The organism is Burkholderia cepacia complex sp. TUM26381 (assembly GCF_057439935.1).
Genome location: NZ_CM172007.1, coordinates 282,466 through 513,151, shown reverse-complemented (window position 1 = coordinate 513,151; position 230,686 = coordinate 282,466). Strand labels below are relative to the sequence as shown.

Annotated in this window: 191 protein-coding genes, 2 tRNA genes, 3 rRNA genes, 4 pseudogenes and 1 riboswitch (1 of these 201 cut by a window edge); of the genes and pseudogenes, 94 read left to right on the top strand and 106 right to left on the bottom strand. The window is 66.4% G+C overall.

Annotated elements, in window-relative coordinates; all coding sequences use genetic code 11:
* From ACWMMN_RS19115 to ACWMMN_RS19085, 7 genes and pseudogenes are all read left to right on the top strand, one after another.
* Positions 1-3,431, top strand: partial view of a YadA-like family protein gene (locus tag ACWMMN_RS19115; protein WP_486424078.1) — the 3' end only. The gene continues 4,177 nt to the left of window position 1, outside the view; only the last 3,431 of its 7,608 coding nucleotides appear in the window; its start codon lies off the left edge, out of view; the stop codon is at positions 3,429-3,431.
* A gap of 121 nt (positions 3,432-3,552) precedes the next feature.
* Positions 3,553-4,215 (top strand): OmpA family protein, encoded by a 663-nt coding sequence (locus ACWMMN_RS19110; protein ID WP_059239026.1) that lies wholly within the window; start codon positions 3,553-3,555, stop codon positions 4,213-4,215.
* Positions 4,216-4,607: 392 nt separating this feature from the next.
* The gene (locus ACWMMN_RS19105; protein ID WP_174994173.1) at positions 4,608-5,753 is read left to right on the top strand and encodes a DUF2827 domain-containing protein; all 1,146 of its coding nucleotides are present in this window, start codon (positions 4,608-4,610) and stop codon (positions 5,751-5,753) included.
* Positions 5,754-5,767: 14 nt separating this feature from the next.
* Positions 5,768-6,922, top strand: coding sequence for a DUF2827 domain-containing protein (locus tag ACWMMN_RS19100; RefSeq protein ID WP_059239022.1), 1,155 nt, complete (start codon positions 5,768-5,770; stop codon positions 6,920-6,922).
* 88 nt (positions 6,923-7,010) lie between these two features.
* Positions 7,011-7,145: pseudogene (locus ACWMMN_RS19095) on the top strand (DUF4019 domain-containing protein); the annotation flags it as partial.
* Between the two features lie 31 nt (positions 7,146-7,176).
* Positions 7,177-8,313: a DUF2827 family protein gene (locus ACWMMN_RS19090; RefSeq protein ID WP_059239017.1), complete on the top strand. Its 1,137-nt coding sequence runs from the start codon at positions 7,177-7,179 to the stop codon at positions 8,311-8,313.
* A 24-nt stretch (positions 8,314-8,337) separates the two neighbouring features.
* Entirely contained in the window at positions 8,338-10,320 is a 1,983-nt protein-coding gene (locus tag ACWMMN_RS19085; protein ID WP_174994176.1) for an FkbM family methyltransferase, read from the top strand.
* A gap of 19 nt (positions 10,321-10,339) precedes the next feature.
* Here ACWMMN_RS19085 and ACWMMN_RS19080 read toward each other — a convergent pair whose 3' ends face one another.
* From ACWMMN_RS19080 to ACWMMN_RS19070, 3 genes are all read right to left on the bottom strand, one after another.
* Positions 10,340-10,756 carry a hypothetical protein gene (locus tag ACWMMN_RS19080; RefSeq protein ID WP_342706012.1) on the bottom strand — a complete coding sequence of 139 codons (417 nt, stop codon included), beginning with the start codon at positions 10,754-10,756 and terminating at the stop codon, positions 10,340-10,342.
* A 71-nt stretch (positions 10,757-10,827) separates the two neighbouring features.
* The gene (locus ACWMMN_RS19075; protein WP_059239013.1) at positions 10,828-11,631 is read right to left on the bottom strand and encodes an EAL domain-containing protein; all 804 of its coding nucleotides are present in this window, start codon (positions 11,629-11,631) and stop codon (positions 10,828-10,830) included.
* A 788-nt stretch (positions 11,632-12,419) separates the two neighbouring features.
* The gene (locus ACWMMN_RS19070; RefSeq protein ID WP_059239011.1) at positions 12,420-13,562 is read right to left on the bottom strand and encodes a DUF2827 domain-containing protein; all 1,143 of its coding nucleotides are present in this window, start codon (positions 13,560-13,562) and stop codon (positions 12,420-12,422) included.
* A gap of 278 nt (positions 13,563-13,840) precedes the next feature.
* Between ACWMMN_RS19070 and ACWMMN_RS19065 the strand changes: the two genes are divergently transcribed.
* Both ACWMMN_RS19065 and ACWMMN_RS19060 read left to right on the top strand, forming a co-directional pair.
* Entirely contained in the window at positions 13,841-14,536 is a 696-nt protein-coding gene (locus ACWMMN_RS19065) for a class I SAM-dependent methyltransferase (protein ID WP_486423789.1), read from the top strand.
* On the top strand, positions 14,533-15,855 hold the full coding sequence (locus ACWMMN_RS19060; protein ID WP_486423788.1) for a glycosyltransferase family protein: 1,323 nt from the start codon (positions 14,533-14,535) through the stop codon (positions 15,853-15,855). The genes ACWMMN_RS19065 and ACWMMN_RS19060 overlap by 4 nt, the downstream gene beginning before the upstream one ends.
* Positions 15,856-15,937: 82 nt before the next feature.
* On the opposite strand, the gene ACWMMN_RS19055 is transcribed toward ACWMMN_RS19060, so the two are convergent.
* The 6 genes from ACWMMN_RS19055 to ACWMMN_RS19030 all read right to left on the bottom strand — a co-directional run bounded on the left by ACWMMN_RS19055 (position 15,938) and on the right by ACWMMN_RS19030 (position 24,271).
* Entirely contained in the window at positions 15,938-18,052 is a 2,115-nt protein-coding gene (locus ACWMMN_RS19055) for a phosphocholine-specific phospholipase C (protein WP_486423787.1), read from the bottom strand.
* 42 nt (positions 18,053-18,094) lie between these two features.
* Entirely contained in the window at positions 18,095-18,298 is a 204-nt protein-coding gene (locus ACWMMN_RS19050; RefSeq protein ID WP_034190574.1) for a hypothetical protein, read from the bottom strand.
* A 316-nt stretch (positions 18,299-18,614) separates the two neighbouring features.
* Positions 18,615-20,609, bottom strand: a complete 1,995-nt coding sequence (locus ACWMMN_RS19045; RefSeq protein WP_174994180.1) for an acetyl-CoA carboxylase biotin carboxylase subunit — start codon at positions 20,607-20,609, stop codon at positions 18,615-18,617.
* 36 nt (positions 20,610-20,645) lie between these two features.
* Positions 20,646-21,431, bottom strand: coding sequence for an enoyl-CoA hydratase/isomerase family protein (locus ACWMMN_RS19040; RefSeq protein ID WP_059239001.1), 786 nt, complete (start codon positions 21,429-21,431; stop codon positions 20,646-20,648).
* Between the two features lie 19 nt (positions 21,432-21,450).
* Positions 21,451-23,058 (bottom strand): carboxyl transferase domain-containing protein, encoded by a 1,608-nt coding sequence (locus ACWMMN_RS19035; protein WP_486423786.1) that lies wholly within the window; start codon positions 23,056-23,058, stop codon positions 21,451-21,453.
* Between the two features lie 31 nt (positions 23,059-23,089).
* Positions 23,090-24,271, bottom strand: coding sequence for an isovaleryl-CoA dehydrogenase (locus ACWMMN_RS19030; RefSeq protein ID WP_059238999.1), 1,182 nt, complete (start codon positions 24,269-24,271; stop codon positions 23,090-23,092).
* A 170-nt stretch (positions 24,272-24,441) separates the two neighbouring features.
* On the opposite strand from ACWMMN_RS19030, the gene ACWMMN_RS19025 reads away from it, so the two are divergent.
* A complete protein-coding gene (locus ACWMMN_RS19025; protein WP_081051986.1) occupies positions 24,442-25,188 on the top strand; it encodes a TetR/AcrR family transcriptional regulator in 747 nt (248 codons plus the stop codon).
* Positions 25,189-25,261: 73 nt separating this feature from the next.
* Here ACWMMN_RS19025 and ACWMMN_RS19020 read toward each other — a convergent pair whose 3' ends face one another.
* Positions 25,262-25,750 carry a MarR family winged helix-turn-helix transcriptional regulator gene (locus tag ACWMMN_RS19020; RefSeq protein ID WP_059240903.1) on the bottom strand — a complete coding sequence of 163 codons (489 nt, stop codon included), beginning with the start codon at positions 25,748-25,750 and terminating at the stop codon, positions 25,262-25,264.
* Positions 25,751-25,948: 198 nt separating this feature from the next.
* Here ACWMMN_RS19020 and ACWMMN_RS19015 point away from each other — a divergent pair, with 198 nt between their 5' ends.
* The 5 genes from ACWMMN_RS19015 to ACWMMN_RS18995 all read left to right on the top strand — a co-directional run bounded on the left by ACWMMN_RS19015 (position 25,949) and on the right by ACWMMN_RS18995 (position 31,788).
* Positions 25,949-27,028: an aromatic ring-hydroxylating oxygenase subunit alpha gene (locus ACWMMN_RS19015; RefSeq protein ID WP_059240902.1), complete on the top strand. Its 1,080-nt coding sequence runs from the start codon at positions 25,949-25,951 to the stop codon at positions 27,026-27,028.
* Positions 27,025-27,990 (top strand): PDR/VanB family oxidoreductase, encoded by a 966-nt coding sequence (locus tag ACWMMN_RS19010; protein WP_059238995.1) that lies wholly within the window; start codon positions 27,025-27,027, stop codon positions 27,988-27,990. Before ACWMMN_RS19015 ends, ACWMMN_RS19010 begins: the two co-directional genes overlap by 4 nt.
* Before the next feature lie 48 nt (positions 27,991-28,038).
* On the top strand, positions 28,039-29,097 hold the full coding sequence (locus ACWMMN_RS19005; RefSeq protein WP_059238993.1) for an aromatic ring-hydroxylating oxygenase subunit alpha: 1,059 nt from the start codon (positions 28,039-28,041) through the stop codon (positions 29,095-29,097).
* A gap of 156 nt (positions 29,098-29,253) precedes the next feature.
* The gene (locus tag ACWMMN_RS19000; RefSeq protein ID WP_059238991.1) at positions 29,254-30,591 is read left to right on the top strand and encodes an MFS transporter; all 1,338 of its coding nucleotides are present in this window, start codon (positions 29,254-29,256) and stop codon (positions 30,589-30,591) included.
* A gap of 102 nt (positions 30,592-30,693) precedes the next feature.
* Positions 30,694-31,788: a porin gene (locus ACWMMN_RS18995; protein WP_059238988.1), complete on the top strand. Its 1,095-nt coding sequence runs from the start codon at positions 30,694-30,696 to the stop codon at positions 31,786-31,788.
* A 21-nt stretch (positions 31,789-31,809) separates the two neighbouring features.
* On the opposite strand, the gene ACWMMN_RS18990 is transcribed toward ACWMMN_RS18995, so the two are convergent.
* On the bottom strand, positions 31,810-32,256 hold the full coding sequence (locus ACWMMN_RS18990; RefSeq protein WP_059238986.1) for a hypothetical protein: 447 nt from the start codon (positions 32,254-32,256) through the stop codon (positions 31,810-31,812).
* A 398-nt stretch (positions 32,257-32,654) separates the two neighbouring features.
* Between ACWMMN_RS18990 and ACWMMN_RS18985 the strand changes: the two genes are divergently transcribed.
* The 5 genes from ACWMMN_RS18985 (at position 32,655) to ACWMMN_RS18965 (ending at position 38,612) form a co-directional block, all read left to right on the top strand.
* Entirely contained in the window at positions 32,655-34,823 is a 2,169-nt protein-coding gene (locus ACWMMN_RS18985; RefSeq protein ID WP_486423785.1) for a TonB-dependent siderophore receptor, read from the top strand.
* A 251-nt stretch (positions 34,824-35,074) separates the two neighbouring features.
* A complete protein-coding gene (gene tetH, locus ACWMMN_RS18980; RefSeq protein ID WP_486423784.1) occupies positions 35,075-35,866 on the top strand; it encodes a thiosulfate dehydrogenase in 792 nt (263 codons plus the stop codon).
* Positions 35,863-36,936: a substrate-binding domain-containing protein gene (locus tag ACWMMN_RS18975; RefSeq protein ID WP_233464342.1), complete on the top strand. Its 1,074-nt coding sequence runs from the start codon at positions 35,863-35,865 to the stop codon at positions 36,934-36,936. Before tetH ends, ACWMMN_RS18975 begins: the two co-directional genes overlap by 4 nt.
* Positions 36,937-36,987: 51 nt before the next feature.
* Positions 36,988-37,674 (top strand): c-type cytochrome, encoded by a 687-nt coding sequence (locus ACWMMN_RS18970; RefSeq protein ID WP_486423783.1) that lies wholly within the window; start codon positions 36,988-36,990, stop codon positions 37,672-37,674.
* Complete coding sequence (locus ACWMMN_RS18965; protein WP_486423782.1) at positions 37,671-38,612, top strand: c-type cytochrome; 942 nt, start codon at positions 37,671-37,673, stop codon at positions 38,610-38,612. Before ACWMMN_RS18970 ends, ACWMMN_RS18965 begins: the two co-directional genes overlap by 4 nt.
* A gap of 43 nt (positions 38,613-38,655) precedes the next feature.
* Here ACWMMN_RS18965 and ACWMMN_RS18960 read toward each other — a convergent pair whose 3' ends face one another.
* The 3 genes from ACWMMN_RS18960 to ACWMMN_RS18950 form a co-directional block, all read right to left on the bottom strand.
* The gene (locus tag ACWMMN_RS18960) at positions 38,656-40,581 is read right to left on the bottom strand and encodes an NHL repeat-containing protein (protein ID WP_059238976.1); all 1,926 of its coding nucleotides are present in this window, start codon (positions 40,579-40,581) and stop codon (positions 38,656-38,658) included.
* A gap of 270 nt (positions 40,582-40,851) precedes the next feature.
* Complete coding sequence (locus tag ACWMMN_RS18955; RefSeq protein ID WP_486423781.1) at positions 40,852-41,097, bottom strand: hypothetical protein; 246 nt, start codon at positions 41,095-41,097, stop codon at positions 40,852-40,854.
* Between the two features lie 88 nt (positions 41,098-41,185).
* The gene (locus ACWMMN_RS18950; RefSeq protein WP_174994191.1) at positions 41,186-42,379 is read right to left on the bottom strand and encodes a porin; all 1,194 of its coding nucleotides are present in this window, start codon (positions 42,377-42,379) and stop codon (positions 41,186-41,188) included.
* A gap of 305 nt (positions 42,380-42,684) precedes the next feature.
* On the opposite strand from ACWMMN_RS18950, the gene ACWMMN_RS18945 reads away from it, so the two are divergent.
* The 4 genes from ACWMMN_RS18945 (at position 42,685) to ACWMMN_RS18930 (ending at position 45,367) form a co-directional block, all read left to right on the top strand.
* Positions 42,685-43,317 (top strand): LysE family translocator, encoded by a 633-nt coding sequence (locus ACWMMN_RS18945; RefSeq protein WP_059238971.1) that lies wholly within the window; start codon positions 42,685-42,687, stop codon positions 43,315-43,317.
* 12 nt (positions 43,318-43,329) lie between these two features.
* Complete coding sequence (locus tag ACWMMN_RS18940) at positions 43,330-43,866, top strand: GNAT family N-acetyltransferase (protein WP_342705381.1); 537 nt, start codon at positions 43,330-43,332, stop codon at positions 43,864-43,866.
* A gap of 97 nt (positions 43,867-43,963) precedes the next feature.
* Positions 43,964-44,698 carry a metallophosphoesterase family protein gene (locus ACWMMN_RS18935; protein ID WP_059238968.1) on the top strand — a complete coding sequence of 245 codons (735 nt, stop codon included), beginning with the start codon at positions 43,964-43,966 and terminating at the stop codon, positions 44,696-44,698.
* 57 nt (positions 44,699-44,755) lie between these two features.
* The gene (locus ACWMMN_RS18930; RefSeq protein WP_059238965.1) at positions 44,756-45,367 is read left to right on the top strand and encodes an alpha/beta fold hydrolase; all 612 of its coding nucleotides are present in this window, start codon (positions 44,756-44,758) and stop codon (positions 45,365-45,367) included.
* A gap of 80 nt (positions 45,368-45,447) precedes the next feature.
* On the opposite strand, the gene ACWMMN_RS18925 is transcribed toward ACWMMN_RS18930, so the two are convergent.
* Together ACWMMN_RS18925 and ACWMMN_RS18920 are read right to left on the bottom strand one after the other, a co-directional pair.
* Complete coding sequence (locus tag ACWMMN_RS18925) at positions 45,448-46,770, bottom strand: ATP-binding protein (protein WP_059238963.1); 1,323 nt, start codon at positions 46,768-46,770, stop codon at positions 45,448-45,450.
* Positions 46,767-47,507, bottom strand: a complete 741-nt coding sequence (locus ACWMMN_RS18920) for a response regulator (RefSeq protein WP_034190595.1) — start codon at positions 47,505-47,507, stop codon at positions 46,767-46,769. The genes ACWMMN_RS18925 and ACWMMN_RS18920 overlap by 4 nt, the downstream gene beginning before the upstream one ends.
* Before the next feature lie 224 nt (positions 47,508-47,731).
* On the opposite strand from ACWMMN_RS18920, the gene ACWMMN_RS18915 reads away from it, so the two are divergent.
* On the top strand, positions 47,732-48,313 hold the full coding sequence (locus tag ACWMMN_RS18915) for a thioredoxin family protein (RefSeq protein ID WP_059238961.1): 582 nt from the start codon (positions 47,732-47,734) through the stop codon (positions 48,311-48,313).
* 48 nt (positions 48,314-48,361) lie between these two features.
* On the opposite strand, the gene ACWMMN_RS18910 is transcribed toward ACWMMN_RS18915, so the two are convergent.
* Positions 48,362-49,000 carry an FMN-binding negative transcriptional regulator gene (locus ACWMMN_RS18910; protein ID WP_174994193.1) on the bottom strand — a complete coding sequence of 213 codons (639 nt, stop codon included), beginning with the start codon at positions 48,998-49,000 and terminating at the stop codon, positions 48,362-48,364.
* 122 nt (positions 49,001-49,122) lie between these two features.
* On the opposite strand from ACWMMN_RS18910, the gene pdxR (ACWMMN_RS18905) reads away from it, so the two are divergent.
* Both pdxR (ACWMMN_RS18905) and ACWMMN_RS18900 read left to right on the top strand, forming a co-directional pair.
* Positions 49,123-50,631, top strand: a complete 1,509-nt coding sequence (gene pdxR, locus ACWMMN_RS18905) for a MocR-like pyridoxine biosynthesis transcription factor PdxR (RefSeq protein ID WP_486423780.1) — start codon at positions 49,123-49,125, stop codon at positions 50,629-50,631.
* Positions 50,632-50,755: 124 nt separating this feature from the next.
* On the top strand, positions 50,756-52,984 hold the full coding sequence (locus tag ACWMMN_RS18900) for a penicillin-binding protein 1A (protein WP_486423779.1): 2,229 nt from the start codon (positions 50,756-50,758) through the stop codon (positions 52,982-52,984).
* A gap of 53 nt (positions 52,985-53,037) precedes the next feature.
* On the opposite strand, the gene add is transcribed toward ACWMMN_RS18900, so the two are convergent.
* Both add and ACWMMN_RS18890 read right to left on the bottom strand, forming a co-directional pair.
* Positions 53,038-54,138, bottom strand: a complete 1,101-nt coding sequence (add, locus tag ACWMMN_RS18895) for an adenosine deaminase (RefSeq protein WP_486423778.1) — start codon at positions 54,136-54,138, stop codon at positions 53,038-53,040.
* Positions 54,139-54,183: 45 nt separating this feature from the next.
* Positions 54,184-55,533 carry an NCS2 family permease gene (locus ACWMMN_RS18890; RefSeq protein ID WP_174994196.1) on the bottom strand — a complete coding sequence of 450 codons (1,350 nt, stop codon included), beginning with the start codon at positions 55,531-55,533 and terminating at the stop codon, positions 54,184-54,186.
* A 94-nt stretch (positions 55,534-55,627) separates the two neighbouring features.
* Here ACWMMN_RS18890 and ACWMMN_RS18885 point away from each other — a divergent pair, with 94 nt between their 5' ends.
* Complete coding sequence (locus tag ACWMMN_RS18885) at positions 55,628-56,539, top strand: LysR family transcriptional regulator (RefSeq protein ID WP_059238949.1); 912 nt, start codon at positions 55,628-55,630, stop codon at positions 56,537-56,539.
* A gap of 27 nt (positions 56,540-56,566) precedes the next feature.
* On the opposite strand, the gene ACWMMN_RS18880 is transcribed toward ACWMMN_RS18885, so the two are convergent.
* From ACWMMN_RS18880 to ACWMMN_RS18865, 4 genes are all read right to left on the bottom strand, one after another.
* Entirely contained in the window at positions 56,567-57,619 is a 1,053-nt protein-coding gene (locus ACWMMN_RS18880; RefSeq protein ID WP_486423777.1) for a nucleoside hydrolase, read from the bottom strand.
* Positions 57,620-57,707: 88 nt separating this feature from the next.
* The gene (locus ACWMMN_RS18875; RefSeq protein WP_059238945.1) at positions 57,708-58,820 is read right to left on the bottom strand and encodes a porin; all 1,113 of its coding nucleotides are present in this window, start codon (positions 58,818-58,820) and stop codon (positions 57,708-57,710) included.
* A 161-nt stretch (positions 58,821-58,981) separates the two neighbouring features.
* Entirely contained in the window at positions 58,982-60,283 is a 1,302-nt protein-coding gene (locus ACWMMN_RS18870) for a hypothetical protein (protein ID WP_486423776.1), read from the bottom strand.
* Between the two features lie 389 nt (positions 60,284-60,672).
* Complete coding sequence (locus ACWMMN_RS18865) at positions 60,673-62,091, bottom strand: MFS transporter (RefSeq protein WP_059238941.1); 1,419 nt, start codon at positions 62,089-62,091, stop codon at positions 60,673-60,675.
* Between the two features lie 439 nt (positions 62,092-62,530).
* Between ACWMMN_RS18865 and ACWMMN_RS18860 the strand changes: the two genes are divergently transcribed.
* Complete coding sequence (locus ACWMMN_RS18860) at positions 62,531-64,975, top strand: DUF3772 domain-containing protein (protein WP_486423775.1); 2,445 nt, start codon at positions 62,531-62,533, stop codon at positions 64,973-64,975.
* Positions 64,976-65,101: 126 nt separating this feature from the next.
* On the opposite strand, the gene amaB is transcribed toward ACWMMN_RS18860, so the two are convergent.
* Entirely contained in the window at positions 65,102-66,613 is a 1,512-nt protein-coding gene (gene amaB / locus ACWMMN_RS18855) for an L-piperidine-6-carboxylate dehydrogenase (RefSeq protein ID WP_059238935.1), read from the bottom strand.
* A gap of 634 nt (positions 66,614-67,247) precedes the next feature.
* On the opposite strand from amaB, the gene ACWMMN_RS18850 reads away from it, so the two are divergent.
* The 3 genes from ACWMMN_RS18850 to ACWMMN_RS18840 all read left to right on the top strand — a co-directional run bounded on the left by ACWMMN_RS18850 (position 67,248) and on the right by ACWMMN_RS18840 (position 71,042).
* Positions 67,248-68,828, top strand: a complete 1,581-nt coding sequence (locus ACWMMN_RS18850; protein WP_059238933.1) for an amino acid permease — start codon at positions 67,248-67,250, stop codon at positions 68,826-68,828.
* A gap of 142 nt (positions 68,829-68,970) precedes the next feature.
* Positions 68,971-70,239: an NAD(P)/FAD-dependent oxidoreductase gene (locus ACWMMN_RS18845; RefSeq protein ID WP_486423774.1), complete on the top strand. Its 1,269-nt coding sequence runs from the start codon at positions 68,971-68,973 to the stop codon at positions 70,237-70,239.
* A 128-nt stretch (positions 70,240-70,367) separates the two neighbouring features.
* Positions 70,368-71,042, top strand: coding sequence for a TetR/AcrR family transcriptional regulator (locus tag ACWMMN_RS18840; RefSeq protein ID WP_059238928.1), 675 nt, complete (start codon positions 70,368-70,370; stop codon positions 71,040-71,042).
* A 57-nt stretch (positions 71,043-71,099) separates the two neighbouring features.
* Here the strand turns inward: ACWMMN_RS18840 and ACWMMN_RS18835 are convergent, their stop codons facing one another.
* Positions 71,100-72,893, bottom strand: a complete 1,794-nt coding sequence (locus ACWMMN_RS18835; protein WP_486423773.1) for a phospholipase D-like domain-containing protein — start codon at positions 72,891-72,893, stop codon at positions 71,100-71,102.
* 105 nt (positions 72,894-72,998) lie between these two features.
* The gene (locus ACWMMN_RS18830) at positions 72,999-73,757 is read right to left on the bottom strand and encodes a DeoR/GlpR family DNA-binding transcription regulator (RefSeq protein WP_342705392.1); all 759 of its coding nucleotides are present in this window, start codon (positions 73,755-73,757) and stop codon (positions 72,999-73,001) included.
* A gap of 204 nt (positions 73,758-73,961) precedes the next feature.
* On the opposite strand from ACWMMN_RS18830, the gene ACWMMN_RS18825 reads away from it, so the two are divergent.
* From ACWMMN_RS18825 to nadE, 3 genes are all read left to right on the top strand, one after another.
* Positions 73,962-74,147, top strand: a complete 186-nt coding sequence (locus tag ACWMMN_RS18825) for a hypothetical protein (protein WP_006480515.1) — start codon at positions 73,962-73,964, stop codon at positions 74,145-74,147.
* A 212-nt stretch (positions 74,148-74,359) separates the two neighbouring features.
* A complete protein-coding gene (locus tag ACWMMN_RS18820) occupies positions 74,360-75,229 on the top strand; it encodes a DMT family transporter (protein ID WP_174994203.1) in 870 nt (289 codons plus the stop codon).
* Positions 75,230-75,440: 211 nt separating this feature from the next.
* Positions 75,441-76,289 (top strand): ammonia-dependent NAD(+) synthetase, encoded by an 849-nt coding sequence (nadE, locus tag ACWMMN_RS18815; RefSeq protein ID WP_256087153.1) that lies wholly within the window; start codon positions 75,441-75,443, stop codon positions 76,287-76,289.
* Positions 76,290-76,362: 73 nt separating this feature from the next.
* On the opposite strand, the gene ACWMMN_RS18810 is transcribed toward nadE, so the two are convergent.
* The 3 genes from ACWMMN_RS18810 to ACWMMN_RS18800 all read right to left on the bottom strand — a co-directional run bounded on the left by ACWMMN_RS18810 (position 76,363) and on the right by ACWMMN_RS18800 (position 80,590).
* Complete coding sequence (locus ACWMMN_RS18810) at positions 76,363-78,039, bottom strand: S10 family peptidase (RefSeq protein WP_174994205.1); 1,677 nt, start codon at positions 78,037-78,039, stop codon at positions 76,363-76,365.
* Between the two features lie 73 nt (positions 78,040-78,112).
* Complete coding sequence (locus ACWMMN_RS18805) at positions 78,113-79,705, bottom strand: S53 family peptidase (RefSeq protein WP_486423772.1); 1,593 nt, start codon at positions 79,703-79,705, stop codon at positions 78,113-78,115.
* 258 nt (positions 79,706-79,963) lie between these two features.
* Positions 79,964-80,590 carry a LysE family translocator gene (locus ACWMMN_RS18800; RefSeq protein ID WP_059238914.1) on the bottom strand — a complete coding sequence of 209 codons (627 nt, stop codon included), beginning with the start codon at positions 80,588-80,590 and terminating at the stop codon, positions 79,964-79,966.
* Between the two features lie 134 nt (positions 80,591-80,724).
* Here ACWMMN_RS18800 and ACWMMN_RS18795 point away from each other — a divergent pair, with 134 nt between their 5' ends.
* Entirely contained in the window at positions 80,725-81,189 is a 465-nt protein-coding gene (locus ACWMMN_RS18795) for an Lrp/AsnC family transcriptional regulator (RefSeq protein ID WP_059238912.1), read from the top strand.
* A 65-nt stretch (positions 81,190-81,254) separates the two neighbouring features.
* On the opposite strand, the gene ACWMMN_RS18790 is transcribed toward ACWMMN_RS18795, so the two are convergent.
* Positions 81,255-82,166 carry a LysR family transcriptional regulator gene (locus tag ACWMMN_RS18790; protein ID WP_059240900.1) on the bottom strand — a complete coding sequence of 304 codons (912 nt, stop codon included), beginning with the start codon at positions 82,164-82,166 and terminating at the stop codon, positions 81,255-81,257.
* Between the two features lie 139 nt (positions 82,167-82,305).
* Between ACWMMN_RS18790 and speB the strand changes: the two genes are divergently transcribed.
* The 5 genes and pseudogenes from speB (at position 82,306) to ACWMMN_RS18765 (ending at position 85,543) form a co-directional block, all read left to right on the top strand.
* A complete protein-coding gene (gene speB / locus ACWMMN_RS18785; RefSeq protein WP_059238910.1) occupies positions 82,306-83,262 on the top strand; it encodes an agmatinase in 957 nt (318 codons plus the stop codon).
* A gap of 54 nt (positions 83,263-83,316) precedes the next feature.
* Positions 83,317-83,445 (top strand): annotated as a pseudogene (locus ACWMMN_RS18780) (MFS transporter); the annotation flags it as partial.
* A gap of 118 nt (positions 83,446-83,563) precedes the next feature.
* A pseudogene (locus tag ACWMMN_RS18775) lies at positions 83,564-83,772 on the top strand (transposase domain-containing protein); the annotation flags it as partial.
* A gap of 300 nt (positions 83,773-84,072) precedes the next feature.
* The gene (locus ACWMMN_RS18770; protein WP_486423771.1) at positions 84,073-84,792 is read left to right on the top strand and encodes a DUF8168 domain-containing protein; all 720 of its coding nucleotides are present in this window, start codon (positions 84,073-84,075) and stop codon (positions 84,790-84,792) included.
* A 427-nt stretch (positions 84,793-85,219) separates the two neighbouring features.
* Positions 85,220-85,543 carry a hypothetical protein gene (locus ACWMMN_RS18765; protein WP_486423770.1) on the top strand — a complete coding sequence of 108 codons (324 nt, stop codon included), beginning with the start codon at positions 85,220-85,222 and terminating at the stop codon, positions 85,541-85,543.
* A gap of 246 nt (positions 85,544-85,789) precedes the next feature.
* Here ACWMMN_RS18765 and istB read toward each other — a convergent pair whose 3' ends face one another.
* From istB to ACWMMN_RS18735, 6 genes are all read right to left on the bottom strand, one after another.
* Positions 85,790-86,587, bottom strand: a complete 798-nt coding sequence (istB, locus tag ACWMMN_RS18760; protein WP_175223704.1) for an IS21-like element helper ATPase IstB — start codon at positions 86,585-86,587, stop codon at positions 85,790-85,792.
* Positions 86,580-88,058 (bottom strand): IS21 family transposase, encoded by a 1,479-nt coding sequence (gene istA, locus ACWMMN_RS18755; RefSeq protein ID WP_233621336.1) that lies wholly within the window; start codon positions 88,056-88,058, stop codon positions 86,580-86,582. Before istA ends, istB begins: the two co-directional genes overlap by 8 nt.
* A 361-nt stretch (positions 88,059-88,419) precedes the next feature.
* On the bottom strand, positions 88,420-88,806 hold the full coding sequence (locus tag ACWMMN_RS18750) for a hypothetical protein (protein ID WP_486423769.1): 387 nt from the start codon (positions 88,804-88,806) through the stop codon (positions 88,420-88,422).
* Between the two features lie 7 nt (positions 88,807-88,813).
* A complete protein-coding gene (locus ACWMMN_RS18745) occupies positions 88,814-91,372 on the bottom strand; it encodes a hypothetical protein (protein ID WP_486423768.1) in 2,559 nt (852 codons plus the stop codon).
* A 2-nt stretch (positions 91,373-91,374) separates the two neighbouring features.
* Positions 91,375-92,970 carry a site-specific integrase gene (locus ACWMMN_RS18740; RefSeq protein ID WP_486423767.1) on the bottom strand — a complete coding sequence of 532 codons (1,596 nt, stop codon included), beginning with the start codon at positions 92,968-92,970 and terminating at the stop codon, positions 91,375-91,377.
* Positions 92,967-94,232 (bottom strand): tyrosine-type recombinase/integrase, encoded by a 1,266-nt coding sequence (locus ACWMMN_RS18735; RefSeq protein ID WP_486423766.1) that lies wholly within the window; start codon positions 94,230-94,232, stop codon positions 92,967-92,969. Before ACWMMN_RS18735 ends, ACWMMN_RS18740 begins: the two co-directional genes overlap by 4 nt.
* Positions 94,233-94,803: 571 nt before the next feature.
* On the opposite strand from ACWMMN_RS18735, the pseudogene ACWMMN_RS18730 reads away from it, so the two are divergent.
* Positions 94,804-96,006, top strand: a pseudogene (locus tag ACWMMN_RS18730) (MFS transporter); the annotation flags it as partial.
* Positions 96,007-96,103: 97 nt separating this feature from the next.
* Here the strand turns inward: ACWMMN_RS18730 and metE are convergent.
* Entirely contained in the window at positions 96,104-98,398 is a 2,295-nt protein-coding gene (metE, locus tag ACWMMN_RS18725) for a 5-methyltetrahydropteroyltriglutamate--homocysteine S-methyltransferase (protein WP_059238906.1), read from the bottom strand.
* Positions 98,399-98,526: 128 nt separating this feature from the next.
* Here metE and ACWMMN_RS18720 point away from each other — a divergent pair, with 128 nt between their 5' ends.
* The gene (locus tag ACWMMN_RS18720) at positions 98,527-99,435 is read left to right on the top strand and encodes a LysR family transcriptional regulator (RefSeq protein ID WP_059238904.1); all 909 of its coding nucleotides are present in this window, start codon (positions 98,527-98,529) and stop codon (positions 99,433-99,435) included.
* A 22-nt stretch (positions 99,436-99,457) separates the two neighbouring features.
* Here ACWMMN_RS18720 and ACWMMN_RS18715 read toward each other — a convergent pair whose 3' ends face one another.
* On the bottom strand, positions 99,458-100,180 hold the full coding sequence (locus tag ACWMMN_RS18715; RefSeq protein WP_059238901.1) for a CbtA family protein: 723 nt from the start codon (positions 100,178-100,180) through the stop codon (positions 99,458-99,460).
* 13 nt (positions 100,181-100,193) lie between these two features.
* On the bottom strand, positions 100,194-100,403 hold the full coding sequence (locus tag ACWMMN_RS18710) for a CbtB domain-containing protein (RefSeq protein ID WP_059238899.1): 210 nt from the start codon (positions 100,401-100,403) through the stop codon (positions 100,194-100,196).
* Between the two features lie 33 nt (positions 100,404-100,436).
* Positions 100,437-100,574: riboswitch (cobalamin riboswitch) on the bottom strand.
* A gap of 49 nt (positions 100,575-100,623) precedes the next feature.
* Here ACWMMN_RS18710 and ACWMMN_RS18705 point away from each other — a divergent pair.
* The 3 genes from ACWMMN_RS18705 to ACWMMN_RS18695 all read left to right on the top strand — a co-directional run bounded on the left by ACWMMN_RS18705 (position 100,624) and on the right by ACWMMN_RS18695 (position 104,152).
* Positions 100,624-101,196, top strand: coding sequence for a histidine phosphatase family protein (locus ACWMMN_RS18705; protein ID WP_486423765.1), 573 nt, complete (start codon positions 100,624-100,626; stop codon positions 101,194-101,196).
* A 175-nt stretch (positions 101,197-101,371) separates the two neighbouring features.
* A complete protein-coding gene (locus ACWMMN_RS18700; protein ID WP_340625669.1) occupies positions 101,372-102,964 on the top strand; it encodes an inorganic phosphate transporter in 1,593 nt (530 codons plus the stop codon).
* A gap of 444 nt (positions 102,965-103,408) precedes the next feature.
* Positions 103,409-104,152 carry a 2OG-Fe(II) oxygenase gene (locus tag ACWMMN_RS18695; RefSeq protein WP_256087147.1) on the top strand — a complete coding sequence of 248 codons (744 nt, stop codon included), beginning with the start codon at positions 103,409-103,411 and terminating at the stop codon, positions 104,150-104,152.
* 253 nt (positions 104,153-104,405) lie between these two features.
* Here ACWMMN_RS18695 and ACWMMN_RS18690 read toward each other — a convergent pair whose 3' ends face one another.
* The 13 genes from ACWMMN_RS18690 to phnS form a co-directional block, all read right to left on the bottom strand.
* Positions 104,406-105,830 carry a DHA2 family efflux MFS transporter permease subunit gene (locus ACWMMN_RS18690; protein WP_059238890.1) on the bottom strand — a complete coding sequence of 475 codons (1,425 nt, stop codon included), beginning with the start codon at positions 105,828-105,830 and terminating at the stop codon, positions 104,406-104,408.
* Between the two features lie 689 nt (positions 105,831-106,519).
* A 5S ribosomal RNA gene (gene rrf, locus ACWMMN_RS18685) occupies positions 106,520-106,632 on the bottom strand.
* 186 nt (positions 106,633-106,818) lie between these two features.
* Positions 106,819-109,700: ribosomal RNA gene (locus tag ACWMMN_RS18680) — 23S ribosomal RNA — on the bottom strand.
* A gap of 295 nt (positions 109,701-109,995) precedes the next feature.
* A tRNA-Ala gene (locus ACWMMN_RS18675) sits at positions 109,996-110,071 on the bottom strand.
* A gap of 41 nt (positions 110,072-110,112) precedes the next feature.
* Positions 110,113-110,189: transfer RNA gene (locus tag ACWMMN_RS18670), tRNA-Ile, on the bottom strand.
* Between the two features lie 63 nt (positions 110,190-110,252).
* A 16S ribosomal RNA gene (locus ACWMMN_RS18665) occupies positions 110,253-111,785 on the bottom strand.
* Together the 16S, 23S and 5S rRNA genes with 2 tRNA genes alongside form the textbook arrangement of a ribosomal RNA operon.
* A 506-nt stretch (positions 111,786-112,291) precedes the next feature.
* Positions 112,292-112,843 (bottom strand): phosphonate degradation HD-domain oxygenase, encoded by a 552-nt coding sequence (locus ACWMMN_RS18660; protein ID WP_059238889.1) that lies wholly within the window; start codon positions 112,841-112,843, stop codon positions 112,292-112,294.
* A gap of 4 nt (positions 112,844-112,847) precedes the next feature.
* Positions 112,848-114,302 carry a phosphonoacetaldehyde dehydrogenase gene (gene phnY / locus ACWMMN_RS18655; protein ID WP_174993689.1) on the bottom strand — a complete coding sequence of 485 codons (1,455 nt, stop codon included), beginning with the start codon at positions 114,300-114,302 and terminating at the stop codon, positions 112,848-112,850.
* Positions 114,299-115,606 (bottom strand): phosphonoacetate hydrolase, encoded by a 1,308-nt coding sequence (gene phnA / locus ACWMMN_RS18650; RefSeq protein ID WP_174993690.1) that lies wholly within the window; start codon positions 115,604-115,606, stop codon positions 114,299-114,301. The genes phnY and phnA overlap by 4 nt, the downstream gene beginning before the upstream one ends.
* A complete protein-coding gene (gene phnV, locus ACWMMN_RS18645; protein WP_174993691.1) occupies positions 115,603-116,463 on the bottom strand; it encodes a 2-aminoethylphosphonate ABC transport system, membrane component PhnV in 861 nt (286 codons plus the stop codon). The genes phnA and phnV overlap by 4 nt, the downstream gene beginning before the upstream one ends.
* Positions 116,453-117,373 carry a 2-aminoethylphosphonate ABC transporter permease subunit gene (gene phnU, locus ACWMMN_RS18640; protein WP_322089118.1) on the bottom strand — a complete coding sequence of 307 codons (921 nt, stop codon included), beginning with the start codon at positions 117,371-117,373 and terminating at the stop codon, positions 116,453-116,455. Before phnU ends, phnV begins: the two co-directional genes overlap by 11 nt.
* The gene (phnT, locus tag ACWMMN_RS18635; RefSeq protein ID WP_059238877.1) at positions 117,351-118,454 is read right to left on the bottom strand and encodes a 2-aminoethylphosphonate ABC transport system ATP-binding subunit PhnT; all 1,104 of its coding nucleotides are present in this window, start codon (positions 118,452-118,454) and stop codon (positions 117,351-117,353) included. The genes phnU and phnT overlap by 23 nt, the downstream gene beginning before the upstream one ends.
* 34 nt (positions 118,455-118,488) lie before the next feature.
* On the bottom strand, positions 118,489-119,580 hold the full coding sequence (phnS, locus tag ACWMMN_RS18630; protein WP_059238875.1) for a 2-aminoethylphosphonate ABC transporter substrate-binding protein: 1,092 nt from the start codon (positions 119,578-119,580) through the stop codon (positions 118,489-118,491).
* 257 nt (positions 119,581-119,837) lie between these two features.
* On the opposite strand from phnS, the gene ACWMMN_RS18625 reads away from it, so the two are divergent.
* The gene (locus ACWMMN_RS18625) at positions 119,838-120,947 is read left to right on the top strand and encodes a 2-aminoethylphosphonate--pyruvate transaminase (protein WP_486423764.1); all 1,110 of its coding nucleotides are present in this window, start codon (positions 119,838-119,840) and stop codon (positions 120,945-120,947) included.
* Positions 120,948-121,049: 102 nt separating this feature from the next.
* Here ACWMMN_RS18625 and ACWMMN_RS18620 read toward each other — a convergent pair whose 3' ends face one another.
* Genes ACWMMN_RS18620 through aroQ form a run of 3 tightly spaced genes read right to left on the bottom strand, consistent with a single transcriptional unit; the run spans position 121,050 to position 123,741 of the window.
* Positions 121,050-122,402 (bottom strand): MFS transporter, encoded by a 1,353-nt coding sequence (locus tag ACWMMN_RS18620; protein ID WP_059238871.1) that lies wholly within the window; start codon positions 122,400-122,402, stop codon positions 121,050-121,052.
* Positions 122,403-122,434: 32 nt separating this feature from the next.
* Positions 122,435-123,289, bottom strand: coding sequence for a shikimate dehydrogenase (locus tag ACWMMN_RS18615; RefSeq protein ID WP_486423763.1), 855 nt, complete (start codon positions 123,287-123,289; stop codon positions 122,435-122,437).
* A complete protein-coding gene (aroQ, locus tag ACWMMN_RS18610) occupies positions 123,286-123,741 on the bottom strand; it encodes a type II 3-dehydroquinate dehydratase (RefSeq protein ID WP_174993695.1) in 456 nt (151 codons plus the stop codon). Before aroQ ends, ACWMMN_RS18615 begins: the two co-directional genes overlap by 4 nt.
* A gap of 255 nt (positions 123,742-123,996) precedes the next feature.
* On the opposite strand from aroQ, the gene ACWMMN_RS18605 reads away from it, so the two are divergent.
* On the top strand, positions 123,997-125,889 hold the full coding sequence (locus ACWMMN_RS18605) for a bifunctional sugar phosphate isomerase/epimerase/4-hydroxyphenylpyruvate dioxygenase family protein (RefSeq protein ID WP_486423762.1): 1,893 nt from the start codon (positions 123,997-123,999) through the stop codon (positions 125,887-125,889).
* A 289-nt stretch (positions 125,890-126,178) separates the two neighbouring features.
* Positions 126,179-126,442: a hypothetical protein gene (locus tag ACWMMN_RS18600; protein ID WP_006489463.1), complete on the top strand. Its 264-nt coding sequence runs from the start codon at positions 126,179-126,181 to the stop codon at positions 126,440-126,442.
* Positions 126,443-126,520: 78 nt separating this feature from the next.
* Here ACWMMN_RS18600 and ACWMMN_RS18595 read toward each other — a convergent pair whose 3' ends face one another.
* Complete coding sequence (locus ACWMMN_RS18595; protein ID WP_059238864.1) at positions 126,521-127,315, bottom strand: AraC family transcriptional regulator; 795 nt, start codon at positions 127,313-127,315, stop codon at positions 126,521-126,523.
* Between the two features lie 627 nt (positions 127,316-127,942).
* Between ACWMMN_RS18595 and ACWMMN_RS18590 the strand changes: the two genes are divergently transcribed.
* Together ACWMMN_RS18590 and ACWMMN_RS18585 are read left to right on the top strand one after the other, a co-directional pair.
* Positions 127,943-129,079: a branched-chain amino acid ABC transporter substrate-binding protein gene (locus ACWMMN_RS18590; RefSeq protein ID WP_059240898.1), complete on the top strand. Its 1,137-nt coding sequence runs from the start codon at positions 127,943-127,945 to the stop codon at positions 129,077-129,079.
* A 323-nt stretch (positions 129,080-129,402) separates the two neighbouring features.
* Entirely contained in the window at positions 129,403-130,713 is a 1,311-nt protein-coding gene (locus ACWMMN_RS18585) for an MFS transporter (RefSeq protein ID WP_059238862.1), read from the top strand.
* A gap of 107 nt (positions 130,714-130,820) precedes the next feature.
* Here the strand turns inward: ACWMMN_RS18585 and ACWMMN_RS18580 are convergent, their stop codons facing one another.
* From ACWMMN_RS18580 to ACWMMN_RS18560, 5 genes are all read right to left on the bottom strand, one after another.
* Positions 130,821-131,258: a DoxX family protein gene (locus ACWMMN_RS18580; RefSeq protein WP_059238860.1), complete on the bottom strand. Its 438-nt coding sequence runs from the start codon at positions 131,256-131,258 to the stop codon at positions 130,821-130,823.
* A gap of 205 nt (positions 131,259-131,463) precedes the next feature.
* The gene (locus ACWMMN_RS18575) at positions 131,464-131,919 is read right to left on the bottom strand and encodes an RbsD/FucU family protein (protein WP_021159305.1); all 456 of its coding nucleotides are present in this window, start codon (positions 131,917-131,919) and stop codon (positions 131,464-131,466) included.
* 79 nt (positions 131,920-131,998) lie between these two features.
* Complete coding sequence (locus ACWMMN_RS18570) at positions 131,999-132,391, bottom strand: nuclear transport factor 2 family protein (protein WP_059238858.1); 393 nt, start codon at positions 132,389-132,391, stop codon at positions 131,999-132,001.
* Positions 132,392-132,522: 131 nt separating this feature from the next.
* Positions 132,523-134,013 carry an aminotransferase class IV gene (locus ACWMMN_RS18565; RefSeq protein ID WP_486423761.1) on the bottom strand — a complete coding sequence of 497 codons (1,491 nt, stop codon included), beginning with the start codon at positions 134,011-134,013 and terminating at the stop codon, positions 132,523-132,525.
* A complete protein-coding gene (locus ACWMMN_RS18560; RefSeq protein WP_340625662.1) occupies positions 134,010-135,140 on the bottom strand; it encodes a branched-chain amino acid ABC transporter substrate-binding protein in 1,131 nt (376 codons plus the stop codon). Before ACWMMN_RS18560 ends, ACWMMN_RS18565 begins: the two co-directional genes overlap by 4 nt.
* 126 nt (positions 135,141-135,266) lie before the next feature.
* On the opposite strand from ACWMMN_RS18560, the gene ACWMMN_RS18555 reads away from it, so the two are divergent.
* Entirely contained in the window at positions 135,267-135,749 is a 483-nt protein-coding gene (locus ACWMMN_RS18555; RefSeq protein WP_059238854.1) for an Lrp/AsnC family transcriptional regulator, read from the top strand.
* A gap of 83 nt (positions 135,750-135,832) precedes the next feature.
* On the opposite strand, the gene garD is transcribed toward ACWMMN_RS18555, so the two are convergent.
* Positions 135,833-137,386 carry a galactarate dehydratase gene (gene garD, locus ACWMMN_RS18550; RefSeq protein WP_059238852.1) on the bottom strand — a complete coding sequence of 518 codons (1,554 nt, stop codon included), beginning with the start codon at positions 137,384-137,386 and terminating at the stop codon, positions 135,833-135,835.
* 230 nt (positions 137,387-137,616) lie between these two features.
* On the opposite strand from garD, the gene kdgD reads away from it, so the two are divergent.
* On the top strand, positions 137,617-138,531 hold the full coding sequence (gene kdgD / locus ACWMMN_RS18545) for a 5-dehydro-4-deoxyglucarate dehydratase (protein WP_174993700.1): 915 nt from the start codon (positions 137,617-137,619) through the stop codon (positions 138,529-138,531).
* 148 nt (positions 138,532-138,679) lie between these two features.
* Here the strand turns inward: kdgD and ACWMMN_RS18540 are convergent, their stop codons facing one another.
* Together ACWMMN_RS18540 and ACWMMN_RS18535 are read right to left on the bottom strand one after the other, a co-directional pair.
* Complete coding sequence (locus ACWMMN_RS18540) at positions 138,680-139,231, bottom strand: hypothetical protein (protein ID WP_486423760.1); 552 nt, start codon at positions 139,229-139,231, stop codon at positions 138,680-138,682.
* Between the two features lie 194 nt (positions 139,232-139,425).
* Positions 139,426-141,003: an aldehyde dehydrogenase (NADP(+)) gene (locus ACWMMN_RS18535; protein ID WP_174993702.1), complete on the bottom strand. Its 1,578-nt coding sequence runs from the start codon at positions 141,001-141,003 to the stop codon at positions 139,426-139,428.
* A 248-nt stretch (positions 141,004-141,251) separates the two neighbouring features.
* On the opposite strand from ACWMMN_RS18535, the gene ACWMMN_RS18530 reads away from it, so the two are divergent.
* Positions 141,252-142,631, top strand: coding sequence for an MFS transporter (locus tag ACWMMN_RS18530; protein WP_059238844.1), 1,380 nt, complete (start codon positions 141,252-141,254; stop codon positions 142,629-142,631).
* A gap of 53 nt (positions 142,632-142,684) precedes the next feature.
* Here the strand turns inward: ACWMMN_RS18530 and ACWMMN_RS18525 are convergent, their stop codons facing one another.
* Together ACWMMN_RS18525 and ACWMMN_RS18520 are read right to left on the bottom strand one after the other, a co-directional pair.
* Positions 142,685-143,410 carry a site-2 protease family protein gene (locus tag ACWMMN_RS18525; RefSeq protein ID WP_174993704.1) on the bottom strand — a complete coding sequence of 242 codons (726 nt, stop codon included), beginning with the start codon at positions 143,408-143,410 and terminating at the stop codon, positions 142,685-142,687.
* Entirely contained in the window at positions 143,407-144,360 is a 954-nt protein-coding gene (locus ACWMMN_RS18520; protein ID WP_059238839.1) for a DUF2167 domain-containing protein, read from the bottom strand. The genes ACWMMN_RS18525 and ACWMMN_RS18520 overlap by 4 nt, the downstream gene beginning before the upstream one ends.
* Positions 144,361-144,561: 201 nt before the next feature.
* On the opposite strand from ACWMMN_RS18520, the gene ACWMMN_RS18515 reads away from it, so the two are divergent.
* Positions 144,562-145,410 (top strand): helix-turn-helix domain-containing protein, encoded by an 849-nt coding sequence (locus tag ACWMMN_RS18515; protein ID WP_059238837.1) that lies wholly within the window; start codon positions 144,562-144,564, stop codon positions 145,408-145,410.
* Between the two features lie 51 nt (positions 145,411-145,461).
* Here ACWMMN_RS18515 and ACWMMN_RS18510 read toward each other — a convergent pair whose 3' ends face one another.
* The gene (locus ACWMMN_RS18510; protein WP_256087135.1) at positions 145,462-146,094 is read right to left on the bottom strand and encodes a LysE family translocator; all 633 of its coding nucleotides are present in this window, start codon (positions 146,092-146,094) and stop codon (positions 145,462-145,464) included.
* Positions 146,095-146,249: 155 nt separating this feature from the next.
* Between ACWMMN_RS18510 and ACWMMN_RS18505 the strand changes: the two genes are divergently transcribed.
* Positions 146,250-146,714 carry an Lrp/AsnC family transcriptional regulator gene (locus tag ACWMMN_RS18505; protein ID WP_059238833.1) on the top strand — a complete coding sequence of 155 codons (465 nt, stop codon included), beginning with the start codon at positions 146,250-146,252 and terminating at the stop codon, positions 146,712-146,714.
* Here ACWMMN_RS18505 and ACWMMN_RS18500 read toward each other — a convergent pair.
* The 5 genes from ACWMMN_RS18500 to zigA are packed head-to-tail and all read right to left on the bottom strand — an operon-like array spanning position 146,711 to position 151,406.
* Positions 146,711-148,081, bottom strand: coding sequence for a dihydroorotase (locus ACWMMN_RS18500; protein WP_486423759.1), 1,371 nt, complete (start codon positions 148,079-148,081; stop codon positions 146,711-146,713). The genes ACWMMN_RS18505 and ACWMMN_RS18500 overlap by 4 nt on opposite strands.
* A 3-nt stretch (positions 148,082-148,084) precedes the next feature.
* The gene (locus ACWMMN_RS18495; RefSeq protein WP_059238830.1) at positions 148,085-148,645 is read right to left on the bottom strand and encodes a gamma carbonic anhydrase family protein; all 561 of its coding nucleotides are present in this window, start codon (positions 148,643-148,645) and stop codon (positions 148,085-148,087) included.
* Positions 148,642-149,223, bottom strand: a complete 582-nt coding sequence (locus ACWMMN_RS18490) for a 6-pyruvoyl trahydropterin synthase family protein (RefSeq protein ID WP_059238827.1) — start codon at positions 149,221-149,223, stop codon at positions 148,642-148,644. Before ACWMMN_RS18490 ends, ACWMMN_RS18495 begins: the two co-directional genes overlap by 4 nt.
* Positions 149,217-150,137: a GTP cyclohydrolase FolE2 gene (gene folE2, locus ACWMMN_RS18485; RefSeq protein ID WP_486423758.1), complete on the bottom strand. Its 921-nt coding sequence runs from the start codon at positions 150,135-150,137 to the stop codon at positions 149,217-149,219. Before folE2 ends, ACWMMN_RS18490 begins: the two co-directional genes overlap by 7 nt.
* A 60-nt stretch (positions 150,138-150,197) precedes the next feature.
* Positions 150,198-151,406, bottom strand: coding sequence for a zinc metallochaperone GTPase ZigA (zigA, locus tag ACWMMN_RS18480; RefSeq protein ID WP_486423757.1), 1,209 nt, complete (start codon positions 151,404-151,406; stop codon positions 150,198-150,200).
* Between the two features lie 231 nt (positions 151,407-151,637).
* Here zigA and ACWMMN_RS18475 point away from each other — a divergent pair, with 231 nt between their 5' ends.
* Positions 151,638-152,453 (top strand): hypothetical protein, encoded by an 816-nt coding sequence (locus tag ACWMMN_RS18475; RefSeq protein WP_486423756.1) that lies wholly within the window; start codon positions 151,638-151,640, stop codon positions 152,451-152,453.
* Between the two features lie 16 nt (positions 152,454-152,469).
* On the opposite strand, the gene ACWMMN_RS18470 is transcribed toward ACWMMN_RS18475, so the two are convergent.
* From ACWMMN_RS18470 to ACWMMN_RS18445, 6 genes are read right to left on the bottom strand one after another with little or no spacing between them, the layout of a single operon-like run.
* On the bottom strand, positions 152,470-153,681 hold the full coding sequence (locus tag ACWMMN_RS18470) for an acyl-CoA dehydrogenase family protein (protein WP_486423755.1): 1,212 nt from the start codon (positions 153,679-153,681) through the stop codon (positions 152,470-152,472).
* Positions 153,678-154,520 carry a hypothetical protein gene (locus tag ACWMMN_RS18465; protein ID WP_486423754.1) on the bottom strand — a complete coding sequence of 281 codons (843 nt, stop codon included), beginning with the start codon at positions 154,518-154,520 and terminating at the stop codon, positions 153,678-153,680. The genes ACWMMN_RS18470 and ACWMMN_RS18465 overlap by 4 nt, the downstream gene beginning before the upstream one ends.
* A gap of 54 nt (positions 154,521-154,574) precedes the next feature.
* Positions 154,575-155,231, bottom strand: a complete 657-nt coding sequence (locus ACWMMN_RS18460) for a methionine ABC transporter permease (RefSeq protein WP_486423753.1) — start codon at positions 155,229-155,231, stop codon at positions 154,575-154,577.
* On the bottom strand, positions 155,224-156,402 hold the full coding sequence (locus tag ACWMMN_RS18455) for a methionine ABC transporter ATP-binding protein (RefSeq protein WP_059238815.1): 1,179 nt from the start codon (positions 156,400-156,402) through the stop codon (positions 155,224-155,226). The genes ACWMMN_RS18460 and ACWMMN_RS18455 overlap by 8 nt, the downstream gene beginning before the upstream one ends.
* A gap of 18 nt (positions 156,403-156,420) precedes the next feature.
* Positions 156,421-157,833 carry an LLM class flavin-dependent oxidoreductase gene (locus ACWMMN_RS18450; RefSeq protein WP_486423752.1) on the bottom strand — a complete coding sequence of 471 codons (1,413 nt, stop codon included), beginning with the start codon at positions 157,831-157,833 and terminating at the stop codon, positions 156,421-156,423.
* A gap of 11 nt (positions 157,834-157,844) precedes the next feature.
* On the bottom strand, positions 157,845-158,675 hold the full coding sequence (locus ACWMMN_RS18445; RefSeq protein WP_059238813.1) for a MetQ/NlpA family ABC transporter substrate-binding protein: 831 nt from the start codon (positions 158,673-158,675) through the stop codon (positions 157,845-157,847).
* Between the two features lie 444 nt (positions 158,676-159,119).
* Here ACWMMN_RS18445 and ACWMMN_RS18440 point away from each other — a divergent pair, with 444 nt between their 5' ends.
* The 5 genes from ACWMMN_RS18440 to ACWMMN_RS18420 all read left to right on the top strand — a co-directional run bounded on the left by ACWMMN_RS18440 (position 159,120) and on the right by ACWMMN_RS18420 (position 165,312).
* Positions 159,120-160,484: a 2-hydroxycarboxylate transporter family protein gene (locus ACWMMN_RS18440; protein ID WP_059238811.1), complete on the top strand. Its 1,365-nt coding sequence runs from the start codon at positions 159,120-159,122 to the stop codon at positions 160,482-160,484.
* A gap of 144 nt (positions 160,485-160,628) precedes the next feature.
* Positions 160,629-162,515, top strand: a complete 1,887-nt coding sequence (locus tag ACWMMN_RS18435; protein WP_486423751.1) for a sensor histidine kinase — start codon at positions 160,629-160,631, stop codon at positions 162,513-162,515.
* Positions 162,505-163,866, top strand: a complete 1,362-nt coding sequence (locus ACWMMN_RS18430; protein WP_486423750.1) for a sigma-54-dependent transcriptional regulator — start codon at positions 162,505-162,507, stop codon at positions 163,864-163,866. The genes ACWMMN_RS18435 and ACWMMN_RS18430 overlap by 11 nt, the downstream gene beginning before the upstream one ends.
* A gap of 25 nt (positions 163,867-163,891) precedes the next feature.
* Complete coding sequence (locus ACWMMN_RS18425) at positions 163,892-164,221, top strand: DUF3579 domain-containing protein (RefSeq protein WP_059238805.1); 330 nt, start codon at positions 163,892-163,894, stop codon at positions 164,219-164,221.
* 239 nt (positions 164,222-164,460) lie between these two features.
* A complete protein-coding gene (locus tag ACWMMN_RS18420; RefSeq protein WP_174993722.1) occupies positions 164,461-165,312 on the top strand; it encodes an alpha/beta fold hydrolase in 852 nt (283 codons plus the stop codon).
* Positions 165,313-165,389: 77 nt separating this feature from the next.
* On the opposite strand, the gene plcR is transcribed toward ACWMMN_RS18420, so the two are convergent.
* The 3 genes from plcR to ACWMMN_RS18405 all read right to left on the bottom strand — a co-directional run bounded on the left by plcR (position 165,390) and on the right by ACWMMN_RS18405 (position 168,940).
* Positions 165,390-165,986 (bottom strand): phospholipase C accessory protein PlcR, encoded by a 597-nt coding sequence (gene plcR / locus ACWMMN_RS18415; protein WP_174993723.1) that lies wholly within the window; start codon positions 165,984-165,986, stop codon positions 165,390-165,392.
* Positions 165,986-168,139 (bottom strand): phosphocholine-specific phospholipase C, encoded by a 2,154-nt coding sequence (locus ACWMMN_RS18410; protein WP_486423749.1) that lies wholly within the window; start codon positions 168,137-168,139, stop codon positions 165,986-165,988. The genes plcR and ACWMMN_RS18410 overlap by 1 nt, the downstream gene beginning before the upstream one ends.
* A 351-nt stretch (positions 168,140-168,490) precedes the next feature.
* Positions 168,491-168,940, bottom strand: a complete 450-nt coding sequence (locus tag ACWMMN_RS18405) for a PACE efflux transporter (RefSeq protein WP_059240894.1) — start codon at positions 168,938-168,940, stop codon at positions 168,491-168,493.
* Between the two features lie 98 nt (positions 168,941-169,038).
* Between ACWMMN_RS18405 and ACWMMN_RS18400 the strand changes: the two genes are divergently transcribed.
* Positions 169,039-169,929 carry a LysR family transcriptional regulator gene (locus ACWMMN_RS18400; protein WP_486423748.1) on the top strand — a complete coding sequence of 297 codons (891 nt, stop codon included), beginning with the start codon at positions 169,039-169,041 and terminating at the stop codon, positions 169,927-169,929.
* Positions 169,930-169,994: 65 nt separating this feature from the next.
* Here the strand turns inward: ACWMMN_RS18400 and ACWMMN_RS18395 are convergent, their stop codons facing one another.
* A complete protein-coding gene (locus ACWMMN_RS18395; protein WP_059238797.1) occupies positions 169,995-170,426 on the bottom strand; it encodes a hypothetical protein in 432 nt (143 codons plus the stop codon).
* A 127-nt stretch (positions 170,427-170,553) separates the two neighbouring features.
* On the opposite strand from ACWMMN_RS18395, the gene ACWMMN_RS18390 reads away from it, so the two are divergent.
* Complete coding sequence (locus tag ACWMMN_RS18390; protein ID WP_059238795.1) at positions 170,554-171,150, top strand: TetR/AcrR family transcriptional regulator; 597 nt, start codon at positions 170,554-170,556, stop codon at positions 171,148-171,150.
* A gap of 96 nt (positions 171,151-171,246) precedes the next feature.
* Here the strand turns inward: ACWMMN_RS18390 and opcM are convergent, their stop codons facing one another.
* The 4 genes from opcM to ACWMMN_RS18370 are packed head-to-tail and all read right to left on the bottom strand — an operon-like array spanning position 171,247 to position 178,143.
* Positions 171,247-172,782: a multidrug efflux transporter outer membrane subunit OpcM gene (opcM, locus tag ACWMMN_RS18385; RefSeq protein ID WP_059240893.1), complete on the bottom strand. Its 1,536-nt coding sequence runs from the start codon at positions 172,780-172,782 to the stop codon at positions 171,247-171,249.
* A gap of 10 nt (positions 172,783-172,792) precedes the next feature.
* Entirely contained in the window at positions 172,793-175,993 is a 3,201-nt protein-coding gene (ceoB, locus tag ACWMMN_RS18380; RefSeq protein WP_174993728.1) for a multidrug efflux RND transporter permease subunit CeoB, read from the bottom strand.
* A gap of 45 nt (positions 175,994-176,038) precedes the next feature.
* Positions 176,039-177,256 carry a multidrug efflux RND transporter periplasmic adaptor subunit CeoA gene (gene ceoA / locus ACWMMN_RS18375; RefSeq protein WP_059238792.1) on the bottom strand — a complete coding sequence of 406 codons (1,218 nt, stop codon included), beginning with the start codon at positions 177,254-177,256 and terminating at the stop codon, positions 176,039-176,041.
* 32 nt (positions 177,257-177,288) lie between these two features.
* Complete coding sequence (locus ACWMMN_RS18370) at positions 177,289-178,143, bottom strand: alpha/beta hydrolase (RefSeq protein ID WP_059238790.1); 855 nt, start codon at positions 178,141-178,143, stop codon at positions 177,289-177,291.
* A gap of 174 nt (positions 178,144-178,317) precedes the next feature.
* On the opposite strand from ACWMMN_RS18370, the gene ceoR reads away from it, so the two are divergent.
* Positions 178,318-179,322, top strand: a complete 1,005-nt coding sequence (gene ceoR / locus ACWMMN_RS18365) for a putative multidrug efflux transcriptional regulator CeoR (RefSeq protein ID WP_059238788.1) — start codon at positions 178,318-178,320, stop codon at positions 179,320-179,322.
* 442 nt (positions 179,323-179,764) lie between these two features.
* Complete coding sequence (locus tag ACWMMN_RS18360; RefSeq protein ID WP_059238786.1) at positions 179,765-180,058, top strand: DUF4148 domain-containing protein; 294 nt, start codon at positions 179,765-179,767, stop codon at positions 180,056-180,058.
* A gap of 208 nt (positions 180,059-180,266) precedes the next feature.
* On the opposite strand, the gene ACWMMN_RS18355 is transcribed toward ACWMMN_RS18360, so the two are convergent.
* From ACWMMN_RS18355 to selD, 3 genes are all read right to left on the bottom strand, one after another.
* Entirely contained in the window at positions 180,267-181,346 is a 1,080-nt protein-coding gene (locus ACWMMN_RS18355) for a purine-nucleoside phosphorylase (protein ID WP_059238784.1), read from the bottom strand.
* Between the two features lie 230 nt (positions 181,347-181,576).
* A complete protein-coding gene (locus ACWMMN_RS18350; RefSeq protein WP_059238781.1) occupies positions 181,577-182,170 on the bottom strand; it encodes a LysE family translocator in 594 nt (197 codons plus the stop codon).
* Positions 182,171-182,241: 71 nt separating this feature from the next.
* Positions 182,242-183,306 carry a selenide, water dikinase SelD gene (selD, locus tag ACWMMN_RS18345; RefSeq protein WP_081052058.1) on the bottom strand — a complete coding sequence of 355 codons (1,065 nt, stop codon included), beginning with the start codon at positions 183,304-183,306 and terminating at the stop codon, positions 182,242-182,244.
* A gap of 115 nt (positions 183,307-183,421) precedes the next feature.
* Here selD and ACWMMN_RS18340 point away from each other — a divergent pair, with 115 nt between their 5' ends.
* Positions 183,422-184,258 (top strand): EamA family transporter, encoded by an 837-nt coding sequence (locus tag ACWMMN_RS18340; protein WP_486423747.1) that lies wholly within the window; start codon positions 183,422-183,424, stop codon positions 184,256-184,258.
* A gap of 33 nt (positions 184,259-184,291) precedes the next feature.
* Here the strand turns inward: ACWMMN_RS18340 and ACWMMN_RS18335 are convergent, their stop codons facing one another.
* Positions 184,292-185,395: a porin gene (locus ACWMMN_RS18335; RefSeq protein WP_174993732.1), complete on the bottom strand. Its 1,104-nt coding sequence runs from the start codon at positions 185,393-185,395 to the stop codon at positions 184,292-184,294.
* Between the two features lie 348 nt (positions 185,396-185,743).
* On the opposite strand from ACWMMN_RS18335, the gene ACWMMN_RS18330 reads away from it, so the two are divergent.
* Genes ACWMMN_RS18330 through ACWMMN_RS18320 form a run of 3 tightly spaced genes read left to right on the top strand, consistent with a single transcriptional unit; the run spans position 185,744 to position 188,933 of the window.
* Positions 185,744-186,643 (top strand): N-formylglutamate amidohydrolase, encoded by a 900-nt coding sequence (locus ACWMMN_RS18330; protein ID WP_486423746.1) that lies wholly within the window; start codon positions 185,744-185,746, stop codon positions 186,641-186,643.
* Positions 186,640-187,413 carry an IclR family transcriptional regulator gene (locus tag ACWMMN_RS18325; protein WP_340625641.1) on the top strand — a complete coding sequence of 258 codons (774 nt, stop codon included), beginning with the start codon at positions 186,640-186,642 and terminating at the stop codon, positions 187,411-187,413. The genes ACWMMN_RS18330 and ACWMMN_RS18325 overlap by 4 nt, the downstream gene beginning before the upstream one ends.
* A gap of 29 nt (positions 187,414-187,442) precedes the next feature.
* Positions 187,443-188,933, top strand: a complete 1,491-nt coding sequence (locus ACWMMN_RS18320) for a YfcC family protein (RefSeq protein WP_059238769.1) — start codon at positions 187,443-187,445, stop codon at positions 188,931-188,933.
* Between the two features lie 108 nt (positions 188,934-189,041).
* On the opposite strand, the gene pdxR (ACWMMN_RS18315) is transcribed toward ACWMMN_RS18320, so the two are convergent.
* Positions 189,042-190,550, bottom strand: coding sequence for a MocR-like pyridoxine biosynthesis transcription factor PdxR (pdxR, locus tag ACWMMN_RS18315; protein WP_174993734.1), 1,509 nt, complete (start codon positions 190,548-190,550; stop codon positions 189,042-189,044).
* A 120-nt stretch (positions 190,551-190,670) separates the two neighbouring features.
* On the opposite strand from pdxR (ACWMMN_RS18315), the gene ACWMMN_RS18310 reads away from it, so the two are divergent.
* Positions 190,671-191,960: a 4-aminobutyrate--2-oxoglutarate transaminase gene (locus ACWMMN_RS18310; protein ID WP_059238763.1), complete on the top strand. Its 1,290-nt coding sequence runs from the start codon at positions 190,671-190,673 to the stop codon at positions 191,958-191,960.
* 100 nt (positions 191,961-192,060) lie between these two features.
* Positions 192,061-193,530 carry an NADP-dependent succinate-semialdehyde dehydrogenase gene (gene gabD / locus ACWMMN_RS18305; RefSeq protein WP_174993736.1) on the top strand — a complete coding sequence of 490 codons (1,470 nt, stop codon included), beginning with the start codon at positions 192,061-192,063 and terminating at the stop codon, positions 193,528-193,530.
* Positions 193,531-193,736: 206 nt separating this feature from the next.
* On the opposite strand, the gene ACWMMN_RS18300 is transcribed toward gabD, so the two are convergent.
* Both ACWMMN_RS18300 and ACWMMN_RS18295 read right to left on the bottom strand, forming a co-directional pair.
* The gene (locus ACWMMN_RS18300; RefSeq protein WP_340625638.1) at positions 193,737-194,021 is read right to left on the bottom strand and encodes a hypothetical protein; all 285 of its coding nucleotides are present in this window, start codon (positions 194,019-194,021) and stop codon (positions 193,737-193,739) included.
* A gap of 144 nt (positions 194,022-194,165) precedes the next feature.
* The gene (locus tag ACWMMN_RS18295) at positions 194,166-195,710 is read right to left on the bottom strand and encodes a methyl-accepting chemotaxis protein (protein WP_059238761.1); all 1,545 of its coding nucleotides are present in this window, start codon (positions 195,708-195,710) and stop codon (positions 194,166-194,168) included.
* A gap of 311 nt (positions 195,711-196,021) precedes the next feature.
* Here ACWMMN_RS18295 and ACWMMN_RS18290 point away from each other — a divergent pair, with 311 nt between their 5' ends.
* The 3 genes from ACWMMN_RS18290 (at position 196,022) to ACWMMN_RS18280 (ending at position 198,038) form a co-directional block, all read left to right on the top strand.
* On the top strand, positions 196,022-196,879 hold the full coding sequence (locus ACWMMN_RS18290; RefSeq protein WP_174993741.1) for a class I SAM-dependent methyltransferase: 858 nt from the start codon (positions 196,022-196,024) through the stop codon (positions 196,877-196,879).
* On the top strand, positions 196,876-197,436 hold the full coding sequence (locus ACWMMN_RS18285) for a GNAT family N-acetyltransferase (protein WP_174993742.1): 561 nt from the start codon (positions 196,876-196,878) through the stop codon (positions 197,434-197,436). The genes ACWMMN_RS18290 and ACWMMN_RS18285 overlap by 4 nt, the downstream gene beginning before the upstream one ends.
* 122 nt (positions 197,437-197,558) lie before the next feature.
* Entirely contained in the window at positions 197,559-198,038 is a 480-nt protein-coding gene (locus ACWMMN_RS18280) for a 2-thiouracil desulfurase family protein (protein ID WP_486424116.1), read from the top strand.
* A 99-nt stretch (positions 198,039-198,137) separates the two neighbouring features.
* Here the strand turns inward: ACWMMN_RS18280 and pcaF are convergent, their stop codons facing one another.
* On the bottom strand, positions 198,138-199,340 hold the full coding sequence (pcaF, locus tag ACWMMN_RS18275) for a 3-oxoadipyl-CoA thiolase (RefSeq protein ID WP_059238754.1): 1,203 nt from the start codon (positions 199,338-199,340) through the stop codon (positions 198,138-198,140).
* Positions 199,341-199,566: 226 nt separating this feature from the next.
* On the opposite strand from pcaF, the gene ACWMMN_RS18270 reads away from it, so the two are divergent.
* Complete coding sequence (locus ACWMMN_RS18270; protein WP_059240889.1) at positions 199,567-200,355, top strand: IclR family transcriptional regulator; 789 nt, start codon at positions 199,567-199,569, stop codon at positions 200,353-200,355.
* A 61-nt stretch (positions 200,356-200,416) separates the two neighbouring features.
* Here the strand turns inward: ACWMMN_RS18270 and ACWMMN_RS18265 are convergent, their stop codons facing one another.
* Both ACWMMN_RS18265 and ACWMMN_RS18260 read right to left on the bottom strand, forming a co-directional pair.
* The gene (locus ACWMMN_RS18265) at positions 200,417-201,931 is read right to left on the bottom strand and encodes a M81 family metallopeptidase (protein WP_059238752.1); all 1,515 of its coding nucleotides are present in this window, start codon (positions 201,929-201,931) and stop codon (positions 200,417-200,419) included.
* 97 nt (positions 201,932-202,028) lie between these two features.
* Complete coding sequence (locus tag ACWMMN_RS18260) at positions 202,029-203,348, bottom strand: MFS transporter (protein ID WP_256087114.1); 1,320 nt, start codon at positions 203,346-203,348, stop codon at positions 202,029-202,031.
* Between the two features lie 151 nt (positions 203,349-203,499).
* On the opposite strand from ACWMMN_RS18260, the gene ACWMMN_RS18255 reads away from it, so the two are divergent.
* Positions 203,500-204,486 (top strand): LysR family transcriptional regulator, encoded by a 987-nt coding sequence (locus tag ACWMMN_RS18255; RefSeq protein WP_059240888.1) that lies wholly within the window; start codon positions 203,500-203,502, stop codon positions 204,484-204,486.
* 145 nt (positions 204,487-204,631) lie between these two features.
* On the opposite strand, the gene ACWMMN_RS18250 is transcribed toward ACWMMN_RS18255, so the two are convergent.
* Together ACWMMN_RS18250 and ACWMMN_RS18245 are read right to left on the bottom strand one after the other, a co-directional pair.
* Positions 204,632-205,747 (bottom strand): succinylglutamate desuccinylase/aspartoacylase family protein, encoded by a 1,116-nt coding sequence (locus ACWMMN_RS18250; RefSeq protein ID WP_059238749.1) that lies wholly within the window; start codon positions 205,745-205,747, stop codon positions 204,632-204,634.
* 65 nt (positions 205,748-205,812) lie between these two features.
* On the bottom strand, positions 205,813-206,586 hold the full coding sequence (locus ACWMMN_RS18245) for a transporter substrate-binding domain-containing protein (RefSeq protein ID WP_059238748.1): 774 nt from the start codon (positions 206,584-206,586) through the stop codon (positions 205,813-205,815).
* Positions 206,587-206,722: 136 nt separating this feature from the next.
* Between ACWMMN_RS18245 and ACWMMN_RS18240 the strand changes: the two genes are divergently transcribed.
* Positions 206,723-207,643, top strand: coding sequence for a LysR family transcriptional regulator (locus ACWMMN_RS18240; RefSeq protein WP_059238747.1), 921 nt, complete (start codon positions 206,723-206,725; stop codon positions 207,641-207,643).
* A 34-nt stretch (positions 207,644-207,677) separates the two neighbouring features.
* Here the strand turns inward: ACWMMN_RS18240 and ACWMMN_RS18235 are convergent, their stop codons facing one another.
* Both ACWMMN_RS18235 and ACWMMN_RS18230 read right to left on the bottom strand, forming a co-directional pair.
* Positions 207,678-209,009, bottom strand: a complete 1,332-nt coding sequence (locus tag ACWMMN_RS18235) for an MFS transporter (RefSeq protein WP_174993747.1) — start codon at positions 209,007-209,009, stop codon at positions 207,678-207,680.
* 56 nt (positions 209,010-209,065) lie between these two features.
* Complete coding sequence (locus ACWMMN_RS18230) at positions 209,066-210,256, bottom strand: M20 aminoacylase family protein (RefSeq protein WP_256087111.1); 1,191 nt, start codon at positions 210,254-210,256, stop codon at positions 209,066-209,068.
* Between the two features lie 219 nt (positions 210,257-210,475).
* On the opposite strand from ACWMMN_RS18230, the gene acuR reads away from it, so the two are divergent.
* From acuR to ACWMMN_RS18215, 3 genes are read left to right on the top strand one after another with little or no spacing between them, the layout of a single operon-like run.
* Complete coding sequence (gene acuR, locus ACWMMN_RS18225) at positions 210,476-211,114, top strand: acrylate utilization transcriptional regulator AcuR (protein ID WP_486423745.1); 639 nt, start codon at positions 210,476-210,478, stop codon at positions 211,112-211,114.
* 45 nt (positions 211,115-211,159) lie between these two features.
* The gene (gene acuI / locus ACWMMN_RS18220) at positions 211,160-212,143 is read left to right on the top strand and encodes an acrylyl-CoA reductase (NADPH) (protein ID WP_256087110.1); all 984 of its coding nucleotides are present in this window, start codon (positions 211,160-211,162) and stop codon (positions 212,141-212,143) included.
* 40 nt (positions 212,144-212,183) lie between these two features.
* On the top strand, positions 212,184-212,762 hold the full coding sequence (locus tag ACWMMN_RS18215; RefSeq protein WP_059238738.1) for a peroxidase-related enzyme: 579 nt from the start codon (positions 212,184-212,186) through the stop codon (positions 212,760-212,762).
* A 90-nt stretch (positions 212,763-212,852) separates the two neighbouring features.
* Here the strand turns inward: ACWMMN_RS18215 and ACWMMN_RS18210 are convergent, their stop codons facing one another.
* Both ACWMMN_RS18210 and ACWMMN_RS18205 read right to left on the bottom strand, forming a co-directional pair.
* Positions 212,853-213,728, bottom strand: coding sequence for an SDR family NAD(P)-dependent oxidoreductase (locus ACWMMN_RS18210; protein WP_059238736.1), 876 nt, complete (start codon positions 213,726-213,728; stop codon positions 212,853-212,855).
* A 168-nt stretch (positions 213,729-213,896) separates the two neighbouring features.
* Complete coding sequence (locus tag ACWMMN_RS18205; protein ID WP_174993751.1) at positions 213,897-214,475, bottom strand: TetR/AcrR family transcriptional regulator; 579 nt, start codon at positions 214,473-214,475, stop codon at positions 213,897-213,899.
* 201 nt (positions 214,476-214,676) lie between these two features.
* On the opposite strand from ACWMMN_RS18205, the gene zwf reads away from it, so the two are divergent.
* Complete coding sequence (zwf, locus tag ACWMMN_RS18200) at positions 214,677-216,152, top strand: glucose-6-phosphate dehydrogenase (protein WP_059238732.1); 1,476 nt, start codon at positions 214,677-214,679, stop codon at positions 216,150-216,152.
* An 86-nt stretch (positions 216,153-216,238) separates the two neighbouring features.
* On the opposite strand, the gene ACWMMN_RS18195 is transcribed toward zwf, so the two are convergent.
* On the bottom strand, positions 216,239-217,177 hold the full coding sequence (locus tag ACWMMN_RS18195) for a LysR family transcriptional regulator (RefSeq protein WP_059238730.1): 939 nt from the start codon (positions 217,175-217,177) through the stop codon (positions 216,239-216,241).
* 101 nt (positions 217,178-217,278) lie between these two features.
* On the opposite strand from ACWMMN_RS18195, the gene ACWMMN_RS18190 reads away from it, so the two are divergent.
* The 7 genes from ACWMMN_RS18190 to ACWMMN_RS18160 all read left to right on the top strand — a co-directional run bounded on the left by ACWMMN_RS18190 (position 217,279) and on the right by ACWMMN_RS18160 (position 223,609).
* Positions 217,279-218,481: an MFS transporter gene (locus tag ACWMMN_RS18190; RefSeq protein ID WP_174993753.1), complete on the top strand. Its 1,203-nt coding sequence runs from the start codon at positions 217,279-217,281 to the stop codon at positions 218,479-218,481.
* Between the two features lie 29 nt (positions 218,482-218,510).
* A complete protein-coding gene (locus tag ACWMMN_RS18185; protein WP_174993754.1) occupies positions 218,511-218,834 on the top strand; it encodes a MoaF-related domain-containing protein in 324 nt (107 codons plus the stop codon).
* A 12-nt stretch (positions 218,835-218,846) separates the two neighbouring features.
* The gene (locus ACWMMN_RS18180; RefSeq protein WP_059238726.1) at positions 218,847-219,797 is read left to right on the top strand and encodes an LLM class oxidoreductase; all 951 of its coding nucleotides are present in this window, start codon (positions 218,847-218,849) and stop codon (positions 219,795-219,797) included.
* A 149-nt stretch (positions 219,798-219,946) separates the two neighbouring features.
* The gene (gene dkgB, locus ACWMMN_RS18175) at positions 219,947-220,753 is read left to right on the top strand and encodes a 2,5-didehydrogluconate reductase DkgB (RefSeq protein ID WP_256087107.1); all 807 of its coding nucleotides are present in this window, start codon (positions 219,947-219,949) and stop codon (positions 220,751-220,753) included.
* A 94-nt stretch (positions 220,754-220,847) separates the two neighbouring features.
* Positions 220,848-221,963, top strand: coding sequence for an alkene reductase (locus tag ACWMMN_RS18170; RefSeq protein WP_342705428.1), 1,116 nt, complete (start codon positions 220,848-220,850; stop codon positions 221,961-221,963).
* Between the two features lie 20 nt (positions 221,964-221,983).
* Positions 221,984-222,946, top strand: a complete 963-nt coding sequence (locus ACWMMN_RS18165; RefSeq protein ID WP_059238719.1) for a cyclase family protein — start codon at positions 221,984-221,986, stop codon at positions 222,944-222,946.
* A 144-nt stretch (positions 222,947-223,090) separates the two neighbouring features.
* Complete coding sequence (locus ACWMMN_RS18160) at positions 223,091-223,609, top strand: DUF3455 domain-containing protein (protein ID WP_486423744.1); 519 nt, start codon at positions 223,091-223,093, stop codon at positions 223,607-223,609.
* Between the two features lie 122 nt (positions 223,610-223,731).
* On the opposite strand, the gene ACWMMN_RS18155 is transcribed toward ACWMMN_RS18160, so the two are convergent.
* Entirely contained in the window at positions 223,732-224,397 is a 666-nt protein-coding gene (locus ACWMMN_RS18155; RefSeq protein WP_342705429.1) for an O-methyltransferase, read from the bottom strand.
* 48 nt (positions 224,398-224,445) lie between these two features.
* Between ACWMMN_RS18155 and ACWMMN_RS18150 the strand changes: the two genes are divergently transcribed.
* The 3 genes from ACWMMN_RS18150 (at position 224,446) to ACWMMN_RS18140 (ending at position 227,861) form a co-directional block, all read left to right on the top strand.
* Entirely contained in the window at positions 224,446-225,123 is a 678-nt protein-coding gene (locus ACWMMN_RS18150) for a TetR/AcrR family transcriptional regulator (protein ID WP_059238712.1), read from the top strand.
* Between the two features lie 540 nt (positions 225,124-225,663).
* On the top strand, positions 225,664-227,052 hold the full coding sequence (locus tag ACWMMN_RS18145) for an NCS2 family permease (RefSeq protein ID WP_059238711.1): 1,389 nt from the start codon (positions 225,664-225,666) through the stop codon (positions 227,050-227,052).
* A gap of 215 nt (positions 227,053-227,267) precedes the next feature.
* The gene (locus ACWMMN_RS18140; RefSeq protein WP_059238709.1) at positions 227,268-227,861 is read left to right on the top strand and encodes a hypothetical protein; all 594 of its coding nucleotides are present in this window, start codon (positions 227,268-227,270) and stop codon (positions 227,859-227,861) included.
* Between the two features lie 10 nt (positions 227,862-227,871).
* Here the strand turns inward: ACWMMN_RS18140 and ACWMMN_RS18135 are convergent, their stop codons facing one another.
* A complete protein-coding gene (locus ACWMMN_RS18135; protein ID WP_059240886.1) occupies positions 227,872-228,273 on the bottom strand; it encodes a CopD family protein in 402 nt (133 codons plus the stop codon).
* Positions 228,270-228,578: a DUF3817 domain-containing protein gene (locus ACWMMN_RS18130; RefSeq protein ID WP_059238707.1), complete on the bottom strand. Its 309-nt coding sequence runs from the start codon at positions 228,576-228,578 to the stop codon at positions 228,270-228,272. Before ACWMMN_RS18130 ends, ACWMMN_RS18135 begins: the two co-directional genes overlap by 4 nt.
* A 107-nt stretch (positions 228,579-228,685) precedes the next feature.
* Here ACWMMN_RS18130 and ACWMMN_RS18125 point away from each other — a divergent pair, with 107 nt between their 5' ends.
* Positions 228,686-229,633 carry a GlxA family transcriptional regulator gene (locus ACWMMN_RS18125; RefSeq protein WP_256087103.1) on the top strand — a complete coding sequence of 316 codons (948 nt, stop codon included), beginning with the start codon at positions 228,686-228,688 and terminating at the stop codon, positions 229,631-229,633.
* A 67-nt stretch (positions 229,634-229,700) separates the two neighbouring features.
* Positions 229,701-230,621 (top strand): LysR family transcriptional regulator, encoded by a 921-nt coding sequence (locus tag ACWMMN_RS18120; protein WP_174993760.1) that lies wholly within the window; start codon positions 229,701-229,703, stop codon positions 230,619-230,621.
* Positions 230,622-230,686 lie beyond the last annotated feature (65 nt).

Sequence of the window (230,686 nt, the reverse complement as noted above, 5' to 3'; positions counted from 1 at the left end):
TGTCGTCGGCAAACAGCTCGATCACCTCGCTGTCGACTTCGACCTCGACCGGCCTGTCGTCGGCTAACAGCTCGATCACGTCCCTGTCGACCTCGACCTCGACCGGTCTGTCGTCGGCTAACAGCTCGATCACCTCGCTGTCGACTTCGACTTCGACCGGCCTGTCGTCGGCTAACAGCTCGATCACGTCGTTGTCGACCTCGACTTCGACGGGTCTGTCGTCGGCAAACAGCTCGATCACGTCCCTGTCGACCTCGACTTCGACCGGCCTCTCGTCGGCTAACAGCTCGATCACGTCGCTGTCGACTTCCACGTCGACCGGCTTGTCGTCGGCCAATAGCTCGATCACGTCCCTGTCGACCTCGACTTCGACGGGTCTGTCGTCGGCAAACAGCTCGATCACCTCGCTGTCGACTTCCACGTCGACCGGCCTGTCGTCGGCCAACAGCTCGATCACCTCGCTGTCCACGTCGACTTCGACCGGCCTCTCGTCGGCAAATAGCTCGATCACGTCGCTGTCGACTTCGACCTCGACGGGTCTGTCCTCGGCTAACAGCTCGATCACCTCGCTGTCGACCTCGACTTCGACCGGCCTCTCGTCGGCGAATAGCTCGATCACGTCCCTGTCGACCTCGACTTCGACGGGTCTGTCGTCGGCTAACAGCTCGATCACGTCCCTGTCGACCTCGACTTCGACCGGCCTCTCGTCGGCTAACAGCTCGATCACGTCCCTGTCGACGTCGACTTCGACGGGTCTGTCGTCGGCGAATAGCTCGATCACCTCGCTTTCGACCTCGACTTCGACCGGCCTCTCGTCGGCGAATAGCTCGATCACGTCGCTGTCGACCTCGACCTCGACCGGTCTGTCGTCGGCGAATAGCTCGATTACCTCGCTGTCGACTTCGACCTCGACTGGCCTGTCGTCGGCAAATAGCTCGATCACGTCGTTGTCCACCTCGACCTCGACCGGCCTCTCGTCGGCAAACAGCTCGATCACCTCGCTGTCGACTTCGACCTCGACTGGCCTCTCGTCGGCCAACAGCTCGATCACGTCGTTGTCCACCTCGACGTCGACCGGCCTCTCGTCGGCCAACAGCTCGATCACCTCGCTGTCGACTTCGACCTCGACTGGCCTCTCGTCGGCGAATAGCTCGCTCACGTCGCTGTCGACTTCGACCTCGACGGGCCTCTCGTCGGCGAACAGCTCGATCACGTCGCTGTCGACTTCGACCTCGACGGGCCTCTCGTCGGCGAACAGCTCGATCACGTCGCTGTCGACCTCGACTTCGACGGGCCTCTCGTCGGCAAATAGCTCGATCACGTCCCTGTCGACCTCGACCTCGACTGGCCTGTCGTCGGCAAACAGCTCGATCACCTCGCTGTCGACTTCGACCTCGACCGGCCTCTCGTCGGCCAACAGCTCGATCTCGTCGCTGTCGACCTCGACCTCGACTGGCATCACCTCGCTGTCGACCGGTTTGAGCTCGACCAACAGCGCGGTCACGTCGCTGTCGACCTCGACCTCGACCGGCCTCTCGTCGGCCACCAGCTCGATCTCGTCGCTGTCGACCTCGACCTCGACGGGCCTCTCGTCGGCCACCAGCTCGATCACGTCCCTGTCCACCTCGACATCGACGGGCATCAGCTCGCTGTCCACTGGCCTGAGCAGCACGGACAGCACAATCGTGTCGCTGTCGACCTCGACGTCGACCGGCATCGGCTCGCTGTCCACCGGCCTGAGCAGCACGAACAGCTCGGTGTCGTCGCTGTCCACCTCGACCTCGACCGCGATCAACGCCGCGAAGACGCACTACTACAGCGTCAACGACAACGGCGTGCAGCAAAGCAACTACAACAACGACGGCGCAACGGGCACCAACGCCCTCGCTGCCGGCGTGAACGCCAGCGCAGCGGGCGCCAGCAGCGTGGCAGTCGGCGACGGCTCGAACGCGCAGACGGCAGGCGCGGTCGCAATCGGCCAGAACGCATCGGCAACGGGCGGCAAGGCCGTATCGATCGGCTCCGGCAACACCGCGTCCGGCGACGGTGCAGTCGCGATCGGCGACCCGAGCATCGCGACGGGTACCGGCGCAGTGGCAATGGGCGCAAACGACACGGCGACCGGCAACGGCGCAGTGGCGCTCGGCAACGCGAACACGGCAAACGGCGCCAGCGCGCTCGCCCTCGGCAGCTCGAACCAGGCCACCGCGGACAACACGATCGCACTCGGCAACGGGTCGGTAGCCAGCGCGGCCAACGCACAGGCCTTCGGCTCGGGTGCAACGGCAAGCGGCGCAGGCGCACTGGCCTTCGGGTCGGGCGCAACGGCCAACGTGGCGAACTCCGTCGCGATCGGCGCGAACTCGGTCACGGCTCCCGCCGTCGGTACGTCCAGCGCCGTGATCGGCGGCGTGCCGTACTTCTTCGCGGGCAGCTCGCCGGTCGGTCCGCTGAGCGTCGGCGCACCGGGCCAGGAACGCCAGATCACGAACGTCGCCGCCGGCCGGATCTCGGCCAGCAGCACGGACGCGATCAACGGCAGCCAGCTGAACGCGACGAACACCGCGATCAACACGCTGTCCACGTCCACCGCGTCGAACGTCGCGTCGCTGTCGACCGGCATCAACTCGCTGTCGACCGGCCTGAGCGCGACGAACAGCTCGGTGTCGTCGCTGTCCACGTCGACGTCGACCGCGATCAACTCGCTGTCGACGGGCCTGAGCACGACGAACAGCAACGTCAACTCGCTGTCGACGTCGACCTCGACGGGCATCGGTTCGCTGTCCACCGGCCTGAGCACGACGAACAGCAACGTGGCCTCGCTGTCGACCGGCGTGACGAACATCAACAACCAGTTGAACCAGTTGTCGACGTCGATCAACAACAACCAGACGCGTGCGGCGAACAACAACGGCATCGCAGCCGACATGAACGGCAAGGGCACCGACGTCCCGACCGTCACCGCCGGCTCGAACTCGGTGGCGATCGGTGCGAATTCGACCAACAGCAACCGCTCGAATGTCGTCTCGGTCGGCAACGACACGGAGCAGCGCCAGATCATCAACGTCGCGCCGGGTACGCAAGGCACCGACGCGGTGAACGTGAACCAGCTGACGCAGGTGCAGACGACGCTGTCGACGGCACTGTCGGGCCAGCAGGCGCAGATCAACTCGCTGGGTTCGCAACTGCAGCAGACCGACCAGATGGCGAAGCAGGGTATCGCGGCCGTCGGCGCGATGGCATCGATCCCGCAGCTCGATCGCGACGCCAACTTCGGGATGGGCGTGGGCACGTCGACCTTCCTCGGCCAGAAGGCCATGGCGGTCAACATGCAGGCGCGCATCACGGAGAACCTGAAGGCGTCGATCAACGGCGGTTTCAGCGGCGGTCAGAAGGTGATCGGCGCCGGCATGCTGTACCAGTGGAAGTAACGCGTCGCGCCGCCCGGCCGTCCGGCTCGCCAGCCGGACGGCCCGCGGCTCCGACAGCAGGACGAGCCCGCCGCGCACCGCGTGGCGGGCCTCGGTCAACCCAAGCTTTAAGGACGTCACCGTGAACAAACTCGCTCTTGCGCTCGCGCTTTCCGCAACGGCCCTCGCCGCGTGCTCGACCGCATCCGGCCCGACCTTCAGCGCCTCCGAACTGCAGCCGCGCGATGGCGTGCGCACCTTCCAGGTGGACTGCCACGGCCTGCTGTCGGGCCCGCAGACCTGCATGAAGGCCGCCCGCAAGATCTGCGGCGACCAGCCCGTGCGCGCCGTCGACTCGGCCCGCGCGCTGCGCGACAAATCCGATCCCGCGACGCTGGTCTTCCAGTGCGGCGCGGCGCCCGCCGAAGCGGCCTCGGCCGCCGCACCGGCCGCCGCGGTCGTCGAACAGGTGAACCTGTCGGGCGACGCGCTGTTCGCCACCGACCACGCGACGCTCACGCCGACCGCACGCGAATCGCTCGACCGTCTGCTGAGCGAGCGCGCCGACCATACGTACTCTCAAGTGACGGTCACCGGCTTTACGGATTCGGTGGGCAGCGACGACTACAACCTCGCGCTGTCGAAACGCCGCGCCGAGTCCGTCGCCGCGTACCTGAAGGCGCACGGTCTGAAGACTGACTCGATCACGGTTTCAGGCCGCGGCAAGGCCGATCCGGTCGCGTCGAACGACACGCCGGAAGGCCGCGCCAGCAACCGCCGCGTCGAAATCCGGCTGCAGCACTGAGCCACCGGCGGCCGCGCCTGCGGCCGCCCCCTCCGGCAGGCCGCCCGTGCCGCGCCGGAATTCCGCCGGACAACCGGGCGCCGCTTCGCCGGCGCCCGTTCCCGTTGGCCGGCGGCTATGTCAAAGTTCGTCACGTCCTGCCAAAACCGGCGGTTTCCATGCCACAATCGCCGCAGACAGTCGCCGGTGCAGCCTGCCCGGCTCGCGCGCCGTGCCAGGCGTGCCCGGCGACACGCCGGAATCCGGCTGCCGCCCTCGCGAATCACGTCGCCCGATTCGCCCGCCGCGGCGCTCCGGCGCGAATCCAACCATGACAATCCACGGCGCGCCGCTTCCGGGCCAGACGCTCGACGCGATGCCCGGACGCACGACGCCGCAGAGGAAACCAACCGGTGACGGACATCAATGAAGCCGCCGCGGGCGGCACCCGCAAGCAACGGCCGGCGGTCGGCATCTCGCTGTTTGCGCGCGACGGCCAGGCGATCTGGGAAAACGGCATTCACCAGAACATCGCGTTCCTCGCGATGATGCTCAAGCGCTCGGATCGCGTCGGCCCCGTCTATTTCCTGAACGGCGGCGACGCCAACGCGCTGCCGGCCGGCCTCGAACTCGACGGCCTCGACATCCCGCTCGTGAAACCCTCCGATGTCACGCACGAACTCGACGTCGTGATCGAAATGGGCGCGCAATTGCCGGTCGAATGGCTCAGACACATGAAGGCGCTCGGCAAGAAGACCGCCGCGTTCTTCTGCGGGCACGTCTATGCGGGTCTGTGCGAAACGCCGATCTTCGGGAAACCGTCGGGACACGTGTTCAACGGCGCCCCGTTCGACGAAGTGTGGCTGCTGCCGCAATACGACAAGACCGCCGCCCCGATGCTGCAAACGATCCTGCGCGCCCCCGTCCACCTGATGCCGCACATCTGGTCGCCGTACTTCCTCGAGCGCCGCGTGGCCGCGCTCGCCGGCGAAGGCGCGACGTTCGGCTATCGGCCGGGCCGCCGTCCGTGGCACCTCGCGATGCTCGAGCCGAATATCTCGGTCGCCAAGTCCTGCCACTACCCGATGCTCGCGTGCGACGAGTTCTACCGCGCGCGGCCGGATGCGGTGCAGCACATGTTCGTGGTCAACTCGATGCACATGAAGGAACATCCGACTTTCGTGCACTTCGCGAACAGCCTCGATCTGGTGCGCCAGCACAAGGCGACGTTCGAGCCGCGCATCGACCTGCCCGGCTTCATGGCGCGTCACGCGGATGCGGTCGTGTCGCACCACTGGGAAAACGGGCAGAACTATCTGTATTACGACGTGCTGTACGGCGGCTATCCGCTGATCCACAACTCGACGCTGCTCGGCGACGCCGGCTATTACTACCCGGACTTCGACTCGGCCGCCGGCGGCCGCGCACTGCTCGAAGCGTGGCTGCATCACGACGAACGCCTCGACGACTACCGCGCGAAAGCGGGCCGGCTGCTGCAGTCGGTCTCGATCGACAACCCCGCGAACCTCGACGCGTTCGTCTCGCGTCTGGTCGCCTGAACCGGAGAATACGCATGTCGGACTCCAATGCCCGTCAAGCGCCCGGCGAGGGCAAGCGTCTCGTCGTCGGCGTGTCGCTGTTCGTCCGCGGCGCCGGCCAGTCGCTGTGGGAAAACGGCATTTTCCAGAACTGCCTGCTGCTGATCCTGCTGCTGCGCCAGTCGCCGCTCGTCGCGGAAGCCGTGATGGTGAACGGCGGCGAGCAGGTCGCCGATCCGCAGATGATGCTCGGCGAGTGGAACGTGCCGCTGCTGTCGATGGACGAAGCGCTGGAACGCTGCGACGTGCTGATCGAAATGAGCGCGCAGTTCGGCGCCGATTACCTGCGCGCCTTCCGCGAACGCGGCGGCAAGGTCGTCACGATGCGGGTCGGCAACGACTACGTGATCGACATCGAACGCGCGATGTTCAACAAGCCGTCGGGCTTCCTGTTCTCGGGGGCGCCGTACGATGCGGTGTGGACGATTCCCGAGTTCGAGCGCTCGTGCCTGCACTATTACCAGACCGGCCTGCGCGCGCCCGTCACGATCGTCCCGCACATCTGGCATCCGATGCTGTTCGACAAGGCCCGCGCAACGCTCGGCGCCGGCCTGACGTTCGGTTATCAGCCCGGCAAGCCGCGCTGGCGCGTGACGATGTTCGAGCCGAACATCTGCATGGTGAAGACCAGCATCATCCCGATGCTGGTCACGGAGGAGGCCTACCGCGCGAATCCGGGATTCCTCGAGTTCGTGCGCGTGTGCAACACGATCCACCTGAAGGATCACACGACGTTCATCCACTTCGCGAAGAGCCTCGACATCGTCGAACACGGCATCACGACGTTCGAAAGCCGCTATGCGGTGTACGAGTTCATGGCCGCATACGGCGATGCGGTGGTGTCGCACACGTGGGAGAACGCGCAGAACTACCTGTACTACGAGCTGCTGTACGGCGACTATCCGCTGATCCACAACTCGCCGTTCCTCGGCAAGGCCGGATATTTCTATCCGGACTTCGACTGCCAGGCAGGCGGCCGTGCGCTGCTGCAGGCGTTCACCGAACACGATGCGAATCTCGACGCGTACCGCGAGCAGTCGAAACACGTGCTCGACTCGGTCAGCATCTACAACCCCGAGAACGTCGCGGCCTACACCGACGCAATCGCCTCCCTCTATCGCGACGCGTGACGCGCAGCCCTCTCCGGATTCGGACATGAACGCCCGCCCGCCCCTCGCCCGCGCCAAATGGCCGATCGGCTGCGCCGTCGCTTCGATCGCGAACGTCGACTACGCGACGACGCTGACGAGCAGCGCCACGGTGTTCGAGAAGCCGAGCTTCCGCCTCGAAGGCGACGGTCGCTGGCGCCTGACGGGCTATGTGTCGCGCCAGTCGCAGAATTTCGCGCAATAACGCGCGCCGCCCACCCCACGGAGCCGATCCGATGAAACTCAATGTCGCGATAACGATGAACGTGCAGCGCGACGCGACGCAGTCGATCTGGTACAACGGCGCGAACCAGCACTGCGTGTACCTGTACATGCTGCTGAAGCAGTCGCCGCTGATCGGGGAAGTCTGGCTCGCGCACGACAACGGCATCACCGAGTATCCGCCGGCGATGATGCTGGACGCGTTCGGCGACGCGCTGCGGCCGCTGTCGGACGTCGTCCACCAGACCGACCTGCTGATCGAGATGAACGCGTTCATCGATCCGTCGCACACGGACGTCGTGCGCCAGCGCGGCGGCAAATGCGTGTCGTACCGCTTCGGCAACGATTACGTGATCGCGGTCGAGACGATCAACTTCGAGAAGAACAACTGGCGGCCGAACCCGCACCGCGTGCAGTTCGACGAAATCTGGACCAACCCGCAGCACATGCACACGTGCGCGGCCTATTTCCAGGCCGTGTATCGTGCACCGGTGATCGAGCTGCCGCACATCTGGTCGCCGTATTTCATCGAGCGCAGCCTCGACGCCGATCCCGAGCTGAAGGCGCGCTTCGGTTACCGCAATCACGGGCCGGCCAAACGCATCGCGTTCTTCGAACCGAACCTGAACGTCGTGAAGAGCGCGATCGTGCCGATGCTCGCCGCGAACGCGTGCTACGTCGAGCACCCTGAGCTCGTCGAGCACGTGTACATGACCAACACGTTCGACAAGAAGGAGAACGTCGCCTTCAAGCATCTCGCGCTCGGGCTCGAGATGGTGCGCGACGGCAAGGCAACCGCCGACGTGCGCGCCCCGTTCATCGCGTGGGCCGCGCATCACACCGACATCGTCGTGTCGCACCACTGGGAAAACGGCCTCAACTACCTGCTGTACGACGCGCTGTACGGCAACTACCCGCTCGTGCACAACTCGCCGTTCCTGCGCGACGTCGGCTATTACTATCCGGACTTCGAGATCTTCGATGCGGCGCGCGCGATCGCGACCGCCGCGCAGACGCACGACGCGCGGCTCGACGACTACGCGGCAGCTGCCCGCCGCTGCCTGCACCAGGTCGACACGCTCGCCGAACACAACGTCCACGCGTATTCCGCGCAGATCCAGCACCTGTTCGCCGACCGCTCGCTTGGCTGACCACCTTCGCACACGCCCCCGCCCATGAATCAGACCGTCCGCAATTTCGTCGTGATCGATTCGATCCACGGCCCGTTCGTCATCAACCGGCATTGCGCCCTGCAGGCGGAGGCGCTGATCAAGACAGGCCGGCCGCATATCCAGGGCGAACTCGACACGATCCTGCACGTGATCGATCAATTGCCCGACGGTGCAATCGCAGTGGACGGCGGTGCGAACGCAGGGCTCGTGTGCGTGCCGGTCGCGCACCGGCTGCGCGAGCGCGGCGGCCGCGTCTATGCGTTCGAGCCGCAACGCACGCTGTTCCACGCGCTCGGCGGCACCGTCGCGCTCAACCAGCTCGACAATCTCCATCTGCTGAACATGGGGCTTGCGGCCGCCAACGGCACGATGAAGGTGCCCGACGTCGATTACGGTCAGGATGCCGACTTCGGGCAGGTTTCGCTCGTCGACACGCAAGCGTCGGGCGGCACGCCGACGCCGGTCGTCAGGCTCGATTCGCTCGGCCTGCCGCGGCTGGATTTCCTGAAGCTCGACATCGAAGGGATGGAAATCGACGCGCTGCATGGCGCGCGCCAACTGATCGAAACGCATCTGCCGTGGTGCTGGATCGAATACTGGAAAGTCGGCGAAGCGCCGATCATCGACACGTTCGCCGGTCTCGACTACACGTTCTACCGGATCGACGGGCTGAACATGCTGTGCGTGCCGAACCCGCGCTGGGACAGGCAGCGACTGCTGATCTCGGGCGAGCCGCTCACCGTCGGATCGACGGCCGAAAACGGCGCAGATGCCGCGGCGGCCGCGCCCGCGGATGCCGACGCGCCGGAAACGAACTGGAACCGCGCGCTCGACCACGAATCGCGCGGCGAGTGGGGACACGCGATCGATCGCTGGCAACGCGCGCGCGGCCGCGGGCTCGACGACGAAGCGATCGCGCTGCAGCTGGCGTCATGCTACGGCTTCGCCGGTGCGCCCGAGGCCGGGCTCGCGGCGCTCGACCATTTCGGCGATCCGGCCGCGCTGCCCGATGCCGCGCGCGGGCGCATCGAACTGGCGCGCTCGGCGCTGCTGCTGCGCGCCGGCCGGCGCGACGAAGCCGCGCGCGCCACCATCGCCAGTGAAAACGTGCTGACGGCCGCACAGTTCGGGCTGCCGACAGCGCAGCTCTACCTGGGCCAGCCGTTGCATGGCAAGCGGCTGCTCGTGCTCAGCTACGGCGGCGTCGGCGACCAGCTTCAGTACGCGCGCTACCTGCATGCGCTCGACGCGCTCGGCTGCGCCAGCGTGACCGTCGTCGTGCCCGACGCGCTGACGGGCCTGCTGCGCCAGACGTTCCCGCGCATCGAATTCATCGGCGCGCACGGCGCGTGGGTCGACACGTCGCAGATCGCGCACGACTACTGGTGCTCGTTCCTGATGCTCGCCGCGCAGTTCGGCTACGCGCCGACGCCGGAAGGCGTGCCGGCCGCCTACCTGACGTGCCCGCCCGCGCATGCGGACGCATGGCGCGAGCGCGTGTCGCGCGACGGCCATACGCCCGGCACGCGCCGCATCGGGCTCAACTGGCGCGGGCGCGACGAAAGCGACGCGCGCTTCCATCGCGCGGCCAGCCTGCGCGACTTCGCGCCGCTTGCCCGGATGCACGGCTACGCCGCGTACTGCCTCAACCGCGACCTGTCCGCGCAGTCCGAGCAATCGGACCTGCCGGTCACCTTCCCGCATCAAGCGATCGGCGATTTCAGCGATCTGGCGGGGCTGATGCTTGCAATGGACGCCGTGGTGACCACCTGCACCGCGCACATCCACCTCGCCGGCGCGCTCGGCGTGCCGGCCGTGCTGCTGCTCAGCCCGAAAGCGGACGCACGCTGGGAAACCGGTTCGCGCACCGCGCTCTACCCCGGCATCCGGATCGTGCGCGCCGCGCACGTCGGCCAGTGGGACGATGCGATCGACCGCGCGATGGCGCTCGTGCTCGGCGGTTTCGGCACGGATCGATCGACTTGACGGGCTGCGCGAACAGGCCCTAGACCAGCACCCGGTCGCCGCTTTGCGCGGCGAACACACGGCCGTGCCGCCGCCCCACACGGCCGAGCACGGCGAAACAGCGGGCCGCCAGCCGACCTGCGCCGCCGGATTGCCTGACGAGACTGTCGGATACGCCGCGCGCGATCGCCGAATCGTCGCCGCACGCGCCGGCGATGACGCCCGCGTAATAGTGCCGGGCCGCCAGTTCGCGGCCGCCCGCGTCGAGCGGATGCATTCGCTGAATGCGGCGCGCGACGGTTTTCAGGCCGTCGAGATAGGCCGCGACGTCGATCGGCGTATCGGTCGATTCGGCGCCCAGCTGCCACAGCATGTCGGCCAGCTCGGCGATCGCGACGAGGTCGCGCGCCTCGGTCGCCTGCGTGCCCGTACCGCCTCCGGCCTTCGTCCCCGCCATGCCCACGCCCCTTTGCGATGCGTCCCGCCACCGGCGCGCATCCCGCGCGCCGCCCCGCCGTTCCCGCGCCATCAGGCTGCGGCCGGCGACCGCCATGTAAAGCGGATGCCCTGCGCCCACGCGACGCCGGCATCCACGATGATCTGCCGGTCGATCTCGCTCTCCACGCCTTCGACGACGACGTGCCGCGCACCTTCATGCGCAAACGCGATCAGCCTGCGAAACTGGTAGCGCCCGATCGCGTTGCGCTTGACCATCGACAGGATCGACCGGTCGAGCTTCACGATGTCGGGATTGCCGACCACCAGATTGTTCAATGCACTGAAACCGACACCGAAATCGTCGATCGCGATCCGGCATCCCGCCTGCCGGAAGCGGTTCACGAACGACCGGCCCGCGACGGGATTCAGCGGCCCCGTCTCCGTGATCTCGACCACCAGCCGCGCCGCGACCGACGGCTCACGCTCGAGCCGCCTGAAAATCGCCAGCCACGCGTCGTCGACGACCGCGCTCACCGCCGCGACGTTGCAACCGAACACGGCCGCCGGATCGGCCCGCAGCGCGTCGATCGTCCGGCTGACCACCAGCCGGTCGAACCACCGCATCAACCCGAGTGCCTCGAGGCGCGGCAGGAACGTCAGCGGCGGCAGCGCCCCGCTCTCGCCCCACCGCAACCGCGCCAGGCATTCCTGGTACAGCACGCCGCCCGACAAGTCGGACCGGCACACGGGCTCGCGCGCGAATCCGAGCCGGCTTTCCACGAAACTGCGTACCGACGCAAGGTCGGGGTGATCGTCGGGCGAGCCGAACACGAGATCGATTTCGTCGCGATTCGCTTCCCGATTCGCCTCCTGGCGAGCTTCGACCGCATTCATCCGGCGCTCCGGCAAATGGCGAGCCGCCAACGACGGCTCGACCTCAATACACATGCGGAGCGAGCCGACCATGACGCGCTCCGCCGCCTACCCGGCCCATCCTGTTATGTCGATTTTTTCCGGGGAGCGTACTTTTCGCTTCGGCGCGCCGTCAAATTCGATATTTTCAACGATATTCGGTTACTGGAAATACACCATGCGCACGCCGTGCCGACAGTGCGACAGGTTACACAACGCAAATTACAGAACCCCAAAATCGAAAATGTTTATCTTTCTCTTCTAAACAGTTTTATCCGAAACGAATTTTCCGCGATACGCCGATCCCACAAATCGGGAAATTTCCGATTGATCAGATAAATACTGCCCCGCCGAACGTCAGCCATGCCCGTTGTCTCGCCTTGAAACACCGGCCTCTGCACGAACCGCCACCCGCTGAAAACCTGCCGCCGCACCTCATTCGATCATTGCAGCATTCAATTTTCACGTTTCAAACGATATTATTAAATTCCGAAACGGAATCAAGTATCGTTGAATCAATAATAGCAATTCCAATTATATGAAGATTATCGATTGAAACATTTTTAACAATCTTCAAGACTTGTTAACCTATAAAATTAATTCCGACGGACTTCCCTCGGAGCCGTCAATTTCGTGCCTTCGAAAACCGTCGAACCGATCGGGTTCGGCGGTTTCTTTTTTTAACGGCATTATTTCGTCAGACATTAGGGCGGGACAACCCCGATGGCTGCCGGCGGTGCAATCGATGTGCGCCGCAGATAAATCGGGCCTTATGCGGACGTCGCGCCGACCAGATTCGCGAGCAGCGCGTCGTATTCGGCGACGAGCGCCGGATTCGCCGACGTGTAACGACCGAGAATCTCGCGCTGGCGCCGCGTATACGCTTCCCAGTCGTCGTCGTGCGTATGCAGCGCGCGCAGCAGCGCGTCGGCGCCCTGCTGCACGTCGTTGTCCGGATAGTAATAGCCGAGATCGGGGGCCAGGCTCGCGTTGTGCACGAGCGGATAGCCCTGCCAGCACACGTCGAAATAGAAATAGTTCAGCGGGTTCGACCATTGGTGCGACACGACGATGTCGGTCAGGTCGGCCAGGAACAGCGGCGTGTCGAAGCGACCGACGAAGCTCGCCTTGCCCGCGCGCACGATGTCGAGGTAATTCATCAGCATCACGAACTCGGCGCTGTCGTGCGCGAGGCGATCGGCGTTCGTCACGTGCGTGAAGCAGATCGCGTCGGGGTCGCGCCGATACGCTTCGTCGATGATCAGCATCGGATACACGCAGAACTTCACGACGTTGTGGTTCGGCTCCATCACGGTCAGCCGCTTGCCGGGCTCGCTGCGCGGCCGGTATTCGCCGCGCTCGGGCAGCGACTGTGCGCGGGCGCTCAGGAACATCGGATCCCACACGAACGGCACGACGCGCCCCGGGCAGCGGCGCAGCGACTGCAGGAACGGCAGCGACGACGGCGCGATCTGCGGAATCGCCCACACCTCGTCGTAGCCGCGGTTGATGAACAGCGAATCCCACAGCCGGCGGCCGAACAGCATCGACTCCATCGCATTGATGTACTCGACGCCGCAGCAATAGCTGACGAGCTTCGCGCCGCGCGCTTTCAGGTAGGCCGTCTGCTCGCCGTCGATCTGCCCGCCGAGCTCGATCACCACGTCGAGCGCATCCTTCATGTCGGCGAACGCACGCGTGTCGTACACGTTGCGATCCCATGGCAATGCGTCGGTCAGCGGCACGTCGGTCGTGTTGACCAGCGTCACGCGGTAACCGTGCGGCGACGCCATCAGCAGCTTCGCGAGGAACAGCGCGTTCTGCTTGATGCCGTTGATCCACAGGCTTTCGTCGGGGGCACGCAATCCGATCGTGATACCGATGCGCAGGCCGTTCAGGACAGGAGACGTCATCGTCGGCGGGATGGAAGGTTGGATGGGAATGGCATGGCGCAGTGTAGCGCGCGAAGCGCCGCCCGCGTCAAGCGGCGACGGCCAGCCCGGCATTCTAGCGGAGCGCCGGCCGCACACTGTCAGGGATGGTCAGCGCGCGGCCCGGACAGGCCGATCCGCCAGACCGTTATGCGATACTCGTGCCACCCGCTGCATCGCCCGGCGGCCGGTGTTTTCGGGGCATTCGAGCGGGCAACGAACGACCACGCCGCACCACGATTCAAAGAAAGGCTGAAAGAATGAAACACGATGCCGCGCAAGTCTTCCAGACAATCCACGACGAACAGGGGTGGCACTCGGAAGAAAGCGTGTCCGGGTGGGGTTCGGAGCTGAAAAACACCGCGCAGATCATTCGTGAGCTGCCCGGATTGCTGCACCGCTTCGGCGTGCGTTCGATGCTCGATGCGCCGTGCGGCGATTTCAACTGGATGCGCCATGTCGACCTCGACGGCATCGACTACATCGGCGCCGATATCGTGCAGAACCTCGTGGCGGGCAACCAGGCGACGTGGGCCGCGCCGAACCGCCGGTTCGTGCATCTCGACCTATTGCAGGATCCGTTGCCGGACGCCGATCTGATCCTCTGCCGCGACTGCCTGTTCCACTTTTCCCACGCGGACGTATTCCGCGCATTCGAGCGTTTCGCCGCGACGAACGCGCGCTACCTGCTGACCACGACCTTCATCTATCGCAGCTATCCGCGCAACGCGGAAATCGCGACCGGCCAGTGGACGCCGATCAACCTCGAAATGCCGCCGTTCGATCTCGCCCCGCCACTGACGCTGATCGTCGAAGGCAGCAACGAATGCATCGTCTACGGAGGCGACCTCGGCACCGTGCCGATGTCCGATCGCTGCCTCGGCCTCTGGAGCATGGAGAGCATTCGCGAACGCGTGCGGCGCAGGCCGCTTCCCGGCGTCCGGAGCGCGCGATGATCGTCCTCAGCCATTTCGGCCAGCACGCGCCCGCCAGCCTCGAGAATCATCGCCGGTACGCACAGCTTCACGGCTATCGTCACGAGATCGTCGATGCGTCCGCGATGCCGCAGGTGCTGCCGTTGCGGCCGCTGCATCGCTATGAATCGCTGCTGCACGTGCTGCGCGGCGCACAGCCCGGCGAACTCGTGCTGCTGCTCGGCGAAGACGCGGCGATCATCGAACCCGTCGCCCTCGATTGCCTGATGGCCGGGCGCGACCTGCTGCTGGTCGACGCGCTCGCGCCGCCGCTGCCGCAGGTCGACGTGCAGATCTGGCGCAACACGCCGGACGTGCGTGCAATCGCGATGCGGCTCGTGCAACGCTGCAAGCTAGGCAGCGAGCCAAGACTGACGTCGGAGGCCGCGCTGTTCGCGGATCTCGACACGCATCGCTACACGGCATTGATCGACGGGCTGTACGCGGTCATGCCGGCCGGCCCCGACCTCGATCCGATGTGGAGCCGCGCCCCGACGTTCGCGATCAGCATCGACGACACGCCGCGCGATCCCGACCGGAAAGGCGCGACGCCGCGTTTCCGCGACACGCTCGTCGCGTACGTCAACCGATGCCGCGCCGCCGGCCGGCCGATGTTCTCGTTCGATCACGATGCGGTGGCCACGCCGGACGAAGCCGACGAGCGCAGCACGTACAACCCCGGCCGCCCGATCGCGGTGATGATGCTCTACACGCCGAACATCGGCAGCTATGCACGCGTCGCCGAACGGAATTTCCGGCGCTACTGCGATGCGCACGGCTACACGCTCTACGTGCATCGCGACATTCCCGCCGAGATCGGGCTGAACGCGACGGGCAACTGGTTCAAGCCGTGGCTGCTGCATGCGTACCTGCAGCATCACGAATGGGTCGTGTGGCTCGATGCGGACGTGCTGATCGCGAACCAGCAGCAACCGCTTGAGCCGCTGCTCGAAGGCCGCGACTGGCTGCTCGCGCAGGACATCGGCCAGTGGGCGTTCAATTCGGGCGTGATGGCGTTCCGCCGCACCGAACGCAACGACACGATGCTGCGCGATCTGATGGCGACGATCGCCGCGCTGCACGACCGGTCGAGCGTCTATGCCAGCGATGGCGACCAGTTGCATTTCATCCGCGCGATGGAGCGCGACGGCCAACTGAACGGCGAAGGCGTGGCCGATCTCGTCAGCTTCAACACGCCCTGGCTGTTCCGCCGCGAGAGCAGCTACATCGTGCATTACTACGGGATGTGGTCCGCGATGCGCGCGCTGATGATGGCGCACGACGACGGGCTGCTGCGCTGACGCCTCGGCGTCAGCACCGAAGCCAGCCGTACGATGCGCCGGCCGGATTCAACCGGCCGGCACATCGTCGGGCCGGCTGACGTCAGACCGGCGTGATCGTCGGCGCCACGGCCGCCGGATCGGTAATGCTGGCCTTGCCGGTTTCGACGTGCCCTGCGATGCGGCGCATCCAGCCGGCATTCCCCGCCGCTGCGAACTGCAGGTCGTACCACTGGCTGCTGCACGACAGGTCCCAGTGCGCTTCGACGCGCTGCCCCGCCGGGATCGTCAGCGTGCGCGCCGCGCCGCCGTATGCGACATCGGTCGCCGTGACCGTCAGCGTGCCGGTGCCCGCATTGGCGATCGTCACGTAGACGTCGCCGTTCGCCACGTCGTAGCACGGCGTGATTTCAGGCTTCGCCGTTGCATCCGCTGCGGCCGAACCCGCGAAGCGCCGGAAATAGCCGTTCGGCCCCCACACGCTCACCAGGTAGTTGCCGTTCGCATCGAGCGCCCACGTGTCGGTCAGCTGTTTGCCCGCTTCGACCGTATAGCGGCGCGGCATCGCAGTCGGATCGCCCGTATAGACCCAGAAATGCGCGCCCTGCGCGCCCGTGTTCGCGAACGTCACCGCGTAACCTTGCGCCTGCAACTGGCCGGTGACATGCAGTTCGTACGGCAGCGCGCGAGCCGGCCGCGTGCCGGATTCCTGCGCGGTCACGACCTGCTGCGCGGTGCTGGCCGGCGCAGTCTGCGACGACGCGCGCGAGCATTGCAGGTCGGCCTGCGCGACATACGCCTGCGTGTTCGGCAGCGCCGGCAGCGTGGTGTCCGATTTCGAGAAGTCGAGCGCCGACGTCAGGTCGCCGCAGATCGCACGGCGCCACGGCGAGATGTTGGTCTCCATCACGCCGAAGCGCTTCTCGATGAATTGCAGCACCGACGTGTGATCGAAGACTTGCGAACAGACGAAGCCGCCCTTCGACCACGGCGACACGACGAACATCGGCACGCGCGGGCCGAGGCCGTACGGCAGGTTGTCGGCCGTATACGTGCCGGTCTGCGTGGACGTCACGACGTTGTGCCGCTCGAGCGACACGTCCACCGTGCTCATGCCCGAACCCGGCAGCGTCGGCGCCGACGGCGGCACGACGTGATCGAAGAAGCCGTCGTTCTCGTCGTACATGATCAGCAGGACGGTCTTGCTCCACACTTCCGGGTTGGAGGTGAGCGCATCGAGGATCGTCGACAGGTAGTACGCGCCGTACAGCGGCGTGAACTTCGGATGCTCCGAATACGCGGCGGGCGGCAGCAGCCACGACACCTGCGGCAGCGTGTTGGCCTGCACGTCGGCCTTCAGCTGCGTGATCGGGCGCGTGCTCATCCCGCGCGTCTGCAGCGACGAACCGGCCGGCGCATTCACGAAGTTGTTGAAGCACGCGAGCATGTTCGTGCCGTAGTTGCCGGTGAAATTGTCGAACCCGGTGCCCTGCTGGTAGATCTGCCACGAGATGCCGGCCTTCTCGAGCCGCTCCGGGTAGGTCGTCCAGTTGAAGGGCGGCAACTGGATCTTGTCGAACTGGTTGTCGATGTAGTCGGTGTTGTCGAGCAACGGGCCGCCGCCCGTGCCGAGCGGATCGACCATGCCCGTCATCAGGTACATGCGGTTCGGGTGCGTGTTGCCCGGAATCGAGCAGAAGTAGTTGTCGCACACCGTGAACGCATCCGCGAGCGCGTAATGGAACGGGATGTCGTCGCGGACGTGATAGCCCATCGTCATGTTCGACTTCTGCACGGCCCACTGGTCCGCGCGGCCGTTGTCGATCGCGCCGTGCGTCGTCGCCCACGTATGCGGCAGGCCGCCGATACATTGCGCGTTGACGCCCGGGTTGGTCGTGTCGTAGCGGAACGGCGCGATCACGCTCGTCTTGTCCTCCTGCCGCGGCTGGAACCACACCGGCTTGCCGTTCGGCAGCGTGACCGGGAAGCGGTCGTTGTAGCCGCGCACGCCGCTCAGGTGACCGAGATAGTGGTCGAACGAGCGGTTCTCCTGCATGAACACGACGATGTGCTGCACATCCTGGATCGTGCCCGTCACGGAATTCGGCTCGATCGCCAGCGCCTTGCGGATCGACTCGGGAAGCAGTGCGGAGGCGGCGGTCGCGCCGGCGAGGCCGGCGGAGAACTTCAGAAAATCGCGTCGCGAATGGGTGGCCATGCTGGTTGCTCTTGATTGGATTTCTGGTGGAAACGGCCGGTATCAGGAAGCGGGCGAGGATGCCGGTGCAGTGAAACCCGGCGGGCAGTGCATCTGCGCGGTGGCGACGACGGCGCCGCCGCACGCGGCCTTCTGCTGCGCGACGGGCGCGGCGGGTGCAGTCAGGTCGTCGTTGCAGGCGCCGAGGAGTGCTGTCAGCGCGATCAGACCAACGACCGCGAAAGGCCGCAGGGCCGACTTTCGCATAACGGTTCTCCGTGGGGGTGATGACACGACACAGGCGCGGGTGCGCACCGGTCATATCGACGGCGAGATGCTAAGTTCGACTTGTTACACGATGGTGTCGCGTGAAAGCGTAGCGCGAGGTGCGCACGAGCGGTAGCACGCGGCGGTGTGGCGGGAACGGCCGGAATGTAATGCGATCGAAAGATTCGCACTGCTTCGGCATGTCGATGCGATCGAAGCCGGTCTGATTCGGCAGGGGTCGCGCGGAGAATCGCGACGCGTTTTTTCGCGGGCCGGCAGCCACTGCTGCCGCCCGCTCACGGCGAGAAGGCCCTGCTCAGCCTTCCGCCATCATCAGCAGCTGCGCGCCGTCCGCGACCTGGTCGCCGACGCCGTACAGCACTTCCGCCACGACGCCCGCGCCCGGCGCGCCGATCGTGTGCTCCATCTTCATCGCTTCCATCACGATCAGCGGCGTGCCGGCTTCGACCTTCTGGCCCGGTTCGACCAGCACTGCGATCACCTTGCCCGGCATCGGTGCGGTCAGACGACCGCCGCCCTGCTCCGCATCGCCCGCATGCGCGAGCAGGTTGCGCCATTCGAACGTCTCCGATGCGCCCTGCGTGAACACGTGGAACGTGTCCCCGTCCGCATGCACGCGGCCGCTGCTGCGCACGCCGCCGAGCGTCACGTCGAAATCGAGCGGCGTGGCGCCGCGCGTCCACGCGAACGGTTGCGCGGTTTCGTCACCGGTCGCGATGCGTGCGCCGGCACCGTTGTCCTCATAGGTGACCGTCAGGTCCGCTTCGCGATCGGCCGCATGCCATTCGAGCGTGCGGCGATAGCCGCCGTTCAGCCGCCAGTCCGGCAATGCGCCCCACGGCGACGTACGTTGCGCCGCGCCACGTTCGCGCGCGAGCAGCGCCGCACAGGCGAGCGCAAGCGTCGCGCGCGGCGGCTGTTGCGGCGCGAACAGCGCATCATGGTTGCGCTCGATCAGGCCCGTGTCCAGATCGGCCGTCGCAAACGGCTCGCACGCGACGATCCGCTGCAGGAACGCGGCGTTCGTGTGCAGGCCGACCACTTCGCACGCACGCAGTGCACGCAGCATCAAGCCCAGCGCTTCCGCGCGGTCCGCGCCGTGAACGATCAGCTTCGCGATCATCGGATCGTAGAACGGCGTGATCGCATCGCCTTCGCGCACGCCGCTGTCGACGCGCACCGCCGCGCCGATCGAGAACTCGACGCCGGCCGGCAGCCGCAGGTGTTTCAGCGTGCCCGTCGACGGCAGGAAGCCACGCGCCGGATTTTCCGCATAGAGGCGCGCCTCGAGCGCATGGCCCTGCACGCGCAGCTCGTCCTGCTTCAGCGGCAGCGGTTCGCCGGACGCGACGCGCAGTTGCCATTCGACGAGATCGAGCCCCGTGACCATCTCGGTGACCGGATGCTCGACCTGCAGGCGCGTGTTCATCTCCATGAAGTAGAACGCGTCGCCCGTCATGATGAATTCGACGGTGCCCGCGCCGACATAGCCGACCGCGCGCGCGGCCGCGACGGCCGCCTCGCCCATCGCGCGGCGCACGTCGTCGGGCAGGCCCGGCGCCGGCGCTTCCTCGAGCACCTTCTGGTGCCGGCGCTGCACCGAACAGTCGCGGTCGAACAGATACACGGTGTTGCCGTGCGTGTCGCCGAACACCTGCACTTCGACGTGGCGCGGGCGCATCAGGTATTTCTCGATCAGCACGCGGTCGTTGCCGAAGCTGCTCGCGGCTTCGCGCTGGCACGATGCGAGCGCCGCCGGGAAATCGCCGGAGCGCTCGACCACGCGCATCCCCTTGCCGCCACCGCCCGCGCTGGCCTTCAGCAGCACCGGATAACCGATCTCGTCGGCTTCGCGATGCAGGTCGCCCGCATCCTGGCCGTCGCCGTGATAGCCGGGCACGAGCGGCACGGCGGCTGCATGCATCAGCGCCTTCGCGGCGGCCTTCGACCCCATCGCCGCGATCGCATCGACCGGCGGCCCGATGAACACGATGCCGGCCGCTTCGCACGCATGCGCAAAATCTTCGTTCTCCGACAGAAAACCGTAGCCGGGGTGGATCGCCTGTGCGCCGGTCGCGCGTGCGGCTTCGATGATGCGCTCGATGCGCAGGTAGCTGTCTGCCGCGGCCGAGCCGCCGATGTGCACGGCTTCGTCGCACGCGGCCACGTGTTTCGCGTTCGCGTCCGCGTCGGAATAGACGGCGACGCTCGCAATCCCGAGACGTTTGCACGTCGCGGCGACGCGGCAGGCGATTTCGCCGCGGTTGGCGATCAGAATCTTGTCGAACATGGCTTCGATGTCGTCCGGAGAGTGGGGGTCACGCGATCATTCACGCCACGACGGCGTGCGCTTTTCGAGGAAGGACGCGATCCCTTCGCGCGCTTCCGCGCCGGCACGGGTTCGCGCGATCCAGTCGGCGGTCTGCTCGATCAGCGTCGCGTCGAGCGGGCGGCCGGCCACGTCGGTGACGAGCTGCTTGCACGCTTTCACCGCATCGGGGCCGTTCGCGACGAGCGTCGCCGCCAGCTTCGCGACCGTTTCGTCGAGCGCATCGGCCGGTACCGCTTCGTGGATGAAGCCGAGCGACGCCGCGCGCGCGCTGTCGAACACCTCGGCCGTCGTGAAATAGCGGCGCGCGGCGCGCTCGCCCATCGCGCGCACGACGTACGGCGCGATCGTCGCGGGAATCAGCCCGAGCCGCGCTTCCGACAGGCAGAACTTCACGCCGTCGGCGGCAATCGCGATGTCGGCCGCCGCGACGAGGCCCACGCCGCCCGCATACGCGTCGCCATGCACGCGCGCGATCACCGGCTTGCCGCAGCGATGGATCGCCTCGAGCATCCGCGCGAGCTTGCGCGCATCGGCACGGTTCTCGTCGTCCGAGTAACCGGCCATCTTCTTCATCCAGTTCAGGTCCGCGCCCGCGCAGAACGCCGCGCCTTCCGCGGCGAGCACGATCGCGCGCACGCCTTCGTGCGCGTCGAGCCATTCGAACGCGGTGGTCAGCTCGGCGATCGTCGTCTCGTTGAACGCGTTGCGCACATCGGGGCGCGCGAGCGTGACGGTCGCCACGCGGCCGGCTTCACTTACCTTGATCGTTTCGTATCGCATCGTTCAGCCCTCCCGGCCGTTACATGCGGAACACGCCGAAGCGCGTCTCTTCGATCGGCGCGTTCATCGACGCGGCGAGGCCGAGGCCCAGCACGTCGCGCGTCTGCGCGGGGTCGATCACGCCGTCGTCCCACAGCCGCGCGCTCGCGTAATACGGATGGCCCTGGCGCTCGTACTGGTCGCGAATCGGCTGCTTGAACGCTTCCTCTTCGTCGGTCGACCACGAACCGCCCTTCGCCTCGATGCCGTCGCGGCGCACGGTGGCGAGCACCGACGCCGCCTGCTCGCCGCCCATCACCGAGATGCGCGCGTTCGGCCACATCCACAGGAAACGCGGGGCGAATGCGCGGCCGCACATCCCGTAGTTGCCGGCGCCGAACGAGCCGCCGATGATCACCGTGAACTTCGGCACCTTCGCGTTCGACACGGCCGTCACCATCTTCGCGCCGTGCCGCGCGATGCCTTCGTTCTCGTACTTGCGCCCGACCATGAAGCCCGTGATGTTCTGCAGGAACACGAGCGGGATCTTGCGCTGGCAGCACAGCTCGATGAAATGCGCGCCCTTCACGGCCGATTCGGAGAACAGGATGCCGTTGTTCGCGACGATCCCGACCGGATGGCCCCAGATGTGCGCGAAGCCCGTGACGAGCGTCGTGCCGTAGCGCGCCTTGAACTCGTCGAACTCGGAATCGTCGACGATGCGCGCGATCACCTCGCGCACGTCGAACGGCTTGCGCGTATCGACCGGAATCACGCCGTACAGGCTCTTCGCGTCGTAGCGCGGCAGCTTCGGCTCGCGCAGCGCGACCGGCGACGCGATCTTCGGCGCGAGATGATCGACGATGTTGCGCGCGATCGACAGCGCATGCGCATCGTTCTGCGCGAGATGGTCGGCCACGCCCGACAGGCGCGTGTGCACGTCGCCGCCGCCGAGATCCTCGGCGCTCACTTCCTCGCCGGTCGCGGCCTTCACGAGCGGCGGCCCGCCGAGGAAAATCGTGCCCTGTTCCTTCACGATGATCGACTCGTCGCTCATCGCCGGCACGTAGGCGCCGCCGGCCGTGCACGAGCCCATCACGACGGCGATCTGCGCGATCCCCGCCGCCGACATCGTCGCCTGGTTGAAGAAGATGCCGCCGAAGTGGTCGCGATCGGGAAACACGTCGTCCTGGTTCGGCAGGTTCGCGCCGCCCGAATCGACGAGGTACACGCACGGCAGCCAGTTTTCCGCGGCGATTTCCTGCGCACGCACGTGCTTCTTCACGGTGACCGGGTAGTAGGTGCCGCCCTTGACCGTCGCGTCGTTGCACACGATCACGCATTCGCGGCCGGCAATGCGGCCGATCCCGGTGATGACGCCCGCGCCCGGCGCGTCGTCGTTGTACATGCCGTTCGCCGCGAGCTGCGAGAACTCGAGGAACGGTGCGCCCGGATCGAGCAGTTGCGCGATACGGTCGCGCGGCAGCAGCTTGCCGCGCGACAGATGCTTGTCGCGCGCGGCCTGGCCGCCGCCCTGCGCAAGCTGTTCGATCTTCGCGCGCAGGTCGGCGACGACCGCCTCGAGCGCGGCGGCATTCGTGCGGAAGTCTTCCGAACGCGGGTTCAGTTTCGATTCGATGATCGGCATCAACGGGGCTCCGTACGCGTGACGTGGGGCGTTACATCGTTTCCGCGAACAGCTCGCGGCCGATCAGCATCCGGCGGATCTCGCTCGTGCCGGCGCCGATCTCGTACAGCTTCGCATCGCGCCACAGGCGCCCGACCGGGTATTCGTTGATGTAGCCGTTGCCGCCGAGGATCTGGATCGCCTCGCCGGCCATCCACGTCGCCTTCTCGGCCGTGTAGAGGATCACGCCCGCGCAATCCTTGCGCACCTGGCGAATGTGGTCGCTGCCCGCCGAGTCGAGATGGCGGCCGACCGCGTACAGGTACGCGCGGCACGCCTGGAACGTGGTGTACATGTCGGCGACCTTGCCCTGGATCAGCTGGAATTCACCGATCGACTGGCCGAACTGCTTGCGGTCGTGGATATACGGCACGACCGCATCGAGGCACGCGGCCATGATGCCCGTCGGGCCGCCCGACAGCACCGCGCGCTCGTAGTCGAGGCCGCTCATCAGCACCTTCACGCCGCCGTTCAACTGGCCGAGGATGTTCTCTTCCGGCACCTCGACGTCCTGGAACACCAGCTCGCCCGTGTGCGAGCCGCGCATGCCCAGCTTGTCGAGCTTCTGCGCGACCGAGAAGCCCTTCATCCCCTTCTCGACGATGAACGCGGTGATGCCGCGCGAATTGGCTTCGACATCCGTCTTCGCGTAGACGACAAGCGTGTCGCAATCGGGGCCGTTGGTGATCCACATCTTCGTGCCGTTCAGCACGTAGCGGTCGCCGCGCTTGTCGGCGCGCAGCTTCATGCTGACGACGTCGGAACCGGCGTTCGGCTCGCTCATCGCGAGTGCGCCGATGTGTTCGCCCGACACGAGCTTCGGCAGGTATTTCTGTTTCTGCGCTTCGGTGCCGTTGCGGTGGATCTGGTTCACGCACAGGTTCGAGTGCGCGCCGTACGACAGGCCGATCGACGCCGACGCGCGCGAGATCTCTTCCATCGCGACCATGTGCGCGGTGTAGCCCATGTTCGCGCCGCCGTATTCCTCGGCGACCGTCATGCCGAGCACGCCGAGATCGCCGAACTTCTTCCACAGATCCATCGGAAACTGGTCGGTGCGGTCGACCTCCGCCGCGCGCGGCGTGATTTCCTTCGCCGCAAACGTCGCGACGGCGTCGCGCAGCATCTCGATGTCTTCACCGAGCATGAATTGCACGCCGGGCAGGTTGATCATGTCTCCTCCGTCTCCAGAAAGTGTGTCGCACTCACCGATTTCTGAGTTTCGCTCAAATCGAATGAATGCACCGATTCATTGACCAATACAGCGGAAATTTTGCACAGTTTCGCGCCTCGTCGGGTTCGGCGTCAATAGTTTTTTGAGTGACACTCAGATATCATGCGGACATGACAGCCGCTACCGCCGACACCATGACCGACACCGTCAAAGCCGACCGCGCCGACGCGCCGCGCGCGCCCACCGGGCGCAAGTCCCAGCAGCGCGTGCAGGACATTCTGCGCGCCGGCCGCGAAGTGTTCGCTGAAAAGGGTTACGAGCATGCGACGGCTGCCGAGATCGCGCAGCGCGTGGGCGTGTCGGAGGCGACGGTGTTCAGCTACTTCCGTGGCAAGCGCGAGCTGTGCGCACGCGTGATCGCGGATTGGTACGACGAAATCATCGCCGCGTTCGAGCACGGGATGCCGCAGGAGGCGTCGGTGCAGCAGCAGTTCGCGTTCATCGTGCGCACCCACCTGCGGTTGATGCTGGTGAACGGCACGGGGCTGTGCGCGCTGGTGCTGTCGGAAGGCCGCGCGAAGCAGCATGCGCTGAGCGACGAGCTGACCGCGCTGCAGCGCCGCTACACGGCGCCGCTGATGGACGTGCTCGCGCGCGGCCAGGCGGCCGGGCAGGTTCGGGCGGACCTGCCGCTGAGCCTGCTGCGCTCGATGGTGTTCGGGCCGATCGAGCACGTGCTGTGGGATGCGATTCTCGGGCACCGCAAGCTCGACACGGAAACGACGGCCGCGCAGCTGATCGACATGCTGTGGGCCGCCGTGCAGCCGCCGGCGCCGGAGCAGGCGGCGCTCGTGCGCTTCAGGAACGAAGTGGCCGAAGCGATGCGACGGCTGGAAGGCGAAAGCACGCGCGCTTGACGCACGGCGGGCAGCACGCCCGCCGCCCCGCCGCCGCTTGCCGCTGTCGCTCGGGGCTCGGGGCTCGGGGCCGCTACGACTCCTCGCTCACGCGCAGCGGCGCGCGGCTCTGCTCGTTGTTCAAATGGACGAACTTGCGCAACAGGCGCACCAGTTCCTGCGAATCGTCCTCTCCCATCCCGTCGAACAGGCCGGCGCGCAGCTCCTTCACTGACGGAATCAGGTGCGTGAGCAGCTCGACGCCCGCCGGCGTCAGCAACAAGCGGCGCTGACGTCGTGGCAGCACTTCGCGCACGATCAATCCTTTCGCTTCGAGCCTGACCGCGAGATCCGCGGTCGTCGACGTATCGAGCGCCACCCGCTGCGCGAGCGTCACCTGATCGAGCCCCGGGCACTCGTAGAGCATCCGCAGGACCGCGTACTGCACCGGCGTCACGTCCCGGCCCAGCTTCTCGTAGAACATCGCAACCGCGATCTGGTGTGCGCGCCGGATCAGGTGCCCGGGCTCGTCGTACAGATCTAGCGGGAAAGCCGGCAAGTCGGCGGGATTCTTTTTTTCCATGTAGGTGTCGATGACATAGGCGGCGCACGCCGTTGCGCGCGCCGACGGCATGGCGCTGCCTCGCGCCATTTCCCGGGAAAACCAGTATACCGCTCGCCTTGCCCCAGCCAATCTCAATGAGTACACTGAATCTCATTCAGTACACGGAATGAAGAGATGCCGCGTACCGGCGGCATCGACCTGAAGGAGACGACGAACGTGTTTCTCAAGAATGCTTGGTACGTGGCGGGCACGCCCGATGAAATCGATGGCAAGCCGCTGGGCCGCAAGATCTGCAACGAGTCGATGGTGTTTTACCGCGCGGCGGACGGCCAGGTCGCCGCGCTCGAGGACTTCTGCCCGCACCGCGGCGCGCCGCTGTCGCTGGGATTCGTGCGCGACGGCGTGCTCGTGTGCGGCTATCACGGGCTGGAAATGGGCTGCAACGGCAAGGCGGCCGGCATGCCGGGCCAGCGCGTCGGCGGCTTCCCGCCGATTCGCAGCTTTCCGGCGGTCGAGCGGTACGGATTCATCTGGGTCTGGCCGGGCGAGGCGTCAGAAGCCGATCCGGCCACCCTGCCCGCGCTGGCGTGGGCCGAGGATCCGGCCTGGGCCCACGGCGGCGGCCTGTATCACATCCGTTGCGACTACCGGCTGATGATCGACAACCTGATGGACCTCACGCACGAAACCTACGTGCATGCGACCAGCATCGGCCAGAAGGAAATCGACGAAGCACCGCCGAAGACGACCAGCCACGGCGACGAAGTCGTCACGAGCCGCTTCATGGAGAACGTGATGCCGCCACCGTTCTGGCAGATGGGGTTGCGCGGCAACGGGCTGGCCGACGACGTGCCGGTCGACCGCTGGCAGATCTGCCGCTTCACGCCGCCGAGCCACGTGATGATCGAAGTCGGCGTCGCGCATGCGGGCCACGGCGGCTACGACGCGCCGGCCGACCTGAAGGCATCGTCGATCGTGGTCGATTTCATCACGCCGGAGACGGACACCTCGATCTGGTACTTCTGGGGGATGGCGCGCAATTTCCGGCCCGCCGATCACGCGCTGACCGCCGAGATCCGCGAAGGCCAGGGCAAGATCTTCGCCGAGGATCTCGAGATGCTCGAGCGCCAGCAGCTCAACCTGGAGAAGTGGCCCGACCGCAAGCTGCTCAAGCTCAATATCGACGCCGGCGGCGTGCTGTCGCGCAAGGTGATCGAGCGGCTGCTCGCCGACGAGAACACGGCGCGCCCGCAGCGGCCCGCGATCCCGGTTGTGCCAGTCCAGGAGGCGTCATGAGCGCCGCAACCTTGACGGTCCGGGTGGCCCGCAAGTGGCAGGAAGCGCGCGATATCTGCGGCTTCGAGTTCGTCAGCGACGACGGTTCGCCGCTGCCGCGCTTCGACGCCGGCGCCCATATCGACGTGCATCTGCCGGGTGGCTTCGTGCGCCAGTATTCGCTGTGCAACCACCCGGAGCACGACGATCGCTATCAGATCGCCGTGCTGCGCGATGCCGACGGTCGCGGCGGGTCGCGCGCCATTCACGACGCAGTCCGGCAAGGCGATACCGTGCGGATCGGCGTGCCGCGCAATCAATTCCCGCTCGCCCCCGACGCACCGCACCACCTGCTGCTCGCCGGCGGGATCGGCGTCACGCCGATCCTCAGCATGGCCGAACGGCTGTTCTCGTCGGGCATGCCGTTCGACATGCACTACTGCGCGCGTTCGACCGATCGCATGGCGTTCGTCGAGCGCATCAACGCAGCCGGGTTTCACGATCGCACCCGTTTCCACGTCGACGACGGCGACCCCGCGCAACGCTTCGACCTGGCCGCCGTGCTGGCCGCCATGCCGGAAGGCACGCACCTGTACGTATGCGGCCCGCGCGGCTTCATGGATGCGGTGCTGAACGCCGCGCGCGCGCGCCACTGGGCTGAAGCGCGGCTGCACTACGAGTTCTTCGGCGGCGCAGTCGCGTCGTCCGGCGCGGACCGTGCGTTCCAGGTCCGGATCGCGAGCAGCGGCAAGGTCATCGACGTGCCGGCCGAATGCACGGTCATCGCGGCGCTGGCGGCGAACGGCGTCGACGTGCTGACGTCGTGCGAGCAAGGCGTATGCGGCACCTGCGCGACGCGTGTGCTGCAAGGCGAGCCCGATCATCGCGACGCATATCTGACCGAAGAGGAACAGGCAGCCGGCGACCAGTTCATGCCGTGCTGTTCGCGAGCGCGCAGCGACCTGCTGGTACTCGATCTGTAGACGGACCGCCCGCCCCGCGGCGGCCAACCACAATACTGGAGACGATCAATGGAGCAACATGCCCGGCCACCGATCAGTACAACTCAATTCCCGGTCGACCGATGGTGGGTCGCCGCGCTGTCGTCCGAACTGACGGACAAGCCCGTCGCCCGCACGCTGCTCGGCCGCCCGGTCGTCCTGTTCCGGTTGCCGTCCGGGGAAATCGGTGCGCTGGAGGATCGCTGCTGCCACAAGTCGCTGCCGCTGTCGTGCGGCTCGCTCGAAGCACGTGGCCTGCGCTGCGGCTATCACGGCCTGCTGTTCGACCGCGGCGGCGCATGCGTGGAGATTCCCGGCCAGGACCGGATTCCGGCGAAAGCATGCGTGTCGTCGTATCCGGTACACGAGCAGGACGCGATCGTGTGGATCTGGATCGGCGCCGACGCGCATGCGCAACCGACCTGCGCGCCGCCGCGCTACGCGTTCCACGCGGATCCGCACTATCGCTTCGGCGGCGGCAATTACCATTACGACGCGCCGTATCAACTGATTCACGACAACCTGATGGACCTCAGCCACCTCGGCTATGTCCATCTGAAAACGATCGGCGGCAACGCACCGTTGCACATGGGCGCGGACACCCGCGTCAGCAGCGACGGCGATACGGTGACGCTGGTGCGCCGGATGCCGGATTCCGACCCGCCGCCGACCTACACCGCCGCATGGCCGTTCGCGGGCCGCGTCGATCGCTGGCAGGAAATCGAGTTCCACGTGTCGCACATCCGGATCTGGACCGGCGCGATGGACGCCGGCACCGGCGACCTGCACGATCCGGCGCGCGGCGGCTTTCACATGCGCGGCTTCCACGGCATCACGCCCGAGACGGAAACGACGACGCACTACTTCTGGACCGTCGCGACCAATCCGCAACACGACGTGGAGCGCGTCGCGCAAACGGTCATCGCGCAATCCGCAGCGACGTTCGACGAAGACAAGACCGTGATCGAGGCGCAATACCGGAATCAGCTGCGCTTTCCGGACCGCCGCCAGATCGACATTCATGTCGACGCGGGCCCCAATCGCGCGCGGCGCGTGATCGAGCGGCTGCTGCAACCCGAACCCGCGTAAGCATCGCGCCGGTGCGCGAACGACGCCTGCCGGCCGCGACGGGTGTTCCCCCGGGGATGCCCGCCAGCCCGCGCATTCGGTTTGGTCCCATGCTCTACCGCCGGATTCGATTCCATCCAATTTGATTAGTCATACTATTTTTCAAGGATCTTTGACGTGAGCGCAAGTATCCGCAATACGATCGACGAATCCCCGATGAGCGCGTTCCAGACGATGGCGGTCACGGCCTGCGTCGTGCTGAACATGCTCGATGGCTTCGACGTGCTGTCCATCGCGTTTGCCGCGCCGCATCTGGCGGCCGAATGGAAACTGAGCGGCAAGGAGATCGGCCTGCTTCTGAGCGCCGGGCTGGCCGGCATGGGGATCGGCTCGGTGCTGATCGCGCCGCTGGCCGACCGAGTCGGCCGCCGCCGCATCATCCTGCTCTGCCTCGCCGTGATCTCGACCGGGATGTTCGCCTGCGCGGCCACGCACAGCACGCTGCAACTCGCCGTCGCGCGGGCGTACACGGGGCTCGGCATCGGCGGCATGCTGGCGAGCCTGACCGTCATCAGCGGCGAGTACGCGTCGAACAAATGGCGCAGCGCAGCGATCGGCATGCAGTCGACCGGCTATGCGATCGGCGCCACCGCAGGCGGCGTCATCGCCGGCTACCTGCTGTCGACGTGGGGATGGCGCAGCGTGTTCGCGTTCGGCGGCCTGCTGACCTTGCTGTCGATCCCGATGGTGCTCGCGCTGCTGCCGGAATCGCTCGACTTCCTGCTGGCAAGGCGCCCGGACAACGCGCTGCAGAAAATCAACCGCATCCTCGCGAGAATGAAGCGCACGCCGATCGACACGCTGCCGGCTTCGTCCATCGACATGGCGAGCCCCGCGTCGCGCTGGACAGCCGTGCTGCGCGCACCGCTCGCACGCCGCACGATCGCGTTGTGGATCGCGTTCTTCCTCGTGATGGGCAGCTTCTACTTCGTCGTGAGCTGGACGCCGAAGCTGCTGGTCCAGGCCGGGCTGTCGGCATCGCAGGGCGTCACGGGCGGCGTACTGCTCAACCTCGGCGGCATTGCGGGCGCCTCGCTCTTCAGCCTGCTGTCGACACGGTTCGGCCTGCGCAACCTGCTCGGCGCAACACTGCTGCTCGGCGGCGCGCTGATGGTCGTGTTCGGCGCGAACACCGGCTCGCTCGGCATCGGGATGACCGTCGCGGTGTTCCTCGGCGCGGTGATCAATGCGTGCGTGGCCGGCATGTATGCGCTGTCGCCGACGCCGTACCCCACCGAAATCCGCACGACCGGCATCGGCCTCGCGGTCGGCATCGGGCGCCTCGGCGCGATCCTGTCGCCGATGACGGTCGGTGCGCTGCTGGACGACGGCTGGTCCGTATCCCACCTCTATCTCGCGTTCCTCGTGCCGATGGCCGGCGCGGCGATCGCCGTCGCCGTGGCGGGCACGCGTGCCGCGGCACCGCGCCGGCAACGCGACCCGGCGATGTCGTAACGCACGACGCCCGCAGTCTTGCCGATACCCGTCGGCATCCCGGATACGTCCGGAGCATCAAAAAAAACGATAAGCATATCTACATACTGTTTGGAGACAGCCATGAAAACGAAACTGGGCGTCGCACTCGCGACGGCGATGGCGCTGGCCGGACCGGCCTGCGCGCAAAGCAGCGTCACGCTGTACGGGATCATCGATACCGGCGTGTCCTACTACAACAACGCCGCGCACGGCGGAGCGTTCACGGGCATGCCGACGCTGACCGGCGAGCTGCCGTCACGGTGGGGGCTGAGAGGCACCGAGGATCTCGGCGGCGGCTACCAGGCCTTCTTCGTGCTCGAGAACGGTTTCCAGCCCGGCACCGGTGCGCTGAACTACGGCGGGCGCCTGTTCGGGCGACAGGCGAACGTCGGCGTGAACAGTCCGTTCGGCGCGCTGACCCTCGGCCGCCAGATGAACATGTCGATGATCGTGCTGACCAACGCCGACGTGATCGGCCCGTCGATTCACTCCATGGCGGATTTCGACTCCTATCTGCCGAACGCGCGCAGCGACAATGCGATCGGCTACAAGGGCACGTTCCACGGCGTGACGCTCGGCGCCACCTACAGCTTCGGCCGTGACGCGGCCGGGCCCGCGGGGCCGTCGGCGACGGGCTGCGCCGGACAGGTGCCCGGCGATATCGTCGCTTGCCGCCAATACACGGCGATGCTCGCGTATGACGCGAGCCATTTCGGGCTCGCCGCGTCGCACGACGTGATGCGCGGCGGCGGCGGTGCACTCGCGCCGCTGAACAATCCGGCGTACACCGACACGCGCGACATCGTCGCCGGCTACGTGAAGATCGGCCCCGCGAAACTGGGCGCCGGGTGGATCCGCCGCAACCTCGCGGCAGCCGAGCACCTGCAGGCCGATATCGTGTTCGCCGGCGGCACGTACTACGCGACGCCCTACCTCGCGCTCGATCTTCAGGGCGTCCGCTACCTGCAACGCCGCGAAAACAGCGAAAGCGGCACGAACGCCACGCTGCTGGTCGGCCGCGCGAACTATTTCCTGTCGAAGCGGACGACCGTCTATACGTCGGTGGGCTACATGTTCAACAGCACGCTGGCTGCGAACGCGGTCGCCGCCGGCGGGACAGTCGGTACCGGAATGAATCAGCTCGGCGTGATGGCCGGCATCCAGCAGAAGTTCTGAACGCCGGTCACCGCGTGGGGCTCAGTTGGCCAGTCGGCAATGCGACAGCTTCAACCCCGGCAGCACCGGCGCATCGATATAGCCTTCGTTCACGCAGCTGAACCGGAACGCCGCCGACGTGACGAACGGCTTGATCTCGCCGCCGGGAAACTTCGGCTTCAGCGCATCCTGGTCGGCCACGTCGAAATGCGTGTCGAACTGCTCGCCGTCGGCCGTCAGCGCGCCGAAGTACGTGCCGCCCGGGTCGCCGCCCATCCGGATCACGGCGCCGACGAACGCGAGGCGCTTGCCGTCGTACTTCGTCTTCGCGGCGGCCATGTCTTGCGTGTAGGCCTCGATCACGGCGCTGTAATGCGCGTCGATCGCGGGTTCGGCGGCCGAAGCCGCACAAGCGGCCGGGTGAACGCCCGAAAGCAGCGTGCAGGCCGCGAGCGCGGCCGCCGCGAACGGCGCGGAAATCTTCGTCATGGGTGGTCTCCCGTCTAGCGTGGTGGTTGAAGTGATTGAAGCCCGGCGCTTGCGCCGGCTGAATTCGCTTCCGTTGCTCTAATCGTTCGAATGGCGGTACACGGCTGCGATCACTTCATCACCCGCAGGGTCGTGCGCGGTGCGCAGCGCCGCGCGAAACGCGACGTGACAGGAAGATGACATGGTGCGGCCCCCGGCTCTCTCGTTGATTTTCACTGCGTCTGATTTTGGCCGCTACGGTAGCAGACGGCCGACGGCCCGGCAACCAAGCGCCGCGCGCGGCCAGCTATCGCTTTACAATTGCAAATGATTCTCATTACATATATCATGCGCAACCTGGCCGCAACACATCGCTACGGCCCGCGACACGATCCTTAGTACTCCTCCTGCCTCGATTCATGCCATCCCGTCGAACGCCCCGCCGTGCCCGGACCCTGCGCCCGTGGCGCACGAGCCTGCCTGCCCTGATCACCCTGTGCGTCGCGAGCGGCACGCATGCCGCCAACGCCGAGCCCGCTGCACCTGCGTCGACACCGGCGACGCCCGCCGAACACGAACTCCCGGCGATCAGCGTCAACGCATCGTCGGCCGTCGACCCGACGGTCGGCTATCAGCCGCGCACCACCGGCATCGCGGGCGGCGACGACCGCTCGCTGAAGGAGATTCCGCAATCGGTCGCGGTGGTCAGCAGCAGCGTGATGCAGGACCAGCAGGCGCGCTCGCTCGACGACGTGCTCGGCAACATCAGCGGCGTCACGCAGACGAACACGCTCGGCGGCACGCGCGACGCGTTCACCAAGCGCGGTTTCGGGTCGAACAACGACGGCTCGGTGCTCGTCGACGGCGTGCGCACGCCGGTGCTGCACAGCTATCTCGCGACGATCGATCGCGTCGAAGTGCTGAAAGGGCCGGCGTCGCTGCTGTACGGCATGCAGGACCCGGGCGGCGTGATCAACCTCGTCACGCGCAAGCCGGAAGACACGTTCGGCGGCTCGATCTCCGCGTCGCGCACGAGCCACGGCGGCGGCAGCGCGCAGTTCGACCTCACGGGCCCGCTCGGCAAGCCGGGCCAGGTCGCGGGCGGCACGCTCGCGTTCCGGCTGACCGGCGAATACGACACGAGCCGCTACTGGCGCAGCTTCGGCCGCGAACGCAACGCGCTGATCGCGCCTGCGCTGTCGTGGCACGACGCGGACACGTCGATCGACGTCAGCTACCAGTACGTCGACTACACGATGCCGTTCGATCGCGGCACCGTGCTCGTGAACGGCCGGCCCGACGACGCGCTGCGCTATCGCCGCTACGAGGAAGCGTGGTCGCAAAGCAGCGGCATCCAGGAAACGCTGCGCGCACGCATCGAGCACCGCTTCTCCGACGCGTGGCGCGTGCGCGCGACCTACGGCTGGGGCCGCGATCGCTATGACCAGTTCATCACCCGCGCCACCGCGTTCAACAGCAGGACCGGCGCGCTGACGCGCTCGTCCGATGCGAACCTCGGGCGCAACGACTCCGACCAGATCGCGACGCTCGGCCTGCTCGGCAACGTGACGCTCGCGGGGATGAACCACGCGATCTACATCGGCGGCGAATACGAGCGGCAGCGCAGCTTCCGCGGCGACACGATCCGCGGCAAGGCGACGACGGGCTTCAATCTCTACGATCCCGTGTACGGCCGGCTCGCGCCGGGCGGCACGCCGAACCCGAAGCAAAGCGATTCGCGCTCGGTCGTGCATGCGTATTCGACGATCGTGCAGGATTCGGTGAAGCTCACCGACCGCCTCACCGCGGTCGGCGGGCTGCGCTGGGAAAACTGGCAGCAGGAATCGGGGATGGGACGGCCGTTCGTGTTCGCCGACCGCTCTCGCGGCAGTGTCTGGCTGCCGCAGTTCGGGCTCGCGTATGCGCTCACGCCGGCGCTGACCGCCTACGCGAACGTGAGTCGCTCGTTCAAGCCGAACGTCGCGTCGAACGTCGCCGCGCCGCTCGCGCCGGAATACGGCCGCGTGCTCGAGGCCGGGCTGAAGTTCAGCCTGAAGCCCGCGATCACCGGCACGCTCGCGGTGTACCAGATCGACAAGCGCAACGTCGCGGTCACGGTCGGCGACATCACGTCGACGATCGGCACCGCGCGCTCGCGCGGGATCGAGCTCGACGTCGCCGGGCAGATCACGCGCCACCTGAGCGTGATCGGCAGCTACGCCTATACGAACGCGAACGATCGCGACAGCAACACGCCGCTCGTCAACGTCGCCCGCCACACGGGCAGCCTGTTCGCCGTGTACGACACGGCCATCGCGAACCTGCCGGGCCGCTGGCGCTTCGGCGGCGGTGCGCGCCTGGTCGGCGCACGCTCCGGCGACACCGCGAACAGCTTCACGCTGCCCGGCTACGTGACCGTCGACGCATTCGCCGCCTACGAAACGACGATCGGCAAATTCCCGACGCGCTTCCAGCTCAACGTGAAGAACCTGCTCGACAAGACCTACTACCCGTCGAGCAACAACAACCTGATCGTCGCGGTCGGCGAGCCGCGGCTCGTCACGCTGACGACGACGGTGTCGTTCTGACGCACCCGCGCGGCCGACGCCGGCCAGCCGCATCCGTCGGCCGCGCCTCCCCCACCGCCGTCACGCCGCCGCGCCACGCGGCGGCGCCCGCCTCCGGGTCAATCATCGGACCCTCGAATATCTCCCATCCGATATCGCGATTTCCGGTATCGATCGCACGCCTCTAGACTGGCTACGCCGTCACGCCGCGGCGCTGCGCCGCCGCACGGCAATGCGACACGCCCCACAAAAACGATTCCGGGAGATAAGCCATGTCCGACCGGCAGGCGCGCCGAGGCGCGCTCAAGACACTCGGCCTCGCGGCCGGTACTGCATTGCTCGCCGCCACGCGTCCCGCGCACGCCGCCGCACCCGACACCGGTGCGCTGCTGCCCGGCGGCGCCACGCACCTCGCCGACCTCACGCGCCGCCTCGCGGCCGCACCGAGGTGGCGCGACTTCAAGACGGTGCCGATGATCCTCGAACGCCCCGACCAGTGGGACCACGCAGCGCTCGCCGAACTGACCGGCTATCGCGGCGGCCCGAAGCAGGTATGGGACAACACCGACCTCGGCGGCCCGTGGCTGAACCTGATGCGCAATTCACTGAACGCGCAGATCTGGTCGTACCGGCATCCGGATTTCCTCGTCGTGTCGGCCACGCACGGCAGCGCGCATCTCGCGCTGTTCGACCAGGCCGCGTGGGACAAATACGGCCTCGCGAAATTCGCCGGCGCGGCCTTCCCGACCAACACGCTGCTCGACGCGAAACCCGCGCAATCGAAAGGCGCGCTGGATCATGAAGCGCCCGACGGCGCATTCTCGTCGCACGACAACAGCCTCGCCGCGCTGCAGCAGCGCGGTGTCGTGTTCCTGTCGTGCCACAACGCGATCTGGGAGCTCGCGGAGCGGCTCGACGGCGCGAACGCGAATCCCGACAAGCTGCCGCTCGACGCACTGGCGGCCGACCTGACCAACCACGTGATCCCGTCGGCGATCGTCACGCCGGGCGCGGTCGGCACGCTGCCCGAGCTGCAGCGAGCCGGTTTCACGTACGCGAAATGAGCACCGCGATGATCCCGATCCATACGAAACCGCAATCGCCATCGTCCTCGCGCCGCCGGCGCACGCTGCGCGCCGCGCTGGCCGCCTGGCTGTGCGGTGTATCGGCGCTCGCGCTCGCCGCACCCGCCGCCACCGACGCGACCGTCTTTCCGCCCTGGCAGGAAGGCCGCAACAATGATGCAATCCATCGCGGCCTCGAGTTCACGGTGCCGCAGGTCGACGTGCTCGCCGATTTCCACGGCGATCTCACCGCACCGAAGCTCGTGCTGTACGTCGGCGGCAACTACTTCTTCGCGATGGCGCCGCTCGTCGCGAAGTTCGAGGAAGATCATCCCGAGTATCGCGGGCGCATCTACTGGGAAACGATCCCGCCCGGCCTGCTCGTGAAGCAGATTCACGCGGGCGGCACGATCACCGTCGGCAACATGACGTGGACGGTCAAGCCCGACGCGTATTTCGCGGGGCTCGGCAAGATCAACGGCCTGATCGCGGACGGCACGCTGGCCGGCCCGGCCGTGCCGTACGTGACGAACCAGCTGACGATCATGGTGCGCGCCGGCAATCCGAAACGCATTGCGTCGCTGAACGATCTCGCGCGGGCCGACGTGACGCTCGCGATGCCGAATCCGGCCTTCGAGGGCGTCGCGCGGCAGATCCGCGCGTCGCTCGTGAAAGCCGGCGGCGACGCGCTCGCGCGCACCGTCTACGACGACAAGGTGCGTGCCGGCACGACCGAGCTCACGCACATCCATCATCGGGAAACCGCGCTGTTCCTGATGCAGGCGCGCGCGGACGCGGGCGTGCTGTGGCAATCCGAAGCGGCGTTCCAGGAACAGGTCGGGCATCCGCTGATGCACATCAACATTCCGGCCGAGCAGAATACGACGGCGATCTACGCAGGTGCGATGGTGAAGGACGCGCCGCATCCGGAAGCCGCGCGCGCGTGGCTCGCGTTCATCCGGTCGCCGGAAGCGTTCACCATTTTCCAGCGCTACGGCTTCGGCCGATATGATGCGAACCAGCCGACGCCGCATCTCGCTCCGGAGCAGGACCCGCCCGCTGCAGGCTGACGGTCCGGCCGCCGTGCGGCGCGCACGCCACATACAACAAGGAGGGGATACGTGAACGATACGGTCGATACACCGCGACGCCGGTTCGCACCGCTGCTGCTCGCCGCGGCCGCGCTGCTGGCCAGCCACGCGCACGCGGACGATGCAACGCCCGGCAAGACGATCGCGACACAGGGCACGGCGACGGGCGCCGCCGCCTGCATCGGCTGCCACGGCAGCCAGGGCGAAGGCAACGCGGCGGCCGGCTTCCCGCGCCTCGCGGGCACGAACGCCGCGTATCTGTCCGCGCAGCTCGCCGCATTCGCGGACGGCAGCCGCCAGAACCCGGTCATGCAGCCGCTCTCGAAACTGCTGTCGGCGCACGAACGCGATGCGGTATCCGCGTACTTCGCGAGCCTGCCCGCGCCGGCCGGCGTCTTCACCCCCGACGATGCGTCGAACGATCCGGCGAACGCGGGCGCGTGGCTCGCCACGCGCGGGCGCTGGTCGCAGGGCCTGCCCGCGTGCGCGCAATGTCACGGCCCCGGCGGCCTCGGCGTGGGCACCGCGTTCCCGCCGCTCGCGGGCCAGCCGGCCGCCTACATCGCCGGCCAGTTGAACGGCTGGAAACACGGCACGCGGCCGCCCGGGCCAATGGGATTGATGCCGATGATCGCCGGCAAGCTGTCCGATGCCGACATCGACGCGGTGGCCGCCTACTATGCGCGCGGCGGCGCCGCACAAGGAGACAAGCGATGATCGACCGCACGATGCTGATCCGCCACGCCCGCGCGACGCTGCTCGGCGCGGCCTGGCTGCCCGCGCTCGCCTTCGCGGCGGCCCCGCAGGACGCACCGGCCGCCGCTTCCGCTCCGGCAATCTCTCCCGCCGCATCCGCGCCGGCGGCCAAATCGTTCACACCGCCGCCCGAATCGGCGATCCCGGCCGACGACTTCGGCAAGACCGTCAGGCTCGGCGAGCAGATCTTCCTGCACACGCCCGAGTTCGCGGGCAAGTACGTCGGCAACAAGCTGACCTGCGCGAGCTGCCACCTCGACGCCGGCCGCCGGCCCGACTCGAGCCCGATGTGGGCCGCGTACCTGCTGTATCCGGCGTACCGCGCCAAGAACGGCCACGTGAACACGTTCGCCGAGCGCCTGCAGGGGTGCTTCCGCTACAGCATGAACGGCAAGGCGCCGCCGGCCGGCGATCCGGTCCTCGTCGCGCTCGAAACGTATTCGTACTGGCTCGCGAAGGGCGCGCCGGTCGGCACGAAGCTGCCGGGCCAGGGTTTCCCGAAACTGCCGCCGCCCGCGCAGAAGGCCGACTACGCGCGCGGCGCCGCCGTCTACACGCAGCACTGCGCGCTGTGCCACGGCGCCGACGGCCAGGGCCAGTCGAGCGGCGGCAAGCCGGCGTTCCCCGCGCTGTGGGGCGCACGCTCGTTCAACTGGGGCGCGGGAATGGGCGACATCCGCAACGCAGCCGGCTTCATCAAGGCCAACATGCCGCTCGGGCTCGGCGGTACGCTGACCGACCAGGAAGCGTGGGACGTCGCGACCTTCATGGACAGCCACGAACGCCCGCAGGACCCGCGCTTCACGGGCTCCGTGCAGGACACGCGCGCGAAGTTCCACGATTCGCCCGACTCGATGTACGGGCGCAGCGTGAACGGCCGCGTGCTCGGCGCGCCATGACGTCCGGCCGCGCCGGTCGATGCGACCGACCCGGCCGGCGCGGTCACGGATGCCAGCGATACACGACGATGCTCGACCCGTTGTAGTTGTCCTTGGTGATCACGTACTCGCCGGTCGAGCGCAGGTACGCACGCACGCCGTACATCGAATCGACGTCGTTACCGACGTCCATCGCCGACGTATTCGAATTCGTCAGCGTCGTGACGAGCGCGCCGGTGTTCAGGTCGAATATGTCGATGTTCGGCACCGTGTGCACGTAACCGACGAACAGGTAGTGGCCGGCCGCCGCGATCGATTTCGGGTTCGCGCTCGTCAGGTTGATCACCGGATTCGGCGCGCTCGTGTTGCCGTTCTTCCAGCCGTGATAGACCTCGATGTGCCCGTTCATCGCGGTCCAGTCCCAGTTGCCCGCGAGGCCCTGCGCGAGGATCATCGTGTCGCTGTCGGCCTGGTAGAGGATGCGCGCGACGGGCGCCACGCTGCCCGGCACGGGCGTCGTCGCCGGTTTGCCCCACGACGGCTTGCCGGTCGCGTCGAAGCCCGTCATCGGATAACGCGTGATCACGTTCGATCCGTTCAGCCCGGCCCACACGTCGCCGTTGCCGTCGATGTCGAAGCCGGCCGTCACCTGCAGCGTCGTGTTGAACGGCTTGCCGGGAAGCGAGCCGGCCGGAATCGCGATGTAGCCGCTCGCGTTGTTGAAGTAATAGAAGTTGAAGTTGCCCGGGTTCTGGCCCGACGCGACGAGGATCCGGTTGCCGCCGACGTTCACGAGCTGGCCGAAATGCTGGCCGCGCTGGTAGTCGTTCATGTCGAGGCGCGGGTCCTTCGGATAGGTGAACGGGTCGACCGTGTTCGCGACGAACGTGCCGCCCGCGGTGCCCGTATAGACGTTGTTGCCGCTGTAGAACAACGTGCCGTCGGTGACCGGGTCGGGCGCGGCGATCCCCTCGAAATTCAGCGCCTGCAGCTTCCATTGCAGCGCGCCCGTCGGGCTGTACGAATGAAGATCCGTGCTGCCGTTGCGGCCGAGATCCCAGCCGCCGCCCCACGCGTTGTTCAGCACGTACAGGTTGCCGCCCGAATCCTTGCCGAGCGCGGCGACGCGCGTGAAGCGCTTGTCGCCGACCTGCCCCTTGATGCCCGTCGTCGTGTCGAGATAGCCGCCCTGCACGCCGAACGTGCCGACCTGCGCCGGCAGCCCGGGAAGCCCGCCGTAGACCTTGATGTTCATGTCGGGCCCCTGGTCGCCCACCATCAGCTGGCCCGTCGACGCATCGAAGTACAGCGACCCCGGCCGCGCGCCGGCCGCCATCTGGAGCGTGTTCATCGCCGTGCCGGTCGCGCTGAACTGCGCGACGACGCCCGCGCTCTTGCGTGCGACCCACAGGTTGCCGGCCGCGTCGAGCGCCAGCGCGCCGGGCCCCGATACGCCGATGTCGCGCTGCCATACGCCGTCGGTCGTATAGACGCGCACGCGGTTGCCGTAGAAGTCGCTCACGTACAGCAGGTTGCCGGCCGTCGCGAGGCCCGTGATCACGTCCGCATACTGGATGCCCGTCCACGTGCTGACCGGGATGCGCAGGTCGCGCTGGTTCGTGCTCCGGTTGTAGCGGCCTACCGAGCCGCTGCCGAACGTGCGGTTGTAGCCGAGCGCGACGAACAGCGATGTCGAGTTGCCGGTGATCGCACCGCCCTGGAATTCGTCGTGGATGCCGATCGTGCCGAGCGGCTGGCCGTTCTGGTAGAGCGCGACGCCGCCCGCGTTCTCGTCCCAGCGCGACGCCGTGTAGATCACGCCCTCCGGCGCGACCCACATCGAGCGCGCGCCGTTGCCCACGTGCGAGACCAGCGTGCCGTACGTGTTCGCGAGCCAGTCCGTCGAGTACTGCACCTGCGCGTGGCTCGCCGGCGCCAGCATCGCCATGCACATTCCCAGCAACGCCGCGCGGATTTGTTTCATTGACATGAATAATGCTCCCAGACGATCAATGGTCGACACTGTAAATCGCGGCGCATGAAATATTGGTGATTCCGGCAAAAGCGCATTCGCCGTTATCCCGAATTATTCACTCCGCGCCTTTTGCCGTCCGGCGCTTTTTCGTCAACGAAGGTCAACCCCGCGAAACCACGCCGCAACAGCGGCCGGGCGTACGATTTCGGTGCTTTTACCCGGCATTTTCTTCCGGGCCAGTCAATGCGAATACGTCATTTTTTCTGACATGACCGCATGACCATTTCATTCCCCGGAAATCGTTTCAATGATTACAAATCGAAATTGAAATGAAAGAGAAAAAATAATGCGCCGCGCAATCGCGTTGTCGCGACTTGCATACTGAAACGGGAGAGAAAGGAGGAATGCGGCGGGGAACACCGCGCGCCGGTCATGCCGGCGCGCGGGTGCGATCGTTCGGTTCGCGTGGCCGGGCGCCGGGCCGTCCCCGGCGTCGGCGCATGTCGGCAGCGCATCGACGACGTCGATCACGCGGTGCCGGCAGGGCAGTCACGGGAGCATGCCTGCTACGGGACCCGCCTTGGCGGCGGGCCTCATTGCGGTCGCAACGACCGTTACATCAGAACTTCTGGCGCAGCCCGAGGCTGACGATCGCCTGCGACCGCGAGTCCGACGAGTGGCCGTTCGCCTTGTCGGACACCGACGCAGTCGCGGCCACCGGCCGGCCGAGCGCGTCGAGCGTCATCCCCGATGCATGCTGGTACGCGCCGAGCAGGTACACGCTGGTGCGCTTCGACAGGTCGTAGACGGCGCCGAGCGTGACGTTGTGATATTGCGCGCGATCGTCGACGCCGTCGACACTGCTGCCGCGCGTGTAGCTGTAGCCCGCGAACAGTTGCGTCTGCGGCTGCACGTTCCAGCGCGTGAACACGCCCGCGACGTTGAACGTCGCGTGACCGGCAAACAACGACTGGCCGCCGCTGCGGTACTGCACGTTGCTGTAGTTCACGCCGACGATGGCCGGGCCGAAGTCGTACGTCGCGCCCGTCGCGATCACCTGCTGCGATTGCGCGCTCGCATAGCCTTCGTTGATCGACGAGTTGAAGAGGCCGTCATCGGTGCTCTGCCACTTGCCGGCCGTCGGGTCGGTCGCGCCTGTCTTGCTGTTGTCCGAGCGCTCGTAGCCGACGCCGACGCGCAGCGGTCCCGCCGCGTACGCCGCGCCCACACTCCACGTGTTGCGCTGCTTCATGCTGCCCGGCTGGCCGCCGAAGCCGTACAGCGCACCGAACGTGAAGCCCGAGTAGTTCGCGCTCGTGTACTTGATCGAGCTGTCGACGCGCGCCGTCTGGTCGAGATCGTCGATGTCGCCCGGGTGTGCGCCGAAGCCGCCGATGAACGACGACGGGCCGACCGGGCTCACGAAATCGTCGAGCGACGTGTACTGACGGCCGAGCGTGATCGTGCCGTAGCGGTCGCTGCCGACGCCGACGAACGCCTGACGGCCGAACTGGCGGCCACCCTGGCCCGACGTGCCGTTCGTGATGTCGAAGCCGTTCTCGAGGACGAACAGCGCGCGCATCCCGCCGCCGAGATCCTCGGAACCCTTGATGCCCCAGCGGCTGCCGGACAGGTTGCCGGTCGTGAGCCCGACGCTCGAATGGCCGGTGTACGCGCCCGCCGAGCCGACCCGTTCGTTGCTGCGATAGGTCACGCCCGCGTCGACGATGCCGTACAGCGTGACGGAGCTTTGCGCGGCGGCGATACCCGCGAGCGAGAGCAGCAGCGGCGCTGCGATCAGTTGCTTGTTCATGGTTTTATGTCTCCGGGCGGTGAACCCGTTGTTCTGGCTGGCAGTTGCGAGTAGCGCGCACGGGCGCCGACATCCGCCGGCGGTGCGAGGCCGGCGGCGTCCGCGCGCGACGACGCGGCGGGCGTGCCCGCTGCGGCCGCCATGGTAGTTGGAACCGGTTCCTTTCCAAAGCGGAATAATGGCAACAGTTTTTTGTCAAAATCGAGATAGTCGATGCACGGCCGTCGCGGATGGCTGCCGCGTCTGTACAGCACGGGACGGCGCCCCCGATAATCGAACGCGCACCTTCCATCGGGAGTTCCTTCATGCATGCAACGACTCTGCTGATCTTCGCCGCCGTCGCGTTCGTCGGCATCGCGACACCCGGCCCGACCGTGCTGCTCGCGCTGACCAACGGCTCGCGCCATGGCGTGCGACGCGCGGCTTACGGTTTCGCGGGCGCGATGCTGTCCGACTTCGTGCTGATCGTCGCGGTCGCGCTCGGCCTCGGCGCGCTGCTGATGGCGTCGGCGTTCTGGTTCTCGGTGGTGAAGTGGCTCGGCGCCGCGTACCTCGCGTACGTCGGCATCCGGCTGCTGATGTCGAAGGGGTCGCTCGATGTCGCCGCCGCGCAAAACGGCACGGCAACCGAACGCAATGCGTCGATCTTCGCGAAGAGCCTGCTGACCGCGGTCACGAACCCGAAGGGCTACCTGTTCTTCTCCGCGTTCCTGCCGCAGTTCCTCGATCCGTCCGCGCCGCTCGCGCCACAGTACGTCGCGCTCGCGGTCACGTTCGCGCTGCTCGACGGCGCGGTGATGTTCGGCTACGCGCTGCTCGGCGCACGCGCGGTGCGGTTGCTGAAGCGCTCGGGCGCACTGTGGCTCGACCGCACGTGCGGCGCGATGCTGCTCGCGCTCGCCGGTTCGCTGGCGCTGTACCGGCGTCATGCGGCATAGGAGCAGGTTCCGATGAAAATCGCCGCACCGCCCGGCGCCGGCTTCCCCGGCCTGTCGCTCCGGCAACTCGACCGCGCGGATCTCGACGCGTGGTACGCATACCTGTCGAACCCCGACGTCTTCCACCACACGAGCTGGAACCTGCGCACACCCGACGATCTGCTGCCGCTGTTCGACAACATCGAATCGGCCGACCCGGATTCGATCCGGCGTCTCGCGATCGTCGATACCGCATCGGGCACGCTCGCCGGGACGATCGGACTGCATACGGTGTCCACCGTGAACCGCTCGGCGGAGATTGCGTACGACCTCGCGCCATCGCACTGGGGGCGCGGCATCGCGAGCGCGGTGTGCGAAGCCGTCACCGCGTGGGCCTTCACGAACGAAGGCTTCATGCGCATGCAGGCCGTCGTGCTGACCGGCAACGCGGGCTCCGCACGCGTGCTGCAGAAGTGCGGCTACCGCTACGAAGGGCTGTTGCGCGCCTACAAGATGGTGCGCGGCACGCCGGGCGATTTCGCGATGTACGCGCGGCTCGCGACCGACTGACGCGCCGTCCCTGGCATCGCGCGCCGATGCCGTGAAGCGATTGGACGGCCCGCGCCGAATTGGCGACAATCGCCGTTCCCCTCATCGACGCTCCGCCATGAAAATCGCCGCGCTGTCCGATATCCACGGCAACCTCGCCGCGCTCGACGCGGTGCTCGACGACGTCCGCCGCCGCGGCGCCGACGTGATCGTCAATCTCGGCGACATCGTGTCGGGCGCACTTCATCCGGCCGAAACGGCCGACCGCCTGATCGCGCTCGATCTGCCGACCGTCAAGGGCAATCACGAACGGCAGTTGCTTACCTACGATCGCGAAGCGATGCGGCTGTCCGATCGCTGGGCGCACGACACGCTGCGCGATGACCACCGCACGTGGATCGCCGCACTGCCCGAGCGCCTGGCGCTCGACGGCGACGTGCTGATGGTGCACGGCACGCCGGCCAGCGATCTCGTCTACTTCCTCGAAACGGTCACGCCCGACGGCTGCCGCGCGGCCACGCCCGATGAAGTCGCGCAGCGCGCGGGCAACGAAACGGCATCGCTGATCCTGTGCGGCCACACGCACGTACCGCGCACCGCGAAGCTCGACGACGGCCGGCTGATCGTCAATCCGGGCAGCGTCGGCCTGCAGGCATACGAGGACGACCTGCCGCATCCGCACCGCATCGAGACGGGCTCGCCGCATGCGCGCTACGCGATGGTGTCGCGCACGGCGGCCGGCTGGAACGTCGAATTCCATGCGGTCGAATACGACTGGCACACGGCCGCCGTCACCGCGGCCTCGCGCGGGCGCGACGACTGGACCGTCGCGCTGCGCACCGGCCGCTGCTGACACGCAAGCATCGCCCCGTCATCCCGCTTCACGTCGATTAAAGGACAACCGGACGCCATGCCCGTTCCGTCGCAACTGCTCTTCCTGCCCGGCGCATCGGGCAGCACTGCCTTCTGGCAACCGCTGGCCAACCTGCTGACGCATCCGGCCGAGCGGCGGATCGTCGCCTATCCGGGTTTCGGCGACACGCCGCACGATCCGGCCGTCGACGATTTCGACAGCCTCGTACGTGATGTCCTCGAGCAGATCGACCGGCCCACCGCCGTGCTGGCCCAATCGATGGGCGGCGTGATCGCGATGCGCGCGGCGCTCGACAAGCCCGGGCTCGTCACGCACCTCGTGCTGACGGTCACGTCCGGCGGGCTCGACATGGCAGGACTCGGTGCGCAGGACTGGCGGGCCGGTTTCGCCGAAGCGAACCCGCAGTTGCCCGACTGGTTCCTGACGTTCCGCGCGGACTTTTCGCAAGAAATCGGCCGCATCGCGCAGCCGACGCTGCTGCTGTGGGGCGACGACGATCCGATCAGCCCCGTCGCGGCCGGCCGGCGCCTGCTCGAGCGGCTGCCCGATGCACGGCTGCAGGTCGTGCCGGGCGGCCGGCACGACCTCGCGGCCGTGCATGCGCAAGCACTCGCGCCGCTCGTCGACGCGCATCTGCAACGTATGTGACGCCGCGTGCTTCAGGTTCGGCTTGCACGCCGGCATGAACCTGAAACCGTGAAACCGCGACGCTCACGCGCCGCGCCGTATCACCCCGCGTTCCTCAGCGTGAGCCGCGCCTCCAGCCCGCCGCCGTCGGGCCGGTTGTTCAACGTGAGCGTGCCGCCCATCGCGAGCGCGAGTTGCTTCGCGATCGCCAGACCCAGCCCCGTGCCGCCCGTATCGCGGTTGCGCGACGTCTCCACGCGCCGGAACGGCTCGAACACCGCGTCGAGCTGATCGGCCGGAATGCCGGGCCCGCGGTCGAGCACGGCAATCACCGCGCCGCCGTCCGGCGCGGCCTGCACGTCGATCTCGGCCGCGCCCGCGAACTTCAGCGCATTGTCGACGAGGTTGCCGACGATGCGGCGCAGCGCCTTTGGCCGCGTCACAAGCGCGAGCGGCGCGCGGCTGTGCAGCGCGACGTCCTGCCCCGCGTCCGTGTAGTCGCACACGATGCTGTCGAGCAGCGCGTCGAGATCGATGCGGCGTGCGGCTTCCTCGGTGCCGTGCAGCGTCCGCGCGTACGCGACGCCCTCCTTCACCAGATGCTCCATCTCGATCAGGTCCTGGCGCAGCTTCGCGCCCTGCGTGTCGTCTTCCATCACGTCGACGCGCAACCGCATCCGCGTGATCGGCGTCTGCAGGTCGTGCGAGATCGACGCGAGGATCTGCATGCGCTCGGCCATGTACTGCGCGATGCGATCCTGCATTGCGTTGAACGCCCGTGCGGCACGCGCGACTTCCGACGGCCCGCCTTCGTTCAGCCGCTCGCCCTTCAGGTCCGGACCGAGCGCGTCGGCAGCCTGCGCGAGCTGCTTGAGCGGCCGCGTCGCGAGCCGCACCGCGAGCCAGCAGCACGCGGCCAGCACCGCGAGCTGCAGCACGAGCACGACCGGCAGCCAGCCGGACAGCGGCACCGTCGACATCGGATGGATGTCGATCGTCAGCGGCGACCCGTCGGTCAGCCGCAGATGCACCTGCAGATGTTCGCGGTCGCCGGGAATCGCATTCGCGGTCAGCGGATAGTCGCCGCCGATGCCGTCCGAGATCGAGCGCTCGACGCGCGCCGACAGCCGCGCTTCGGGCGGCGTGCCGGTCTCGCCCGGCCCGAGGATGAACGCATAGCTGCGCCGCGCGAGACGCGGCAGCCAAGCGGCGCGCTCGGCCGGCGGCAAGTGGTCGAGCAGCGCGACCGAACTCGCGACCTCGCGCTCGATGTAGCCCATCATCAGGTTGGTGGTCGCCTGGTCGCGCTCGGTCACGGTGAGCCAGAACGACAGCGTCTGCGCAAGCGCGAGTCCCACGCACAGGATCAGCGCGAGCCGCGCGAACAGCGAGCGCGGCCAGTGCCACAGCGTGCGCGCGCTCATGGCGTACCGTCGACGGCGGTCACGGCCGACGAGAACACGTAGCCCTCGTTGCGCAGCGTCTTGATATAGCGCGGTTCGCGCGCGCCGTCGCGCAGGCGCTGGCGCAGCCGGCTCACGAGCAGGTCGATCGAGCGGTCGAACGGGTCGGACTGCCGCCCCTGCGTGAGGTTGAGCAGCTGGTCGCGCGTCAGCACGCGCTGCGGGTTGTCGAGAAACACGCGCAGCAGCCGGTATTCGGCGCCGCTCAGCGCGACCAGCGTGCCTTCGGCGTCGAGCAGGTGACGCCCGGTCGTGTCGAGCCGCCATTCGCCGAACGCGAGCATCTCGGCCGTTTCCGTCACCTGCATGCCGGGCGGCAGCATGCGCGCGCGGCGCAGCACCGAGCGGATCCGCGCGAGCAGCTCGCGCACCGCGAACGGCTTGGCCAGGTAGTCGTCGGCGCCCATCTCGAGGCCGATGATGCGGTCGGTTTCCTCGCCGCGTGCGGTCAGCATCAGCACCGGTACCGTGCGGAACTTGCCGGCGCGCAGGTCGCGGCACAGCGTGAGGCCGTCCTCGCCCGGCATCATCAGGTCGAGCACGATCAGGTCGGGGGCGCCGTCGTCCAGCACGTTGCGCATCTCGCGGCCGTTCGCGGCCAGCGACACGCGCATGCCGTTCTTCTCCAGGTAGTCCGCGATCAGTTCGCGGATCGCGCGATCGTCGTCGACGATCAGCACGTGGTCGATCTTGTCCATGAGTCGTTGTCGGTGTCGTAGTTCGGGCATTCGATGTCCGCTTTTATACCGCACGGCGGGCACGCGTTTGTATCCCAATGTATCGCGCAGCCATGACGACACACAACATTGCACACGCGCGGCCGGCCGGACACATCGCAGATACGTCGGCGCCGCCTAATGGGGCCTGTCGAAACCCGTCCGGCCGCGCCTCCGAGCAGCGGCCCACCGATCAGGAGAACGCCATGCTGCCCCGACTCAAGACTGCCGCCATCGTCATCGCCCTCGCCGCCACGGCCGGGCTCGCCGCCTTCGCCGGCACCCGCGACGACGCGGGCATGCAGGCGTCGCTGGCCGGCACGCCCGCGCCGGATTTCACCGGCATCGACCGCTGGCACAACAGCGCGCCGCTGACGCTCGGCCAGTTGCGCGGCAAGGTCGTGCTCGTCGATTTCTGGACGTACTCGTGCATCAACTGCATTCATACGATTCCGTACGTGAACGACTGGTACCGGAAGTATCGCGACCAGGGGCTGGTCGTGGTCGGCGTGCATACGCCGGAATATCCGTTCGAGCGCGACGCGGGCAACGTCGCCGAGGCGATCAAGCGCTTCGATATCCGGTACCCGGTCGCGCAGGACAACCGCTACGACACGTGGCGCGCGTACGGGAACCAGTATTGGCCCGCGCTGTACCTGATCGATGCGAACGGCAAGGTCGTCTATACGCGCTACGGCGAAGGCGGGTACGACAAGACCGAGGCCGCGATTCGCGGTGCGCTCGCGCAGGCGGGCACACCGGCGAAGGACGCGACGCGCACGCAGTGACCCGGGCGGCATGCGGGCGCGGCGCGCGCCCGCGCTCGCGTCATGCCCTCACTCGCGCTTTGCATCGGCCGCCGCGAGCATCGCTTCGCCGATCGCGAGCTGGCCGTCCGCGACCAACGCTTCGCCGGCGCCCCGGATATCGGCCTCGGCCTTGTTCTGCCCGAGCTTGCGCTTGCCGACGAACCGCGTGATCTCGATCTGCAGCCCGACGATCGCCTGCAGCATCGTGTCGATGTAGTCCTTCGGCGCGTCGCCCATCTTCCACGGCACCGGCTGCGACGCCTCGTGCGTGCGCGTGAGCCGCGCGACCACGCCGCGCACGAACTTCTCGTCGTCGCGCACCGTGATGCGGCCGTGCGCATGCACGGCCACGTAGTTCCACGTCGGCACCTGCCGGTGCGCGACGTGCTTGCTCGGGTACCAGTTCGGCGAGATGTACGCGTCGCCGGCGCGGAAGATCACGAGCACCTCGTCGCCGTCCGCGACGTCCTGCCAGACCGGATTCGCGCGGGCGACGTGCGCATGCAGTTCGCCGAGCCCGCCGTCGTCGGGCAGCAGTTCGAACGGAATGTGGTTCGCGTCGAGCCCGCTCTTGCCGTGCGTAATCAGGCTGCCGAACGGATGCTGCACGATCAGCTCGCGCAGCACGTCGGGGTTGGGCTCGTTGAAATCGGCAGGGACGTACATGCTGGCTCCACGGTCGTGCGGGTTTGAAATGGCGCGGGCGCGGGCCCGTCATGCGGCGATTGTGATCCCAAACTGGTTTATGCTGTAGAGCCGGTTTGAAACAATTTCAGCAGACCAGAATCATGGCAAGAACGGCCCGGATCGTCGAAATCCCGTCGCTCGGCGCGCTCGACCGCGCGGCCGGCGACCTGAGCCGCCAGCTCGCCCAGGCGCTGCGCGACGCCGTGCGCCGCGGCGACGTCCGGCCGGGCGACACGCTGCCGTCCACCCGGCTGCTGGCGACGTCGCTGCAGGTCGCGCGCGGCACCGTCGTCGATGCGTACGCGCAGCTCATCGCCGAAGGCTGTCTCGAATCGCGCGGCGGCGCGGGCACGCGGGTCGCGAACGCGCTCGCCGAAACGCCGCCCGGCAACTCGCCCGAACCGCCTGCGCGACGTCAGCGCCCGGCGCATGCCGGCCTGCCCGAGCCCGCGGCCACCTTCGCGCGGATCGCCCGCGAATTCAACCCGTTGCCGGCCATGCCGTTCGCGATCTCGGTGCCGGTCGGCCTCACCGCGCCCGACGACATCTGGCGCCGGCTCGGCAACCGCCTGCGCGCCCGCGGCGCCGGCGCGCCGTCCGGCTATGCCGATCCGCAAGGCGCGCTGCCGCTGCGCGAAGCGATCGCCGATTATGTGCGCCGGTCGCGCTCGGTGCGCTGCGATGCCGGCCAGGTCGTCATCACGAGCGGCACCCAGCAGGGACTGCATCTGGCAAGCCAGGTGCTGCTCGGCCAAAGCGACCGCGCCTGGGTCGAGAATCCGGCCTATCGCGGCATCACCGCGCTGCTCGAAAGCACCGGGCGGCGCGACGCAATGGTGCGCGTGCCGGTGGACGCGGACGGCCTCGACGTCGATGCCGGCATCCGTCTCGCGCCGGATGCGCGCGTCGCGTTCGTCACGCCGTCGCACCAGTACCCGCTCGGCATGCCGCTGAGCATGGCGCGGCGCAACGCGCTGCTCGCGTGGGCGCGCGCGCAGCGCGCCTGGGTGGTCGAAGACGATTACGACAGCGAGCTGCGCTACGAAGGCTATCCGTTCCCGTCGCTGCAGGGGCTCGCCCCCGATCGCGTGATCTACCTCGGCACGTTCAGCAAGATCCTGTTTCCGTCGCTGCGGCTCGGCTACGTGATCGTGCCCGACGAACTCGTGCCCGCGTTGTGCGGCGCGCGCGTGCTGATGGATCGCCATGCGCCGACCGCCGACCAGCACGTGCTGGCCGCGTTCATCGCCGAAGGTCATCTCGATCGCCACATCCGCCGTGTGCGGGGCGTGTACGCGGAGCAGCGCGCGCTGCTGATCGACACGCTGGGCGCGCGGCTGCCGCGCGAACGCGCGTGGGTGCAGCCGGGCGACCAGGGGATGCACGTCGTGCTGTGGCTCGCGGAAGGCATCGACGATCTCGACGTGGTCGCACGCGCCGCGCAGGCCGGCGTCGCGGTGCGCGCCGTGTCGCCGATGTTCGCGCCCGGCACGGCCCGCCCGGGGCTCGTGCTCGGCTTCGGCGGGTTCGGCCGCGCGCAGATGGAAGCCGCCGCACAGCGGCTCGCGGACGTGGTTTCGTCAGCGGAATCGCGCCCCCGCGCGCGGTAAAAGGTTGTCGGCGGGCAACAAACGTAATCGTCTGTAAATCCTGCAAGCAAACGGCCGTTTCGGCCGCCGGAGCGCGTGCGCCGTTTGCTAGGATCGCGCGTCTTCCATCCACGCTCCAGCCGCCTTGAATCGCTTCGTGCCGTTTCTCCGAGATGCTTGGCTCCGTTGCCGCGCCCGTGTCGCGCCGCGCGCCGCCGCCTGCCGCGCGCGCCTCCGCGCACTGTGCGCGGGGGCGCTGCATCGCCTGCGCCATCCGACGCGGCGCGGCGTGGCGCTGACGCTCGCCGCGATACCCGTGCTGGGCCTGCTGGGCCTGCTTGCGTTCGTCCCGCTCACGCCGAGCATCGGCGACATCCGCAAGGCGCGCATCGACCGCCCCGCGCGCGTGCTGTCGGCCGACGGTCAGCTGATCGCCGAGTTCCGGCCCGTGAACCGCGAATGGGTGCCGCTCAAGCAGATCTCGCCGCACATGGTCGACGCGCTGATCGCAACCGAGGACCACCGCTTCTATTCACACCACGGCATCGACTTGCGCCGCACGCTCGCGGCCGGGCTGCATACCTTCTCCGGCGATCGCCAGGGCGGCTCGACGATCACCCAACAGCTCGCACGCAACCTGTATCCGGACGAAATCGGCCGCGCGCCGACGCTCACGCGCAAGGTGAAGGAGCTGATCACCGCGTTCAAGATCGAATCGGTGTACAGCAAGGACGAGATTCTCGAGACCTACCTGAATACGGTGCCGTTCCTGTACAACGCGTACGGCGTCGAAATGGCCGCGCGCACCTACTTCGGCAAGTCGGCCGACCAGCTCGACATCGCGGAAAGCGCAACGCTCGTCGGGATGCTGAAGGGCAACAGCTACTACAACCCGGTGCTGAATCCGGAACGCGCGGTCCAGCGGCGCAACATCGTGCTCGGCCGGATGGCGCAGATGGGCATGCTCACCCCGCGGCAGCTTGCGAAACTGCAACGCCAGCCGCTGCGCGTCGACTTCGAACCGCAGACGGCGCAGCCGAGCCTCGCACCGCATTTCGCGGTCCAGCTGCGCAAGTGGCTGATCGCGTGGGCCGACCGCAACAACTACGATCTCTACGCCGACGGCCTCATCGTGCGCACGACGCTCGATGCGCAACTGCAGGACATGGCGACGCAGGCGCTGACGCAGCAGACCGAACGGCTGCAGTCGATCGCCGACAGCGCATGGCGCGGCCCGTCCGGCTGCGGGCTGCGCAACGACCTGTTCCGCGGCTTCATCCGCCAGACGCCCGAGTATCGCCAGGCCCGCGACACGGGGCTCGCCGATGTGCCGGCGCTGAAGCCGCTCGGCGCAAACCGAGATTTCTTGCGCGCGCTGTGCGCGCGCAAGACGCAGGTACAGGCCGGCTTCGTCGCGATCGATCCGCGCAACGGCGCGATCCGTGCATGGGTCGGCAGCCCCGATTTCGGCAGCGAGCCGTTCGACCACGTCGCGCAGGCGCGGCGCCAGCCGGGTTCGACGTTCAAGCCGTTCGTCTATGGCGCCGCGTTCGCGGACGGCATGCGGCCGGACGATACGTTCGTCGACCGCCCCGTCGCCATTCCGGTCGACGGCCGCGCCGTGTGGCGTCCGACCGATGCTGAGCCGCCGACGGGCGAGCCGATGACGTTGCGCGATGCGCTCGCGCTGTCGCGCAACCGCGTCACCGCGCAGGTGATGCAGCACGAAGGCGCCGCGAAGGTCGCGCAGCTTGCGCGCGCGATGGGCGTGCGCGACAGTCCGCTCGACGCGGTGCCGTCGCTCGCGCTCGGCACGAGCCCCGTCACGCTGAAGGAAATGGTGTCCGCGTACGGCACGATCGCGAACCGCGGCGTGTACGTCGCGCCGCAGATGATCACGCGCATCGAGGACCGCAACGGCAAGGTGCTCGCCGCGTTCGGCAGCGCACCGCCCGAACGCGCGCTGCCGGTGCCGGCCGCACAGACGCTCGTCGACGTGATGCGCGATGTCGTCGATCGCGGCACCGGGGCCGACATCCGGTCGCGCTACGGGATCCGTATCGATGTGGCCGGCAAGACGGGCACGACGCAGGACAACGCGGACGGCTGGTTCATCCTGATGCATCCGCAACTCGTGGCCGGCGCGTGGGTCGGCTTCGACGACGGCAGCGTGACGCTGCGCAGCGACTACTGGGGCGCGGGCGCGCATAGCGCGCTGCCGATCGTCGGCTCGTTCTACGACGCGGCGCTGCGCGCGCGGGCGATCGATTCGCACGTACAGTTTTCGCCCGACTTCCGGCCGCGCAGCGCGCCGGCGCCGAAGCGGCGCCCGCAGCATTCGGGCCTGTTCGACTGGCTGAAGTTCTTCCGTTGATCGCGGGGCCGCCGGCCGGCTGAAGCACCGGCCGGCGCAACACGCCGCCGCGCTCAGCCTGCCGCGAGCGTCTCTGCCAGCGTGTCGAACGCCGGCGCCCACGCGGCACGCCACGCCGCCTTCGTTGCATCGTCGACCCACGCGCCGTCGATCCCGTTCAGCATGAACTGCCTCAGGTCGGCCACGGTGAATCCGAAGTGGCTGAACATCAGCTCCCACGCTTCGCTCGGATTGACCTTGTGCAGCGTCGGATCGTCGGTGTTCGGATGGATCTTCAGCCCGAGGCCCGGCATCTTGCGCATCGGATGCAGCTCCGCCCATTGCTCGGGCGGCAACGTCCGCAGGTAGTACGAATTCGTCGGCACGACGGTGAAGACGATCCCGCGTTCCGCGTAGCGCGCGCACAGCTCGGGGTTGTCGACGATCGTATAGCCGTGATCGACGCGATCGACCTGCAGCAGGTCGACGGCCGTTTCGACGTTGCGCCACGGCATCCCGAACTCGCCCGCATGCGCGGTCGTGCGCAAGCCGGCCTCTCGCGCATTGCGGTACGCCTTCCAGAACAGTTCCGGCGGCCGGTCGTTCTCGCGATAGTCGATGCCGAGCCCCGCCACTTCGTCCGCGCGGTTCGCCTTCATCCACTCGACGATCGCAACGGCTTCGTCTGGATCCTGCTCGCGGTCGATGCTCGGGATCAGGCGTGCGCCGATCCCGAAATCGCGCGCGGCATCGCGGATCCCCGTCACGATTGCGGCTTGCGCGTCCGCGTATGCAATACCCGATACGCGCACCGTTCCGGTCGGATTCCAGAAGAATTCTGCATGCCGAACGTTGTGCGCGGCCGCGTCCTCCAGATACTCGTACGCGATCCGCCGCAGGTCGTCGGGCTGCGTGAGCAGATACTTGTCGAGCGCGCGCAGCACATGCAGCACGCCGACCGGCTTCTCGCCGCGTGCATAGAACGCGTCGATTTCCGCGCGCTCGATCGGCGCGCCGCTGCGCTCCGCGAGTGCGACAAACGTGTCGTGCCGCACCGCGCCGAGCAGGTGGCAATGCAGCTCGACCTTCGGCAGCGCGTGGAAGAAGGCCCGATGGGCCGGCGTGATCTCGATACCCGTGCGCGCGGCCGGGACGTTGCCTGGTGTTCCCTTCATATCAGTCTCTTTTCGGTAGTGCCATTGCGTCGCGAAAGCCGTCTCTCAGTGCGGCTTCACGACGGTCCAGAAGTAGTAGCCGAGCGGAATCGCGAGCACGACGAGCCCCCACGACACGTCGCGCCAGCGGCCAGCCAGCAGCTTGACGAGCACGTAGCACAACAGCCCGCCTGCAATGCCGGTGCCGAAGCTGTTCGACATCAGCGTGAGCAGCACCATCGACATCACGGGCAGCGCATCGGTGAAGTCGTCGAAATGCGTATGACGAATCGTCGCGAACATCGACAGCCCGATCAGGATCAGCGCCGGTGCGGTCGCCTCCTTCGGAATCGCGAGCGCGACCGGCACGAACAGCAGCATCGCGGCGAACAGCACGGCCGCGGCCAGCGACGACAATCCGCTGCGGCCGCCGGCCTCGACACCCGCGGCCGATTCGATCAGCGCGGTCAGCGCCGGAATGCCGAACACCGGCCCGAGCGTCGCGGCGAGCGAATCGACGAGGAACGGCCGGTTGATGTTCGGCAGGTTGCCGTGTTCGTCGAGCAGGTTCGCCTTCGCGCCGACCGCGAGCGCGGTGCCGAGCGTCGAGAAGAATTCCGCTGCGAAGAACGCGAACAGGTACGGCGCGGCCGCAAGGCTCAACGCGCTGCGGATGTCGAGCTTGAACGCGATCGGCGCGATGCTGTGCGGCAGCGACACGAACGATGCGGGCAGGTGCGTGACGCCGAGCGGCACGCCGGCCGCGGCCGCGACGAGGATCGCGATCAGGATCGCGCCGGGCACCTTGCGCGCCTGCAGCACGATCGCCACCGCAAGGCCGATCAGCGCGACGAGCGCGCCCGGCCGCGAGAAGTCGCCGAGCGCGAACGCATTGGTCTTCGCATTCGCGACGACCATCCCCGCGTTGCGCAGCCCGAGCATCGTCACGAACAGCCCGATCGACGCGCCGAGCCCGAGCTTGATCTGCACCGGTATCAGCCGCATCACGACGCCGCGTGCGCCGAGTATCGTCAGCAGGAAGAACAGCACGCCCGACACGCATGCGATACCGAGGCCCGTCTGCCAGCCGATGTGTTCCGTCGTCGCGAGCGTCACGCCGATGATCACCGAGCCGCCGATGCCCGGGCCGACGAGGAACGGCAGGTTCGCGTAGAGCCCCATCAGCGTCGTGAACAGCACGAACACGATGATCGTCGCTGTCGTCGCCGCGCCGCGCGCCATGCCGCCCGTCGCGAGCAGCGACGGGATCACGACGAGCAGGTACGCGGCCGCGAGGAACGACGTAACGCCCGCGATCGTCTCGGTGCGCACGCTCGTGCCGCGCGCAGCAAGCGCGAAGCGGCGCTCGAGCCAGTTGGCCGGCGCGCGCGCCGGGATCGTGTCAGTCGCTGACATGGTGGTTCTCCTGTGATTCCGAATATTGTCCTGTGTCGGTTCCTGCGGCGCGGTCTTATACTGCCGCGTACCGCATCCCGACCGTTATTGCCCGATGTCGTCCGACCGCTCGTCGCTGCTGCCCGCGCTCACGCTGCGGCAGGTCCAGCACTTCGTCGTCCTCGCCCATGCACGCAGCTTCACGCAGGCCGCGCAGGCGCTGTCGCTCACGCAGCCCGCGCTCACCGCGTCGATCCGCCAGATCGAGTTCCTGCTCGGCGGGCGCCTGTTCGCGCGTACGGCGCATCGCCTCACGCTCACCACCGCCGGCGAAGCCGTGCTGCCGCTCGCCGAACGCCTGCTCAACCAGGCGCGCGGCACCTTCGACGACATGACGCGGCTCATCGGCGAACGCATCCAGACCGTGCGCATCGCGTTCATCCCGTCGGTCGCGGGCCGCCTGCTGCCCGCGCTCAACGCACTGCGCAGCACGCACCCGACGCTGCGCTTCACGCTGACCGACCTGCCGAACAGCGCGCTCGTCGAAGCCGTGCGCGACAGCGTCGCGGATCTCGGCATCGGCGTGCGCGAACCCGACAGCGACGACGGCACGCTGCGCTACCGGCAGCTGTTCGAGGACGAGATCGTGATCGTCGTGCGGCACGACGATCCGCTTGCCCGCGCGAAGAGCGTCACGTGGGCGAAGCTCGTCGATCGCGAACTCGCGGTGTTCGTGCGCGGCAGCGTCAGCGAATCGCTGCATCGCACCGGCGGCGCCGAGAAGCTGCGCCTGAACGTCACGTACCGGATGGAATACACCGAGCCGCTCTACGCACTCGCGCGCAACGGTCTCGCGACCGCCGTGCTGCCGAGCCTCTACACGATGCATCTGCACGATCCCGAACTCGTCGCGCTGCGTGTCGACAAACCGCGCGTCACGCGTGCGATCTCGCTGATCTCGCTCGCCGCCGACGATCGCGGCCCGCACGTGCGTGCGTGCCGCGAGTGGATTGCAAAGCACATCTGATCCCGATTGCGTTGCAACGGCCCGCGCTCAGGGCAGCTTCGCGATGCGCTCGACGAGCGTCGCGTAGAAGCGGTCCGCGTCGACCTCGTTGATCCATGTCGCGTTCGCCGCGCGGCCGCTGCGCCCGTTCCAGTCGACGATCGTCTCGCCGAGCGTCCACTGCCCGGTCGTCTCGACCACCACGTTCACCTTGCGCCCGCCGAACAACGTCGGATCGACGAGATAACCGACGGCCGTCGGGTCGTACATCGGCGCGTCTTCGACGCCGCGCCGCTTCTTGTTGTACGCGAGCTCGGCATCCATGATGTCGGCGACAATCTTGCCGCAGCGATTGCCGAGCACGCGGAACGGCGCGACGCGCGCCGGCGTGATCGGCGCCTTCACCGCGACGTCGCGCGGCAGCACGACGATCGGCACGCCGCTGCCGAACACGACTTCCGCCGCCTGCGGATCGACGTAGATGTTGAACTCGGCGGCCGGCGTGATGTTGCCGCGCTCGAAGAACGCACCGCCCATCAGCACGATCTCGCGCAGCGCGCCGCGAATCTGCGGCGCTTCGACCAGTGCGGTCGCGATGTTCGTCAGCGGGCCGAGCGCGCACAGCGTCACGCTGTTCGGCGCTGCGCGGCTCAGCGTATCGACGAGGTACGACACTGCGTGACCGGCAGCCAGCGGCGCGCGCGGCTCGTGCAGTTCGACACCTTCCAGCCCCGTCTTGCCGTGCACGTTCGCGGCCGTCACGAGATCGCGCACGAGCGGACGCGGGCAGCCCGCATAGACCGCCAGCGTCTTCGTGCGGCCGGCCCAGTCGCGGATGATCCGCGCATTGCGTTCGGTCAGGTCGAGCGGCACGTTGCCCGCGACGGCCGTCAGCGCGCGCACGTCGAGCCGGTCCTGCGCGCCCAGCGCGAGCAGGATCGCGATGGCGTCGTCCTGCCCCGGGTCGGTATCGATGATCACCGTGCGGCGCGCGGCGTCGCCGCCGGCCGCGAACGCGCCCGACTCGGGCAGCAACGCGGTGCCGGCCAGCGCGGCGGACAGTTTCAGGAAGGTGCGGCGGGATGCGATCGGATGGGTCATGGTCGGGCTCTCGAGAAAACGCCGGGCCGCCCCACGTTTTCCTGCCCCCCTCGGGGGGTCTGGCGCGAAGCGGCAGGTTGGGGGGCGCTCAAAATACGTGCCGGACGCCGAGCGTCGCCATCATCTGGCGCGTGCCGGTCGAGCGTGCGTACGCGAAGATCTGCGCATGGTCCGCGTCGCCGGCCGCCTGTTGCGCGATCACCGTCAGCGCGACGTCGGTGCGTTTCGACAGGAAGTAATCGGCCTGCAGGTTCACCTGGTGCCATTTCGGACGCTTGTCGATCACGTCGTACTTGCCGTTCGTGAACGCATACGCGGCGCCGAGAAAGAGCTGCGGCGTCATCGTGTAGACGACGTTCACGCCGAGGTTCTGCAGATGCAGGTGCGAATTGTCGAGGTAATCGTAGCGCACGTCGGTGAACATCGCGGCGAACTGCGCGCGGCCGATCGTGTAGAAACCGCCCGTGCCCGCGATCCGCTGCCGGCTTGCGTACGCCGCCGGCGACATCGCGCTCTTGCTGAAGATCAGCAGCGGCGACGCATAGTCGTTCGCGATCGCGCCGTCCTGGTTCGTCGCGCTATACGGATGGTTGTACTGCGCATAGACCGCGCTCCAGCGCAGCGCGCCCTGCTCGTAGCCGAGCCCGAAGCTGTACGCGCTGTTGTTCGCGAAGCCGGTCGCGTTGCTGAAGCCGTACAGCGCGGTGAATTTCAGGCCGTAGTAGACGGGGCTCACGTACTTCACCGAGTTCTGCACGCGGATGTCGTTGTAGCCGTTGTCGTTGTCGCCGATGTTCACGCCGTTGCTCGCGATGATCACGGGCCCGATGTAGTCGTGGATCGCGTCGTACTGGCGGCCGAACGTCAGCGAGCCGTAGGTGCGGTCGGCCAGGCCCACGTAGGCCATGCGCCCGAATTCGCGGCCGTTCTGCGCGGCCGTGCCCGTCATCACGTTGAAGCCGTTCTCGAGCTGGAAGATCGCGGACAGCCCCTGCCCGAGATCCTCCTTGCCCTTCAGTCCCCAGCGCGGGTTCTGGTTCGTGCCGGACAGCGCCTGCCAGGCGTTCTTGCCGCCCTGGTTGGTCGCGAACCCGACGCCGGCCGAGATGAGACCGTACAGCGTGATGCTGCTTTGCGCACAGGCATGGGTCGCGAAGGCGCCGAGCATCGCGAGCGGAGCGAGCTTGTAGAGAGTTTTCATGCGGGTCGTGTGATCGGTGGTGGTCCAGGCGCGGCAGGGTTCCGCGAAACTGGACTCGACTATACGAACCCGGATCGGATAATAAAAGTTTGCTTTTCTTATGAATAAATAAAACGGATTTATTCTCATCCCCGTATCTCCGCCGGCCGGCGGACCGGCCGTCAGTCCGCCGTGTCGCCGCCCTTCGGCACCTTCGACCACGCCTTGCGCCCCGGCATCGGCGCCCAGCCCGGGCGGGCCCTGCGCGCGCTGTCGATCACGACGAGGTAGCGGCCCGCGATCGGCGTGATGTCGCGGTCGCGCCGCAGCACCCACAGCGACTTGCCGGCCTCGACGCGCGCCTGGTAGTCGTCGTCGAGCAGGCCGTGGCGGTCGAAAAACGTGTTCAGCGAAGCGGGAATCCGCACGCAGCCCTTCGAGTGCCGGATGCCGAGCAGCGCTTCGAGGCGGTCGGGATCGGTCGCATGCATCTGGAAGCGCATCGGCGACACGCCGCCCTTGCCCCAGCCGCGCTCGCCGTCCACCCAGCCGAAGTCATAGATGCGCATGTCGCGGCGGCCGTAGCCGCGAATGCCGTTCTCGTTCGTCGTGCCTTCCGCGCGGAAATCCATGGTGTCGGGCGAGTGATGGAACACGCCGAGCGGCGTCAGGAAATGGTCGTACTTGCCCGGCAGCCCGGTGCCGACCGGCGATGCGCCGATCATCAGCCATGCGTTGGCCGGCGTGGCGCGGAAGTAGATGAAGAGCGCCTGCACGTTCGGTGCGCGGTCGACCATCGCGACGTACTCGCCGGCGAGGTCGCCGAGGTCCGCCTCGGCGAGTGCCTTCTGGAGCCGCTCGCCGTAGGCGCGCTGTTCGCTCGCGGGCACGTTCAGGCGGCGTGTGACTTCCTGCGTGAAGCGCTTGCGCATGTCGACGGCGCGCGCCGTCGCGTTCTTCGCTTCGTCGGCCGATAGCGGCGGATGCCGGCGCGGTGGGGTCGGTGCGGGCGCTTCGGCCTCGCTGGCGGCGGCCGGCGATGCGGCCGACGCAGGTTCCGCGGCGGACGCCGCAGAGCCAGCCGACGCGCCCGATGCCCCACTGGCAGGCTCTGCATGATGCACACGCGACGCGGCAGGCGCGGATTGCGCAGCCGATGCGCCTGACGACGCGTGCGCGGACGAAGCCGGATGCGCATGAGACGCCGTCGACGCGGGCGACGCAACTGATGAGGATGACGTAGCAGCGGACGACGGCACGTCGGACGCGGCAACAGCCGGCCGCCCGGCCAGAACGGAACCAGGCAGCGCGGCAGCGAGCCACGCGTACACGGCCAATGCGCGGGTGAGACGGTGCGGCTTCGCCAACGGCCGCTTCAGGCTGGAAAGCATCATACGTTCGAAGCCATCGGCCGATCCGGCCGCCGCATCATGCTGGTGCGAGCGGCGCATCTTCCGCGCGAGCCATCGACACGTCCGGCGCATCGTATGCGCCCGGCGCCGACGCCTCTTCGCGGCGGAGCCGTTCGCTGATGCAACGCGTGCGGTCCGATGGCGGCTAATGAGTCGTCAGGCCCTTCATTTTACGCGCCGGCGCAGGAATCGGCAGCGGCAAAAGTGGGGGTTTTGCGGCAGATTTGCGCTTCGTCACGCTTTGTTTCAACTCGTTGCGGTTTGCGTTCCGGTTGCGTGTCACGCTTGCAGATTGAGCGTCTCGAAACACGCGCCCGGGAACTCGCGGGTTCCGCTCGCCACGATGCTCTCGCCTGATAAATTCGCATACCCAATCAATTGGGCCATGCGGCTTCCCCCGAGGAAAGTGCTTTTCGCATGCGTGCCGCACGAACGATGCGGCACGCATGCGCAACTGCCTGCTACTTCGAGATGGTTTCCAGCGCGATGCCCTTCGTGCGCGGCCCCATGAGTCCGATCGCGGCCATCACGATCACCATCGCGCCCGCAATGAACGCGAACACGCCGAACGTGCCGAAGCCCCGCAGCACGGCCGCGATCACGAACGACGAGAAAATCGCCGAGAAGCGGCTCCACGAATAGACGAAGCCGACGGCCCGCGCGCGGATCGACGTCGGGAACAGTTCCGCCTGATACGCGTGGAAGCTATACGACATGATGTTGCTTGCGAGCGTGAGGCCGATGCCGAGCACGATCAGGAATGCGCCCACTGTCGTCTGGCTGAACAGCAGCCCGCAGACGACGATCGCCGCCGCCATCGCGACGATCACCGACTTGCGCTCGAAGCGGTCGGCGATCACGAGGCCGATCAGCGGTCCGATCGGCGCCGCGAGCGCGATCACGCTCGAATACATCAGGCTCGACGTGATCGTGATGCCCTGCTTGATCAGCAGCGTCGGCACCCAGTTCGCGAAGCCGTAGAAGCCGACGGTCTGGAACACGTTGAAGATCGTCATCATGATCGTGCGGTTGCGATACGGCGGCACCCACATGTCGCGAAAGCGGCCGCGCGGCGGCACGGGCTCGGCCGGCGCGGGCGGCGGCAGCGGTCGGCCATACTCGGCTTCGACCTTCGCCTCGAGCGCGCGCATGATGCGATCGGCTTCGTCGACGCGCCCCTGCTGCGCGAGCCAGCGCGGGCTTTCCGGCAGTTCGCGGCGGATCCACCACACGAACAGCGCGCCGTGCGCGCCGATCAGCACGACCCAGCGCCAGCCGTCGAGGCCGAGCGGTGCATGCGGCACGAGCAGGTACGCAAGGAACGCGACCACCGGCACCGCGACGAACCCGACCGCCTGCTCGCAGGCGAACGCACGGCCGCGGATCTGCTTCGGCACGAGTTCGGAGATGTACGTGCCGATCGTCACCATCTCGACGCCGAGGCCGAGACCGACGACGAAGCGCCAGAAGTTCAGCCCGGCCGCGGTGTCCTGGAACGCCATCACGACGTTGGCGGCCGTGTACCACAACAGCGACCACGTGAAGATCGCGCGGCGACCGAAGCGGTCGGCGAGGAAGCCGCACGCGATCGTACCGATGAAGAGCCCGGAGAACAGCGCGGCAATGAAGCTCGCGACGCCCGTGGTGCCGAACAGGCCGTGCGTCGTCGCCGACAGGATGCCGCTTTTCACGAGGCCGGGCGCGACGTAGCCGCTATAGAGCAGATCGTAGAGTTCGAAGAAGAAGCCGAGGCTCAACAGAACGACGAGTTTCCAGACGCTGCGGGTCGGCGGCAGGCGGTCGAGACGGGCCGAGATGGAGCCGGGGTCGATGGAGGGGGATTGGGCTGTTGCCTGCGGAAGGCTGTCCGTTGAGGCCATCTTGGGCGCGTCTCCTGGTCGTGTCGTGTTGTGTGTTGTTGTCCGGCGACCGGCGAGCCGCCGTCGGGCGAATCGCTGCATTGTACCGGCACGCCCGTTCGGCGTACGCGCAAGCCGGCCGCGCAGCAGGCGTCGCAGCGGTTCGGACACCCTATTTTCGTGCCGGATAGTGTGTAACTTGCGTAACCGTGTGTCGGGGACGGATAACGCGTCGGGGCGGCCCGCCGGCGCTGCCCGCCCCGGCCGCTGGCGGCGCCAGCCCGGCGGTACGGGCCTGCCGTCAGGTTTCGCGCCTACGTGCCTCGCCCGCCTCGCAACAAACGGGGTACGCAATCGGTACAACCACGCGTTCCACACCCCGGTAACATGCTACCGGGCCAACCACCGGCTTCCGGCTGCCTTTCGGCACCCGGCACTGTCGGCCAATCGTAAGCATTCCATGTCCATACAACGACTCTCCACGTACGCCCGCCGGATCGTGCTGATCGCGCTGCTGCAGTTCGCCGCAGTCGCGGCCGCGTCGGCATCGACGGACGCCGCCTCCGCTCCGGTCGCGAGCGGCGTCGGCGCAACCGTGCCCGCCATTTCGCTGACCGACGCCGTCGCGCAGCTCAAGCAGATGCAGGTCGAACTGGACCGCATCAAGCAGCAGACCTCGACCGCATCCAACAGCAAGGAGCTCGATGCGCTCGACGACTCGGCACAGGAACTGAGCACCGATGTCGCCAAACTGCAGAGCGATCTCACACCGCAACGCGCGCAGGTCCAGGCGCAACTCGACGTGCTCGGCCCGCCGCCGGCCGAGGGCGCCGCGCCGGAAACGCCGGCCGTCGCGAAGCAACGGGCCACGCTGAACGCACGCAAGACACAGATCGATGCGGCGCTGAAGCAGGCCACCGACCAGAAAGCCAGCCTCACGAACCTGACCGAGCAGTTCGCAAAGCTGCATCGCAGCCTGCTGAAGAACCAGCTCGCGTTCCGTTCGGGCGGCATCTTCAGCGCGCAGTTCTGGCTGCCGCTGTTCCACCTGTCGCCTGACGACCGCCAGCGGCTCGAGGATTTCGACGACGAACTGTTCGACATGCTGCATTCGTCATGGGTGCCCGGGCAACGCGCGGTCACGACGGTGCTGCTGATCGCCGCGTTCGCGGTGTGGCTCGGCGGCCGCCGGCTCATCGAGCGCGGGCTCGCATGGATTGCGCTGAGCCGCCTGCCGCCCACCCGCCTGCGCCGCAGCGCGCTGGCGCTGTCGACCGTACTGTCGACCTTCCTGGCGACGGCCATTGCCATTCAGATTCTCTACCTCGCCGTCGCGCGCCACTACGAGCTCACGCCGTCGCTGACCGACCTGTGGGACCAGTTTGCGAAGCTCGCCGCCACCTGCGCACTGATCGCCGGGCTCGGCCGCGCCCTGCTCTGCACCAAGCATCCGTCGTGGCGCCTGCCCGCGCTCGCCGATCCCGTCGCGCTCGCGATGAAGCCGTTCCCCGGCATCCTGGCCGCCCTGCTGCTCGTGTCCGGCACGCTCGAATCGATCAACCGGATCGTCGACACCAGCCTGGCGGTCACGCTGTTCGGTCGCGGCATCGTGTCGCTCGTCGTCGCGCTGACGGTCGGCGCGTCGCTGTTGCGCGCGAACCGCGCGCGCAGCGCGCTCGCGGCGGCGGGCGAGGCCCCCGAGCAGCGCTCGACGCTCGCGGGGCTGATCCATGCCGGCGTCACGCTGGCGATCGTCGCGTCGCTGATCGCGCTCCTGATCGGCTACATCACGGTCGCGCGCTTCATCACGTATGAGCTCGTGTGGTTCGAGATCGTGCTGTGCGCAACCTACATCCTGATCCAGTTGACGCGCGACGCAAGCGAAAGCCTGTTCTCGTCGAGCCTGTCGACGGGCCAGCAGATCAAGCATCTGTTCGCGCTCGAAGATCGCCACCTCGATCAGGCACGCACGGTCCTGTCCGGTTTCGGCACGAGCCTGCTGATGCTGATCGCGGCAATCGCGCTGCTGACGGGCGGCTTCGGCACGACGCCGGGCGACCTGCTCGACAGCGCGGTCGCGATGATCGGCAGCCAGCGGCTGCAGAGCCTGAACATCATGCCCGACCGGATCCTGAACGCCGTGATCGGGTTCGCGATCGGCTTCTACCTGCTGCGCTCGCTGCGTCGCTGGCTCGACAGCGAGTTCATGCCCGCGCTCGGCATGGATACGGGCATGCGCGTGTCGCTGATCACGTTGTTCACCAACGTCGGCTACGTGCTGCTGGTGCTGATGACGCTCGGGCTGCTGGGCGTCCGGTGGAACAACCTCGCGTGGATCGTCAGTGCGTTGTCGGTGGGTATCGGCTTCGGCCTGCAGGAAATCGTGAAGAACTTCGTGTCCGGGCTGATCCTGCTGACCGAGCGCCCGGTGAAGGTGGGCGACATGATCAGCATCGCGGGCGTCGAAGGCGACATCCGCCGCATCAACGTGCGCGCGACCGAGATCCAGCTCAGCGACCGCTCGACCGTGATCGTGCCGAACTCGCAGCTGATCTCGCAGAACCTGCGCAACGTGACGATGGGCAACAGCACGCAGGGCGTCGCGACACTGGTGCTGACGTTCCCACTGAACACCGATCCCGAGCAGGTGCGCGACCTGCTGCTCGACGCTTATTGCGAACACCAGGCGATTCTCGAGAAGCCGGCGCCGTCGGTGACGTTCAGCCAGCTCACGCCGGACGGGATCACGCTGAGCGTGACGGGTTACGTGTCGAGCCCGCGGATCGCGAGTTCGACCAAGAGCGACCTGCTGTTCGAGATCCTGAAGCGGCTGCGCGCGGCGGGGATCACGCTGTCGAGCCCGCAGATGCTGGTCGTGCAGAACATGCCGGCGGCGGAGCAGTGAGCACCGCCTGAGCGGGCGAGTCGTCGACAACGCACCCGCCTCGCCCGAAATACAAAGGGCCGGTTGCCGCATCCGCGGCAACCGGCCCTTTTCATTCACACGCGGCGCCCAGCGGGGCACCCCGTATTACACGTCGAACTTCACACCCTGCGCCAGCGGCAGCTGACGGCTGTAGTTGATCGTATTCGTCGCGCGGCGCATATACGCCTTCCACGCATCCGAACCCGACTCGCGGCCACCACCCGTTTCCTTCTCGCCGCCGAACGCGCCGCCGATTTCCGCGCCGCTCGTGCCGATGTTCACGTTGACGATCCCGCAATCGCTGCCGGCCGCCGACATGAACTGCTCGGCTTCACGCATGTCGTTCGTGAAGATCGCCGACGACAGGCCTTGCGGCACCGCGTTGTGCAGTTCGATCGCGTCTTCGAAGTTGTCGTAGACCATCACGTACAGGATCGGCGCGAACGTCTCGCGCTCGACCACCGCCGATTGCTTCGGCATCCGCACGATTGCCGGACGCACGTAGTACGCATCCGCGTGACCGATGTCGACACGTTCGCCGCCCTTCACTTCGCCGCCCTGCTCGCGCGCATCGCCCAGCGCCTTCTGCATCGCGTCGAACGATGCGCGATCGACCAGCGGGCCGACCAGCGTGCCGTCTTCAAGCGGGTTGCCGACCTTCACCGACGTGTAGGCCTTCTCGATGCGCGGCAGCAGTTGCTCGACCAGGCTGCGATGCACGATCAGGCGGCGCAGCGTCGTGCAGCGCTGGCCGGCCGTTCCAACCGCCGCGAACGTAACGGCACGCACGACGAGATCGAGATCCGCGCTCGGCGCGACGATCATCCCGTTGTTGCCGCCGAGTTCGAGGATGCCGCGCGCGAGACGCTGGCTCAGCACCTTCGCGACTTCCTGGCCCATCCGCACGCTGCCCGTCGCGCTGACGACCGGCACCTTCTTCGACGCCGTCAGCACCTCGCCGACGTCGCGCATGCCGAGCACCAGCTGGCTCAGCTCGGCCGGCGCGACGCCCGGATGCGTCTTCTCGAATTCGCGGATCGCCTTCTGGAGCAGCACGTGACATGCAATCGCGGTGAGCGGCGTCTTCTCGGAGGGCTTCCACACGACCGAATCGCCGCACACGAACGCGAGCGCCGCATTCCACGCCCACACTGCAACCGGGAAGTTGAACGCCGAAATCACGCCGCACACGCCGATCGGGTGCCACGTTTCCATCATCCGGTGGCCCGGGCGCTCCGACGCGATCGTCAGGCCGTAAAGCTGGCGCGACAGACCGACCGCGAAATCGCAGATGTCGATCATTTCCTGCACTTCGCCGAGGCCTTCCGACGTGATCTTGCCGGCTTCGAGCGTGACGAGGCGGCCAAGCTCGGCCTTGTGCTCGCGCAGCACGTTGCCGAACACGCGCACGAGTTCGCCGCGCACCGGCGCCGGCACCGTGCGCCACTTGAGGAATGCGTCGTGCGCAGCGTCGATCTTGCGTTCTGCGTCAGCCGGCGTGTCGACAGCCAGCGTCGCGAGCGTCGCGCCGTCGAGCGGCGAACGCGCGGTCAGCGCATTGCCTTTCCACTGGGCGAGATCGATGTCGAGCGCGGCAAGAATGTCGTTGAATTGCATCACTTCCTCTTCAGGGACAGATTGATCGGTGCGGCGGCAGCGCCGCCCGCGTGATTCGATTGGAGCGCGTTCGCGCGCCCTGTGCAAGCGGATGCGCCGCGTGGCCGGCCCGGTGCGCCCTGCGGCGCATCGCGCTGCGCCGCCGCCGGAAGCCCGGCCGGACGGCGCGCCCCAGCCTCGCGAGGCACGATCCATGAAATACATTGTCGGTGGCCACAAGTCGGGCCGCTATTGATATTAACTCACGACTTCATTCCGAAAACGCAACAACCCGACGAACGAACCCCATGCTTTCCTGTGTCGATATGGGACGCTTCCGAAGCCCGCAACCGGGCGATCGGACGCGTCCTGAAGCGATACAAGTTGATGACAAACCTGCATCACCCTGTTCGGAAATATCGTTTGCCGGTCGTGCATCGGGCACACACAATCGGGGCGACGTCGAGGTGCAACGCACCCGGCGCGCCGCCGGCCGCCACTACGGCAGCCGGACGCCAGACGAACGCGACACGCATCGCGGCCCCGCTCATCGGGCCCGTTTCGCACCGTATCACCGCTGCCCGGCCCGCGCCCGGCAACGCGTCGCGCTTCGTCACCGAAAAAACAATCCCGGAGACAGCGCCCAGCGCCCGCCATGCATTCAGATGCCCGCCCCGATTCGTCCCGCCCTTCCGGCTCACCGCCCGCGAAGCCGTCCCTCCACCGTGCGCTGCAGGCCCGCCATCTGCGAATGATCGCGATCGGCGGCTCGATCGGCACGGGCCTGTTCGTCGCGTCCGGCGCGTCGATCTCGCAGGCCGGCCCGGGCGGCGCAATGCTCGCGTACATGGTGATCGGCCTGATGGTCTATTTCCTGATGACGAGCTTAGGCGAGATGGCCGCGTTCATGCCGGTGTCGGGTTCGTTCGCCACCTACGGCGCGAAGTTCGTCGACGAAGGCTTCGGTTTCGCGCTCGGCTGGAACTACTGGTACAGCTGGGCCGTGACGTTGGCGGTGGAGCTCGTCGCCGGGCAACTGGTGATGAACTACTGGTTCCCGCACGTGCCGGGCGTCTGGTGGAGCGCGCTGTTCCTCACCTTGATCTTCGCGCTCAACGCACTGTCGGTGCGCGGCTTCGGTGAAGCCGAATACTGGTTCGCGCTGATCAAGGTACTGACGGTGCTCGCGTTCGTCGGCGTCGGCCTGCTGATGATCTTCGGGATCATGCAGGGCGGCCCGAGCGCCGGCTGGGGCAACTTCACGATCGGCGACGCGCCGTTCGCCGGCGGCTGGGCAACGATGCTCGGCGTTGCGATGATCGCGGGCTTCTCGTTCCAGGGCACCGAAATGATCGGCGTCGCGGCCGGCGAATCGGAGAACCCGCGCACGACGATCCCGCGCGCGGTGAGCCAGATCTTCTGGCGCATCCTGCTGTTCTACGTGCTCGCGATCTTCGTGATCGGCGTGCTGATTCCCTACACCGACCCGAGCCTGCTGAAGAGCGACGTGACCGACATCGGCGTGAGCCCGTTCACGCTCGTGTTCCGCCACGCGGGCCTCGCGTTCGCGGCCGGGGTGATGAATGCGGTGATCCTGACGGCCGTGCTGTCGGCCGGCAACTCGGGCATGTACGCGTCGACGCGGATGCTCTACAACCTCGCCGTCGAAGGCCGTGCGCCGAAGCTGTTCGCGAAGCTGTCGGCGGGCGGCGTGCCGCGCAACGCGCTGTATGCGACCACCGCCGTCGGCGCGCTGTGCTTCCTCACGTCGCTGTACGGCAACAAGACCGTCTACCTGTGGCTGCTGAACACGTCGGGCATGGCCGGCTTCATCACGTGGCTCGGCATCGCGGTCAGCCACTACCGTTTCCGCAAGGGTTTCCTGAAGCAGGGCTACCGGCTCGACCAGTTGCCGTACCGGTCGAAGTGGTTCCCGTTCGGCCCGCTGTTCGCGTTCGCGCTGTGCGCGGTCGTCGCGCTCGGCCAGGACTATCAGGCGTTCCTCTCCGACAAGATCGACTGGGTCGGCGTCGCCGCGACCTACATCGGCCTGCCGTTCTTCCTCGCGATCTGGCTCGGCTACGCGCTCGTGCGCAAATGCCGCCTCGTGCGCTACGAAGACATGGAGATTGCGCCGTGGATCGAACGCAACGCGACGCCCGAAGCCGCGCCGCAGGCCGCCACCGGCTACGCGGGCTACGTCGCCCGCCCGGCCAACCCGACGCCGGGTGCGTGACGCCTGACGTCACGCTTCGCGCCGGCCGCCGCCCGAACGCGGCAGCCGGCCCCCTGACAACCCCATTCGACGCGGCGCGCGCGTTCAGGCAAGATCGACGCGCGCCGTCTGCTTTTTTGCCGTCACGAGTCCACGAAATCGCATGCAGAACTTCTACGAAGCCACCGTTACCCGCCAGCCCTACCCCCAACTGACCGGCACGATCGACACGCAGGTCTGCATCGTCGGCGGCGGCCTTGCCGGCCTGTGCACCGCGCTCGGCCTCGTCGAGCGCGGCGTGCACGACGTCGTCGTGCTCGACGGCGAACGGGTCGGCTTCGGCGCGTCGGGCCGCAACGGCGGCTTCGTGTTCGGCGGCTACAGCCTCGACAATGCCGACCTGCTGCGCACGCTCGGCCGCGACGAAGGACGCCGGCTGTACCGGCTCACCGTCGATGCGGTCGACCTGATCCGCACGCGCATTGCGCGCTACGGGATCGACTGCGACATCGTCGATCAGGGCGTGATGCTCGCGAACTGGTTCGACGATCCGTCGCGGCTCGACAGCGTGCGCACGCTGATGAAGAACGAACTCGGCGTCGACTGGGAAGCCGTCCCGGCCGGCGCGCTGCGCGAGCGGCTGAAGACGCAGCGCTATTACGGCGGCCTGTTCGAGCCGAACGCGTTCCACTTCCATCCGCTCAAGTACGTGCTCGGCGTCGCGGCAGCCGCATCGCGCGGCGGCACACGCGTGTACGAACGCTCGGCCGCGCTCGGCATCGCGCGCGAAGGCGCCGGGTACGTCGTGCGCACGGCGCAGGGCACGGTGCGCGCGAAGGACGTCGTGTTCGCGTGCGGCGGTTACGCACGCGGCGTGTCGCCGCGCATCGAGCGCGCGGTGCTGCCGATCGCGACCTACGTGATCGCGACCGAGCCGCTCGGCACGCAGCTGCCCGACGCGATCGACGCGCCGTATGCGATCTACGACACGCGTTTCGCATTCGACTACTACCGCCCGCTGAAAGACACGCGCATCCTGTGGGGCGGCCGGATCTCGGTCCTCGACCGCGGCCCCGAAGCGATCGCGCGCCTGCTGCGGCGCGACCTGCTGCGCGTGTATCCGCAACTGGAGGGCGTGAAGATCGACTACGCGTGGGGCGGGCTGATGAGCTACGCGCGGCACAAGATGCCGCAGATCGGCCGCGATGCGGACGGCGTGTGGCACGCGATCGCGTTCGGCGGCCACGGGATGGCGCCGACCACGGTAGCGGGCGAAGCGCTCGCCGCCGCGCTGGCCGAAGGCCGGCCGGTGCCCGACGGCTTCGCCGCGTTCGGGCTCACGCGCACGTTCGGGCTGGCCGGCCTCGCCGCCGCGCAGCTCACGTACACCGCGTACCAGGCGCGCGACGCGCTCGCATCCTGCCGCCGCTGAACGGCCGCGGCGGCTGAAACGGCCCCGCCGGATGGCCCCGCCGATTAGAGCGGAAGGTCGGCCGGGCGGGGATTTCCCGCATGCTAGAATGCCTTTTCCAAGCCGCCGCGAACCCACAATAAAGTCACATGAAAGCAGGAAGCAAGGCCGCCACGTCCGACACCCGCGCGCTTGCGTCCGAAGCGCGGCGTAAATACGATCCCGAGCAAACCAAGCGCAACATCCTCGATGTCGCCACGCAGGAATTCTCTGCGATGGGCCTCGCCGGTGCGCGCGTCGACGCGATCGCCGAGCGCACGAACACGACGAAGCGCATGCTCTACTACTACTTCGAAAGCAAGGAAGGCCTGTACGAGGCCGTGCTGGAGAAGGTGTACGGCGATATCCGCGCGCTCGAGCAGGAACTGCACGTCGGCGACATGGAGCCGCGCGAAGGCATGCGCCGCCTCGTCGAATTCACGTTCGACTATCACGACAAGCATCGCGACTTCGTCCGCCTCGTGTCGATCGAGAACATCCACGGCGCGAAGTATCTCGAACAGCTCAAGTCGTTCAAGAACCGCAACGTCAGCATCATCAAGACGCTCGAGGAACTGGTCGAGCGCGGCGCGGCCAGCGGCGCGTTCCGCAAGGACATCGACGCATTCGACCTGCACCTGCTGATCAGCTCGTTCTGCTTCCACCGCGTATCGAACCGCTACACGTTCGGCGCCGCATTCGGCCGCGATCCGTCGGCGCCGCGCCTGCGCGCGCGGCATCGCGACACGATCGCCGACGCCGTGCTGCGCTACGTCGCCGCGTAAGCAGCGGCAAACGCAACCCGGGGCACGCACCATCCGTGCCCCTCGCACTTCGGCAAGTCAGTCCGCCGGTGCGGTCGACGCCAGTGCGATCCGCGCCTTCTCTTCCGGGCTTCCCGCCACGTAATACTTCTTCGCCCAGCTCGAATCGGGTGCGAGCGCGAGCCGTGCATGCGCGCCCGTGCCCGCGTCCGTGCCGTGCTGCTGCGCATTGATCGCCAGCGCCCGCGCGCGATAGTGCTCGTAGAGCCGCAGGAATTCCGCGAGATAGATCGCCGCGATCCGCTTGTCGCGAATCTCGAGCAGGTTCTCGTCGTTGTACTGCTCCGAATTGCGGCTCATATTCGCCGAGCCCGTATAGACGACCGGATTCGCGCCTTCCGCATCGATCACGATGAACTTGTGGTGGATCACGACGGGCGGAAAGGCCGGCGCCGGCTCGCCCGGAAAGAGCCGCAGTTCCGGCGTGAAACCCTGCGGCACGGTGGCCGGCGAGAAATACGCGGCATCGATCACGTCGTGATTGTCGCGGCTGCGGTGGTACAGCTCGAGGTTCGCGAGCGTCGCCGCATCGAGCGTCTGGCCGGCCTGCTGCGCCGTATCGGCCTTCGTCGCGCTGCCGACGTTGATCTTGTTCACCAGCCCGAACATCATCAGCCCGCGGTCGCCGGCCGCGAAACAGGCATCGCGCAGCGCCGCGTCGGTCGGCATGAACAGGCAGAACGACACCGAATGCTTCGCGGCCGCGATCGCGGCGACGATCGTGTCGATCTCCGTACGCTGCCCCGCCGGCTCCGGCGAAAACGCGACGCGCACCTGCGCACTGCCGATCGTCATCGGCTCGGACCAGCCCGACGTCAGCTTCGCCGTCTCCGCGATCGACGGATTCCCGGCCAGCGCATGCGCGCGGTCGTTGTACAGCGCGGCGAGCGCGGACGAGTCGAACGCGTGCAGCACGTTGGCCTGCTCGGTCAGCCCTTCGGTCGTGAAGTTCGCGGAACCGGTCAGCACGCGCGCGGGCGCCGGATTCGACGGCGCATCGGTCACGATGAACTTGTCGTGCATGATGTGCGTCTTGTCGCGCGGCGCGCGCGTCGCGAGGCCCTGCAGCGCGTCGACGGCCGGCTGGTTCGGCGACGGCAGCGGCGGCTTGCCCTTGCGCGACGTCGTGTGCGCGTCGTAGACGATCGCGAGCGACGCTTCGCCATGCTGGCGCCCGAACGCCTCGAACGCGGGCAGCGCCCACAGCGTGTCGGTGAGGTGATAGACGGCCGACGCCGCGCGCGAAGCCGGATCGAGCATCTCCGCGAACACCTGCTCCATGTCGTTCGCGAGCCACGTGCGCAGCTTCAGCGCCTGCGCGTCGCTCGGCGCCGCGTTCGGCGCGAGGCCCAGCGCCGCGACCTGCTTCGCGAACGCCTGCGAGCTCACCACCGCGCGGTTGAACCACGTGCCGATGCCGTCCTCGATATGCGCGGGCAGCACGACATCGCATACGCCGCCTTCCGCGTCGAGCACCTGCAGGTTCGCCGGCGTGCCGACGACCGGATAGACGTCGTAGCGGAATGACGCATCGCGGTCCTGGGGATCGATGCGCGCATCCCACCACATGAATTTCTGGATCGGCGCCTGGTCGGTCGGCGCATCGCCCTGCGTGTCGGCTGCCGGACCGTCGAACGTCAGGCGGTTCGGCAGCCAGCTGTCCGGCGCACGCGTCTTGCCGTCGGCCGACCAGAAGCCCGGTGTGCGCCGGATCGCGAAGCCGAGGAAATCGGACCGCGACGCCGCATCGGGCCAGTCGAAGGCCAGCAGGACCAGGGTGGGGGAAAGATAGCTGCGCACGCTGACGGTCATTCGTTGCTCCCTGGCCTGGCGGCCGGTCGAGGTGAATGAGTCAGTGTTGACGGCGGTTCTTCCCGCGGGATGACGGTTCGGTGAACCTTGTATGTCGGACGCGCGTCAGTCGCACACGAGCAGTTCGATCCCGCGCGCGGTCAGCGCGCGGCGCACGACCTTGTCGGGCGCGCGCTCGGTCACCAGATAGCGGGCGGCGGCCGTGCCGTTGATCCGCACCGGCGTCACGCGGCCGAATTTCGAATGGTCGGCGACGATGATCGCCGTGCCGGCCGCCGCGATCATCCGGCTGCGCACCTCGGCCGCGAGCCGCGAGTAGTCGGTGCATTCACCGTCGGGCGTGATGCCGCCCGCGCCGACGAACGCGAAATCGACGTGGTATTGCGCGAGCTGGTGAATCGTGTCGAGCCCGAAGGTCGCGTCCTCGTCGTCGGACAGCTCGCCGCCGAGCAGCGTCACGCGGTTGCCGTTGCGCCGCGCGAGCACGAACGCGGTACGCCAGTCGTTCGTGTAGATCGACAGCCGGTGCCGGTCGGCGAGCGCCAGCGCGACCGCATGCGGCGTGCTGCCCGAATCGATCAGCACCGATGCATCGTCGGGCACGAATTCGGCCGCGCGCCGCCCGATCGTGCGCTTCGCTTCGGCATTCGCGGCTTCGCGCTCGGACAGGCTCGGCTCGCGGCGATCCGCGGCCAGTGCGCCGCCGTGCGTCATCACGAGCAGGCCGCGCGCGGCCAGCGCGTTCAGGTCGCGCCGCACCGTTTCGCGCGACACGTCGAGCGAACGGACGAGTTCCGCGACCGACAGCGCGCCCGACCGTCCGAGCTCCGACAGGATGTATTGATGACGTTGTTCCGCCAGCATCGCGTGTGCGCCCGAGGCGACTGGTAATGGGTAAGCCGGCCATTGTATTACGGACGTTTGACCGGCATTTGACGGCGGCGGGAAACGGAACCGGCCGCGTTTCCCGAAAGCGAAATTCTGTATTGCCTCACGCGCGCGAATCGGCGCGGCGCCGGTTGCTACACTTTGCGCTTCGCCGAACGACCAAGCAAAGGGGCTCGCGCCATGTATCGCAAAGGCAGTGTGATCGAAATCCAGTTTCCGCCGGAACGCCTCAACGACGCAGCCGGCGATCCGTACTGGATCGACCTGACGCTCGACGAAGCACGCCGGCTCTACGAACAGCTCGCCGCACGCTTCGCGACCGACGCGCGCGCCAACCAGCCGCTCGACACGTTCTCGATCGACTGATTCGGCTGATCGCCGCGGCTTCGCACCCGCCCGTGCCGCATCGAGCGGCGCGGCACCCGTTCCCTCCGCCCCGCGCGTCCGACGCGCAATGATCGCCGGCACCGCCACGCATCGCGCGGCACGAGTGCAGGATTCGACAAGACGCCGGCACCGCTTGCCCCGATACTGGCCGACTTCCTGATTCTGCCCGGCCGCCTCGCGGCCCGTCACGCATGCTTACCTCGATCGTCGCTGCCGCGTTCGTCGCGCTGTGGTCCACCGGCTTCATCGTTGCGCGGGCAATCAAGCCCTACGCCGATCCCAACCTGTTCCTGCTCGCCCGTTTCGCGGGTACGGCCGCGCTGTTCGGCGTCGTGGCGCTCGTCGCGCGCGCACCGTGGCCGGCCCGCCGCGAATGGCCGCGTCACCTGATCGCGGGCGCGCTGCTGCAGGGCGTCTATCTCGGCGCGAGCTACTGGGCCGTCGCGCAAGGGTTGAACGCGGGGGTCATGGCGCTGCTCGGCGCGCTGCAGCCGCTCGCCACCGCCGTGCTGGCCGTCCCGCTGTTCAACGAGCGCCTGCCCAGGCGCGGCTGGTTCGGGATGGCGCTCGGGCTCGCCGGCGTCGCGCTCGTGCTGGCGCCGAAGGTCACGGGCGGCGTCGCGCCCCCGCCGGGTGCGGCACCTGCTTGGCTCGTCGTCGCCGTGTCGGTGCTGGCGGTCGGGTCGATCACGGCCGGTTCGCTGTACCAGAAAGGCAAGCTCGCGCAGAGCGACCTGCGCACCGCGGTCGCCGTACAGAATTTCGGCGCGGCGATCGTCGCGGCCGTCTTCGTCGTGCTGCTTCATGAAACGCGCTGGATCGGCGCGCCGGCGCTGTGGGTGTCGCTCGTGTGGGGCGTCGTGTTCCTGTCGGGCGGCGCAGTCACGATGCTGATGTGGATGCTGCGGCGCGGCAACGCGGCGCGCGCGACGTCGCTGCTGTTCCTCGCGCCGCCGCTCGCCGCGCTGCAGGGTTACTGGCTGTTCGGCGAAACGCTCGCGGCGATCCAGCTCGCCGGCTTCGCGCTCGCGCTGGTGGGCGTCGTGCTCGCACGACGCTGACGCCGGCCATCCGGCCCTCGCTTGCATCGATGCCCTGCGCACGGATGCCCTTCATGCGGCATCCTGCACCCGCCCGGCGCACCGTGCACCACGGCGATGCAGCGCGTCTCGTCGAAGCAACGCGAAACCGCCGGAACGCATGCCCGGCGCGGCGGCGCGCCACGATTGCGCTTATGATGGGCGCCTTGCATTTCGTTCCGGAACTTCCTTCATGACATCCGCCGATTACGCCAGCCGCCAACGCGCGATCATTGCCGAACTGAACGTCGCCCCGCACTTCGACGCCGAGGCCGAGATCGCCCGCCGCGTCGAGTTCCTCGCGCAATACCTGCGTTCGACCGGCCTGCGGACCTATGTGCTCGGCATCAGCGGCGGCGTCGATTCGTCGACGGCCGGCCGGCTCGCGCAACTGTCGGTCGAGCGCCTGCGCGCCGACGGCTACGATGCGCGCTTCATCGCGATGCGCTTGCCGAACGGCGTGCAGAACGACGAAGCCGACGCGCAGCGCGCGCTCGCGTTCGTCCGTGCGGACGAGGTGCTGACGGTCGACGTGAAGCCGGCCGCCGATGCGATGCTCGGCTCGCTGGCCGCAGCCGGCCACGTATTCGACACCCCCGCGCAGCAGGATTTCGTGCACGGCAACATCAAGGCGCGCGAGCGCATGATCGCGCAGTACGCGGTGGCCGGCGCGCAGCGCGGCATCGTGATCGGCACCGATCACGCCGCTGAATCGCTGATGGGTTTCTTCACGAAGTTCGGCGACGGCGGCGCGGACATCCTGCCGCTCGCGGGCCTGAACAAGCGTCGCGTGCGCGCGGTCGCGCGTGCGCTCGGCGGCGAGGAACTGATCGTGATGAAGGTGCCGACGGCCGACCTCGAGGAACTGCGCCCGCTGCGCCCCGACGAGCACGCGTACGGCGTGAGCTACGACGAGATCGACGATTTCCTCGAAGGCAAGCCGGTCAGCGACCACGTGTACGAAACGGTGCTGCGCTTCTACGACGGCTCGCGCCACAAGCGCGCGCTGCCGTACACGATGTTCGACTGGCCGGCCGCGTAAGCCGGCCACTGCCGCTGAAATACCGCCGCGCGAGCCGTCTCGGCTGCGCGCGGCACACCGACGGCGGGCAGCGCTATGCGTGCCCGCCCGTCTTCTTCGCCTGCAATGCGCGAATCCGCATCCGCGCGCCCGTATCGCTGACCGTCGCGTCGTACATCGTCGCGAGATCGCGCTTGAGCGCGGTACGCGAACCGCCGTCGAGATACACCATGTGCCCCGACGGATAGAAACGCGCGGACAGGTTCTGCCGCACCTTCTGATCCTCGAGCGGCATCTGCTGCAGGTCGATCACGGTCTGGTAGAACGGCGTGACGAAATCGTAGAAGCCGTTCGCCGACAGCACCTTCAGGTCGACGTTCAGCGCCATCACCGCGGCGAGATCGCCGGCCGTGTAGAGAATCACGTTCCCCTGCGCATCGATGCCCTGCTGCGCGCCGGTCGGGTCGATATGGCTGAAATCCCAGTTCTGGAACGCCTGGTCGTTCAGGTCGGTGAACGCGGAATTCGACGTGAACTTCAGCTGCTCGTTCAGGTAGCTGTTCCACATCGCCGTATAGACGCCCGTCACGGCCGTCATCGTCGGATCGTTGCCGCCCGAGTTCGGGTCGATCTTGCCGGCGATACCCGACGAGATCCCGGTCACGCGGCCGTCGTACGAGCCGAGCGCGAGCCCCTGCGCATGCAGCAGCGTCGTCAGGAACAGCGAATTGCCGCGCGCGTCGTAGCCCGCGATGTTGAGGCTCCACGACTGCAGCGTCGCCGGGTCGATGCCCGTGTACTGCGACAGTTTCTGCACGGCGGCCGGGTCCGCATGCGGCACCGTGCGCAACGCGTTCAGGTAGTCGGTGCGCGAGAACTGCGCGACTTCCTCGACGAACGCGCCGAGATCGGCCGGCGCCGGCGTGACGCCGAGCTTCTTGTGGTACCACGCGTCGGCCGCGGCGGTCGGCAACGCGCCGACCGGGTTGCCGGCCTGCCGGTAGTCGAGGATCGACGACTGCAGCGTGACGCCGTTCAGGTCGACCCCGTCCTCGTGCAGCTTGTACGCGAGCACGCAGCTGCGCGCGGTGCCGTACGATTCGCCGAACAGGTATTTCGGCGAATTCCAGCGGTTGTTCTTGGTCAGGTAGCGCTTGATGAACTGCTTCAGCGAATCCGCATCCTGGTCGACGCCCCAGAAGTTGCGGTTCTTGTTCGGCGCGACGGCCGCCGAATAGCCGGTGCCGACCGGGTTGATGAACACGAGATCGCTGTGGTCGATCATGCTGTCCGGGTTGTCTTCCATCTGGTATGGCGCGGGCGGCGTGAAACCCGGCATCGACGTCTTGATGCGCTTCGGCGCGAACGAGCCAAGCAGCACGAACACCGACGACGAACCGGGGCCGCCGTTGTAGAAGAACGTCACCGGGCGCGTTTCTTCCTTCGCGCCGTCGGCCGTGAACGCGACGTAGAAGATCTTCGCGGCCGGTTGCGAACTGCTCGGGTCGACCGTCACGAGGTGGCCGGCCGTCGCCGTGTACGCGAGGCGCTTGCCGTCGATCAGGATCGTGTGATGCGTGATCGCGGCCGACTCGGTCGTGTCGGTCACCGAATCGTCGGGACCGTTGCCGTATGCCACCGGATCGAAGAACGGCTGGTCGCGGCCGTGGCTCAGCGCGACCGGGTTGATGGTCGGCGGCACGCCATGTGAATTGTGGTCGCCGTGATGCAGCGGATACACGCCGCCGGAAGATGCGGAATCGATGCCCATCGTGCTGCTCCTGGAGGTGAAAAAAGACGCGGGCAGGACACCCGCGTCGAACGGAAAGGCGTATGTCCGCGCGTCAGCTCGACGGCTTGCGCGCGAGGATCGTGGCGAGCTGCGCGCCGTTCGGGCTGCCGAGACCCGTGCACGCGTCCCAGCCCGACGCAGCCGCATAGGTGCCGTTCGATCCTTTCGTGATGTCGCGCAACGCGCCCGGATTCTTGTACAGCACCGGATTGACCCAACCGGCCGATGCGCCGGCCGCCGCATTGATCCGCGCGATCAGCGCGGCCCACAGCGGCGCAACCGCGCTCGTGCCGCCCATCACGGTAGCCGTGCCGGCGACCGATACCTCGTAGCCCGTCTGCGGCGACGCATCGCCGGCCACATCGGGTACGCCGCGTTTCGCAAGCGGCGTGCGGCTGCCGTCGGCGAGCGTGACCGCGAGCCCCTGCTGCCACGCCGGCACGTCGAACAGCGTGCTGACACCGCCGCCGCCCGCGCCGCCGCCGGCCGCCTCGTCGTTCCACGTGACCTCGCTGCGGATGCCCTGCCCCGGCAGCGCGTCGAGCTGCGTGCCGCCGCAGCCGAGCACGTACGGGCTCGACGCGGGGAAGTCGACGTGATCGGCGCCGTCCTGCAGCCCGTCGCCCGACCCGCTGTCGCCCGACGCCGCGCATACGGTGATGCCCTGCGCGGCGGCCGCCTGCAGCACGCGGTTGAACGCCTGCGCCGACTGCGCCTGCCACGTCGCTTCCGGGCCGCCCCAGCTGATCGAGATCACCGACGGCTTGTCGGTCGTGTCGCTGACGGCCGCATTGACGGCCTGGATGAAGCCCGCGTCGCTGTTCGACGCGAAGTAGACGGCGATCTTCGCGGCCGGCGCGATCGCACCGGCGATCTCGATGTCGAGCGCGACTTCGCCGTCCGGGCCGTTCGGGTCGCCGGTCGGCGTGTTGCGACCGGTGCCGACGTTCACGTCGACGAGCGTCGGCGGCGTCGTGATCCCGAGCCCGTGGAAATACTGCTGGATATCGGCCGCGCGATAGCCGCCGCCGAGTTCGACGATCGCGATGCATTGGCCGGCGCCGTCGCCGGCCGGAAAGCCGTACAGCGACGCCAGCTGGACCGGTGTGAACGTGACGCCTGCCGCGCCGCCGCGCGCGGGCCGGAATGGCGGACGCAGCCGGAAATGCGGCCGCGCCTGCGGGCGGCTGTCGAGGCCGAGCACGGCCGTGACGGCGTCGCCGAGATCGTCGGGTAGCGCGATCGGGCCCGAGCGGCCGCGATACTGGCCGATCGACCGATGCTCGAAACGCTCGAGCGTGACGCCGAATGCGGCCTCGAACTGCTTGATCGTGCCCGACAGCACGACGACGCTCTCGACCGGATCGACGCGATCGACCGCGAGCTGGTGATGGCGCGCGAAGTCCTCGGTCTTGCGGATGTCGTCGGGATTGGCGGAGAAACGCTGCGCGAACGCTTCGCGCGACAGCGGTTTCGCCTGTGTGTCGCCTGTGGCGAGCTGGTGGACCAACGTATCGAGTTGCCCTTCTTCCTGCCGCCGCAACATGATCGTGACGTGGATGCGTTCTGCCGGATCGCACGGGCCGAGGCACTTGGACTCGGCGACGATTCGGGGTTCACGGTCGGCGTGAAGATGCCTTGCCATGTTCAGACCCTCCTTGGTACCGCGTTGCACGGAACAGCCAGGAAATCGGACATAGCCGGCGGAAGTCGGTTCCGTTCGGTCAGTCGGTTCGCGATTGCGCGAAGTTAAGGGAAGTTTAGAACAGTCAGACGATTTGCGCGCACGCCCTTCTGCAGCAAGGGATGCGCGTGAAGGCCGGCATTGCACACGGCCTGCGGCGACCGGCGCCTCGTTGCCGCGCGGCTGCAGACCGGCGCGGCAACGGTACGGCGACCGCGTTCAGTCCATTGAAAGGCGCAGCGCGAACCCGATCAGCGCCGCCGAAAACGTCCAGCGCTGCACGGTCTGTGCGAGCGGATGCGCGCGCATCCACGCCGCGATGCGCGACGCGCCGAACACGCACGCGAGGTCGAAGCACACGCCGGCCGCGACCAGCAGCGCGCCGAGCTCGAACATCTGCCAGACGACCGGCCCTGCCTCGGGCCGCACGAACTGCGGCAGCAGCACCGAGCAGAACAGCAGCGCCTTCGGGTTCAGCAGGTTCGTCAGCAACCCCTTCACGAACGACTGGCGCAACTCGCCGGCCGTTGCCGCCGCGTCGCTGTCGCCGAGCGCGAACACCGGCGAGCGGAACACCTGGATCGCGACATACGCGAGATAGAGCGCGCCGCCGTAGCGGATCACCTCGTACAGCCACGGCGCGCTGCGGATCAGCGCCGCGACACCGCAGGCCGACAACGTCACGTGCGCGGTGCGCGCGAGCGACAGCCCGGCCGCCGCCGCCATGCCCGGCCGCACGCCACGGCCGATGCTGGTCTGCAGCACGAGCGCCATGTCAGGCCCCGGCACCGCATAGATGGCCGCCAGCGCGGCGAGATAAATCAACAGCAAATGCGTGGAAATCATGGTCTGCCCCCGTCCTTCAATGACGATATGTTGCCGCTGAAGGAGGAGGGATTATTGGCCATCTTTGGCTCTGGATTGGCGATCCGTAGGGGAATCCGCCACAATCACGGAATTGAAACAAGGATTCCGCCAACATGACCGAGCTCGACAAAACCGACCGCGCAATCCTCGCTGCGGTGCAGCGCGACGGCCGCCTGCCGATCGCGCGGCTCGCCGAATCCGTCGGCCTGTCCGAGACGCCTTGCGCGCGGCGCCTCAAGCGGCTCGAAAGCGACGGCTACATCGAACGCTACCGCGCGCAACTGTCGCGGCAGGCGCTCGGCTTCGGCGTCGTCGCGTTCGTGCTCGTGCGGTTCGCGACGCACGACCGCAAGGTCGCCGACCGGTTCGAACGGGAAGTGCTCGGCATCGAGCGGATCCTCGCGTGCCACAACGTCGCCGGCACGGCCGACTACCTGCTGCAGGTGGTCGCGCGCGACCTCGACGACTACGGCACGTTCCTGCGCGACTCGCTGCGGATGCTGCCGGGCGTGACGTCGATCGAATCGGCGCTGTCGCTGCGCGAGGTGAAGCACGACGCGGGCTTGCCGGTGCCGTGAGGTGCGGCGGGCCGGCAAGCCGCGCCAGCGCGTAACGCTTGTTCACTTTGCCGGCCGTGCCGGCGTCAGGCGACGTCGGGTGACTGGTGCGCGCGCTCGAGATCCTCGAGAAACGCTTCCACCAGCGGATTCCCGCGCCCGTTGCGCGCGACGACCATGTGGAACGTCACGTCGTAGCGCAGTTCGTCCGGGTTGAGCGGCGCGAGCAATCCCTGCGCGACGTACGGCGCCGCGAAGTGCTGCGGCAGGTAGCCGAGGTGGTGGCCGGACAGGATCAGCAGCGCGACGGCTTCCATGTTGTCGGCCGTCGCGGTCACGCGGTCGGGCGTCGTCGACAGCTGCGCCTCCGGCAGCGGATACGAGCGCCACGCCCATTCGAAGCCCGCGACGTCGGCCGGCGTCAGCATGCCGGCGCCGTCGAACAGCGGATGGCCGCGCCCGCAGTACGCGACCTGGCGCTCGATGAACAGCGGCGTGTAATGCAGCGACGGCACGCGGTGCCAGAAGTAGCCGACCGCGATCTGGATTTCGTCGCTCAGCAGCTTCTCCTCCAGATCGCCCGGCGCGCGCACCGAAATCGAGAAGCGCACGGCTTCGTCGCGCGTGCGGAACGCGGCGATCGCCTCGGCGATCCGCGCATTCTGGCTCACCGGCGTATGGCCGATCAGGCCGATATTCAACGTGCCGACCAGTTGGCGGTCCATATGCCGCGCGGCCATCCCGAATTCGTCGAGCGCCGCGAGCAGTTTGCGGCTCATCGCATGGAACCGTTCGCCCTTCGGCGTAAGCCGGAAGCCGCTGCGGCCGCGCTCGCACAGCCGGTAGCCAAGCCGCGTCTCCAGCGACGACAGCTGCGCGCTGATCGTCGACTGCCCGACGTTCAGCACGGCCTGCGCGGCCGATACACCGCCCGCGTCCGTGACCGCGAGAAACACGCGGATCAACCGCAGATCGAGGGTCGACAGATTCCCCAGCACGTTCATCCCCTTCCATACATCGATGAAAATCGATGTTTACGTCGATATCTTCGCATTCTTCTTTCCCGACGGAGCGCGTAAAACTGTGCGCCAAGCCGCGTCGCATGATACGGCAACCCCACATCGGAAGAGACAGCCCATGAACGACCACCCCCATTTCCAGCCGCTCGGCGGCAATGAAATGCCGCGCTGCGGCGGCATCGCGACGATGATGCGCCTGCCGCACGTGGCGAGCGCCGAAGGCCTCGACGCCTGCTTCGTCGGCGTGCCGTTCGATCTCGGCACGTCCAACCGCACCGGCGCACGCTTCGGCCCGCGCCAGATCCGCACGGAATCCGTGCTGCTGCGCCCGTACAACATGGCCACGCGCGCCGCGCCGTTCGATTCGCTGCAGATCGCCGACATCGGCGACGTCGCGATCAACCCGTACAACCTGCACGATTCGATCTCGCGCATCGAAGCCGCGTACGACGCGATCCTCGAGCATGACTGCAAGCCGATCACGCTCGGCGGCGACCATACGATCGCGTTGCCGATCCTGCGCGCGATCCACCGCAAGCACGGCAAGGTTGCATTGATCCACGTCGATGCACACGCCGACGTGAACGACACGATGATGGGCGAAAAGATCGCGCACGGCACGCCGTTCCGCCGCGCGGTCGAGGAAGGCCTGCTGCACGGCGACAAGGTCACGCAGATCGGCCTGCGCGGCACCGGCTACGCCGCCGAGGATTTCGACTGGTGCCGCGAGCAGGGCTTCCGCGTCGTCCAGGCCGAGGAATGCTGGAACAAGTCGCTGGCGCCGCTGATGGAAGAAGTGCGCGCACGCGTCGGCGACACGCCCGTCTACATCAGCTTCGACATCGACGGCATCGATCCGGCCTACGCACCGGGCACCGGCACGCCGGAAATCGCGGGCCTCACGGTGCCGCAGGCGCTCGAGATCATCCGCGGCGCGAAGGGGTTGAACATCGTCGGCTGCGATCTCGTCGAAGTCGCGCCGCCGTACGATCCGTTCGGCACCACGGCGCTGCTCGGCGCGAACCTCGCGTACGAGTTGCTGTGCGTGCTGCCGGGCGTCGCGTACCGCGACTGATCCCGGCACCCACACTATTCCAAATCAAAGGATTCCAGAGGAGCACACATCAAGATGGGGACTTCCGTCAAGCAACCGAAGCGGGCGGCGCTCGCTTCGTTCGTCGGCACCACGATCGAGTGGTACGACTTCTATAGCTACGCGACCGCCGCCGCCATCGTGTTCGGGCCGCTGTTCTTTCCCGTTACCCGTGGGAATTATTTGTCAACATTGCCACCATAACAGCTCGTGGCACCTCACAAGCATTGGCGCATGCTGACGGCTCTTTTTTGTCACGCTCTTGAACCCAATAAAAAGCAACAATTACTTGTTCGTTGGCACCGACACTGGCAGCGAACTCGCGGCCACGATGTATAGCCTGATCAGCGCGGCGCGCTTGAACAGCCTCGATCCCGAGGCGTACCACGCCTACGAGCTCGACCACATCGCCGACCACCCGACCAACCTCATCGACGAACTGCTACCTTGGAACGCGACGCCGCGCCGCCAACTACGGCTCACGTCGCCCCATTCGATAGCGCCGCGAATCTGCGTCGTCAACAACCTGCACTACAGTACTGTTCGGGCGCTTACCTGAGCGGGAGCGTTCCCACATTAACGCCTTCTGGCTGTCTGTATAGTAGATCCGCCGTCTCTGTTTCATGGCAACACTCCTTGCTGCTAGGTTGCATCGACAGGTTGAATCCGCAAATTTCAATTGCCATTTGATCGTAGTTCCACATATGTTCAAATAACTATCGTCAGCACGCCAGATCGACATCAGGGTGAGTTATGACAACGGTTCGATTTCGAGGAAGAGTTTTCCCATCTGTGGTTCAGGTGGCAATCCATGGCGTACCCAAAGTTCATTGGGAGGTGCCGGAGCGCCACTTAGTCACTGACTTCTCGTTTGAAATTGAAGGGTCGGAGGTTCTGGTCGTATGCGAGCTAAACAAGTACGAGCCGGCAGATTTCGTGCACGTCTACATGCGAGCACTAGATCTCGCTCGGGCGTCAGTTGATCTCGTGTCTTTTTCGATGGGATATGGGCTTTCGGTCGTTCTCGACACCTTCTTCGATAAATGCGGCACCCCGTCCGCGATATTGCCGCAAGACCCGAGCCTCCCGGCACTATGTACCTCATTCAGTTTGGCGAGCGGATTCAATGATGTGCTCGGAATAGTCCTTCAAACCCCTCCGCTATTTCGAGCCATTAACGATTTGATTGTTGCAATCACCATCCCGCATCACTCACCGGTAAACTGCGCTCGAGCTGTCGAGACAATCAAACATTTATTGGCTCCCCAAGGGGTGAAAGAATCGCAGGCATGGGAAACGATGCGAAATGTGCTTCATTTGGATGAGGCATACCTGAAAATGATTACAGACAATTCGAAAGACGTGCGCCATGGGAAACCCATCCATATTCCTGGCAACGTAACATCTGAGGTTACTCGCCGCGCATGGACCATTATGGATAGATTTTTGACGTACCGACAGCGCGGAAATAAGTCATTACCGGCATCGGAGTTTCCGGAACTGAAGGGCTGATTGTTCACGTTTGGTAGATCACAGCCTTCAGAGGTCACTGCCGCCGCGAATGTCCATTGTGTGATTGCGGCCTTTCTGACGTCCAGTTAGACCAGTGAGCCATGGCCGTTGATGGCCGGTTGCGAGCCTCGCGGCTTCGCCAGTGGGCGGACGTCCAAGGACGGCATCACAATCGGATTCTCGTCATTCCTGTAGGGGGCGCCATGAAGACCGAACGATCTCGCGAGGCATAAAACAAGGGTAAGTTGATGGGCCAGCAGGTCTGGAGCGTCGTCTATTTGCCTTATTATGGTGTCTTTGGTGCGAAAGAAATTCAGAGACGAGGCAACCCGAATAAATGTCTTGACACCGGTTCCGATCGACGCCGAAGACATCCACGGCACGTTTGAAGACGATGAAGTGAAACAAAACACCACAGGGGGAACCCATGAAGCAACTTGAGCTTGATGAAGTCCGCGCTATGTCTTTCGAGCAGTTAGGCGCAGTTGAAGATCCGATGGACCTCATGGCCACCGGATCCGTCGCACCGATCCTTGTGCGCTATGCCGTGCGTACCGGGCAGCTAGAGCGCCGGTATCCGGGGATTGCGCTGCCGACGCTGCTTGACGCGATCATGAAGTCGGCAACGATGATCAACTGGCCTCTGGCCACCGTTGCGCAGAAGGCACCCCAGGCGAAACAGGATGCGGACGTGGACGCATACCTTGATGAACTTCAGCCGCATCTTGAACGCGCGCTGAAGCCTCACTAAATAAGGCTGTTTGGCTATGGCGGAGTGAACGTCGGCAAAGCGCCCGCTAACTGCCTCACGGAGGCCGATACACGAGTGTCAGCAAAGGCCGAATTGCGCGCCTAGCTCGTCCGTCAGGTTCCGGAGTAATGCAGCCGTTCCAACGGCGGGCTTCCCGGCTCACTGAACGGCCGCTGTTGATTTCCACCGAATCTTGACCCACCGTTTTCATCTAAATCTGACCCACCCCGAGACAGCGTAGTACATCTATTCCGGTGTGGATAACTCCTCACTGCCTGCTGCTTTTGCTGCTCTTTTTCTGGTTGCCTTCGCCTTGGCAGAACTGGACTTGAAGCGCCAGGATTCATTGCCCGTTTCGACGATGTGGCAGTGATGGGTGACGCGGTCCAGCAGCGCCGTCGTCATCTTTGCGTCCCCGAACACGGTCGCCCACTCACCGAAGCTGAGGTTGGTGGTGATCGCGACACTCGTGTGTTCATACAGCTTCGAGAGCAAGTGGAACAGCAATGCGCCACCGGTCTGGCTGAACGGCAGGTAGCCCAGTTCGTCGAGGATCACCAGGTCGACGTACATTAGCTTATGGGCGATCTGGCCTTGTTTGCCGATGGACTTCTCCTGCTCCAGTGCGTTGGTCAGCTCGACGGTCGAGAAGTAGCGCACGCGCTTGCCATGGCGCTGCACGGCCTCAATTCCGATCGCTGAGGCGAGGTGCGTTTTGCCAGTGCCGGGGCCACCGATGAACACGACGTTGTGTGCGCTTGCGAGGAACGACAGGTCACTGAGTTCTCGAACCAGCGCTTCGTCGACGTGCGCCTGCGCGAAGTCGAAGCCCTTCAGGTCGCGGTGAGCTGGGAAGCGAGCGGCGGTCATCTGATAGGCGATCGAGCGCACCTGTCGCTCCGCCGTCTCAGCCATCAGCAACTGCTTCATGAAGCGCTCCGGGTCGAACTCCGTGTGACGCGACTGCGCCAGCAACTCTGGCCAGGTGCTCGCCATGCCATGCAGTTTGAGCCCCTTGAGCTGGGCGGCGATGTCGTTAGACATGACGGTCCTCCGGTGGGTTGGCACGCAGGGTTTCGTAGCGGCTCACGTCGGCGGCCGGCTCTTCGGTAAGCTGGAGTTTCGTCGTCGCGAGGTTGGTGCTCGTGGTGGGTGCCTTCAACCGGCTCAGCACGTTCAGAACGTGCTCCCCACTAGGGCGTCCCGAGTCCAGCGCTGCCTGCACAGCAAGCAGCACGGCATCGAGTCCGTGTTCGCGCACCGCGGCGAGCACCTGCGTCATGATGCGATCACCTCCCGGGTGCTTCAGTAGGTGCCGCTGCAACTGCTGCAGCGGCTGTGGCATCGTGACGAACGGAGCACCGTTGCGCAACGCGCCGGGTTTGCGTTCGACCAGCGTGATGTAATGGCGCCAGTCGTAGAAGGTCATGTGCCGCTCGAAGCTGCGTTCGTGGCGTGCGATCTCCTGGGCGTCGGCGACGACGCTGAGATATGCCGGATAGCAGCGCACGCTCACCAGCTGGTTCGTGTACTCGGTGGGCACGCTGTAGCGGTTGCGCTGGAAGTGGATGAGGCTGGTCGACGACACCCGCAGCGTCTGCTCGACATAGCCGTCGAACGGGCGTGGATTGGGCATCAGCCTGGTGCGCTCGTCCTGCAGCACGTCCTCGACCGTCAGCTCGGGCCACTGCGGGTGCCGCATCTGCCAGGCCTGACGACACTGGCCCGCGACCCATTCGTTCAGAAGCTCCAGCGTTTCCCAGCGTCGTAGCGCGGCCTCGTGCCAGATCTGGCGGCGCCGGTCCTGCACGTTCTTCTCAACGATGCCCTTCTCCCAGCCGGCGGCACGGTTGCAGAATTCCGGCTCGAACAGGTAATGGCCGCACATTGCCTCGAAGCGGGCGTTGACCGCGCGCTCCTTGCCGCGGCCGACCTTGTCCACGGCGGTCTTCATGTTGTCGTAGATGCCGCGGCGCGGAACGCCGCCAAACGCGGCGAATGCGCGGGCGTGCGCATCGAACAGCATCTCGTGACTCTGGGTCGGATAGGCGACCAGCCAGAACGCCCGGCTGGCATTGAGCTTGACGTGGGCGACCTCCAGGCGTCGCCGCAACCCGCCGATGAAGGCGTATTCGCAGCTCCAGTCAAACTGGAATGCTTCGCCGGGTTCGAAGGCCAACGGTACATAGGCCTTCCTGCGCGGGGCTTCAGCCTGCTCCTCGTGCCAGCGTCTCACGAAGGCGCTGACGCGGCCGTAGCTGCCGGCGTAGCCCTCGCCGCGGATGGCCTCGAACATGAACCGCGCCGTGCGCCGGTCACGCTTCGGGCGATGGCTGTCCGCCCGCAGCCAGCCCGTCAGCTGCGCGGCCCACTCGTCGACGACGCTCGGGCTGACGCGCTTCGGGTACTTCGGCTCAACGGCATCCGTTTGCCGAAGCCAGCTGCGCACCGTGTTCCGGGACAGGCCCGTGCGCCTAGCAATCTCGCGCAGCGGGACCTTCTCGCGGAAATACATCCGCCTGATCTTGGCCAATATGCCCACCGTGATCACCTCTGTATCCCCTGCTCAAAGATTGAGCAGGGCATTCAATCACGTGGGTCAAAATTCGATGAAAATTACTGCCTCAGGTGGGTCAGTTCTGCGTGGACATCAACAAACGAGCATATCCGAGCCTTTGCAGAGTGGCTGACCGTGGGCTTGCAACGCCAGATTGAGCACGAGCGGCAGCGCGCCGACGAGGATCTGGCGCTTCGCAAGTACCGCTACGGCGTAGACAAGGACGAGAACTGAGCATCGCAAGCAACACGACTCATTCCCATTGAGTACTCCTTAGTCTCGGACCGACTACTGTCAGGTCCAATCCCACCAATGCAATTCAATGTCGCGGTCGCCGCCGATGAATTGGCTTTGGCAATTCACGGTCAAGCAAAGACGTATCCCAACCTTGCTGGCGAGCATTGTAGCGCCAACGTTCCCACAGCGCCGACCAGTTCTCCGCCTGGCGCTCCAGTTCAGCGATACGCTGGCGCAGGTCCGCAATACGTCCGTCTAGTCGATCATCCGCGGGCATCCTTGAGGTTGTTCCAAATGCACCGCGTTGGATTGCGACCTTAGCGTCGTGAAATGCCTTGACGATCCTTGCATTGGCACAAAGCGATTGCCTACTAAAACCGGTATAGATGGCAAGCTTTTCCCACGTTAGCTTAGGACCATACTGCCCAGTACCCCATTCCGAAAGCCAACGCTCGATCTGTACGATCAACTTCCTATCAAGCCGCTTTGCCCCCATTCGCATCCTCCACCGCGAGCAATTGATCCACTGTCTCAAGAAGTTGGCGTAGCGACTCGTCATCGTCGAACAACGCACGCAAACTTTCCGCAGTCGGCACACGTTTCTGCGGCATCGGCTTGTACATTGTCCCGTCCGGGATCGAGCGATCAGCGTGCACGTCCAAAATCCGACGCAACGTTGCTAATTGAGCACCATATTGCACAACGTAGTGAGCGCTGTAAAAAGCCTCGCCGAGCTGAGATCGCGCGACTTCAAGCGCTCGCCGCGTCTGCAGATAGTCCGCTCTGTGGCGGGCCATCTCCCGCATATCACCTTTCTTCACCCAAAACTCACCGCACCCCATATAACACGCCTTAAATGAAGGACACGCACCAATGCTGTGCTCATGACTACATGAGCCGAATTCCGTGGCACTTCTTCCCGACAATTGACCTTTCACGAAGTCCGAAATCGTCTGAAATGGAATCGAGTGCCCCTCAAGATCGGCACGCAAATCAGCAACGTACTTAAGTTCAGGCATCATATCGCCGCATAATTTATTGCGTCCGATATCAATAAGAGTTGAATCGTCAATATAGTCGTAGTCATCAACATGACGAATCGAACGACCTGCTTGACGAGCAATATAAATACTACTAACACCAGCAAGGCGCAACTCCGTAGTATTAAAGCGTCGCAACATATGCGGCGCAACAGGAACTAGATCACTGCGCCCGTAACGAGAAAATACTGAAGCACGGCTTTTCGTGCCGAGCAACCAACCTCTTACGGAATGGGACATCAACGGCCGGACGAATGGCGCATTTTGCTTTCCAGGTCGCCACAATCCATCATCAATACAGAATAGCGCGTCACTAAGCGGAAGCATCTCCGATTCACTGTCTCCACGCCGAACTACTCGCCTCATACGATATTCATCAATGAGAAAATTCTTTAAATCATTTTTATGCACAAGAATAGTCTGAGACGCCATCTTTGAGAACATCCCTACTACCGCCCCAGGATTGATATTGAATTTCTCGCCATGCAGTAATCGATGATACTCAAACCACCAACGTCGAACTCGCCCCGCTTCATTCGACGAGCTTTTCTCGCAAAACAATCGAGCAAATTCCCTAAGCGACAGAAGCTTCTCGGGACGAGCACTTGCTCGCGACACAATGAATCGCTCCCACTCTCTATCGCGATCATTACTCGAAAGACAGCAATATTTTCCTCGACTTATATACGGAATACCATTGCCACAGACTCGGCGCTCAAACTTTACCCGGATACTTCGAAGCCTTTCACCCCAATTAAATACATTAACCCCCAAAGATTCAAGCTCAGCCCTTGTATAATATTCCGAGATTTCCGTACCCGGAATCAATCCAGTAATTTCATAATCATCAACAATAAACGGCCAGTCATTTTTTGGAGGAAGCAATGGAAGTTCATCAGTTCCCATGGCAGCCTCGAGCTTTTTCGCGAATAACCTTGATCTTTCCGTGATCGCTTGTATGTCTTTAATAGCACGCAAAAACATGGTGCGCGCTGCGGTCCACGCTGAATCAGACTCCGTGGCAAGACGCCGCATTTGATGCGTTGGCACCAACTCCTGTGGAATCCATGTTACGTATGGCGCAGCGCCTTTTCTAGGCTCATACCTCAATCCAAGGATCCCATCTTTTTCCACGACTGGGTCGTACGGCAGAGCCAGCACCTCACTAATCCGTTTATCCGCCACCAATGTCAACTCAATCAATCGGAGGTAAAGTCGATCCATTGGCAGCAATTTCTCTGCATTTTGCGCCAAATCAGCAAGGAAGTATATCGCCTCGATATCTGGATAGAGCGCATCGCGATCGCGCCGCCTTTCGAGTCCGCGCCCATTGTGTCTCCTTTCATCCCAAATGATAAGCGGCGTAAAAATAATTCGCCGACCGCCCGTCAAATTGCATAATATCTTTGAAATTTCAATCAAAACTCGTGTGCATTTGTAAGCATTTCCCTCGGAAATATATAGATTTCCAAACTCATCCACTCGGCCCACTCTTGCATTCGATGGCAAGTTATTTTTCTCAATATATGTATCTCGCCTACGAATCGCCTCCATAAGCAACCGTTGCGCCTCATCAAAATGACGCCCCATCAGATCTGCGGGATGCCTAGCGGGTATTCCAACCGTAGCCCTAACCAGAAATCCCATGGTCGTAACGATCCCATCTAGCGTCACCTGGGAAACGTCCCAGTTCCTAGAGATCGCCTTTTCCAAAATGAGTGCTTTTTCAAATTCGAGAAAAGAGTCAACTCGACTACCCACTACCCCGCTCCCAATAGAGGAGTTCAGATATATCGAAATCGCCTCGACGTTGACATCAAGTTTCGTGTCGCAGATATTCTTGCGCCGCCTTAACGCGTCCAACCTCCAAAACTTGTCACCCCACTTTATACCGCACGCTTCTTCGATATCCTGCTCGAATAGCCGACGCCTCGCCGCAATCCACTCATCAACTGAGTTTCGATTACCTCGCTTTTGGTTCTTCTCACTGGGCATGATCAATCTTGTTTGGATTCGCGGAGTTCTCTGGCACGAGACGCAACGTATTCCGCCTTTCTCTGAAGCAATCCAAACTCCTCTGCGTCGTCCCGCGCACCGCTAAGTTTCGCGTTCTCGCACAACTCCCCGAACCATCGTGCTATTAGTTCGTGATCTGCCTCAATCCAAGGTTCGAAGTCGCTACATCCATAACAGGTCGCGAGTGGTGCAATCCCACATCGAAATTTTCCGCCACAGGCACCCAGTGACGGGATCGTTTGCAAGTTTGCATCGGCCAGTTCCGGGGGGACGAAGCGCTGGCTCACCGATCGCGGATCACTTGCGTCGGCAAGATCGGATAGAAACCGTATGGGAAGCTCTGTACGCAACGGCGCACCTTCTGAACCCTTTAATCCCGTGAATCGCTCCGTTACGTCCCTCAAAGTTCCGTAACCTTTACGGGCACTTACAAGTGAACCGATCTCATTGGCGATCGACTCCCGGAAATCAAAATAAACGTCTAGAGATCGAGTGGAACTATGATCGAGCATTTCCGCGAGCAGTTCCTTTGTCATCCCCTTCATTTCCGCGCAGCGGGTCCCAAATGTCTCCCGTAGTCGCCGAGGATTCAGGTTCAATTTTTTTCCCGTCGTTGGAGAAATAATTGCTCGCGTTTCGACAAAGCTTTTTACTATTGCACCGATACCGCCTGCAGTGAGTCTCTGACTGGCAGAACCTGATACGTGGCGAGCCACAAACATCGGCGACTGCCTTTCCCTCCCTAGACGAATCTCGTCGATACGCTGAAGCTGAATCGCATGCAATCGCTCACCGACTTCTGTTGTCAATTTGCGCAGTCTAAAATCCTCACCGATTTTTCCTACATGCTGTTTTACGCGCAGCACACGCAATGTATATAACTTGCAATCACCATTGGTTGTTACGATTAGATCATCAATATTGAGCAGACTAACTTGGCGCGGCCTCAATCCCCACGCATGTAGTATCGACAAAATTGCGGCGTCTCGAACTTTCTTTCCCTCTAAGGCAAGTTTCGCAATTAGCGTGTATTCATCGAGGCGAGACAGCGGACCTTTCTCTGGATCGAGCGTCATCACACTTCTGTGCGTGACATCGGATTTAAAGTATATGTTTACGAGACGCGCATGGAATTCATTCCGATAAAATGGCACGTCGAATTGCTCAATGAATTCGTAAAATCTGACAAACGCCGTACGTATCTGCCTTGCCAAAGATTTGCTCTTTTCCCTGAGCGCACGCATGATTGAGACCTCCAACACGTTGGCAAGTCTGTCGTGATCCACCTCCTCCCATCGATCAAAACAAACTTCGGCGCCACAGACGGAGACAATTCTTCTAAAATTCTTGTGAACAGTGTCTGCTAGCATTTTCGCGACAAGTTCCGCAAAGAATAACTTTAGGAGATACAGGAGCAAAGGATGAACCCGATTCACGTCGCGCCAATCAAGTCGCTTCTGGTCTATTAACCATATTTCTCCCGATGTGTCGACATCTATCCCATGCCGTTGGCTTCGGATCCGTATTGGTAGAGACGGAATTTCCAGTTCCAGAAGTAGCGCTGCAAGCGTCTTCATGATGTTCCGCTCCCGAGTACGGAAGCAGCGGCAACCACTTCACGCAGGCGTTGTTCGTTCTTGGCCATGATGTCCAGATGAAAATCATTGGCAAGACTTTCGATCCAAGCCTGGCTGTATCGAACACTCATGGAAGACTGTGGGGTCCAACCACCAAGAAAATTGATCGTGAGGCCGGCGAGTTCCCGTGTAATTGTCCCGTCTTTGACGCACTGCTCCGCCCGTGCTCGCATACCGTCTGCCCAAGTATGCCGCAGCAAATGCCCCGACAGTCCCGCAAGCATCGGCGCTCGACTTCTCAACACTTTAAAGATGTTCTGGAAACCGTCTGTGCCGAGTGGCGTCCCGTCAGCCCCCAAAAAAAGAAACGGCGTTTTAGTCGCACGAGGTAGTCGAGCCCTTTCCGTGCGAATATATATTCTAATCAGATAAGCGACACTGTCACTCAAAGGCATCCGTCGCTCGCGCGTCTTCACTGCAACATCGTCACGGCGATCGATATTTGAATCGGGTAAGCGCCGAACGGCAATACACGGGTTCCTTGCTCGATAATCCACATCTGCCGTCATCAGCAGCAACAATTCGCTACGCCGCAATCCAAAATGAAAGAGAATCAGAATAATTAGATAGTTCCTCAGGCGAAATCGCCTTTGAAACGGATTACACTCAGATTGTGGAGCAGTGACGTCCAATAAGCATGCAACCTGCTCATCATTCAGACTACGACGACGAGGTGATTCCGTCGAAAAAGCACGCATTTGCTTTTCATGACGCGCCGCGTGATAGATCACGAGCGCCGTTCGTCGTGAAGACGCGGGTTTACGGACGTCGCAACACTCCAACTCGCGATTGAGGAGCCAAATGCAAAATTTTCGAATGGTGTCGATTCGGAACGTGTGCAATCTGTCTGTGACAGCGGTTTCGGATCCGCCTGAGATCGTCACGCGGTTTCGATTGATCCAACACGCTTCCTGCAACATTGCAATCATTACGGATGACAAACCTTTGCCGCTCGCAAAGGTTGCACGGGAATCGATGCGATGTTCGGCGGCAAAGTCGTAGAACAATGCAATCGCAAGTAGCTCCTGCCGCAATGTCATATGTGAATGCGTCACGGCCCTACGCTCCAGTTTCCATTCGTTCGCGAGGGTATCTGGCAAGCCTGTCGCACGCTCAAAAAGCATGGGCGATTTTTCCCCTGTCGCATGCGAAATAGTTTGAATGAAATATCTCGATTCCACGATACCCTCATCCGGCACCATTTAATGAGCTCAGGCACCTTAGTAACGCAAAGACCCGCAGTATAGCGCCGGTGCTACGCAAAACAATTTACAGATGTGACATCGCTTGAGACTTGCTAGATGGCCGGATCCAAAGTTTTTCTTTACAGTTTCTCTTACCCGGGTAAACACCCGGATGAGAATTGCGAGATGGCCTGAGCGCTACGATACGCACACGCAAGGAATGCCTTCGGTTGCTCATACGTCTGCGTGACGGACCGCGGCTGCCGCTATGGGCTACGCCCTACGCGGCAGCCGCGCCAAAGAAAGATTAAACGACAATGCAATCATCCGAATCTTTCAGATTCGATCCACACAAATCACTGCCTTAATTAAATTTTTATTACAAATAAAGAAGCAGATACGAGAATCTGGCTGATAAATCTAGCAAGATGCTTTCAGGCGCAATCAGGCCACTCTCCTTTACACTCAGATCACGCCTCTTATGCACCGAAGAGCGAGACGCAGGCCTGACAGATGTTGACGGCCGCCATCCTTGCAATGAATGACAAAGCAGCTTAAAGGCATGACATCCTCCGAACAGCCGGGTAAGTTTCCCGGCGAAAACCGCTTCATCAGCCTGCTCGCGTCGTTCGGTTCGTTCGCGGTCGGTTTCTTCGCGCGGCCGCTCGGCGGCGTGATGTTCGGCTATCTCGGCGACCGCTTCGGCCGCAAGCGTTCGCTGCTTGCGACGCTGATGCTGATGGCCGTGTCGACCGTCGCGATCGGCCTGCTGCCGACCCATGCGCAAGCCGGCGTGATCGCACCGATCCTGCTCGTGCTGATGCGCGTGCTGCAAGGTATCGCGGTCGGCGGCGAATGGGGCGGCGCGGTGCTGCTCGCCGGCGAGCATGCACCGGAAGGCAAGCGCACGTTCTTCGCGTCGTTCGCGCAGCTCGGCAGCGCGAGCGGCCTGATCCTGTCGATGCTCGCGTTCGGCGCGATCAGCACGCTGTCGAAGGACGACATGATGAGCTGGGGCTGGCGCGTGCCGTTCCTCGCAAGTTCCGTACTGCTGATCGTTGGCTTCGTGATCCGTGCGAGCGTGTCCGAGTCGCCCGAGTTCGAGGAAGTCCGGAAGAGCGGCAACATCGCGCAAAAGCCGCTGCGCGAAGCGCTCAAGTACTGGCCGCTGCTGCTGCTCGCGATCGGCGCGAACGTGTACGGCATCGCCGGCGTGTATTTCAGCAACATCTTCATGATCAGCTATGCGACGCAGTTCCTGTCGCTCGACCGGTCGATGGTGCTGCATTGCATGACGATCGTCGCCGTGTTGCAGTTCGTCGTGCAACTCGCGGCCGCGTTCCTCGCGCAGCGCTTCGGCACCACGCGCGTGCTGCTGATCACCGGCGCATGGGCCGCGATCGTCCCGTTCCTGATGCTGCCGCTCGTGCACATGGGCACGCCCGTGTCGATCACGGTCGGCGTCGGCCTCGCGACGCTCGCGGAATCGGGTTACTACTCGGTCGTCGCGGGTTTCGTGAGCGGCATCTTCGTCGCACGCATCCGCTATACGGCGATCTCGATCGCATACCAGGTGTGCGGCGCGCTCGCCGGCGGCCTCACGCCGCTGGTGGCGACCATCATCGCGCAGAACACCGCGCCGCAATGGTGGCCGCTCGCGATCCAGTACATGAGTGCGGCCGTGCTGTCATCGCTGTGCGTGTGGCTGATCTCGCGCCGCGTCAGCATCGACGATGTCGGCGCGCCCCGCAAGCAGGACGACGCGCTGCCGCGCGCCGCACGCACCGCGTAACGCACGTGCACGCGTGACGCAAAACGGCCCGCTTCTGCGGGCCGTTTTTTTGCCGTCCGATTTTCGATCGCGACGGCGGCGCACAACGTGCGTCAGGTTATTGCACCTGGCTGCGCAATGTCTTCGCCGCAGCGACCATGTTCGTCAGCGCCGGAATCACTTCCGCCCACTGGCGCGTCTTCAGGCCGCAATCCGGATTCACCCACAGGCGTTCCGCCGGAATCCGTTCGGCCGCCTTCTTCATCAGGCCGACGATGTGCGCCTGCGTCGGGATGTTCGGAGAATGGATGTCGTACACGCCCGGCCCGATTTCGTTCGGATACTTGAAGTTGTCGAACGCGTCGAGCAACTCCATGTCCGAACGCGACGTCTCGATCGTGATCACGTCCGCATCCATGTCCGCGATCGACACGATGATGTCGTTGAACTCCGAATAGCACATGTGCGTGTGGATCTGCGTCTCGTCCTGCACGCCGTTCGCGGTGATGCGGAACGACTCGACCGCCCACTTCAGGTACTCGCCCCATTGCACGCGGCGCAGCGGCAACCCTTCGCGCAGCGCGGCCTCGTCGATCTGGATCACGCGCACGCCCGCCTTCTCGAGATCGAGCACTTCCTCGCGGATCGCGAGCGCGAGCTGGTAGCACGACACCGAGCGCGGCTGGTCGTCGCGCACGAACGACCAGTTCAGGATCGTCACGGGGCCGGTCAGCATGCCCTTCATCGGCTTGGTCGTCAGCGACTGCGCGTACGCGATCCATTCGACCGTCATGGCCTTCGGGCGGCTGATGTCGCCGAACAGGATCGGCGGCTTCACGCAGCGCGAACCGTACGACTGCACCCAGCCGAACTGGCTGAATGCGTAGCCGTCGAGCTGCTCGCCGAAGTATTCGACCATGTCGTTGCGCTCGGCTTCGCCGTGCACGAGCACGTCGAGTTCGAGCGCTTCCTGCTCGCGGACGCTGCGTTCGATCTCGGCCTGCATCGCCGTGCGGTAGCCGGCCTCGTCCAGCGCGCCGGCCTTGAACTGGCTGCGCGCCTGGCGGATTTCGGCGGTCTGCGGGAACGAACCGATCGTCGTCGTCGGGAAGGCCGGCAGGTTCAGTCGTGCCGACTGCTTCGACGCACGTTGCGTGTACGGGCTCACGCGGTTGCCGAGCTGCGCGTCGATGCGCGCAATCGCGGCCTTCACCGCCGGGTTGTTCACGCGCGGCGAGCGGCGGCGCGAATCGATCGCGGCGGCATTCGCGGCGAGCGAATCGGCCACCTTGTCGCGGCCTTCGTTCAGCGCGGTCGCGAGCACCGTCAGTTCGTCGAGTTTCTGCAGCGCGAACGCAAGCCACGAGCGGATTTCCGCATCGAGCTTCTCCTCGCTCGCGAGATCGACCGGCACGTGCAGCAGCGAGCACGACGGCGCGAGCCACAGGCGATCGCCGAGCTGCTGAGCGAGCGGTTCGAGCCAGTCGAGCGTCGCGTTCAGGTCCGTCTTCCAGATGTTGCGGCCGTTGATCGCGCCCACCGACAGCACGCGCTCGGGCGGCAGTTCACGTACCAGTGCGTCGATTTCGTCGCGTGCGTTGATCGCGTCGACATGCAGGCCGTCGACCGGCAACGAGGCAGCGAGCGTCAAGTTGTCCTGAAGCTGGCCGAAGTAGGTGGCGAGCAACACCTTGATGCGGCGCGTTTCCAGCGCGGCATACGCGGTACGGAACGCCTGGCGCCATTCGGCATCGAGCTCGGCCACGAGAATCGGCTCGTCGATCTGCACCCATTCGACGCCCTGCGCGGTCAGCGTGTCGAGCAGCGCGCCGTACACGGGCAGCAGCTTCGGCAGCAGCGCGAGCCGATCGGATTCGTCCTTCGCCTTGCCGAGCCACAGGTATGTGACGGGGCCGAGGATCACCGGCTTCGCGTTCACGCCCTGCGCGTTTGCCTCGGCCAGTTGCTGCAGCAGGCGCGACGGGTCGAGCGAGAAGTTCGTGTCCGCGTGGAACTCCGGCACGATGTAGTGATAGTTCGTGTCGAACCACTTCGTCATTTCACCGGCCGCGACACCGCCGCAGCATGCGGCGTGTTCTTCCGCCGACTGCGCCGAGCGGCCGCGCGCGACGCGGAAATAGTTGTCGAGCGCATCGCCGTGGAAGTCCTGCACGCGCTTCGGCAGGTTACCGAGCGTGAAGCTCATGTCGAGCACCTGGTCGTAGAACGCGAAGTCGCCGATCGGCGCGAGATCGAGATCGCGCTGGTCGTGCCAGTGGCGCTGACGCAGCTCGGTGCCGAGCGCCTTCAGCGCGTCGCGCGACGACTCGCCCTTCCAGTAGCGCTCGAGACCGAACTTGAGTTCGCGCTTCGCGCCGATGCGCGGAAAACCGAGGTTGTGTGTCGTAACCATGAAGCTGCCGTCCAGAGAAAAATTGAAGATCCGGCAGTCATCATAGGGATTTCAAACCATGAAATAAAATGGCATTATTTCATTCATCCATTAAAATTTCTCATGCATTCGTTGCGCAGGCAAAATCCATGCTGGAACGATTCCATCTCGTCGTCATTCGTGAAGTCGAGCGCCAGGGCTCACTGACCGCGGCCGCCAATGCGCTGCACCTCACGCAATCGGCGCTCAGCCATACCGTCCGGAAAATCGAGCAGCAGCTCGGCACGCCGATCTGGGACCGCGAAGGCCGTGGCCTGCGGCTCACACAGGGCGGCCAATATCTGCTGAAACTGGCGAACCGGCTGCTGCCGCAGTTCGAGCTTGCCGAGGAGCGGATGAAGCAGTACGCGAAGGGCGAGCGCGGCACGCTGCGCATCGGGATGGAGTGCCACCCGTGCTACCAGTGGCTGCTGAAGGTCGTGTCGCCGTACCTGTCGCGCTGGCCCGACGTCGACGTGGACGTGAAGCAACGCTTCCAGTTCGGCGGTATCGGCGCGCTGTTCGGCTATGACATCGACGTGCTCGTGACGCCCGATCCGCTGAACAAGCCGGGCCTGCGCTTCGATTCCGTGTTCGACTACGAGCAGGTGCTGGTGGTCGCCGACTCGCACCGGTTCGCGAACGCCGACTACGTGACGCCCGAGCAACTGACCGACGAGATCCTGATCACGTACCCGGTCGAAACCGACCGGCTCGACATCTACAACCAGTTCCTGACGCCGGCCGGCATCGTGCCTCGGCGGCACAAGTCGATCGAGACGACCGACATCATGTTGCAAATGGTGGCGAGCGAACGCGGCGTGGCCGCGCTGCCGAGATGGCTGGCCCACGAGTACGCGGACCGGATGCCGGTCGTGCCGGTCAAGCTCGGCAAGAAGGGAATCGCGAAGCAGATCTTCCTCGGCATCCGCGAAGCGGACGCCTCGATCGACTATCTGGCCGCGTTCGTCGCGCTGGCGCGCGAATCGACGTGGAGCGCGCCGCGCATGCTGCGCTAGGCGCGCCCGGTTGCGCTGCGCGTCAGGCGGCGCGCAGGCCGATGCGTTCGCTGCGCTCGACCCACGCGCCGAACAGCAGCCCGATCGTCGTCCACATGATCACCTGCATGCCGATAGCCGCAACGCGGAACTTCCACAGCACGGCCGCCGGGAAATCGGCCGGTAACTCGCTGACCGACGGCAGCCCGATCTGCACGGCCGCGATGATCGCGACAAACACGAGCCCGGCGACGATCGACGCGTTCCACTGGCCGAGCTTTGCCAGCAAATGGCGGCGCACGCTGACCGAGAACACCATCGTCGCGACCGAGATCGCGATCATCAGGAAAAACAGGCCCGTGCGATAGCCGATCGTGTCGGGATCGCCGACCGACGGCGGATTGGCCGGGTACTTGAGGTTCGGCACGATCACGAGCGCGATGAACGCCGCCAGCGCGAGCCACGCGGCCAGCGGTCGCGCGGGGAGGCGGCTGCCTCGCCCATAGGCAAACGCGAAGACCAGCGAGAACAGCCCGCCGAATGCCGCGCCGTAGGTCACGACACCCGTCAGCAGGCCGAGGCCGGCCTGCGTGTGACGGCTGACCAGTTCGGGCTCCGGTGCCTCGCCTTTGGCAGCGTCGGCTTTTTCTTCGAAGGAGATTGCCTGATCGACTTGCGGTTCGCCGACGATTTTCGCGAAACCGAACGTGAGGAGGCCCGCGGCGATGCCTGCGAGCATCCCGCGCATGAGCAGCTTTCCGACCATCTTGACCTCCGCGTCAGTGGCAGGGAAAGCCGAGCAGATGGCGGCCGTCGTGGACGAATTCGTGAACGTACATGCCCGGCACGAGCGACGTTGCGCCCTGTTCCGCGCCGACGAAATAAAGCGCGAGCAACAGGATCAGGCCGACGAATATGGCCCAGGGCAACAGTTCACGGACGGGGATGGGTGCCGGCACGACTGCCGGCTTCAGCACTGCTTCGCTCATGGATGCACCTCAGGGGAATCGCGCCCCGGCAAATGTTGGATGGGTACGAAGGCAGGTCTGGCTTCCGGGATCATCGATCACCGGTTACAGTGGCGCGACCGCGCCGGGATTGCACCGGCTTCCGCGTTTCGTATCGGGCGAATTGTACGCGCGAACGTTCGCGGAATGAAGGGACCGCTCGCGAACGATTGCCCCCGGCCCGGATCCTACGAAGCCCGACATGACCCTGCCTGCCACGCTGTACCTGATCGCGCATGCATCGACCCGGGCGATGCGCACCGGCACGTTTCCCGACGACGATCCGCTCGATGCACACGGGCTCGCCGAAGCCGCTGCATTGCGCGACCGGTGGGCAAGCATCGCCGGCTCACTCGCGCTGTGCAGCCCTGCACGCTGTGCACGGCAGACCGCCGACGCACTCGGTCTGCGCTCCGAAACTGACGACGCGCTGCGCGACATCGATTACCGAAACTGGCGCGGCAAGCGCTTGCACGACCTTGCACGCGACTTGCCGGACGAACTGGGTACGTGGATCGGCGACCCGTCCGCGGCGCCGCACGGCGGCGAATCGTTCGAAGCAGCCATGCGCCGCGTCGGCACATGGTTGAATGCGCTGCGACACGACCGCGACATCGTCGCGATCACGCATGCGCCGATCGTTCGCGCGGCCGCCGCCCATGCGCTGCGGATGGATTCCAGGGCGGCAACCCGTATCGGCGTCGCGCCGCTGTCCTGCACGACGCTCGTTGCATCGCCGGATGGATGGACGTTGATTGCGGACGGCAACGCGTAGGCCCGCATTGCGCTCACGATGTGGGCAACGATGCGTGCCGGTACGTCGCGTCACGAATGCATGCCTTCAATCACCTTACGCATCTGCAAGACACACCGTTCGTCCTCCCGACTGTCATCAAACTGACGGCTAGCCGCAGCTAGGATCGGACGCGGTTCCCTTACGAGATGCCGTCATGAATCAACCTGCTTCGTCCGCACCGAACACGCCGGGCTCCGTCGAACGCACCAGGCAGGTCGGCTATGCCGTCTTCCTGCTGGTGCTCGTGCTCGGCGCCGTCTATATCGCCACGCACCTGATCGACGATCTGTCACCGGTCCGCGAAGGAAAGCTGTTCCCTTACCTGCTGCTCGGCGCCGCGCTGCTGATCGCACTCGGCTTCGAATTCGTCAATGGCTTCCACGACACCGCGAACGCGGTCGCCACCGTGATCTATACGCACTCGCTGACGCCGAACGTCGCGGTGATCTGGTCGGGCATGTGGAACTTCCTCGGCGTGATGGTCTCGAGCGGCGCAGTCGCATTCGGCATCCTGCAGTTGCTGCCGGTCGAGCTGATCCTGCAGGTCGGCAGCGGCTCGGGCTTCGCGATGGTGTTCGCGCTGCTGATCGCCGCGATCGTGTGGAACCTCGCAACCTGGTATTTCGGATTGCCGTCATCGAGCTCGCATACGCTGATCGGGTCGATCATCGGCGTCGGGCTGATGAACCAGCTGATGCACGGGCCGTCCGGCACGAGCGGCGTCGACTGGGGCCAGGCGCTCGGCGTGGGCAAGTCGCTGCTGTTCTCGCCGATCGTCGGCTTCCTGTGCGCGTCGTTGCTGCTCCTCGTGCTGAAGGCGCTCGTGCGGATTCCGGCGCTGTACAAGGAGCCGCCGAAGGATCAACCGCCGCCGTTCTGGATTCGCTGCCTGCTGATCCTGACCTGCACGGGCGTGTCGTTCGCGCACGGTTCGAACGACGGGCAGAAAGGGATGGGGCTCATCATGCTGATCCTGATCGGCACGGTGCCGACCGCGTATGCCTTGAACAAGGCCGTCACCCCGGCCGAATCGCAGACGTTCGTTGCCGTCGCGAACCAGGCGGCCGCGACGTTCGGGAAGTACACGAACGGCGTCGCGCCGTCCGCGAACCCGCGCGCCGACGTCGAACACTACGTGCAGCGTCGCGAACTGACGCCCGCCGTGCTGCCGGCCGTGGCGCAACTGTCCACGTCGCTCGCGACGGCAGTCGGCGCATCGGGCTCGATGGCGGCCGTGCCGCAGCGCGACGTCGATAACGTGCGCAACACGATGTATCTGGTATCCGAAGCAATTCGCCTGATCGAGAAGTCGGGTCAGCCGGCGTTTGCGGCCGACGACAAGCTCGCGATCGACAACTATCGCACGCAGCTCGACCACGCGACCAAGTTCATTCCTACGTGGGTGAAGGTCGCCGTTGCGATCGCGCTGGGACTCGGCACGATGGTCGGCTGGAAGCGGATCGTCGTGACCGTCGGCGAGAAAATCGGCAAGCAGCATCTGACGTACGGACAGGGCGCATCGGCCGAACTCGTCGCGATGCTGACGATCGGCGCGGCCGACATGTACGGGCTGCCCGTCTCGACGACCCACGTGCTGTCGTCGGGCGTCGCGGGCACGATGGCGGCGAACGGGTCCGGGTTGCAATGGAGCACGGTGCGCAGCCTCGTCCTCGCGTGGGTGCTGACGCTGCCGGCGTCGATCGCGCTGGCGGCGGGACTCTACTGGCTGTTCCGATCGCTGGCCTGATTTTGGTTGCGGCGGGTGGCCGGTGGAGCCGGTCGCCTGCTGTGGCTGTGGCTGTGGCTGTGGCTGCGGCTGCGGCTGCGGCTGTGGCTGTGGCTGTGGCTGTGGCTGCGGCTGCGGCTGCGGCTGACCAAATCTTCGCCTCTTCGCCTCTTCGCCTCTTCGCCTCTTCGCCTCTTCGCCTCTTCGCCTCTTCGCCTCTTCGCCTCTTCGCCTCTTCGCCTCTTCGCCTCTTCGCCTCTTCGCCTCTTCGCCTCTTCGCTCGAGCACGTCACCTCATTGGGTATGTCGGTGCCGCGTCTCCCCGTTTCCCCCTCCGAATTGAAGCGCAAGATCTGGAACGCATCCGCACACGGACGTCGCTAGACTGGGTTCATCAACTTTCGTCGTGGATTCGACCGTGCGCAATCGCACGGCGCCACGTTGCGGATGAATCGAGGTGCACCTGTGAACATTGCCGATCTGCAACCTGCCGTCGAATCGACGGACATCGCACAACGCGTCGACGCGATCGACTGGTCGACCGTCGATACCGAACTCGATCGCTACGGATGCGCGCACGTGCCGGGCCTGATGCCGGCACGCGAATGCGATGCGCTCGCATCGCTCTATCCACGGGATGCGCTCTATCGTTCACGCGTCGTGATGGCACGGCACGGGTTCGGCCGCGGCGAATACAAGTACTTCGCGTACCCGTTGCCTGCGCTCATCGCCGAATTGCGCGCGACGCTCTACCCGCATCTCGCGCCGATCGCGAATCGCTGGAACCAGGCACTCGGGATCGACGTCCGCTATCCGAAAGACCACACGACATTCCTCGATCGCTGCCACGCGGCGGGACAGACGCGACCAACGCCGCTGATCCTGCAATACGGCCCCGACGACTACAACTGCCTCCATCAGGATCTCTATGGCGAACACGTGTTTCCGCTCCAGGTCGCGATCCTGCTGTCGGCGCCGGGCCGCGATTTCACCGGAGGGGAGTTCGTGTTGACGGAACAGCGGCCACGCATGCAGTCGCGTACGGAAGTGGTGCCGCTGATGCAAGGCGACGCGGTGATCTTCGCCGTACATGGCAGGCCCGTGCAGGGAACGCGCGGCGTCTATCGCGTCAACCTGCGTCACGGCGTGAGCCGGATCCGAAGCGGCCACCGCCACACGGTCGGCATCATCTTCCACGACGCACAGTAACGGCAGTCGAGACGGGCGCGACGCTGCCGCACCGCTCACCATGCACCGGGTGCATGCGCGGAGCACTGCGCGCCATTGCTCGGGAAGCCTGCAATCGGGAATTGGCTATTCAGCGTGATCACTCGCACGCAGCGACGGCGACCGATTGCGCCGACCGTCGAACCACCGCGGCCATGACGGGCCTACGCTCAGGTGAATGACGAGAAACAGCCGTATTCACCTGTCGTCACGCACATGCAGCCTGCAGTCCGGCCTACCCTCGCGCCACGATCGCCCGCAGCCGATCGCCTGCATCGGAAGCCAGCCGCGCATAGCCCGGCAACGTCAGCAGCGCGAGCACGCCGGCCGCGACGAACGCCCAGCGGAAATCGTCGAGCACGTAGTGCATGCCGGCCGCATCGCCGCGCACGAGTGCCGCGAGACGCAATGACAATGCGCCGAACGCGATCCCCATCCCGATCGTCATCTGCTGCGCAGCGCTCCACAGCGTGCTGGCTGCACTCGTCTGCTGAGCCGGGATATCCGCATAGGCGAGCGTCGCGAGCGTCGTGAACTGCATCGACCGCGTGAGTCCGTAGACGAATACGACGAGCAGCGTGATCGCCAGCGGCGTCGACGCGGTCAGCCAACCGCACGCGATCGTGAAGAAGCCGACGATCGTCACATCGACGAGTGCAACGCGCCGGAAGCCGTATCGGTCGAGAATCCAGGACGTTCCCGCCTTCATCCCCAGATTGCCGAGTGCGCTAGCCAGCAGCAGCAGGCCCGACTGGAACGGCGACAACCCGAAACCGATCTGGAACAGCAGCGGCAGCAGGTACGGCACGGCGTTGATCGCCATCCGCGTGACCGAACCGGTGAGCACCGTCACCGAGAACGTCGGCACCTTCAGCGTCGTGAAATCGAGCAGCGGATGCGCGCAACGCCGCGCATGCAACCACGCGGCCATGCCGAACAGCACGCTCGCCCCCACCAGGACACCCGCGCGCGTGAAGTCGACATCCTGCTGCCCGGCCGCCTCGGTGCCAATCAGCAGACAGGTTAGCGCGCCACCGGCCAGCACGAAGCCGATCCAGTCGAGCGGCCGTTGCTCGTCGGCCCGCGTGTTCCGGACGATCAGCCAGGTACAGACGAGCGCAGCGATGCCGAACGGGACGTTCAACAGGAAGATCCAGCGCCACGACGCATAGGTCGTGATGAAGCCGCCGATCGGCGGCCCGACGACGGGCGCGACGATGCCCGGCCACGTGATTGTCGCGATCGCGCGCATCAGCTTGGCCTTGTCGGTGCTGCGCACGACGATCATCCGTCCGACCGGCACCATCATCGCCCCGCCGACACCCTGCAGCAGCCGCGCAGCCGTGAACGACATCACACCTTCAGACAGCCCGCACAGCACCGACGCACCGGTAAAGACGACGATGGCGCTCGCGAACACCGTGCGCGAACCGTAGCGATCGGCGATCCAGCCGCTGATCGGAATGAACACCGCCAGCGCCAGCATGTACGCGGTCATCCCGAGACTCAGCGCGTTCGGTCCGACGCCGAACGAGCGCGCCATTTGCGGCAGCGCGGTCGCGATCACGGTCGTGTCGAGGTACTCCATGAAGAACGTTGCGGCGACGAGATACGGCAAGAAGTCGGTCGTCCGACCACCTTGGGCAGGGCTGTCAGTCATGAACGATGCAGGAGACGGAATGCGGAAGACACCGACCGCCGGCAGACGTGGACAAGCGCCGGGAATCGGGACGAATGGCGATATTACCCTGAAGGGCCTGCTTTCCGCTCTGCAAGGCACGTCGCGCAAATGGACTTTATGCGCATAGATTTTTACGACGATTTCGTATGCGTCCGTACAGGGCGCACACGATCAGGTCGACACAGCGTGTCGAAAGACAGATGGATCACGCAGGGAGTTTTTCGGCAGGAATCGGGATTTATCGATCATCGTCGGCAAACGTCGCTCATCATCGGCTATCACGACGTCTCAGCTGAGCGCGTCGACCTTGGCAGGACGTCGGCTGACGGTGCGCTGGTGCAGCCCATCGACGAACGTACCGGGGATTTCAGAGGTGCTGGCGGTGGATCGCGAAGACAGCAGATACCTGAGTAGAAGGACACCAGCTTCGATAGTACCGATGCAAGTGAACGGGCAACCTGGGCAGGCGGAACATCTTTATATGCCAAGCTCGTGGAAGCGGGATGGAAGGTGGTCGAATGTGGCGCGTGGCGTGGATGCGGCCTCGGTCCGAATCGACGCCCGTCGGCGCCGCAGCGCCGGGCGCATTTCGCGTGGCCGGCACGCACATTTCCGTCGCTCAAATGCAAAAACCCCCGCCTTTCGGGCGGGGGTTCTTGGCTTAGGGAGCCTGACGATTACCTACTTTCACACGGGAATCCGCACTATCATCGGCGTAGAGTCGTTTCACGGTCCTGTTCGGGATGGGAAGGGGTGGGACCGACTCGCTATGGTCATCAGGCAAAGAGGGTTGTTGCGCTGCTTCGCAGCACAACCAATCTTGGAAGAAGCAGTAATTTGGTTGGGTTGTGAGGTTGTATCTCACACATATGCGGTACTTCAACCGCTGTACGTCGAGTGCGCTGCACTCGACGCTCGACATCCGTAAGCGCTGAAGCGCTAACGGCTGTCGAGACAGACTTGTTATAGGATCAAGCCTTACGGGCAATTAGTATCAGTTAGCTGAACGCATTACTGCGCTTACACACCTGACCTATCAACGTCCTGGTCTCGAACGACCCTTCAAGGGGATCTAGTCCCCAGGGATATCTCATCTTAAGGCGAGTTTCCCGCTTAGATGCTTTCAGCGGTTATCTCTTCCGAACATAGCTACCCGGCGATGCCACTGGCGTGACAACCGGTACACCAGAGGTTCGTCCACTCCGGTCCTCTCGTACTAGGAGCAGCCCCCTTCAAATATCCAACGCCCACGGCAGATAGGGACCAAACTGTCTCACGACGTTTTAAACCCAGCTCACGTACCTCTTTAAATGGCGAACAGCCATACCCTTGGGACCGGCTACAGCCCCAGGATGAGATGAGCCGACATCGAGGTGCCAAACACCGCCGTCGATATGAACTCTTGGGCGGTATCAGCCTGTTATCCCCAGAGTACCTTTTATCCGTTGAGCGATGGCCCTTCCATACAGAACCACCGGATCACTATGACCTGCTTTCGCACCTGCTCGACTTGTCGGTCTCGCAGTTAAGCACGCTTATGCCATTGCACTATCAGCACGATTTCCGACCGTACCTAGCGTACCTTCGTACTCCTCCGTTACGCTTTGGGAGGAGACCGCCCCAGTCAAACTGCCTACCATGCACTGTCCCCGACCCGGATCACGGGCCAAGGTTAGAACCTCAAACAAACCAGGGTGGTATTTCAAGGACGGCTCCACCGAAACTAGCGTTCCGGTTTCATAGCCTCCCACCTATCCTACACAGATCGGTTCAAAGTCCAATGCAAAGCTACAGTAAAGGTTCATGGGGTCTTTCCGTCTAGCCGCGGGTAGATTGCATCATCACAAACACTTCAACTTCGCTGAGTCTCGGGAGGAGACAGTGTGGCCATCGTTACGCCATTCGTGCAGGTCGGAACTTACCCGACAAGGAATTTCGCTACCTTAGGACCGTTATAGTTACGGCCGCCGTTTACCGGGACTTCAATCAAGAGCTTGCACCCCATCATTTAATCTTCCGGCACCGGGCAGGCGTCACACCCTATACGTCCACTTTCGTGTTTGCAGAGTGCTGTGTTTTTATTAAACAGTCGCAGCCACCAGTTTATTGCAACCCCTTCACCCTTTGCCCGCAGGGGCATCAAGCTACAAGGGCGTACCTTATCCCGAAGTTACGGTACCAATTTGCCGAGTTCCTTCTCCCGAGTTCTCTCAAGCGCCTTAGAATACTCATCTCGCCCACCTGTGTCGGTTTGCGGTACGGTCATCGTTAGACTGAAGCTTAGAGGCTTTTCTTGGAACCACTTCCAATTGCTTCGCTCCCTAAGGAGCTCGCGCCACACCCTTGAATTCCGCGCCCGGATTTGCCTAAGCGCCTTCTCCAATGCAGCGACCGGGACTTCCAACACCCGGACAACCTTCCGCGATTCGTCCCCCCATCGCATCTAACAATGGTGCAGGAATATTGACCTGCTTCCCATCAGCTACGCATTTCTGCCTCGCCTTAGGGGCCGACTCACCCTACGCCGATGAACGTTGCGTAGGAAACCTTGGGCTTACGGCGAGGGGGCCTTTCACCCCCTTTATCGCTACTCATGTCAGCATTCGCACTTCCGATACCTCCAGCACGCTTTTCAACGCACCTTCGCAGGCTTACGGAACGCTCTCCTACCATGCGTGCAAAGCACGCATCCGCAGCTTCGGTATATAGCTTAGCCCCGTTACATCTTCCGCGCAGGACGACTCGATCAGTGAGCTATTACGCTTTCTTTAAAGGGTGGCTGCTTCTAAGCCAACCTCCTGACTGTTTTAGCCTTCCCACTTCGTTTCCCACTTAGCTATATTTGGGGACCTTAGCTGGCGGTCTGGGTTGTTTCCCTCTTGACACCGGACGTTAGCACCCGATGTCTGTCTCCCGTGATTGCACTCTTCGGTATTCGGAGTTTGCTATGGCGGGGTAATCTGCAATAGACCCCCCAACCATGACAGTGCTCTACCCCCGAAGGTGAGACACGAGGCACTACCTAAATAGTTTTCGGAGAGAACCAGCTATTTCCAAGTTTGTTTAGCCTTTCACCCCTATCCACAGCTCATCCCCTAACTTTTCAACGTTAGTGGGTTCGGACCTCCAGTACGTGTTACCGCACCTTCATCCTGGCCATGGATAGATCACTTGGTTTCGGGTCTACGCCCAGCAACTGAACGCCCTATTCGGACTCGCTTTCGCTACGCCTGCCCTATACGGTTAAGCTTGCTACTGAACGTAAGTCGCTGACCCATTATACAAAAGGTACGCCGTCACCCCTTACGAGGCTCCGACTGTTTGTATGCATGCGGTTTCAGGATCTATTTCACTCCCCTCCCGGGGTTCTTTTCGCCTTTCCCTCACGGTACTGGTTCACTATCGGTCGATCACGAGTATTTAGCCTTGGAGGATGGTCCCCCCATCTTCAGACAGGATTTCACGTGTCCCGCCCTACTTGTCGCACACCTAGTTCTTTCATACTGTTTTCGCCTACGGGGCTATCACCCGCTATGGCCGCACTTTCCAGAGCGTTCGGCTAACAATACAAATAAAGAGTGCAAGGCTCATCCCATTTCGCTCGCCACTACTTTGGGAATCTCGGTTGATTTCTTTTCCTGCGGTTACTTAGATGTTTCAGTTCACCGCGTTCGCTTCGCATGGCCTATGTATTCAGCCATGGATACTCCAAAAGGAGTGGGTTTCCCCATTCGGACATCTACGGATCAAAGCTCGTTTGCCAGCTCCCCGTAGCTTTTCGCAGGCTACCGCGTCCTTCATCGCCTGTGATCGCCAAGGCATCCACCACATGCACTTGTTCGCTTGACCCTATAACGAGTCTGTCTCATCTTTCGACGCTACAGTCGCTACAGGTTGAGTTCTCGCATTTGTGCCGTATTCCAATTGAGTCAAACATAGAGTTCGAATCATCTTGAGATACATCGATACAATCACAACCCGGATAGTTTTCACGTCCATCTCAAGACGCTTCCGCTATCCAAATTACTTACTTCTTCCAGATTGTTAAAGAACGACAGCCGATATCTATTGATATCCTCTGACTGGCTCAATCGCCAATGCAAAGCGCTCGCTGAATTTTCAGCAAACTCTTAGCATTGAGGATTGGTGGAGGCAGACGGGATCGAACCGACGACCCCCTGCTTGCAAAGCAGGTGCTCTCCCAGCTGAGCTATGCCCCCATGTACAGATGACCTCAGGTACCTACAGTCAGACAAGACATTGGTGGGTCTGGTTGGATTCGAACCAACGACCCCCGCCTTATCAAGACGGTGCTCTAACCGACTGAGCTACAGACCCCTGAGTCTGTCTTTAAATTTACAGCCGATAAGCGTGAGCGCTCAACTTTGCGAGAAGCTCTAGAAAGGAGGTGATCCAGCCGCACCTTCCGATACGGCTACCTTGTTACGACTTCACCCCAGTCATGAATCCTACCGTGGTGACCGTCCTCCTTGCGGTTAGACTAGCCACTTCTGGTAAAACCCACTCCCATGGTGTGACGGGCGGTGTGTACAAGACCCGGGAACGTATTCACCGCGGCATGCTGATCCGCGATTACTAGCGATTCCAGCTTCATGCACTCGAGTTGCAGAGTGCAATCCGGACTACGATCGGTTTTCTGGGATTAGCTCCCCCTCGCGGGTTGGCAACCCTCTGTTCCGACCATTGTATGACGTGTGAAGCCCTACCCATAAGGGCCATGAGGACTTGACGTCATCCCCACCTTCCTCCGGTTTGTCACCGGCAGTCTCCTTAGAGTGCTCTTGCGTAGCAACTAAGGACAAGGGTTGCGCTCGTTGCGGGACTTAACCCAACATCTCACGACACGAGCTGACGACAGCCATGCAGCACCTGTGCGCCGGTTCTCTTTCGAGCACTCCCACCTCTCAGCAGGATTCCGACCATGTCAAGGGTAGGTAAGGTTTTTCGCGTTGCATCGAATTAATCCACATCATCCACCGCTTGTGCGGGTCCCCGTCAATTCCTTTGAGTTTTAATCTTGCGACCGTACTCCCCAGGCGGTCAACTTCACGCGTTAGCTACGTTACTAAGGAAATGAATCCCCAACAACTAGTTGACATCGTTTAGGGCGTGGACTACCAGGGTATCTAATCCTGTTTGCTCCCCACGCTTTCGTGCATGAGCGTCAGTATTGGCCCAGGGGGCTGCCTTCGCCATCGGTATTCCTCCACATCTCTACGCATTTCACTGCTACACGTGGAATTCTACCCCCCTCTGCCATACTCTAGCCTGCCAGTCACCAATGCAGTTCCCAGGTTGAGCCCGGGGATTTCACATCGGTCTTAGCAAACCGCCTGCGCACGCTTTACGCCCAGTAATTCCGATTAACGCTCGCACCCTACGTATTACCGCGGCTGCTGGCACGTAGTTAGCCGGTGCTTATTCTTCCGGTACCGTCATCCCCCGACCGTATTAGGGTCAAGGATTTCTTTCCGGACAAAAGTGCTTTACAACCCGAAGGCCTTCTTCACACACGCGGCATTGCTGGATCAGGCTTTCGCCCATTGTCCAAAATTCCCCACTGCTGCCTCCCGTAGGAGTCTGGGCCGTGTCTCAGTCCCAGTGTGGCTGGTCGTCCTCTCAGACCAGCTACTGATCGTCGCCTTGGTAGGCCTTTACCCCACCAACTAGCTAATCAGCCATCGGCCAACCCTATAGCGCGAGGCCCGAAGGTCCCCCGCTTTCATCCGTAGATCGTATGCGGTATTAATCCGGCTTTCGCCGGGCTATCCCCCACTACAGGACATGTTCCGATGTATTACTCACCCGTTCGCCACTCGCCACCAGGTGCAAGCACCCGTGCTGCCGTTCGACTTGCATGTGTAAGGCATGCCGCCAGCGTTCAATCTGAGCCAGGATCAAACTCTTCAGTTTAAACCTGTTACTGTTTTCGGTTCAGTTAAGAACCGGTCGCTCACTCAAAGCTGACAGGAATATGAATCACTTCATAAACCTGACTTACTTTAGTGTGAGACTCTTGATACTTTCGCTATCTGATCCGAGGATCAGCTCGCTTCCATCAAGCGCCCACACTTATCGGCTGTTAATTTTTAAAGAGCATTTCTGCGAGGAACTTCGTGTTTCTCAGCAGCGCTGCGTTTTCAGCAGCAGAGAAGCGAGATTATGAACCGTGTTTCGCAGCTCGTCAACAACTTTTTTACTACATCGTTGCGACTGCGGGGCTCAACTTCCTGTACCGCCGAGGCCGCTACCACCGGACCTCAACAGCACCGCTTCCCTTCCTCCCGCGCCGTGTTTCCGTTAGCGCGAAAGAGGCGTGATTCTATGCAGCTCCCGACAATCGCGCAAGGGGTTTCGCAAAAAATATAAGGCCCCGCACGCTGCCGCGTGCGGGGCCTTATATAGAGGCGGCCAAACCGTCAGTCCGTGCGCACCTGGCGCGCGACGATCTCCATATAGTGATCGAGATCCGGCGTCACTTTTCCTTCCTCTTTCGCCGTGTCGTCCCAGCGGCGCAGACGCAGCGCGTCCTCCGCGAACGGGCGCTGCAGGAATGCCGTCGTTTCCTCTTCGCTGAAGATGCCGCCCTGCAGCGCGAGACTGCGCACCGAGTCCGGCGACAGGCTCTCGAAGTAGCCGGCGTCCGTGCGGCACAGGCAGCGCTTCGCATCGACGTGCAGCCGGATCGGCTCCAGCACCGCGTCGGAAAACAGCGGCCGCAGAAACGGCAGCACGTAATACTGATGCAGATCGTCGATCCCGCGCGCACTCGGCGTCTCGCCCTGGCGATTCAGCAGATGGCCGAGGTCGTGCAGGAATGCCGCCGCGACCAATGCTTCGCCGGCGCCCGCCTCTTCCGCCAGCAAGGCGCTCTGCAACGCATGCTCGAGTTGCGTGACCGGCTCTCCGCTATAGGCCACATGGCCATGTTCCCGGTACAGCCCGTGGATCTCTTCCACCGTCAATGCCATTCGTTTACTCCCAAGGCAGCGAAAACGTCTTCAGGTTCGTGAAGCTCTTCATCGCCTCCTGAACGCCTTCCTTGTAACCGAGCCCGGAATCCTTGATCCCGCCGAACGGCGACAGCTCGATCCGGTATCCGGGCACTTCCCATACATTCACCGTGCCGACGTTCAGTTCGTTCACGAACCGCACGACCGCCGACGTGCTGTCGGTACACACCCCCGACGACAGCCCGAACGCCGTCCCGTTGCTGATCCGGATCGCATCGTCGATCGTATCGAACGTCATCACCGGCGACACCGGCCCGAAGGTCTCCTCGCGCACGATCGTCATCGACGGATCGACGTTGTCGAGCACGGTCGGCGAATACAACGCGCCGCGCCGCACGTTGCCGGTCAGCAGGCGCGCGCCCTGCGCGACCGCCTCGTCCACGCGCGCCTCGAACAGCCGCGCCGCCGCCTCGTCGATCACCGTGCCCATTTCATTGGCGGGATCGAACGGATCGCCGTAGTTCCATGCGCGCGTCTTCTCGACCAGCAATTCGGTGAATGCGGGTGCGATCGAACGCTGCACCAGCATCCGCTTGACGGCCGTACAGCGCTGGCCCGAATTCCGGTACGAGCCGAGCACCGCCAGCGACGCCGCACGTTCGAGATCGGCGTCATCGAGCACGATCAGCGGATCGTTGCCGCCCAGTTCCAGCACGATGCGCCGGTAGCCGGCCCGCGCGGCAATCGCCTTGCCGATCGCGACGCCGCCCGTAAAGGTGATCAGCGACGCATGCGGATGCGTGACGAGTTCGTCCGCGATCTCCGCCGGGTCGCCCGTCAGCACCTGCAGCATCGGCTCCGGCAATCCTGCTTCATACAGCAGGTCGGCCAGATAGAACGCCGACAACGGCACCTTCTCCGACGGCTTCACGATCACGCGGTTGTTGGTCGCGATCGCCGGCGCGATCTTGTGCGCCACCTGGTTCATCGGATGATTGAACGGCGTGATGGCGACGATCACGCCATCGAGCGGCTGCCGCTGCGAAAACACGCGCCGCGCCTTGCCGTGAGGCGTCAGGTCGCACGAGAAACTTTGCGAATCGTCGCGTAATGCCTCGACTGCCGCGAACTTCAGCACGTCGGCGACACGGCCGATCTCGTAGCGGGAATCCTGCTTCGACAGCCCCGATTCGAGCGTGATCAGGTCGGACGCTTCCTCGGTGCGCTCGCGCAGCAGCGCAGCCGCACGTTCGAGGATCTGTGAGCGCTCGTAGCGGGTGAGCTTCGGCCGGTAGGCCATCGCGTAATCGAACGCCGCGCGCACGTCGTCGACGCTCGCGAGCGGCGCCGTCCCGACGCGCGTGCCCGTGTACGGGTCGGTGACGTCGAGCGTGCGTTCGCGCGTCGCGCGCGTGCCGCACCAGCGCAGCGCTTCTGCGCGAAAGGACGGATGGTCTTGCCGGGGATGCGCCATCATGTCGTGACCCGGTTCAGCACGAAATCGAACACGTCGAAGTTGCGCGGGCGACGCGCGGGATCGTCCCGCTCGATACGCCGGTTGAACAGCAGCGGCACTTCCTGCTCCGACACGCCGCCGTGCGAACGCAGCGGCACCGTGAGGCCTGACAGATCGTGTTCGCGCTCGCGCGTGCCGAGCGTCATGTCGCGGCGGCCGATCACGACGAGATCGCCGATCCGGTCGGCCGGCAACTCGAAACGGGCAGCGGCTTCCGCGTTGTCGAGCACGAGCTCGACGCCGTCGAGGCCGCCGACGCGCCACATCGCCTCGGCCCGGTCGACGCCCGGCGCCAGGTAGATGGTCGCAAACGAGCCGAGCGCGCCGTGATGCACGACGTACGGATCGGTGATCGGCAGGATCACGCGCGCAGCCTGCGCGCCGTACCAGCCGTCGAAGGCGTCCTGCAGATAGATCACGTTCGGGCGCCCCGTCGCCGGGTCGTGCTTCGCGTTCATCCCGTGATCGGCGGTCAGGCCGATCGCCCAGCCGAGCGCGTCGAGCTGCGCGAGGTAACCGTCCATCATCGCGTAGAACGCGTTCGCGCCCGCACTGCCCGGCTCGCACTTGTGCTGCACGTAGTCGGTAGTCGACAGGTACATCAGGTCGACTTGCCGGGTCTGCGCGAGCCGCACGCCGGCTGCGAACACGAATTCCGACAACGCTGCGCTGTAGACGTCCGGCGATGGCAGGCCGACCCAGTCGAGCACGTCGACGATCCCGTTTTCCGCGAGATTCGCCTGCGCCGCCTTCTCCGCGGAGAAGCAGATGCCGTGCATCTGCCAGCCGAGCAGCCGGCGCAGCTTGTCCTTCGCGGTCACGACGGCCACCCGCGCACCGGCGTCGGACGCCGCCGCGAGCAGCGTGCCGGCACGCAGGTAGGCCGGGTCGTTCATCATCACTTCGGCACCGCGCCCGCCGTCGGCGGCCGGATCCCAGAAATAGTTGCCGCAGATCCCGTGGACCGACGGCGGCACGCCGCAGACGATCGACAGGTTGTTCGGGTTGGTGAAGGTCGGTACGACGCAATCGCCGCGCCACGCCGTGCCTTCCGCGATCATCCGGCCGATGAACGGCGCGACGCCCGCTTCCACCGCCCGTTCGAGATAGTCGTACTCGCAGCCGTCGACGCAGACGACGACGGTCGGCTCGACCGGCAGCCGGTAGCGTCGGCCGTTGACGTCGACCGAGCGACCCGCGAGCCCGGTCGACGCGCCGGCGGGTGCCGCGTCACCGGGATGGCGCAATGCGAACGCGGCGTTCATGATGCCGCCCGCTTGCCGCGCGGCACGCGCGCCGCGATCAGCAGCAGCGCCGCGAGCGACGCGCCGAGCATCAGCAGCGACAGCGCCGATGCCGGAAGGTAATAGCCGCGCTCCACCTGGCCGATCACGACGATCGGCACGGTCGCGAAGCCCGGCGGATAGACCGTCAGCGTCGCACCGAGCTCGCCGAGCGACAGCGCGAAGCCGAGCGCGAGGCTCGCGCGCAACGCCGGCACGAGTTGCGGCAGCAGCACGCGGCGCAGCACCATCGCGGGCGGCGCACCGAGGCTCGCCGCGGCTTCGCGCAGCACGGTCAGTTCCGGACGCAGCGCGGCGGCCGCGCAGCGATAGCAGAACGGCAGAATCAGCGCGAGTTGCACGAACACGACGATCGCCGCCGAACTCGACAGGTCGAACGGCTTCTGGTGATACGCGATCAGCACCGCGAGCCCGAGCACGACGCTCGGCACGCCGTTCGGCACCATCACGAGCGCGTCGACCACCGCGCCGAGGCCGCGACGGTCGCGCCCTTCGAGCGCCAGTGCGAGCCACAGCCCGAGGACCGTGCCGATTGCCGACACGCCGAAGCCGATTTCGAGGCTCGTCAGCAGCGCGTCGTATTCCGGCGACCCGAGCCGCTCGAACCAGCGCAGGCTGTAGCCGGCCGGCAAAATCGTGCCCGACCATTGCGTCGACACGCTCGACAGCGCGACGACGACGACCGGCAGCACGAACAACCAGAAGCACGCGAATGCGGCCAGCGCGAGCGCGGCGCGCGACGCATGCTTGAGCAGCGCGTCGCTCCAGCCGATCTGGTGGCGCGGCACGGCTTGCCCGATACGAAATTCAGCGGACATCGTTCCCTCCCGTCGCACGCCGGTTCACCCGGCGATAAACCGCATACAGCGCCAGCGACAACGCCAGCATCACGACCGCGCCGGCCGACGCGGTCGGCAGGTCGAGATCGACGGTCGCGCTGCTGTAGATCGCGACCGGCAGCGTGACGAGCCGCGCGCTGCCGAGCACCAGCAGAATCCCGAACTCGTTCAGCGTCAGCAGGAAGCACAGCACGGTGCCGGCGGCGATGCCCGGCCACGCGATCGGCAGCACGACGCGACGCGCGAGCATCCAGCCGGGCGCGCCGAGGCTGCGCGCGGCTTCGATCAGACGCAGGTCGAGCGTCGCGAACGACGCGAGCGTCGGCCGCACGACGAACGGCGTATAGAACACGGTCTGCGCGAGAATCACGCCGCCGATGCCGAACAGGAAATCGAGCGGCGGATTCTCCAGATGGAACAGGTGCTGCAGCGCAATGCTGATCGACCCTTGCGAGCCGTACAGGAAGATCAGCGTGAACGCGACGAGGAACGACGGGAACGCGACGTAGAGTTCCAGGAAGCGCGTGACGAGCGATGCGCCCGGGAACGGCTTGAAGAACAGCAGCGCGGCCAGCAGCACGCCGAGCACCGATGCGGTGCCGGCGCTCGCGAACAGCACGCCGAGCGTCGTCATCAGCACGCTGCGCGTGTCGGGGTTGCCGAAGAAGGTCCGGTACGCGGCGAAACTCAACCCGTGATCGCCCGACACGCTCAGCAGCACGAGCCGCACCAGCGGATAGACGACGAGCGGGCCGAGCACGACGATCGCGAGCGCGGCCAGGTGCAGGTCGCCCATGCGCTTGCGGCGCCGTGCGGCGGCGGCGTGCGCGGCGGCCGACGCGAGCACGTGCGGCGGCAGGCCGGCTTCAGGGCTCGATAAGGACGACATCGTCTGCCTCGCATTGCAGGGACACGCGCGCACCGCGCTCGGGGGCCGCGCCGCGGCCGCGTTGCATCGTGACGCGCACGGGCTCGCCGGGCGCCGCGTCGATCACGACCGCGATCGACAGGTCCGCGCCCTGCCATTCGACGGATGCCACCGTACCGTGCAGGCCACCGGCCGACGGCGGCATCACGGTCAGGCGCTCGGGGCGCACGCATGCGACCTTGTCGCGTACGTCGTGGCGCGGATCGCCGACCGGGAAGATCACGTGCGGCGGCAGCAGGTTCGCCGGGCCGAGATAGCGTGCGACGTAGCCGTCCCGCGGCGCGTCGTACAACTGCTGCGGCGTGCCGAGCTGCGCGATGTGGCCGTCGCGCATCAGCAGCGCGCGGTCGGACAGCACGAGCGCGTCGTCGCGGTCGTGCGTCACACAGACGACGGTCAGGTTCGGCAGGCGCTCGTGCAGCGCCTTCAGTTCGCTGCGCACCGATGCGCGCAGGTTGGCGTCGAGCGCCGACAGCGGCTCGTCGAGCAGCAGCACGTCCGGCTCGATCACGAGCGCGCGTGCCAGCGCGACGCGCTGCTGCATCCCGCCAGACAGCTGCGCGGGCAGATGATGGCCCGCATCGCCGAGCTGCACGAGCTTCAGCGCGTCGGCGACGCGGCGCGTCACTTCCGACGACGCCATGCCGCGTGCGCGCAGCCCGAATGCGACGTTCTCGAACACCGACAGGTGCGGGAACAGCGCGTAATTCTGGAACAGCAGACCGAGATTGCGCTTGTGCGGCGGCGCGTAGGTCAGGTCGCGCCCGGCAACGGTCAGCGTGCCGGTCAGGCCATCGGCCTTCACGAACCCGGCGATGAAGCGCAGCAGCGTGGTCTTGCCGCAGCCGCTCTTGCCGAGCACGGTCAGAAATTCACCGGCACCGATCGACAGCGACAGATCTTCCAGCACCGTGCGTGCGCCGTAGCGCACGCTCAGGTGTTCGATCTGCACGCCGCCCGGCGCGCCGGACCGCAGCGTCGCGTGCGGTTCGGCGGCGCCGAATGCGCCGGGATGGGTCAGGGTGGTTTCCACCGGGTTCATCCTCTCGCTCACTAATACAGGCGGCGTGTGCCGATCACTTCGGCTTGACGACGTCGAGCTGCTTGCCCGAGCTGCCGATCACGTCCTTCTTCCAGCGCTCGATCCACACCGGCTTCTTCGCCATCACCTGGGTCCAGTCGACCGGGATCAGCTTCACGCCCGCGATCGCCTTCTTGACCGCTTCGCCGTTCTTGCCGGCCAGCGGCACGTCCGTGCGGCCCGGGATGCCGTACATGTCCGGCACCTTCGCCTGCACTTCCGTCGACATCAGGTAGTCGATCAGCTTCTTGCCCACGTCCTGGTTCGGGCCGCTCTTGATCAGGCCGATGCCGTACGGGAGCTGGAACGTGGTCGGCTGGTCGCCGTCCTTCGCGGCCAGGAAGATCGGCTTGACGGACAGCGCGCCGTGTTCGGCGTCGTCGAGGTCCATCTGCAGGTCGCCGTTCGCGACGCTGATCTCGTTACGCGACAGCAGCACGTTCAGGTAGCCCGTGCCCTTCGTGTGGAATTTCACGCTCTGCGACAGCTTCGCGAGGTAGTCGAATGCCTTGTCCTCGCCCATCAGCGACGTCGTCAGGATCAGCACGGCCATCCCGTCGCCGGCCGTGGCCGGGTTCGAGTAAGCGACCTTGCCCGCATAGGTCGGCGACAGCAGGTCGGCGAACGTCTTCGGCTGGTTCTTCACGACGTCCGGGTTGATCGCGAACGAGAAGTAGTTGTTCACGAACGTCGCCCACGTGCCGTCCTCAGCCTTCGCGATGGCCGGCACGTTCTTGTAGTTCACGCTCTGGTACGGCTGCAGCAGGCCCATCTGGCCGGCTTGCTGGATGAACGGCGGCAGCGTGACGATCACGTCGGCCTTCGGCGAATTCTTCTCGATGTTCGCGCGGTTCACGACCTCGCCGCTACCTGCCGTCACGATGTTGACCTTGACGCCTTCCTTCTTCTCGAAGGCCGGCAGCACATCGCGATAGAGGTTCTCGAGACCGTCCGCCGTGTACAGCACGACCGCGTTTGCCGCATGCGCCGGCATCGCGGCACCTTGCAGCAGACCGGCGGCGCAGGCGGCCAGCGCGAGCTTGCGGAACGCGCCGGCAGCGGCGCGCGAGGGTTTCTGCAGTGTCATCTGACTTCTCCGTAGGCGGAACACCAAACGGCCGGGGCACGATCCGGCTCTCTGTTATCTCCGGGCAGGCCGAACGACGGCCCGCCGCGCTACCGCGCTGCGGTTGGTTTCGCGCGGCAACCGAAGGATCACAGCGTTCGATGACAAACCCGTGACGAATGCCACAATTTCCAAAAAATGACACATTTTGCCAATATCATGCAAGTCATTCAGAAATGCCGCCCGGCGTTTCGTTCGACCTCTGCTGGAGAAAAACCATGCCCGACCCGATTCTGCTCACGCCCGGCCCGCTCACCACGTCCGCCACAACCCGCCACGCAATGCAACATGACTGGGGCTCGTGGGACGCCGCTTTCAATCAACTGACGGCCAGCGTCTGCGCCGACCTCGTCACGATCGCGAAAGGGGGTGACGAGTACGTATGCGTGCCGATGCAGGGCAGCGGCACGTTCTCGGTCGAAGCCGCGCTCGGTACGCTGGTGCCGCGCGACGGCGTCGTGCTCGTACCCGACAACGGCGCGTATTGCGCACGCATCCTGAAGATCCTCGGCCGGCTCGGCATCGACGCGATCGCGCTGCCGTTCGGCGAGGACGCGGCCGTCGACGCGGCGGCGGTCGAGGCCGCGTTCGCGCGCGAGCCGCGCATCACGCACGTCGCGCTCGTGCATCTGGAAACGAGCGCCGGGATCCTGAATCCGCTCGATGCGATCGCGGCCGCGTGCCGGCGCCACGGCAAGCGGCTGATCGTCGACGCGATGAGTTCGTTCGGCGCGTTGCCGATCGCGCTCGCGGACAGCGGCATCGATGCGCTGGTCTCGGCGAGCGGCAAATGCCTCGAAGGCGTGCCGGGGATGGGGTTCGCGATCGTGCGGCGCGATGCGCTCGACGCATGCGAAGGCAACTCGCCGTCGCTCGCGCTCGATCTTCACGACCAGTACGCGTACCTGCGCAAGACGGGCCAGTGGCGCTTCACGCCGCCGACGCACGTGATCGCCGCGCTGCGCGCCGCGCTCGACCAGTACCTCGCCGAAGGCGGCCAGCCGGCGCGCGGCGCGCGCTACGCGGACAACTGCCGGACGCTGGTCGAATCGATGCGTGCGCTCGGCTTCGTGCCGTTCCTCGGCACGAGCGTGCAGGCGCCGGTGATCGTCACGTTCCATGCGCCCGACCATCCGGCCTACGATTTCCGCCGCTTCTACGACGCGGTGCGCGATGCCGGCTTCATCCTGTATCCGGGCAAGCTCACGCAGCTCGAGACGTTCCGCGTCGGCTGCATCGGTGCAATCGATTCGGGCGATATCCGGCGTGCGGTCGCGGCGATCGCGCAGGCGGTCGAATCGCTCGGCATCGCCGTGCAACGCGCGTAAGCGCAATGCGCCGGCCGGCATGCCAGCCGGCGCCGCAAACAAAAAAGCCCGGCAGCCGGTTGGCCGCCGGGCTAACGCACTGGATGTGCGTGGAGCCGGTGCTTACAGTTCGATCCGCTTGATGTCGCCGACGACGAAGATGTACGACAGCGCACCGACCAGCGCGATCACGCCGATGAACACGAGCGCGCCGACGAACGAGCCGGTCGACGCGACGATGAAGCCGACGACCAGCGGCGTGACGATGCCCGCGAGGTTCGCCGCGAAGTTGAAGATGCCGCCCGTCACGCCGAGCAGGCCGTCCGGCGCGATGTCCGACACGAGCGTCCAGCCGAGCGCGGCCATGCCCTGCGCGAAGAACGCAACCGACATGATCGCGATCACGGCCTCGTTGCTCTTCACGTAGTTCGCGAGAATGATCGTCGACGCGAGCAGCAGGCCCGCGATGATCGGCAGCTTGCGCGCGAGGTTCGCGGACTTGCCGCGGCGGAGCAGCCAGTCGGAGAAGATCCCGCCGAACATCACGCCGACCGACGCGGCGATGAACGGCATCACCGCGAAGAAGCCGATCTTCAGCCAGCCCATGTGGCGCTCGGTTGCGAGGTAGGTCGGGAACCAGGTCAGGAAGAACACGAGCGTCGAGTTGCCGGCGAACTGGCCGAGACAGATACCCGCGAGCTGGCGCTTCTTCAGCAGTTTGCCGGCCATCGCCCAGCTGAACGACTTCTGCTCGCCCTTCGCGCCCTTGCCAGCTTTGTCACCGTCCTTGCGCACGCCGTGCACCAGGCCGCCGCCCGCCTCGATATAGGCCAGCTCCTCCGAATTCGCGCCCGGATGATTGCGCGGCTCGTAATAGAACTTCCACCAGACCAGGCCGAACACGATCCCGACCGCACCGACGACCCAGAACAGCGAGCGCCAGCCGAACGCCCCCATCAGCGCGAACAGCACCGGGCTGAAGAACGCGAGGCCGATGTACTCGCCGACGGTGTAGGTACCCGTCGCCATCGCACGTTCGTTCTGCGGGAACCACGTCGCGACGACGCGGCTGTTGGTCGGGAAGCACGGCGCCTCCGCGACGCCGAGGCCGAGACGGCAGGCGAGCAGCGTTGCGACGCCGGGCACGAAGCCCTGCAGGAACGTGCACAGCGACCACAGCGTCATCGACCAGTAATAGGTGACCTTGCTGCCGAAACGGTCGAGAAAGAGGCCGCCCGGCACCTGCGCGGCCACGTACGTCCACGAAAACGCGGAAAACATGATGCCCATCACGGCCGCGTTGATGCCGAGCTCCTTGGTGAGCTGCGGCGCAGCCACCCCCAGCACCGTACGGTCGAGATAGTTGATCATCGTGCCGATCGCGAGCAGCGCGAGAATCTTGTAGCGCGCCGAGGTGCGCCGGACGGTGCCGGACGCCTGCGCCGGCGCGGCGCTCGTATGGGTGGTGTGCTGCATGGTCGTCTCCTGGTCTCTCTTTCTGTAAGGGGTCAGCGCCCGACGAGCGACTGAAAGTGATCGAACATCCGCTCGGCGTCGGGCGTGCGTCCGGTGAAGATCTCGAACGCGTCGACGGCCTGGTAGACGGCCATCCCGCCGCCCGGCAGCGTGGCGCAGCCGGCCCCGCGCGCGGCGTGGATCAGTTCGGTTTCGAGCGGGAAATACACGATGTCGGCCACCCACATGCCCGCATGGAGCAGCTCGGCCGGCAGCGGCAGGCCCGGATGCTTGGCCATGCCGGTCGGCGTTGCGTGGATCAGGCCCGTCGCGGCGCGCATCGCGGCCGCGAGATCGCCGCCCGGCACGACCCGTGCCGCGGGGAAACGTTGCTGGAGTTCAGCCGCGAGCGAGGTGGCACGCGTGCCGTCGACATCGAAAATCGTCAGTCCGGCCGCACCCATCTGCAGCGCTGCATGGGCCACGGCCGCGCCCGCGCCGCCCGCACCGAGCTGGACGACACGCTCGAGCGACGCGTCGGGCAACCCGCGGCGGAACGATTTCGCGAAGCCCGACCAGTCGGTGTTGTGGCCGATCCGCTTGCCGTCCTTGAACAGCACGGTGTTCACCGCGCCGAGCGCGCGCGCGTCGTCCGACAGCGCGTCGAGGTGTTCGATCACGCGCTGCTTGCACGGGTGCGTGATGTTCAGCCCGTTGTAGCCCATCCGCTGCGCGGCATCGAGCAGTTGCGGCAGTGCGTCGACGGTCACGCCGAGCGCATCGAGATCGATGCGCCGGTACACGTAGCCGAAGCCCTGGCGGAAGCCTTCTTCCTCGTGCATCGCGGGCGACAGCGAACCGCCGATGCCCTGGCCGATCAGGCCGATCAGAAACGACGGGCGGCTCATCGTGCGGCTCCCTGCGCGAACAGCGTCGCCAGACGCTGCAGTGCGAACACGTAGCCTTCGGTGCCGCAGCCGCAGATCACGGCTTCGGCGACCGCCGACACATACGAATGGTGGCGAAACGCCTCGCGGCGATGCACGTTCGAGATATGCACTTCGATCACCGGCTTCGCGATCGCGGAAAGCGCGTCGGCCAGCGCGACCGACGTATGCGTATAGGCGGCCGGGTTGATCACGATACCGTCCGTGTCGAGGCGCGCGGCATGCAGCCAGTCGATCAGTTGATGCTCGGCGTTCGACTGGCGGAACTCGATCTCCAGCCCGAGCGCCTCGCCTGCCGTGCAGCAGCGCTGCTCGACGTCGGCGAGCGTTTCCGCGCCGTAGATGTGGGGCTCGCGGGTCCCCAGCAGGTTCAGGTTCGGGCCGTTCAGCACCAGCACCTTGTGCTTGCTCATGGTGATTCTGCTCCTGAAACAGGGGCGGACCAGGACCGGCGCCGCCCCGAAAACATCGGAATTTGGCGCTAGTGTGCGCTCGTGAATGCGGGCTGTCTTTTCGGGTTTTCGCTAATTTGTACCACCTAGTTAGTTTGTACAATACGCACCACTAGCCCAGTAAATTCGGGATATGGCGTGCGCCGGGACTCAATGACTGGTTCATTCAGGGCCGGTTCGATCGACGCCATGCCCCGCTCATCCGCAGGAATCGCCATGCAGCGTTCGATTGCCACCGTGTCACTGTCCGGCACGCTCGCCGAGAAGCTCGCCGCCATCCAGGCAGCGGGCTTCGACGGCGTCGAAATCTTCGAAAACGACCTCGTTTACTTCGACGGATCGCCGGCCGACGTCCGGCGCATGGCCGCCGATCTCGGCCTCGACATCGTGCTGTTCCAGCCGTTTCGCGACTTCGAGGGCGTCAGCGCGGCCCAGCTCGCGCGCAACCTCGACCGGATCAAGCGCAAGTTCGACGTGATGCATGCGCTCGGCACCGACCGCATCCTCGTCTGCAGCAATGTGTCGGCCGACACGATCGCCGACGACGGGCTGCTCGTCGACCAGCTCGGCGCACTCGCCGAAGCGGCGCGGGAGGCCGGCGTGGTCGCCGCGTACGAAGCGCTCGCGTGGGGCCGCGTCGTGAAGCGGTACGGCCATGCATGGACACTCGTGAATGCGGTGAACAGCCCGCACCTCGGCCTCGCGCTCGACAGCTTCCACACGCTGTCGCTCGACGATTCGCCGGATGCGATCGCCGACATCCCCGGCGACCGGATCGCGTTCGTGCAGATCGCCGATGCGCCGAAGCTCGCGATGGACGTGCTCGAATGGAGCCGCCACTACCGCTCGTTCCCGGGCCAGGGCGACTTCGACCTCGCACGGTTCACCGCGCGGGTGATCGAGTCGGGCTATACGGGGCCGCTGTCGCTCGAAATCTTCAACGACGGCTTCCGCGCGGCGCCGACCGCGATCACAGCCGCCGACGGCCATCGCTCGCTGCTCTATCTGGAAGAGCTGACCCGCACGCGGCTCGCGCAGGACAGCCGCGCGCCGGCCGCCGGCCAGCCGCTGTTCGCGCCGCCGGCGCCGCCCGCGCACGTCGGATTCCAGTTCATCGAATTCGCGGTCGACGCCCAGGCGGCGGCGACCGTCGCCGAATGGCTCGGCCGGATGCGCTTCCGGCTCGCCGGCCGGCATCGCTCGAAGGACGTGACGCTGTTCCAGCACGGCGCCGCGTCGATCGTGCTGAACGCCGAGCGCGACTCGTTCGCCGATGCGTTCTTCCAGCAGCACGGGCTGTCGCTGTGCGCGTCGGCATTCCGCGTCGACGACGCGAAGGTGGCGTTCGAACGCGCGGCCGGCTTCGGCTATGCGCCGTTCTCGGGCCGCGTCGGGCCGAACGAGCGCGTGCTGCCGAGCGTGCAGGCGCCGGACGGCAGCCTCGAATATTTCGTCGACGAAGCGCCGAACGCGCCGACGCTGTACGAATCGGACTTCGTGCTGACCGACATCGACGGCCCGAGCGAAGTCGGCCCGCTGACGGGCATCGACCACGTGTGCCTCGCGCTGCCGGCCGATGCGCTCGACACGTGGATCCTGTTCTTCAAGACGGCGTTCGGCTTCGAGGCCGAGCGCAGCTGGCTCGTGCCCGATCCGTACGGGCTGATGCGCAGTCGCGCGGTGCGCAGCGCCGACGGCTCGGTGCGGATCGCGCTGAACGCATCGGTCGACCGCCATACGGCCGTCGCCGAGTCGCTCGACCGCTACCACGGCACGGGGCTGAACCACGTCGCGTTCCGCACGGACGACATCGTGAAGACGGTCGCCGCATTCGCGGCCGACGGCGTGCCGTTCCTGCGCATTCCGCCCAATTACTACGACGATCTCGCCGCGCGCTACGCGCTGCCGGACGACCTGATCGACACGCTGAGCGCGCACCACCTGCTGTACGACCGGGACGAGCACGGCGGCGAATTCCTGCACGCGTATACGGAACTGGTCGACAACCGCTTCTCGCTCGAGATCGTCGAGCGGCGCGGCGCATACGACGGCTACGGCGCGACGAACGCGGCCGTGCGGCTCGCTGCGCAGGCGCAGCGCAGGAAATAAGGGAAGGATGTGAATCGGAGTCGCGGGCCGCGAGCATGGGCGTGATCCGCGGCTGATGCAAAAGGCTGCACCCCGCACGCACCATCGTGGTGAATCACGGCGCCGCGGACCCGCCCGCGCGGCTCGCCGCGATCGGGCCGCAAGCCGCGCCGCGTATGGCGTTACATCCGGTAACCCGTACCGCAGTGCAGCATCCCGTCGCCTGCCACGGTTTTAAGAATCGCTTAAGTCTTCGACGGCACCATCCGCAACCAGTACCCGATGGTTTATCCAGAAAAGGAGGAAAGCGATGAGCGCCGTAGAAGCACCCGCGGGCCGCCCGGCCGCGCCCCCTGCAAAGAAGACGATGCTGCGCCGCCTGCTCAGTCATCATGAAATCGCGACGCTGCTCGTGCTGCTGCATGCACCGATCGGCGCGAACGCCAAACCCGAACTGCCCGCGTTGCAGGAAGCCGGCCTCGTCGAGATGGTCAAGCTCGACCCCGATACGGCCCCGAGCTTCCGGCTGACCGAAGACGGCACCGCCGTCCTGAAAGGGCTCGGCTACCGCTGAGCCGCCGTTTTCACGGCTTCCCCGTATCCCCGCAGTACCCCGATCCCTGCGATGCGTCGGCCCGGCCGGCGAATCGCGTTACCCCGCCCGCTCCTGCAGCATCAACCGGTATTCCGTCGGCGTCACGCCGACCGTCGCCTTGAACTGGCGCGTGAACGCGCTGTGATCCGTATAGCCGCATAGCGCCGCGACGTCGGTGACCTTGTCGTGCGTGACGAGCAGCGCGGTGGCCGCGTCGAGCCGCGTCTTCAGCAGCACCTGGCGCGGCGTCAGGTGGAACACCTTGTGGAAGTAGCGCTCGAGCTGCGCGACCGACATCCCGGCCATCTGCGCGAGGTGCTTCAGGTTCAGCGGCTGTACGTAGTGATCCTGGATGTGCTGGACCACGTCGGCGAGCCGGCTGTACGCCGGGTGCGATCCCTCGTGCGCCTTCAGGTCGCGCGAGATGCCCGCGAGGCCGACCACCCTGCCCGCGGCGTCGCGCAGCGGCTCCTTGCAGGTCAGGCACCAGCCGGGCTGGCGGCCCGGATACAGGTGCAGCTCGAGCTGGTCCATCAGTTGCTGGCCGGCGTTGATCGTCGCCATGTCCTGCTCGAAATAGCTGCGGCCGAAGCGGCGCGGAAACACTTCGTCGGCCGTCTTGCCGAGCAGGTCGCGCTTGTCCTTGTAGCCGCAGCGCATCGCCAGCGTGCGATTGACGATCGCGTAGCGGCCGCTCGCGTCCTTCACGAAGAACGCGACGTCCGGCAGCGCGTCGAACACGGGTTCAAGCAGGCGGAAATGCGCAAGCATCGCGCCGAGATCGGCGTTGTCGGGCTGGTAGCGCAACGTTTCGGACAGGCTCATGGGCGGTACGGCAAGCAAGGTCGTCATCCCGGCAACCGCGAAGCGAGTGGCAGATGGCGTCGATTATAGAAGCGCCCCTTCGATCGCGTCGCGCCGAGCGCGGGGCAGGCAAGCTGGCGGTGTCGGCCGGGCATGCCGCGCATCCCGATCGACGCCGTCGGCCGACCACACAGGTTGCGCACACAACCACCGCGCAGCGCATGCGCGGCCGGCGGCCGTTCCGCTTTCGCCGCTGCCGGCGCAGCGCGTCGACACAGGCGGCATCATGCACCCGAATCCACCATGCTAAAAATGCGGACGCCCCGCGTCTTGGCGCGATTGCGCATTCGACATGACGATTTCGGCATATATCAGGGTTATCGACGATATGCCGATATCGTCGCCGGCTGCGCACCGAACGCGCAAGACGCCCGCATTTTCGCTATCTAGACTTCGCTTCACGGTCACGAGACGACGTCCCGCCGCTGCAGCAATCGGCACGCACGGCCCGCGGCATCTGCCGTCGCGCACGCCGATTCCGGCACAGCGCGGGCAGCACGCGGCGCGCCTGAACGGCCATTGCGTCGGCCGGCCGACCAAACCGTCTCGCCCGGTTTACCGGCGCCGGCCCGCAGGCCGGCGGCGGCCCAACCACGCCATCAAGGGGAAGTGAAAGTGAAGCTGAAGGTATCGCACGTCGCGCTGGCCGCTGCCTGCGCACTGTCGGGCGCGCACGCCATCGCCGCCGACGTCGTCAAGATCGGTTTCGCCGCACCGCTGACCGGCCCGCAGTCGAATTACGGCACGGACATGCAGAAGGGCGTGCAGCTCGCGATCGCCGATTTCAACGCGACGCATCCGACGATCGGCGGCAAGCCCGTCACGTTCCAGCTCGATTCGCAGGACGACCAGGCCGACCCGCGCACCGGCACGACCGTCGCGCAGCGGCTGATCGACGACAACGTCCGCGGGATCATCGGCCACTTCAACTCGGGCACCAGCATTCCGGCCTCCGACCTGTACGACCGCGCCGGGCTGCCGCAGATCTCGATGGCGACGTCGCCGCAATACACGGCGCGCGGCTACAAGACGACCTACCGGCTGCTGACGAGCGACGCACAGGCCGGCCGCATCGTCGGCACGTACGCGGTGAAGACGCTGCGCTTCAAGCGCATCGCGATCATCGACGACCGCACGGCCTATGGCCAGGGCATCGCCGACGAATTCGCGAAAGCGGTGGAAGCGGCGGGCGGCACGATCGTCAAGCGCGACTTCACGAACGACAAGGCGCTCGACTTTTCCGCGATCCTGACCAACCTGAAGGGCGTCAATCCGGACGCAATCTTCTACGGCGGCGGCGACGCGCAATCGTCGCCGATGATCCGCAAGATGCGCCAGCTCGGGATGAAGGCGGCATTCGTGACGGGCGAGATGTCGCGCTCGCCGACGTTCCTGAAGGTCGGCGGCGAAGCGGCCGAGGGCGCGATCGTCTACATGGGCGGGCTGCCGAAGGAAAAGATGCCGGGCTTCTCCGGCTACGCGGCACGCTACAAGGCGCGCTTCAACGAAGACGTGATCACCTACTCGCCTTACTCGTATGACGGCACGATCGCGCTGCTCACCGCGATGAAGGACGCGAACTCGACCGATCCGAAGGTGTACACGCCGTATCTCGGCAAGGTGTCGGTCAAGGGCGTGTCGGCGCCGAGCATCGCGTACGACCCGAAGGGCGACCTGAGGGATGCACCGGTGACGATCTACAAGGTCGAGCACGGCGCGTTCAAGCCGGTCGATACGATCGCCGGCAACTGAACCGGCTGATACGCACACGCTTCTCGCACGGCCCACGGGCGGCTCACCGGCCGCCCGCGCCGCGCACGCTTCGGCTGCCTGGTCCGAAGCCGTCCTCGGCGCGCACTCGCGCGCAGGCATTTCGCGCTCCTGTAGAATCCCCCAACCCGCTTTGACGCTTCGTCTCCGCCACGCCCCATCCCGGTGCGGCGGCGCGTGTTTCGTGCCTCACCCGGCACGCGGCACGCTTCGACGATGCAAGCCGCGCCTTGTCAGTCCATGCCGATAGCGGGCCCTGGAGACGCAGCACCGACAACAACATTCGAAAACCGATCGTCCTGACCATGCAAGCTTCCGAATTGAGCGGCGTGCCTCGCGCCGCCGAACGCGCGCTCACGCGCAGCGACTACAAGACCCTTGGCCTTGCCGCACTCGGCGGCGCCCTCGAGTTCTACGACTTCATCATCTTCGTGTTCTTCGCGCCGGCGATAGGACAACTCTTCTTCCCGCACGACATTCCCGACTGGCTGCGCCAGCTGCAGACGTTCGGCATCTTCGCGGCCGGCTATCTCGCGCGCCCGCTCGGCGGCGTGATCATGGCGCACTTCGGCGACCTGTTCGGCCGCAAGCGGATGTTCACGCTGAGCGTGCTGATGATGTCGGTACCGACACTGCTGATGGGCCTGCTGCCGACCTACGACACGATCGGCATCCTCGCGCCGGTGTTGCTGCTGCTGTTCCGCGTGCTGCAGGGCGCGGCGGTCGGCGGCGAAGTGCCGGGCGCGTGGGTGTTCGTGTCCGAGCACGTGCCGTCGCGCCACATCGGCTACGCCTGCGGCACGCTGACCGCAGGCCTCACGGCCGGCATCCTGCTCGGCTCGCTCGTCGCGGCCGGCATCAACAGCCGCTACTCGGCCGCCGAAGTCGGCGCGTTCGCGTGGCGCATCCCGTTCCTGCTCGGCGGCGTGTTCGGGCTGTTCTCCGTGTACCTGCGCCGCTGGCTGCACGAAACGCCGGTGTTCGCCGAGATGAAGGCGAAGAAGGCGCTCGCGGCCGAGATTCCGCTGAAGGCCGTGCTGCGCGACCACGGCCGCGCGGTGATCGTGTCGATGCTGCTCACGTGGATGCTGTCGGCCGCGATCGTCGTCGTGATCCTGATGACGCCCGCGCTGCTGCAAAAGCAGTTCCACCTGACGCCCGCGACGACGCTGTTCGCGAACAGCGTCGCGACGCTGTGCCTGACGGCCGGCTGCATCACCGCCGGTTCGCTCGCGGGCATGATCGGCGCGAAGCGCGTGCTCGGCATCGGCGGCATCGGGCTCGCCGCGTGCTACTACCTGCTGTTCGTGCAGGTCGCGGCCGACGCGTCGACGCTGCCGCTCTACTACGGGATCGCGGGCTTCATGGTCGGCACGATCGGCGCGGTGCCGTTCGTGATGGTCAAGAGCTTCCCGGCGGTCGTGCGCTTCTCGGGCATCTCGTTCTCGTACAACGTCGCCTATGCGATCTTCGGCGGTCTCACGCCGGTGATCGTGTCGCTGATGATGAAGTCGAATCCGCTCGCACCGGTCGTGTATGTCGCGGTGATCTGCGTGCTCGGCGCGATCGCCGTGCAGTTCTCGAAAGATGCGAAGGACGTGAAGGACGCACACTGAACGTCGGCGCGCACGCGCCGGCCTCATGAACAAAGGGCCGAATCCCGCGACGTGCGGGATTCGGCCCTTTTGTCTTGCTTCAGCGCGACGGCGCGAATCGGCTCAGTTCAACGCAGCACGCCGTACGACGAACTGGGCCGGCGCAGCGCGTCGATGCTCGCGCCGCCGGCCCCGGTGACGAACAGCAGCAGGAAGCCGCCGGCGATCGCCACGTTCTTCCAGAAGTGGATCACCATGTCGTGCTGGACGGCGGCGTTCGTCGCGTCCCAGAAATTGTGCCCGACCATTGCAGTCGCGATCGTGTAGACCGCCATCACCAACGCGAGCGGGCGAACCTTGTAGCCCACGATCAGCAGCAGACCGCCCAGCCCCTCGATCGCGACGACGATCGGCGCAACGACCTGTTGATAGGGCACGTTCATCCCGTGCAGATACGCGACGAAGTCGCTGTAGCCGAGCAGCTTCATGATGCCGCCCCACAGGAACAACGCCGCCAGCGCCAGGCGTGCGAAAAAAATGACGCCGGAATCGACGGAACGCGTCATGCCTCTCTCCTCGTATGCAATTCGGCCGGCCGCACGGGGCGCGCCCGTGAAGCTCGGGCCGCGCAACCCTGCGGGGCCCGCGGCAAATGGGCCAGCATAGAGGGTCTTGCGGCCGTGTCCAAGAAAAAGGTTGTAGCAAATCTTTACACGGCGGCCGCCGCGCGGCCCGCTGGCGACGGCACGAAAAAGGCGTCGACGCGGACGTTCAGCCCGCGTCGCTCAACAGCACGCCTTTCTTGAAGATGAAGCAGCCGTAGCCGCGCAGCTCGCCGGTGACGATCACCGCGTACGCCTGTTGCGCGCGTTCGTAGAACGCGAAACGGTCGATGCCCGCGAGCGGCACCGCGCGCCCTTCCGCGCGATCGATCTCGGCCTGCACCTCGCGCTGCACGGGCGGCACCGCGGCCGCGTCGCCGACGACTTCCATCCGCCAGGCGGGCGTGTCGACGAACGTGTCGAGCGGCAACACGGACAGCACCGCGCGCACGACGCGCGCCGAATCGGCGCCGTCGATCCGCAGCGCGCGGCCGACCACCGTGTGCTCCGCGACGGATTCCGCCGGGAAATTCGCGTCGCAGATCGCAATTTCGTCACCGTGGCCCATCGCGCGCAGCGTGTGCAGGATGTCGGCGTGCAGCAGCGGGTCGAGATTCTTCAGCATGTCGGCTAGTCTCCGGGATCAGGAACAAACCGCATAACGTTACCCGATCCCGGCCGCTGTTGTGCATGCACCGCTCGCGTCACGACGCCGCGGCCGGCATTTCATCGATGAAACCCGTGACCGACGCGAGGCGGCCCGATGCGTCGACAGTGCCGAAGTCCGAGCCCTTCACGATCGCCGCGCCGTCGGGCGACACGAGTGCCCACGAGAACCGCAAGTACTGGCCGAATGCATCGATGTCGGTCGTGCGGCGGAAGCGGTATGCCGGGAAGCGCTCCTGCACGGCGGCAATCATCGTGTCGATGCCTGCGTGGCCGTCGCCGGCCATCAGCGGATCGCGATACGCCGCGTCGCTTGCGTAGGTCGCATCGATCAGCGCGCGGCGGCGCGCGGCGTCGGACTCGTTCCATACGTCGAAGTAGCGGTCGATCAGGTCGGTATGAACGGACGAAGCGGATTGGACGGTGTTCATGGCGAGGCTCCTTGTGTCGATGAGGGGACGAGGCCGCGAACGTTTCGCGTTCGCGTGCCGCTATCGTCGCCGGGCTCGCGCGGGCGGTCGATTACGTGACAGGTAAGGAAATCGCGCCCGAGCCGCCGCGATCAGCCGGTCGCGCCGTCCACCGCCAGGCTCCACGCCGGATCCTCGTGCTTCGCCCAGTACGCGTCGAACAGCCGGCGCGTCACCGGGCCCGGCCGGCCGTCGCCGATCGCCGCGCCATTCAGCCGCGTGACGGGCATGATCCCGCCGGCCGTCGATGTGATGAACACTTCGTCCGCGTCGCGCAGTTGCGCGTCGTCGATGCGCGCGGCCTGCGCGTCGATGCCCATCGACGCCGCCAGCTCGAACACGCTTTGCCGCGTGATGCCGTGCAGCACGCCGCGGTCGGGCGTCCGCAGCCGGCCGTCGTGCACGACGAACACGTTGAACCCGGGCCCTTCCGCGATGCTGCCGTCCGTGCATCTCAGCAAGACCGACTCCGCACCCGCGTCATAGCCCTTCAGCAGCCCCGCGACGAGGTCGAGCCAGTGGTAATTCTTGATCTGCGGATCGACCGATTCCGGGGGAATCCGCCGCACGTCGTCGATCAGGTGCAGGTGCAGGCCCTCGCGCAGTTGCCGCTCGTTCGCAACCGAGCCGTACGGCACCGCGAACGCGATGAACTGGTTCACGGCGTCGCGCGGGTCGCGACTGAAGGTGGGCGATACCCCGCGCGTACACAGCATCTCGACGTACGCATTGCGCAGGCCCGAGCGGCGCACGCATTCGACGAGGATGTCGCGAAGCGCATCGTCGCTCAGCGACACGTTCAGCCGCAGCCTCGCAAGCGAGCGCCTGAACCGCGCGATGTGCTGGTCGAGCCGGAAGAAGCGGCCGTTCCATACGTGCACGGTGTCGTACGTGACATCGGAATGCAGGAAACCCCAGTCGAGCACCGATACCCGCGCATCGGCGATCGGGATGAAGCGGCCGTTCATGTAGGCGGCGCCCTGCGGAAACGCGGGAGCCTCGACGGACGGAATGCCATGCGGTGCCATGTGCGTCTCCCCGGGAGCGTTCGGCGTGTAGTCGACCTGCGCGGCGAACGACGGAGAATCGGCATCGAACACGCTCCGATGCACGACCGCATTCGGCCCGGCCGCACGATCGAACGACAGCTTGCCGTCGAGATGATCGATTTCGTGCTGCATCAGCTCCGATTCGGCCGGCGACAGTGCGTCGCGCTGATGCGGCTCGCCGTCCAGTGTCGTGTAGCGCACGCTCACCGACGCATGGCGCTCGACGCGCACGAACAGATCCGGAAAGCACATGCAGTCGTCCCACAGCGTCATCCGCGCGTCGCTGCGCCACACGATCTCGGGGTTCACGATCACGTCGGGCCAGCCATTCAGCGCGAGCGCGATCATCCGCTGCCCGATGCCGATCTGCGGCGCGGCCACCGCGCGACCGAAGCCGTGTTCGTCGCGAAACGCACGCAGCGCGGCGCGCAGTGCGCCTGCCGCTTCGCGCACCGCGGGAGCGGCAACGTCGTCGACCGGCCGTGCGACGGCGCGCAACGATGCCGTCCCCACGGGAAGAATTCGCGTATTCATTTGACTACCTCCGACAAAGTCACCTTGTTGCCGCCTTTGAACGTCGAAATCGTTGCCGCCGGATTGCGCAGTTCGCCGTTCGCGTCGAATGCAATCCGGCCGGTCACGCCCTGGAAGTCGACACGATGCAGCGCATCGACGATCTTCGCGGGATCGGTGGACTGCGCGAGCAGGACCGCGTGGTAGACGGCCATCATCGCGTCGTACGCATAGGGCGCGTAAAGCTGCACGGGGGCGCCGTATTTCTGCGTGAAGCGTGCCGCGAAGGCCGGGCCGCCCGGCATCTTCGCAAGGCTCCGGCCGCCGTCCGCGCACACGAGGTTGCCGTCGAGCGCGTCGCCGGCCAGCTTCAGGATCTCGTGCGTGCACAGGCCGTCGCCGCCCAGCAGCGGCGCGGCCATCCGCAACTTCCTCATCTGCCTGAGCATCGGACCGCCCTGCGTATCCATGCCGCCGAAGAAGATCGCATCGGGCGCGTGGCCCTTGAGCAGCGTCAGCGGTGCGCCGAAGTCGAACGCCTTGTCGGTCGTGTATTCGCGCGCAACGACGGTTGCGCCGGAGGTTCCGAGCGCGCCGACGAAGACGTCTGCGATGCCTTGCCCGTACGCCGTTCGATCGTCGACGACGCCGATGCGGCGCGCATGCAACTGCCCGACCGCATAGCGGGCGACAGCCTGCCCGAGAAAGTCGTCGTTCGCGAGCAACCGGAACGTGGTGCGATAGCCGAGACGCGTGAACGCCGGATTGGTCGCCGACGGCGTCAGTTCCGCGATGTTCGCCGTCGCATAGAGCCGCGCGACGGCGATCGACGTCCCCGAATTCTGGTGGCCGATCACGGCGCTGACGTGCGTGTCGACGAAACGCTGCGCAACCGTCGTCGCGACCTTCGGGTCGGCCTGATCGTCCTGCGCGTCGAGCGCGAACGTGACCGGATGCCCGGCGACGCTCGGATGGCCCGCGTTGATTTCGTCGATCGCGAGCCGGATGCCCCGCGCGCTGTCCTCGCCGAAATGTGCCTGGGCGCCCGTGAGCGCGCCGGCAAAACCCACCACGACCGTATCCGCGCCGAACGCGGGAACGGCCAGCACAAGCGGCGCAAGCGCCAGCAGCAGGTGTCGGGAACGCATGATGATTTCCTCGCAGCTTCGTCGTTGACGGATGCTACGATTATCGGCAGCCGCCACGAAATCCGATAAACATCACACGGCTCCATGCGTGAATTTGTTTCGTTTTTTCTCCCAAAAGGAAATCCGATGAATTCCATTGCCGCGCCGCTCGACGACTTCGATCTGCGGATCCTCGCCCGTCTCCAGCACGACAACCAGATCACCAACCAGGCGCTCGCCGCCGAGATCGGTCTGAGCCCGCCCGCGTGCCTGCGCCGCGTGAAGCGGCTGCGCGACGAGCGCTATATCCAGCAGGACGTTTCCGTCGTCGATCCGAACAAGGTCGGCCTCCCGCTGACCATGCTCGTGCTCGTCCAGGTGGAGCGCGAACGCGTCGACCTGCTCGACGAATTCAAGCGGTTCCTGAAATCGCTGCCGGAAGTCATGCAGTGCTACGTGGTGACGGGCCGCGCCGATTTCGTGCTGATGATCGCGATGCGCGACATCGACCATTACGAAGAATTTTCCACGCGCGTGTTCCGGCAGCACCACAACATCCGTCACTTCGAGACGATGGTGGTGATGTCGCGCGTGAAGGTGGGGCTGTCGCTGCCGATCGGCATCGAGTGACGAGCGTCGGCCGCGGCGGCGCGCCGCAATGAAAACGGGCGCCCGAAGGCGCCCGCACCGTCCTGCTGCCACGCCGGCGCGTATCAGGTCACCGGCGCCGGATTGAACAGCGTCAGCGCATTCGCGAGCTTCCATTGCTCGGCCCACGTGCGGCGCTTGCCGCTCGCGACGTCGAGCATCAGCCGGAACAGTTCCCAGCCCGTGTCCTCGATCGTCGCCGCGCCGGTCGCGATCTGCCCCGCGTCGAGATCCATCAGGTCGTGCCAGCGGCGCGCGAGATCGCTGCGCGTCGCAACCTTGATCACCGGTACCTGCGCGAGGCCATACGGCGTGCCGCGGCCCGTCGTGAAGATGTGCAGGTTCATCCCGGCCGCGAGCTGCAGCGTGCCGCAGATGAAATCGCTCGCGGGCGTCGCCGCGTACAGCAGCCCCTTCTGCCGCGCGCGATCGCCGGGACGCACGACGCCGGCGATCGGCGCGCTGCCCGACTTCACGATCGACCCCATCGCCTTCTCGACGATGTTCGACAGGCCGCCCTTCTTGTTGCCGGGCGTCGTGTTCGCGCTGCGGTCGACGCGGCCGCGCTGCAGGTAGCGGTCGTACCAGTCCATCTCGCGGATGATCTCGCGCGCAACGTCCTCGTTCGCCGCACGCGACGTGAGCTGCGCGACGCCGTCGCGCACTTCGGTCACTTCCGAGAACATGATCGTCGCGCCGGCCCGCACGAGCAGGTCGGCCGCGAAGCCGACGGCCGGGTTCGCGGTGAGCCCCGAAAACGCGTCGCTGCCGCCGCACTGCACGCCGACGACGAGATCCGACGCCGGGCACGTCTCGCGGCGGCGGCGGTTCAGCCGCTCGAGATGCGCTTCGGCCATCTTCATGATCGAGTCGATCATCGAGTTGAAGCCGACGTGCGCGGCGTCCTGCAGGCACACGACGCCGCCGTTGCCGGCCGCGCCGTCGGCGGTCACCGGAATCGCGCCGGGCGGCAACAGGCGCTCGGGCTGCAGCTTCTCGCAGCCGAGGCTCACGGTCATCACTTCGCCGCCGAAGTTCGGATTCAGGCTGATGTTGCGCAGCGTGCGGATCGGGATGTCGGCGTCGGGCGCGTCGATCGCGACGCCGCAGCCGTACGTGTGCTCGAGCCCGACCACATCGTCGACGTTCGGGTAGCGCGGCAGCAGTTCGTCCTTGATCCGCTTCACCGCATGCTCGACGACGCCCGACACGCACTGCACGGTCGTCGTGATCGCGAGGATGTTGCGCGTGCCGACCGAGCCGTCGGCGTTGCGGAAGCCCTCGAACGTATAGCCTTCGAGCGGCTCGAGCGGCGGCGCGGCGCGCGTCGCGAGCGGCAGGTCGTCGAGCCCCGGCGGCTCGGGCATGCGCATCGTGCGCTCGTTGACCCAGCTGCCGCGCCGCAGGTCGGTCAGCGCGTAGCCGATCACCACGTTGTAGCGGACGACCGGGTCGCCGGCCGCGAGATCGACGAGCGCGACCTTGTGCCCTTGCGGCACGCCTTCGCACAGCGTCAGCCCGTCGGCGAACGTCGCACCTTCGGGCAGGCCGCCGTCGTTGACGACGATCGCAACGTTGTCGTCCGGGTGCACGCGGATGTAGAGAGGGGAAGCAGTCATTGCAATTCCTGAAGGCAATCGGCCATATTGTTAGTCATCATACGACATTCAACCTCAACCGGCGATGCTGCGTAAACCCTTATCCGGAAAGACCCTACCCTTGATCGGCCAGCAAACCGCTTGCGCCACCCCTCCCCTCGTTGTACGATGACATACAACGACATCGCCAATTCGGCTCGTATGCCGTTCCCGACGAACCCAGCACTCGCGCTAGACGGACGACCCCAACCATGACTTCACCGCAAGAACTCAAACAGATCATCTCCCACGGCCTGCTGTCGTTTCCGCTGACGGATTTCGACGCCGACGGCAGCTTCCGCCCGACCACCTACGCCGAGCGCCTGGAATGGCTGGCGCCGTACGGCGCGAGCGCGCTGTTCGCGGCCGGCGGCACCGGCGAATTCTTCTCGCTCACGCAGCGCGAGTATTCGGACGTGATCCGCGTCGCGACGGAAACCTGCAAGGGCAAGGTGCCGATCCTCGCCGGCGCGGGCGGCGCGACGCGCGTCGCGATCGAATATGCGCAGGAAGCCGAGCGCCTCGGCGCGAGCGGCGTGCTGCTGATGCCGCACTACCTGACCGAAGCGAGCCAGGAAGGGATCGCCGAGCACGTCGAGCAGGTGTGCCGCGCGCTGAAGATCGGTGTGGTGGTGTACAACCGCGCGAATTCGAAGCTGAACGCCGACATGCTCGAGCGCCTCGCCGACCGTTGCCCGAACCTGATCGGCTTCAAGGACGGCGTCGGCGAGATCGAGAGCATGGTCACGATCCGCCGCCGCCTCGGCGACCGGTTCGCGTACCTCGGCGGCCTGCCGACGGCGGAAGTCTATGCCGCCGCGTACAAGGCGCTCGGCGTGCCGGTGTACTCGTCGGCCGTGTTCAACTTCATCCCGAAGACGGCAATGGAATTCTACGAAGCGATCGCAAAGGACGACCACGCGACGGTCGGCCGCCTGATCGACGATTTCTTCCTGCCGTACCTGAAGATCCGCAACCGCCGCGCGGGCTATGCGGTCAGCATCGTCAAGGCGGGCGCGAAGCTCGTCGGCCACGACGCGGGACCGGTGCGTGCGCCGCTCATCGACCTCACCGACGCAGAAGCGGCCGAGCTCGACGTGCTGATCAAGAAGATGGGCCCGCAGTAAGCGAGGTTCGCCGGCGGCGCGGACGTTCATCGGCGCCGCGGCCGGCAATCCTGCATCGCGGCCGGCACTCGCCGGCCGCGATCGTTTGTTGCCTTCCCTTTCTTTTCCGCAATGACGCACGCATCCGCCGCGATGCATGCCGTCGCCGTCACATCTGCGCGATGATCCCGACGATCCGGTAGCGCACGTTCCCCAGCTTCACCCGTGTCGCCTCGATCTGGCCCTGCGCGCCCGTCCGTGCGCGCGATCTCGATTCGCCGTCGAGGATCTGCCCGAGCACGTCGCGGTCGACGACCGCATCGAAGAAACGGCCGACCGTGATCGTCGCCGACTGCTTCGCGGTCGCGAGCTGGCTGTTCGCCTGCGTCAGCGCCTCGGTGCGCAGGCCCGGGTCGCGTTCGTCGATGCCGCGCCGGTACTGAAGCGCGAACACCAGCGCTTCCATGTCCTGCCGGAAACGGCGGACAGCCTGTCCGAACACGAGCGAATGCGCGTCGGCGCCCGTGACGAGCCGCCCCTGGTTGATCGTTACGTCGAATTCGCTGCCGCCGAGGTCGCGCTGGAATTCCTGCAGCGCGTTCGCGAGCACGCGCCCTTCGCTGTACTGGCCGATCTGGGTGCGCACGGATGTCGCGACGTCGCCGATCGCTTTCCACAATCCGGCCGCGAACAGGTGATCGCCACGCTTGTTGATGTTCATTGGAGGGTTCCCTCGTCGTCTTTTGTCGGTCTCTCAGGCTCGCCTGCGGGCCGGGCGGCCCGAGGCATCGCTACTGTAGGAGAAATTCCGGCGACGCGAAAGGCACCCTGAAAAAAGCGGAGGCGACCTGCCGGCCGCCTCCGCTTTCGCTCATCCGGCGAGCAGCCCGGCGCTCGGCGACGGGCTGCCTCCCGTTATTCCGCCTTCCCGTCCCGCAGACGCGGAATCGCCAGCGGATTGCCGTCCTGCAACCCGTCGGGCAGCAGGTCGTCCGGGAAATCCTGGTAGCACACGGGCCGCAGGAAACGCTCGATCGCCGTTGCGCCGACCGACGTGACGGCCGGGTTCGACGTCGCGGGGAACGGGCCGCCATGCACCATCGCATCGCACACCTCGACGCCGGTCGGATAGCCGTTGACGAGCAGACGCCCGGCCTTGCGTTCGAGGATCGGCAGCAGACGGCGTGCGAGCGGCTTGTCGTCGGCATCCATCTGCAGCGTGGCGGTCAGCTGGCCTTCGAGCGCGTCGAGCACGCGCGCGACTTCGTCGAGATCGCGGCAACGCACGATCAGCGACGCCGGCCCGAACACCTCGTGGCTGAACGCCTGCTCGGCCAGGAACGCCTGCGCGGCGACTTCGTACAGCGCGCCGCCCGCCTGGCATTCGGTCTGCGCCGCCTCGCCCGCGCCGACTTCGCGCACGCCCGCCAGTTCGGCCAGCTTGCCGCGGCCGTTGCGGTACGCATCGGCAATGCCGCGCGTGAGCATCACGCCGGCCGGCTTCTTCGCGAGCGCCTGCGCGGCGACGGTTTCGAAGCGGTCGAGATCGGGGCCGTCGATCGCCAGCACGAGGCCCGGGTTCGTACAGAACTGGCCGACGCCGAGCGTCAGCGAATCGACGAAGCCCGTCGCGATCGCGTCGCCGCGCGCGGCAAGCGCGGCCGGGAACAGCACGACCGGGTTGATGCTGCTCATTTCCGCGTAGACGGGAATCGGCTGCGGCCGCGCATTCGCGAGGTGCACAAGCGCCATGCCCCCCTGCCGCGAACCGGTGAAGCCGACAGCCTGGACCGCCGGATGGCTGACGAGTGCCGCGCCGATCACGCGGCCGGGGCCCACCAGCAGCGAGAACACGCCTGCCGGCATGCCGGTTTTCGCGACGGCGGCGCGAATCGCGCGGCCGACCAGTTCGGACGTGCCGAGGTGCGCCTCGTGCGCCTTCACGATCACCGGGCAGCCGGCCGCGAGTGCCGACGCGGTATCGCCGCCGGCCACCGAGAACGCGAGCGGGAAGTTGCTCGCGCCGAACACGACGACGGGCCCGAGCGCGACTTTCTGCAAGCGCAGGTCCGAACGCGGCAGCGGCGTGCGCGCGGGCTGCGCGGGATCGATGGACGCGGCGAGGAAGCGCCCGTCGCGCACGACGCGTGCGAACAGCCGGAGCTGGCCGACGGTGCGGCCGCGCTCGCCCTGCAGCCGCGCGACGGGCAGGCCCGTTTCGGCGTGCGCGCGCTCGATCAGCGCGTCGCCGAGCGCGACGATTTCATCGGCGATCGCGTCGAGAAACGCCGCGCGGGCCGCGAGCGGCTGCGCGCGGTACGCATCGAACGCGTCGCGCGCGAGTTCGCACGCGCGGTCGACATCGGCCTGCGTCGCGACGCCGAATGCCGGCGCGTCGATCGGCGCGCCCTTCGTCGGGTCGAACGCGCGCAAGGTTCCGGCCGAGCCGGCCACCGCGTCGGCGCCGATCAGCATCTCTCCTGTCAGTTGCATGGGGTGTGCTCCGTGGTTCGGGAATGGATTGCCCATTGTAGCCCAACAGATACGATGTCTGCCGACATCATTTCATGTTTTGGACCACCGGCCGGGCAACTGCCGATAGGCTCGAGATCCTTACCCGGTCAGTCTAACCGCGAAATATTAACCGTCTCACGGGATCTTCCAGAGGGAAAACCCGAGGTTTCTGCGTCCGGGCATTGCTCATAAACTTCGGCTCATGTCATACGACGACGTACATTAAAGTGCCTAATCAGACCACCCCTCGCGATCTTCCGCTCGACCTCGCGCGCACCGCGCGCCGGACCGCCGTGCGTTACTGGATCCTGGCGATGCTGTTCGTCGTCACGACGCTCAACTATGCGGACCGCGCGACGCTGTCGATCACCGGCACGCCGATCCGCAAGGCATTCGGCATCGATCCGGTGACGATGGGCTACATCTTCTCGGCGTTCAGCTGGGCATACGTGCTCGCGCAACTGCCGAGCGGCTGGCTGCTCGACCGCTTCGGCGCGCGGCGCGTGTACGCGGCGAGCATCTTCCTGTGGTCGGCGTTCACGCTGCTGCAAAGCACGATCGGCCTCGGCGGCAGCGCCGCGTTCGCGGTCGCCGCGCTGTTCGCGATGCGCTTCGCGGTCGGCATCGCCGAAGCGCCCGCGTTCCCCGCCAATGCAAAAGTCGTCGCAAGCTGGTTCCCGACCGCCGAGCGCGGCACCGCGTCGGCGATCTTCAATGCCGCGCAGTACTTCGCGGCCGTCGTGTTCTCGCCGCTGATGGCATGGCTCACGCATGCGTACGGCTGGCACCAGGTGTACCTGTGGCTCGGCCTGGCCGGCATCGCGCTCGCGTGCCTGTGGCTGCGCGTCATGAAAGACCCGGCCGACCATCCGGCCGTGAACCGTGCGGAACTCGACCATATCGAACAGGGCGGCGGGCTCGTGCGCTCGACGGTGCGCGGCGCCGACGGCACGCGCGCGGAGGGCAGCCGCGTCGCCGGCTGGTACTACGTGCGCCAGTTGCTGTCGAACCGGATGCTGATCGGCGTGTACCTCGGCCAGTACTGCGTGAACGTGCTCACGTACTTCTTCCTCACCTGGTTCCCGATCTACCTCGTGCAGGCACGCGGGATGTCGCTGCTGAAGGCGGGCTTCATGACGTCGCTGCCCGCGATCTGCGGGTTCCTCGGCGGCGTACTCGGCGGGTTGCTGTCGGATGGTTTGATCCGGCGCGGCGTGTCGCTGACGCTCGCGCGCAAGATTCCGATCGTCGGCGGGATGGCGCTGTCGATGGCGATCATCGGCTGCAACTATGTCGACAGCGAAGTGCTCGTGATCGTGCTGATGGCCGTGTCGTTCTTCGGCAAGGGAATCGGCTCGCTCGGCTGGGCCGTCGTCGCCGACACCGCGCCGAAGGAAGCGATCGGGCTGTCGGGCAGCCTGTTCAACATGTTCGGCAATACCGCGGGCATCGTCGCGCCGATCGCAATCGGCTACCTCGTCGGCGCGAGCGGCTCGTTCAACGGCGCGCTCGTGTTCGTCGGGCTGAATGCGCTCGTCACCGTGTTCAGCTATCTCGTGATCGTGAAGGACATCAGGCGCGTCGAATTGCGTCATCGCGACGCCTGAGGATCGACCTCCCAAGGAACGGCGGCCGCTTTCACGCGGCCGCCGTTCTTGCATCAGGTCGACGAATGCGCGACGCTCAGCATGTCGTGCACGCCGGACGTCATCAGCGCAAGAAACGCGAGCAGGCCGACGTAGCAGAGTGCGTAGGTCGTCTTCGTCTCGACCGACGTCGCGTAGTACACGCGGTTCTCCGGCGCGTCGGGATCGAAGCGCCATGCGCGCCGCAGTTGCGGCAGCGCGAGGATCGCCATCACGATCAGCAGCGGGCTCGGGCGATACACGAACAGCGCAATCAGCACGGGTACGCCCGCGAACCAGATGCGCGGCGACAGCACCGCAGTGATCCGTCCGCCGTCGAACGGCGACAGCGGAATCATATTGAACAGGTTCAGGAAGAAACCCGTATACGACAGCGCGAGCAACAGGTTGCTGTCGTAGTGGCGCGCGGCCGCGTAGCAGGCCAGCGCGCCGAGCGTGCCGACAAACGGCCCGGCCAGCCCGACGTACGCCTCGGTTTCCGCATCGTGCGGCAGCTCCTTCAACTGGATCCACGCGCCGACGAACGGAATGAAGGTCGGCAGCCCGACGTCGAGCCCGCGCCGCTGCGCGGCAATGTAGTGACCGGCCTCGTGCACCAGCAGCAGCGCGACGAAACCGGCCGCAAACCGCCAGCCGTAGAACAGCGCATAGACCGCGATCGACGCGAGCATGGTGCCCGCCGACACGAGCACCTTGCCAAGCTTGAGGCCGCCGAAGATCAGCAGCAACAGCTTCGTCATTCCTTGCGCTCCGTGACGGCTGCGTCGGACGCGTCGGCGACGGCCGGCACCGCGGCCGGCTTCGGCTTGCGCCCGAAGAAGCGCTTGAGCGCCGCGCCGCCGGCCAGCAGCGCGACCGCGCCGATCTTGAAGAACTTCACCGCGAACGCGCCGATCAGCGCGAGCAGGCCGAGCTTCTTCGCGCCGACGCCGACGATCAGCGCCGCGAGGCCGTACTCGGCAACGTGGTCGGTCGACTTGTTGAAGTCGGCGTAGCGCTTGCCGTCGTTGAAGCGGATGTTCGACAGCAGGTCGTCGGCCGACGCCTTGTATTTCGGCAGGTCGGCAAGCGTCGACGCCATCGTCAGCGACAGGTAGCCGTCGCGGCCGAGCACGAGCGTCCGGTAGTTCACGCCGTCGTTCTCGGCGTTCGGCGCCGCGCCCTTGTCGCGGATGATCGCGGACCACACGAGCCGGTGCGTGGCCGCGTCGTACGCGGGAGCCTTCGCCCAGCCGACCACTTCGGTTTCCGGCAGGCCGCGCTCCTTGCGCCCGGGGTTGTCTTCCTCGGTGCCGGATTGCAGGCTTTTCAGCAGTTCGTCGGGCTTCCAGTCCTTTGCGTCGTCGTCGCGGATATAGCCGCTCGGCTCGAACGACACGACGGAAATCCAGTCGGCGTCGGGGTCGTCGGGCAGCACGAGGCCGACCAGTTTCGATTCGTCGATCGAGTTGCCCATCGAGCGCAGGTAGCGGCCGGCTTCCGCGGCCGGCACGAACGACTCGCCGGCCTTCAGCTTCAGCACGGCTTCGTGTTTCACGTCGATGTCGGTCGGCCCTTTCACGACCGCTTCGTTGGCAGCCGCGGCAGCGGCCCTCATTTCCACCTGCGCAGCTTCGGTCTGCGCGTGGCCGCTGGTCGCGGCAAGTGCGAGCGTCGCCACGCAGGCGAGCCGGACGGCAAGTTTTTTCATTGTTGGATTCCCCTGGAATGCCTTGTTGTGAATGTGCACGGCAACCGGCCCATGCGTGGTCTCGCTGGCCCGGTGCCGCCTCTCAGTTGGCACGGTCGTCATGGTAACGCAGCGCCGCGACTCGCCCGCGCCCGGGGAGCAGCGCGATGCTTACCTGGCAGGTAATGCCCAAGACGCGCGGGATTGCCTATCATCGGCATCATGAACCCGACCGCCGCCCTCCATTCGCCCACTCCGTCCGCCGGCCGCGCGTCCGGCATCGGCCCGCTGCTGCGCACGTGGCGGCAACGCCGGCGCCTGAGCCAGATGGCGCTCGCGCTCGACGCGGAAGTGTCCGCGCGCCACCTCAGCTTCGTCGAATCGGGCCGCGCGCAGCCGAGCCGCGACATGGTGCTGCATCTCGCCGAGCGCCTCGACGTGCCGCTGCGCGAACGCAATGCGCTGCTCGTCGCGGCCGGTTTCGCGCCGCTGTTTCGCGAACGGCCGTTTTCGGACCCGCAGCTCGATGCCGCGCGCCATGCGGTCGAAGCGGTGCTGCGCGGCCACGAGCCGTACCCGGCGCTCGCAGTGGACCGCCACTGGACGCTGCTCGCCGCGAACCGGATGCTCGGCGCGCTGGTCGCGCAGGCCGATCCGGCGCTGCTGCAGCCGCCCGTCAACGTGCTGCGGCTGAGCCTGCATCCGGACGGCCTCGCGCCGCAGATCGTCAACTGGCATGAATGGCGCGCGCACATCCTGCATCGGCTGCAACGGCAGATCGATGCGAGCGGCGACCGCACGTTGCATGCGCTGCGCGACGAGCTCGCCGCGTATCCGGCGCCGGCCGGCCAGCCCGACGACCCGCCGGCGCGCGCCGATTTCGCGGATATCGCCGTGCCGCTGCGGCTGCGCACCGCGGCCGGCGAACTGACGTTCTTCAGCACGACGACGGTGTTCGGCACGCCGGTCGACGTGACGCTGTCGGAACTCGCGATCGAGGCGTTCTTTCCGGCGAATCCGGACACGGTGGACGCGATGCGGGCGCTGGCGGACGCATTGCCGGCACAGTAACGCGTGCTGTCGGCGCCATTGCGCCGGCGGCACGCGTCGAGGTAACGGCGATCAGCGGCGCTCGAGCGCCAGCTTCACGCCAAGCCCCAGCAGGACCACGCCGCTGACGCGATGCATGCGCGTCAGGATGCGCGGGTTGCGGCGGATCGACGCCGACAGCAGGCCGGCGAACAACGCGACGGGCCCCTTGACGAGAAACGTCAGGCCGGCAAACGTCGCGCCCAGCACGAACAGCGACAGCATCGGATGTGCGGCGCCCGCCGGCACGAATTGCGGCAGGAACGCCAGATAGAAAAGCGCGACCTTCGGATTCGACACGTTGGACAACGCGCCTTGCGCGAACGTGCGAAGCCGCGATGCCTGCGCACCGCCGTTGCTGCTGCTCGCGAGCGTCAGTTCACCCGACGAGCGCAACAGCGTGATGCCGAGATACAGCAGGTATACCGCGCCGATCACCTTCAGCGCCGTAAACAGCCATTCGGATGCCTGAAGCAGTGCGCCCAGCCCGAGCGTCGCGAGCATCGTATGCACGAGCAGACCGACGCTGACGCCCGCGGCCGTCACGAGGCCCGCGCGCGTGCCGCCGGACAGCGTGCGCGACATCACGAGAACCATGTCCTGGCCCGGCGTGACGATGATCAGAAGCGACGTTGCGATGAACGGTAGCCAGGATAGATGCGACATGGGAGAGCTCCTGAACGGGATCGCCGACGGGCGGGAATCGCCCGGCCGGTGGTCAGATTATCGGCGCCCTTCCGTGGAGATTGGATGCGAATTCGGCTACTTGAGAGAGGTGATTTGGAGCTATTCTCCAGTATCAACGGATTCGATAGTCAAAAATGCCAATCAAACTGGACGCGATCGACCGGCGCATTCTGCGTGCGCTGCAACAGAATTCGAGCCAGACCAATGCCGAACTCGCGCAACAGGCCGGGCTGTCGGCCACCCCCTGCCTGCGCCGCGTGCATCTGCTCGAGGAACAGGGCGTGATCGACGCGTATGTCGCGCTGCTGAATCCCGCCGCCGTCGACCTGCGATTCACCGCGTTCGTGCGCGTGACGCTGGAGCGCCAGGACAAGACGACCGTCGAACGCTTTGCGCGAGAGATGGAGCAGGCGCCCGAAGTGCTCGAATGCCACCTGATGGCCGGCAGCTACGACTATCTGCTGCGCGTGATCGCGCGGGATCTCGACGATTACCAACGCTTCCAGATGGAGACGCTCACGCAGATCGAAGGCGTCCGCAACGTCGAGACCGAGATTCCGCTGAAGCGCATCAAGCAGACGGTTCGCCTGCCGATCTAGGCGTCCAGAAACGTCACGGCCTCCCCGGCCGGCTGCCCGTTCAGCGCACCGTCTCTCACGACGACCTGCCCGCGCACAACCGTATGCACGGGCCAGCCCGTGACCGCGCATCCGTCGTAAGGCGTCCAGCCGCTCACGCTGGCGATCCAGTCGTCGCGAATGATCCGCCGCGCGCGCAGGTCGACGATGCTGAAATCGGCGTCGTAGCCCGGCGCGATGCGCCCCTTCCCTTCGATGCCGAAAATGCGCGCCGGCCCGGCGCTGGTCAGGTCGACCAGCCGTTCGAGGCTCAACCGGCCCGCATGCACGTGGTCGAGCAGCAGCGGCAACAGCGTCTGCACGCCGGTCATCCCGCTCGGCGACTGCGGATACGGGCGGCGTTTTTCGTCACGCGTATGCGGCGCATGATCGCTGCCGATCACGTCGACCACGCCATCGCGGACAGCCCGCCACAGCGCATCCCGATGATGCCGTTCGCGCACGGGCGGATTCATCTGCGCGAACGTGCCGAGCCGCTCGTAGCAATCGGGCGCATGCAGGCTCAGGTGGTGCGGCGTGACTTCGACCGTCACGCGCCGCCGATGCTGCGCAAGAAACGCCATCTCGTCCGCCGTGGACACATGCAGCACGTGCAGCCGGCGGCCGGTCTCGGCAGCCAGCCCGACGATGCGCCGCGTCGCGCTCAGCGCGCTTTCCTCGTCGCGCCAGCGCGGATGGTCGCGCACGTCGCCGCTCGCTTCCACGATCGCCTTGCGCTCGCGCAGCCGCGCCTCGTCCTCCGCATGCACGGCCATGCGCCGCCGCCCGTTGCGCAGGATCCGGCGCAACACGGTTTCGTCGTCGGCCAGCAGATCGCCGAACGAACTCCCCATGAACACCTTCACGCCCGCGCAGCCGGGCAGGCGCTCGAGGTCCGGCAGCCGTTCGGCGTTCACGGCCGAGCCGCCGATGTAGAACGCGTAGTCGCACCACGCACGGCCGCGTGCAAGGTCCAGCTTCGCCTGCAGATCCTGCCTGCTCAACGTCAGCGGATGCGTGTTGGGCATCTCGAAGATCGTCGTGACGCCGCCGAGCACCGCGCCGCGCGTGCCGGCCTCGATGGTCTCCTTGTGCGTCAGCCCCGGTTCGCGAAAATGCACCTGGCTGTCGACGACGCCCGGCAGCACATGCAGTCCACGCGCATCGAGCACGACGTCGGCACTCCAGGTGCCCTGCAGAGCACCCAGCGCGACGACGCGGCCATCCGCGCACGCGACGTCGATCCGTTCGGCGCCGTTGGGCGTCATCACCGCGCCGCCATGCACGAGCAGGTCGACGTGGCGGCGCTTCGGCACGTCGGTTGCTTCACGTCGCATCCACTCGCCCATGACTCAGAACTCGTTCTGGATGTGCTTGTAGCCGAGCACCAGCGCATTGTTCGTGCGCGCGACGTCCTCGGAGAAATCGCTCGCGTCGGCCGTGACCTGCGGCAACGCGGCAAGATCGGTTTCCGGCCCGATGCGCTCGGTCGAACGCACGTAAAAGCCGGGCGGCAGGTGACAGCCGTCGACGACCGCGTTGTAGCGCACGACGCAGCCGTCGTCGATCGTGCAGTTGAACAGCACGCTGTTGAACCCGACGAACACGCCGTCGCCGACCTTGCACGGCCCGTGGACGATCGCGCGATGCGCAATCGACGTATGACGGCCGATCGTCACGCTCGCGCCCGACTTCGAATGGATCACGACGCCGTCCTGGATGTTCGAATGCGCGCCGATCACGATCGGCGCGATCTGGCCGTCGGCATCCGTTTCGTCGGCGCGGATCACCGCGTACGGACCGATGAACACGTTCTCCTCGACGATCACGAGCCCGCACAGGATGGCGGTCGGATCGACGAACGCGTTCGGATGAATCTGCGGCAGGTCGCCGCGCGGGTTCTTGCGGATCATGAGGATTCCTTCTGGGAAACGAGATGGCTGCGCCTGAGCCGCTCGAACAGGCCCGGATCGCGCCACTGCGCGACGATGGCCGGTGCGAACACGATCGCATCGAGGTCGATGCGACCCATGCGCGGGTTGAATGCGTCGTCACGGAAACACTGCGCGTAGCCGGTCTCGGTCTCGTGAACGATGACCGAATGCAGCCGCACGTCGGCTTCGCCGTTCGACATGCGGGTGCACGACAACGCGGCATCGACGAGCCGGAACAGCACACGCGAGAACTGCTCGGCGCTCGGCGACACGGGCAGCGACACCCAGCGTTCGGAATGCCTGCGCATGCTTTCGACGTAGCGCGGATCGTCGTTCGACCACAGCGTCACCGCATGGTCGAACGCATCGATCAGGTCGCGCACGTCGCCCTTGAGCAGCCCGAAGTCGTAGATCATCTGCCCGTGATCCAGCGCATGCGCTTCGAGCAGCAGCTCGACGCGGTACGAATGACCGTGGATCGAATGCGAGCAGCGCCGCGTGCTGCAGCCGCGCACGACGTGCGCATTCTCGAACCGGAACAGCTTGCGGATCAGCATGCGTCGGCGCCTTCGCGAACCGGTGCGGCCCAGGCCACCGCATCGTGCGGATGCAGGCTTTCCAGATGGCGCACGTGAACGCGCGGGTGTGCGTAACGACTTTCCAGCGCAGCCTGTACCCGGCGCGCGGCGTCCTCGACGAACATCAGGTTCCCGCCGTTCAGCACCGCGAACGCCTGCTCGTCCGCGCGCTTGACGGCCGTCTGCACCGGCGTGCCGAGCGCGTGCTCGATGCGATCGATCAGGTCGATCAGCCCCAGCGTCGCGCCATCGGCGGGCAGCGCCACGCTGACGACGGCTTCGCTGCGCTGGCTGTGCGGCGTGGCCAGCGTCGCATGCTGCCTCAGCCATGCTGCAACCGCCGCCGGCTCGACACGAGCCTCGCGCTCGAACGCCGTCAGGAACGCCTGTTCGATCCAATGCCGCGACAACGCGGCCGAGCACGGACACGTCGACGAATAGGCAACCGTCACTTGCGCGCGCAACTCGAACGCGTCGCCCGCAAGCGTCGCATCGACCTGAACCGGGTACGCCTTCCACCCGGCCAGCCCCTCGGTCACGAGCGCCGTGCGGCGGGCCAGCAGATCGAAGCGCAGCCGCACACGCGCGCTGCGCGTGTCGCAGTCGCGATGGCTGTCGACCATCGCACGCAGCACGCGCCGCAGACCGGCCGGTGACAGCGCTTCGCCGTCGGCGAGCCAGTCGAGCAGCCAGTAGAGCCGCGACATGTGAATGCCTTTCACATCCGGCGCAGGCAGATCGACCTGGACGTCGGCGCGCGCATGCACGTCGCACCGGCAGCCGGGTTCGGCCACCGTCACGGGCAGGTCGATGCCCTGCATGCCGACCCATTCGAGCGGGCGGCGGCCCGGCGCCGCATCGGTCAGGGAAACATCGGGAAGGACTGCATTCATGCTCGGATTCCGGTGGCGCGCCTTCTCCATCCGGATCGATGCAGGAAGCGCGCGTTCAGGTCAGGGCCAGTCGCGAAACGGGCTGTCCCACGTGGTCCAGTGCTCGGGGCCGGTGGCCATCTCGGCGTCGGTCAGGAGACACGCGTCGAAGCGCCCGCGCAGCGCGGGCTCGTCCATGTCCATGCCGATCAGCACGAGCTCCTGGCGCGCGTCGCCGACGCGCTCGTCCCAGCGCGCGCGGATCTGCGCGACGGCTTCGGCGTCCTGCGGCCAGCGCTCGGGCGGCACGGCCGCCCACCAGTGGCCGGCCGTCCCGTGCCGCGCGACCGCGCCGGCCTGCGACCACGACCCGGCGACGGTCGGATGCGTGGCCAGCCAGAAGAACCCTTTCGAGCGGACGACGCCCGGCCATTCGCTTTCGACGAGATCGAAGAAGCGCTGCGGATGGAACGGCCGCCGCGCGCGATAGACGAAGCTGCGGATCCCGTATTCGTCGGTTTCCGGCGTATGCATGCCGCGCATCTCCCGCAACCAGCCCGGCGCGCGCGACGCCTCGTCGAAATCGAACAGGCCCGTATCGAGCACACGCTCGAGCGGCACCTTGCCGAATTCGGCGATCTCGATCCGCGCACGCGGGTTCAGCCCGCGCAGCAGCGCGATCAGCCGCTCGCGCGCACTGGCGTCGATCAGGTCGATCTTGTTGACCACGATCACGTCGCAGAACTCGATCTGGTCGATCAGCAGATCGACGACCGTGCGCGCATCCTCGTCGCCCATCGATTCGCCGCGCGACTGCAGGCTGTCGCGCGACGCGTAATCGCGCAGGAAATTGAATGCGTCGACCACCGTCACCATCGTGTCGAGCCGCGCGACTTCGCCGAGACTGCGGCCGTCCTCGCCTTCGAACGTGAACGTCTCGGCCACCGGCAGCGGCTCCGAGATGCCGGTCGATTCGATCACGAGCTGGTCGAAGCGCCCTTCGCGCGCGAGCCGGTCGACCTCGATCAGCAGATCCTCGCGCAGCGTGCAGCAGATGCAGCCGTTGCTCATCTCGACCAGCTTCTCGTCGGTGCGCGACAGGCCCGCGCCACCGTCGCGGACGAGCGCGGCATCGATGTTGACCTCGGACATGTCGTTGACGATGACCGCGACGCGCCGGCCCTCGCGATTGTTGAGGATGTGGTTGAGCAGTGTCGTCTTGCCCGCGCCGAGGAAGCCGGACAGGACGGTCACGGGAAGCCGCGTGGAGGGAGGCAGTGCGGTACTCATCGGGCGATTCCGGAAGAGGACGTTGAGGAGAGAATGATATATTGTATCGCAACGATATAACATATCATTCCGCGCGTCCAGCACGCCGCTTGCACGGCGCGCGATTCCCGATCCCGTCGAGCACCGGTTCGACGCGAGCGGAAGGCGGCGGCGGCACCACGCATGTCATGCCGAATGAAAGGTGTGCTTGATAAGCTCTGCGGCGAGACCGCAGGCTGCCCACACCCCATCATGAAAAAGAAAATCCTTGCCGTGTTGTCACTCTGCGCGATGCTGCCCGGCATCGTGCTGGCCCAGTCGATCGCGGCCCCGGCGCTGAAGCCGGGCGATACCTGGACCTACATCAATACCGTCGAAATCGGCCCGAACGGCTGGCGCCAGACGCGCGACCAGATTTCCGTGCAGCGCACCACGTCCGACCACATCTACGTCGAAACGCAGCAAAGCGGCGCGACGCAGGCGCCGCGCGAACTGATCGTCGACTCGGACTGGAGCCGTTCGCGCAGCGTCAACGGCACCGAAACCGTCGTGAACCGCCCGCTGGCGTTTCCGCTGACGGCCGGCAAGACCTGGACGGTCAAGTACAGCGAATCGCACCCGAATCCGCAGCATGCGTCGGAAGCGTACGACACGCGTTACAAGGTCGTCGGCCCCGAAACCGTCACCGTGACGGGCGGCAAGTTCGACGCGATCAAGATCGAGGCAGAAGGCACGTGGAAGGCGCAAGCCGCGCCGGGACAGTCGGTCACGTCCGGCGTGTCCCGCAACGCGGGCGGGTCGACGATCGTGATGCAAAGCCACAACAACGGGACGGCGGAAGGGACCGGCAAGACCTACAAGGCGTTCTGGTACGTGCCGGCGGTCGGCCGCTGGGTCAAGTCGGTCGAAGAGTACTACGACACGAACGGCGTGCGGACGGCACGCTATTCGAACGAACTCGCGTCGTACAAGCGCGCCGGGACGGACAGCAGCTCACCGCTGGCCGCCGGGCCTGCGCCCGCTACCGCTACCGTCGCGCCGGACGGCCCGCCGCCCGGCGATCAATGACGGAACGCGCGCTCGCTTACGTATAGAGCGACGCCGGCGGTAGTTCCGCGGTCAGCGCAAACCGGCCGACATCGCGCAGCCGGTAGTCGAGCGGATCGTGCAGCGTATGCGTGCGCGCATTGCGCCAGAAGCGGTCGAGGCCGAGCGACGCGGCCGTCGCGCGCGCGCCGCACGCATCGAACAGCGCTTCGCCGTTGTCGAGCGCCGCGCGCTGCGCGACGATCTTCGCTTCCGATACCGCAAGCGCCACTTCGGCGCGTTCGTCGGCCGTCAGCGCGTCCTGCCGCGACCACGCGCGCTGCAACGCCTCGGCCGCGCGATCGGCCAATACTGCCGCGGCAATCGCCCGCACGCGCATGTCGCCGAAGCGCTGCAGCGTGTACGGATCGTCTTCCGCCTGCGCGACGTCCGCGTGTATCCACGGGCGGCCATGCTGCCGCACGTAATCGCGCGCCTCGGCCAGCGCACCTTCCGCCAGCCCGACGAACAGGTTCGTCAGCACGAGTTGCGACACGAGCGTGCGCAGCGTCGCGCGCGGCGTCGGCGGCGCCTCGGACCGGTGCAGCACCTCGTCCGGCGCGAGCGTCACGCCGTCGAAGCGCACGCTGCCGCTGTCGGTCTGGCGCTGGCCGACCGGATCCCAGTCCTCGTTGACCGTGATCCCCGGACGGTCGGTCGGCACGACGCCGAACACGGTGCGACCGGTTGCCGGATCATGCGCGGACACCGTCATCCGCCGCGAGCCGCGCGTGCCGGAGCAGAAGCCCTTCACGCCGTCGAGCCGGTAGCCGCCGTCGGGCGTCGCCGTCGCCACGAGCCGCGTGTCGAGCGGATTGACCGCATTGCCCCACCACCAGCGCGCGTCGACGGTGCCGCGCAGGTAGCGTTCGCGCTGCGCGGCGCTGCCCCACACGTCGACGCTCACGACCTGCAGGCACTGGAACCCGACGAGATGCGCGAGCGCGCTGTCGACGCGCGCGACCTGCCGGATCGCGTCGTAGATCGCGGGCCACGCCGCTTCCTGCCCGCCGAACGCGCGCGGCACCGCGAGCGTCAGCAGGCCAGCATCGGCAAGCCACTGTTTCTCCTGCGCCGCGTGGCCGCCCGCGCGGTCGCGCGCGGCGGCGCTCACGCGCAGCGCGTCGATCGCGCGCGCCAGCGCCTCGCGATCGACGGCCGGTGTGTCGGGATCCGGCGCGAAGGTCGCCGGGCCGCGGGGATCGTTCATGCGACAGCGTCCTGTTCAACGGTTTCGCCCGACAGCGGCACCAGCGCATCGATCCGTCGGCCGGTCAGCCGCGCCAGGATCTCGCGCCGCCAGTCGTCATAGATCGCGCGGTATTCGGCGATATCCGCGCCGAACACGTGCGCGGTGTGCGCATACTCGTCGTGCAGATACCCGTCGAGCCGCGCCTGCGTTTCCTCGTCGGCCGCGATCACGCGATCGATCAGCGCGTCGCGCTCGACGGGCGGCAACGCCTTCAGCGTGTCGAACCACCACTGGACGATCTGCACGCGATGCCATTCCTCGTCCGGCCGGATCCGGTTCTCGCCGTGCTCGCGCATCGCGCTGTCGCCGATGCGGCCGGTCTTGCGCTGGATCCACAGCTTCGCGAGGATATGCAGCTCGTAATGCCATTCGAACGCGAGAAAACCCGCGAGGTCGCGCACCGCGATGTCGCCGATGCGCGCCCAGTGCGCGGCGACGAGCCGGTCGACTTCCGGCAGCGGATCGCGCCCCGTCAGTTCGGTCACGCGTTCGCGGCCGATCACGGCGTGCGCGCCGTCGTCGCCGAGCTGGCGCGACAGGATCAGCTGGAAATGCGGATCGTCGCGGAACAGCGTGTCGATCGCCTTCGCGACGACCTGCACGATGAACAGGTCGTGCGACGCCATCTTCGTGTAGTAGTCGGCGACGGCGGCCAGCTCGTCGTCGTTGCGCGGCTCGCGCGGCGGTGTGGCGAGCTTGGCCGGGAAGCCCGGACGATAGCGTCGCGCCACGTCGAGAAACAGCGCTTCCTCGAATTCTCCGGTCCATTCGCGCGGCGCGCCGATGGGCAAGGTCATGGGTATCGTTCTCTCAGGATCAGGAATGAAACGAGCGGACGCTCGTGGCGTCGCTCAGGTGCGCCGGGTCACGCGTCGGACCAGGCGGTCGCCCGTGATTTGCACGGCCGAGACGAGCGCGATCAGGATCACGATCACGGTCGCCATGACGGTGGTGTCGAAACGTTGATAGCCGTAGCGGATCGCGAGATCGCCGAGCCCGCCCGCGCCGACGGCGCCCGCCATCGCGGTCGAGCCGATCAGCGCGACGACGGTGATCGTGAAGCCGCCAAGCATGCCGGGCAGCGCCTCCGGCAGCAGCACGTGCCACACGATGTGGCGGCGCTTCGCGCCCATCGCGAGCGCGGCCTCGATCAGCCCGCGATCGACTTCGCGCAGGCTCACTTCGGCGATCCGCGCCAAGAACGGGATCGCGGCGATCGACAGCGGCACGACGGCCGCCCACACGCCGATCGTCGTGCCGATCAGCACGCGCGTGAACGGCAGCAGCGCGACGAGCAGGATGATGAACGGCGTCGAGCGGAACACGTTGACGAGCGCGCCGAGCACCGCGTTCACGCCGCGCCGCGCGTAGATGCCGCCCGGCGCGGTGGTGACGAGGATCACCGCGAGCGGGATGCCGATCAGCGCCGCGATCACGGCCGACGCGGCGACCATCGACAGCGTGTCGCGGATCGCGTCGAGCAGTTCGGGCCACCAGAGCTCAAACATAGCCGAGCACCTCCGCGTGATTCGCATGGCGGCGCGCGCGTTCGAGCAGCGCGGCAACGGCGCCGCGCGCGTGCTGCGTGCCGGTATCGTCCACCCCGGGCGCGGCCGCGATCACGAGCCGCCCCTGCGCATGGCCTTGAATGCGCTCGATCCCGCCGTGCAGGAATCGCACCGAGCCGCCGAGCGCCGCCGCAAGCGCGCCGACGTCCGGCTCGCCGCCGCTTTCACCCGTATAGCGGACGTCGAGCACGACCTGCGCGCCGTCCGGCAGCGCGGCCTGCTCGGGCAGCGGCTGCACGCGCGCGGCCAGCTCGGCCGGCAGGTCGTGCTGCAGCGTGCTGAGCAGCGCGCGCGTCGCGCCGTGGCGCGGATCGCCGAACACGCGCCACACGGGGCCCGTTTCGACGACTTCACCCTGTTCGATGACCGCAACGGTGTCGCACACCGCACGGATCACCTCCATCTCGTGCGTGATCAGCACGATCGTCAGCCCGAGGCGGCGGTTGATGTCGGCGAGCAGCGCGAGGATCGATTGCGTCGTCTCGGGGTCGAGCGCCGACGTCGCCTCGTCGCACAGCAGCACCTCGGGATCGTGCACCAGCGCGCGGGCAATGCCGACGCGCTGCTTCTGCCCGCCCGACAGGCTCGCCGGGTATGCGTCGCGCTTCGCGGCGAGCCCGACGAGATCGAGCAGCGCCTCGACCTTGCGCACGCGCTCGGCCTTCGGCACGCCGGCGATCTTCAGCGGCAGCGCGACATTTTCGAACACCGTCTTCGCGGACAGCAGGTTGAAATGCTGGAACACCATGCCGGTGCGGCGGCGCAGCGCAACGAGCCCGTCCTCGTCGAGCGCGCCGACGTCGACACCCTGCACGCGCACGCGGCCCGAACTCGGCCGCTCCAGCCCGTTCACGAGCCGCAGCAGCGTCGATTTCCCGGCGCCGCTGCGGCCGATGATCCCGAACACCTCGCCGCGCCGCACATCGAGCGTCACGTCGCGCAGTGCGGCGGCCTGGCCGCGCGGCGTCGCGAATACCTTGCCGACCTGCTCCAGCGACACGGCCACGCCGCCGGCGGCCAACGCGCCCGCTTCCTCATGCGCCGTTACGGCGGCGCCGGCAAGCACGGCCGACGGCTCGATGAAACCCAGCGTATCGAACAATTGCGTCATCGCTTCGCTCCGTCACGTTCAGGCATGCGCGGGATGCGCGGATTCGGATACGGCTGCCGGCCGGTGCTGCGCGCCGGTGTGCCACGCAGGCAGGCGCGGGCCGGCGCCGAACAGCTTCTCGCGCAGCGTCGGCGCGGGATCGTAGTCTTCCTTGTAGACACCGCGGTTCTGCAGTTCGGGCACGACCCAGTCGACGAAATCCGCGAACGACTCGGGCATCACGGTGCGCGTCAGGTTGAAGCCGTCGATGCCGGTCTCGTCGATCCACGACTGCAGCTCGTCCGCGACCTGCGACGGCGAGCCGACGATCGGCGCATAGCGGCCGCCGAGCGACATCTGTTCGAGCATCCGGCGCACGGTCCACGTACCGGTCGTGCTCTTGCGCGAGATCGCGTCGACGGCCGACTGGATCGAATCGGTCTTCACGTACGAAATCGGCTCGTCCAGGCCGTACTGCGCAAAGTCGATGCCGGTCGAGCTCGCGAAATGCGCGAGGCCGGCTTCGGGGCTCGCATAGCGCCGGTATTCGTCGAACTTCTCTCGTGCGAGCCGTTCGGTCTCGGCCGTCACGACGCTGACGCCCGCGAAGATCTTGATCGATGCCGGGTCGCGCCCCTGCCGTGCAGCCGCCGCGCGAATGTCGAGCGCTGCCGCGCGTGCGGCCGCCTTGCTTTGCCCGTTCACGAACACACATTCCGCATGACGGCCCGCGAACTCGACGCCGCGCGCGGACGAACCGGCCTGGTACAGCACCGGCGTGCGCTGCAGCGACGGCTCGCTGAGATGAATCGCGTCGATCGAATAGAACGGCCCGTCGTGCTTCACGCGCCGCACCTTGCCCGGTTGCGCGAACACGCGCGCCTGCGCGTCGCGGATCACCGCATCGTCGTCCCAGCTCAGTTCCCACAGCTTGTAGACGACGTCCATGTAGTCGTCCGCGCGCTCGTAGCGGTCGTCGTGGCCGATCTGCTGCGCGAGGCCCATCCCGCGCGCGGCGCTGTCGAGGTAACCGGTGACGATGTTCCAGCCCACGCGGCCTTTCGTCAGATGATCGAGAGTCGACATGCGGCGTGCGAACAGGTAAGGCGGCTCGTAGGTCAGGTTCGCGGTCACGCCGAAGCCGAGATGCCGCGTGACCTGCGCCATCGCGGGCACGAGCAGCAGCGGATCGTTGACGGGCACCTGCACCGATTCGCGCAGCGCGGCATCGGGGCCGCCGCCGAACACGTCGTACACGCCGACGATGTCCGCGAGAAAGATCCCGTCGAACTTGCCGCGCTCGAGCGTCTTCGCGAGATCGGCCCAGTAGTCGAGATCGGTGTAGTGCGCGGAGCGGTCGCGCGGATGCGTCCACAGCCCGTGGTTGATGTGCCCGACGCAGTTCATGTTGAACGCGTTGAGCAGGATCTTCTTGCGGTTCGCCGTCGTCATGCTGGCCTCCGTCACCACGCGATCGCGTACAGCGAGCCGAATGCGTTGTCGAGCGCACGGCGCACGGCCGGCGAGTGCTGGTAGATCGCGATGAACTTGCGAATGCGCGGATCGTTCGCGCTCTCGGGCCGCACGACCCACTGGATCGCGAAGCTCTTGTTCTCGGTGCCGTCGAACAGCAGTGCGCTGTTCGGATCGGTCGTGCCGGCGAGCTTGATGAAGCTCGGGTAGCCCTGCGCGAGATCGACGTCGTCGAGCGAACGCGCGAGCTGCGACGCTTCGAGCGGGATGATCTTCAGGTGCTTCGGGTTGGCGACGATGTCGTGCGTGGTCGCACGGTAATCGGTGCCCGGCTTCAGCGTGATGAGCCCCGCGCGCTGCAGCAGCAACAGCCCGCGCCCGCCGTTGACCGGATCGTTCGCGATCGCGACGCGCGCGCCGTCCTTCAGCTCGGCGAAGCTTTTCACCTTCTTCGAATAGAGGCCGATCTTCATGATCGTGCCGGGCGCGATCGAGATGAAGTTGTAGCCACCCTGCTTCTTCGCGTTCTCGAGAAACGGGATGTGCTGGAAGTAGTTGACGTCGATGTCCTTGTTCGCGAGCGCCGCGTTCGGCGTATTCCAGTCGGTGAACTCGACGATCTTGACGTCGAGCCCCTGCTCTTTCGCCTCCTTCGCGGCGATTTTCAGTGCTTCGATCTGCGGGCTGGTCGAGATGCCGACCTTCAGCGGCGCGGTGTCGGCGCGCGCGCCGTTCAGCAGCACGACGCCGAGCAGCGCGGCCATCAGCACGCGGGCCGCGCGGCCGGCGGAAAAGCGGGCGGAAAAAACGGGATGCAGCATGAAACCACTCTCCTGTCCAAAGACGGTATCGACGGATGAGCGACACCGCGGCGAACGCGCAGGCGTTCTCCGGACAGTCGTCGTCGCGTCGGAAAAGGATCAGCCGATGATAGAGAGCGGCGCAGGGGCGGTCTACGAAGCGATTGTGCGAAGAAAATCGCGCGCGGCGATATGGCGGGCATCCGAGCGGCCGGCCGGGCGAATCGGAGGCCAGACCGGGCGTCCGGCCGGCCGTCTGGCCGAAATCTCGGCCCGGGGCACCGGTCGAATTCCGAGATCTCGGCCACCCCGCCGGGCAATCCTTTCCGCAGACGAAACAAATCCCTTATAAATCAAGGCATTGAAAATATTCCGGCAGGCCGGATTCCTGGCACGGGGGTTGCGTAATAGACGGCACACGATGCCGCGAAGCAAAGCAGGCATTCCAACATCAGGAGACACGTCTTGCAGACCTCTATCCATACCCCGTCCCATCCGGAGCCGGTTTCCGACGCCGTCGCCACCCCGCGCGAGCGCTTCTGGCCGGAAGGCTGGTGGAAGCTCATGGAAATCCGCATCGGCATCATTCCGCTGCCGGTCTACGTGATCCTGTTCGCGCTGATCGTCGGCTTCTCGGTGACGGGCAAGGTACCTGGCGAGATCTCGATGGCGATCGCCGTGCTCGCGTTCTTCGGCTTCACCTGCGCCGAACTCGGCAAGCGCCTGCCGCTCCTGCGCAACATCGGCGCGGCCGCGATCTTCGCGACCTTCGTGCCGTCGGCGCTCACGTACTACCACGTGCTGCCGAAGCCGGTGCTGAACCTGACGGTCGAATTCACGAAGTCGACCAACTTCCTGTACCTGTTCATCGCGTCGATCATCGTCGGCAGCATCCTGAGCATGGATCGCCGCGTACTGATCCAGGGCTTCGTGAAGATCTTCGTCCCGCTCGCGGCCGGCTCGGTCGCCGCGGCGATCGTCGGCACGGCCGTCGGCACCGCGCTCGGCCTCGGCGCACGCCACACGCTGTTGTATATCGTCGTGCCGATCATGGCCGGTGGCGTCGGCGAAGGCGCGATTCCGCTGTCGATCGGCTATTCGGAACTGATGCACCTGCCGCAGGGCGAGATGTTCGCGATGGTGCTGCCGCCGGTGATGCTCGGCAGCCTGACCGCGATCATCCTGTCGGGCGCGCTCGACATGCTCGGCAAGCGCCTGCCGCACCTGACCGGCAACGGCCGCCTGCAGGTCGGTGAAAGCGGCGACATGACGCCGGAGAACGAAGAGATCCGCGGCCACGTCGACGTCACGCACATCGCGGGCGCCGGCATCACGGCGATCACGCTGTACCTCGTCGGCCTGATGGCGCACAAGCTGTTCGGCCTGCCCGCACCGGTCGCGATGCTGTTCCTCGCGGTGCTGGTGAAGCTCGCACGCGCGGTGTCGCCGCCGCTGCAGGAAGGCGCATTCGTCGTCTACAAGTTCTTCTCGACCGCCGTCACGTATCCGCTGCTGTTCGCGATCGGCGTCGCGATGACGCCGTGGGACAAGCTGACCGCCGCCTTCACGATCGTCAACGTGGTCACGATCGTGTCGACCGTCGCGACGCTGATGGGCACCGGTTTCGTGGTCGGCCGCCTGCTGAAGATGTACCCTATCGACACCGCAATCGTAAACGCCTGCCACAGCGGGCAAGGCGGCACCGGCGACGTCGCGATCCTGACCGCCGCGAACCGGATGCAGCTGATGCCGTTCGCGCAGATCGCCACGCGGATCGGCGGCGCAATCGTCGTCACGGTGACGCTGATCCTGGTCGCGCACTTCGGATAATGCGCGGCCGCGCGCACCGTCGCGCAGGCTGCTTCGCACGCGCCGCCGCCGGCCTTGCCGGCGCGCGGCGCGCGTCGTTACGGCGAGCAGTTGCGGAGGGCCGGTAGCGGACGGCCGGTAGCGGACAGGCGGCAGCGGGCTTCGATGAGGGCGAACGTGCAAAAAGGCTTCAAGGGAATCCCGTGGTGGGGCTGGGCATCGGCCGCTGTGCTGTATGTCGGCGTGGCCGGTGCGGCCGTCGATTTCGCGTGGGAACGCGCGATCGACGCGCTCGAGGAAACCGGCGCGCACCGGCTCGACCTGTATGCGTCGAGCCTCAAGAGCGAGCTCGGGCGCTTCGAGATCTTGCCCGGCCTCGTCGCGCGCCAGGACGGCGTGCGCGCGATGCTGAAGGCCGCGCCGCACGATGCGCCCGCACACGTGCACTCGGTGAACACCTACCTCGAAGCCGTGAACCGCGACGCGGGCAGCGGCGCGGTCGACGTGATCGACCTGCAAGGCGAGGTGATCGCCGCCAGCAACTGGAACGAGACGATCAGCTTCGTCGGCACCAACGTGTCGTACCGGCCGTACTTCAAGGACGCGCTCGCGCGCGGCAGCGGCCGCTTCTTCGGGATCGGCACCAACACCGGCGTGCCGGGCGTCTACTTCGCGAGCGCCGTGCGCGACGACGGCGTGCCGATCGGCGTGGCCGCCGTGAAGATCAGCGTCGATCCGCTCGAATCGGCGTGGCGCGCGCCGGGCGTCGCCGCAATGGTCGTCGACAGCAACGGCGTGGTCGTGATCTCGACCGAGCCCGCATGGAAATTCACCGCGCTGCGCCCGATCACCGCGCAGCAGCAGCGCGACATCCAGGCGTCGCGCCAATACGCGGGCCGCACCGTCGACGCGCTGCCGTATCGCCGCATCGGCGACCGCAGCTCGGCCGCGTGGTTCGGCACCTTCCCCGATCTGCGCCACGCCGGCCGCGCCACGCGCTATCTCGTGATGTCGCGCCCCGCACCGCAGGCCGGCGATTCGCTGATGGTGCTGCTCGACATCGCGGGCGCGCGGCGCCAGCAGCAGACGGCGTTCGTGTTCGTCACCGGCGCGTTCCTGATCGCCGCGCTGCTGGCCGGTTACGCGATCCAGCGCCGTCGGGCGATCGTCGCGCGGCTGAATGCGCAGGACGCGCTGCGCCGCGCGAACGACCGGCTCGAACTGACCGTCGAGCAGCGCACGGCCGCGCTGACGGCCGCGAACGAGCGGATGCAGCGCGAGATCGTCGAGCGCGAACGCACCGAACAGCGGCTGCGCGCATCGCAACAGGAAGTCGTGCACGCGGGCAAGCTCGCGGTGCTCGGGCAGATGGCCGCCGGCCTCACGCACGAGCTGAACCAGCCGCTCGTCGCGATCCGCACGCTATGCGACAACGCGCGCACGTTCTTCGAGCGCGGGCAGCCGGCGCCGGCGCTCGCGAATCTCGAGCGGATCGGCAAGCTGGTCGACAGCATGGCCGTGCTCACCGGCGAGCTGAAGACCTTCGCGCGCAAGCCCGATGTCGAGCGCGTCGCGGTGTCGCTGAACGAGGCCGTCGCGCATGCGCGATTGATCTACGACGCGCGGATCCGCGACGAAAGCGTGCGGCTCGACGTGAACATCGCGCCCGGCACGACCGTCTCGGCCGAATCGAGCCAGTTGCAGCAGGTGATCGTGAACCTGCTCGGCAATGCGCTCGACGCGGTGCACGACGCGCCGGTGCGCCGCATCGTCATCGCGGCCAGCGGGCCGGACGACGTCGGCCGCGTGCGCTTCACGGTGGCCGACAGCGGCGCCGGCATCGCGCCCGACGTGCTGCCGCACCTGTTCGAGCCATTCGTCACGACCAAGCCGCGCGGCCAGGGTCTCGGGCTCGGCCTCGCGATCACGTCGCGCATCGTCGAGGCGTTCGGCGCGAAGATCGCCGCGACGAACCGCGACGAAGGCGGCGCGCAGTTCAGTATCGAATTCGCGGCGGCGACGCCGCAACAAAGGATAGAGCATGGAAGATGAGATTCGCGTGCTGGTCGTCGAGGACGATGAAAACGTCCGGATCGGCGTCGAGCAGGCCGTCGCGCTCGCCGGGTTCCCGGTCGACGCCTTCGCGTCCGCTGCCGACGCGCTCACGCACGTCGCGCCCGGCGCGCCGGTGGTGATCGTGTCGGACGTGCGGATGCCGGGCATCGACGGGCTGCAGTTGCTCGACCGCGTGATGGCCCTCGATGCGCAGATCCCGGTCGTGCTGATCAGCGGCCACGCGGACATCTCGACGGCCGTCGGCGCAATGCAGGTCGGCGCGTACGACTTCATCGAGAAGCCGTTTTCGTCGGACGTGATCGCCGGCCGCGTCGCGCGCGCGGTCGAGAAGCGCCGCCTGACGCTCGAGGTGCAGGGGCTGCGCGCGGCGCTGAACAACTGGCAGGGCATCGAGGCGTACGTGCTCGGCAAGTCGCCCGCGATGGCCGACGTGCGCAAGCGGATCCTGCGCCTCGCCGACACGTCGGTGTCGGTGCTGATCACCGGCGAAACCGGCACCGGCAAGGAGCTGATCGCACGCAGCCTGCACGACTTCGGCGGCCGGCGCGACGCGCATTTCGTCGCGCTGAACTGCGGCGGCCTGCCCGAGCAGGTCTTCGAGAGCGAACTGTTCGGCCATGAAGCCGGCGCGTTCACCGGCGCGATCAAGAAGCGCATCGGCAAGGTCGAATGGGCGGATGGCGGCACGCTGTTCCTCGACGAAATCGAGACGATGCCGGTTTCGCTGCAGATCAAGATGCTGCGCGTGCTGCAGGAGCGCGTGGTCGAGCGGCTGGGTGCGAACGAACTGATTCCGGTCGACTGCCGCGTGGTGGCTGCCTCGAAGGCCGATCTCGCCGAACTCGCGACCGACGGACGCTTTCGCGCGGACCTCTTGTATCGCCTCAACGTCGCGCAGATCGAGCTGCCGCCGCTGCGCGAGCGGCGCGAGGACGTGCCGCTGCTGTTCGAGCACTTCGTGCTCGCGGCCGCGCGGCGCTTCGGGCAGCCGGCGCCGGTCGTCACGGCTGCGCAGGTATCCGAACTGATGACGCATGCATGGCCCGGCAACGTGCGCGAACTGCAGAACGTGGCCGACCGCTTCGTGCTCGGGCTGACCGGCGACAGCCTGCTGTCGTCCGGCGATGCACCGGCCGTCGGCGACACGCTCGCGGAACAGCTCGCGTATTTCGAACGGATGCTGATCGAGGACATGCTGCAGCGTCACAACGGCAACGTTGCGGACGCAAGCGTCGCGCTCGGGATGCCGAAGAAAACGCTCTATCACAAGCTGCGCAACCTGCGGATTCCCGCGCGCGGCGACACAGCGGCCGACGGTGGCGAATGACGCGAACGAGGATACGCACAACAGCATGGATCGCATCGAAGTCACCGAACACGGCCGCATCACGGGCCACCTGATCCGCGGCGTTACGCGCGCGCAGAAAACCTTCCGCCCGAGCGACTGGCCCGAGCGCCTCGCGGGCGTCATCACGCTGTTCGTCGGCGAACGGCGGCCCGGCTATCCGTGCGCGCTGTCGCGGCTCGCGATGCCCGTCGTCGACGGCAACGTCAAATGCCTGTTCGTGTCGGACGAATTGCGCGGCGTGTGCGCCGACGCATTCGACTTCGCGATGCAGTTCGCCGCCGACAACGACCTTCCCGTCGAGCTTCAGACCACGCCCGCGTTGACGGTGCGCTGAAATGCGGTCTTCCCCTTGTTCGCTGCGAAGGCGCGTGCGCGCAGGCCGCTGCACGCCCTTTCACCGGTGAAACAAATCGTCAGATGATTGAAGGCTTCGGCGCATGACCACGCTGCGACAAGCGTTTCCGTCACAGCCATCAATAAAATTGATCGTCACGATGAAAATTATGCGTTTTCCTTGCAGGTCGCCGTGATGCATAGTTGCGTCGTGTTGACGCACCTTTGAGTCTTTCAGCCATGAACATGCGAATCGAGCCGTCCGTGCTCGCGAACCCCGACCTGCAATTTGCGACGCTTTCGTCAGGCATCAGCCTGCCGTATGTCGAGCGGGGCAGCGGTGCGCCGATGGTGTTCGTGCACGGCTCGCTGTGCGACTACCGCTACTGGGATCCGCAACTCGCCGCGCTGTCGGCCCACTACCGCTGCATCGCGCCGAGCCTCAGCCACTACTGGCCGGCCGTCGAAGCAGGTATCCAGGACGAATTCAGCTGGCAGAACCACGTCGACGAGCTCGCCGAATTCATCGACGCACTCGATCTCGGCCCCGTGCATCTGGTCGGCCATTCGCGTGGCGGCAGCGTCGCATTCAACGTCGCACGCCGGCATCCGCACCTCGTCGATACGCTGACGCTCGCCGATCCGGGCGGCCCGCTGCAACAGCCGGGCGTGCGCGAAGCCGCGCTGCCGGCCGCCGCGCTCGCGCTGCGCACGAAGGCCGTGAACCTGATCGGGCAAGGCGACGTCGAATCCGGCCTCGAAATGTTCGTCGATTCCGTGAGCCTGCCGGGCGCATGGAAGAAAAGCACGTCGCGCTTCCGTACGATGGCGATCGACAACGCGAGCACGCTGCCGAAGCAGCTGCGCGACCCGCTGCCCGCGTATTCGCAGCACACGGCCGGCGATATCGCATGCCGCACGCTGCTGATCGACGGCCAGCGCAGCCCGAAGATGTTCCGCCACAACGTCGATACGCTGTCGCAGTGGATCGGCAACGCGCAACGGCAAACCGTCGCCGGCGCGTCGCACGGGATGAACGCTGCAAGCCCCGCCGTGTTCAATCGCTACGTGCACGCGTTCATCGCCGCGTAAGTGTCCGGGCGGCTTCCGCGCCGCCCGATCGCCTCGCTGTTCAACGACGATGCGGATACGCTCCGCATCGCGTCTCGTCAACCGCCGTGTGTCACCGGCGCGTCCGTCCCGTAGATCTGCCTGCGCAATTCCGCCAGCCGCGTCTCGAGCGCCACGCGCTGCTGCTCGCGGTCCGGCACCGTACGCACCACCTCGTCGATGATCTTGCGGCTCTGCGCGACATAGTCGGCATCCTGTCGCTCGCGTGCGGGCGAAGCCGGCCGCTCGCCCATCGCAAGATCGCGCAGGTGCTCGCGCAACGCATCGCTCGCAGCCTGGCGTGCGGCGGCGTCCGGTTCCGCATCCTGCAACAGCAGGTCCGCCAGGCCCGACGCCTCGCGCGGATCGAGCTTGCCCGCATCGGCATCCGCACGCAGTTGCGCGAGCAACGAACGCGCGCGCACCTGGCGGTCGGCCGCATTCAGCGCATCGCGTTCGTGCGCATAGCCGTCGAGCTGCGCGCGAAAATTGACCGGCGACGCGGCCGCTTGATTCGTCATGGCGGATTCCTGGCTGACAACGGTGGAAGAAGCGTGCGGCGCGCCGCCCGGGCGGCCGCTCCACAGCACGACGGCCGACGCGACGGCGCCTGCCGCCAGCGCGACCGTGCCCCATACGATGACGGTTCGGTTCATCATGCGGTTCCTGTCACACGCGCGAAGAGCGGATCGGTCACGCTCGCCGCACCGGTTTCGACATGGCCAGCCAGTGTGCGCAGATAACCCGCATCTGCATCGATCGTCACGCTGAAGTCGTACCAGCCGCCGCTTGCCGACAGGTTCAGCACCGTGTCGACGATGGCGCCTGCCGCGACCGTGCCCGAACGCGGCGCGGCGCCGTAGCCGTTATCCGCGAGCGTCGCGACCAGCGGCGTGCGGCCCGCGTTGCGCATCCGCACGACGAGATTGCCGTCCGGGCGATACGCGACCGTCACGTCGAGCAGCAGCGCGCTCGTCGTCGCGCCACCCTTGAAGCGGCGGAAGAAGCCGTTCGGCCCATACGCGGCGAGGTCGTAGCGCCCCTGCGTGTCGCGCACCGGCCACCACTGGTCGCTCAGCACGCGGCCGCTCTGGATCGTGTAGAAGCGCGGGCCGTTCTGCGCGATCGCGTCGTGTACATGGAACACCGCGGCCGACGTGCCGGCCGCGTTGCCGGGCACGGCCTTGCCGCTGTTCGCGAAGCTCACGTTCAGCACGCCCGCGCGCGTATCGAGCGCGGCTTCGACGAACAGCTCGTACGGAACCGCGCGCAGCTTGCGCTGCCCCGGTTCCTGCACCGGCAGCGGCGCGTTCTCAGCCGGGTAGCTCGACGGATAGCTCGGCTTCGCGAGGTAGTACTGCACCCAGTACGCGTTGTCGAGCTGCGCCTTCGTCGCGGTCAGGTCGAGCGCCGCCGGCGGCACCGTGCGATCCGCATCGCCCGCGAAGTCGAACGCCGACGTCAGGTCGCCGCACACCGCGCGACGCCACGGCGTGATGTTCGATTCGTAGACGTCCGGATGATCGTCACCGAAACGCTTCTCGATGAAACGGATCACCGACGTGTGATCGAACACTTCCGAGCAGGTCCACCCGCCCTTCGACCACGGCGAAATCGCGAGCAGCGGCACGCGCGTGCCGAGCCCGATCGGCAAGCCCGACTGCTGCTCGATCTCGCCTTCGACGCTGACCGTCGACAGCCCCTTGCCGGCCTTCCACGGCGGCACGGGCGCCGTCACGTGATCGAAGCGGCCGTCGCCTTCGTCGTAGCAGATCAGGAATACGGTCTTCGCCCATACGTCGGGGTTCGACGTGAGCGCATCGAGAATCCGCGACACGAATTCCTCGCCGAACGACGGCCCCCACCACGGATGCTCGGACGACGAGAACGGCGGCACGATCCACGACACCTGCGGCAGCCGGTTCGCGAGCACGTCGTCGCGCAGCGACGAGATGCCGCGTGCGGTCAGCCCGCGCTGGTTCAGCGGCGAGCTCGACGAAGCCGACTTGTACTGCGAAAACCACGCGAGCGCGTTGCAGTCGTAGTTGTTGGTGTTGTCGATCCAGTAGCGGCTCGACAGGAAATTCCACGCGACGTTGAACGAGCCGACGCCGCCTTCCTGATACACGCGCCAGTCGATGCCGGCCTGCTGCAGCCGCTCGGGGAAGGTCTTCCACGACACCGTGCCCGAACGGTCGCCCATCCAGTTCGACATCGCGACCTGGCTGCCGTCCGCGTTCGGCGACGCGCGCCCCGTCATCAGGTAGAGCCGGTTCGGATTGGTCGGCCCCATCATCGACTGGTGGTACGCGTCGCAGATCGTGAACGCGCTCGCGAGCGGGTAGTAGTACGGCAGGTCGGCGCGCTTGAAGTAGCCCATCGCATCGGGCCACTGCACGGCCATCCACTGGTCGTTGCGCCCTTCGTTCCACAGCTTGTGGAACGCATCCCACTCGTGGTTCTCCGGCATCATCCACTGCGCCCACGTCTTCGACGTGTCGAGGTGCCAGGGCACGTAGTCGCGCCCCTTGTAGTTCTGATACCAGACGGCCTTACCGTCGGGACGTGCGACCGCGCGCGGATCGTTGAAGCCGCGCACGCCCGGGAACGTGCCGAAGTAATGGTCGAATGCGCGGTTTTCCTGCATCAGCACGACGATGTGCTCCACGTCCCGGATCGTTCCGGTCACGCGGGCCGGCTCGACGGCAAGCGCGCGGCGAATGCTTTCGGGCAACGCCGCCGCGAGCGCGGCAGCGCCGGCCGCTTGCGCCGAGCGGGTCAGGAACGTACGGCGATCGATACGCGACATCGGCAATCCCTCCTCGTTTTTCTGGCCGGACGGGGATGGTCATGCAGGCGGCATGCGCCGCGTGCGGGCGATGCGCGGCCTCGGAGCCGCAATACGGTTCCGAACCAGGCGCGCGGCGCGTCGGCGGCCCCCTCCTGCCCGCCGCGCGTGTCATCGATCTGTCGGATTCTAGAAAGGGAAATCGGACAGTTTTGTTAAGATGCGACAAAAAACCAGACGATTACGACATTAGAAGTCCTCTACAATTTCTTTCGTCATGCGCCCGGTATCGATGGCATGCGACGCATCAACGAAAAACGGCGGACGCATAGGCGTCCGCCGTTCGTTGTCACACCCACCCGCCAGCGCGGCTTACCACACGGCCGGCTCGGGCTGTGCGTTGCGCGTGACCGAATCCGGCAACCCGAACACGCTGTCGAACGCCCAGTTGTACGTGAACGTGAAGATCGGGAAGAACACGATCAGCACCGCGTCGTACAGGAACGCCTGAAGCAACGACACGTCGAGCCACCACGCAATCAGCGGAATCAGGAACGTCACGAGCGCGACCTGGAATCCGATCGCATGCATCACGCGGCGCCCGACCGAGCGCGTGGTCGCCGCGCTGCGTCGCTCCCATGCCTCGAACGCGAGGTTGTACAGAAAATTGACGACGACGCCCGTCGTCGAGATCATCACGCCCAGCAGGCCGCTCGTCGCGGCGCTCGCGCCGCTCAGCATGCCGAGCACCGACGACGCGACCAGGATGCCGAGCAACTCGAACATCACGACATACACTATGCGTCTCTTCCACCCTTGCATGACCATCCACCTTCATCTCGAACAAGGTGGCGAGACTATCAGCGGGCCTCTGTCCGCAAAAGTCAGGTCCTTTCAATTTTTCTGACAGGAGGCCCCGCATGCTGACCAGCGACCACATCGACATGCTGCTGACCGTCATCGAAAAGGGCTCGTTCTCGGCCGCGGCGCGCGCGCTCGGCCGCACGCCGTCGGCCATCAGCATGGCGATCGCGAACCTCGAGGCCGAACTCGACCTCGTGCTGTTCGACCGCGGCACGCGCGAACCGACGCCGACCGCGGCGATGGCCGCGCTGCTGCCCGACGCGCGCTCGATCGCCGAACGGCTGCACGCGCTGCGTGCGCATGCGCAGCACCTGTCGGAAGGCGTCGAGGACACGCTGCGGCTCGGGCTTGCCGCTGAACTCGACGGTGCGCCGGTCGCGCGTGCGCTGACAGCCGTGGCCGCGAAATATCCGGCACTCGCGATCAGCATCGTCACGGCGCCGCAGGACGTGATCGTCGACGCGCTGCATCGATCGGCCATCGATCTCTGTGTCGCGTACGGCGGGCTCGATCTGCATCCGCAGGAACAGATTCATGCGCTGTGGACCGAAACGCTCGTCGCGGTTGCCGCACCGAGCCATCCGGCGATCGCCGAATGCGCACAACCCGAGGCGATCGAGCGCCTGTCGGGCTTCCGGCAGATCGTGATCGCCGATCCCGAACGGCCGCTGACCGACGTGCGGCCGCTGATCGGTAACCGCACGTGGAAGGTGACCGACATGGCGACCGCGATCGCGCTCGTGAAAGCCGGGCATGGCTGGGCAAATTTGCCGGAATCGATGATCGGCCGCTACGTCGCCGCTGGCGAACTTGCGCCGCTCGTGTTCGCGAATATCCGCAACGGGCTGCCGCTGCCCGTGTATCTGCGCCGCCCGAAGCACACGGGGCTCGGCAAGGCCGCGAGCGAGCTGGCGCGCGCGCTGCGGGCTGCAGGCAGCGACAAGTAACCGGAGTGGCGGCAATCGCCGCCACTCCGTCGGTCAACGCCCGACTGCTTGACCGTTAGTTGCGGTTAATGCGAGGCGGCCGCCGCACCCTGAATCGAATCGACCAGCGCAGCGTTGTCATATCGCCGTCCGGCAATGCCCCATCCGCCGTCGACCGCATGCACGACATTCACCCACACTTGCGCCGGCGTCAGCCGCCCGCCCGCGCGATGCAGCACGATCTCGGTCGCCCGTTCGACGAATTGCCGCTGCTTGTCGGGCGCCGCAAGCGCCACCGCAGGCAGCTTCAGCTCGACGAACGCGGCAGGCTCCGCGCGCCCGTGCACGAAGGTCCGGTTACGCGGCAGCACATTGAGCGTGCCCACCACGTTCGGCGCCAGGAAGCCGTTCCCGGTCAATCCCTCGACGTCCAGCAGCGCATCGGTCAACTCGGCAAACACCGGCCCCTCGTCGTCCGGCGTGAAAACCCCTTCGGATACTGTCAGCGTAATCGGCATCGCACTTTCTCCAGGTCAGGTCATCGGAATCGTGACGTGATATAAATATCAGTCACTCTCTATACATTAGACACCGATCGCTCTCTATGCAAGCAATAAAGAGCGATCGCTCTGAAGCGAGCCTGTCATGCGTTATTCCGTCGAGCACAAGCACGAAACCCGCACGCGCATCCTCGAAGCCGCGAGCCGCCTGTTCCGCCAGGAGGGCTATGGCGGCTCCGGCATCGGTCCGCTGACGAAGGCGGCCGGCGTCACCAACGGCGCGTTCTACGGACATTTCAAATCGAAAGGCGAGGCGTTCCGCAACGTCGTGCTCGACGGCCTCGACCAGCTCCGGCAAGGCGTCGCGACGTTCAAGGCCGAGCATGGCGCGCGCTGGCGGCGCCCGTTCGTGTCGTTCTACCTCGGGCCCCGGCGCACCTGCGCACTCGGCGAAAGCTGTGCGCTGCCGAGCCTGTCGCCCGAAGTGATGCGCGCCGACGACGACACGCGCGACGCATACGCAAAGGCGTTGCGGCAGATCGTCGACGAAGTGTCGTCCGGGCTCGGCGACACGCCCGACGACGACCGCGCGATCGCGTTCCTCGCGCTGCTGTCGGGCGGCGTCACGCTCGCACGCGCGGTGCGCGATCCCGAACTGGCGCAGCGCATCGCCGATGCGGTCGGCCGGTATGCGGTGGTCATCGCCGAGCGTACGGACGTACGGCCCGAGCAGCAGCCATAGCAATCGGCCCAAAAAAAACCCCGATCCGCGTTGCCACGGACCGGGGTTCTGCTTCGTTCGGCCACCTGCGTGAACGGCCCTTGGCGGGCCGCTGTTTCAGCGCGCGGCGACCTCCGCCTTGACGGCCGCCGCATCGCCGACCGCCGTCGGCGCCGCACCCCAGCCGCCGCCGAGCGCGCGGATCAGGTTGACGGTCGACACGGCCTGCGCGCCAGTGAGCTGGTTCGCCTGCAGTTGCGACTGCAGCACCGAACGCTCGCTGTCGATCACGTCGAGATAGGCGACCTCGCCTTCCTGGTACTGCGTGCGCGACAGCGTCGCCGCACGGCGCGACGCATTGACGGCTGCATCCTGCGCGCGGATCTGGTCGTCGAGCAGACGCAGGTCGGAAAGATTGTCCTCGACCTCGCGGAACGCGACGAGTACCTGCTGCCGGTAGTTCGCGACCTGCTCGTCGTACTGCGCGCGCGCCTGCTGCACGCCGGCCGCCCGGCGCCCGCCGTCGAACAGCGGCAACGTCAGCGCGGTGCCCGCGAACGGCCCGAGCAGGAACGTGCGGCTCGACCACAGGAACAGGTTGCCGAGCGTCGACGCCTCATAGCCGAACGCCCCTGTGATATCGAGCTTCGGGAAGTACGCGGACTTCGCGAGGCCGATCCGCGCGTTCGCGGCCGCCATCGCCCGCTCGGCCGCCGACACGTCCGGACGGCGTTCGAGCAACGCGGACGGCAGGCCCGGCGGAATCTTCACCGCGACCGGCACGATCGGCGTTTCCTTGAACCCGAAATCCGCCGGCGCCTTGCCGAGCAGGATCGCGAGCGCATGCTCGGACGCCGCGCGCCGGCGCGCGACGCCGACCGCATCGGCCTGTGCGCTCGCCAGCTCGTTCTTCGCACGCGATACGTCGAGCTCGCTGATGTCGCCTTCGTTGAAGCGGCGCTGCACGAGCTTCAGTGCCTGATCGCGCAGCTCCACCGTGCGGCGGTACAGATCCTGGTCCGAATCGAGCTGGCGCAGCTCGAAGTAGTTCTGCGCGACGTCCGCCTGCAGCGCGAGCTGCACCGAACGGAACAGCGCTTCGCTCTGCGCCTGGTCGGCACGCGACGCCTCGACGTTGCGGCCGACGCGGCCGAACAGGTCGGCCTCGTACGACACCGTGCCCTGCGCACGCCACAGCGTCGCGTTGGTCGGGCCCGTGCCCTGCGGCTGGAACTGCGACGCCGACGACAGCCCCTGGCGCGTCGGCCCGAAACCGGCGCCGACCTGCGGGAACCACTGCGAACGCGCCGTACGCGTCGCCGCACGCGCTTCCTCGACACGCGCGGCCGCGGCCTTCAGGTTCTGGTTCGCGGCGAGCGCCTGCGTCTCGAGCGAATCGAGCACCGGGTCGCCGAACACTTTCCACCATTCGCCGCGATGTTCGCTGTCCGCGGGCTCGGCCGTCTTCCACGTGCCGGCCTGCTCGCCGGCGGCGAGCGTCGGCGCTTCCTTGAACGCGGCGGGCGCCGCGGCATCCGGACGCTTGTAGTCGGGGCCCACCGCGCACGCGGCGAGCAGCGTCGCGAGCAGGGTGCTCGCGGCCGCCACCTTCGCGAAACGCATCAGGCCGTTCGTGTTGTGCAAGTTGTTCATGTTGTTGTCCTCAAGCATCCGATGCAGGCACGCCCGGAGTCGTCACGCCGTAACCCGCCGAGTCCTTGCCGGCGACGTGGATCTTGCCGCCCGCGAGCGTGCGCAGCACGACGTAGAACACCGGCGTCAGCATCAGCCCGAACAGCGTCACGCCGAGCATCCCGAAGAACACCGCGACACCCATCGCATGGCGCATTTCCGAACCGGCCCCCGTCGACGTGACGAGCGGCACCACCCCCATGATGAACGCGATCGACGTCATCAGGATCGGGCGCAGCCGCAGCCGGCTCGCCTCGATCGCGGCCTCGAGCGGCGTCCTGCCGTCGTGTTCGAGCTCGCGTGCGAATTCGACGATCAGGATCGCGTTCTTCGCCGACAGCCCCACCAGCACCATCAGACCGATCTGCGTGAAGATGTTGTTGTCGCCCTGCGTGAGCCACACGCCCGTCAGCGCCGACAGAATGCTCATCGGCACGATCAGGATCACCGCGAGCGGCAGCGTCAGGCTTTCATACAGCGCGGCGAGCACGAGGAACACGAGCAGCACGCTGATCGGGAACACATACATCGCCGAATCGCCCGCAAGAATCTGCTGGTACGTGAGGTCGGTCCACTCGAACCGCACGCCGCGCGGCAGCGTTTCATGCGCGATGCGCTCGATCGCGGCCTGCGCCTGCCCCGACGAGAAGCCCGGCGCCGGGCCGCCGTTGATGTCGGCCGCCGTGTAGCCGTTGTAGCGCACGACCATTTCCGGGCCGAACGTCGGCGTCACCGTGACGAGCGACGACAGCGGCACCATCTCGCCCTTGTCGTTGCGCGTCTTCAGTTGCAGGATGTCGTCCGCGCGCTGGCGGAACGGCGCATCGGCCTGCACGCGCACCTGGTACACGCGCCCGAAGCGGTTGAAGTCGTTCACGTACAGCGAGCCGAGATACACCTGCATCGTGTTGAACACGTCCGTGACCGGCACGCCGAGCTGCTTCGCCTTCACGCGGTCGAGATCGACGTTGAGCTGCGGCACGTTGATCTGGTAACTCGTGAACAGCGGGCCGAGTTCAGGCGCCTGCTGCGCGCGCTTGATGAAGTCGTTGGTCGCATCCGCGAGCCGCGCATAGCCGACCGCACCGCGATCCTCGATCTGCATCTTGAACCCGCCGAGCGTACCGAGGCCCAGCACCGGCGGCGGCGGGAACACCGCCACGAACGAGTCCTTCATCGTGCTGTACTGCTGGTTCAGCGCACCCGCGATCGCGCCGGCCGACAGCGCCTTGCCATGCCGTTCCGAGAACGGCTTCAGCGTGACGAACACGATGCCCGCGCTCGAGCTGTTGGTGAAACCGTTCACCGACAGCCCCGGGAACGCCACCGCGCTCTCGACGCCCGGCTGCTTCAGCGCGATCGAACCCATGTCGCGGATCACCTTCTCGGTGCGGTCGAGCGACGCGCCGTTCGGCAGCTGCGCGAACGCGATCAGGTATTCCTTGTCCTGCGCGGGCACGAAGCCGCCCGGCACGACCTTCGACACGAGCACGGTCGCGCCCACCAGCACGAGGTACACGCCGAGCATCAGCGTCTTGCGCGACAGCACGCCGCGCACGCCGCGGCCGTAGTTCTCCGCACCGCGATGGAACACCTTGTTGAAGCCGCGGAAGAAGCCGCCGAGCACGCGGTTCATCACGCGCGTGAGCCAGTCTTCCTTGTCGCCATGGCCCTTCAGCAAGATCGCGGACAGCGCCGGCGACAGCGTCAGCGAGTTGAACGCCGAGATCACCGTCGAGATCGCGATGGTCATCGCGAACTGCTTGTAGAACTGACCGGTCAGGCCCGACATGAACGCGAGCGGCACGAACACGGCGACGAGCGTCAGCGCGATCGCGATGATCGGCCCGCTCACTTCCTGCATCGCCTTGTAGGTGGCCTGCCGCGCGTTCATCCCGCTCTCGATGTTCCGCTCGACGTTCTCGACCACGACGATCGCATCGTCGACCACGATCCCGATCGCGAGCACCATCCCGAACAATGACAACGCGTTGATCGAATACCCGAACGCCAGCAGCAGCGAGAACGTGCCGATGATCGACACCGGCACCGCAATCAGCGGAATCAGCGACGCACGCCAGGTCTGCAGGAACACGATCACGACGATCACGACCAGCGCGATCGCTTCGAGCAGCGTGTGCACGACGGCCTTGATCGACGAGCGCACGAACTGCGTCGGGTCATAGACGATCTTGTAGTCGATGCCCGCCGGCATGTCCTGCTTCAGCTCGGCCATCGTCTTGCGCACTTCGTCCGAAATCTGCAGCGAGTTCGCGCCCGGCGACTGGTTGATCGCCATCGCGACGGCCGGCTTGTTGTCGAGCAGCGAGCGCAGCCCGTATTCGGACGCATCGAGCTCGATCCGCGCGATGTCGCGCAGGCGCGTGACGCCGCCGTCCGGCGTCGTCTTCACGACGATGTCGCCGAATTCGTCTTCCGTCTGCAGACGGCCGCGCGCGTTCACCGACAGTTGCAGCGGCGTGCCGGGCAGCGACGGCGATGCGCCGATCACGCCGGCCGCGACCTGCACGTTCTGCTCGCGGATCGACTGCACCACGTCCTCGGCCGACAGCCCGCGCTGCGCGACCTTCTGCGGATCGAGCCACACGCGCATCGCGTAGTCGCCCGAACCCCACAGCTGCACCTGGCCGACGCCCTGGATCCGCGACAGGCGATCCTTCACGTTGATCAGCGCGTAGTTGCGCAGGTAGGTCATGTCGTAGCGGTTGTCCGGCGAGATCAGGTGGACCACCATCGTCAGCGTCGGCGAGCTCTTCACCGTCGTGATGCCGAGCCGCTGCACGTCTTCCGGCAAGCGCGGCAGCGCCTGGTTCACGCGGTTCTGCACGAGCTGCGTGGCCTTGTCAGGATCGGTGCCGAGCTTGAACGTGACGGTAATCGTCATGTTGCCGTCGCTGTTCGCCTGCGACTGCATGTAGAGCATGTCCTCGACGCCGTTGATCTGCTCCTCGAGCGGCGACGCGACGGTCTCGGCGATCACTTTCGGGTTCGCGCCCGGGTACTGCGCCTTCACGATCACGGAAGGCGGCACGACTTCCGGATATTCCGAAATCGGCAGCAGGAACATCGCGATCACCCCGCCGAGCAGGATGATCACCGATAGGACTCCTGCAAAGATCGGCCGGTCGATAAAGAATTTGGAAATGTTCATGTGTGGCTCTGTCTGGTTGAACGCGGATGCGAAGCGGCGGGCCGCTTACGAATCCGCCTTCGCCGGTGCGGCCGGCTTCGCGTTGTTCGCGAGCGGCGCGGACGGCGCATCGCCGCCCGTCATCGGGACCATGTGCGGCTTCACCTGCTCGCCAGGGCGCACGCGCTGCGTGCCGTTCACGACCACGCGATCGCCGGCCGCCAGCCCGCTCACGATCACGCGGCGGTTGCCGTGCTGCATCCCCTGCTGCACCTCGCGGTACGACACGCGGCCCTGCTGGTCGACGACGAACACGAACTTCTTGTCCTGGTCGGTGTTGATCGCCGCATCGTCGACGAGCAATGCCTCGTGCGGCGCGCTGCCGCCCACCTTCACGCGTGCGTACAGGCCCGGGACGAGCGCGCCGTCGGCGTTGTCGAAGCGTGCGCGCACGCGGATCGTGCCCGACGACGTATCGAGCCGGTTGTCGACCGAGTCGATCTCGCCGCTGCGCGAATAGCCGGTCTCGTTCGCGAGGCCCAGCTCGACCGGCACCTTGCGGCCGCTGCGCGCGCCGTTGATGTATTGCAAATAGGTCTGTTCGTCCGCGTCGAACGATGCGTAGATCGGCGATACCGACACCAGCGTCGTCAGCGGCGCGGCCGACGCGCCGGCCGACACGACGTTGCCGAGCGTGATTTCCGCGCGCGACACGCGGCCCGACACGGGCGCGGTGATCCGCGTATAGCCGAGGTTGATGCGCGCCGTTTCCAGCGCGGCGTCAGCAGCCTTCAGGTTCGCCGCCGCCTCACGCGCCGCGTTCTGCTTCTCGTCGTAGTCGCGCTTCGCGATCGCGTTGTCGCCGATCAGCCGCTGCGCGCGCTGCCAATCCGTCTGCGCATAGCCGTTGCGCGCCTGGGCGGCGGCGAGCTGCGCGGCCGCGCGATCGGTTTCGGCCTGGTACGGGCGCGGGTCGATCACGAACAGCACGTCGCCCTTCTTCACGAGCGCGCCGTCCTTGAAGTTCACCGCGACGATCGTGCCCGATACCTGCGGGCGCACGTCGACTTTCTCGACCGCCTCGAGGCGGCCCGAGTAGCTTTGCCAGTCGGTCACGGTCTGCGGGACGACGGTCGCGACGTCGACTTCGGGCAGCGGCGCTGCCGCTTTCTCGGGCGCGTTCGCATTGACGCGCATCGCGCCGAACGTGCCGAGGCCGACGACGGCGAGCGTCACGATCGCCGCGGTGGCGATTCGCGAACGGGAGGTGCGTAGGATGGCCATGTGGATCTCCAGTAAACGTGGATTGGTTTTGGTTATGGGTTCGGCTGGCGCGCCTGGAAGCGGCACTGGAAGAAGCGCACGGCTTCCTCGAATGCGGCTTCGTGCGTGGCGAGCGTCGCGTGCGTGATGTCCGGGTAGCGGATCACCTGCGTGAGCACGCCCGACGAGATCAGGCAGCTCGCATATTTCTCCGCTTCGACGTGCAGCACGTCGTTCTGCGCGGTGACGACGAGCGTCGGCGGCAGCCCCGCGAGGCGCACCGATTCGAGCGGCGCCGCGTACGGGTGGATGCGCTGCGCCGCCTGCGGCAGATACGCGCGATAACAGGCCGCGCATTCGCGCGCGGTGATGTCGGAGGCGAGACGTTCGGCGTCGCCGATGCGCGTCATGCTCGGGTCGAGCATCGGCCCGAACAGCGCCTGCGCGACGATCGACACTTCACCGCGGTCACGTGCGATGAAGGCGAGACAGTTCGCGAGCTGGCCGCCCGCGTCGTGGCCCGCGACCCCGATCTTCTTCGGGTTGCCGCCGAACGCGCGGGCGCGTGTCGCGGCCCACACGGCGGCGCGATACGCATCCTCCGGCGCGGCCGGAAAAGGAAAGGCCGGCGCGAGCGAATAGTCGACCGACACTACGAGAGCTGGTAAGCGTTCTGCTAAAAAACGCGCGGCGAAATCCGCGTCTTCGAGCGAACCGCGGACGAAACCGCCGCCGTGGAAATAAAGCACTACTGGCAACCCGGTCTTGTCCGGGCGGCGGTAGAGGCGCAGCACGATGTCCTGCGCGTAGCCGGGAATTTCCACTTCGGCGACCGTCAGCGCCGCGCCTGCCAAGGCTTGCGCGGGCAGCGCGGCTTTCAGGAATTTGCTGAATTCAGAAGCGTCCATGACGATGCAGCATCCATTTCGAGATGGAACGAATTCTGGGTCCGGCAGACATTGGGATAAATGCCTATAATCCGGCAACACAATTCAACGCCCCCGAACAATCCGAGGCTGCGTTTACCCACGAGGTAGCGCAGCCTTGTCGTTCCGGAGGCTCATTAGATTGCGGAGGTTGTGATGGACCGGCTTCAGGCCATGCAGGTGTTTACTCGCGTCGTCGATACAAGCAGCTTCACCAAGGCAGCAGAAACGCTCAGCTTGCCGCGGGCGTCCGTCACGACGATCATCCAGAATCTCGAAGCCTTCCTCGGCGTGCGTTTGATGCACCGGACCACGCGCCGGCTGTCGCTCACGCCGGACGGCGCCGCGTACTACGAACGATGCGTGCGGATCCTCGCGGACGTCGAGGAAACCGAAGCAAGCTTCCAGGCCAACAACCGGAAGCCGCACGGAAAGTTGCGTATCGACATGCCGGGCTCGATCGGGCGGCTGCTCGTGATTCCGTCGCTGTGCGAATTTCATACGCGCTATCCGGACATCGACCTGCAGCTCGGCCTGTCCGACCGGCCGGTCGACCTGCTGCAGGAAGGCGTCGACTGCGTGATCCGCGTCGGCGCGCTGCAGGATTCGTCGCTCGTCGCGCGCCGCGTCGGCCTGTTCGAAGGCGTGACGGTCGCCGCGCCCGACTATCTCGAACGCTTCGGCGAACCGCAGACGATCGAGGATCTCGGCCAGCACAAGGCCGTCAACTATTTCTCGAGCCGCACCGGCCGCACGATCGACTGGACGTTCCTCAGCGAAGGCAAGGAAGTCGAGGTGAAGATGGACAGCATCGTGTCGGTGAACGACGCGGATGCGTACGTGACCTGCGGGATCGAAGGCTTCGGGCTGATTCAGCCGCCGCTGTTCATGGTGCTGCCGCACCTGCGCGAAGGCCGGCTCAAGGAAGTGCTGCCCGGCGTCAAGCCGCTGCCGATGCCGATCTCGGTCGTGTATCCGCACAGCCGTCACCTGTCGCCGAAGGTGCGCGTGTTCGTCGACTGGGTGGCCGAAGTGTTCGACCGCTGCCCGCTGCTGAGCGGCAAGGGCAGCCTCGACGCGACGTGCAGCAAGCGCACGTTCGAGGAAGCCGAACGCGCGCCGGCGCTCGATACGCCGGTCATCAACGAGTGGGTCGCGTAATCCTCTGACCTGCGTGCGCGGGCCGCCAGGCCCGCGCGTCTCCCCGCCTCCTCACGTCTTCAAGCCGCCGTTCCGCGCGGCGCTTCCGATCCTTCCCGATTCCGCAGCAAACCTTTGTGCCGCGCGCAGCAATCGCCCGCGTGCGCCGTCGCGGGTGGCTGTCGCATCCGTGCGAGCCCCGCCGCACGGGGCTGCCGGCGATTTCCGCATAACCCTGCCGTCCATGCGGATGTCGATTGTTCCTTTGCGACGACAAATCAATTCGCGTCTGCCGCATTTATCGCGACGGAGCAGATACCTAGAGTAAACCCTGTCGCGCACCTCGTTGCGCATCGAACAGATCCCGCCTGACGGGACCGGAGTAAGCGCCGAAGCGCCAGCTCCGACATGGGATCTGAGTAAGCGCTGAAGCGCTAACTCATATCGACACAGGAGTTATGTCATGAACCGCCGCAACCTTCTCTCCGCCCTGGCCCTCACGCTCGCCGTGTCCGCACCGGCCTTCGCCGATTCGGGCACGCCGCACGCCGGCGACTACGGCAACACGTCGTGGTACGCGCAGCACTACGGCCCGCGTACGCGTGCCGAAGTGAGCGCGGAAGTCGAGCAAGCGCGCAAGGACGGCACGCTCGCGTACCTGCGCAAGGCGAATTCGTATCCGCAAGGGCTCGAACTCGCACAAGGCCCGTATCGCCCGATGCCGGAAAGCAACCAACTCGCCGGCGGGGGCCGGTAAACGCGCAACGCCGCGCAGCGGGTTGCCCCGTGCGCGGCGTCGCGACACACCAATCGACGACTCGCTGAGTCAGTTAGCTGCAGGAGCACATGATGAACGACCACCTTCCTTCGCCGCTCGATCACTGGGACGACACCACGCCGGTCTGGACGCCGTTCCGTTCGGCCCCGCACTCGCATTGAGCGCCGGCTGAGTCATCGTCCGGCCCTCAACGACGCGGCACGCCGTCGCGCCATTCGCCCCAGTGCGTGACGATGTCCTGCACGAGCGGATTGCCCGCGCGGTACAGGTTTTCGGTCGCCGGGGCGAAACCGCCCTGGTCCGCGTAGTTCAGCAGGTTGTCGGCACTCGTCTGCCCCGCGTATGGCCGGTCGAAATCGGACCCCGTACGCAACACGGCGACGCGCGACAGGTCGACCCGCTTGACGCTGGCCGCGCGCTTGAGCGCTTCATACGTCGCGTTGTCTTCCTGCGCGGTCATGCAGTACGTGCCCTTGCCGTCGGTCAGGATCTTCGTCCACTGGCGCGCGCGCTCGCCGATCAGCGTGCCCGAGAACCACGTGTTGCCCGATGACGTGTCGCACTGGATCACCGTCGGCGGCCGGTTCGCCGGCGCATACGTGAACTTCGCGCGCGCGGCCTGCGCCTGCGCGCTGTCGGCGAGCACGACGTTGCGCGACAACGCGACCGCGGCATCGGTCAGCTGCGGATTGAGCTGGAAGACTTCGGTGCGATAGTCGAGCGGCGGCTTGTCGTTCGGGCTCTTCGTATTGATGCCGAGAAAGCCCGTGTTCCAGCCGGCCGGAATCTCGCGCGCATCGAGCTCCCACTGCAGGCTGAAATCGACGAGGTATTTCGACCACGCGGCCGAACCGACCGTGCCTTGCGCGGGGTCGACGCCCGCGATGCCGGAGATCAGGAAATACGTGCGGCGCAGATCGAAGCGCTGCGAGAACGTAAGCGCCATGATCGTCGCCGACGCATTCGCATAGCCCATGCCGGTCGTGACCACGCACACGTCCTGCTTGTTGCAGTGAACGGCCGGATAGTCGGGCGACAGGCCGGGCACGGCGATGTCGCGCCACGGGCCGATCCGGTCGAGCCATGCCTGGCCCTCCGGCCCGAACATCGTGATGATCATGACCTTGACCGGGCGGCCCTGTGCACCGGTCTCGGAGAATGCAGTGTTGCCCGCGTTGTTGCCCTGGTTGTCCTGCGCGATCGACGGCGCGGTCGCGCAGGCTGCGAGCGAAAATGCAGCAGCGGAAAGAATGGAGCGAGTCAGCATCGGCGTTCCTTGTTTCGGTGATGTTGGGTGAGAACGGCTCTCGGAGACTGCGCGAGGGAGTATAGAACGGGCGTACGCAATGCGGAACCCGGCTACGAAACGGCGAGCGGTGTTTCGTGCGAATGGATGCGTGTTGCGTGATGGAATTCGCGCATGCGCCGCTGCATTGCAAACATCAGGAATGCTATCGGGTTTGTCGCCACGTGCAACGTCGGTCGTTTCCTGCGGTACTACACGCGCATCAACCCCGCGACGCCGTAACCGAGCACGACCAGCGCGGCGGCCGCATGGCTCGCCGCGAGCCACCCCGGCGACTTCACGAAGCGACCGATCGCGCTGCCGCCGAACGCGAACACGAGCTGCCCCGCCAGGCTGCCCGCAAACACGCACGCGGCACCGGGCAACCAGTGCCGGTGTGCACCGGCGGCAGCCGTTGCATAGCCGTAGAACAGCAGGATCGTCAGCGGGTTCGCGAGCGTGACGAAGAACATCGACATGAACGGGCGATCGCCCGGCGGCGGCAGGGCATCGCCGTCGAGCGTGCGGCGCCGATCACGCAGCGCCTGCCACAGCATCCGCATGCCCATTGCGAGCAACACGCATGCACCGATCATACGGAACACCGACAGATGCGACGCGAGCGTGCTCGCGAGCATCGCGCCGATCGTGAACGCGACGACTGCATAGCAGCCGTCCGCCGCGGCCACGCCGATTGCGGCGCGCACGCCGGCCGCCGTGCCGGCGCGCATGCCGTAGTTCGCGATCATCAGCGCGACGGGCCCGACCGACAGCGCGATCATCAGCCCGAACAGGAAGTCGTTCATCGGTCGTCGATGCCTTCATGGAAGGCATCGATTCTAGCGACGTCAAAACGATCCGGTGTGTGAATCCGGCGTCAGGCGACGTCGACGCGCGAGGGCCCGTCAACCATCTCGCCGATTACGACCGCGCGGTCGAAACCGTCGGCACGGAAGCAGGCGAGCACTTCATCGACGGTTTCCGGTGCGCACGCAACCAGCAAGCCGCCCGACGTCTGCGGATCGGTCAGCAGCGCCTGCGCGACGGGGGGCAGGCCGTCGGCGAGCCGCACGTCGGTGCCGTATGCGGCCCAGTTGCGGCCCGACGCGCCGGTGAACACGCCGTCGGTGACGAACGCCTCGACACCGGCAAGCCACGGCAGCGACGCATAGTGCACGCGCGCGGTGAGCTGCGCGCCGCGCGCCAGCTCGAGCGCATGGCCGAGCAGCCCGAAGCCCGTGACGTCGGTCAGCGCATGCACGCCCGGCAGCGCAGCCAGCTCGGCGCCCGGCCGGTTCAGCTTGGTGGTCGTCGCGACCATCTGCGCGTAACCGTCGGCATCGAGCTGGTTCTTCTTCAGCGCGGCCGACAGCACGCCGACGCCGAGCGGCTTGCCGAGCACGAGCACGTCGCCCGCGCGCGCGGCCGCATTGCGCTTCACGCGCGACGGATGCACGACGCCGATCGCCGCGAGCCCGTAGATCGGCTCGACCGAATCGATCGAATGGCCGCCCGCGACCGGAATGCCGGCATCCGCGCACACCGATTCGCCGCCGCGCAACACGGCCGCGATCGTCTCGTGCGGCAGCACGTTGATCGGCATGCCGACCAGCGCGAGCGCGAGGATCGGCTTGCCGCCCATCGCATAGACGTCGGACAGCGCGTTGGTCGCCGCGATGCGGCCGAAGTCGAACGGATCGTCGACGATCGGCATGAAGAAATCGGTGGTCGCGACGATCGCCTGCTCGTCGTTGAGCCGGTAGACGGCCGCGTCGTCGGACGTCTCGGTGCCGACCAGCAGGTCCGGGAACAGCGCGGGCGGCGTCGCGCGCTTCAGCAGCTCGGACAGTACGCCCGGCGCGATCTTGCAGCCGCAGCCGCCCCCGTGCGACAGGCTCGTGAGGCGCGGAACGGCAGGCTGGGCTTGGGTGGCTTCGGTCATCGTCGGCATCCGGTGAATAACAACGTTCCATTATCGACAATTCCGCGCGAACGCGCCGGATACCCACATAATTGACGGCGCTGCTCCTCCCCCGCTCCCGTCCTCACTTCCGTTCATGGATCACCTGTTCATCGGCCTCGTGCTGTGCTCCGCGCTGCTGCACGCGATCTGGAATGCCTTCCTCCACGTCAGTGAAGACCGGCTCGTGCAACTCGGCACGATGTCGCTGCCGTATCTCGCGTTCGGCGTCGCCGGCGCCGCGCTGCTGCCCGCGCCGGCGCCCGCCGCGTGGCCGTACATCGCCGCATCGGCCGCGCTCGAGATCGCGTACTGCTTCACGCTGGCGCGTGCGTACCGCAGCGGCGAATTCGGGCAGATCTATCCGATCGCGCGCGGCATCTCGCCGCTGCTCGTGTCGGTGCTGGCGCTCGCGCTGCTGCACGAGCGGCCGACGCCGTTCGGCTTCGCGGGCATCGCGCTCGTGTCGTTCGGCATCATGTCGCTCGCGCTGCGGCGCGGCTTCCGGTTCTCCGGCGAAGGCGTGCCGTATGCGCTGCTCACAGGCGTGTTCATCGCCGCGTATTCGATCTGCGACGGGATCGGCTCGCGCATCTCCGGCAGCGCGCTCGGCTACATCGCGTGGGTGTACCTGCTGTGGAGCGTGCCGCAGCTCGTGCTCGTCTGCGCGCTGCGCGGCGGCCCGCGCGCGGTGCTCGCGTCGCGCACCGCGCTCGTGCAGGGCGCGATCGCCGGCACGATCTCGCTCGCCGCCTACGGGATCGTGATCCTTGCGTACCGGCACCTGCCGGTGGCGACGGTATCGGCGCTGCGCGAAACGAGCTCGATCTTCGCGGTCGCGATCGCCTGGTTCGCGATGCGCGAGCGGCCGGGCGTGCAGCGGCTTGCCGCGTGCGCGCTGGTGGTTGCGGGCGCGGCGCTGATCCGGCTGTAAGCGGACAGCGCGCGCCCGCGGCCTGCCGCCGCGTCAGAACTTGTGGCGGATGCCGGTCACCGCGACGATCTGCGTACGCGTGCTCGACGGATTCGAGATCCCTTCGATCGCGGCCACGGCGTTCGACGACGCGCGCTGGTAGAACGCATTCACGTAGATATCGGTGCGCTTCGACAGGAAATACTGCGCACCGGCGCTGGTCTGCAGGTAGTGCGCACTCGGCTTGGGCCCCTGCGACGCGAGCACCTGCGTGTAGGTTTCGCCGAGCGCGAACTGCAGCGCGGGTGTCATCAGGTAGCGCACGCTGCCCTCGTAGTTGTTGAAGCGCATCGCACCGCCCGTCTGCAGGTTGAACAGCGAACTGGTGTACAGCAGCCCGAAGGTCGCGGCGCCCCACGCATACGCGCCGCCCGCGCCCCAGATCTGCTGGCGCGTCACGCCCTTGACGAACGTGTAGTAATTGTCGGACGCGGCCGCGCCGGTCGTGTCGAGTGCCGGATGATCGACACGCACGTACGCGGCGCCAAGCTGCAGCGGCCCGTTCTCGTAGCTCGCGCCGAGGCTCCACACGCGGTTTTCGGCGAACGACGTCGAATTCGAGAAGCCGTACAGGCCGACCGCGCGCAGCCCGTACCACGTGGGCGTCTGGTACTGCACCGCGTTGTTGGTGCGGAACGTGTTGTTCAGGTCGTCGGTGTCGAACGGATGCAGCGCGTACTGCGTGAGCGCGGTGGTCGCACCGATCTGCAGCGGCTCCAGCACTTCCTGAGCCGCGTTGTATTGGCGGCCCATCGTCAGCGTGCCCCAGCGGTCGTTGTCCAGCCCCACGTACGCGCGCCGCCCGAACAGCCGGCCGCCCTGGCTCGCGGTGCCGGTCTCGATGTTGAAGCCGTTCTCGAGCCGGAACACCGCGCGCGTGCCGCCGCCGAGATCCTCCTTGCCGAGCAGCCCCCAGCGCGTGCCCTGCTCGTTGCCGCCGGTCGCCTGCCACGCGGCATGACCGTTCTGGTTGTTCGTGTAGGTGATCCCCGAATCGACGACGCCATACAGCGTCACGCTCGATTGCGCGTGCGCATGCGTCGCGCCTGCCGCGATTGCGATGCCTGCCAGCGCGACCGCCATTTCCTTCCGCTTCATCTCCGACCCCTTTTGTCGATTGAATATGGGGAGCGATTTAAATCGCCCATGACTTGTTTTAATGAATAAAACATCGTCTTATTAATTGTTGATTTCGACGATTTACAGCGTCAAGTCATGCCAAAAATAGAACGCGAAGGTCAAATCCTCCGATTCTCAAGGCGTTTCGAAGAATGAAACAAATCCAATAACGGCGGGCATTACAGGCCGATCAGAGCACGCAGATCCGGCTTTGAAAAAAGCCCTTGACCGCAATTTTCTGCCGTTGTGAAATATTGATACGCTGTTTTAATGATTAAAACAAACGAACGAGACACTTCGAGAAACTAGGTAAAGAACCTGATCCCCATGGTGACGTTTAATTGCAACAACGCGGCCGCCGGCATACCGCCCGCGTATTTCGTCGCGCAACCGACGGCGCCCGCGCTGCCGATCGTCGTCGATTCGCCGCACAGCGGCATCGCGTATCCGCCCGACTTCTCGACCGTCGCGCCCGACGACGCGATCCGCACGACGTGGGACGCGTATATCGACGAACTGTGGGCCGGCGCCCCCGCACGCGGCGGCACGCTGCTCGGCGCGACGTTCCCGCGCGCCTACATCGATCCGAACCGTGCGGAAACCGACATCGACGAAACGCTGCTCGCCGAGCCGTGGCCCGCGCCGCTTGCGCCGCAGCCGTACACGCAGCGCGGAATGGGGTTGATCCGGCGCGACGCGCTGCCCGGCGTGCCGCTGTACGACCGCAAGCTGTCGCTCGCCGAAGTGCGCCACCGGATCGACGCGTACTACCTGCCGTACCGCCGCGCGCTCGCCGGCATCGCCGCGCCGCTGCATGCCGCGCACCGCGCGCTGTGGCACATCGACTGCCACTCGATGAAGTCGCGCGGCAACGCGATGAACGTCGACGCGGGTGCGCTGCGGCCGGACGTCGTCGTCAGCGACCGGCGCGGCACGACCGCCGACCCGGCGTTCACCGCGTGGACCGCGCAATGGTTCGCCAGCGCCGGCTACCGCGTGCAGATCAACGACCCGTACCAGGGCGGCGACCTGCTGACCGCGCTTGCCGACCCGGCGCAGCAGCGCCACAGCATCCAGATCGAATTCAACCGTGCGCTGTACATGGACGAAGCCGCGTTCGCCAAAAACGACGGCTTCGCCGCGCTGAAACGCTCGGTCGATGGATACCTCGACGCGCTCGCCGGTTACGTGCGCGCACGCATCGCCTCGCCGGGAGACACCGCATGACGACCTACATCGTCGACGCCGTCGACAGCGCGCTGAAGCTGCTGACCTACGTGGCCGAGCATCCGAACCTCGGCGTGACCGAACTGGCGTCGCAGCTCGGCATCAACAAATCGCGCACGTACCGGATGCTGTGCACGCTCGAACTGCACCGTTTCGTCGTGCAGGACGCGCGCACGTCCACCTATGCGCTCGGCCCGCAGGCGTTCGTGATCGGCGTGGCCGCGTCGCAGCAGAACGCGCTCGTGCGCGCCGCGCACCGGCACATGCTCGCGCTCAACCAGGCGATCAACGAAACGATCGTGCTGCGCGTGCGCGAAGGGCTCGAATCGGTATGCGTCGCGCGCTGCGAAACGACGCACGCGGTGCGCACCGTCGGCGCGGTCGGCAACCGCCGGCCGATCAATTTCGGCGCGTCGGGCAAGGTGTTGCTCGCGTTCGCGCCGGAAGCCGTGCGCGACGAATATCTCGCGCAACTGCGCCGGAACGGGCAGGCCGACGATCCGGCGAAGCTGGCCGGCGAACTCGACGCAGTCGCGCGCAAGGGCTACGCGGTCAGCAGCGGCGAGGTGACGCCCGGCGCGGTCGGGATCGCGGTGCCGGTGCGCGACCTGACGGGCGCGACGGTTGCATCGGTCAGCGTGACGGGCCCCGAGGTGCGCGTGAGCCACGCCGACATTCCCGACTATCTCGAACGCCTGCAGGCGTGCAGCCACGCCATTTCCGCCGAACTCGGCTACGTCCCGGCGCGCGCCGCGCTGCAACCGGCCTGACGGCCCGCTCCTTCTTCGACGAGGATCCGATGTCCGCCTCTTCCCCGAACCCGGCCGGCGCGCACGGCGCCGACCCCGCCGCGCGCGCGGCCGACGATCCGGCCGCCCCCGCCGGCCACGCACCGCATCCGCACGGCAAGATGCTGCACCCGGTCGTGATGATGCTGTGGGTACTGGCCGCCGCGATCGCGCTCACGTGGATCGTCGACTCCGGCCACTTCGAGCGCAACGGCCGGCTCGTCGTGCCGGGCACCTATCACGTGGTGCCGAAGACGACCGACCTGTCGACGCTCGTCGCGCCGGCCGTCAGCCACAGCACGCCCGCACAGGCCATGCCGGCGAGCCTCGTATCCGCGTTCGTCGTGGTGCCGCAGGGGCTGCTGAAGAACGCGCCGCTGATCGTGATGGTGATGTTCGTCGGCGGGATGTTCGGCGTGATGCGCCGCACGGGCGTCGTCGATGCGGGCATCGACCGGCTGCTGCAGTTGACCGGCAACAACGCGTACCTGCTGACGCCGATGCTGATGATCCTGATCGGGCTCGGCAGCACGCTGCTCGGCTTCATCTCCGAGTACCTCGTGATCATTCCGATGGTCGTCGTGATTGCGCGGCGCCTGGGGCTCTCCGACCTGTACGCGGTCGCGCTCGTCGCGCTCGCCGCGAAGATCGGCTACATCGCGTCGGTCACGAACCCGCTCGCGCTCGCCGTCGCGCAACCGCTCGTCGGCGTGCCGCTGTTCAGCGGCGTCGCGCTGCGCGCGGCCGTATTCGTCGTATTCCTGACGATCGGCATCCTGTACCTGCTGCGCCATGTGCGCAACACCGGCTATCGCGCCGGGCAAACGGCCGCCGGTCACAGCGCGCACGCGGCCGCGAAGCTGTCGCTGCGCCACAAGGCGACGCTCGTCGTGTTCGCCGCGGCCGTCGCGATGCTGATCTACGGCACGCGCGAACTGAAATGGGGCAACGTCGAACTCGCGGCGTTCTACGCGGCCGTGAGCATCGCGACGGCCGCGATCGGCCGGCTCGATTCGCGCAGCGCGGCCGATGCATTCGTCGACGGGATGAAGAACATGATGCTCGCGGCGCTGCTGATGGGGCTCGCCGCGTCGGTCGAACTGCTGCTGCAGAACAGCCTCGTGCTCGACACGCTGATCAATTTCTTCACGCGGCTCGCGGACGGGCAGTCGCCGGTGTGGGTCGCGAACGGGCTGATGGGCGTGCAGATGGTGCTCGACGTGTTCATTCCGTCGGTGTCGGGCAAGGCCGCGGTGAGCATGCCGATCATCGGGCCGATCGCGCAGCTGTCCGGTGTGAGCGGCCAGACGTCGGTGCTCGCGTTCGTGCTCGGCGGCGGGCTGACGAATCTCGTCACGCCGACTTCCGGCATGCTGCTCGCCTATCTCGCGACCGCGCGCGTCGATTTCGGCGCGTGGATCCGCTTCGTGCTGCCGCTGTTCGCGATCCTGCTCGCGCTGTCGTGCGTCGCGCTGACGTTCGCGGTGTGGATCGGGTATTGAGGTTCGGCGGCGCTACGTCACGTACATGCTCTACGCGATGCGGAGCGCATGGCCCGGCCGGGTACAACGACGGCCATACCCGCGCGATACGGCAGCGGCATGTGCCGCTCAGGCCACCTCGATCACCTTGCCGAACGCCCGCTCGTCGATCGCCTCGGCGAGCGTCGCAAACGCGGTCGCGATCTCGTCCTCCGGCACGCACGCATAGCCGAGCAGCAACCCCGACGCCGCGCGCGCGCGATCCGCGTAGTAACCGGACAGCGGCCGCACGACGATGTTGCGTTCGAGCGCGGCCTGCGCAACCGCGCGATCGTCGACGCCCTCCGGCAGCTGCGTGACGAGATGCAGCCCCGCATCGCTGCCGAGCGCCTGCAGCGTGTCGCCGTAACGGTGCGCGACCGCGTCGAGCAGCACCTCGCGGCGCTGCCCGTACAGCGTGCGCATCTTGCGGATATGCGACACGAAGTGCCCCTCCGCGATGAATTCGGCGAGCACGGCCTGCTGCAGCAACTGCCCTTCGCGATACAGCTCGGCGCTCGCGGTCGCGAAGCTTTCCGCGAGCGGCTCCGGCGCGACGAGATAGCCGACCCGCAGCCCCGGGAACAGCGTCTTGCCGAAACTGCCGACATAGATCACCTGCCCGGCCGTATCGAGGCCCTGCAGCGACGCAAGCGGCCGGCTGCCGTAGCGGAATTCGCTGTCGTAATCGTCCTCGATGATCCAGCAGCCGTGCTGGCGCGCGTATTCGAGCAGCATCCGGCGCCGCGCGAGGCTCATCACCATCCCGAGCGGATACTGGTGCGACGGCGTGACGAGCATCAGCTTCGGCGGTTCGGCGAGATCGGCGGCCGACGGCGCAATGCCTTCGTCGTCGACCGGAATCGGCCGCGTGGTCAGCCCCGACACGTTCAGCACGCTGCGCACGCCCCAGTAGCACGGGTCCTCGGTCCAGATCGCGTCGCCCGGATCGGTCAGCAGCCGCACCGCGAGGTCGATCGACTGGTGGATGCCGGTGGTGATCACGATCTGCTCGGGCGTGCAGCGCACCGAGCGCGACGTGCGCAGGTAGTCGGCCAGCGTCTCGCGCAGCAGCGCGAGCCCGCCGCCCGGCGCGTAGGTCAGCAGGTCGGGGCGCAGGCGCCGCCAGTACTTGTTGTGCAGCCGCGTCCATACGCGTGCCGGAAATCGCGACACATCGGGCACGCCCGGCATGAACGCGCCGCCCTGGCGCTTCGATACGCCGGCGCCGTCGACCAGCCGCGAACCCCGCGCCGACAGCCGCCGCGTGGACGGCACCACGACGGCCGGGCCGGCCGCCGCGTCGGGCGTTGCGCCGACGATCTCGTCCGGCGCGCTGTCGGCGACGAACGTGCCGCGGCCGGTCGCCGAGTTCACATAGCCTTCGAGCGCAAGCTGTTCGTAAACCTGCGTGACCGTGTTGCGCGCGATTCCGAGCTCGGCGGCCAGCAGCCGCGACGACGGCACGCGCGTGCCGGCCGGCAGTTCGCGCGACAGGATCGCCTGTTGCAGCAGCCGGTGAAGCTGCCGGTAGATCGGCTGCTCGCCGCCGCGCACGAGGCGCTGCGCCAGCCAGTCCGACAACACGCTCGCGCGCATGATTGGCTCCTGAATATTTATTGAAATGGCTCTGATTGCCAGAGCCAAATGTGATTATAGTCCCCTGCATGGGCTGCCAAGGCGCCCGATTTTCTACTCACCGGAAAGAACATCAAGGAGATGACCGTGAAGAATGCCGACCTGCAGGCCCGCAAGAACGCCGCCACCCCGCGCGGCGTCGGCGTGATGTGCGATTTCTACGCAGCCCGCGCCGAGAACGCGGAACTGTGGGATGTCGAAGGCCGCCGCTTCATCGATTTCGCCGCCGGCATCGCGGTGCTGAACACGGGCCACCGCCACCCGAAGATCGTCAAGGCGATCGCGGATCAACTGAACAACTTCACGCACACCGCTTACCAGATCGTCCCGTACGCGTCGTACGTCGAACTGGCCGAAAAGATCAACGACCGCGCGCCGGGCGACTTCCCGAAGAAGACCGCGTTCTTCACGACCGGCGCCGAAGCCGTCGAGAACGCGATCAAGATCGCGCGTGCAGCGACCGGCCGTCCGGGCGTCATCGCGTTCTCGGGCGGCTTCCACGGCCGCACGATGATGGGCATGGCGCTGACCGGCAAGGTCGCCCCGTACAAGCTGAACTTCGGCCCGTTCCCGGGCGACGTGTTCCACGCCCCGTACCCGAACGCGGTGCACGGCGTGACGACGGCCGACTCGATCAAGGCGATCGAGATGCTGTTCAAGGCCGACATCGATCCGAAGCGCGTTGCCGCGATCATCTTCGAACCGGTCCAGGGTGAAGGCGGCTTCAACCCGGCGCCGGCCGAATTCGTGCGCGCCCTGCGCAAGATCTGTAACGAACACGGCATCCTGCTGATCGCCGACGAAGTCCAGACGGGCTTCGCGCGTACCGGCAAGCTGTTCGCGATGCAGCACTACGACGTGCTGGCCGACCTGATCACGATGGCGAAGAGCCTGGCAGGCGGCATGCCGCTGTCGGGCGTCGTCGGCCGTGCGGACGTGATGGACGCGGCAGCGCCCGGCGGCCTCGGCGGCACGTACGCGGGCAACCCGCTGGCCGTCGCATCGGCACATGCGGTGCTCGAGATCATCGACGAAGAGAAGCTGTGCGACCGCGCGACGCAACTCGGCGACGTGCTGAAGGCGAAGCTGAATTCGCTGCAGGCCGACGTGCCGCAGATCGCCGACGTGCGCGGCCCGGGCGCGATGATCGCGGTCGAGTTCCTGAAGCCGGGTTCGGGCGAGCCGGATGCCGAGTTCACGAAGCGCGTGCAGACGCGTGCGCTCGAGCGCGGCCTGCTGCTGCTCGTGTGCGGCGTGTACTCGAACGTCGTGCGCTTCCTGTTCCCGCTGACGATCACGCAAGCCGTGTTCGACGAAGCGCTCGTGATCCTCGAGGAAGTGCTGAAGGAAACGGTCGGCGTGCCGGCCTGAGTTCCCGTCCACGTCAACTGAATGCGCCGCCGCCGTCGTGAAGACGGCGGCGGCCGTTTTCTTCCGTCCTTATCCGTCCTTTTCAAAGCAGGCGATGCATATGAGCACCGTTCAGGAAACCCTGGCACTGAAAGATCCGTCGCTGTTCCGCCAGCAGGCGTACGTCAATGGCGAATGGCAAGGCGCAACGAACGGCGAGACGTTCGAAGTCCGCAACCCGGCGACGGGCGGCCTGCTCGGCACCGTGCCGGCAATGGGCACGGCCGAGACGCGTCACGCGATCGACGCCGCGAACGCCGCATGGCCGGCGTGGCGCAAGAAGACCGCGAAGGAACGCGCGGTCATCCTGCGCAAGTGGCACGACCTGATGATGGAAAACGCCGACGACCTCGCGCTGATCCTGACGACCGAGCAAGGCAAGTCGCTGGCCGAAGCGAAGGGCGAGATCGGCTACGCCGCATCGTTCCTCGAGTGGTTCGCGGAAGAAGGCAAGCGCGTGTATGGCGACACGATCCCGACGCCGGCGAGCGACAAGCGCATCGTCGTGACGAAGGAAGCGATCGGCGTGTGCGCGGCAATCACGCCGTGGAATTTCCCGGCGGCGATGATCACGCGCAAGGTCGGCCCGGCACTCGCGGCAGGCTGCCCGATCGTCGTGAAGCCGGCGGAAGCGACGCCGTTCTCCGCACTCGCGATGGCCGTGCTGGCCGAGCGCGCGGGCGTGCCGGCCGGCGTGTTCAGCGTCGTCACGGGCGACCCGAAGGCGATCGGCGGCGAACTGACGTCGAACCCGATCGTGCGCAAGCTGTCGTTCACCGGCTCGACGCCGGTCGGCCGCCTGCTGATGGCGCAATGCGCGGCGACGGTCAAGAAGGTGTCGCTGGAGCTCGGCGGCAACGCGCCGTTCATCGTGTTCGACGACGCCGACCTCGATGCGGCCGTGCAGGGCGCGATCGCGTCGAAGTACCGCAACAGCGGCCAGACCTGCGTGTGCACGAACCGCTTCTACGTGCATGAAGCCGTGTACGACCAGTTCGCGCAGAAGCTCGCGGCAGCCGTCGGCCAGCTGAAGGTCGGCCGCGGCACGGAGCCGGGCGTCACGCAAGGACCGCTGATCAACGAAGCGGCCGTGCTGAAGGTCGAGGCGCACATCGAGGATGCACTCGCGAAGGGTGCGACCGTCGTGACGGGCGGCAAGCGCCACGCGCTCGGCCACGGCTTCTTCGAGCCGACCGTGCTGACGGGCGTCACGCCGGCGATGAAGGTCGCGAAGGAAGAGACGTTCGGGCCGCTCGCGCCGCTGTTCAAGTTCGGCAGCGACGAAGAAGTGATCGGTCTCGCGAACGACACCGAGTTCGGCCTGGCCGCCTACTTCTTCAGCCGCGACATCGGCCGCGTGTGGAAGGTGGCGGAAGCGCTCGAATACGGGATGGTCGGCGTGAACACGGGGCTGATCTCGAACGAAGTCGCGCCGTTCGGCGGCGTCAAGCAGTCGGGCCTCGGCCGCGAAGGCTCGCACTACGGCATCGACGACTACGTCGTGATCAAGTACCTCTGCCTGGCCGTCTGACGGTTCAGGGCCTGCCGCTTCGGCGACAGGCCCTGACCGCCCGGCCGGAACCGGGCGGTCCGACGCGGGCCGGCGTCCCTCTCCGTTGTGCCCGCGTCATCTTGATATGCGCGATATTGCCCCGCTCCGCGCGCCGGAATTCGACGCGCTGTCAGCCGATACGTCATATCGCGCGTGACGTTCACTCGAGTCTCATTGCTCATTTCTCATTTCGCCGCAAGCCGCCAGATTGAGCGTTTCACCTCGATCCGAATTGTTTTCGATGCTGATGCAAGTGCGATTTCTCCGACCGAACTGTCGAGGTTGTCGGTAGGGCCGAGCGACATGCGCAAGCGCTTTCCGATCATCGATACGGTATGGCCGATCGGACGGGCCGAACCAACCGAACGCGACGGGCGCAAAACGTGATGGCGGTCCTGGATCAGCATTCGATCCGGGGTGAGCAACGCGCCTTGGCAGGGAAAATTCTCAAGCTGGACGAGTTCGGTCAATCCGGGCGACGCGCCGAAGCGGACGTCAGTCCAGGATGCCCCGGCCACTGTTGCCCGAACCTGAATCCGGTACCCGACGCGCAATGACGCAGCCAGCCCGCGCAATGCGGGCCGCCCGCCTCCTGCCTCACCCGTTTCCGCCCATCACCGGAACACGTTCACCGCATCCACCAGCCGCGTCGCCTGCTGCTTCAGGCTCTCCGACGCCGCCGTGCTCTGCTCGACGAGCGCCGCGTTCTGCTGCGTGATGTTGTCCAGGTGCACGACCGCCTGATCCACCTGCGCGACACCCGTGCTCTGCTCGGCCGTCGACGAGCTGATCTCCGCGATCAGGTCCGACACGCGCTTCACCTGCGTGACGATATCCTCCATCGTCCTGCCCGCCTCGTCCACGCGCCGCGCGCCCGACTCGACCCGCTCGACGCTCGCGCCGATCAGCGTCTTGATCTCCTTCGCCGCGTTCGCACTGCGCTGCGCGAGCGCGCGCACCTCGCCCGCGACCACCGCGAAACCGCGCCCCTGCTCGCCCGCACGCGCGGCTTCGACCGCCGCGTTCAGCGCAAGAATGTTGGTCTGGAATGCAATGCCGTCTATCACGCCGATGATGTCGGCGATTCTGCGCGAGCTGTCGGTGATGTCGCTCATCGTCGTGACGACCTCGCTCACCACCTGCCCGCCGCGCTCGGCCGCGTCGCTCGCGGAAACCGACAGCTGATTCGCCTGCAGCGCCGTCTCCGCATTGCTCGACACGGTCGCCGTCATCTCGGCCATCGAGGCGGCCGTCTCCTGCACGCTCGATGCGGCCTGCTCGGTGCGCGCGCTCAGGTCGTTGTTGCCCTGCGCGATCTCGTTGCTCGCGCGCTGCACGTTGTGCACCTGTTCGCTGACGTCGTCGACGAGCCAGCGGAACATCAGCCCGAGCTGGTTGATCGTGCGCAGCGTCATGCCGATCTCGTCGACGCGGTTCATCCGCACGCCGCGCCGGCTTTCACCCGTCGCGACGTTCAGCGCCTGCTCGTGCAGCCGCTTCAGCGGTTGCACGATCTGCGCGTCGAGCCACCAGCCCGCCGCGGCCGCCACGCCGGCCGTCACGCCGGCAAACACCGCGAGCCCGCCGCCGGACAGCCCGCATGCCCAGCCCGCGCCGACGACCGCCGGCGCCAGCACGCACAGCGCCGAATGAACGCGCGCGCGCACCGACATCGTCTGCGGCAGAGACGCGATGCGCAGCAGCCCGGTGCGGATCACGAGCCCCTTGTGAAACCGGCGCTGGCCGGCCTTGCCTTCGCGAAACGCGCGATACAGCGCGTCGGCGGCCGCGGTCTCGTCGCTCGGCGCCTTCGTGCGCACCGACATGTAGCCCTGCGGCTCGCCGTTGCGCATCACCGGAATCGCGTTCGCACGCACCCAGTAGTGATCGCCGTTCTTGCGGCGGTTCTTCACGAGCGCGGTCCACGGCTCGCCGCGCTTGAGTGTCGCCCACATGTCGGCGAACGCCTCGCGCGGCATGTCGGGGTGGCGCACGGCATTGTGCGGCTGGCCGACCAGCTCCTCGTTCGAGAAGCCGCTTACCTGCGCGAACGTCGTGTTCGCGTAGGTGATATAGCTGTCGGCATCGGTCGTCGACATCAGCGTGACGTCGTCGGGAAAATCGAATTCCTGTTGGGTAACGGGCTGGTTATTGCGCATGCAAGGCTCCGAAAGGCGGATCTGTTGTCCGCGCCGCGTTGATATCACGCTCAGTAGCCGAAAAACGGTTGATCGCTTTACGACGGTCTCGTCCTTACTGTCGGCAATTCGTCGGAAAACCTTAATCCTGTCGCGCATAAAATATGCAATCGGGCCATTGCCATGATTTCGATCAAATAATCCGGCGATAATCTCCGCGCGCGTTTATCCGCTTGTCACAAAGCCCCGTACCGCTTGACAATGCCGGCATCCGTTGCACGCGGCGAGACAATTTGGCCTATCCGGCCCCATTCCACCGTAATTCGAATTCAATGAAAAAGGCATTGCACGAACTGAATCGGCTGTCCTGGAATACGGCGACGGTCGCGCATAACAGCCACAAAGGCGATCAGGCCGCGTTTTTCCGCAACGGCGGCTCGACGCTGTTTCCGGAAGAGCGCGAACTGCTCGGCGATCTCGCGGGCCTGAGGCTCCTGCATCTGCAATGCAACGCGGGACAGGACACGCTGAGCCTCGTGCGCGACGGCGCGGACGCAACCGGCGTCGACATCTCCGACGAGGCGATCGCGTTCGCGCGGCAACTGTCGGCCGATGCGGGGCTGCCCGCACGGTTCGAGCGCGCCGACGTGCTCGACTGGATGCCCGACGCCGCCGCGCGCGGCGAGCGCTTCGATCGCGTGTTCACGTCGTACGGCGCGATCTGCTGGCTGTCGGACCTGGCCGCATGGGCGCGCGGCATCGCCGCGCTGCTCGCGCCGGGCGGCCGCTTCGCGATGGTCGAGTTCCATCCGTTCGCGCTGTATTTCGACGAACACTGGCAGCCGCACTACGACTACTTCAAGGGCGACGCGACCGAGGAGCCCGCAGGTGTCGGCGATTACGTCGCGGCTTCCGGCACGGGGCTCGGCACGCAGCACGACCATCCGGGCGTCGTCGATTTCGCGAACCCGCATCCGAGCTACGAGTTCATGTGGGGCATCGGCGACGTGGTGAATGCGCTCGTGTCGGCCGGGCTCGCGATCGACCGCCTGAACGAATATCCGTACGCGAACGGCTGGAAGGGTTTCGACGGCATGCGCGAGCTCGAAGGCCACCGGATGGTGCCGCCCGACGGCATGCCGCGCCTGCCGCTGATGTACGCGATCGCCGCGCACCGGGTGGCCGCATGATGCGCCGCACAGCCGCCGAACGCGACGCGCTGTCCGCCCGCCTCCTTGCGCGCGACGACGTGCCGCTCGTGTGGACCATCGACCGGCGCGAGATCATCGAGCACCTGTACGTGCTGCGCGACGGCACGCTGCGCCGCGTGCCGGAGTTCTACGACGTAGCCGGCTGGCCCGACGGCGAAGCCGACCACTACACGCCGATCCTGCTCGACTGCCATGATCGCGGCGGCTGGTTTCTCGGCAGGTTCGACGGCGCGAGGCTCGTCGCGGCGGTCGTCGTCGACAGCCGGCCGCTCGGCCCGCGACGCGACATGCTGCAACTGAAGTTCCTGCACGTGAGCCACGACTGGCGCGGCTGCGGGCTCGGCGAACAGCTCTATCACGCGGCCCGGGCGCAGGCGCGCGCGATGGGCGCCGAACGCCTGTACGTGTCGGCCACGCCGTCGCAGCGCACGATCGACTTCTACCTGCGGCTCGGCTTCACGGTCAGCCCGGCGCCCGACCCCGAGCTTTACGCGCTCGAGCCCGAGGACATTCATCTGGAAGGACCGGCGGCCTGACCGCCCGGCACGCGGGTGAAGCGTAGAATTTCCCGCTCTGCCTCAACCGCCATCCGCCATCACGGAGCACGACATTGAAGAACGACCCGCAACCGCAAGCCACGCCGAAGATTCTCGTCAGCATGTGCGTGATCGGCCATCCGGTCCGTTACAACGGCTCGGCGAAGACCGCCGCGCACGACGCGCTCGAACGGTGGCAGCGTGAAGGGCGTCTCGTGCCCGTCTGCCCGGAACTGGCGGGCGGCTTCAGCGTGCCGCGCCCGCCCGCCGAAATCGCCGGCGGCGAATCGGGAGCGCAGGTTCTGTCGGGCAGGGCACGCATCGTCGACGTGAACGGCACCGACGTGACGGCGCCGTTCGTTTCCGGCGCGCACACCGCGCTGGCCATCGCGCAGGCGCACGATTGCCGCTTCGCGATCCTCGCAGACGGCAGTCCGTCGTGCGGCAGCACGTTCATTTACGACGGGAGTTTCGGGAACCGGCGGCATGCGGGCGTCGGGGTCACGGCGGCGTTGCTGCGCGAGCATGGCATCGAGGTGTTCGCGGACACCGAGATCGGCGCGCTCGACGCGCGCCTCGGGCAGCTATCGGAAGCCGGTTAACGACGATGGGCGGCACGGGAATCCTCGTGCCGCCCATCGTTGCGAAGCGCAACAGCAGTCAAGCGGCACAGGTCCGGCCGCTTCACCTCGTCACACTGATCAGACGCGTTCGATCGCGATCGCGATGCCCTGACCCACGCCGATGCACATCGTGCACAGCGCAAAGCGGCCGTTCGTGCGATGCAGCTGGTACATCGCGGTCGTCACGAGACGCGCGCCCGATGCGCCGAGCGGATGGCCGAGCGCGATCGCGCCGCCGTTCGGATTCACGCGCGGATCGTCGTCGGCGACACCCAGCATGCGCAGCACCGCGAGGCCCTGCGACGCGAATGCCTCGTTCAGCTCGATCACGTCGAACTGGTCGATCGTCATCCCGAGCCGCGCGAGCAGCTTCTGCGTGGCCGGCGCCGGGCCGATGCCCATCACGCGCGGTGCCACACCAGCCGTCGCGATCCCGAGCACGCGTGCACGCGGCGTCAGGCCGAAGCGCTTCGCGGTTTCTTCGTTCGCGAGCAGCAGCGCGGCGGCGCCGTCGTTGACGCCCGACGCGTTGCCGGCCGTCACCGAGCCGTCCGGGCGCACGACGCCCTTCAGCTTCGCGAGCGTCTCGAGCGACGTCTCGCGCGGATGTTCGTCGCGCGACACGACCACCGGGTCGCCCTTCTTCTGCGGAATCGTGACCGACACGATTTCATCGGCCAGCGTGCCGTCCTGCTGCGCCCGCGCGGCCTTTTGCTGGCTGCGCAGTGCGAACAGGTCCTGATCCGCGCGGCTGATGTTGTAGTCGACCGCGACGTTCTCGGCCGTCTCCGGCATCGAGTCGACGCCGTGCAGCTGTTTCATCAGCGGATTGACGAAGCGCCAGCCGATCGTCGTATCGTAAATGTCGGCCTGACGCGCGAACGCGCTGGCGGCCTTGCCCATCACGAACGGTGCGCGCGTCATGCTCTCGACACCGCCCGCAACCATCAGCGCGGCTTCACCCGACTTGATCGCGCGCGCGGCCACGCCGACCGCATCCATCCCGGAACCGCACAGGCGGTTGATCGTCGAACCCGGCACGCCCTGCGGCAGGCCCGCGAGCAGCGCCGACATGCGCGCGACGTTACGGTTGTCCTCGCCGGCCTGGTTCGCGCAACCGTAGATCACGTCGTCGATCGCCGTCCAGTCGACGTCGCGGTTGCGCTCGACGAGCGCCTTGAGCGGCACCGCGCCCAGATCGTCGGCGCGCACGCCGGACAGTGCGCCGCCGTAACGCCCGATCGGCGTACGGATCGCATCACACAGAAAAGCTTCGGTCATCAGTGTCTCCGGTCCCATGAAGGCTGGGAAATGAACAGGGCGCGCCCCTTGCATTGCCCGCCGGGATGCGCTTAAATGTTCTATATACGAACATAAGATCGTGTATCGAACGTTCAACGCATCATAGGGAGTGCAGGGACGACCTGTCAAGCGCGCGGTCCGCCGCGCGGTTGGCGTGTCAGGCCCCATGCGCTATCTTCTCGGCTGCACGACATTCCAGGCGCTCATGACAACCGAAGACACTCAGACGAAACCCGGCGACTCCTATGTACAGTCGTTCGCACGCGGCCTCGCGGTGATCCGCGCGTTCGACGCGGCACGCCCCGAGCAGACGCTCACCGAGGTTGCATCGGCCACCGGGCTCACGCGCGCGGGCGCGCGCCGGATCCTGCTCACGCTGCAGACGCTCGGCTACGTCGAAGCCGACGGCCGGCTGTTCCGGCTCACGCCGAAGATCCTCGAGCTCGGCTTCGCGTATCTCACGTCGATGCCGTTCTGGAATCTCGCCGATCCGGTGATGGAGCAGTTGTCGGCACAGATCCACGAAAGCTGCTCGGCGGCCGTGCTCGACCGCACCGAGATCGTCTACGTGCTGCGCGTGCCGACGCACAAGATCATGACGATCAACCTGTCGATCGGCAGCCGGCTGCCCGCGTACTGCACGTCGATGGGCCGCGTGCTGCTGTCCGCGCTCGACGACGCGGCGCTCGACGAAACGCTCGCGCAGAGCGGCATCCGCGCGCATACGCCGCGCACGATCACGGATCTCGGCGAGCTGAAGGCGACCATCGCGCAGGTGCGCCAGCAGGGCTGGGCCGTGGTCGACCAGGAACTCGAAGTGGGCCTGATGTCGCTGTCCGCGCCGATCCGCAACCGGCGCGGGCAGATCATCGCGGCGATGAACATCAGCGGCAACGCGCAGCGGCATACCGCGAAGCAGATGGTGAAGGAGTTTCTCGGGCCGCTGCAGCAGGCCGCGCAGACGGTATCGGAGCTGGTTGCACGGCGCGGTTGAGCGACGTGGCCGGGTGCGCACATCGCGCCCGCCCGGCCACGCGTCGACGGCGTGCCGCGCTTCAACCGTTGCCGGTGAATGCCGCTCCTGCCGGCTTCATCCGGATGCCCGGAGCCAGCCGGGTCCATGGCAACTCGGCCGGATCGGCTGTCATCGGGCCCGGCGCCGCGGCAACGAGCACCGCGTGGGCGATGCCCTGGAAATCGGCGCGAAAGTGCACGGAGCTTTTGTTGACGAGGATGCGCATCGCTTCCGGCTCGACGCCGCCCACGCGATAGAGATTGCGGTCGAGCATCTGCGCCTTGCCGCTGCTCACCACGATCAGCACGCCGTCGATCCGCAGGCAGGCAACCGGCCCGATATCCGCGCGCATGCCGTTCATCATCGGGCCGTCATACCGGCAGATGCCGTCGGACAGGTTCACGACCTCGAAACGCGCGTGGTACGGCTCGTCGCCGGGCACGCCGGAGACACCGCCGAGCGCCACCTCGATGAACGCACCGACCCCGGCGCGATGGGCCGCCGCCGCGGCCGCCGGATCCCAGATCAGGCCGATCGCCGCATCGCGTGCGCCGTTGCGCAGCAACGCCCGCAGCATGCCCGTCGTGTTCGAGTCGCCGCCCGCGCCGGGGTTGTCCTGCGTATCGGCGATGACGACCGGCTTGCCGGCCCCCTCGGCAAGCCGCATCGCTTCGAGCACGGCGGCATCGGGCGACAGGAACGGCACCTGCCACGCGGCCTCGTCCGCCAGCATCCTATCGTAGAGCGCCTGCACGGCTGCCTCGGCCGACACGGCGTCGTCGCCGTAACCCCAGATGACCGGGCCGCATTCCGGAAAATCGGCCGCCGGAAAACCCGGCGCAAACGACAACGACGCCACGGCCCCGGTTTCCAGCGCCGCGAGCTGCGCATACATGCCGCGCGAAGGTTCGAGCAGCGTGCACATGCCGTTGATCGGGATCAGGAACGGCAGCCGGCGCGCCGCGCGATGCAGCGGGCGACCACCCGCCGCCCGTGAGACGAGCAGGCGCTCGAGCAGCACGGCCGCGCGTTCGCCGGTCTCGGCCATGTCGACATGCGGATAGGTGCGGAAGGCGACCAGCGCGTCGGCCTCGTGCAGCATCTTCGCGGTGACGTTGGCATGCAGGTCGAGCGACGCGACCACCGGCACGGCCGGGCCGACCGCGGCGCGCACGCGCTCCAGCAACGTGCCTTCGCCGTCGTCGGCATGCTCCGCGACCATCGCGCCGTGCAGGTCGAGGTACACGGCGTCGTAGCCTCCGTTGCGAACCGCCGCAAGGATTTCGCCGGCAATGCGCTCGAACGCGTCCTCGGTCACGTGGGCCGACGGGCTTGCGCCCGCCCAGATGACCGGCAGCAGGGTCCAGCCGCGCCGCTCCGCCGCGACGATGAATCCGCCCGCGGGAATGTTGACGTCGCGCAGCGCGAGCACGTCGTCGCCCCGCACCATGGCCGGGAAGCCCTCGCCGCGCTCGAAGTTTGCGTAAGCGGCTTTCGACGGCGCGAACGTATTGGTTTCATGCTGAAAGCCGGCGATTAAAATGCGCGTGTTCAAAAACGTGTCTCCGGAAGTAATGAGTCAATGCACCGGCACAAAGCGCCGTCAGTCCCGCACCGCGATGGATGTCGCGGACGCTTGCGCGAGCGCGACGTCACGCCGTCGCCAATGCGTCGTGCGGTGCGGGAAGCCGGTTCGCCACGAGCACCGCGGCGCCCGCGACCAGCAGCGCGACCATGACCAGCAGGCCGGCTGCCATGCTGCCCGTCGCCGAGTGGATCGCACCGATGATGGTCGGGCTCAGGAAGCCGCCGATCAGGCCGATCGTATTGATCAACGCGATGCCGCCCGCGGCGGCGTCGCCCTTCAGGTATTGCGACGGAATCGCCCAGAACACCGTGTACGCGGCCCAGATCATCGACGTGGCGATCGTCATGCCGACCAGTGAAATGACGAGATTGCCGTTGGCCGTCGTCGCCACGGCCAGCGCGATCGCGCCGATCAGGGCCGGCACCGCGCTGTGGAAACGGCGCTCGCCGCGGCGGTCCGACCGGCGGCCGATGACGACCATCGCGATCGCGGCGCAGACGTACGGGATCATCGAGTACAGCCCGATCTGCATCGTATCGGTCACGCCGTCGGCCTTGAGGATCGACGGCAGCCAGAAACTCACCGCGTAGATCCCGCAGATGATCGTGAAATAGGCGAACGCCAGCAGGTACACGCGCGGGTCGCGCAACACCTGTCCGAACGAGTGATGACCGGCGCCGGGGGTGTGCAGCTCGGCGGCGAGCATCCGCTTCTCGTCGTCGGTCAGCCACTTCGCGTCGGCCGGCCGGTCGGACAGGACCTTGAGTGCGAGCACGCCGAACAGCACGCACGGCAGGCCTTCGACGACGAACATCCACTGCCAGCCTGCCAGGCCGTGGGCACCGGCCAGCCCGGTCATCAGCCATGCCGACAGCGGCGAACCGAAGGCGCCACCGATCGGGCCGGCGAGCATGACGACCGCCATCACGCCGGCCATGCGGCGCTGGCCATACCAGTAGGTCAGGTAAAAGATCATCCCGGGCGCGAAGCCGGCCTCGAACACGCCGAGCAGGAAGCGCATCGCGTAGAACGTGGTCTCGTCATGGACGAACATCATGCCGGCCGACGTCAGGCCCCACAGCACCATGATCCGGCTGATGGTCTTGCGTGCGCCGATCCGCGGCAGCAGCAGGTTGCTCGGAATCTCGAACAGCACATAGCCGAGAAAGAAGATGCCCGCGCCCAGCCCGTACACCGCATCGGAAATACCCAGGTCGCTCTGCATCGAAAGCTTGGCGAACCCGATATTCACGCGATCGAGATAGGCGAACGTGTAGCAGAGCAGCAGAAAAGGCAGCAGGCGCCAGTTCAGTTTGCGGTACAGGGCCTGATGCGCCGGGCTGTCGGGCGCGACCGGGGCTTGAGGGGATGGAATGGCGGACATGCGCTCTCCTTTAGGGCGTATTGCTTCAAATCCCGCATCGATGTTCGACTCCGTTCGAATCGTCGAGGAGACGAAAAAGCAGCGCAAGAGCAACCTAAGCGAGTTATCGTTGCTCAACGAGCAACACTTCACCGGCCAACGGACCGACACCATGCGCGAACTGAACCAGCGCCGCCTGCGCTATTTCCATGAAGTCCTGACGCACGGCTCCATCCGCGGCGCGGCCGACAGCATCAACACGTCGCCGTCCGTCATCACGCGGCAGATCCGCTTGCTCGAGGAAGAAATCGGGGCCCCGTTGTTCGAGCGCCAGCCTCGCGGCGTGCAGCCGACCGAAGCCGCGGCGCACCTGCTCGAGTACTGGCACGGCTGCCGCTCCCAGCAGGAACTGTTCGAAGACCGCCTGCAGGCGCTGCACGGCCTGCAACACGGCCAGATCCGCATCGCCACCAGCGAAGGCTATATCGACTGCCTGATGGACGAGGTGCTCACCGATTTCTGCGCGCGCTATCCGAAGCTCGACGTCACCGTCGATCTCCTGCCGGTCAGCAAATTGCTCCAGGAAGTCGCCGAGAGCCGCGCGCATATCGGCCTCGCCTACAATCCCCCGGCGCATCCGGATATCGAGTACGTCGCCACCGCGCCGCAGCCCGTGGTGGCGCTCGTTCATCCCGGGCACCCGCTCGCCGTGCGGGGCCGGCCAGTCGCAGTACGCGAACTCGCCGAATATCCACTCGCGCTGATGCCGCCGGCGTTCGGTCTCGGGCAGGCAGTGCAGATGCTCGCCTACGCGGAGAACATCCAGCTCCACCCGACGCTCACCACCAACTCGCTCGCCGTGCTGCGCCACTTCGTCAAGCGCAACAGCGGCGTCACGCTGCTCGCCGCGTTCGCCGCGTATCAGGAACTGGAGGCGGGAGAACTCGTCGCCCTTCCCGTCGCCCATCCGCTGCTCGAGGCAGCCAACGCGCGGCTGCTGGTCAAGGCCGGCCGCACGCTCGGGGTGGCAGCCGATACGCTGCTGCGCGGCATCCTGCGGGACATGAAGATGTTTTCGAACGCGGGCGGGCGCAACGGCAGGACAACGGCGCGCGGCAAGGCCGGCAAGCGGGCGGCGGGGAATCGCGGCCGATCATGATTGTCCCCACCGACAATGCAGCCCGCCTCGCCGGCTGCGGGAAATCGGCCGACCCGGCGCAAACCGACATCATGCGGCGATTGATTATTTGAGGAACCCGACATTTCTCGCCGGTTTCGTACGGGTCAGGTTCCGCGCGCGCCATTCACGCCCCAAGTAACATCCCCGTGCGCACCGGCACCGTGCCCGTCACGCGGCCGAGCGGTGCGCCGGCGGTCACGAAGCGGATCGCACGGCGCATGTAGAACACGCCGTCGGTCGCGCTCGAGATCGTCGTGATCGCATCCGTCAGCGGATCGACGATGTCGAACAGCGGATCGCCGGCGCGGATCGTCGCGCCGATCGCCGCGCGGTGCACGAGAATCCCGCTCACCGGCGCGTAGAACTGCTCGCTGCCCGCGAGCGGCGTGGCCGGCGCGGCCAGCGGCGGCAGCGGCGTGCGTTCGCCTTGCACCGCGCCGCGCCAGACGAGATAGTCGACGAGCGCGCCGGCATCGCGCTGCGCATGTTCATACGTCACGTCGCGCTGGCCGCGGCACTCGACCGTCACGGCCACGGCGCCGGCCGCCATCGGCGTGCCTTCCGGCAGATGCTGCCGCAACCGCGACCACAGCAGGTGATGCGCATCGTCGAATGCGTGCCCGCCCGAATCCTCGGCGAGCAGCGATACTTCCGCGCCGAGATAACGCGCGAGCGGCTCGATGTCCGGCCAGGCGGTATCGCTCGTGTACACATGCATCACCGCTTCGAGCGAGCAATGCAGGTCGATCACGACGTCGGCGTCGTGCGACAGCTTCAGCAGCGCAAGCTGCAGCGCATCGAATTCGGTGCGCGGCGCGATATCGTCGAGCGCCGCGCCGACGCATTCGCGCACGATCGCGCGATTGCGCTCGCCGTCGTCGCCGAGCCGGTCGCGCGAGCGCGCGGCGATCTCCGCGAGCGGCAGGAAGCCGCGATTGAAGTTGCGGCCGCTCGCCAGGTCGAAGCGGCCGATGAACTGCCCGAGCAGATGATGATTGAGGCCGACCGGGTTCGACACCGGCACGAGCACGATCTCGGCCGTGAGCCGGCCTTCGGCATCGAGCTGCGCGAGACGCTGCTTCAGCACGAACGCCGCGAGCATCGCGGGCGTCTCGTCCGCGTGCAGCGCGGCCTGCAGGTAGATCTTGCGGCCGGCATCGGCCGGCCCGAAATGAAAGCTCGTCAGCGTGCGCTGCGTGCCGATCGACGGCGACAGGAGCGGTGTGGTGCGAATCTGCATCGACGGTCTCGAACGGATGAAAACGGGTGAATCGGAGGAATCGGGGAAATCGGCCTGCACGACGCTCAGTCGCCGTACGGATTGAAATCGAAGTACTGCTTCGCGATCCGGTCATACGTGCCGTCCTTCAGCATCGATGCGATCGCGCCGTCGATCGACGCCTTCAGCGCCGTATCCGACTGCCGCATGCCGATGCCGACGCCGCGATCGCCCATGTCGAGCGGCGCGCCGACGAATGCGAAGCCCTTGCCGCGCGGCTGGCGCAGGAACCCGTAGTCGGCTTCCACCGTGCCGAGCAGCGCCGCGTCGAGCCGGCCGTTCACGAGATCGGCGAACACGTCGTCCTGGCTCTTGTACGGCACCACGCTGACGCCGGCCGGCGCCCAGTGCGCGAGCGCCCACGATTCGAACTGCGTGCCCGACTGCACGCCGACGCGCTTGCCGGCCAGCGACGCGGTCGTGCTGCCGAGCCGGCTCTCGGGCCGCGCGACGAGCCGCGACTTGAAGCGGAACAGCTTCGACGAGAACAGGATCTGCTTCTCGCGCTTCTCCGTGATCGCCATCGACGACAGGATCGCGTCGATCTTGCGCGCCTGCAGCGCAGGGATCATCCCGGAGAACTCGAGCTCGACCCACTGGCAGCGCAACTGCGCGCGGCGGCAGATCTCGTTGCCGAGATCGACGTCGAAGCCCTTCAGGCTGCCGTCGGGCGCCTTCGCATCCATCGGCGGATAGGTCGGATCGATGCCGAGGCGCACCACGTGCGCGTCGAGCGCAGACGCGGACGTGGCCGCCAGGCCAAGGCACAGGGAAACCAGCGGGACGAGGCAACGTTTCATGGTCGACGGAGGGCAGCAAGAAGGGCAAACGGCATGAGCCGGACTGCCTGCGATCGTAGGCGGCACGCGCCGCCGCCGGAACCATCGACTGCCTTATCATGATCGGTATTTCCGATCACCGGCTTCGCGCTCATCCATGGCGTTCACGCTGTCCCAGCTCCGCATCTTCCAGGCCGTCGTCGAGCACGGCAGCCTGCGCGCCGCCGCACGCGCGCTCGATCTCGCGCAAAGCGGCGTCACGCAGCAGTTGCAAAGCCTCGAAGCGACGCTCGGCGCGACGCTGTTCACGCGCACCAATCGCGGGATCGTGCCGACGGCCGTCGGCCAGCGGCTGCTCGCGCGCTCCGGTTCGATCCTCGGCGAATGCGAGCAGGTCGAACGGGAAATCCGTCAGTTGAGCGGCGCGTACGAAGGCACCGTCACGCTCGGCCTCGTGGCCGAACCGCTGATCGATGCGTTCGCGCCCGTGCTGACCGCGTTTCGCGCGCGCTTCGACAAGGTCGACGTGCACCTGCGCACCGGCACGTCGCGGATGATGGTCGGCTGGCTGCGCGAAAGCGCGGTTGATTTCGCGATCGCGCTGGTCGCGAAGCAGACCGACACGACCGATCTCACGGTCACGCCGCTGCGTGCGTCGGCACCGGTGGTCGTCTGCCGCAACGGGCATCCGGCAATGCACGCGCAATCGCTCGCGGAGCTGGCCGGTTACGCATGGGTGTCCACCCGCTCGCCGAACCTGAGCGCCGACCCGGTCGTCAACCGGCTGCTCGCGTACTTCGATGCGCATGGCCAGCCGCCGCCGAAGATTCTCGCCACCGTCGAAGGGATGTTCGAGACGCTGCAGATCGTCACGCAGACCGATTCCCTCGCGCTCGAAACCGAAGCGATCACGCGGCACGGGCCGTACGCCGGCGCGCTCGCGAAGGTGCCCGTGCGCGAGCAGGCCGAATCGCAGGACATTTGCCTGCTGCAACGCGCGGCCGTGCCGCTGACGCCGGCCGCGCAGGAACTCGCGACGATGCTCGCGTCGTACCTGAGGATGGTGCGCGGGCGGTAAGCGCACGAGCGCGCCCCGCCGCCCGCATCACGCGTCAGTCCAGCGACTCCTGGGCCGTCTCGCGCAGCATCGCGACCGCGATCAGCGACAGCACCACGCACGCGGCCACGTAGCCGGCCGGCGCGAGCTTGCTGCCGGTCGTCTTCACGAGCCAGGTCGCGATCAGCTGCGCGGTGCCGCCGAAGATCGTCACCGCGAGCGCATACGCGATCGAGATGCCGGTCGCCCGCACGTGGCGCGGCAGCGATTCGCACATCAGCGCCATTTCCGACGCCGAGCCGAGCGAATAGAACAGCAGCATCAGCGCGGTCAGCGGCAGGATCACCGACAGCGTCGGATGATGGTTCATCAGCCAGAACGCCGGGAACAGCAGCAGGACCAGCACGCCGCGGCCGACGAAGATCGGCAGGCGCCGGCTGCCGAGCGTGTCCGACAGCCAGCCGAACAGCGGGCACGTGACCAGCATCACGCAGCCCGACGCGACGCCGACGAACATCGACAGCTTCATCGGCAGCCCGAGCGTATGGATCGCGTAGGTCGGCATGTAGAACGTCAGGATGTAGGTCGACACCGTGCCGCCCATCACCGTGAGCATCAGCAGCAACACCGTGCGCGCGTGCTTCGAGAACAGCTCGTGCAGCACGCCGCGCTCGATCCCGTGATGGCTTTCGCCGGGCGCGTCGTCCGCGAGCCGGCGGCGCAGGTACATACCGACCGGCGCGATCAGCACGCCGACGAGGAACGGCAGCCGCCAGCCCCAGCTTTCGAGCGCATCCTTCGTCATGGTGTTCGACAGCAGCGCCGCGAAGCCCGAGCCCATCAGCGCGGCGCCGCCCTGCGTCGCGAGCTGCCAGCTGGCACGGAACGCGCGGCGCGACGTGCCGCCCTGTTCGAGCAGCGTCGTCGTCGCCGCGCCGAATTCGCCGCCCTGCGAGAAGCCCTGCAGCAGCCGCGCGAACACGACGAGCAACGGTGCGGCCACGCCGACCTGCGCATAGGTGGGCGCGATCGCGATCAGGCCCGTGCCGAGCGCCATCAGCATGATCGTCAGGTTCAGCGCGGCCTTGCGTCCCTTGCGGTCCGCATAGACGCCGAGCACGACGCTGCCGAGCGGCCGCGTGAAGAAGCCGGCGGCGAACGTCGCGACCGACAGCAGCAGCGACGTGGTCGCGTCGCTTGACGGGAAGAACAGCTTGCCGATCAGCACCGCGAAGAACCCGTACACGGTGAAATCGAAGAACTCCAGCCAGTTGCCGATCACGGCCGCGGCGATCGCACCGCGCCGCGTGACGGCAGGCGCGCCCGGCGCGCTGGTTGCGGCGGCCCCCGTCGACGCGGGGTGCAGCGCGAGATGGTCTTTCTGCATCGTTGTCGTCTCCTCTCATTGCGGCCGGAAGCGCCGGCCGCGCGCCACCGCCACGATCACTGCCCGAGGTAACGCTCCACGAGGCGCGTCCAGAACGCCGCGCCGATCGGCAGGTTGCGATCGTTGAAGTCGTATTTCGGGTTGTGCACCATGCAGCCGTCCTCGCCTTCGCCGTTGCCGAGCCGCACGAACGAGCCCGGCCGCTGCTGCAGCATGAATGCGAAATCCTCGCTGCCCATCAGCAGGTCGGTCTGCTCGACCACGTGCGCATCGCCGACGAGCTCGCGCGCGACCTGCGCGGCGAAATCCGTTTCGGCATCCGTATTGACGACGACCGGATAGCCTTCGATGTACTCGACATTGGCGGTCGCGCCGTAGCTCGCGGCCTGCGTTTCGGCCAGCTCGGTAATGCGGCGCTTGAGCAGCGCGCGCACGTCCGGGCTGAACGAACGCACGCTCAGTTCGAGGCGCGCGCCGTTCGGAATCACGTTGTTCGCGGTGCCCGCGTGCATCGAGCCGACCGTGACGACCGCCGGCTGCGAGGGATCGACGTTGCGCGCGACGATCGTCTGCAGCGCCATCACGATGCTCGCCGTGACGACGACCGGGTCGACCGTCAGATGCGGCCGCGCCGCGTGGCCGCCGACGCCTTCGATCGTGATGATCGCCTTGTCGCCGGCCGACATGAACGGGCCGCGCCGCGTGAGGAACACGCCGGGCGCCGCGCCCGGATGGTTGTGCATGCCGAACACGGCGTCGCACGGGAAGCGTTCGAACAGGCCGTCGTCGATCATCTTCTTCGCGCCGCTGTCGACGCCGTGCTCTTCCGCCGGCTGGAAATACAGGTGCACGGTGCCCGAGAAGTGGCGCGTTTTCGCGAGATGCTGCGCGGCGCCGAGCAGCATCGTCGTATGGCCGTCGTGGCCGCACGCGTGCATCTTGCCGTGCGTGCCGCTCGCATACGGCAGGCCGGTCGCCTCGACGATCGGCAGCGCATCCATGTCGGCGCGAATGCCGATACTGCGCGTGCCGTCGCCCACGCGCAGCGTGCCGACGACGCCCGTCTTGCCGACCCCGCGCGTCACCTGCCAGCCCCATTGCTCGAGCTTGTCCGCGACGAGCGCGGCCGTGTCGTGCTCTTCGTACGCCAGCTCGGGATGGTGGTGGATGTGGTGACGGATCTCGCGCAGCCCGCCGGCGGCGGGCATCAGATCCTCGACTTCGGTGAATCGGGTATCGGTGGTCATCAAGGGGCTCCTGCCGTTTGTCTGCGCACGCCGAAGGCGCGTGCGGGAAAGCGAGCCACTATATCGAGCCGATATCGGTTCAATAAGATGCGGAATTTTTCACCGCGATAAGATTTTTTAATCAGGGTTAATACGGGCAACAGTTGCCGGACCGACCTCGCCCAACGCGATCGGCATGTCGGCCATTGATTTTTGAGACGAACGGTCTATTATTCGCGCATGGACACTCGAACCGATCCGCCGCGTCGCCGCGGCAGGCCGCCCAAGCAGCACGACGATCTCGTCGCCACGCGTGACGTGCTGTTGCGCACCGGGCTGGAGATCCTCACCGAAAAAGGCTTTTCGGCCACCGGGCTCGACGAGATCCTCGGGCGCGCCGGCGTGCCCAAGGGCTCCTTCTATCACTACTTCGACAGCAAGGAAACGTTCGGCCTCGCGCTGATCGACCGCTACGCGGAGTTCTTCGCCCGCAAGCTGGACCGCCATTTCAGCCAGACCGGGCACGCGCCGCTGGCGCGCGTGCGTGCCTTCGTCGACGATGCCCGCGACGCCATGGCCCGCTACGCGTACAGCCGCGGCTGCCTGATCGGCAATCTCGGGCAGGAAATGGGCACGCTGCCCGAAAGTTTCCGCGCGCGTCTGCGCGCCACGTTCGAAGACTGGCAGCGCCGCCTGGCCGAATGCCTGGCCGCCGCGCAGCAGGCAGGCGAACTGGCCGAATCGGCCGACCCTGCCGCGCTGGCCGCGTTCTTCTGGATCGGCTGGGAAGGCGCGGTGCTGCGCGCGAAGCTCGAACGCAACGACATGCCGCTCGCGCTGTTCGCGCAGTTTTTCTTCAATGGATTGCCTCGCCGCTGAGTTTTTTTACCATTGACTAGACGATCGGTCTAAAAAGGAGGACGGATGTTCCAGGGCATCGTGATCGACAAGGACGAAACCGGCCAGCACGCGCGGCTGCAGACGCTGGACGACGCGCAGTTGCCTGCCGGCAACGTGACGATCCGTGTCGGCTATTCGACGCTGAACTACAAGGACGGGCTCGCGATCACCGGCAGGATCCCGGTGGTGCGCAAGTTCCCGATGGTGCCGGGCATCGATCTGGTCGGCGAAGTCGAACACAGCACGCACCCGGACTACCGCCCCGGCGACCGCGTCGTGCTCAACGGCTGGGGCGTCGGCGAAACGCACTGGGGCGGCCTCGCGCAGAAGGCGTGTGTCGACGGCGACTGGCTGGTGCCGCTGCCGTCTGCCTTTTCGCCGCAGCAGGCGATGGCCATCGGCACGGCCGGCTACACCGCGATGCTGTGCGTGATGGCGCTGGAACGGCATGGCGTGCGCCCGGACGACGGCGAGATCGTCGTGACCGGCGCGGCTGGCGGTGTCGGCAGCGTCGCCATCGCGATCCTCGCGCGGCTCGGCTATCGCGTCGCCGCCGTGACGGGCCGCCCGGCCGATGCCGACTACCTGCGGCAGCTCGGTGCGGCGGAGATCCTCGATCGCGCGCAATTCAGCGCGCCCGGCAAGCCGCTCGGCAAGGAACGCTGGGCCGGCGCGGTCGACGTCGCGGGCGGCCATGTGCTCGCCAACGTGTGCGCGACCACGCGCTATCGCGGTGTGGTGACGGCCTGCGGCCTCGCCGCCGGCATGGACTTCCCCGCCACCGTCGCACCTTTCATCCTGCGCGGCGTCACGCTCGTCGGCATCGACAGCGTGATGTGCCCGCGCGCCGACCGCCTGGACGCATGGCGCCGGCTCGCATCCGATCTCGATGTCGAAAAGCTGGGCGCCATCGGCCGCCAGGTCGGCCTGGCCGATGCCATCCCGCTGGCGGCGGAACTGATCGACGGCAAGGTGCGCGGCCGCATCGTCGTCGACGTCAACGCGTGACGCCCGCCACGGCGGCCATGTCACTTTCTCAGGAGACCTCATGACTGTTTCGGACAACGCACCCGTCAGCCGCTTCCCGGTGCCGGCCCTCGAAGACCTGCCCGACGACATTCGCGAACGCATCGCGGCCGTCCAGGAAAAGTCGGGCTTCATCCCGAACGTGTTCCTCACCCTCGCGCATCGCCCGGACGAGTTCCGCGCCTTCATGGCGTACCACGACGCGCTGATGGACAAGCCGGGCAATCTCAGCAAGGCCGAGCGCGAAATGATCGTCGTGGCCACCAGCAGCGTGAACCAGTGCCAGTACTGCGTGATCGCGCACGGGGCGATCCTGCGCGTTCGCGCGAAGGATCCGCTGATCGCCGACCAGGTCGCCGCCAACTACCGCAAGGCCGACATCACCGCGCGGCAGAAGGCGATGCTGGACTTCGCGATGAAGGTTTCGCAGGCCGCGCACCAGGTGGGCGAGACGGACTTCGACACGCTGAAGTCGCACGGCTTCGCCGAAGAAGACATCTGGGACATTACGGCAATCTCGGCGTTCTTCGGGATGTCCAACCGCATCGCGAACGTGACGAACATGCGGCCCAACGCCGAGTTTTACGCGCTGGGCCGCTGAGCGCCCGGCAGCGGAAACCGTGACGCCATCGGCACGGAAGGCCGGCGCACATCGCCGCGCCGGCCTTCCGTGCGATCCGGGCTGCCACGCTTACCCGATGTCCTTCAGCGCATCCAGCCCGCCCGGCAGCTTCGCATCCGGAAACTGCGTCGACAGCGTCGCATCGCGCCACCGCGCCGCTTCTTCCGCGCGCTGCTGTTCCGCCTGCTCGCAGACGAACAGTGCATCGCCGCCGAGCAGCAAGCGCATCGGCACGTCGTCGCGGCGTGACAAGTCGACGATCAGCGCCGCGATCCGCGCGGGATCGCCGATCTCGTGGCCGCCATACGCACCGAGCAGGTCGAGAATCTTCCCGACCGACGGCTGATAGTCGGGCAGCAAGTCGTCGACGCCGCGCTTCGCCTGCGCGGCCCATTCGGTGCGCATCCCGCCTGGCTCGAGCGTGCACACGCGCACGCCGAACGGCGCGACTTCCTTCGCGAGCACGTCGCTGAACCCGCCAACCGCCCACTTCGCGGCCTGATACGCGGACAGCCCGGCCGTCGACGTGCGGCCGCCGACCGACGACACCTGGAAGATGTGCCCCGCGCGCTGCGCGCGCAGCGTCGGCAGCACCGCACGCGTAAGGTTGATCACGCCGAACAGGTTCGTTTCGATCTGATCGCGAAAATCGCCGGTGCCCATCTGCTCGAACGGCGCCGTGTGGCCGTAACCCGCGTTGTTCACCAGCACGTCGATACGGCCGAACGCCGCGTGTGCCGCCGCGACGGCCTGCGCGGCCGCCGCTTCGTCGGTGACGTCGAGCGCGACCGGCAGCAGCCGGTCGCCGTACCGCTCGGCCAGATCGGCCAGCCGTGCGGGATCGCGTGCACCGGCCACCAGCCGGTCGCCTGCCGCCAGCACCGCTTCCGAAATCGCTCGCCCCAGGCCGCGCGCGGCCCCCGTTACCAACCAGACTTTCGACATTTTCCACTCCTTGATCGTGGTGAAATCACAAAAATGAATGATTACTCACTCATTAATATGGACGACGATTCGGTCGTTCATGACCTGCATCGCCCTGCCTGACACCCGCTGCCGGCCACTGTCGCGACGCGCGCAACCGCACGCGCCGCCACGACCGCAATCCTTGACTCACACCGCGTGCAACACGGCCCACAACGCGCGAAACCCGGCTTCCCGGTACGCATCGGCCCGCGCCGGATCGCGCGCGATCGACTCCATCGCCGTTTCCGCGATCGACATGAACAATGCCGAGCAGAACGCATGCGCGTCGTCGCGGTCCAGCGCGCCCGTCGCGGCGACCTGCTCGCGCAGCAGCGTGCTGATCCCGCTGAAGCCTTCGGCGCCGGCCGCGCGATGCGCATCGTCGATGCGCCCGCTCACGCCGAGCTGCTGCAGCGCGCGCCGCCCGTCCGGATTCGCGGCGCCCCACGACACATAGCCGTTCCACGCATGCCGCACGGCCTGCTCGACCGGCGCGTGTTCCGGAAACCCGGCCATCATCGCTTCGCGCATGTCGGCCTTCAGGCTGAGATACAGCGCGTTCAGCAACGCATCCTTGGTCTCGAAGTACGTGAACACCGTGCCTTCCGCCACGCCGGCGAGCCGGGCGATGCGTGCGGTCGTCGCAGTCGCGCCGTCCTCCGCGAGCGCGCGGGCGGCGGCGGCGAGGATGGCATCGTGCTTGTCGGGACTGCGCGGTCGGGCCACGTTCGATTCCTTTAATGAGTGAGCGCTCAATCATAATCAGGCGATCATGTGAAAGGCAAGCGCTGTTACATCTGGCCGAACGCATACGCAATCCATCAAAACGGTGCACTATTAGGGTTTTGCCGTACCGGCGGCGGCGCAACCTGGCCCGATGCCCTCGACGTTCGTTTCACGTTCACCGTTTCAAACCGCGAACCTCCCATGACGAATCAGCCTACCCAGACCGCGGCCGACCGGCCCGTCGACATGATCATTTTCGGCGGCGGCGGCGACCTGGCCGCCCGCAAGCTGTTGCCCGCGCTGTACATGGCGCACCTGCACTGCAACCTTCCGCCCGAGACGCGCATCATCGCCGTCGGCCGCCGCGACTGGGGCATCGACGGCTATCGCACGTTCATGGAAGAGCAGTCGCGCCCGTTCATCGACGAGAAGGCGTTCGACGCCGATGCGTGGAGCCGCTTCCTCGATCTCTTCAAGTACGTGCTGATCGACGTGAATGCGCCGGAAGACTACCTGCGGCTCGCCGAAGCGGCGCGCGGCGATGCGATCCGCGTGTTCTACCTGTCGACGTCGCCGGAGCTGTTCACGACGATCTGCGACAACCTGTCGGCCGCGCACCTCGTCGACGCGCGCTCGCGCGTCGTCCTCGAAAAGCCGCTGGGCCACGATCTCGCGTCCGCGAAGGCGATCAACAATGCGGTCGGCAAGCACTTCGAGGAATCGCAGATCTATCGGATCGACCACTACCTCGGCAAGGAAACCGTGCAGAACCTGATGGTCCTGCGCTTCGGCAACCCGATCTTCGGGCCGCTGTGGCAGGCGCCGAGCATCCGCAGCGTGCAGATCACGGTGGCGGAAACGGTGGGCGTCGGCAGCCGCGCGGGCTTCTACGACCATACGGGCGCGCTGCGCGACATGGTGCAGAACCACCTGCTGCAGCTGCTGTGCATCGTCGCGATGGAGCCGCCCGTGTCGCTCGACCCGGACGCGGTGCGCGACGAGAAGCTGAAGGTGCTGCGCTCGCTGCGCCCGATGTCGCTGTCCGACGTCGCGCGCGACACCGTGCGCGGCCAGTACACGGCCGGCGCGGTCGACGGCCAGCCGGTGAAAGGCTATCTCGAGGAAGACAACGTGCCGGCCGACAGCCGCGCGGAGACCTTCGTCGCGCTGCGCGCGCACATCAACAACTGGCGCTGGGCGAACGTGCCGTTCTTCCTGCGCACGGGCAAGCGGCTGCAGCGCCGGCAGTCGGAAATCGTGATCGAGTTCGCGGACATGCCGTTCTCGATCATCCCGACCGGCCCGCGCCACTACAGCAACCGCCTCGTGATCCAGCTCCAGCCGGAAGAGTCGATCCAGCTGCAGATGCTCGCGAAGGAACCGGGCAGCGGGATGAACATGGTGCCGGTCAACCTGAACCTCGACCTGCAGCAGGCGATTCCGGAGCGGCGCGCGGAAGCGTACGAACGGCTGCTGATCGACGTGATCCGCGGCCGCCTCACGCACTTCATGCGCCGCGACGAGCTCGAAGCCGCATGGTCGTGGGTCGAGCCGATCCTCGACGGCTGGAAGCAGCTCGGCGACCGGCCGCGGCTGTACACGGCCGGCACGTTCGGGCCCGCGGCATCGTCGGCGCTGCTCGCGCGCGACGGGATGTCCTGGGCGGAAGAGGCGTAACGGCTGCTGCACGACGGCGTGCCGCCCGCGCGGCACGCCCGATCACCCGGGGCGGCGCCCGCCCCGTCTTCCCGGCGAGCCCGCTGCTACAGCGGCTCCAGCCACGCGGCCTTGCGCCGCGCCGGCGCATCGCTGCTGCTGCCGCCCAGCACCTCGATCATGTAGTCGACGAACGACGCGATCCGCGACGAGATCGCGGTATTGCGGTAGTACACCGCATGGATCGGCTGCTCGACCTCGAGCGTCTGGCGCGCGAGCACCTGCACGAGCCGGCCCGCTTCGCGATCCTGCGCGGTCATGAAATCCGACAGACAGACGACGCCCGCGCCCTCCAGCGCGAGCTGCCGCAGCGTCTCGCCGCTCGACGAACAGACGTCCGGCCCGATGCGGCACGCTTCGCCGTCGGTGCCGAGGATCGGCCACACGTTCAGCGATTCGGGCTGCGTGAAGCCGAGCAGCGTGTGCTTGTCGAGATCCTCGGCCTTGCGCGGCTGGCCGTGCGCGTCGAGATACGCGGGGCTCGCGAGGATGCGCAGCCGGCTGTTGCCGATACGCCGGCTGTGCAGCGTCGAATCCTTCAACCGGCCGATCCGGATCGCGACGTCGGTGCGCCGCTCCAGCAGGTCGATGATGCCCTCGTTGCTGTTCAGTTCCAGCTCGACCTTCGGAAAGCGTTCGCGATAGCCGCGCACGAGCGGCACGATCACGTGCAGCATGAACGGCGTCGCGGCGTCGACGCGCAGGCGCCCCGACGGCATCTCGCGCCGCGCGAGCATCTGTTCTTCCGCGTTCTCGACCGATTCGATGATCGCGCGCGCATCCTGCAGGAACGCACGCCCCTCCTCGGTCAGTTCGAGCCGGCGCGTGGTCCGGCGCAGCAGCGTGGTCTTCAGCTTCTCCTCGAGCCGCGCGAGCGTGCGGCTCGTCGCCGACACGGTGAGGTCGAGCTGCTGGGCGGCAGCGGTAATCGAACCGGTGTCGACCACGGCGGCAAAGGCCTGGAGTTCGTCGAGCGTGATCTTCATTGTTGACTTGAAATCAAAACAATTTGGTTTATAGACCAGTTTTTCCGCAAAAGTAAAGTCGGCACACTGCGATCCATCCTTACTGGAACCTGGATCCCATCATGCCACTCGCCCTGCTTGCGCTGACCATCAGCGCCTTTGCCATCGGCACGACCGAATTCGTGATCGTCGGGCTGATCCCGACGATCGGCGCCGATCTCGGCGTCAGCCTGCCGTCGGCCGGCCTGCTCGTCAGCCTCTATGCGCTGAGCGTCGCCATCGGCGCGCCGCTGCTCACCGCGCTCACCGGCCGCGTGCCGCGCAAGACGCTGCTCGCCGGGCTGATGGCGCTCTTCACCGTCGGCAACCTCGTCGCCTGGCAGGCGCCGGGCTACGAATCGCTGATCGTCGCGCGCGTCCTCACCGGCCTCGCGCACGGCGTGTTCTTCTCGGTCGGCTCGATCATCGCGACGACGCTCGTGCCGAAGGACAAGGCCGCCAGCGCGATCGCGACGATGTTCAGCGGGATGACCGTCGCGTTCGTCGCCGGCATTCCGCTCGGCACCTTCATCGGCCAGCACTTCGGCTGGCGCGCGACGTTCCTGATCGTCGCGCTGTTCGGCCTCGTCGCGTTCCTCGGCGCAGTCGCCTTCGTGCCGCGCGGGCTGCCGCAGACGCCGCCGGCGCCGCTCGCCCGCCAGCTGCGCGTACTCGCCCAGCCGCGCCTGCTGCTCGTGTTCGCGATGACGGCCGTCGGCTACGGCGGTTCGCTGATCGCGTTCACGTACATGGCGCCGCTGCTCGAACAGATCGCCGGCTTCACGCCGTCGCAGGTCAGCCTCGTGCTCGTCGGCTACGGCGTGTCGGTCGCGTTCGGCAACGTGTGGGGCGGCAAGCTCGCGGACGCCGTCGGCCCGGTGAAGGCGCTCAAGCGGATCTTCCTGCTGCTCGCGATCGTGCTGCTCGCGCTGACCTTCACGATCCACGTGAAATGGCTCGCGGTGCTGACGATGCTCGCGTGGGGCGCGGTTGCGTTCGGCAACGTGCCGGGGCTGCAGGTGTACGTCGTCAAGCAGGCGCGCCACTTCGCGCCGGACGCCACCGACGTCGCCTCGGGCTTCAACATCGCCGCCTTCAACCTCGGCGTGGCCGGCGGCTCGTCGCTCGGCGGCCTGATCGTCGCGAACGTCGGCCTCGGCCACACGCCCTGGATCGCTGCCGTCGTCACGCTGGGCGCGTTCGCGCTCACCGCACTGGGCGGCCGTCTCGACCGCCGCCACGGGCTGCCGGAACGCACGGCCGAACCCGTCGAACTCGCTCATTGAACGTCACTTTTTTGCAGGAGCTCATCAGCATGAACGCATCGACCCAACGTCCGCCGTTCGCCGGCAAGACTTTCGAAGTCCGTTACGACGGCCTCACCGCACTCAACGCGTACGACGAGGACGGCCTCCACATGCGCTACGAGATCACCGCAGGCCCGTACACGGGCGCGCAGGGTGAAGTCGAATACACGTGGCAGCGCATCGCCGGCGAGACCTACGCGATCTCGTGGCAGGAAGCCGACCGCGCGACGGTCGTGCACATCGACGATTTCGCCGCCGGCACGTCGCGCACGTTCTTCACCGCGTCGTCGCTCGATTTCCATCGCCTCGAAGGCAGCCTGCGCGCGGTCTGAACGGAGCCCGACATGCCCACTTCACTCGACAAACTCGCCGACGGCGGCTTCAGCGTCGGCATCGAACTGCCGCTCGACAACGACTGGTCGCCGGCCGGCGACGCGAAGCGCCAGCATCAGGGCCGCCGCCCCGGCGTGCCCGACCTGGAGATCCACGCGGAGCTTGCGCAACTGGCCGACACGCTCGGCTTCCGCGCACTCTGGGTACGCGACGTGCCCGTGTACGACCCGTCGTTCGGCGACGCCGCGCAAGTGTTCGAAACGTTCTCGTATCTCGGCTACCTCGCCGGCATCACGCACGACATCCTGCTCGGTACGGCCGCCGTCGTGCTGCCGCTGCGCGAGCCGCTGCTGACGCTGAAATCGGCCGCGACGATCCAGGAACTGAGCGGCGGGCGCCTGATGCTCGGCGTCGCGAGCGGCGACCGGCCGGTCGAATATCCGCTGTTCGGCCGCGACTTCGCATCGCGCGGCGCGAATTTCCGCGACCAGATCGCGCTGCTGCGCGACGGCGCGCGCGGACACCTGCCGCCCGGCCTCGACGTGCTGCCGGCCGCCCGTTCGCCGGTGCCGCTGCTCGTCGCGGGTCTCGCCCAGCAGACGCCCGCGTGGATCGGCGAACACATGGACGGCTGCCTCGCGTATCCGGGGACGCCGGCCGACCAGGCGCAGCGCGCCGCGAACTGGCGCGCGGTGGCCGGCGGCAAGCCGTACGTGAGCTTCATCCACCTCGACCTCGCGGAAGATCCGCACGAGCCGCTGCAGCGGCACCGCTTCGGCGCCCGCGCGGGCCGCCTCGCGCTGACGGAAGAACTCGCGGCGATGCGCGACGCGGGCGTGCAGCACATCGGCCTGCATTTGCGCCGCAACCGCCGCCCGCTCGACGAGACGATGGCCGAGATCGCATCGGACGTGCTGCCCGCATTCCATCCGAAGACGAACGCGCAAACGCGCGCCGCATAAGGCCGGCGACGGTCTTCGGCAGGCCCGCGGCACGATCAATATTTGATTTTAAATCAAATATTATTGACCTCTAAAGGCGTTTATTTCATCAGTCTCAAGCGCCAGAATGACTCCCATACCGCAACCGTTCCCCCTCCCAGGAGCACATGATGAGCAAGATTCCCGCATTCGGCCTCGGTACTTTCCGCCTGCAAGGCCAGGTTGTCATCGACTCGGTCCGCAACGGCCTCGAAGCCGGCTACCGCGCGATCGACACCGCGCAGATCTACGGCAACGAAGCCGAAGTCGGCGAAGCGATCGCCGCATCGGGCGTGCGTCGTGAAGACCTGTTCCTGACCACGAAGATCTGGGTCGACAACTACGCACCGGAAAAGCTGGTCGCGAGCCTCGAAGAAAGCCTGCGCAAGCTGCGTACCGACACCGTCGACCTGACGCTGATCCACTGGCCGGCCCCGGGCAACGGCGTGTCGATCCAGGCATTCATGACCGCACTCGCCGAAGCGAAAGCGAAGGGCCTCACGCGCCAGATCGGCATCTCGAACTTCAACATCGAACTGACGAAGGAAGCGATTGCGGCCGTCGGCAAGGATGCGATCGCGACGAACCAGATCGAACTGAGCCCGTACCTGCAGAACCGCAAGCTCGTCGAGTTCCTGAACCACGAAGGCATCCACGTGACGTCGTACATGACGCTCGCGTACGGCAAGGTGCTCGGCGACCCGGTGATCGGCGCGATCGCGCAGCGTCACAACGCGACGCCCGCGCAAGTCGCACTCGCCTGGGCGCTGCAGCTCGGCTACTCGGTGATCCCGTCGTCGACGAAGCGCGAAAACCTTGCAAGCAACCTGCTCGCACAGACGCTGCGCCTGACCGACGAAGACATGACGCAAATCGCCGCGCTCGAGCGCAATGGCCGCGAAGTCGACCCGGCCGGCCTCGCGCCGAAGTGGGACTAGGGCATGTTCCCGCGAACAGCGGGCTTGCGCTAGCCCTGCCCCCTCAATCGACCCGTCCGCGGCCAGCCGGCCGCGGCACCGACAGGACACCACCATGATCCAGGACCCGCTTTTTCAACCGTTGCGACTCGGCGCGCTGACGCTGCCGAACCGCATCGTGATGCCGCCGATGACGCGTTCGCGCGCCAGCCAGCCCGGCGACGAAGCCAACGAACTGATGGCCGCGTATTACGCGCAGCGCGCGAGTGCGGGCCTGATCGTCAGCGAAGGCACCTACATCGCGCCGCTCGGCAAGGGCTACGCATGGACGCCCGGCATTCACACGCCGGCGCAGGTCGCCGGCTGGCGCAAGGTGACGGACGCCGTGCATGCCGCGCACGGCCGGATCTTCGCGCAGCTGTGGCACGTCGGCCGGTTGAGCCACACGAGCCTGCTCGGCGGCGCGCAGCCCGTGTCGTCGTCGCCGATCCAGGCGAAGGGCGTGAACGTGTTCGTCGCCGGTGAAGACGGCAGCACGCCGGGCTTCGTGCAGGCGTCCGAGCCGCGCGCACTGTCCGTCGACGAGATCCGCGAGATCGTCGATCAATACCGCGCCGCCGCACGCCATGCGATCGAAGCCGGCTTCGACGGCGTCGAGCTGCACGGCGCGAATGGTTACCTCGTGAACCAGTTCATCGATTCGAACGCAAACACGCGCACCGACGCATACGGCGGCTCGCTGGAGAACCGGCTGCGCTTCCTGCGCGAAGTCACGCAGGCGCTGATCGACGGCACCGGCGACGCATCGCGCGTCGGCATCCGCCTCGCGCCGCTGACCACGCTGAACGGCTGCGTCGACGACGATCCGGAAACGACCTATCTCGCCGCCGCGAAGCTGCTCGGCGAACTCGGCGTCGGCTACCTGCACATCGCGGAAGCCGACTGGGACGACGCACCGCTGATGCCGGTCGCCTTCAAGCAGCAACTGCGCGCCGCGTACCCGGGCGTGCTGATCTATGCCGGCGCGTACACCGCCGAGCGCGCGCGCGAAGCAATCGCCGCCGGCTGGGCCGACCTCGTCGCCTTCGGCCGCCCGTTCGTCGCGAATCCCGACCTGCCCGAGCGCCTGCGCACCGGCGCCACGCTCACGCCGCATGACCGCAACACGCTGTTCGGCGGCGGCGCCCAGGGCCTGACCGACTATCCGACGCTCGCGCAAGCCGCGGCCTGAACGGATCACTGGAGTCCAGCATGAAAGCAACACTCGCCCGGCTCGCGCTCGCCGCGATCCTGCCGTTCGCGGCCGCACAGGCGGCCCACGCCGCCCCGTCCGCAGCGGCGGCCGACTGGTATCCGTCCGTCTATGGCGCGAACGACGAAATCGGCGCGGCCAACCTGCTGACGCCCGACGTCATCAAGCAGGCCGTCGGCCTCGTGAAGGCCGGCAAGACCTATCCGCTGGCCGTGCCGGTGGACAAGAACCTGCCGGCATTCCGCCACCGCAGCTTCCGCCTGTACAACGTGCAGGTCGGCCAGCAGGCCGGCAAGAGCCTCGGCCCGAACAAGTTCACGTTCAACGACGAACTCGTCAACGCGTGGACCGGCGTCGGCACGCAGCTCAACGGCATCGGTCACATCGGCATCGACAACGTGTACTACAACGGCAACAAGGCGGCCGATTTCGTGACCGTCGACGGCGTGAAGAAGCTCGGCGTCGAGAAGGTGCCGCCGATCGTCACGCGCGGCGTCGTGCTCGACATGACCGCCTACTACGGCAAGCCGATCGTGCCGGGCGGCACCGAGTTCACGGTCGCCGACATCCAGGCCGTGCTGAAGAAGCAGGGGCTGACGCTGCGCAAAGGCGACGTCGTGCTGTTCAACACCGGCTGGCTGGAGCTGATCGGCAAGGACAACAAGCGGTTCCTCGAAGTCGAGCCCGGCATCGGCATGGAAGCCGCGCAGTGGCTGGCCGACCAGGGAATCGTCGCGTTCGGCGGCGACACGTGGGCGTCGGAGGTTTATCCGAATCCGCACACGCAGGACGAGTTCCCGATCAACCAGTACATGCTCGCGAAGCGCGGCATCTACAACCTGGAGCTGATCGACAGCCGCGCGCTGGTGCGCGACAAGGCGTGGGAATTCCTGTTCGTGCTCGGCCAGCCGCTGTACGTCGGCTCCACACAGGTCAACATCAACCCGGTCGCGATCCGCTGATCGCGCATCCGCCCCCCGACAATCGCGGCCGCTATCGCCGCGATTGTCATTTCCGAATTGCAGCTCGCGCAATCGGCGTCTAACGTTGACGGGATCGACTCCGCACGAGCACGACCGTCACCCGACCTGAAAGGACGCCCCGCCATGCCACGCCGCTCCCCGACACGCAACATGCTGCTGGCCCTTGCGGCCAGTCTTTCCCTGGCGGCATTCAGCGCGCCTGCGCGGGCCGACGAGGCTGCCGGCCTGACGCCGCCAGCGCCGGCCACGCCGGTACTGGCGACCGCCGCGAGCGGCGTGCAGGTCTACACGTGCGAATACGACGCCGAACACCGGCTCGCGTGGGCCTTCCAGCACCCGGAGGCGCTGCTGTTCGATGCCAACGGCACGCTCGTCGTGCGGCACGGCGCGGGGCCGTCGTGGGAAGCGCTCGACGGCAGCCGCATTACCGGCAAGAAACTCGCGGAAGCGCCGAGCACGCGCCCGGCCAGCATTCCGCAACTGCTGCTTGCCGCAACGCCAGCCGCCACGGGCACGCTCGCCGGCGTGCGCTTCGTGCAGCGGCTCGACACGGCGGGCGGCACGCCGCCGGCCGCGACGTGCACGACCGAGCATGCGGTCGGCCGCTTTCCGTACTTCGCGCGATACGTGTTCCTGAAGTGATGTGGGCGGCTTCACACGCACCGGGTACCATCCCGGCGCGCTTCATCACGCCTCCATTTGATCAGTTATCCTGCCTTTAAGGCGTGGAAGCGTGAAATCGCCGGCACCTTCGTTCCGCCTGCTCAGCGTATCCGCATCGACAACTCGACGTCGCCGCCGAACGGCACCGACAGATAGCCGTTTTCCGGTGCGCGCACGTAAGCGAGGTAGTCGGGGCTGTATTCCGCGTTGTCGGCCGCAACGAACGCCCCCGCCCTGAGGTGCGGTTCAACCAGCGCCAGTATCTCCGGATACAGCGCCTTCGCGCCGTCGAGCAGCAACAGGTCGATCGAATCCGGAAGATCGACGGCCAGCGTGCGCAGCGCATCGCCTTCGCGAAGCTCCACGAGATCGGCAAGCCCGCCCGCAGTCAGGTTCGCCTGCGCGCGCACGACCTTCGACGGCTCGAACTCGCTCGTGATCAGCCGCCCGCCGCCGTTGTCGCGCAACGCGGCCGCGAGATGCAATGTCGAAATGCCGAACGACGTGCCGAATTCGACGATCGCCCGCGCGCCGCCGCTGCGCGCGAGCATGTACAGCAGCGTGCCCGTCTCGCGCGACACGGGAAGCGGAAAATCCTTCAGGCGCGCATACAGATCGATGTAATCCGTCTTGCTGCGCATCAGCCGCGCTTGCTCGTCGCGCGACACGTCGGCGAAGGCCGGGCTCGTCGCGGGAGACGACGCCTCGGCTTCGTCGAACAGGCGCGCGAGCAGCGGCGCCAGCGGGTCTTGAATCAGGGTGGTCATGCGGATCTCCAGGGTCAGGTTGAGTGCGTCAATGCGCCCGACTAGAATATGACGAACTATTCAGGTTTTACTATTCGCATTGGCAAACCGCCCATGACCGACCGCCGCAACGCCCCGATCGCCACGCGCAAGCTGCCTCGGCAGGCGCGCTCGACCCGTCTCGTCGAAGACGTCCTCCAGGCCGCTATTCAGGTTTTGGCCACCGAAGGCGCGCAGCGTTTCACGATGGCGCGCGTCGCCGAGCGCGCCGGCGTGAGCGTCGGCTCGCTGTACCAGTACTTCCCGAACAAGGCGTCGGTGCTGTTCCGGCTGCAGCACGACGAATGGCGCCAGACGTACGAGATGCTGTGCGGGATCCTGCAAGACCCGCGGAAGACGCCCCCCGAGCGGCTGCGCGCGGCCGTGCACGCGTTCATCCGGTCGGAATGCGACGAGGCGAGCATGCGCATCGCGCTCGACGACGCGGCGCCTCTCTATCGCGACGCCCCCGAGGCGCAGGAAGCGAGGGCCGAGGGCAACCGGGCCTTCAGCGCGTTCATGCGCGAAGCGCTGCCCGACGTGTCCGACGCGACGCATGCGCTCGCTTGCGAGCTGATCGTCACGACGCTCACGTCGGGCGGCAAGGTGTTCTCCGAAACCGCACGCACGCCGGCGGAAATCGACGCTTTTTCGACCGCGATGGCCGACATGTTCTGCGCGTACCTCGCGCATCTCGCACCCGCTTGACCCATGAGGGCCAGAACGCGCGAGCGCAAGCCGCACGCGGCACCGGTATCATCCGGGTGCCGCTTGCGCGCGGCCGCGCATCGCGCCGCACGCCGCCGCCGTCATGCATGTGCGCGGCCCCCATGAAAGACATTCGTAAGATTCAATGCCTCACCCGCTTCCACCCTGCCCGCCGACCCCGCATTCAAATAGTCGCCTTAACGGATTCGAACTAGGCGTATACACGCGTGTCATCGCAACGAAGCCCGGTTGCACGCCGATATAAGCGCTGCGACATGCGCTGCATGCTCTTCCCCCGATGGGACGTGATGGGCCGCTCGCCTAACCTTCGCTACGGCAAAGCACACGTGACGGGGTCGACCACACCACGCGTCGTCCGACGCGACACCCTCGCGCTCGTTTCGATTCGCACGTAACGACACGCATCACGCGTCATTCGTCCCCACGACGTTGCCGACAAATCCCAACTAGATAGATACGAGACACCCTGACGACGGCTCGCTACGGGCCGTTTCAGCATGCTGATAAAGGAGCAAGCTCATGAGTGATACCCCGGTGCAGCCGACGGTCGACGTCGGCTCGGCAGAAACTGACTTTGGCACCAAGGGAGTCATCGACCGGTACTTCGGCATTTCGTCGCGCGGCAGCACGCAGCGCACCGAGATCGTTGCCGGCGTCACCACCTTCCTCGCGATGGTCTATTCCGTATTCGTCGTGCCCGGCATGTTCGGCAAGGCCGGCTTCGACACAAGTGCGGTGTTCGTCGCGGTCTGCCTCACCACCGCGTTCGGCTCGCTGCTGATGGGCCTGTGGGCGAAGCTGCCGATCGCGATCGGCTGCGCGATCTCGCTGACCGCGTTCACCGCATTCGGCCTCGTGCTCGGCAAGGGCCTGCATCCGACGGTCGCGCTCGGCGCCGTGTTCCTGATGGGCCTCGTGTTCACCGGCATCTCGGTCACCGGCGTGCGTTCGTGGATCCTGCGCAACCTGCCCGCGGGCGTCGCGCACGGCACGGGTATCGGCATCGGCCTGTTCCTGCTGCTGATCGCGTCGAACGACGTCGGTCTCGTGATCAAGAACCCGGGCGCCGGCCTGCCGGTCTCGCTCGGCCAGATCACCGCACTCCCGGTCATCATGTCGGTCGTCGGCCTCGCCGCGATCTTCGGCCTCGAGAAGCGTCGCGTGCCGGGCGGCATCCTGCTCGTCGTGATCGCGATCTCGATCTTCGGCCTGATCTTCGATCCGGCCGTGAAGTACCACGGCATCTTCGCGCTGCCGTCGCTGAGCGCACCGGGCCACGCATCGCTGATCGGCGCGATGGACATCAAGGGCGCACTGTCGATGGCCGTGCTGCCGAGCGTGCTGGCACTGGTGATGACCGCCGTGTTCGACGCGACCGGCACGATCCGCGCGGTCGCCGGGCAAGCCGGCCAGCTCGACGAGAACGGCCGCATCATCAACGGCGGCCGCGCACTGACCGCCGATTCGATCAGCTCGATCTTCTCCGGCTTCCTCGGCGGCGCGCCCGCGGCAGCCTACATCGAGTCGAGCGTCGGCGTGGCCGCCGGCGCGAAGACGGGCCTCGCGGCCGCCGTGGTCGGCCTGCTGTTCCTCGTCGTGATGTTCTTCTCGCCGCTCGCGGGCCTCGTGCCGTCGTACGCCACCGCGCCGGCACTGATGTACGTCGGCCTGCTGATGCTCGGCAGCGTGAGCAAGCTGCACATGGACGACATGGTCGACGCGATGTCGGGCCTCGTCTGCGCGGTGTTCATCGTGCTGACCGCGAACATCGTGACGGGCATCATGCTCGGCTTCTCGACGCTCGTGATCGGCCGCATCGCCAGCGGCGAATTCCGCAAGCTCAACGTCGGCACCGTGCTCATCGCGGCCGTGCTCGTCACCTTCTATCTCGGCGGCTGGGCCATCTGACCGCGAAACATGCGCGACGTCGCCTGCAGAAGGGCGGCGCGCATCGGGACGACGACGTCTCCTCCACCATCATCGTTGATGGTCTCCAAGCCTGGGAACGCAAGTTTCCAGGCTTTTTTTATCGGTGCGGCGCAGCACGATGCGCGTCGCCGAAACGGCGCGACGCGAATCCGCGCCCGGTGCTACGATCGCGCTTTGCCCCTTCAGGAGCCGCGATGAACGCGCTCGGCATCGTCTCCGAATCGAGCACCCGGACCTCGGCGCGCAAGCCGCCGTTCATTCCGTCGTTCGGTTTCCACGAAGTGCATGAATCGCAGCCGATCGGCGCGCCGCCCGCACGCATCATCGACGCCGTCGCGTCGCTCGACATGCGCGCCGATCCCGTCATCGACGCGCTGATGATGATGCGCGAATTCCCGGCGGCCGCCGCCGGCGCGCTCCGCAACGGGCCGGCCCGCCCGCAACGCGCGCGCTTCGGCTTCAACTCGTTCACGCTGCTCCATCGCGACGACACGTCGCTGTCGCTCGGCCTCGTCGGCCGCTTCTGGCGTCCCACGCCCGACGTGCGCACCATCGCCGATGCAGCGGCTTTCATCCGGCACGACGATCCGCGCGATGCGAAGCTGGTGCTCCGGTTCGAGGTCGTCGGGCTCGCATCGGGTGCGCACATGCTGCGCACGGAAACGTTCATTCATTGCCCGAGCGCGCGCACGCGCTGGCTGTTCACGCCGTACTGGCTCGCGATCCGGCTGGGGAGCGGCTGGATCCGGCGCCGCACGCTGGCGGCGGTCGAGATGGCGCTGGCTTAGGCGCAATCCATCAGAACGGCTTGATCACGACCAGCCCGACGACGATCGCCGTCGCGGCCACGACCGCGCCCGCCGCCTGCCCGAGCCACGGTGCCGGCACGACGACCAGATCGTCTCGCTCCATGCGCCGCAGCGTGCCGGCCAGCATGCCGTGCAGCGCCGACAACGCGACGACGACCGCAAGCTTCACCGACAGCCACGCCGCCCCGAACCAGTGACCGCTCAGCGCGATCGCGATCCCCGTGATCCAGACGATCGCGAGTGCAGGCGCCGTCACCGTGCGATCCCAGCGCCGCACCGCGCGATGCACGGCGAGGTTCGCGATCCGGACACCGACGGACAGCATCAGCAGCCCGCCGGCAAACGTAACGACGGCCGCCACATGCACGGCCTTCAGCACCAGGTAGCTCATTGCGCGTGCCTCCGGCGCGCGATCCATCCGGCACTCGCCAGCCCCGCGAACGGCACGACGGCCGACAGCACGAGCCGCGCGACCTCGCCCCTGCTCCACAGCCCGCTCGACGCGGTGCCGACGACCGCCCACACATACATCGCGAACGCGATCCCGTGAACCGGGCCCATGACCGATACCGCGACCGGATAGCCGGCCAGATGCTTGAGCGGCACGGCCACGCACACCAGCACGACGAGCGTGGTGGCCTCCAGCAACGACAGGTATTGCAGGTTCCGCAATGCATTGCGATCGTCTTGTTTCATCGGCAGGGCTCCGGGTTGGTCCACGGCGATTGTCGCGTGTGGTGCGGGTTCGAGTCATTGGCTAGAATGACATCTTTCAACGGATTCTGGCCACGGCCACGAACGCCATGCACACGGTCGCCGTTCTCGCTTTGCCCGATGTCGTCCCGTTCGACCTGGGCGTCGCGTGCGACACGTTCGCGCGCGTGCGGTCGCCCGACGTCGCGCCCGCCTACCGCGTGCGCGTGTGCAGCGAGCAGCCGCGCGTCGCCGGCGACCTGTTCGAGCTGCGCCCGCCGTTTCGTCTCGACGCACTGGCCGACGCCGATACGATCATCGTCCCCGGCACGTCCGTGCCGCTCGCGCCCACACCGCGCCGCGCGATCGCCGCCCTGTGCGATGCGGCCGCGCGCGGTTGCCGGATCGCGTCGATCTGCAGCGGCGCGTTCGTGCTCGCGGAAGCCGGGCTGCTCGACGGCCTGCGCGCGACGACGCACTGGCTCGCGGCCGCCGAACTCGCGCGCCGCTATCCGGACGTCGAGGTCGACCCGAATGTGCTGTTCGTCGACAACGGGCAGATCCTGACGTCGGCCGGCGCGGCGGCCGGCCTCGATCTGTGCCTGCACATGATCCAGGCCGACTACGGCGCGGCGGTCGCCGTCGACGCCGCCCGCGCCGCGGTGGCACCGCGCGTGCGCGAAGGCGGGCAGGCGCAGTTCATCGCGCCCGAATGGCCGGCCGGCAGCGACGGGCTGCACGACCTGATGGACTGGCTGCAGGCGAACCTGCGCAAGCCGCTCACGCTCGATGCGATGGCCCGCCACGCATCGACGAGCGTGCGCACGCTGACGCGACGCTTCCAGGAGCAGACCGGCACATCGCCGCGGCAATGGCTGCAGACCGCGCGCGTCAGGCATGCTCAGCAGTTGCTGGAGGTGACGGCGCTGTCGATCGAGCATGTCGCAACCGAAGCCGGGTTCGGTTCGGTCACCGCGTTTCGCGAACGGTTCGCCCGCATCGTCGGCACGTCGCCGCAACGTTATCGCCAGGCGTTCCGCGCACGCGCCGGCGCGTGACGTTCCCCGGGACCACGACCTGCAGCATGAAACCGCCGCTCCCTTTCGCGCCAACCGGACCCGACCGATGACCCGCATCCGCAATCCCCTGAACATCGCGCAGCTCCAGGCGTTCGTGTCCGCCGCGCACCTCAAGAGCCTGCGCGCCGCCGCGCGCGAACTCGGCGTCACGCAGCCGGCGATCACGCACACGATCCGCGAACTCGAAACCGCGCTCAACGCGGAGCTGCTCGCGCGCAGCGTGCGCGGCGTCGAGCTGACCGCGTGCGGCCACGCGCTGCTGCCGCGCGCCGAGCAGCTGCTCGGCGACATCCGCCGCACGGTCGAGGCCGTCGAGCAGGTGAAAGGCGAAATGTCGGGACGCGTCGCGGTCGGCACGATGCCGTCGATCGCGCTGACCGCTTTGCCGCATGCGGTCACGGCCTTCCGCCAGTCGATGCCGAACGTGAGCCTGCATCTCGAGGAAGTGACGGTGCCCGACGCGCTCGCGCAATTGCGCAACGGCACGCTCGACATCGCTGCAATGCACCATGTGCCCGCACTCGATCGCGATTTCACGCAATCGCCGCTGCTGTCGACCGAATTCACGATCGTGATGCGCGAAGGCCACCCGCTCGCGCATGCGCGCCGTCTAGAGGAACTGCTCGATGCCGAGTGGATCGTCACCGTCGGCGCCGAGCAGTTTCCGCACAGCGTGATGGTCGGGATGTTCGAGACGCACGGGCTGCCGCTGCCCAAACGTTTGCTGCGCTCGCCGATGTCGTTCGCGGTGACGCTCGGGCTCGTCGCGCGCTCGGACGTGATCGGCTGCTTCACGCGCCCGCTCGCCGAGATGGTCGCGCCGCTCGGCATCCGCACGGCCGAACTCGACGAAAGCATGCCGCGCTTCGACCTGTCGATCATCGCGCGGCGCGACCTGCTGCCCACGCCGGCCGTATCGCAATTCGTCACGTGCCTGCAGCGCGCGGTCAACGAAACGCTCGGCTGAATCGTTCCTGTGTCTGAAACGGCGGCGCCCGCAACGCGCCGCCGCCGGGCCCGGTATCGGGGCTT

Bases quoted from the DNA above. Each gene is read 5' to 3' on its own strand.
- ACWMMN_RS19100 (WP_059239022.1), top strand. From the start codon at position 5,768: ATGTCGGACTCCAATGCCCGTCAAGCGCCCGGCGAGGGCAAGCGTCTC.
- ACWMMN_RS19090 (WP_059239017.1), top strand. From the start codon at position 7,177: ATGAAACTCAATGTCGCGATAACGATGAACGTGCAGCGCGACGCGACG.
- ACWMMN_RS19085 (WP_174994176.1), top strand. From the start codon at position 8,338: ATGAATCAGACCGTCCGCAATTTCGTCGTGATCGATTCGATCCACGGC.
- ACWMMN_RS19080 (WP_342706012.1), bottom strand. From the start codon at position 10,756: ATGGCGGGGACGAAGGCCGGAGGCGGTACGGGCACGCAGGCGACCGAG.
- ACWMMN_RS19075 (WP_059239013.1), bottom strand. From the start codon at position 11,631: ATGAATGCGGTCGAAGCTCGCCAGGAGGCGAATCGGGAAGCGAATCGC.
- ACWMMN_RS19070 (WP_059239011.1), bottom strand. From the start codon at position 13,562: ATGACGTCTCCTGTCCTGAACGGCCTGCGCATCGGTATCACGATCGGA.
- ACWMMN_RS19065 (WP_486423789.1), top strand. From the start codon at position 13,841: ATGAAACACGATGCCGCGCAAGTCTTCCAGACAATCCACGACGAACAG.
- ACWMMN_RS19060 (WP_486423788.1), top strand. From the start codon at position 14,533: ATGATCGTCCTCAGCCATTTCGGCCAGCACGCGCCCGCCAGCCTCGAG.
- ACWMMN_RS19055 (WP_486423787.1), bottom strand. From the start codon at position 18,052: ATGGCCACCCATTCGCGACGCGATTTTCTGAAGTTCTCCGCCGGCCTC.
- ACWMMN_RS19050 (WP_034190574.1), bottom strand. From the start codon at position 18,298: ATGCGAAAGTCGGCCCTGCGGCCTTTCGCGGTCGTTGGTCTGATCGCG.
- ACWMMN_RS19045 (WP_174994180.1), bottom strand. From the start codon at position 20,609: ATGTTCGACAAGATTCTGATCGCCAACCGCGGCGAAATCGCCTGCCGC.
- ACWMMN_RS19040 (WP_059239001.1), bottom strand. From the start codon at position 21,431: ATGCGATACGAAACGATCAAGGTAAGTGAAGCCGGCCGCGTGGCGACC.
- ACWMMN_RS19035 (WP_486423786.1), bottom strand. From the start codon at position 23,058: ATGCCGATCATCGAATCGAAACTGAACCCGCGTTCGGAAGACTTCCGC.
- ACWMMN_RS19030 (WP_059238999.1), bottom strand. From the start codon at position 24,271: ATGATCAACCTGCCCGGCGTGCAATTCATGCTCGGTGAAGACATCGAG.
- ACWMMN_RS19025 (WP_081051986.1), top strand. From the start codon at position 24,442: ATGACAGCCGCTACCGCCGACACCATGACCGACACCGTCAAAGCCGAC.
- ACWMMN_RS19020 (WP_059240903.1), bottom strand. From the start codon at position 25,750: ATGGAAAAAAAGAATCCCGCCGACTTGCCGGCTTTCCCGCTAGATCTG.
- ACWMMN_RS19010 (WP_059238995.1), top strand. From the start codon at position 27,025: ATGAGCGCCGCAACCTTGACGGTCCGGGTGGCCCGCAAGTGGCAGGAA.
- ACWMMN_RS19005 (WP_059238993.1), top strand. From the start codon at position 28,039: ATGGAGCAACATGCCCGGCCACCGATCAGTACAACTCAATTCCCGGTC.
- ACWMMN_RS18995 (WP_059238988.1), top strand. From the start codon at position 30,694: ATGAAAACGAAACTGGGCGTCGCACTCGCGACGGCGATGGCGCTGGCC.
- ACWMMN_RS18990 (WP_059238986.1), bottom strand. From the start codon at position 32,256: ATGACGAAGATTTCCGCGCCGTTCGCGGCGGCCGCGCTCGCGGCCTGC.
- ACWMMN_RS18985 (WP_486423785.1), top strand. From the start codon at position 32,655: ATGCCATCCCGTCGAACGCCCCGCCGTGCCCGGACCCTGCGCCCGTGG.
- tetH (WP_486423784.1), top strand. From the start codon at position 35,075: ATGTCCGACCGGCAGGCGCGCCGAGGCGCGCTCAAGACACTCGGCCTC.
- ACWMMN_RS18975 (WP_233464342.1), top strand. From the start codon at position 35,863: ATGAGCACCGCGATGATCCCGATCCATACGAAACCGCAATCGCCATCG.
- ACWMMN_RS18965 (WP_486423782.1), top strand. From the start codon at position 37,671: ATGATCGACCGCACGATGCTGATCCGCCACGCCCGCGCGACGCTGCTC.
- ACWMMN_RS18960 (WP_059238976.1), bottom strand. From the start codon at position 40,581: ATGTCAATGAAACAAATCCGCGCGGCGTTGCTGGGAATGTGCATGGCG.
- ACWMMN_RS18950 (WP_174994191.1), bottom strand. From the start codon at position 42,379: ATGAACAAGCAACTGATCGCAGCGCCGCTGCTGCTCTCGCTCGCGGGT.
- ACWMMN_RS18945 (WP_059238971.1), top strand. From the start codon at position 42,685: ATGCATGCAACGACTCTGCTGATCTTCGCCGCCGTCGCGTTCGTCGGC.
- ACWMMN_RS18940 (WP_342705381.1), top strand. From the start codon at position 43,330: ATGAAAATCGCCGCACCGCCCGGCGCCGGCTTCCCCGGCCTGTCGCTC.
- ACWMMN_RS18935 (WP_059238968.1), top strand. From the start codon at position 43,964: ATGAAAATCGCCGCGCTGTCCGATATCCACGGCAACCTCGCCGCGCTC.
- ACWMMN_RS18930 (WP_059238965.1), top strand. From the start codon at position 44,756: ATGCCCGTTCCGTCGCAACTGCTCTTCCTGCCCGGCGCATCGGGCAGC.
- ACWMMN_RS18925 (WP_059238963.1), bottom strand. From the start codon at position 46,770: ATGAGCGCGCGCACGCTGTGGCACTGGCCGCGCTCGCTGTTCGCGCGG.
- ACWMMN_RS18920 (WP_034190595.1), bottom strand. From the start codon at position 47,507: ATGGACAAGATCGACCACGTGCTGATCGTCGACGACGATCGCGCGATC.
- ACWMMN_RS18915 (WP_059238961.1), top strand. From the start codon at position 47,732: ATGCTGCCCCGACTCAAGACTGCCGCCATCGTCATCGCCCTCGCCGCC.
- ACWMMN_RS18910 (WP_174994193.1), bottom strand. From the start codon at position 49,000: ATGTACGTCCCTGCCGATTTCAACGAGCCCAACCCCGACGTGCTGCGC.
- pdxR (WP_486423780.1), top strand. From the start codon at position 49,123: ATGGCAAGAACGGCCCGGATCGTCGAAATCCCGTCGCTCGGCGCGCTC.
- add (WP_486423778.1), bottom strand. From the start codon at position 54,138: ATGAAGGGAACACCAGGCAACGTCCCGGCCGCGCGCACGGGTATCGAG.
- ACWMMN_RS18890 (WP_174994196.1), bottom strand. From the start codon at position 55,533: ATGTCAGCGACTGACACGATCCCGGCGCGCGCGCCGGCCAACTGGCTC.
- ACWMMN_RS18885 (WP_059238949.1), top strand. From the start codon at position 55,628: ATGTCGTCCGACCGCTCGTCGCTGCTGCCCGCGCTCACGCTGCGGCAG.
- ACWMMN_RS18880 (WP_486423777.1), bottom strand. From the start codon at position 57,619: ATGACCCATCCGATCGCATCCCGCCGCACCTTCCTGAAACTGTCCGCC.
- ACWMMN_RS18875 (WP_059238945.1), bottom strand. From the start codon at position 58,820: ATGAAAACTCTCTACAAGCTCGCTCCGCTCGCGATGCTCGGCGCCTTC.
- ACWMMN_RS18870 (WP_486423776.1), bottom strand. From the start codon at position 60,283: ATGCGCCGGACGTGTCGATGGCTCGCGCGGAAGATGCGCCGCTCGCAC.
- ACWMMN_RS18865 (WP_059238941.1), bottom strand. From the start codon at position 62,091: ATGGCCTCAACGGACAGCCTTCCGCAGGCAACAGCCCAATCCCCCTCC.
- ACWMMN_RS18860 (WP_486423775.1), top strand. From the start codon at position 62,531: ATGTCCATACAACGACTCTCCACGTACGCCCGCCGGATCGTGCTGATC.
- amaB (WP_059238935.1), bottom strand. From the start codon at position 66,613: ATGCAATTCAACGACATTCTTGCCGCGCTCGACATCGATCTCGCCCAG.
- ACWMMN_RS18850 (WP_059238933.1), top strand. From the start codon at position 67,248: ATGCATTCAGATGCCCGCCCCGATTCGTCCCGCCCTTCCGGCTCACCG.
- ACWMMN_RS18845 (WP_486423774.1), top strand. From the start codon at position 68,971: ATGCAGAACTTCTACGAAGCCACCGTTACCCGCCAGCCCTACCCCCAA.
- ACWMMN_RS18840 (WP_059238928.1), top strand. From the start codon at position 70,368: ATGAAAGCAGGAAGCAAGGCCGCCACGTCCGACACCCGCGCGCTTGCG.
- ACWMMN_RS18835 (WP_486423773.1), bottom strand. From the start codon at position 72,893: ATGACCGTCAGCGTGCGCAGCTATCTTTCCCCCACCCTGGTCCTGCTG.
- ACWMMN_RS18830 (WP_342705392.1), bottom strand. From the start codon at position 73,757: ATGCTGGCGGAACAACGTCATCAATACATCCTGTCGGAGCTCGGACGG.
- ACWMMN_RS18825 (WP_006480515.1), top strand. From the start codon at position 73,962: ATGTATCGCAAAGGCAGTGTGATCGAAATCCAGTTTCCGCCGGAACGC.
- ACWMMN_RS18820 (WP_174994203.1), top strand. From the start codon at position 74,360: ATGCTTACCTCGATCGTCGCTGCCGCGTTCGTCGCGCTGTGGTCCACC.
- nadE (WP_256087153.1), top strand. From the start codon at position 75,441: ATGACATCCGCCGATTACGCCAGCCGCCAACGCGCGATCATTGCCGAA.
- ACWMMN_RS18810 (WP_174994205.1), bottom strand. From the start codon at position 78,039: ATGGGCATCGATTCCGCATCTTCCGGCGGCGTGTATCCGCTGCATCAC.
- ACWMMN_RS18805 (WP_486423772.1), bottom strand. From the start codon at position 79,705: ATGGCAAGGCATCTTCACGCCGACCGTGAACCCCGAATCGTCGCCGAG.
- ACWMMN_RS18800 (WP_059238914.1), bottom strand. From the start codon at position 80,590: ATGATTTCCACGCATTTGCTGTTGATTTATCTCGCCGCGCTGGCGGCC.
- ACWMMN_RS18795 (WP_059238912.1), top strand. From the start codon at position 80,725: ATGACCGAGCTCGACAAAACCGACCGCGCAATCCTCGCTGCGGTGCAG.
- speB (WP_059238910.1), top strand. From the start codon at position 82,306: ATGAACGACCACCCCCATTTCCAGCCGCTCGGCGGCAATGAAATGCCG.
- ACWMMN_RS18765 (WP_486423770.1), top strand. From the start codon at position 85,220: ATGAAGCAACTTGAGCTTGATGAAGTCCGCGCTATGTCTTTCGAGCAG.
- istB (WP_175223704.1), bottom strand. From the start codon at position 86,587: ATGTCTAACGACATCGCCGCCCAGCTCAAGGGGCTCAAACTGCATGGC.
- istA (WP_233621336.1), bottom strand. From the start codon at position 88,058: ATGTATTTCCGCGAGAAGGTCCCGCTGCGCGAGATTGCTAGGCGCACG.
- ACWMMN_RS18745 (WP_486423768.1), bottom strand. From the start codon at position 91,372: ATGCCCAGTGAGAAGAACCAAAAGCGAGGTAATCGAAACTCAGTTGAT.
- ACWMMN_RS18740 (WP_486423767.1), bottom strand. From the start codon at position 92,970: ATGAAGACGCTTGCAGCGCTACTTCTGGAACTGGAAATTCCGTCTCTA.
- ACWMMN_RS18735 (WP_486423766.1), bottom strand. From the start codon at position 94,232: ATGGTGCCGGATGAGGGTATCGTGGAATCGAGATATTTCATTCAAACT.
- metE (WP_059238906.1), bottom strand. From the start codon at position 98,398: ATGGTTACGACACACAACCTCGGTTTTCCGCGCATCGGCGCGAAGCGC.
- ACWMMN_RS18720 (WP_059238904.1), top strand. From the start codon at position 98,527: ATGCTGGAACGATTCCATCTCGTCGTCATTCGTGAAGTCGAGCGCCAG.
- ACWMMN_RS18715 (WP_059238901.1), bottom strand. From the start codon at position 100,180: ATGGTCGGAAAGCTGCTCATGCGCGGGATGCTCGCAGGCATCGCCGCG.
- ACWMMN_RS18710 (WP_059238899.1), bottom strand. From the start codon at position 100,403: ATGAGCGAAGCAGTGCTGAAGCCGGCAGTCGTGCCGGCACCCATCCCC.
- ACWMMN_RS18705 (WP_486423765.1), top strand. From the start codon at position 100,624: ATGACCCTGCCTGCCACGCTGTACCTGATCGCGCATGCATCGACCCGG.
- ACWMMN_RS18700 (WP_340625669.1), top strand. From the start codon at position 101,372: ATGAATCAACCTGCTTCGTCCGCACCGAACACGCCGGGCTCCGTCGAA.
- ACWMMN_RS18690 (WP_059238890.1), bottom strand. From the start codon at position 105,830: ATGACTGACAGCCCTGCCCAAGGTGGTCGGACGACCGACTTCTTGCCG.
- ACWMMN_RS18660 (WP_059238889.1), bottom strand. From the start codon at position 112,843: ATGGCATTGACGGTGGAAGAGATCCACGGGCTGTACCGGGAACATGGC.
- phnY (WP_174993689.1), bottom strand. From the start codon at position 114,302: ATGATGGCGCATCCCCGGCAAGACCATCCGTCCTTTCGCGCAGAAGCG.
- phnA (WP_174993690.1), bottom strand. From the start codon at position 115,606: ATGAACGCCGCGTTCGCATTGCGCCATCCCGGTGACGCGGCACCCGCC.
- phnV (WP_174993691.1), bottom strand. From the start codon at position 116,463: ATGTCCGCTGAATTTCGTATCGGGCAAGCCGTGCCGCGCCACCAGATC.
- phnU (WP_322089118.1), bottom strand. From the start codon at position 117,373: ATGTCGTCCTTATCGAGCCCTGAAGCCGGCCTGCCGCCGCACGTGCTC.
- phnT (WP_059238877.1), bottom strand. From the start codon at position 118,454: ATGAACCCGGTGGAAACCACCCTGACCCATCCCGGCGCATTCGGCGCC.
- phnS (WP_059238875.1), bottom strand. From the start codon at position 119,580: ATGACACTGCAGAAACCCTCGCGCGCCGCTGCCGGCGCGTTCCGCAAG.
- ACWMMN_RS18625 (WP_486423764.1), top strand. From the start codon at position 119,838: ATGCCCGACCCGATTCTGCTCACGCCCGGCCCGCTCACCACGTCCGCC.
- ACWMMN_RS18620 (WP_059238871.1), bottom strand. From the start codon at position 122,402: ATGCAGCACACCACCCATACGAGCGCCGCGCCGGCGCAGGCGTCCGGC.
- ACWMMN_RS18615 (WP_486423763.1), bottom strand. From the start codon at position 123,289: ATGAGCCGCCCGTCGTTTCTGATCGGCCTGATCGGCCAGGGCATCGGC.
- aroQ (WP_174993695.1), bottom strand. From the start codon at position 123,741: ATGAGCAAGCACAAGGTGCTGGTGCTGAACGGCCCGAACCTGAACCTG.
- ACWMMN_RS18605 (WP_486423762.1), top strand. From the start codon at position 123,997: ATGCAGCGTTCGATTGCCACCGTGTCACTGTCCGGCACGCTCGCCGAG.
- ACWMMN_RS18600 (WP_006489463.1), top strand. From the start codon at position 126,179: ATGAGCGCCGTAGAAGCACCCGCGGGCCGCCCGGCCGCGCCCCCTGCA.
- ACWMMN_RS18595 (WP_059238864.1), bottom strand. From the start codon at position 127,315: ATGACGACCTTGCTTGCCGTACCGCCCATGAGCCTGTCCGAAACGTTG.
- ACWMMN_RS18585 (WP_059238862.1), top strand. From the start codon at position 129,403: ATGCAAGCTTCCGAATTGAGCGGCGTGCCTCGCGCCGCCGAACGCGCG.
- ACWMMN_RS18580 (WP_059238860.1), bottom strand. From the start codon at position 131,258: ATGACGCGTTCCGTCGATTCCGGCGTCATTTTTTTCGCACGCCTGGCG.
- ACWMMN_RS18575 (WP_021159305.1), bottom strand. From the start codon at position 131,919: ATGCTGAAGAATCTCGACCCGCTGCTGCACGCCGACATCCTGCACACG.
- ACWMMN_RS18570 (WP_059238858.1), bottom strand. From the start codon at position 132,391: ATGAACACCGTCCAATCCGCTTCGTCCGTTCATACCGACCTGATCGAC.
- ACWMMN_RS18565 (WP_486423761.1), bottom strand. From the start codon at position 134,013: ATGAATACGCGAATTCTTCCCGTGGGGACGGCATCGTTGCGCGCCGTC.
- ACWMMN_RS18560 (WP_340625662.1), bottom strand. From the start codon at position 135,140: ATGCGTTCCCGACACCTGCTGCTGGCGCTTGCGCCGCTTGTGCTGGCC.
- ACWMMN_RS18555 (WP_059238854.1), top strand. From the start codon at position 135,267: ATGAATTCCATTGCCGCGCCGCTCGACGACTTCGATCTGCGGATCCTC.
- garD (WP_059238852.1), bottom strand. From the start codon at position 137,386: ATGACTGCTTCCCCTCTCTACATCCGCGTGCACCCGGACGACAACGTT.
- kdgD (WP_174993700.1), top strand. From the start codon at position 137,617: ATGACTTCACCGCAAGAACTCAAACAGATCATCTCCCACGGCCTGCTG.
- ACWMMN_RS18540 (WP_486423760.1), bottom strand. From the start codon at position 139,231: ATGAACATCAACAAGCGTGGCGATCACCTGTTCGCGGCCGGATTGTGG.
- ACWMMN_RS18535 (WP_174993702.1), bottom strand. From the start codon at position 141,003: ATGCAACTGACAGGAGAGATGCTGATCGGCGCCGACGCGGTGGCCGGC.
- ACWMMN_RS18525 (WP_174993704.1), bottom strand. From the start codon at position 143,410: ATGACGAAGCTGTTGCTGCTGATCTTCGGCGGCCTCAAGCTTGGCAAG.
- ACWMMN_RS18520 (WP_059238839.1), bottom strand. From the start codon at position 144,360: ATGAAAAAACTTGCCGTCCGGCTCGCCTGCGTGGCGACGCTCGCACTT.
- ACWMMN_RS18515 (WP_059238837.1), top strand. From the start codon at position 144,562: ATGAACCCGACCGCCGCCCTCCATTCGCCCACTCCGTCCGCCGGCCGC.
- ACWMMN_RS18510 (WP_256087135.1), bottom strand. From the start codon at position 146,094: ATGTCGCATCTATCCTGGCTACCGTTCATCGCAACGTCGCTTCTGATC.
- ACWMMN_RS18505 (WP_059238833.1), top strand. From the start codon at position 146,250: ATGCCAATCAAACTGGACGCGATCGACCGGCGCATTCTGCGTGCGCTG.
- ACWMMN_RS18500 (WP_486423759.1), bottom strand. From the start codon at position 148,081: ATGGGCGAGTGGATGCGACGTGAAGCAACCGACGTGCCGAAGCGCCGC.
- ACWMMN_RS18495 (WP_059238830.1), bottom strand. From the start codon at position 148,645: ATGATCCGCAAGAACCCGCGCGGCGACCTGCCGCAGATTCATCCGAAC.
- ACWMMN_RS18490 (WP_059238827.1), bottom strand. From the start codon at position 149,223: ATGCTGATCCGCAAGCTGTTCCGGTTCGAGAATGCGCACGTCGTGCGC.
- folE2 (WP_486423758.1), bottom strand. From the start codon at position 150,137: ATGAATGCAGTCCTTCCCGATGTTTCCCTGACCGATGCGGCGCCGGGC.
- zigA (WP_486423757.1), bottom strand. From the start codon at position 151,406: ATGAGTACCGCACTGCCTCCCTCCACGCGGCTTCCCGTGACCGTCCTG.
- ACWMMN_RS18475 (WP_486423756.1), top strand. From the start codon at position 151,638: ATGAAAAAGAAAATCCTTGCCGTGTTGTCACTCTGCGCGATGCTGCCC.
- ACWMMN_RS18470 (WP_486423755.1), bottom strand. From the start codon at position 153,681: ATGAACGATCCCCGCGGCCCGGCGACCTTCGCGCCGGATCCCGACACA.
- ACWMMN_RS18465 (WP_486423754.1), bottom strand. From the start codon at position 154,520: ATGACCTTGCCCATCGGCGCGCCGCGCGAATGGACCGGAGAATTCGAG.
- ACWMMN_RS18460 (WP_486423753.1), bottom strand. From the start codon at position 155,231: ATGTTTGAGCTCTGGTGGCCCGAACTGCTCGACGCGATCCGCGACACG.
- ACWMMN_RS18455 (WP_059238815.1), bottom strand. From the start codon at position 156,402: ATGACGCAATTGTTCGATACGCTGGGTTTCATCGAGCCGTCGGCCGTG.
- ACWMMN_RS18450 (WP_486423752.1), bottom strand. From the start codon at position 157,833: ATGACGACGGCGAACCGCAAGAAGATCCTGCTCAACGCGTTCAACATG.
- ACWMMN_RS18445 (WP_059238813.1), bottom strand. From the start codon at position 158,675: ATGCTGCATCCCGTTTTTTCCGCCCGCTTTTCCGCCGGCCGCGCGGCC.
- ACWMMN_RS18435 (WP_486423751.1), top strand. From the start codon at position 160,629: ATGAGGGCGAACGTGCAAAAAGGCTTCAAGGGAATCCCGTGGTGGGGC.
- ACWMMN_RS18430 (WP_486423750.1), top strand. From the start codon at position 162,505: ATGGAAGATGAGATTCGCGTGCTGGTCGTCGAGGACGATGAAAACGTC.
- ACWMMN_RS18425 (WP_059238805.1), top strand. From the start codon at position 163,892: ATGGATCGCATCGAAGTCACCGAACACGGCCGCATCACGGGCCACCTG.
- ACWMMN_RS18420 (WP_174993722.1), top strand. From the start codon at position 164,461: ATGAACATGCGAATCGAGCCGTCCGTGCTCGCGAACCCCGACCTGCAA.
- plcR (WP_174993723.1), bottom strand. From the start codon at position 165,986: ATGAACCGAACCGTCATCGTATGGGGCACGGTCGCGCTGGCGGCAGGC.
- ACWMMN_RS18410 (WP_486423749.1), bottom strand. From the start codon at position 168,139: ATGTCGCGTATCGATCGCCGTACGTTCCTGACCCGCTCGGCGCAAGCG.
- ACWMMN_RS18405 (WP_059240894.1), bottom strand. From the start codon at position 168,940: ATGCAAGGGTGGAAGAGACGCATAGTGTATGTCGTGATGTTCGAGTTG.
- ACWMMN_RS18400 (WP_486423748.1), top strand. From the start codon at position 169,039: ATGCTGACCAGCGACCACATCGACATGCTGCTGACCGTCATCGAAAAG.
- ACWMMN_RS18395 (WP_059238797.1), bottom strand. From the start codon at position 170,426: ATGCCGATTACGCTGACAGTATCCGAAGGGGTTTTCACGCCGGACGAC.
- ACWMMN_RS18390 (WP_059238795.1), top strand. From the start codon at position 170,554: ATGCGTTATTCCGTCGAGCACAAGCACGAAACCCGCACGCGCATCCTC.
- opcM (WP_059240893.1), bottom strand. From the start codon at position 172,782: ATGAACAACTTGCACAACACGAACGGCCTGATGCGTTTCGCGAAGGTG.
- ceoB (WP_174993728.1), bottom strand. From the start codon at position 175,993: ATGAACATTTCCAAATTCTTTATCGACCGGCCGATCTTTGCAGGAGTC.
- ceoA (WP_059238792.1), bottom strand. From the start codon at position 177,256: ATGGCCATCCTACGCACCTCCCGTTCGCGAATCGCCACCGCGGCGATC.
- ACWMMN_RS18370 (WP_059238790.1), bottom strand. From the start codon at position 178,143: ATGGACGCTTCTGAATTCAGCAAATTCCTGAAAGCCGCGCTGCCCGCG.
- ceoR (WP_059238788.1), top strand. From the start codon at position 178,318: ATGGACCGGCTTCAGGCCATGCAGGTGTTTACTCGCGTCGTCGATACA.
- ACWMMN_RS18360 (WP_059238786.1), top strand. From the start codon at position 179,765: ATGAACCGCCGCAACCTTCTCTCCGCCCTGGCCCTCACGCTCGCCGTG.
- ACWMMN_RS18355 (WP_059238784.1), bottom strand. From the start codon at position 181,346: ATGCTGACTCGCTCCATTCTTTCCGCTGCTGCATTTTCGCTCGCAGCC.
- ACWMMN_RS18350 (WP_059238781.1), bottom strand. From the start codon at position 182,170: ATGAACGACTTCCTGTTCGGGCTGATGATCGCGCTGTCGGTCGGGCCC.
- selD (WP_081052058.1), bottom strand. From the start codon at position 183,306: ATGACCGAAGCCACCCAAGCCCAGCCTGCCGTTCCGCGCCTCACGAGC.
- ACWMMN_RS18340 (WP_486423747.1), top strand. From the start codon at position 183,422: ATGGATCACCTGTTCATCGGCCTCGTGCTGTGCTCCGCGCTGCTGCAC.
- ACWMMN_RS18335 (WP_174993732.1), bottom strand. From the start codon at position 185,395: ATGAAGCGGAAGGAAATGGCGGTCGCGCTGGCAGGCATCGCAATCGCG.
- ACWMMN_RS18330 (WP_486423746.1), top strand. From the start codon at position 185,744: ATGGTGACGTTTAATTGCAACAACGCGGCCGCCGGCATACCGCCCGCG.
- ACWMMN_RS18325 (WP_340625641.1), top strand. From the start codon at position 186,640: ATGACGACCTACATCGTCGACGCCGTCGACAGCGCGCTGAAGCTGCTG.
- ACWMMN_RS18320 (WP_059238769.1), top strand. From the start codon at position 187,443: ATGTCCGCCTCTTCCCCGAACCCGGCCGGCGCGCACGGCGCCGACCCC.
- pdxR (WP_174993734.1), bottom strand. From the start codon at position 190,550: ATGCGCGCGAGCGTGTTGTCGGACTGGCTGGCGCAGCGCCTCGTGCGC.
- ACWMMN_RS18310 (WP_059238763.1), top strand. From the start codon at position 190,671: ATGACCGTGAAGAATGCCGACCTGCAGGCCCGCAAGAACGCCGCCACC.
- gabD (WP_174993736.1), top strand. From the start codon at position 192,061: ATGAGCACCGTTCAGGAAACCCTGGCACTGAAAGATCCGTCGCTGTTC.
- ACWMMN_RS18295 (WP_059238761.1), bottom strand. From the start codon at position 195,710: ATGCGCAATAACCAGCCCGTTACCCAACAGGAATTCGATTTTCCCGAC.
- ACWMMN_RS18290 (WP_174993741.1), top strand. From the start codon at position 196,022: ATGAAAAAGGCATTGCACGAACTGAATCGGCTGTCCTGGAATACGGCG.
- ACWMMN_RS18285 (WP_174993742.1), top strand. From the start codon at position 196,876: ATGATGCGCCGCACAGCCGCCGAACGCGACGCGCTGTCCGCCCGCCTC.
- ACWMMN_RS18280 (WP_486424116.1), top strand. From the start codon at position 197,559: ATGTGCGTGATCGGCCATCCGGTCCGTTACAACGGCTCGGCGAAGACC.
- pcaF (WP_059238754.1), bottom strand. From the start codon at position 199,340: ATGACCGAAGCTTTTCTGTGTGATGCGATCCGTACGCCGATCGGGCGT.
- ACWMMN_RS18270 (WP_059240889.1), top strand. From the start codon at position 199,567: ATGACAACCGAAGACACTCAGACGAAACCCGGCGACTCCTATGTACAG.
- ACWMMN_RS18260 (WP_256087114.1), bottom strand. From the start codon at position 203,348: ATGTCCGCCATTCCATCCCCTCAAGCCCCGGTCGCGCCCGACAGCCCG.
- ACWMMN_RS18255 (WP_059240888.1), top strand. From the start codon at position 203,500: ATGCGCGAACTGAACCAGCGCCGCCTGCGCTATTTCCATGAAGTCCTG.
- ACWMMN_RS18250 (WP_059238749.1), bottom strand. From the start codon at position 205,747: ATGCAGATTCGCACCACACCGCTCCTGTCGCCGTCGATCGGCACGCAG.
- ACWMMN_RS18245 (WP_059238748.1), bottom strand. From the start codon at position 206,586: ATGAAACGTTGCCTCGTCCCGCTGGTTTCCCTGTGCCTTGGCCTGGCG.
- ACWMMN_RS18240 (WP_059238747.1), top strand. From the start codon at position 206,723: ATGGCGTTCACGCTGTCCCAGCTCCGCATCTTCCAGGCCGTCGTCGAG.
- ACWMMN_RS18235 (WP_174993747.1), bottom strand. From the start codon at position 209,009: ATGCAGAAAGACCATCTCGCGCTGCACCCCGCGTCGACGGGGGCCGCC.
- ACWMMN_RS18230 (WP_256087111.1), bottom strand. From the start codon at position 210,256: ATGACCACCGATACCCGATTCACCGAAGTCGAGGATCTGATGCCCGCC.
- acuR (WP_486423745.1), top strand. From the start codon at position 210,476: ATGGACACTCGAACCGATCCGCCGCGTCGCCGCGGCAGGCCGCCCAAG.
- acuI (WP_256087110.1), top strand. From the start codon at position 211,160: ATGTTCCAGGGCATCGTGATCGACAAGGACGAAACCGGCCAGCACGCG.
- ACWMMN_RS18215 (WP_059238738.1), top strand. From the start codon at position 212,184: ATGACTGTTTCGGACAACGCACCCGTCAGCCGCTTCCCGGTGCCGGCC.
- ACWMMN_RS18210 (WP_059238736.1), bottom strand. From the start codon at position 213,728: ATGTCGAAAGTCTGGTTGGTAACGGGGGCCGCGCGCGGCCTGGGGCGA.
- zwf (WP_059238732.1), top strand. From the start codon at position 214,677: ATGACGAATCAGCCTACCCAGACCGCGGCCGACCGGCCCGTCGACATG.
- ACWMMN_RS18195 (WP_059238730.1), bottom strand. From the start codon at position 217,177: ATGAAGATCACGCTCGACGAACTCCAGGCCTTTGCCGCCGTGGTCGAC.
- ACWMMN_RS18190 (WP_174993753.1), top strand. From the start codon at position 217,279: ATGCCACTCGCCCTGCTTGCGCTGACCATCAGCGCCTTTGCCATCGGC.
- ACWMMN_RS18185 (WP_174993754.1), top strand. From the start codon at position 218,511: ATGAACGCATCGACCCAACGTCCGCCGTTCGCCGGCAAGACTTTCGAA.
- ACWMMN_RS18180 (WP_059238726.1), top strand. From the start codon at position 218,847: ATGCCCACTTCACTCGACAAACTCGCCGACGGCGGCTTCAGCGTCGGC.
- dkgB (WP_256087107.1), top strand. From the start codon at position 219,947: ATGAGCAAGATTCCCGCATTCGGCCTCGGTACTTTCCGCCTGCAAGGC.
- ACWMMN_RS18170 (WP_342705428.1), top strand. From the start codon at position 220,848: ATGATCCAGGACCCGCTTTTTCAACCGTTGCGACTCGGCGCGCTGACG.
- ACWMMN_RS18165 (WP_059238719.1), top strand. From the start codon at position 221,984: ATGAAAGCAACACTCGCCCGGCTCGCGCTCGCCGCGATCCTGCCGTTC.
- ACWMMN_RS18160 (WP_486423744.1), top strand. From the start codon at position 223,091: ATGCCACGCCGCTCCCCGACACGCAACATGCTGCTGGCCCTTGCGGCC.
- ACWMMN_RS18155 (WP_342705429.1), bottom strand. From the start codon at position 224,397: ATGACCACCCTGATTCAAGACCCGCTGGCGCCGCTGCTCGCGCGCCTG.
- ACWMMN_RS18150 (WP_059238712.1), top strand. From the start codon at position 224,446: ATGACGAACTATTCAGGTTTTACTATTCGCATTGGCAAACCGCCCATG.
- ACWMMN_RS18145 (WP_059238711.1), top strand. From the start codon at position 225,664: ATGAGTGATACCCCGGTGCAGCCGACGGTCGACGTCGGCTCGGCAGAA.
- ACWMMN_RS18140 (WP_059238709.1), top strand. From the start codon at position 227,268: ATGAACGCGCTCGGCATCGTCTCCGAATCGAGCACCCGGACCTCGGCG.
- ACWMMN_RS18135 (WP_059240886.1), bottom strand. From the start codon at position 228,273: ATGAGCTACCTGGTGCTGAAGGCCGTGCATGTGGCGGCCGTCGTTACG.
- ACWMMN_RS18130 (WP_059238707.1), bottom strand. From the start codon at position 228,578: ATGAAACAAGACGATCGCAATGCATTGCGGAACCTGCAATACCTGTCG.
- ACWMMN_RS18125 (WP_256087103.1), top strand. From the start codon at position 228,686: ATGCACACGGTCGCCGTTCTCGCTTTGCCCGATGTCGTCCCGTTCGAC.
- ACWMMN_RS18120 (WP_174993760.1), top strand. From the start codon at position 229,701: ATGACCCGCATCCGCAATCCCCTGAACATCGCGCAGCTCCAGGCGTTC.